Origin of the sequence: Brevibacterium pityocampae (assembly GCF_039541555.1) — a bacterium.
Lineage (GTDB): Bacteria > Actinomycetota > Actinomycetes > Actinomycetales > Brevibacteriaceae > Brevibacterium > Brevibacterium pityocampae.
In genome coordinates this window covers 1-230,686 of sequence record NZ_BAABGL010000002.1, presented here as the reverse complement: position 1 = coordinate 230,686, position 230,686 = coordinate 1, and the positions used below count along the sequence as shown (strand labels likewise).

Below are 230,686 nucleotides of genomic sequence, written 5' to 3'. Positions count from 1 at the left end.
CCCCGCTGCGCGACGACGTCCTCGATGCGCCCGCCCTGCGCGGACTCGTCGGACGCCTGGCCCCGGCGCCCGCTGCCGAGGGTGCGGACATCGGCCCGGCTCTCGTCGACAGCATCGGGGCCCTCGGGTCGACCGGATCGTACGCCTATCTCGACCGGGAGGAGTGGACGACGGCGCTGCGCACGATCCTCGCAGGGGCCGGGGGCACACCCGTGGTCGCCGGCGTCGGAGCCCTGCGCACCCGCGAGGTCCTCGCCCGGGCGCGCACGGCCGAGCAGCTCGGCGCCGCGGGGCTGCTGCTGGCCCCGGTGAGCTACCAGCCGCTCCGGGATTCCGAGGTGATCGGCCTGTTCGCCGCCGTCGCCGAAGCGGTCGACCTGCCGATCTGCATCTACGACAATCCCGGCACCACCGGGTTCCGGTTCTCCCTCGACCTCTACGCCCGCCTGTCTGGCATCCCCTCGGTCACCGGGGTGAAGATCCCGCCGACCGACGGCACCGAGGCGCAGCCCGCAGAACGGCTGGCCCGGATCCGGGAAGCGGTCGGACCCGATGCGGCGATCGGGATCAGCGGCGACGCGGCAGCGGCGGCGCACCTGGCCGCGGGCGCCGACGCCTGGCACTCGGTGGTCGGCGGCCTGTTCCCGCGAGCCGCCCGCACGCTGTTCGACGCCGCCCGATCGGGCGCGTCGGACACTGCACACGACCTCGAGGAGCTGTGGCCGCTCCTCGCCCAGCACGGCAGCGTCCGGGTCATGGCCGCCGCCGCGGCGGAGCTCGACCTCGTCGCGGATGACTGCCTGCCGCATCCGCTGCGCCCCCTCGAGGAGGACGAGCGCGCCGAGGTCGCCCGGACGGTGCGGGGTGCGGGACTCGCCTGACACCCGCCCGGAGACGGCGCCCACAGTGCGAGCCGGGTGTCGGCTCAGCCCTTGGGGATCGGCGGGCCGAGCATGAGGAGCACGGTGAAGAGCAGTGCGACGCCGAGCAGGCCGACGACGACCGCGAGGAGCGGGTGGGCGATCGCCCAGGCGCAGAGGCGTTCGAACCAGTTCCGCGGAGCACGGCCGCCGCGAGCGAGCTGCCAGTCGCCGTCGAGGAGGCCGCGGCGGCGTGCATCGATTTCGAACGGGATCGTCGCATACGGGATGACGGCGCTGAACAGGCCGAGGATCGTGCGGCCGAGCGGCCAGCGCTGCGAGGTGCCGACGAGCACGGTCACGACGCAGTAGGTGAGGAACACGAAGCCGTGGATACCACCGCCGATCCGCACCCCCACCTCCGTCGTCTGGGTGACGTACTTGAGGATGAGGCCGATGATGAGCAGGGTCCAGGTGATCGCCTCGGCGATCGCGAACACGGTGAAGAGCTTCTTGGGAGTCACCCGGACAGTATCCCCGGTCCGGCCAGGCGATGCATCAACCGTTCGGTCGATCCCGTGCCCGCGCCTGCTCGCTCACACGTGAAACGGCAATATCCTGCGGTTCCGTTCTCAGGAACCGCAGGATATTGCCGTGTGGCGGATGGGTCAGATGGGTCGGGTCAGGCGATCAGCCCTTGCCGCCCACGGTGAATCCGACCTCGACGGCGGTGTCGCCGGTGTCGACGCTCACGGTGTAGCCGCCGGGCAGGCCCCGGACGGCGCTCGGGTCGATGCCCTTGACGGTGAAGGTCGCGGTGCCGGACTCATCGGCGGTCGCGGTGCCCGAGGCCGGCGACTTGCCCGGCTTCGTGCGACCGTCGGCCGTCAGCGTCCAGTCCACGGTCTGGCCCGGTTCGAGGTTGGTCACGGTGACCTCCACGCCGGACTTCTTGAGGTCCTTGACGGAGACACGGTCCCGATCGACAGAGGCGACCGGATCGAGATCGTAGGCGACGACGTGGGCCGCGTAGGCCATCGCCGGCACCATGATGCCCATGGCCTCCTGGTCGACGTTCTCGTAGGTGTCGTCGATCGTGTGGTAGTTCCGGTCCTGCTGGACGCCGGCGGTGCCGCCGAACAGCTCCACCTCTTCCTCGGTCTTGATCGCGTCGGCACCGGTGAACAGGCCGGAGACCGGGATGCCGTTGTCGATGAACGCCTGGTAGTCGGAGCGACCGGAGAACTCGGTGCCGACGTGCGGCTGGCCGATCGAGTCGAAGTAGCCGGTGAAGATCTCCTCGAGCTCCGCCGATCCCTCCGGCACGTTGACGCCGTCGGGGATCGGGACGTCCGAGCCGTCGGAGTCGAGCGTGCCGATGACGTAGTTCTCCGAGCCGATCATGTCGTAGTTGAGGTACGAGGAGATCCGCTCCTTCTCCTCGTCGCTCAGCGACGCGACGTACTCGGTGGAGCCGACGAGACCGATCTCCTCGGCACCCCAGAATCCCATCCGGACCTGGTTGTCGACGTCGTGCGGCTGGGCGGCGAGGCCTTCTGCCACGGCGAGCAGCCCGGCCACGCCGGAGGCGTTGTCGTTGACGCCGGGGCCTTCGGCTACGCCGTCGAGGTGCGCGCCCATCATCTGCACGTCGTCGGGGTCGCCAGCCTTGGTCTCGGCGATGACGTTCCAGGTCTCGATGTCCTCGAAGGTCGTCTCCACGGTGAGGTCGCCGAGCACCGGGGTGTCCCCGGCGGCGAGGATCTGCTCGCGCAGCGCATCGCCCTCGGCGAGCTCCATCGAAGCGCCCGCGATGTTGCCCTCGACGCGGTCGCCGACGGTGCCGTTGAGCGCGCCCGGGGAGTGGTTGTAGATGATGACGGCGGCCGCGCCGGCCTCGGTCGCGGCGGTGACCTTCTCGCCGAAGGCGCAGACACCGCGCTGCACGAGCACGATCGTGCCGGCGTTGGCGTCGCTGTAGTCGCCGGTCTCGCAGCCGAGCTCCCCGCCGGCCTTGTCGCCGTAGGCGTCGTCGGTGGGCAGGGTGACCGCGGTGTCGGTGAGCGGGGCGTCGGTGCCCTCGGCGTTCGACAGCGTGGAGAACGTCTCCTGCGCCTCGCCCTCGACGCTGAAGGAGACCTCGCCGAAGGTCTGGGTCGGCACGGTGAAGGTGTCGCGCGTGACGTCGAACTTGCCGCTGGCCTCGAGCACCTTCTCGACGTATTCGCTCGCAGCCTTGTAGCCGGGGGTGTCGACAGCACGGTAGCCCGCGTCGGCGTGGTCGAGGGAGATATCGGAGAGCTCCTGGAGGTGGGCCAGGGCGGCCTCTCCGGTGACATCCATATCGGTGTGCACGGAGATGGGCGCCGCGAGCACGGGGCCCCCGGTGGCGAGCCCGAGCGCGGCGGCCGCGGTGACGGCGAGCGCGCTGTGGGTGAATCTCTTGGACATGTCGACCTTTCGTTCCTTCGTGTGTGATGAGCCCCTGTCGGTCCATGCGGTGGTGCCGGAGCTGCGCGGACGCGATCAGTGATCACTGGGCGGAGTGCCCGGAGGACTGGGTGTCGCTATGGGCTGTGCGTGGTGCGAAGGTCACGTTTTGGTGACGCGCATCACATGGTCCACCACGGTAGTACACAGCCAGTTCTCATTTGAGGCCCGAAAGTCACGAAACGATAACGAAAAAACGGCAATTGTCTTGACATCCGAGACATCGATAACTTCTCAGACTCGAGTGGAACAGTGATCCCATGGTGCATCCCGAGGACCCGAACACCGCCCCCGCCCGTGACGACCTGCTCTCCGCAGAGGACTTCCTCTCGCTCCCGAGCGAGACCCTCGCCGAGGGCGAGCGCGGCCGCATCGACGCCACCCGGATGGGAGCGGTCGACCTCCTCGTCCTCCGCTTCGACACGGCTGTCGCCGTGGTCTCGCGCTTCGGCGCGCAGGTGCTCGCCCATCGTCCCGCCGGCCGGCCCGACACCCTCTTCACCTCCTCGCTCGCCCGTTTCGACACCGGGGCGGCGATCCGCGGCGGGATCCCGGTGTGCTGGCCCTGGTTCGGCCCCGCATCGACCCCACAGCACGGCTGGGCGCGCCTGCACACCTGGGACGTCGAGGCGCTCGCCGTCGACGGCACCGGGGCCGAGGTGCGCCTCGGCTTCTCCCATCGCGGCGCCGCGGCAGGCCTCACCGTGCGCCTCGGCGACGGGCTCTCCGTCGAGCTCGCCCACCGCGCCGATCCCGTGCCGGAGACCACCACCGGGGCTCCCCTGCGGGCCGCGCAAGCACCCGGTGCCACCCCGGCCCCGCCCGAACCGCCCGTCACCGCCGCGCTCCACGCGTACTTCGCGGTCGGCGACGCGCAGCGCACCGAGATCGCAGGAGTGACCGACCGGACGCTGCACGTCCCGGCCGAGGGCATCGACTCGGTGTTCCCGCTCGCCGGAACCGCGGGCACCGCCGACCACCGCATCGTCATCACCGATCCCGCGCTCGGCCGGCGCCTCACCGTGACGACGAACGCGACGGACGCCGTCGTGTGGAACCCCGCACAGCAGCTCGGCGACACGACAGCCCGGGCGCACCACGGCTTCGTGTGCGTCGAGCCCGCCCGGATCTCTTCACCGCTGCCCCCCGGCGACACCCTGCGCATGCACCTCGCCGTCGACTGAGGCGCGCACCGGCCGCAGTCCCCCCGGCGAGCCCGGACCCGCGCCTTCCCAACAGCCCCCCCGCGCCTTCCCAACAGCCCCCCACGCCTGCCCCGACCTGTCGCACCCGTCATTCAACCAATTGCGCAAGTGTTGAATTCATGCGCGGATCCTCATATGCTCATGACCGTGCCCGAACGCAGAGCAGTCCCCCAGGAGCCGAGCTACAAGCTCATCCATCGCTGGCAGCGCCACCTCGCCAACGAGCGCCTCGAGGAGCGCGTCTACCGCAGCCTCGCCGACCGCAAGACCGGCCAGGAGCGGGAGATCCTCCTCGGCCTCGCCGACGCCGAGCACCGCCACCAGCAGCACTGGATCACCCTGCTCGGCCCCCATGCCGAACGGCGCCGCCTGCCCGACCTCGGCACCCTCATCCTGTCCGTGCTCGGCCGCATGTTCGGCTCGGTGTTCGTCCTCGCCCTCGCTCAGCAGTCGGAGACGAGCTCGCCCTATGACAGCGACTGGTACGCCACCGACGCGATGGCCGCCGACGAGAAGATCCACGCCGAGGTCGTCCGAGCGCTCGCCGCCCGTTCCCGCGCCAAGCTCTCCGGCAACTTCCGCGCCGCGGTGTTCGGCGCCAACGACGGCCTCGTCTCCAACCTCGCCCTCGTGCTCGGCGTCGGGGCCGCCGGCGTCTCCACCGGCACGATCCTCCTCACCGGCATCTCCGGCCTGCTCGCCGGCGCGCTCTCGATGGGGGCCGGCGAATACGTCTCCGTGCGCTCCCAGCGCGAGCTCCTCGAGGCCTCGACCCCGGACCCGGAATCCCGCACCGCGATCGCCGCCCTCGACATCGACGCGAACGAGCTCGCCCTCGTGTTCCGCGCCCGCGGCATGGACACCGACGAGGCGGAGGCCGCCGCCGCCGAGGCGATCCGCACCGCCTCCCACCCGGGCGGCCGTCACGGACTGCACGTGCCCGCCGAAGGCGAGCACGAGGAGCTCGGCACCGGCCTCGGCGCCGCCTCCTCCTCGTTCTGCTTCTTCGCCTCCGGCGCGGTCATCCCGATCCTGCCCTACATGTTCGGCATGTCCGGATACCCCGCGATCATCCTCGCCGCCGTGCTCGTCGGCCTCGCGCTCCTGTTCACCGGCGGCGTCGTCGGCGTGCTGTCCGGCCGCGCGCCGCTGCCGCGGGCGCTCCGCCAGCTCGCGATCGGCTACGGAGCGGCGGCCGTGACCTTCGCCCTCGGCCTGCTGTTCGGCACCGCGATCGGCTGACGCGAGCGCTGCGCCGGCGGGCGCGGCGGGCGGGTACAGTCGCTCGCATGTCCCGGTTCACCCTGAGCGATGAGGCGCGCGCGTACCTCGCGGAGAATGCGCGCCGCAATCCTGTCCCCGCCCCGCAGCTCACCCTCGCCGAGGCGCGCGCCGCCGCCGTCGACCTCGCCTGGCGCCAGTCCGCACCGGTCCCCGTCGCCGCGGTCCGCGATACCTTCGCCGTCGGGCCGGCCGGCTACGTCCCGCTGCGCATCCACGACCCGGGGCCGGCCCCCGCGGCGGGCCCGCAGGGAGCCGCGGGCACCTCGGGCACGGATGCCGCGGATCCGGCTCCGGCCCCTGCGGAATCGCCCCTGCGCCCCGCGCTCCTCATGCTGCCCGGCGGAGGCTGGGTGACGGGGACCGCGGAGATCGCGGACGTCGCGGCCCGCCGACTCGCCGTCGACGCCGGCGCGGTCGTCGTCACCGTGACCTATGCGAAGGCCCCCGAGCACCCGTTCCCGCTCCCCCTCCTCGACTGCGTCGCGGCCTTCGCCTGGGTCGTCGCGCACGCCGCGGAGCTCGGGGTCGACCCCGCGCGGATCGGGATCATCGGGGACTCCGCGGGCGGGAACCTCGCCGCCGCCACCGCACTCGCCCTGCGCGACGCGGCGGAGATCCCCGTGCCGCAGCACCGGGCGGCCGCGGGGGCCGACCCCGCCGTCCCACCCGTCCACCGCTGCACGAGCACCCACCGACCGGCGGCCCTCGTCCTCCTCTATCCCGCCACCGACGCCGCCTGCGACACCGCCTCCTACCGCGACTTCGCCACCGATCACGGGCTCACCGCCGACCGCATGGCCTACTACTGGGACTGCTACACGGACGCGGGATCGCGCTTCCACCCGCTCGCCTCGGTGGGGCGGGCGGAGCTCCACGGACTCCCGCCCACCATCGTCGTCACCGCCGGCTGCGACGTGCTCCGCAGCGAGGGCGAGGCGTTCGCCGCCGGCCTCGCCGCGTCGGGCACGTCGTGCGAGCTCTGGGAGTACCCGCGCACGGTCCATGGCTTCTTCCACTCCGATGGGGTGCTCCACGACGCGGCGGAACTCCTCGACCGCCTCGGCCGCAGGCTCCCCGCCCTGCTCGACGACCGCGCATCGCTCTAGGATGAGCCTCATGTCAGCTGCCCCCGTGTCCGACTCGCTCGCGCTCATCGACCTCGCCGGCGCGGAGTTCCGCCTCGTCGACCCCCGCGCCCCGCACCTGCGGGTCGACGACCTCGCCCCGCACCGCGGCGACGGCATCTTCGAGACCGTGCTCGTCACCCGGCTCGCCGGCGCCGACCACCTCCACGCGCGCGAGCTCCACTTCTCCCGGTTCCGCGCCTCGGCCGCGATGCTCGACCTGCCCGCACCGGACCCGACGCTCTGGCACGCCGCGCTCGACGCGGTCATCGCCGACCATCGGGAGCGGCGCGGCGACGACGAGGCGTTCACCGTCCGCTACAGCATGAGCCGCGGCCTGGCCGAGGCCTCGGGCTGGGTGCTGTCGATCCCCCTCGACGCGAAGTACCCCGGGCAGCGCGCGCACGGGATCGACGTCATCACCCTCGACAAGGGGTTCCCGGCCTACGTCGGGCAGTCGGCGCCGTGGATGCTCATCGGCGCCAAGACGCTGTCCTATGCGACGAACCAGGCCGCCGCGCGCTGGGCGGCGTCCCAGGGCGTCGACGACGTCATCTTCCTCTCCCACGACGGCCGGGTGCTCGAGGGCCCCACCGCGAACGTCGTGATCCGCCGCGGCGGCGAACTCCTCACCCCCGACCCCAAGGCCGGGCTGCTCCACGGCACCACCCAGCAGACGATCTTCGCCCACGCGGCCGAGGCGGGCCTCCTGTGCTCCTACACCGACCTCACCGTCGACGACCTCACCGCTGCCGACGGCGTCTGGCTCACCTCCTCGGCCCGCATCAGCGTGCCGCTCAACACCCTCGATGGGGAGGAGCTGCGGCGCGACCCGGAGCTCTCGGAGCAGATGCTCGCCTGGGTGCTCGGCGGCTGAGACCCGGAGCCGCGCGCCGCACCCGGGCACGCACCCCGGAACCTGCGCACGCACCGCACCGGATCCCGCGCCTTCGGACTAGGCTGGACCCGACACACCCGATTCGACTTCTGAGGAGACCACTCGCATGGGCGGAAAGATCGCTTGGCAGATCATCGGCGTCGGCGGTGCGGCACTCGCCGCCATGGCCGCGCGCAAGACCCTCGGCCTGGTCTGGGAGAAGACCACCCACAAGCCGGTGCCGATCAACACGCAGGACGACGAGATCGGGCTCGGCGAGGCACTCGCCTGGACGATCGTCTCCGGCGTCGGCATGGCCGTGGTGCAGCTCGTCGTGCAGCGCGCCGCCGCGACCACCGTGCGCAACAACTGGGGCGAGACCGCCCTGCCCAAGAAGCTCCAGAGCGCCGCGCGCGTGAGCAAGGACGACGAGCGCGGCTGAGCCGCACCGGCGGATGCCCGGAGCGCGTGGGCCACTCACCCGCGCGCTCCGGGCATCCGCTCCGCCGCACCATCCCGGAGTCCTCCTCCGGCACAGCTCCGACACCGGGCGCTTCCCGCGCATGTGTCCAGGTCATGGGCGATTCTGATCAATCGTTCAGGCCCCGGTTACAGTAGGCTGAGCAGTTCAGTAGAATTGCCGCACAACTGTATCCGCGCCCGACTTCCCCTCGGGCCACCTGGGAGGTTCACTCATGCACGCCCTGCAGATCCTCGCGATCATCATCGGCGTCGGCGCGACCATCGTCGGCTGGTCGTTCTTCCTGACCCGGGTCGGGAAGTTCGTCGGCTTCTTCAAGCTCGGCGCCCCGACCGCCGCCGGGGAGCGGACCTCCGAGCCGGGGAAGCGCACCGGAACCCTGATCAAGGAGTTCCTCGGCCACACCCGCATGGCCCGCCTCCCGATCGTCGCGATCGCCCACTGGTTCACGATGATCTCCTTCGGCGTGCTCGTCCTCACGCTCGCCCAGGCCACGATGCAGCTGTTCGACCCGCACGCGGTCCTCCCGCTCATCGGCCACTTCTTCCCGTACGAGTGGATCACCGAGTTCTTCGCCGTCACCGGCCTGCTCGGCATCATCGCGCTCATCATCATCCGGCAGCGGAACCATCCGCGCGATCTCCATCGCAAGTCGCGCTTCTTCGGCTCGAACTTCTGGCAGGCGTACTACGTCGAGTTCACCATCCTCATGGTGGCCCTGTGCATCGCCCTGCTCCGCGGCCTCGAGTACGTGCTCCAGGGCCGCGCCGGCCAGGAGAACCTGCTCCTCCACTTCCCGCTGACCTTCTGGATCGGCGAGCTCTTCTCCGGCCTGTCGACCGGCGCCGTCGAGGCCCTCATCGTCGTCATCGCGCTCGTCAAGATCCTCGTCTCCTACGCCTGGATGGTCACCGTCGGCCTCACCCCGACCATGGGTGTCGCCTGGCACCGCTTCCTCGCGTTCTTCAACATCTGGTTCAAGCGCCATGCGGACGGCCGCACCAGCCTCGGTGCCCTGCAGCCCATGCAGAACAAGGGCGAGGCGATCGACCTCGAGGCCATGGAGGACATGGACGAGGACGCCGTGCTCGGCGTCGGCAAGGTCGAGGACTTCACCTGGAAGGGCCTGCTCGACTTCTCGACCTGCACCGAGTGCGGTCGCTGCCAGAGCCAGTGCCCGGCCTGGAACACGGAGAAGCCCCTGAGCCCCAAGCTCATGATGATCAACCTCCGCAACCACGCCGACGCCAAGGCGCCGTGGCTCAAGGCCGCGGAGCAGGCGAAGGCCGAGGCGACGCCCCCGGCCCCGCTGCCCGAGGACGCGGACAAGAAGGCGAAGAAGGCCCACGCCAAGGAGATGGCCGCCTACCAGGGCATCACCGACCCGCACGAGAACCTCGACCTGCTCGGCACCCTGTCCCAGGCCGCCCAGACCGAGGCGGTCCGCCCGCTCGTCGGCGCCCAGGACGTCGAGGAGCTCGCAGAGATGGGCGTCATCGACCCCGATGCCCTGTGGTCGTGCACCACCTGCGGCGCCTGCGTCGAGCAGTGCCCCGTCGACATCGAGCACGTCGACCACTTCGTCGACATGCGTCGCTACCAGGTGCTCATCGAGTCGGCCTTCCCGACCGAGCTGTCCGGCCTGTTCAAGAACCTCGAGAACAAGCAGAACCCGTGGGGCATGTCCCAGCGCAAGCGCATGGAGTGGGCGAAGAACCTCGACTTCGAGATCAAGCAGGTCGGTGCCGACATCGAGGACCTCGGCGAGGTCGAGTACCTGTTCTGGGTCGGCTGCGCAGGCGCCTTCGAGGACCGCGCGATGAAGACCACGCAGGCGATCGCGGAGCTGCTCCACACCGCGGGCGTCGACTTCGCCGTGCTCGGCGACGGCGAGTCCTGCACCGGCGACCCGGCCCGCCGCGCCGGCAACGAGTTCCTCTACCAGATGCTCGCGCAGGCGAACGTCGAGGTGCTCAACGAGATGAAGGCGCGCAAGATCGTCGTGTCGTGCGCGCACTGCTTCAACACGATCGCCAACGAGTACCCGCAGATCGGCGGCAAGTTCGAGGTCGTGCACCACACCCAGCTGCTCAACAAGCTCGTCCGCGAGAAGCGCCTCACCCCGGTCGCCCCGGCCGCCGGTGAGACCGTGAGCACCCCGGTGACCTACCACGACCCGTGCTACCTCGGCCGTCACAACGGCATCTACACCCCGCCGCGCGAGCTCATCGGCTCCCTGCCGGGCCTCGAGTACCGCGAGATGGAGCGCTCCCAGGAGCGGTCGTTCTGCTGCGGCGCCGGCGGTGCGCGGATGTGGATGGAGGAGACCATCGGCTCCCGCATCAACATCAACCGCACGCAGGAGGCCGTGGCCACCGGTGCCGAGCAGATCGCCGTGGGCTGCCCGTTCTGCCGCGTCATGCTGTCCGACGGCCTCACCGCCGAGCAGTCCGAGGGCAACGCCTCGGAGGGCGTCGAGGTGCTCGACGTCGCGCAGATGCTGCTCGCCGGCGTGCGCCGGGGCCAGGGCGGACAGGGCGGTCGCACCGACGCCGAGGAGCCCGCTCCCGTCTGATCCGCAGGACCGGGAACGCGCTCACATCACCGGATCCCCCGCACGGCCTGCACCGCTGGCCGGACGGGGGATCCGGTGCGTCCGGGCACGAACGGTGCCGCGGCCCGAGCTCGCGGGAGCGCGGCCCCTGCGACTCGGGGCCTCCTACTCGAAGGGCAGGGTGACGGCGCCGAGGCCGGCGAACTCGGCGCGGACCACCTGGCCGGCGGCCACCGGCACGGCCGCGCACACCGAACCGAGCATGACGACGGAGCCGGCACGCATGACCGTGCCGCGTGCACCGAGCTCGTTCGCGAGCCACACGAGGGCGTTGAGCGGGTTGCCGAGGACCGCACCGCCGGCACCCGAGGCGACGGTGCGGCCGTCGACCTCGAGGACGCAGCCGGTGAGGACCGGATCGAAGTCGTCCCAGCGGATGCGCCGGGTGCCGAACGCCGCGGCTCCGAAGCTCGCGTTGTCGGCCACGGAGTCGACGACGGTGATCCGCCAGTCGGCCACCCGGGAGTCGATGATCTCGAGCGAGGCGAGCGCGTGGTCGATCGCGGCGAGCGCCTGCAGCGCGGTGACGCCGGGCCCGGCGAGATCCTGGCCCAGGACGACGGAGATCTCCGGCTCGATCTTCGGTGCGATGAACCGGCCGGTGTCCACGGGAGCCCCGGACAGCAGCAGTCCGCTGCGGGTGAGCACCCCGAAGTCCGGTTCGCGGACACCGAACTGGTCCTGCATCGCGCGCGAGGTCAGACCGATCTTGTACCCGACGACCGCATAGCCGGATCCCACTCACTCCTCGATCTGGAGACGCTGCACCGCGTAGGCGTCGTCGAGGTCCATGCCGGGGTGGGCCGCGCTCGGCTGCGGGATCGGCGTCCCGGTGCGGTGCGCCTCGGCGAGGGCGGAGGCGAGTGCGGAGCGCTGGGTGTCCTCGAGCATGGTGTCCTCCTGGCGGGCGGCTCCCGGCGGGTCTGTTCCGGCAGGAGCCGGTGGGGGCTGAGGTCAGTCGGCGCCGAGCGCGTCGAGCGCGGCCCGCACCTGGGGGACGGTGAGCTGGCCGGGTGCGGAGATCTCGCCGACGGCGGCGAAGGTGGCCGCGGAGCCGAACTCGCTGCCGACGAGGCGGGTGGCCTTGCCGAGCTCGCCCATGGAGATCGCGACGACCGGGATCGGCAGGGTGGCCTGGGCGCGCTCGCCGACGCTGAGCACCTCGAGCACGTCGGTGCGGTGCTCGGGCATGACGGCGATCTTCGCGACGTCCGCACCGGCCCGGTGCATCTTCGTCATGAGGCTCATGAGGTGCTCGGCCGGAGGGGTGTGCTCGAAGTCGTGGAAGGACGCCAGCACGGACACCCCGGCGTCGTGGGCGCGGCCGATGAGCGACTCGGCGGTGTGCCGCTGGAACTCGATGTCGACTGCGGCGGGGGCGAGCTCGATGAAGGTGCTCACGAGCCCGGCGTAGGCGTCGTCCGTGAGCGGGGCGAAGCCGCCCTCGCCCCGGGTGCGGACGGTGACGAGGACGGGCTGGTCGGCGGCCGCGCGCAGTGCCTCCCAGCCCTCGCGCACGATGCCGCGGATCCCTTCGAGCTCGTGGGTCTCGAGCGGGTGGTCGGCGCCGCGGAGGACGTCGAGGGCGTCGACGCGCCATTCGATGACGTCGACGCCCTCGGCGCACCGGGCCGCCTGCTCGCCGAGCGCGGACGGGGTGGGTGCGGTGAGCGGGACGATGACGGCGGGAAAGGCATCCGCGGGCGCGAAGGGCAAGGGCTTCATGCGTCCCACTGTAGTCCGCCCGCGCGGCGTCTCATCCCTCGAACAGGCGGCTGCCGATGTAGTCGCCGTCCGCGATTCCCGGCGGGATCGCCCACACCGTCGAACCGATCGGGGTGGTCCACTGGTTGAGCAGGTCCATGCCGCCGAGCCGGCGCTGGATGGGGAGGAACTGGCGTCCGATGTCCGCCTGGTACGAGGCGAACATCAGTCCGGCCGTGCTCACCCGGCGGGACCCCGACGGGCCGGTGCCTGCCGTGGAGGCCTCGGGCACCCCGTGGTAGTTGTACACCCGCCGGAAGATCTGCTCCTCCGGCTTCGCCTCGTTCCGGGACCGCGCCACGTGGCTCGCCGGCGAGATCCTCGTGAGCCCGCGGGCGTCCACCGCGGTGAGGTCCGGGACATCGTGCTCGTCCGTGCCGGTGAGCGGCGCGCCGGAGGCGAGGTCCCGGCCGACGGCGAACTCACGTGCCGGCCGGTCCGCCTCGTCCCAGGTCTCCATGTCCATCGCGATGTCGCGCAGCACGAGGGTGGTGCCGCCCTCGCGCAGCCAGGCGGGATGATCCGCGCCGAGGTCGAGAGGCGGCTCGCCGCGGGCGGAGAACACCGGATCCGCCCGGCCGGTGCTCTCTCCCCAGACGAGGCGGGCGAAGTCCTCGGAACCGGGGCCCGGATTGGCGGTCCCGTCGACCTGGCCGAACATGTTGCGCTGCGTGGTGCCGGTCGGATCGGACCCGTAGGCACGGCGGAACGCGGTGCGCGACCAGGCGACCGCGGCGAACGCGCGCGCGTCCTTGAGCAGCATCCGTGCGGCGTGCGCGACGGCGAGCGCATCGTCGCCGCAGATCTGCAGGAGCAGGTCGCCGCGGCTGCGCTCCGGTTCGAGACGGTCGATCGTGAACTCCTCGAGGGGTCGCAGCCAGTCGGGGACGTGGCGGCGGCCGGCGAGCGCGACGAGTCGCTCGCCGAATCCGAACGTCACGGTGAGCCTGGCCGGCTGCGGCGTGAGCTCGGGCTCGGGGTCGGCGAGCGGGGCGCGGCCCTGGGTGAGGGCCGCGGCGTCGTCGGTGAGCAGCCGCAGCATGCTCACCGCTCGGCGCGCGGTCGTCTCCTCCTCGAGATCGATGCCGATGAAGAGGGCGTGGGCCTGCGGAATCGTCTCGACCCCGGCCTGGTGGCGGGCGTGGAAGGGCTCGAGGCGGGCTCCGTTGAGGCCGGAGGTGTCGGGCAGCGCGGCGGGTGCCGGTGCCGGGTCCCGCGGTGCGAGGAGACCGGCGCCGACCCCGGCGCCGACACCGAGGACCGAGGCGCCGAGGACGTGGCGGCGACGGATGTCCATGGGTTCAGCTCCTGGAGGTGTGTGGTGGTGGATGGGCAGCGCATCGGAGTGGGCAGTGCGCTGGAGTAGGCGGAGATGGTGGGCAGTGCGTCGGGGTGGGTGGAGACGGGACCGGGGCGGAGCCGGCCCAGCACCGGTGAGGAACCGGTCCCAGGAGGAGCGGGTCGAGGTGCTCCGCGGCCCGGGCACCTCGCGCCCGGGCCGCGGTGCACCCTCGGCCGGTCAGTGGCCGTGGTCCTGCACGTACTCCTCCTGGGCGCCGGTGAACTCCTTGGCGACGACCGTCGTCTCGACCTCGCCGCCGGCGGTGAGCAGGGTGATCGTCACCTCGTCGCCGGGGAGGATCGGCTCCTGCAGGTCCATGAGCATGACGTGGTCGCCGCCGGGCTCCAGGGAGAGGGAGCCGCCGGCGGGAACGAGGAACCCGCCCTCCTTCTCCTGCATCATCGTGCTCCCTCCGTCGTCGCTCGCGGTCTCGTGGAGCTCGGCGGATCCGGCGGCCGCGCTCTCGGCCCCGGTGATCCGGAGTTCGGAATCGGTGGGGTTGCGCAGGGTGCCGAAGGCACCGGTCATCCCCTCCTCGGCGGCCTTGACCCAGCCGTCCTCCCAGACGAGGGGCGCTGCGTCGGAGGCCTCGGCAGCGGCATCTCCGGTCTCGGAGCCGCCGGGGTCCGCTGCGGCCCCCGCAGTCGGATCCGCAGCGCCGGATTCGGACGGGCCGGGTGCGGAGCTCCCTGTCGGACCGCAGGCGGCGAGGCCCAAGCTCAGGCCGATCGCGGTCGCGGTGAGGAGCGCTCGGCCGAGCCCTGGAGCGACTGCTCGCGAGGTGGCCCGGGTCGTGGTGGTCGGTGCTGTAGCGGCCAGTGCTGTTCTGGCCGGTGCTGTGGTGGTCGGTGTCTTCACGGTGTGTCCTACTGGGGGTGATCGGTCGAGCCGCTCGGCACCGGGGACAGGAGTCGGCACCGCCGCGCTCCGCCGTGGTGCCGCGCCGGCAGCCGCAAGGCCGGTCGGCCGGTTGGGCAGACGGGCGGACCGGCGGGAAGGCCGGCGAACCGTCGTCGAGCGCGCGATCAGTTGGGCCGGGGCCATGGGCTGGGCCGGCGATTGCGCCGAATGCTGGACCGACGGTCCATCACGGCCGGCGGGCCGCCGCGGGGGCGGGTCAGCGGGAGCGTGCGTGCACCTCGGCGTCGGAGCGATCGACCGATCGGTGGATGGGATGAAGCACCCGAGCGGGTGCGCTGTGCCGGACGACGGCGGCGTCAGGCAGGGAGCGCCGACGGGGGCCCCCGGCGGAACTGCGCGCCGAGGACCGCCGTGGAGACCCGCATGACCAGCGGGGACCGCGGAATGCGGGGCGCACGGCGCTGCGCGGGCCGGGCACGCGGAGCGAGGAGGAGTGCGAGCGGGGCGAGGAACTCGTCGAACAGTGCGAGCAGCATCCCCTCGCCGTGCCGCAGGAAGGCGACGGTGAGGACGGTGGCGCACAGGTGGGCAAGCAGCATCGCCGAACCGGTCCCGGCGCCCGCCGTGTGGGCGGCGTGGGCCGCGCTGTCCGCGGTGCCGAGCACGAGCAGTTCCGCACCCGAGTGCATGCTGCGCACCTCGATCGGGCCTGCGGAGAACACGGTCATGGTGCCGTGGAGGAGCACCTGGGCGAGCGCGACGACGGCGGTCAGGGAGAGGACGCCGAGGCGCCGGCGGGCGAGCATCGCCCCCACCCACAGGGTGAGGACGAAGGCGACGACGACGGCGAGCACGGATCCGGCTCCCCCGGCCCCTGCATGGAAGACGAGGGCGGTGAGCGTCGCGCCGGAGGCGGCGGCCAGTGATCGCCACAGGCGCACGTGCCCGGACATCCGATCGCCTCCTCCTGGCTGTCGCCGTTCCTGCGGGCCGCGGTGGCGAGCGAACGACAGCGCCACCGGGTCGGCGCCATTCTACCAAGCGTAGAAGTGCCTGATCCCGACGGGAGGAGCACGTGCGGATGCACAGCCGGGGAACCGGCCTCGCGCCACGGCAGTCGGGGGGCGACTCCCCAGGTCAGAGGCTCGGGATTGTGATCGCGCGGGCCGTTTCCGACCGGCCGGGAGTAACGATCCCGTAACTCCCCACTGGCGAGCATCGTCCCAGGTGAGAAGGTCATAAGTGGCCAGATTCGCACCTCGGCCACGGGATGGGACCGCTCGCTGAGACAGTCCTGACGACGCCGGTCGATATGGTCGATGAGTCAGAGGTGGAGCACACCCGGGGTCCCCACGCGCTTCTCGCACCGTCTTCCGCGGTCGTCCGCGACGCCCAGCGCCGCACCGAGCGGCCCCGCAGCCGGCACCGGCGAGCTCGCTCCACTGCACGCACCGACAGGAAGGACTCGTCCTAGTGACAGCTGTCCGCGCCTCCCACGTCTACAAGGTTTTCGGCCGCAACGGGAAAGAGGTCGTCCAGGGCCTCAAGGCCGGTAAGACCCGGGACGAGCTCAGGAGGCTCGGCACCGCGGCCGTCATCGACGCGAGCTTCGAGGTCGAGAAGGGCGAGAGCTTCGTCGTCATGGGCCTCTCCGGCTCCGGCAAGTCGACTCTCATCCGGATGATCAACGGCCTGTGGGCCCCCACCGCCGGCACCGTGGAGGTCGCCGGTCAGGACATCTCACGGATGAGCTCCGGCCAGCTGCGCAAGCTCCGCAGCGACAACATCGCAATGGTGTTCCAGCACTTCGCGCTCCTGCCCCACCGCACGGTGCGGGAGAACGCGGCATACGCGCTCGAGATCAAGCAGGTCTCGAAGACGCACCGGCTCGAGCGCGCCGACCACTGGCTCCAGGTCGTCGGGCTCGGCGGCTGGGGCGACAAGTATCCCGGCCAGCTCTCCGGCGGCATGCAGCAGCGCGTCGGCCTGGCGCGCGCGCTCGCCGCGGAGACCGACATCCTCCTCATGGACGAGGCGTTCTCCGCACTCGACCCGCTCATCCGGCGCGAGATGCAGGACCAGCTCGTCGAGCTCCAGTCGACCCTCAACAAGACGATCATCTTCATCACCCACGACCTCAACGAGGCGATGTACCTGGGCGACCGGATCGCGGTCATGCGCGACGGCCGCATCGTGCAGATCGGCACGGCCGAGGACATCCTCACCGACCCGACCGATGAGTACGTCGCGAGCTTCGTCCAGGACGTCGACCGCACCCGTGTGCTCACCGCCTCGTCGATCATGCAGAGGCCGACCGCGGTCATCACCGACACCGCCGGGCCGCGCATGGCGATCCGGATGATGGAGGACGTCAAGACCTCGGGCCTGCTCGTCACCACCCGCGACCGGCGGCTCGTCGGCCAGATCAGCGACCGGGCCGCCGTCAACGCCTCGCGCGAGGGCGCCAAGGACCTCCGCAGCGTCATCACCACGGAGAACGTCCTCACTGTGCGACCCGAGGCCCCGATGTCGGAGCTGTTCGCCCAGAGCTCCTCCTCCCCCGTGCCGCTGGCCGTGGTCGACGAACAGGACCGTCTCATCGGCGTCGTCCCGCGCATCGCGCTGCTCAACTCGATGGCGAGCGTCAGCCCGTCGACCGGCGAACTGCCGATCACCCGGCTGTCCGACAGCGACACCGGCCAGCAGGCGGAGGCTGATGAGGTGGTCGCGAGTCGGCCGACCGCCGGCGATCCCGCCGGTGCTTCCGCGGTCGGCGGCGCATCCGCAGTCGACTATGCATCCGACTCCGCCCCAGAGGGCGTCTCGGGCGAGAGGCCGAACGACATCGACGATGCCGGACGACCGGGAGCGGCCTCACCGATCGGCGGCACCGCCCCCTTCGTCTTCACTCCCCCGGAGTCGGCCGGCGCGTCCGCATTCGGCGGCGAGTCTCCCGAAGCGGAGCCCCCGACCGGCCCCGATGCCCCCGCACCCACCGACGAGAAGGGAGTCTGAGCCATGGAGTTCGATTTCTTCAACCCGCGCATCCCGTTCGGTCAGTGGATCGAGAGCTTCATCGATTGGTCCACCGAGACCTTCAGCCTCCTGCTGAGCCTCCTCTCCACCGTGCTCGGCGGTCTCTACGACTTCTTCTTCTGGGCGCTGAGCTCGCCGGTGTACCTCATCATGATCGTCGTCCTCGCCGCACTGGCCTGGCTCGCGAGCGGCTGGAAGCTCGCCGTCTTCACCCTCGTCGGCTTCTATCTGATCCGCGCGCTCGACCAGTGGACCAACTCGATGTCGACGCTCGCTCTCGTCATCGTCGCCGTCCTCATCGCAGTCGCGATCTCGATCCCGCTCGGCATCCTCGCCGCCAAGTCGGACATCGTCTCGACGATCCTCAAGCCGGTCCTCGACTTCATGCAGTCGATGCCGGCACTCGCCTACCTCGTGCCGATCATCGTGATCTTCGGCATCGGCCAGGTCCCGGGAGCGATCGCCACGATCATCTTCGCGCTGCCCCCGGGAGTGCGCCTCACCGAGCTGGCGATCCGCCAGGTCGATCCCGAGGTCGTCGAGGCCGGACAGGCGTTCGGCGCCTCGGACGGGCACATCCTCTCCCGGATCCAGCTGCCCCTGGCGATGCCGACGATCATGGCGGGCATCAATCAGGTGATCATGCTCGCCCTGTCGATGGTCGTCCTCGCCGGCATGGCCGGAGCGCAGGGCCTCGGCGGTGCGGTGATCTCCTCGATCAGCTCGCTCAACATCGCTCTCGGTGTCGAGGCCGGGCTCGCCGTCGTCATCATCGCCGTCTACCTCGACCGTGTCACCGCCGCGCTCGGCAACCGCTCCGCCCTCGAGCGGGCTCGATCCGCATGACTCGACCCGGGCACGGGCGCCGACCCCGGTGCTCGCTGCGCGGCTCTTCAGCCCCATCGCACTGACCATCTTCCGATACCAGCATCCGATCCACCGAGGAGGAACCATGAAACTCACCACGATGTCCAAGGTCGGCGGCGTCCTCGCCGCCTCCGTGCTCGCACTCACCGCCTGCGGCGTCTCGAACGAGGGCGGAAATTCCGGAGGAGGCGGAGACGAGACCGCCGCCGGCGGCGGCTCCGAGGTCGACTGGTCCGACTGCACTCCGGGTGAGGAGTCCGCGGACACCAGCTCGATGGAAGCCGATTCGGACACCGACATCACCATCGGCGCCTTCGACGGCTGGGACGAGTCCTTCGCCGCGGCCCACCTCTACAAGTACCTCCTCGAACAGGACGGCTACACCGCCGACGTCCAGTCGTTCCAGGCCGGGCCGGGCTACACCGGCCTCGCCGAGGGCGACATCGACGTCATCCTCGACGGCTGGCTGCCCCTGACCCACGCCGACTACCTCGAGCAGTACAGCGAGGACATCGAGGCGCACGGGTGCTGGTACGACAACGCCAAGCTCACGCTCGCCGTGAACGAGGACTCGCCGGCCCAGTCGATCGCCGACCTCGCGGAGATGGGCGACGAGTACGGCAACCGGATCGTCGGCATCGAGGCGGGCGCAGGCCTGACGAAGACCACCGAGGAGTCCGCCATCCCGACGTACGGCCTCGAGGACTACGAGTTCATCGTGTCGTCGACCCCGGCGATGCTCTCGGAACTCAAGAAGGCGACCGACAGCGGGGACAACATCCTCGTCACCCTGTGGCGTCCGCACTGGGCCTACGACGCCTTCCCGGTCCGTGACCTCGAAGATCCCGAGGGTGCGATGGGCGAGGCCGAGCTCATCTACAACTTCACCCGCTCCGGATTCAGCGACGACCACCCGAAGGCCGGTCAGCTGCTGAAGAACCTCGTCATCGACGACGAAGCCCTCTCCAGCCTCGAGAACGTCATGTTCTCCGAGGAGAACTACAACGGTGAGGACCTCGACGGTGCCGTGGAGGAGTGGGCCGGCGACAACGCCGAGTTCTTCGAGAACTGGAAGTCGGGCTCGATGGCCGGCTGATCCCGACCCGACCGACGAGGAACGGCCCTGCGGCGTCACGCTGCAGGGCCGTTCCGTGTGCAGGGCCGTTTGGTGTGCAGGGCCGTTCCGACAGCTGCTCTCCACAGCATCCGGTGGATGAATCCTGCCGCGCGAAACTCTGTTCGAATATGCCCTTGCACTGTTCGATTCCATCGGCTAGCATGGTCGTATGATTCGAACACATTATTCATTCGATGACGATTGGATCGGAATGCGTAGAGGAAGCGACGGTGATGCTCACTGTGCATGAGCCCACGGGCTACCGCAGCCGCCACACGCGTCCTTCACCGGCGCTGGTCTCCGAATCGGACCTCAGCGCGATCACCGCAGGCTTTCCCGAGGTCCTCGAATCGATCACCGCCATCACCCGCCTCGCGGCCGACATCCGGGCGCACGCCCGCAGCCTCAGCGCGTCGGACATGCTCGCCGGTCTGCGTGGGATCGAGGACCTGCGTCGCCGCCTCGATGGCCTGTCGGCCGAACTCACCGCCCAGTTCTCCCGTGAATCCGATACCGCTGCCTATGGCGCGCGCAGCACTCGCTCGCTGCTGCGGGAGAAGCTGCGCATCTCCGGCGGGGAGGCGCAGAGGCGGCTGCGACTGTCGGAGGCAGTCGGTTCGCGTACGAGCCTGACCGGGGAGAGCATGGAACCGGAGATGCCCGCACTCGCCGAAGGCATCCACTCCGGCACCTTCTCCGCCTGCCAGGTCACCGGTGCCGCCCGGGTCGCACACGAACTGCCGTCGACGGTGTGGGAAGCCGAAGCTCCGACGATCGACCGGCTGTTCGCCGAGAACCTCAACACGGTGCAGGTCGCCGACATCCCCACCCTCAACCGACGGGTGCTCGATCGCCTCGATCCGGATGGGGAGATGCCGAGCGAGCGCACGCACCCCGACCGCTACCACGTGACGCTGTCCTCGCGGAAGAACGGCGACTGGTCGCTCACCGGACTGCTCACTCCCGCGACCGGCACCGCCCTGCACGCACTGCTCACCGACCGGTCCGCCGACCGCGCGGACCAGCGCTCAGGGGATCCGCGATCAGGCACGCCAGGATCGATTGACGCGGGCTCCTGCGAAACCTCACCCCCGAGCGGTGGTGACGGAGCCTCACCCCCGAGCGGTGGTGACGGAACGACCGCAGACATCCCTCCGCGCACAGCAGAAGCAGCAGATTCACCCGCCGGATGGAGCTTCCTCACTCCATCGGCCACGGGTGTCACGCGGGACGGAGAGCCGGCCCATCATCATGTGGAGCCTGATCGCCGCCCCGACGGCGTCCGCCGGCACGAGCGCTTCTCACAGCTCATGACCTCCGTCGCCCGTGATCGCACGCAGTACGGCCCCGGGTTCGCTCTCATCGTCAGCGCGACAGCAGAGCAGATGGCCCGGGGCCGCGGAGAGGTCGAGACCCAGGCCGGGACCCCGATCCGGCTCGAGGATCTGCTCGCGCTGTCAGCCGGCGGTCAATTCTTCTACCACTCGACCAAGCCGGGCACCGAGAAGGTCGAGATGCGCACCGAGAACCGCTTCGCGAACAAGAAGCAGATGGTCTGCCTCACCGCACGCGACCACGGGTGCACCTTCCCCGACTGCGACATGCCCGCCGGCTGGTGCGACGCCCACCACATCGTTCCCCACGCCCGCGGAGGGCCGACCGACACCGAGAACCTCTCACCCTCGTCTGCGCCTTCCACCACCACCAGCACGAGCGATGGGGCTGGGAGGCCGTGATGATCGACGGGCTGCCCGCCTGGCGCCCGCCGGGATATCTCGATGCCTTCCGCGAACCGGTCTTCCACTCCCGCTTCCGCGCTCGGCTCCTCGAGCTCCCCGCCGCACTCGTCAGCACCCCGTCCGGAGCGAACGGCAGAGAGGAAGCACGCCGACGATCATGGGACGACGATGTGCCGCCGTTCTGAGAGCGTGGGGTCGCTCAGCTCTGTGCGCGTGCGGTCCCTCAGATCTGAGAGCGGGTGTCACTCAGTCCTGAGCGCGTGCGGTCGCTCAAAGCGCGGGCCGGTCGCTCAAGGAGACAGAGCGTCACATCCGCAGCCAGACGTCGGCGACGTCCTTGATCATCGCGCCGGACTCCTCGGCGTCGGAGAGCCACTCGACCGGCGTACCGGAAAGATCGCGGGTGCCATCGGCGAGGACGATCACATCGAAGTTGCACGCCAGCGCCGCCATCGCGGTGTGACGGATGGCCTCCTGGACGTCGACGCCGCCGATGATGATCCGGTCGACCGCGAGGTCATGGAGACCCGCCGCCAGATCATCGACGCCGTCGAATGCGTCGGCGGACTCCGACACCAGGCCCAGGTCGTCCCCGACCTCGAACACCGACTCCGGCAGCTCCGGGGCGCCCGGCGCCACGGGTGCCGACACGAACGCCACGACCCCGCCGGTGGCCCGTGCACGGGAGATCAGATCAGCGATGACCTCGGTGATGCCCGTCGCCTCCGCGCGCGTCTCCTCCGTGTTCATCACCATGAGTGCGTCCATGGGATTAGCATGCCATAGTGAGGCATCACCCGATCGGCGCGGACATTCGGCCCCATCCCGGGGCGGCGGACACGCGGATCCACGCTCGACCGGGCGGCACACGAGGAGGCACAGGATGTCCGACCCGAGCGACGAGGCGCCTCCCGGTCCCGGCGGAATGCCGGGCGGCTCCGCGCCGGGAGAGTCACCTCGACGCCCCGACACCGCCTCGACCTCCGGCACCTTCGTCCTCTACACCGACGGCGAGGACTCGACTCACCTCTCCACGATCACCGAGGCCGCCGATGCGCTCGCCGCGGCACCCGCCAACCCCGACGCCCCGCCGTTCCTGTGGATCGACATGCTCCGACCCACCGACGCCGAGCTCGCCGAGCTCGCCGCACGCTTCGACCTCCACCCGCTGGCCGTCGAGGACGCCGTAGAAGCCCATCAGCGCCCCAAGTACGAACGCTACGGCTCCACCGACTTCATGGTCCTGCGCCCGGCGGCGCCTCGGCCCGGACGCCGGCCTGAGCACTCCCTCCTGAACCGGTTCGCCGAGGCGCCCGCTGTCGACTCCGGCCCCGCCGAGCCCCGGTCGTCAGCCGCCCTGACGACCGCGCACGCCGCCCCGCGGGCCCCGCACACCCCGGAGGCCGCGGAAGCCGACGCCGCAGGGCTCGACCGCACAGCCCCGGAGGAGGCCGAGATCACCGAGGTCGTGATCGGCGAGCTCCACATCTTCCTCGGCACCGACTTCATCATCGTCGTCCGGCACACTCCCGCCTTCGACATCGACGCCGTGAGGACCGTGTTCGAGGACGACCCGCGCTTCCTCGACCACGCCCAGTTCTCCGCGCTCTACCGGATCATGGACCGGGTGGTCGACGACTACGACCCTCTGCTCATCTCCCTCGAGGATCGCGCGGACGGTCTCGAGGAGCAGCTCTTCGGCACCGGCCCCATCCCCTCTCAGCAGGTGTACCGGCTGTCCCGCGAGCTCATCGAGCTCGAGCGCGCGGTGAGTCCCCTGTCCCCGCTCATGTCCGCCGTCTCCACCGTCCTCGAGCAGCACACCGCTCCTCCGGACCTCGCCCGCGGGCTGCGCGACGTCGCCGACCACGTCCACAGCGCCACCGAGCGCATCGAGCGGCTCCGCCAGCTCCTCCGGGAGATCTTCACGGTAAACTCGACCCTGATCTCCGAGCGCCAGAACGAGGACATGCGCCGCATGAACGAGCTCTCGATCACCCAGAACGAGCACATGAAGAAGATCTCGGCGTGGGCCGGCATCCTCTTCTTCCCGTCCCTCGTCGCCGGCGTCTACGGCATGAACTTCCAGCACATGCCGGAGCTCCACTGGCTCATGGGATACCCGTTCTCGCTCGCGATCATGGTGGCCGGCTGCGCGATCTTCTATGTCATCTTCAAACGCGTCGACTGGCTCTGAGCACCGGCCCGCCCGTCGACGACTGCCGCGCGACGGCGCGGACCTTCCGGCGGCGCTAACCTAGCGGCGACGCTAACCTACCGACGGCGCCGTGCGCCCCGTCTCACCGGTAGCCGAGCCCGTCCCGCGTCTGCTCACGGAGGGCATCCACCGTGCGTGCGATGAGCGGACGCTCCCGCGCACCCCGACGGATCGCGGCGACCACCCGTCGGTGGGGTGCCGCCGGGCCGGCGACGGGGACCCGGACCACCCGGTAGTCGCTCGAGATCCGCGCCAGCCGCGGGACCAGCCCGATCCCCAGACCCTTCTCGATGAGCGTCGCCTCGGTGTCCCACTCAGCGACCTCGTGCGCCACCCGGGGTGTCGTCCCGGCGGCCGTGAATGCCGCGATGAACAGGGCTCGGTACGGAGTCCCCGGTCGCGCCGCGATCCACGGCTCCTCACCGACCTCCTCGAGGGAGATCGACTCCCGCCCGGCCAGGCGGTGGTCCGCCGGCAGCATGATGTCGAGCGGATCATCGAGGAGCGCGATCCGCTCGTAGCGGGGATCGCCGGCCCCGGCGCTGGCCTGCATCGACACGACGATCGCCAGGTCGAGGCGGTCGGCCAGCAGGAGGTCGAAGCAGCGCTGCGGGTCCGCCTCGACGATGGAGATCCCCAAACCGGGGGCCTCGGCCCGCAGCCGCACTGCGACCGGCGCGAGCAGGGCCGCCGTAGCTGTCGACATGCCGCCGAGCCGCAGCTGCTCCGCCTCCGCTCCGCCATCCGCGGCGAGGGCTGCACGCACGCCCTCCCAGTGCGTGAACAGGCCGTCGGACTCCTCGACGAGCCGCCTGCCGGCCGAGGTGAGCCTCAGCCCGCGTCCGTCCTTGTCGACGAGTCGCAGTCCGAGATCCGCCTGCAGCCCTCTGAGCTGGGCGGACACTGCCGACGGGGAGTAGTCGAGTGCCTCGGCGGCAGCCGTCACCGACCCGCAGGCGGCGAAGGTGCGGAGCACGGTGAGCCGATGATCGATCATCCACCTATTCTGCACGATACTGTCGATTTTCCTGCGCTTTTATTCGTCACTCACCGCTCGTACGCTGAGAGGACATGAGGATTCCGGGGCCGCCCCGGAGCCTTTCGGCCCCATCGCTGTGGAGCACAGATCATGACACTCGACTCGGTCCAGCACACCTCGGCAGCCCCGGCCCGCCGAGCCGCTCCCCCATCTCCCGCTGCGGAAGACGCCGCGTCCCTCGAGCGGCTCCGCACCCTCCTCGACCGGCGCCGCCGGTGGACCGCGCTCGAATCGCCCTTCTACTCCGACCCGGCGATCTTCGCCCACGACATCGCCGGGATCTTCGATCGTCACTGGTTCTTCGCCGCCTCGGTCGCGGAGATCCCCGAGCCCGGCGACTTCGTCACCATCGACGTCGGCAGCCGCTCCATCATCCTCATCCGCGACGACGACGGCGGGGTGAATGCGCTGCGCAACGTCTGCCGCCACCGCGGCGCCCGCGTGCTCACCGAGCCCAGCGGAAGCGTCGGCAACCTCGTGTGCGCCTACCACTCGTGGACCTACGGCCGCGACGGCTCGCTCATCCACGCCGCCGCGGCAGGTGCGGACTTCGACCCGGGCTGCTTCGGTCTCCGCAAGGTCCACAGCATGACGGTCGCAGGCCTGATCTTCCTCTGCCTCGCCCCGGAACCGCCCGCCGACTTCGCCGCCGTTGCCGAGATCTTCGCCCCCTTCGTCGAACCGCACGACATCCCCCGGACGAAGGTCGCCTTCCAGCAGGAGATCGTCGAGGAGGGCAACTGGAAGCTCGTGATGGAGAACAATCGCGAGTGCTACCACTGCGACGGTCATCCCGAGCTCGCCTGCTCCTACTTCACGACCTGGGGCCTGGAGGAGCACGAGGTGCCCGAGCACCAGATCGACACCTGGCACCGCTCGGTGCTCGCCGACCACGAGCTGCGCGAGCGCTGCGAGCGCTACGGCATCCCCTGGCAGGTCTACGACGCCCCGGATTCCCGCGAGGCCGGGATCCGGATGGGCCGCGATGCGCTCGACGGGGACGGCGAGTCCTTCTCCGCGACCGGCCGGCGACTGAGTGAGAAGCTGCTCGGCGACCTGCCGGACTTCCGGCTCGGCGACGGTTCGCTCCACCTCCAGCCCAACAGCTGGTTCCACCTGCTCGCCGACCACGTCATCACCTTCGCCGCGTTTCCCATGAGCGAGAACCGCACCCTCGTGCGCACCACCTGGCTCGTCGCCGACGACGCCGTCGACGGGGTCGACTACCGCGCCGAGGACCTCACCCACGTATGGCGGCAGACGAACATCCAGGATGCCGGCTTCGTGGGTCTGACCCAGCGCGGCGTCACCGATCCCGGCTACGTCCCGGGCCCCTACACCCCGACCGAGCACCAGGTCGAGGCCTTCGTCAACTGGTACACGATGCGCATGCAGGAGTACATCCGATGACCGCAGAGACGCAGCTCCATCCCCATTCCGGATTCGCCGACACGGCCGCGGAGGCCTTCCCCCGTGATGACGCGGGACGAGAGCACCGTGCCCTCGCCGAGGCGTCGGCGGACATGGCCACCGGGCCGGCGCTGCCCCAGGAGCACGTGTGGTGGCGGACCATCGGCCCCCGGTCCCCGGCGCGGCGCGGTGTGCGGATGCCGTGGGTCGCCGACCCGTCACAGCGGGCCGACCGGACGGCGTCCGCGGAATCACCCGGGCTCGAGGCCGCGGCCGAGGCCGTGATCGCACGCACCCCGGCACCCATGCACGCCCACGAGTTCGACATCGAATGCCTCGCCGTCACCCCGGAGACGCCCGAGATCATGAGCTTCACCTTCCGGCGCCGCGACGGCCGGCCGCTCGGGTTCCGGCCCGGGCAGTACCTCAATGTCGTCTTCCCCACCGACGCCGGACCGCGGGAGCGGAACTACTCCCTGTCGTCGTCCCCGACCGACCCCGCAGCCTTCCGGCTGAGCATCAAGCGGGAGGATTCCGGCACGGTGTCCCGCTGGGCCCACCACCACGTGCGCCCCGGCACCGTGCTCGAGGCGCTCGGACCGCTCGGCGGCTTCCACCTGCCGGACTTCGACCGGCGCGCCCGCTACCTCCTGCTCGCCGCCGGGGTCGGCGTCACCCCGCTCATCTCGATGGCGCGCACCCTCCACGCGCTCGACGGCAGCGCCGACGTCGTCGTCCTCCACCACGCGAGCACACCGCGCGACTTCGCCTTCGCCCGCGAGCTCCGCATCCTCGACGAGACCGATCCGCGGTTCACCGTCCGCTTCAGCCTCGGCGACCGGCCCAGCTCGGACTGGCGGGGGCTCACCGGCCGGCTCAGCGCGGACGCCCTCGGCGCGCTCGTCCCCGACGCCTGCGGCCGGATGGTGTTCGCCTGCGGACCCCCGGACTACCTGGCGCGGGCCCGCGCGGTTCTCGCGAAGCTCGGCGTCTCCCCCGTCTCCTTCTTCACCGAGACCTTCGATGACACGACCACTGCCGAGGGCACGGGGGCCGTCGATGCCACCGGAACCGGTGACGGACGGCGGGCTGCGGAGCACACGCTGCGCGATAGCGGCACGAGGCCTGCCGGCGGCGCGCTCACCCGCGATGCAGCACCCACCGCGGCCCCGCCGCAGCGCGACAGCGCGGATACCCGTCCGTGGATCACCTTCGCCCGGGCGGGCACCTCGGCCCCGGTCGAGGACGGGGACACGCTGCTGAGCGCCGGCCGGCGGGCCGGCGTCCCCCTCCGATCGAACTGCGCCTCCGGCATGTGCGGCACCTGCAAGGTCGGCCTGCTCTCCGGGCCGGTGGAGATGAAGCACGCCGGCGGCATCCGACAGCGTGAGATCGACGCCGGCACGATCCTCCTGTGCTGCTCGACCCCGGACGGCGACGTCGTCGTCGACGCCTGAGCCCCGGCTCGCACAGGGCCGGCCGGTCTCAGACCTGCACCACCGGCTGCACACCGCCGGGTTCCGCATATCATCGGGAGTACGAGGCGACGCAGTCCGCGCGCCCCGCCGCTCCGATCGCAGAGGATCCGCATGACCACCGAGAACGTCCGCCGCGCCCTCGCTTCCGGCGACCTGTCCCTGGGCACTTTCGTCATCGAGTTCGCGACCGAGGGCATCGGCGCTCTCACCACCCGCGCCGGAGCGGACTGGGTGCTCTACGACCTCGAGCACACCGGCTGGTCCCTCGACCGGATCCGCCCCGCCCTGGCGGTGTCCCGCCGGGAGGAGATCGCCTCGTTCGTGCGCGTCATCGGCACCGCCCAGCACCTGGTGTCCGGCGCCCTCGACGCCGGGGCCGAAGGGATCATGGTCCCCTACGTCAACTCCGCGGAGCAGGCCGCGGCCGTGGTGTCGTGGATGAAGTACCCGCCGCTCGGCGTGCGCGGCTCCGCGATGGGCATCGCCCACGATCTCTACACCGGCGGCAAGCCCGGCCCCAAGCAGGCCGCAGCCAACGAGTTCACCCTCTTCCTCCCGCAGATCGAGACCCCGGAGGCCGTCGCCCACGCTCGTGCGATCGCCGCGGTCGACGGCGTCGACGTGCTGTTCGTCGGCCCGATGGATCTGAGCACCAACCTCGGCGCGCCCGGCGACTTCACCACGGTGGAGTTCCGCGATGCCCTGGCACGGGTGGGCGAGGCCGCGCGCTCCGCGGGCAAGGCCGCGGGCATCTTCTCCGTCGACGACGAGCTCACCCGCGCCGCGATCGCCGAGGGGTTCCAGGTGATCTCCCACACCGCCGACTTCGCGATCTACCAGAGCGCCCTGCGCTCCCAGCTCACCGCCATGCGGTCCTGGGCCTCCGACTCCGGGGAGTGACCTCCCGGTCGGGGTGGGCGACTCCGGAACGGCCGGCCGACATCGCATGCTGCGGCATCGCGGACTGTGTGGCGCCCGACAGTGGGATGGCCGCCTCCCGGGTGATCGCTCGGCCGACATCATCGATTGCGGAGTGGCCTTCTGCGGCACCGCCGGCTGCGCGGGTGACCGCTCAGCCGGCCCAGTCGGGCATCGGCACGAACCGGCCGTCGACCTCGACGAAGTCCGCCGCCGGCTGCAGCCGGTGCTGGCCCGCGACGTCCTCGGTGGGCGCGGTCGCTGCGTACTTGAGCGTGCACAGGCGACCCTCGGCGGTATAGGCGATGTCGGCACCGTAGAGCATCGTCTGAGAGGTCCCGGCGAAGATCTCCCGCGGAGACATGTCGACCTGGTAGCTCCAGAAGTAGCCGTTGCCGAACTGCCCCTTCCGCTCGGCGATCTTGGTCGTCCCCGCCTCCTGATAGCCGTAGCTGCGAGTCGTCTCGATGTGCTCGGCCGCGGTCTCGCTCAACACCGAATCCGAGCAGTAGATCGAGATCGTCGGGTCGTCGAGCGCGGCGGTGCCCTCGACGAAGGTCACGTAGTCGCCGGCGGAGGAGCCGACGGAGAACCCGTCGGGGACCGCGACCCGCATCGGGACCCCGCACCCCTCGGAGAACGGCACGTCGACGAGCTGGTAGCCGTCGGCAAGAGCCGGTCCGGTCTCCGTGGGCGTCGGGGTGGGGCCGGCGGTCTGTGCCACGCGCACCCCCATCACGCCGCCGCCCTCCTCGGAGGTGCGGACCTGGAAGGCTCCGCAGCCGGCCAGCAGAACGGCCGCGCCGGCGGCGCACAGGGCCTGGATGCGCCGGCGCATCAGTGCCGGGGCTCCGAGCCCGAGGTGGTGTCCCGCGGAGGCTCGTCGCCCTCACCGGAAGGGGCCTGCTGGGCCTGCCGGGACGGAGCCGCACCGCGCTCATGGGCCACCGGGCCGCCCTGCTGAGGCGCGGAGCCGTACTGCTGTGGCGCGGAGCCGTAGTGGTGAGGAGCGGAGCCGTAATGCTGGGGAGCGGGCGCCGGTCGTTCCATGGGAGCCCGGTCCATCGCCCGCTGCTCCGACCCGCCCTGCTGATACGGCTGCGCCGCAGGTGCCTGCTGGTACGGCTGGGCCTGGCCCGGGCCGCCCGGGCCCACCGGCCCCGAGCCGTACTGCTGGGGGCCTGAACCGACGTTCTGAGGTCCCGAGCCGTACTGCTGCGGCACCGAACCGACATTCTGCTGGCCCGGCCCGAGGTCCTGCGGCCCCGGCGCGTGCTGCTGCGGTCCCGACCCCATCGGCTGCGGGGGCGGCGCGGCCGGCCGCGGCGGCTTGAAGTGCTGGTAGGGACCCGAGTCGAACGGCACCTGATCGCCGAAGGTCTCGCCGGTCGCGGAATCGTGGAGCTCGCCGTTGACCCGCTGCAGGCGACGCTTCGAGGTGCGCCTCGGGGTGCCGAGGATGCGTCCGTCGAGCTCGGCCTCGGAGGGCTGACGCGGCGGCAGGAATCCGCCGGCGCCCCCGCCGCGGCTGCTGTCGTTGAACGGTTGCACCGGGGCAGACGCCGCGGCGGCCTGCGCCCCGTCGTCGTGGGGCGCGCCGGGTGCCTGTGCGTCGCCGAGCACCGGGAGCACGAGCCGCACCGAGGTGCCCACGCCCTCCTGGCTGAACAGCTCGACCGATCCGCCGTGCCGGGCGATGATCGAGCGGACGAGCGACAGGCCCATGCCGGAGCCGGCCACGGAGCGCACGCGCTTGCCGCGTGACAGCTCGTCCCACACGGTGTCCTGCTCATCGGACGGGATGCCCTGCCCGGTGTCGGCGACCTCGACGACCACCCAGCGGTGGTTGCGGATGATCTGCTCGTTGGCGCGGAGCTCGACGACGTCGGTGTCCGCGGAGTACTTGATCGCGTTGCCGAGCAGGTTGAGGATCGCCGACAGCAGCAGGTCCTCCTCGCCGGCGACATCGGGCAGCTTCCACGGGGCGCGGGCGACCGTCGCGACGATCATCCGGTCCTCGGCGCCGGGTGCGGTGCGCGCATCCTCGACAGCCTGGTGGATAAGTCGATCCATGTCGACGCGGGTGAACTCGATCGTGCGGGACTCGACATCGGCGAGCTTGCGCAGATCGGCGAGCAGGCGCGCGACCCGGCGGGCCGAGGTGTCGATCTGGCGCACGACGGGCGCGATCTCGTCCGGGTTCGGGCTGTCGTCACGGATCATCTCCCGCACCGTCGCCGCGGAGGTGCGCAGCGCGGTGAGCGGGTTCTTGAGCTCGTGGTCGAGGCGGATGAGCATCCGATTGCGGCGGGTGAGTGCGTCCCGCTCCGCCGTCCGCCGGTTCTCCGCCACCAGCCGCGCTTCGCGCCGCTGCAGCCAGCGCCACGCGAGGTAGGCCGCGCCGGCGAGCAGCAGCAGACCGACGAGCAGGAGGACGAGGAAGAGCCAGATCCGGATCTCGAAGACGAGGAAGGTGTTCATCGGCCGCCCAGATCGTTGGCGCCGCGCACCTCGGCGACGAACCGGTAGCCGCGGCCCTGGACGGTCGCGATCCACCGCGGGTTCGCCGCGTCCTCGCCGAGCACGCGTCGCAGCTCGGCGACGCGGGAGTCGACGGCGCGGGTGCCGACGGCATCGTCGAAGCCCCACAGCACCTCGAGCAGGCGGGTGCGCTCGATGAGCTCGTCCTGGTGCACCATGAGGTACTCGAGCAGCGTGAAACCCTTGGGGGTGATGACGAGGTTGCGGTCGTTGATCCATGCGCGGCGGCCCACCCGGTCGAGCTTGAGCCCGAACGTCGAGATCAGCACCGGGGCGTTCGCCAGCGGCGGCCCGTCCTGACGGGTCCGGCGCAGCACCGCGCGGATCCGGGCGATGAGCTCGTGCGGGTCGAAGGGCTTGTTGAGGTAGTCGTCGGCGCCCTCCTCGAGCGCCATCGCCCGCTCCACCGCCTCGCCCACCTGGGTGAGCAGCAGCACCGGGACCCAGTTCTCCTCGCTGCGCAGCGTGCGCAGCACCTCGCGGCCGTCCGCACCGGGCATGAGCACGTCGAGGACGCACACGTCGGGCTGATGGCGGCGGATCTCATCGAGGGCGAGCTTGCCGTCCGGGGCGCTGATCACCCGGAATCCCGAGCGGCTGAGGAAGGGCACCACCGCGCCCAGCACATCGGGCTCGTCGTCGGCGACGAGGACGAGCGGTCGATCGTCCTGGGCGAAAGCTGAGGTCATGTCTGCGAGTCCTTCGGCACTGTGCGGGCGGTGCGCTGTGCGGAATCCCGCGCCTCGGCACGGGCGACGGCGTCCGCCAATTCATCTCGGTACAGCATAGATCGGCGCAGCCGTTTCGTGCGATAGCCCGCGCGGCCCACCATGTGAGTGCCCACCGGGGTGGTCATCATCTGGAAGGTCACGACGAGGAACATCGTGGTGATCGGCCCCCAGTGCGGGATCTGGATCGCGATCGCGAACATCATGAGGATGAGGCCGAGGATCTGCGGCTTCGACGCCGCGTGGAGCCGGCTCATGAGGTCGGGGAAGCGGACGAGGCCGATCGCCGCAGCGAGCGACAGCGCGGCTCCCGCGCAGATGAAGACCAGGGTGACGATGTCGGCGATCATGACCGCCCCTCCTCCTCGTCGTCGCCGAACAGGGGTCCGACGGAGTGCTCGGTGGCGCGGTGCTCAGTGGCGCGGTGCTCGACAGGTGAGTGCTCGTCGGTGGGCGCCGCGGCGGGTGCGGCGCTGCTCGGCTCGATGCCGATCTCCGCATCGGCGTTCTTCGCCGCGGAGTCGCGCACCGCCTCATCGACGAGATCCTCCTCGTCGGGGCCGGCCGCGGGGTGCTCCTGCTCGGACGGCGCCTGCCCCTGCCCGGGCCCTGCGCCCTCGGGCGCGGTTCGCGCCTCGCCCTCCTCGGGCGATCGCTCGCGCTGCTCGGGCAGCGTGCGGATCGGCTCCTCCTCGCCCGTCACCGCCGGGCCGGCGACGTCCCCCGCGGGCCCCGGATGGTGGTCACGGGCGGCTCCGGCGGCCACCATTCCGTCGTCGGGACCGCCGGCCGGCGACGCCGCCCCACCTGCCGAGGTGCTGGCCGCGGTGCGCGCGGCGCGCGGGATCGCGCCGTCCGCGGCCACCTCGTCGTCCGCCTCGTCCATCTCCTCGAACACCGACGACCCGATGACCGGGGCGGAGGTCTCCGAGCGGGACACGTAGCGCGACACGCTCACCGAGCCGAGGAAGCCCAGGCACGACAGCGCGAGCAGCACCGGCAGCAGATCGACGCGACCGGTCACTGCGACGTACCCGCCGAATCCGCACATCAGCGTCGCGAGCAGCACATCCGAGGCCATCATCCGGTCGAGGATCGATGGGCCCCTGATGATCTTGAACACCGCGATGAGCATCGCGACGAAGAAGACGACGCCGATGATCGGTCCGGCGATCCGGAGGATGTCAGGATCGACGATCGGCGTGGACGAGAGCCCGGTCATCGGTCGGCCTCCTTGCCCGCAGGTCGGATCGTGCGCTGTGCGAGGACCGGCTTCCGGCCGTTCTCCACCCGCCACTCGTTGAGCGCGGTGAGGTCGTGGGCGGAGCCGAAGCTCGCGATGAGCAGGTGCTCGATCCGGTAGATCTGCTCGCGCGCCTTCTCGATCGCCTCCTCCGTCGAGCAGTCGAGGACGTGGACGTAGATCACCGAGTGCGGCCGGTCGACCTCGATGCAGATCGAGCCGGGGATGAGCCCGAGCACCACGGAGACCGCGGTGATGAGGAGATCGGAGCGCGTATGGAGGTCGAGCTCGATGACGCTGCCGGCGCGCACCCCCCGGCGGCGCACGGCCGACCAGCTGACGTGGACGGAGGCGATGATCATCGAGGCGGTGAACCAGAGGATGAACTGGACGGCGTAGAAGGGGTTGAACCGGCCCGAGAGCTCGACCGGCGGCAGGTAGAACCAGCGCGTGACGAGGATCCCGAGCACCAGCCCGGTGACGATGTTGAGTACGGTGAACTGGTCCCACAGCATGATCCACAGCGCGCACAGCACGAGCACGAGCAGGGCCTGCTGGAGGATGGAGCGGCGCGCCTTCGACCGCTTGGTCGTCATGATCCGTCCTCCTCTCCGAGCACCGAGGACACATAGGTCGACGGGCTCCGGAGATTCTCCGCGGCCCGCGCGCTGATGTCCCAGAGATTGCCGGCGAACACCGTGACGAGCACGCTCACCGCGACCATCACCGTGGCCGAGCCGATCATCGTGCGCGGCATCGTCTGCGTGCTGCGCCAGCTGCGGCCGTCGGCGACGGCCTCCTTGCGCTCCTCGAACTCCTCGACGAGCTCCGGGGTGGGCTCCTCGGTGTCGTCCGGGTCCCGCCAGAAGGCGAGGTTCCACGTCTTGCCGATGACGTAGAGCGTGAGCAGCGAGGTCAGCGCGCCGGCGCCGATGAGCACGAAGATCAGCCAGTCGCGGGTCTCGAACCCGGCCTGGAACAGCGCGGCCTTGCCGATGAACCCGGAGAACGGTGGGATCCCGGCGAGGTTGAGCGCGGGGATGAAGAACAGCAGGGACAGGCCCGGGGCGAGCACGGCGAGGCCGCCGAGCTTGCGGATCGAGGTGGTGCCGTTGCGCTGCTCGACGAGACCGATGGCGAGGAACAGCGCGGTCTGCACGATGATGTGGTGCACGGTGTAGAAGATCGCCGCGGTCAGACCTTCGACCGTCCCCATTGCCACGCCGAAGATCATGTAGCCGATGTGCGAGATCAGGGTGAAGGACAGGAGTCGCTTGATCTCCGACTGCGCGACGGCGCCGAGGATCCCGACGAGCATGGTGAGCGCGGCGACGACGAGCAGCGGGGTGCGCAGGTTCGATTCGGCGAAGAGCACCGTCTCGGTGCGGATGATCGCGTAGATGCCGACCTTGGTGAGCAGGCCGGCAAACACCGCGGTGACCGGAGCGGGTGCGGTCGGGTAGGAGTCGGGTAGCCAGAACGCGAGTGGGAACACCGCGGCCTTGATCCCGAACGCGATGAGCAGCGTGATGTGGAGGATCATCTGGATGTCGGGCGGCAGCTCGCCGATCCGCACCGACAGCTGCGCGATGTTCACGGTGCCGGTCGCCGCGTAGACGAGCCCGATCCCCATGAGGAAGATCAGCGAGGACACGAGCGAGATGACGATGTAGGTCACCCCGGCGCGGATCCGCTGCGCCGTGGCGCCCAGGGTGAGGAGCACGTACGAGGCGCCGAGCAGCATCTCGAAGCCGACGTAGAGGTTGAACAGATCGCCGGCGATGAAGGCCGCGGCGACACCGGCGCAGAGGATGAGGTACGTCGGGTTGAATACGCTCACCGGCGTCTCGTTCACGGTGTCGGCCATCTCCTGCCCCACCGCGTAGAGGAGCACGAGCAGGGTGACGATCGCGGACACGACGAGCATGACCGCGCTGAGCCGGTCGACGGCGAGCGCGATGCCGAAGGGCAGCTCCCAGCCGCCGACCGCGACCACCTGCGTACCGCGGGCGTCGACGCCGAACAGGAGCATGAGGTCGATCGCGAGCACGATCGCGAGCGTGATGACGGTGACGGCGGTCTGGCCCCGCCGGCGTCCGGACAGCATGAGGGTGATGCCGGCCCCGATGAGCGGCAGCACCACGGGCAGGGGCACGAGGACGGCGAGCATCAGGTGTCCCTCCCGGTCTGATCGGAGTCGGTGCGGCGGTCGGCGGCGCCCGGTTCGTCCGAGCCGGCCTCGCGGGAGCCGGGTTCACCGGAGTCGGTCCGACGGGAACCGGCCCGCGCCTCGGCCCCGGTGTCGGAGCCGCCCTCGGCCCGCGCCTCGGCCCGGTCCTCCGCCCGGTCCTCCGCCCGGCGCTCGACCGGCGAGCCGTCCTCGTCCAGGTCGAGCGCCCCGGCGATCGGGGTCTGCGCCTCGTCGCCGAACTCGGTGTCGTCGTACTCCCCGCTCGTGCCCGCCTCGTCGCCGGAGCCGCGGCCCTTGGCGAGCGCGATCCGCACGTCCTCGATGTCGTCCTCGAGGTTCTCGTTGCGGACCAGGCGCCAGGAGCGGTAGATCATCGCGAGCAGGAACGCCGACAGCGCGAAGGTGATGACGATCGCGGTGAGCACGAGCGCGTGCGGCAGCGGGTCGTTCATCCCGTCGGTGGTGAGGTTCTCCCCGTCGGTGAGCGGCGGGCGCCCCGGGGGCCCGGCGGTGAGGATGATGAGCATGTTCACCGCGTTGCCCATGAGCAGGAAGCCCAGCAGCACTCGGGTGAGCGAGCGGTCGAGCATGAGGTAGAGGCCGCAGGCGAACATCACGCCCATGGCGAGCAGCAGCACGAAGGAGGTCGTCACAGTCGGCTCCCCCCTGCCGGTCCGTCGACCTCGACGTCGTCCATCCGGCCGAGGATCGCGTGGAGCTGGGTGGTGTCCGGCCCGGCGTGTTCGTCACGGGACAGCGACTCCGCCAGGCGCTCCTCGTCGGCCTCCTGGTGGCGGTCGACCCCCGCACCGAGGCTGCGGAGGATGTCGAGCATGAGCCCGACGACGACGAAGTAGACCCCGACGTCGAAGATCGTCGAGGTGCCGAACGACACGTAGCCGAGCACCGGCAGCTCGGTGCTCCAGTAGGCGGACTCGAAGAATACGCTCCCCCACAGGAAGCCGCCGAGCGAGGTGCCCGCGGCGAGCGCGAGCCCGAGCCCGAGGAGCACGCCGGCGTCGATCGGGGCCGCCTCCGCGAGCTCGTGCCGGCCGGCGGCGAGGTAGCGGGCGACGAGCGCCATGCCGGCGACGAGGCCGGCGGCGAATCCGCCGCCGGGCAGGTTGTGGCCGGCGAACAGGAGGTAGACGGAGAACACGAGGATCGGGTGGAACAGCAGGCGGACGAGCACCTCGAGGAGGATCGAGCGGTTCTTCGGGGCGAGCGCGCGCCCGGCGAGCAGCCAGGCGCTGCGCTTGGTGTCGGTGCTCGGGCCGTCGTCGGTGGTGCGCATGGGCGAGAACAGCTCGTCCTCGACGGGCCGGTGGCGCGCGGCGAAGCTGTCCGGCCGGTGGCTCTGGAAGCGCTGCAGGCGACCCTCCCGTCCGCGCACGAAGATCAGGCTCGCCACGCCGGTGGCGGCCGCGACGACGACGGACAGCTCGCCGAGCGTGTCCCAGGCGCGGATTTCGACGAGTGTGACGTTGACGACGTTCTTGCCGTGGCCGTATTCGTAGGCGAGGAACGGGAACGACTCGGAGATCGGCGCGGCGGTGCGGGCGCCGAATGCGACGAAGACGAGGAGCATCATCATGATCCCGAACACTGCGGCGATGAGGCCGCGCAGCGACGGGGAGAGACGACCCGAGGAGTTGCCGATCCGGGCCGGCAGGCGGCGGAGGACGAGGACGAACACGACGATCGTGATGGTCTCGACGAGCACCTGGGTGAGCGCGAGGTCCGGAGCGCCCTGGAGCGCGAAGAAGGCGACCATCATGTAGCCGGAGATGCCGACGATGACGACCGCCGCGAAGCGCTTCTGCGCACGGGTCGCGGCGAGCGCGGCCATGATGATGGCGGCGGCCACGATGATCTGCAGGGCGTTGTCGGCGAGTGCGATGCCACTGGGCCAGGTGTCGTTGAGGAGCAGGGCGGCGGACATCGAGCCGATGAACACGATGTAGATGACGCCCTGGTAGAAGGGCATCGAGCCGCGCTGGGTGCGAGCGGTGACATAGGCGGCGGACGCCTCGAGCCCGGTGATCGAGCGGCGGTAGAGCCCGTGGAAGTCAATGCCGTCGGGCATCGCGGCCTGGAACACCGACACCTGGCGGCCGAACCAGAACATCGTGAGGCCGAGCGCCAGGTTCCCCGCCGACAGGAGCAGCGCCGGCTCGAGCCCGTGCCACAGCGCGAGGTAGTAGGGCTTCTCCGCGCCGCCGGCCAGGCGCGCGGACCACGAGGCGATGACCGGGTCGAGGAAAGAGGAGGCGAGGCCGGCGAGCACGGTGAGCGCGGCGAGCAGATAGGGCACCGACTTGAACAGCGGACTCTCGCGCGCCGGTTCGATCGGCTCCACCCCCGGCTTCGTGGCGAAGGCGCCCCACACGAAACGCGCGGAGTAGGCCACCGTGAGGACCGAACCGAGGAAGACACCGATGACGGCGATCGCACCGGCCTTCGTACCGTCCTCGAGCAGCGTGGTGTAGACCGCCTCCTTGGCGACGAACCCGAACAGCGGCGGGACGCCGGCCATCGAGGCGGCGGCGACGAGGGCGGCGATGAACAGCCCCTTCGAGCGCGCGCCGTAGCCACTGAGCTTGCGCAGGTCACGGGTGCCGGCCCGGTGGTCGATGATCCCGACGATGAGGAACAGCGCGGACTTGAACAGGCCGTGGGCGAGCAGGAGCGTCGTCGCGGCCAGGGTGATGTCGCGCGTCCCGAACGAGCTGACGATGATGAGGAAGCCGAGCTGGGACACGGTGCCGAAGGCGAGGACGAGCTTGAGGTCGAACTGCCGCAGCGCCTGCCAGCCGCCCATGAGCATCGTCGTGATCCCGAGCGCGAGGAGCACGGCGGTCCAGCCGGGCATGCCGTGGAACCCGGGCGCGAGGCGCAGGACGAGGTAGATCCCGGCCTTGACCATCGCCGCGGCGTGCAGGTAGGCGCTCACCGGGGTGGGGGCGGCCATCGCGCCGGGCAGCCAGAAGTGGAACGGGATGAGGGCGGACTTCGACACCGCGCCGACGAGGATGAGCATCACCGCGGTGATGACGAGGCCGCCGTTGATCCCCACGGTGTAGCCGATGTCGACGATCATCGAGATCCGGCCGGTGCCCATGACCACGGTGAGGAGGATGACGCCGACGAGCATCGCGAGCCCGCCGGCGGTGGTGACGACGAGAGCCTGGAGCGCGGCACGGCGGGACTGCTGGCGGCTGTTGTACTGCCCGATGAGGAGGTAGGAGAACACCGTGGTGCCCTCCCAGAAAATGAAGAGGAGAAGCATCTCGTCGGCGAGGACGAGGCCGTACATCATGCCGGCGAACGCCATGAGGACGCCGGCGAAGCGGGCGAGCCGGGGCTCGTCGGCGGCGAAGTAGCGCGCGCAGTAGACGAAGACGAGCGCACCGATCCCGGTGACGAGCAGGCTGAGCAGCCAGGCCAGGGGGTCCATGAGGAAGACGACCTGGAGGTTGAGCGCCGGGAGCCAGTTGAAGCGCTCCATCCAGTCGTCGCCGCCGGACAGGATCCGGGGCAGCTGGGCGAGGGAGACGACGAAGCCGGCACCCGGGACGAGCGCGAGGACGAGGAAGGCGGCGCGTCCGCAGAGGCGGAACAGCGGTGCGGCGAGGAGCGCGGCCACGAAGAACGCCCCCACCAGCACGGTCATGCTCAGGCCCCCTCCGAGATTCGACGCACGTCTGCACATTTTTTCACAGATCGCCCGCGTTGACGAAGTCGATCCGGCCGGTGACGTGTGATAATATTCAACCCGCTCCGATCTCAGAGCACCATGCATGCGGGCCCGGTCGGCCCGGTGCGGCTCAGCCCAGCTGGTGCTCGCTGAGCAGGAAGCCGTCCTGGTCGACGCCGATCCCGGCGGTGAGCCGCAGGACCTCCGCGGCGAGCCGGTCGAGGCGCAGCGCGGCCGCGGCGCGGATCCGCCGCAGCTCCGCGTCGATCTCCGGCAGGTAGCGCTGCTGCTCGGTGTCGACCCAGCGCAGGTGGTACATCACCTGCGGCGATTCGAGATGGGCGGCGACGGCGCGCGGCAGCGCCTCCTCGACGAGGACGCCGATCTCGAGCAGTCCGGCCCGCGGGCCGAGCGAGTCGAGGGGCACCTCGATGGCGTAGCCGTCCCGCATCTCAGGGTCGTCGGCCGAGATCAGGTGGGCGATCTTCTCGAGCGCCTCCGGCGGCACCGGGTCGGGCTCGCGCGCGCCGGCGTCGACCTCGGCGAGCCGGTCGAGCAGCACGTCCGGGGCGAGCCAGTAGGGCGAGTACACGAAGACGTCGACGTGCGCCTCCGGATCCGGTACGAGGATCCGGGCCGGCGCCTCGGCCGCGGCGGCGAGTGCGGCACGGGAGGCGGACGGCGCCTCGAGCGCGAGCGGGTCGACCGGCTCGTCGGCGAGCCGGAGGGCGAGGTGGAGGCGCCGGGCGAGCGCGATGAGGAGATCGAGCGAGCGCCCCTCCTCCCGGTTGGGGAGCCCGGCGGGGAAGAACAGGTGGAGCCCGTCGGAGTCGGTGAGCCAGGACGGCGGCGGAGCGGGCTCGCGGTCGCGCGGGCACACGAGGGCGAACACCCGGGTGGCCCAGTCCGGCAGCCCGAGCTCCGCGCGGACCGCGGCGGGCACGAACATCGGGCCGTGCAGTCGGGAATGGCGGGTCAGCCGCCACTCGAGCACCTCGTGGCCCCAGCGCGGGTCCGCGTCGGCGACGACGACGGGCTCGGCGAGGGCGGGGAAGTGGTTCGTCACGAGCGCGATGACATCGCTCGGCTCGACGTCCTCGTCGAGCAGCAGCAGGTGACGGGCGGAGAGCGCCTCGGGCGAGCGCGGGTCGCGGGCGTCGTGGGCCCCGGCCATCAGGGCATGCCCCGGCGGAATCCCACGTGGGCGCGCGATGCGGTGGGCCCGCGCTGACCCTGGTAGCGGTTGCCGGTGGCGGGATCGGAGCCGTAGGGGCTCTGCGCAGGCGAGCTCAGCGAGAAGAAGCACATCTGGCCGATCTTCATCCCCGGCCACAGGGTGATCGGCAGGGTGGCGACGTTCGACAGCTCGAGGGTGACGTGGCCGGTGAATCCGGGATCGATGAAACCGGCGGTCGAGTGGGTGAGGAGGCCGAGACGGCCGAGCGAGGACTTGCCCTCGAGCCGGGCCGCGATGTCGTCGGGCAGGGTGATGAGCTCGAGGGTCGAGCCGAGCACGAACTCGCCGGGGTGGAGGACGAAGGGCTCGTCCGGATCGACCTCGACGAGACGGGTCAGGCCCGGCTGCTCCTGCGCGGGGTCGATGACCGTGTACTTGTGGTTGTCGAACAGCCGGAAGAACCGGTCGAGGCGCACGTCGACGCTCGAGGGCTGCACGAGCGTGGGGTCGTAGGGGTCGAGACCCACGCGCCCGGAGTCGAGCTGGGCACGGATATCGCGATCGGAAAGCAAACTCACACGGCCAATCTACCGTCGATCAGGCAACGATTCGATCACGATCCGGCAACGAGAATGGAGAACTCCCGCGCATTCCCTTGGAGAATGCTCTACAGTGGATGCTGTTATACGCCCGCGCCGATGGTGCCTTCCCCCTTAACCGAAGGGCCGGGAGTAACACTGTCGCCTTTGCGTGGTCGAATACGCCACGACCGAAAGGCCATACTGTGAAGACCTCTGCGAAGAGTCTTGTGCTTGCCCCCGCAGTAGCCGCCGCGGTTTCCGGTTTGATCGCCGTTCCCGCTGTTGCGTCCACCACTGCACCGTCGGCCCCTGCGCCGGCCGAATGCCTGCCCTCCGAGGGCGCATCGCCATCGACTCCTGCCGCCGTGCCGGCGCTCGCGGATGCCCCCGAGGCCACCGTCGAGGTGCCCGAGGTGTCCCAGACCGACATCGCGGACACCGAGGAGGGCATCGGCTTCTCCGGGACCGGCTTCACCCCCGAATCCACTGCCACCGTCACCGTGATCGGCACCGAGGGCACGGAGTACGCGGTGAAGGATCCGCTGACCGTGACGCCCGAGGGCGAGGTCAACGGAGTCTTCTTCTTCACGACCACGGACGCGGCGAAGGTGCCCACCGGCACGTACACCCTGTTCCTCACCGACACGGAGACGAAGAAGGACTCCTCGAAGGTCACCTTCGAGGTCGTCGAGAAGGTCGCGGAGACCCCGACTCCGGCCCCGTCGCCCACTGAGTGCGCGACGCCGAGCGCCACCCCGACCCCGACCGAGACGCCTGAGGAGACCACTCCACCGGAGACCGCGACTCCCTCGGAGACCGCGAGCGCCACGCCTTCGGAGACCGCGCCACCCACCCCGAGCGAGACCGCGAGCGAGACCGCGCCCCCGAGCGAGACCGCGTCCCCGAGCGAGACCGCGCCTCCGTCCCCGACCCCCACCGATGAGCGGCAGGAGCCTCACGCTGCGCCGGAGACGGAGGAGACCGCGACCGGTACCCCGGGCGCGCCGGAGTCGCAGATCCCGGCCCCGCCCACCTCGTCCGCGCCTGCGGGCAGCGACGCGGCCGAGGCGGCGGCGTTCAGCATCGCGATCGATCCGACCGAGATCTCCTCGTCCGACTTCGCCGACGACGACAAGGGCGTGACGATCACCGTCACCGGCGCCCAGCCCGGCGAGCAGATCACCGTCCAGGTCGAGCACGCGCAGGGCCAGGTCGAGCGCTTCCAGATCGACAAGATCGCCAACGAGCAGGGCGACGCCGTCGTCGGCGTGCACGCCGCGAGCGACCCGGTGCTCGGCGAGTACCGCGTCACGGCGTTCGGTCCCGAGTCCGAGGCGCAGGCCGGTTCCTTCACCGTGGTCACCAACAGCACCTCGGTGGGCGACGAGGCCGGCAACCGTGCCGGCGGCGAAGGCAGCGGCAGCGGTGGAGGCAGCGGCTCCGGCGGCTCGTCCGACTCCGGCACCGCGCTGCCGCGCACCGGTTCCGAGATGACCGGACTGGCGCTCGGCGCCGGCCTGCTCGTCGTCGGTGCCGCTGCGGTCGTCGTCACCCGTCGCCGCACCCGCTCGACCGACCCGTCGGGCGTCTGAGCCGCCCGGCTCCAGGCACCGCACCCCGGCCGCACCGCATCTCGCCCATGGAATCCGCCCCGACGCTCGATCTCTCCGGGATCCGGGTCGCGGGCGAGGCGGTGTCGGCTGAGCCGCTGAACGCCCTCGACAGGCTGACCCTCCTCGGGCAGCCGCCCGATGTCGGGGGCGTTCTGCACGCCATCGGACGTCTGGCCGGCACCGCCCGCGTCGCCTGGCCGGACGAAGCCGGGCGGCTCACCGTCGGCCGGTTCGCGGCCCCCCACGGCACGCCGTCGGCACTCGCCGACGCCTGCGCGCACTTCGGCTTCCCGCTCGACCGCAGCCGGCGCACCCGGCTGCGCGACCTCGATGCGGACTCCCGGGCGCGCCTGATCTGCGCGCTCACCCTCGCGACCGGCGGCCAGTGGCTGGTGCTCGAGGATCCGCTCCGCGGTCTCGACGGGCAGGCGCGCGCGGGCCTGCGGGGCCGGCTGCTCGATGCCTGCACCCGGTTCGAGCGCGGGCTCGTGGTCTCCGGCTCCTCGGTGATGGACGCCGCCGTGCTCGGCGGGCGGACGGTGACGATCGAGAAGGAGCAGATCGCCGACTCCGCCCCGCTCGCGGTGCAGCTGCGCGAACCGCGGAGCAATCTCGCCGCTGCGGCGACGGGCGTCTCCGTCTTCTCCGGCCTCGCCCGGCGCGGCTGGCTGTCGATCGGGCACTCGCAGGTGCGGGCGCGGACCGAGCTCGACGGCAAGGTCTACGTCACCATCCCGACCTCCGCCGCGCGCCTGTCGTTCGACGAGTTCGATCCCGCCTTCACCTCCAATTCCGTGTTCGAAGCGCTCATCGTCGCCGTCCGCGACTCCGGACCGATCCTCCAGGTGGTCCTGTCCCCGGCCGACACCGAGGTCGGACTCGCGATGACCGTGGACCTCCTCGATTTCTCCGCCGTCGCTGACACCGGCGGCTCCGGGTTCGGTGTCATCCACCCGGGCCTGGCGAGCACCGTGGCGGACACCGTGGCGCGGGTCCGCACCGGCACGCGCCTGTTCGTCGACGTCGACACCTCCCGCATGCGGGCCTATCCGGCCGAGGCACCGGCCGGGCGTCTAGACTGAGCCGAGAGCCTCCGCGACCGGCCCCGGTCGGTGCCGGGGCGGTCGGCAGGCGCGCGGGGGAGGAAGGGGGCCATGACCACGACACCTCCGCCCCAGGGGACGCGGAAGCAGCCGCGCCGCCCACGCCTCGTCCTCGACCCGCGTGCCTTCCGCCTCCTCCTCGCGGCGATCGTCGCGGTCGTCCTCACCGTCGCCTCCGTGCCGGTCCTCAACCTCACCGCCCACGCCCCGCAGCGCGCGGTCGTGGCGTATCTGTCCGCGCTCGAGGACGGCGACGCCTCCCGAGCCCTCGGCCTGCTCGCCGCCCCGTCGACCCGGAACACCGCCGCACTCGACGATGCGGTGCTCGCCAACGCCTGGTCGCTGCCGAGCGACCCGCGGGTCGTCGACTCCCGGGTCGAGGGCGACCGGGCCACGGTCACCGTCGGCTTCACGCTCGGCGACTCCTCCCACGAGGAGACGTACTCGCTGGTGAGAGCGGCCCCGCAGTGGGGCCTGTTCGACCGGTGGCTCATCGAGGTCGAGAAGTGGCCGCGCCTGGGCCTCGACGTCACCGGCTCCTCGGTCGTCGAGATCAACGGGGTCGCCGCCCCGGCGGACCGCGGCGGCGTGCCGCTGCTCTTCCCGGCGGGCTACACCGTGGGCTTCAACGCCGAGTACCTGCACGCCGATCCGGTGCGCGTCGATGTGCTCCGGCCCGGTGAGATCGCCCCGGTGACGCTCGATCCGGAGCCCACGGAAGCGCTCGCGAGCGAGGTCGCCGCCGAGGCGGTCGCGCAGCTCGATGCCTGTGCGGAGCAGACGACGCTCATGCCGTCCGGGTGTCCGTTCGGGTTCGAGACCGACCACGAGATCCTCGGCGACGAGGTCGCGTGGTCGATCGTCGAACACCCCTCGATCACCCTCACGGCCGACGGCACGCAGCTCACCGTCGCCCCGGCCGAGGCCGTGGTCGAGGTGTCCGGCCGCTCACGCGACATCGTCACGGCCTACGAGTCCGACTTCACCGAACGGATCATCGTCCGGATCACCGGCCTCGTCACCGTGGCCGACGGCGAGGTGTCCGTCACCCTCGTCAACGAGGGGCAGTCGCTCGGCCAGTCGCCCCCGGCGAGCTGAGCCGCTCCACCCGGGGCACCCCCCAGCGGGCGGGCCCGCGAGCCGGACGGAGAGCTCCGGAACGAGCCGGACGGGGACCTCCGGTGCGAGCCGGATCGCACGCGAACGCGCGGACGCGGCGCGGCTCGGATCCCGCCGGTCAGGTCCCGCGCAGATCGAGGTGGAGCGTGTTCTCAGCGCCGTCGGCGATCGTCACCGGGATGCCCCAGTCCTGCTGGTAGAGGTGGCAGGCGGCGTGGAGGGGGATCTCTCCCCCGGGCTCGCCGTCGCAGGCCGCGGCCCGCACGGTGACGTGGAGGACCCCGGAGTCGATCCCCGGGTCGAGGGTCACCGTGCGCTCCATCCCCTCCGCACCGCCGGCGCCGTCGGTGATGAGCTCCGGCGGGGTCGACGACACCTGGAGGTAGGTCGGATCGCCCCAGCGGTCGTCGAGCTTCTGGCCCGCGGGGACCGTGAAGCCGATGCTGATCTCCAGCGGTCCGCGACCGATCTCGGTGGCCGGACGGGTAGTGCTCTTCGCACCCTCGTCGACCTGCTGCGCCTCGGCGGGGATGCTCACCCGGGTGAGCCGGTGGGCCGCGGACTCCGCGACGAGCAGGGCCGGCGGGGCGCCGTCCTCACCCGGGAGCACGAGGATGTCGGAGGGCTCGGCGAGACCCCGCGCCAGGGTGGTCATGACGCCGGAGGCGGGATCGAAGCGGCGGATCGCCCCGTTGTAGGTGTCGGCGACCGCGACGGATCCGTCGGGCAGCGCGGCGACGCCGAGCGGGTGCTGGAGGCGGGCCTCGTCCGCCGGGCCGTCGCGGAACCCGAAGTCGAACAGGCCGGTGCCCACGAGGGATTCGACGGCACCGGTCCGCGGGTCGAGCCGACGCACCGCCGAGGTCTCCGAGTCCGCGACCCAGATCTCCCCGGAGGCCGCCGCGTCGAGGCCCGAGGTCTGGGCGAACCAGGCGTCTTCCGCCGCACCGTCGAGCAGGCCCTCGTTCATCGTGCCGGACAGCAGGCGGATGGTGCCCGCGTCCGGGTCGAAGGACCAGATGGTGTGGTTGCCGGCCATCGCCACGACGACCTCGCCGGTGGCCGTCGAGTACTCGACGTCCCATGGGCTCGAGAGCTTGATGCGGTCCGCCCGACCGTCGTAACGGCCGGTCTGCCGGTGCTCGCCGGTGATGTTGTCGATCGCACCGACCATGTACTGCTCGCCGGTGCCGGCGATCGTCGTCACCGTGCCCGCCTCGAGGTCGACCCCGCGCAGCACGTGGTTGACGGTGTCGGCGACGACCACGCGGTAGCCGAGCCGCGCGGCGAGCTCCTCCGGCAGCTCGGTCATGCCGCCGGGCTCGGAGAAGCGGGCCTCGGTCAGGCTGCCGTCGGTGTACCCCCGCTCCCCCGTGCCGATCCGGCGCAGCACCTCGGTGCCCGTGGGGTCGTACTCGACGAGCGAATGGTGACCGGAGTCGGCGACGAGGAGGTTCCCGTTCGCCAGGCGCAGCAGCTTGCCGGGGTAGAACAGCTCGGTCTCCACCGGCTCCGGGGGGACGTAGGGACCGGTGCCGCGGTGGAGCGTGCCCTTCTCCGAGTGCTCGGCGATGAGCTCCTCGATGAGCCCGGCGAGCCCGGCGGAGTGGCCCTCGCCGGACATCGAGGCAACGAGGTAGCCCTCCGGGTCGATGACGGCGAGGGTGGGCCAGGCGCGGGCGGTGTAGGCCTGCCAGGTCACGAGGTCCGGATCGTCGAGGACGATGTGCTCGACCTGGTAGCGCTCGACGGCCTGATCGACGGCCTCGACGGTGCGCTCGAACTCGAACTTGGGCGAGTGCACGCCGATGATGACGAGCTCGTCGGCGTACTTCTGCTCGATCGGACGGAGCTCGTCGAGGACGTGGAGGCAGTTGATGCAGCAGAACGTCCAGAAGTCGAGCAGCACGACCTTGCCGCGCAGGTCAGCCAGCGTCAGGTCCGTGCCACCGGTGTTGATCCAGCGCCGCCCGGTGAGTTCCGGGGCGCGCAGCCGCACGCCGCGGGACGCGGTGGCCGGGGTCCCCGTGGTCGGGGCCTCAGTGGTCGGGGCCTGACCCTTCTCCGTGGTGGTTGGGGCCTGACCCTTCGCCGTGGTGGTCGGGGTCGACCCGTTCGAGGTGTTCGCAGACGTCGTGTCGGGGCTCATGGCTCCATCATGGCACGCGGCACGGACACCCGCGGCGGACCGCGTCATCGCCCGTCATCGGCCGCCTCGGGCCCCGCCCCGGCGCAGCGCTGCGCCCGAGCTCCGAACTGCGCGGTATCCGGAACGCACCGCGCAATTGTGCGCCGATCATGGGATACCCCGCAGTTCGGCCCGCGCTCCGGGGGTCGGGCGCATCAGACCGACCCGCTGCGGAGCCGCCGGTCGCGCCTGCGGCGCATGCGGCGGCGAACGACGACTGCGACGACCACGAGGCCGATCACCGCGAGGACGACGACGAGCGGCAGGAACACGGCGATGAGCGAGAGCCCGGCGGACACGATGTCCTCCCCGGTGGAGAGCACGGGGGCGGCGGTGCCGGCCGTCGCGGTGTTCGCCATCGGCCGGGTGAGCGCCTTCGTCAGGTGGACGACGAGCGCGATGACGATGCCGGTGACGACCGGTACCCAGGTCTGCCAGCCGGCGACCGCCTCGGGATCGGTGACGGTGAGCGTGCCCGCGCCGAGCCCGGCGATCTCCGAGGTCGCGGCGGAGCCGAACACGATGCCGCCCGAGGTGGGCCGCACGACGGTCTGGATCGCATCGTTGATCGAGTCGACGGCCGGGAACTTGTCCGCGAGCAGCTCGATGACGAGGAGCACCGCGAGGAGCCCGAGGATCCAGCCGTTCGACAGCCAGGCGAAGCTCGGCCCGAGCTCGACGACGGGGGTGAACCGGTCGAGCAGCCCGAGCACGAGCAGCGGGATGTAGGCGTTGAGGCCCGAGGAGGTCGCGAGGCCGAGCCCGGAGAGGAGTTCCATGGACACAGAGTAGCCCCGCGCCGCTGAGCAGTCGCTCGGCTCGGGGCCCCGGCGGGCACAGCACAGCCGTGCGGCACCGCCCGCGCGACACCGGCGGGCCCGGTGCCGTGACCGCGGCGCACGACTGGTGAGACGATGGGGGCATGTCCGCATCCCACGACAGCACCGAGCCCCGTAGCAGCACCGAGCCCCACACCGGCGCCGCGTCCCCCGGCAGCCTCGCGCCCGAGGAGGCGACGGCGGTCCGCGCCCGCCTCGACGAGGTGGCCGAGCGTGCCGCCGCCGCGGCCGAATCCGCCGGACGGCCCGCCGACAGCGTGCGCATCATGCTCGCGACGAAGACCCAGTCCGCGGAGCGCATCCGCACCGCGCTCACCCACGGGTTCACGCTCATCGGCGAGAACCGGGTGCAGGAGCTCACCGGCAAGGCCGAGGCGCTCGCCGACATCCCCCACGAGACGCACCTCATCGGCCCGCTGCAGAAGAACAAGGTCAACCACGCGCTGCGGGTCGCGACGTGCATCCAGTCGATCGACTCGCTCGAGCTCGCGCAGCGGATCCAGCGCCGCCTCGAGACGACCGAGGCACGGGTCGAGTACTTCGTCCAGGTCAACACCTCGCGCGAGGACTCGAAATCCGGTGTCGCGCCCGAGGCCGCCGGCGAGCTCATCGGCGCGCTCCAGGGCCTCGACCGGATGCGGATGCGCGGCCTCATGACGATCGGGCTGCCCGGCTCGACCGAGGCGGAGATCCGCCCGAGCTACCGTGAGCTCACCGGGCTGCGCACCGCGCTGCTCGAGCAGGGCATCATCGACGAGACGATGACCGAGCTGTCGATGGGCATGAGCAACGACTTCGAGCTCGCGATCGACGAGGGCGCGACGATGGTGCGGATCGGCTCGAGCGTGTTCGGCGCCCGGCCCGCGGCGGACTGAGGCGCACCGGGCCGGGGCGCCCTCAGTCCTGCGGGACGCCCGGCGCCTCGGGGTCGATGTTGCGGATGACGAGGGAGCAGTCCTTGTCCGCGTAGCCGTCGTCCATGAGCTTCTGCAGGTTGTCGAAGGCGACCTGGGCCGCCGGCAGGGTGACGCCCACGGACTCCGCACCAGCCATCGCGAGCCCGACGTCCTTGTGGGCGAGCGCGGTCGCGAAGGTCGCGTCGAAGCCCTTGTTCGCCGCGGACGTCTCGACCACGCCGGGCACCGGGTACCAGGTGCGCAGCGGCCACGAGTCGCCGGAGGACACATGGGCGATGTCCCAGAAGGTCTGCGCGTCGAGCCCGAGCTTCCGGGCGAGCACCGCGCCCTCCGCCGCGCCCTGGAGGCTGATCGCGAGCATCATGTTGTTGACGATCTTCGCCGCCTGGCCCGCACCGTTGCCGCCGGCGTGGAAGACGTTGCCGGCCATCGGCTCGACGAAGGTCCGGGCGCGCTCGACGTCGGCATCCGCCCCGCCGAGCATGAAGGTCAGCGTCCCGGCCGCGGCGCCGGAGATGCCGCCGGACACCGGAGCGTCGACGAACGCGAACCCGGCCTTCTCGGCGGCGTCGTGGAGCGCGTTCGCGGAGTCGACGTCGATCGTCGAGGAGTCGATGAGCAGGGTCCCGGGTGCGGCGAACTCGAGCACCCCGCCGTCGCCGAGGTGGACGCTGCGGGCGTGCTCGCCCTTGGGGAGCATGGTGAAGACGACCTCGGCCCCGTCGACGGCCTGCGCGATCGAGCCGACCGCCTCGACGCCGTTCTCCGCGGCCGCCGCCACGGCGCGCTCGTCGAGGTCGTAGCCACGCACGGTGTGCCCGGCGGCGATGAGGTTCTTCGTCATCGGCCTGCCCATATTGCCCAAGCCGATCCATCCGATGGTTGCCATGGTGCCTCCTTGCACACGGGTGGCGGCCGACTGCTGTGCATCCGGGCCGCGCTGTCCTGGTCGTGCCACCAGCCTACGTCCGCCCGTGCGGGCGCGGCACTGTGCGCGGCGGGCCAGTTGCGCAAACCGAGTGTGCAGCTCTGCAGATACACTCCGAACATGCCCCACACCGATGCACACGGCGAGCCGGTCCGCGGCCGGACCGGCGCCGGCCCCCGCCCGGGCAGCGGACCTCGGCCCGGCACCGCTCCCCGCCCGGGCCCGCACCTTCGCCCCGGCCACAGTGCGCACCCCGTCGCGCCGGACGATCTCCTCACCCTGCTCGCCGTCGCCCGCCTGGGCAAGTACACCGCCGCCGCGCACAGCCTCGGGATCAACCACACGACGGTGTCCCGCCGGATCGCCGCACTGGAGAAGAGCGTCGGCGACCGCGTGCTCGTCAACGCCCCGGAGGGCTGGGAGCTCACCTCGCGCGGGCGTGAGCTGCTCGCCGTCGCCGAGGACATCGAGGCGGCCCTCGCCCGCGCCCAGCAGACGGTCACGGGTGCCGCGGAGCTCACCGGGATGGTGCGCGTGGCCGCCCCGGAGGGCTTCAGCCTGACCTGGGCCGCGCCCGCGCTCACCGAGCTCCAGCGCCTCCACCCCGGGCTCCAGGTCGAGCTCGTCACCGCCACCCAGCGCGCCCGCCAGTACCGGTCCGGCGTCGACATCGAGATCGTCGTCGGCCGCCCCCAGGTGGCGCGCTCGCTGAGCTACCAGCTCAACGCCTACAGCCTGGGTCTGTTCGCCACCCCCGAGTACCTCGCGGCCAACGGCACCCCGCGCACGGTCGCCGAGCTCACCGACCACCGGCTCGTCTACTACATCGAGCACACGCTCGGCGTCGACGTCCTCGACTCCGCCGGCGCGCGCCTGCCGGAACCCCGCGGCTTCCTCCGCTCGAACTCCATGCTCGTCCACGTCCGTGCGGCCGAGCACGGCGCCGGGATCGGGCTGCTCCCGAACTACCTCGGCCAGGCGAGCCCTGCACTCGTCCGGGTGATCCCCGAGTTCGACCTCCGGATCACCTACTGGGCGAACGTGCGCCGCGAGGCGCTGCGCAACCGCGGGGTGGAGGCCGCGCTCGAGATCCTCCGCGAGTTCTCCGCCCGGCCGCCGGTCGTGCCCGAGGTGCTCCCCGGCTCGGCCCTCCCCGCGGAGGCGCCCGAGCCGGCCGCCGACTGACGGGGGGCGGGGAAGCGGCGCCCGCATGCGAGTCCGGCCCCGCAGGGGCAGGGGGCCTGCTCAGCCGGCGGACCAGCCCCCGTCGACGACGTGGGCGGCACCGGTGATGACGGCCGCGGCGTCCGAGGCGAGGAACAGCGCCAGCTCGGCGATCTCCTCGGGCTCGGCGAGCCGGGGCACGGCCGAGTGGGCGAGGAACACGTCCTCCATCACCTGCTCCTCGCCGATCCCGCGCGTCTGCGCCTGGTCGGCGACCTGCCGCTGCACGATCGGCGTCATGACGTAGCCGGGATTGATCGCGTTGCACGTCACCCCGTGCGGACCACCCTCGAGGGCGGTGGCCTTCGTCAGGCCCATGAGCCCGTGCTTGGCCGCGACGTAGGCGCTCTTGTACGGGGAGGCGCGCAGACCGTGGATCGAGCTGAGGTTGATGATCCGCCCCCAGCCGCGTGCGTACATCCCGGGCAGCACCGCCTTGGTGAGGAGGAAGGGCGCCTCGAGCATGAGCCGGTTGATGAGCCGCCACTCGCTGAGCGGGAACTCCTCGAGCGGGTGGATCCGCTGGATCCCGGCGTTGTTGACGAGGATGTCCGCCTCGAGGGTGATCCCGTCGAGCGCGTCCGTGTCGGAGAAGTCCGCGATCCAGGTCTCCCCGCCGATCTCCTCGGCGACCGCGTGCGCGGCCTCCGCGTCGATGTCGGCGACCGTCACCCGCGCACCGGCACCGGCCAGGGCCGAGGCGATCGCGCGCCCCAAGCCCGAGGCGGCGCCGGTGACGAGAGCGCGCTTCCCGGCGATGCCGGCCCCCGCCGGCCGCCCGGTCATCCGGCCGCCCGGGCGGCGCGCTCACCGGCACGGCGCTCGTTGTCGAGGCGGTCGATCTCGAGCAGGTCGATGCCGCGGGTCTCACGGGTGAACAGCAGCGCGACGAAGCTCACCGCTGCGGCCGCCGCGAGGTAGAACGAGATCGGGATCGAGGACTCGAAGTTCCGCAGCAGGAAGGTCGCGATGATCGGCGCCATCGAGCCGGCGACGATCGCGGTCACCTGGTAGCCGAGCGAGACGCCGGAGTACCGCATGCGGGTGGGGAACATCTCCGCCATCATCGCCGGCTGGCAGGCGTACATGAGCGCGTGGAACAGGAGTCCGGCGACGACGGCGACGAGGATGAGCATGTCCTCGCCGGTGTCGAACAGCGGGAAGGCGAAGAAGCCCCAGGTCGCGGTCAGCACGATGCCGATCCCGTAGGGGATCTTGCGGCCGACGATGTCGCCGACCTTGCCGACCAGCGGCACGGCGGCGGCATGGATGGCGTGCGCGACGAGCAGCAGGCCGAGGATCTCCATGCTCTCGACGCCGACCTGGATCGAGAGGTAGGTGATCGAGAAGGTCACGACGAGGTAGTAGTGGATGTTCTCGACGAAGCGCAGGCCCATCGCGGTGAAGACGCCGCGCGGGTAGCGCTTGAACACCTCGGCGACGCCGTAGCCGGCCTCGCCCTCGACGACCTCCTCCTGCGCCTCCTGGAAGATCGGGGCGTCGGCGACCTTGGTGCGGATGTACCAGCCGACGAACACGATGACGGCCGACAGCCAGAAGGCGACGCGCCAGCCCCAGGACAGGAAGGCCGCATCGGACAGGACGGCGACGAGGCCGAACAGCACGCCGGTGGCGAGCAGGTTGCCCATCGGCACCGCGGCCTGCGGCCACGAGGACCAGAAGCCACGAGCGTCGCGCGGGGAGTGCTCGGCGACGAGGAGCACGGCGCCGCCCCATTCGCCGCCGACCGCGAAGCCCTGGATGAAGCGGAGCAGGACGAGCATGACCGGCGCGATGTAGCCGACGGCCTCGAAGGTCGGGATGCACCCCATGAGGAACGTCGAGGTGCCGACGAGGATGATCGAGAGCTGGAGCAGCTTCTTGCGGCCGTGCTTGTCGCCGAAGTGGCCGAACACGATGCCGCCGAGCGGGCGGGCGATGAATCCGATCGCGTAGGAGCCGAAGGCGAGGATGATCGCGTCGAACGGGTTGTCCGACTGCGGGAAGAGGATCTTGTTGAAGACGAGGGTGGCGGCCGCCGCGTAGAGGAAGAACTCGTACCACTCGACGATCGTGCCGGCCATCGAGGCCGCGACGACGCGCTGCAGCTGCGTGCGCTCCTCGGGCTTGAGCGCCTCCGATGTGTTCGTGCTCATGATGCTCCTTCGCTCGGCGGGTGCCGAGCCGGGTCGACCCGGGGCTCCCGGGATGGTCCTCCCGCCGGACGGTGATCCGCAGGCGGGTGAGTGAAGGAGATGACGTAGTCGTACCGGTCACAGCGCTGTGGGCCGGTTGCACGCGGCCACTCCTTCGGGGTGCGTTCGATAGCCCATCCTGAACCTTTCCTGTGTGCCCTTCAAGCACGGATCGCACTTCGTGACCCGATTGCAGTGTGCAAGTCCGCAGATGATGTGTGCCCTGCGGTGCACCCGGGCACAGGAGAGGGAGGTGGGGAGCGGCCCGGCGGCCCTGCCGCACAGCCCCGCGGCCCTGCTGGACAGCCCGGTGGATCGGCCGCGCTGCTCAGCGGCGCCGATCGAGGCCGGCGAGCATGTCGTTGTAGGCCTTGAGCTCCGCGTCGCCGCTGCGGTCCTCGGCGCGGTCGCGGCGCTTCGCCTCGCGGTCCGAGGAGCGCGACCACTGGACGGCGGCGATGATCGCCAGCGCGAGGGTCGGCAGCTCGCCGATGCCCCAGGCGATCTCGCCCCCGCGCACCTGGTCCTCGATCGCCGGGATCCAGCCGTGGCCGATGTTGCCGTACCAATCGCCCTCGATGAGGGTCGTCGAAGCCATGATCGACAGCCCGAAGAAGGCGTGGAAGGCCATGGTGATGAGGAGCAGCAGGAGCCGCAGCGGGTAGCGGAAGCGGCTGACGCCGGGGTCGATGCCGATCATCGCCTGCGCGAACATGTACCCGGCGGCGGTGAAGTGGAGGATCATGAGCTCGTGGCCGATGTGTGTCGACAGCGCCCACCACATGAGTCCGGAATAGTAGAAGACGACGAGCGAGCCGGAGAAGTTCACCGCCGCCACCACCGGGTGGGCCCAGAACCGCAGATACGGGTGGTGGACGGCGCCCAGGATCCAATCGCGGGCGCCGCGCGAGCCGTCGGTGCGGGCGGGCACCGCACGCATGAGCAGGGTGATCGGCGCGCCGAGGACCATGGGCAGCGGGATGAACATGACGATGAGCATGTGCTGGATCATGTGGGCGGAGAACAGCACCCGCCCGTAGACCATCGGCCCACCGGAGGTCACGTAGACGAGCAGCGCCATGCCGACCAGCCACAGGATCAGGCGTCCGACCGGCCAGGCGTCCCCGCGCCGGCGCAGGCGCACGAATCCGGCGATGTAGGCGATCGCGAGGCCGACGGCGACGACCACCCACAGCGGGTCGAGCTGCCACTCGGTGAAGAACGTGGCCCAGGTGGGCTCCGGCGGCAGGGGCTCGGAGGTCAGCCGCTCGGCCGGGGTGGGCACGGCCGGCGGCTCGTCGGGCACGGGCGGCTGGGAGCGGGCGAGCACGGTGCCGAGCGCCATGACGGCCGAGAACAGCAGTGTCTCGATGCCGATCAGGCGCCAGAACTCGACCCGGGAGGAGACGGTCCCGCTCGTCCCGGTGGCCTGCACCGTCGCTCTCCCGGCGGCGGAGCTCGCCCCGGCCGTGCCCGGCCGCCCGGCAGCGGCGCCGTCCGCGGGCGAGCCGGCGAGGCGGCCGATGACGAAGCTGCGGTGCCACCAGCCGATGACGCCGAGCGCCGCGGTGAGGGCGATCTTGACGACGACGAGCATCCCGTAGGGGGTCGTCCAGTCCGCGAGCGAGTCCACGCGCAGGAGGGCGTTGAAGAACCCGGAGACGATCATGAGTGCCCAGGCGAACAGTGCCAGCGCGGAGAACCGCGAGACGAGCACGCCGAGGTCCCCGCGGCCGGTGAGCACGGGGGCGAGCACCGCGAGGGCCAACAGCCCGCCGAGCCACACGACGACGGCGACGAGGTGGAGCCCGATGCTGTTGACCGCCTGCATGTGGCCGGAGGCCTCCGCCGCATGCCCCATGAGGGCCTGAGGGACGAGCGGGATGAACGACAGGACGGTGACGAGGCCGATCCCGGTGAAGCTGCGGACCGCGAACACGAGGGTGGAGACGATCGCGGCGAGCACGACGATGAGCGTCCACAGCTGGCCGTAGGGCACCTGGGTGACGTACACCCCGAGCTGGGCGGAGAAGTCACCGGTCAGCGCCTGCGCGCCGGCCGTGTCGACGAAGGTGAGGACGAGCACGCCGATCGCGGACACCGTCCACGCCACCGAGGCGACCTCGGCCACCCGCAGGCACGCCGACCAGGCGGGATCGAGCTCCTGGTCCGCGTCGGCCTTGCGATCCCTGTGGCGACGGCGGACCGGGGCGCTGCGGGGCAGCACCACGGAGGCGAGCACGAGAGCGCCGATCGTCACCGCCATCGCGGTGTTGAAGAGGAACTTCGCCGCCGGCAGGCCGAAGCGGCCGAGCGGGCCGGCGTCGTTGAGCAGGGTGGGGGCCGCGGCACCGGTGGAGTCGAGGGCGAGGAGGCCGACGACCGCGCCGAGGACGATGAAGCCCGGGAGCGCGGCGAGGCGGAGCCGGCGCGCGGTGCGGCGGTCCGCTGCCGCCCCGGCGGGGCCGCGACCGGCCGGACCGGTGGTGCGCGTGGCCTGGGTGGTGGTCACCGGCCGCTCAGCGCAGCCGTCGGTCGGCGAGCGCGGGGAAGCTCTCGCGGCGGGTGTGGATCGCGTCGATGTCGATGTCGGCGACGATCACGGTCTCATCGGTGGCCGCCTCGGCGAGGACGGTTCCGGAGGCGTCGACGATGACGGAGTGCCCGCCCATCTCCGTGCGCGAGTGGAAGCCGGCGGTGTTACAGGCGATCACGGCCATGAAGTCCTCGGCGGCGCGGGCGCGGGCGAACAGGCTCCAGTGGTCGACCCGTGGCGCGGGCCAGGCGGCGGGCACGGCGACGACCTCGGCCCCGGCGTCGAGCAGGGCGCGGAACATCTCCGGGAACCGGAGGTCGTAGCAGGTGGCGAGGCCGAGGGCGACGGTGCGGCCGTCGACCTCGAGCGGCACGGTGACGATGTCCTCACCGGCCTCGAGGAGCTTGGGCTCGCCGGAGCCGAACCCGAAGCGGTGGATCTTGCGGTACGTCGCGATGACCTCGCCGGCCGGGGACACGACGACCGAGGTGTTCCACAGGTGGCGCTCGCCGTCGGGCAGCTCCGGGAGGGCGGTGACGTCATGGTCGTATTCGGCGAGCCGGGCCAGGGCGGTCTCGCTGCCCTCGATGACGGAGCCGATGTGCACGTAGGCGCCGATGTCGCGGGCCGCCTGGGCGAGCGCGGTGACGGTCGGCCCGTCGGTGGGCGATTCGGCGCGGGGTCCCCAGTCGCGGTACGAGAAGCCGCCGGGCGACCACAGCTCGGGCAGGATGACGAGATCGGAGCCGTGCTGGGCCCTCACGAGCCGGGCGGCGCGCTCGATCCGCGTCTGCTGGGAGTCCTCATCGGTATAGGCGAGCTGGATCGCTGAAACACGCATGTCTCAAGGGTAGTCGCCGCCTGCGCCCCGGACCAACGCACCCCCTGGAGCGCAATCTCCGAAGGTTCCTGAGAGCGAAACCTTCGGCGATCGCACTCTCAGCGAGCACCCTGGGGGTGTGACCGCGCCCGGCGATGCGCCTTCGGGCCTGGGCGACCGACCCCGGGCGCCCGGCCCCGGTACCGGGCTCGGGCGACACGCCTCGGGACGGCCGGGCCACCTCGGCCCATGAATGGGCGAAGGCCCGGACCCTCAGAGGGTCCGGGCCTTCAGCGCAGGTGCGCGAAGAATCACTTCTTCGGGGTACCGGCGGCAGCCTTGAGCTTCGAGCCCGCGGACAGCTTGACCGAGTAACCGGCAGCGATCTGGATCTCTTCACCGGTCTGCGGGTTGCGGCCCTTGCGAGCGGCACGCTCGGTGCGCTCGACGGACAGCCAGCCCGGGATGGTGAGCTTCTCGCCCTTGGCGACGACGTTCGAGAACGACTCGAAGACGCCGTCGAGAACATCGGAGACCTGCTTCTGGGTCAGGCCGGTGCTCTCTGCGACCTCGGAGACGAGTTCACTGCGGTTCTTAGCCATAGTTGTGCCCTCCTTCAGGACATCGGATCTGTTTAACCGATTACGAACTTACCAGAGACTACCAGCTGGACTTGGTGATCCCGGGGAGTTCGCCGTTGTGCGCCATCTCGCGGAAGCGGACGCGCGACAGACCGAACTTGCGGAGGTATCCGCGCGGGCGACCGTCGACCTGGTCGCGGTTGCGCAGACGGACCGGCGAGGCGTCGCGGGGCAGCTTCTGGAGTGCCAGACGTGCCTCCTCGCGCTCGTCGTCGGTGCTGTCCGGGTGGGTGAGCTGACGCTTGAGGGTGGCGCGACGCTCGGCGTAGCGCTCGACGACCTCGCGGCGCTGCTGGTCACGGGCGATCTTCGACTTCTTGGCCATGTGCGCTCAGCGCTCCTCTCGGAATTCGACGTGCTTGCGGATCGTGGGATCGTACTTCTTGAGCACGATGCGATCCGGGTTGTTGCGGCGGTTCTTGCGGGTCACGTAGGTGTACCCGGTGCCGGCCGTCGACTTGAGCTTGATGATCGGGCGGATGTCCTGTGCTTTGGCCATCAGAGCTTCACTCCCTTGGCGATGAGTTCATTCACCACGGAGTCGATTCCGCGGGCGTCGATGATCTTGATGCCCTTGGTGGACACCGTGAGGGTCACGGAACGCCGCAGCGAGGGCACGAAGTAGCGCTTCTTCTGAATATTCGGGTCGAACCGGCGCTTGGTGCGGCGGTTCGAGTGGGACACATTGTGTCCGAAACCGGGAACGGCCCCGGTCACCTGGCAGGTTGCTGCCATTTCTCTCCTCCAGTTTCACTAATGCCGACGGTCCACCGGACTGCCGGTTCCCCACCGGTCCGCGCACGGACCGTTCGGGGTGGACACGCCGAAGACATCACACATGATTCGACACCGGGCCGGCGCCTGCTGACTCCGCGGTGCGGAGGGCCGACATGCCTGCGCCCGGCGAAGGGCTCGTGTCCGTCAGTTCCGCACGCTCCCGCGGACGGGAGCGCACTTTCGTGACGAGATGTCTCATCAGCGCTGAGCTGAAGCCTGTGAGAGGGGGCCGAAGCAAGATGCAGCGCTCAATGAGCACTGTGTCGATGTCCGGCGATCGGATCCTCCACGCGACGCGGCGGATGCGCGGGCCGTGCGGGGGAAGCTGATCGGTCATCGATCGACACAACAGAAGAACATCCTATGGGAGCCCGGTCGGACCAGGCAAATCCGGTTGATCCCGCGCAGCGGACGTGCCACAGTATTCTCCATGGACTGCCCGCAGGCTGCCCACGGACCGAGGCCACGCACCCGATGAGCCCCCTTCCTCCGGACGGCACGACGCCCGGCCGAGATCCGCGCAGACCCCGGATCCGCCCGGCACAGAGCGAGAACTGGGATCCCGATCGCCCGGCACGCATCGACGCACCCGCAGACGGGCGACCGGCACCCCGGGCGCTCCCGCATCCCACCGCGCCGTACCCGGCCCCGCCGGCGTCCCCGCCCGCCTTCCCGGCTCCTCCCTCCTCCGCCCCGAGCCCCGCCCCGCAGTCTGCTCCGCAGCCCAGGGCACCGGCGACGGGGCACTTCACCGGACCCGACGGCCTGGCCTGCTTCCGCGCCGCCGACGGCTCCGCCTACTTCCAGGCCGCCGACGGGCAGTACTACCCGCTGTCAGCACTCGACAGGTCCGCGACGGGCGGCACCGGGCAGACAGGCCACGACCGCAGCGACGTCGACCGGTCCACCTACTACGAGTACATCGCCGCGCACACCGGTGAGCAGCCCAACGCGGTTCCCGGCACGCACCCCGCTCCCGGTGCCGAGGCGCCCGCCGGGTCCGGCAGCGGCGGCACCCCGACCCGCGACAGAGGGGGCCGTCGCAGCGGCCCGCGCATCCTGCTCGCCACCGTGGCCGGTGTTTCGGTCCTCGCGATCGCGCTCGTGCTCGGCGGGAACTTCCTCGGCCCCGACAACGGCATCCGCTCCACCGAGATGCCCTCGGACAGCTCGCAGCCGCAGACCGATGCGGGAACGGGCCACGCCTCCGGCTCCACCGACTCCGCCGCAACCGCCGTGGCCGCCGGCGAGCAGCTCCGGTCGATCTCCGAGGACGACACCGCCCGGGCGATGGACGAGCTGCAGGACCGCTGGGTTGTGCAGCTGAGCGCCAAGCAGGACGGCCTGCGCACCGAGGGCCGCACCTGGACCGAGGAGGACATCCTCGAGGAGTTCGAGCAGAACCGTACCGAGCACCCCGAGGCGATGCTCCTGTGGAGCGGCGACTGGTCGACGTTCCGATTCAACGACTACTGGATCACCGTGCTCGACACGGGCTACGAGGACCCGCAGGAGGCGCTCGCGCACTGCCGCGAGCTCGGCATCGACCGCGACCACTGCTTCGCGAAGAAGCTGTCGACGACCGAGGGCCCGGACGAGGCCACGAAGCTCAATCCCTGAGCGGCCCTGCCCGGCAGGAGCAGGTCAGCGGTGAGGGTGCATGCCGGCGCGCACCCTCCTCGGCGGCCCCGGCTCAACTCATGGCGCTCGCACTGCGAGCGCACTGCGAGCGCATTGCGGCCGGGGTGCCGCAGGCGCGGCGCCCCGACCGCTGCGGCGGCGGGCCCGGTCAGGACAGCATGACGAGGGGCTCTTCGAGCGCCCGGCCGATGTCGGCGAGGAACTGGGAGATCGCCGCCCCGTCGACGACGCGGTGGTCGGCGGACACCGACAGGGTCGTGATCTCGCGGGGGACGATCTCGTCGTCGACCACCCAGGGACGCTTCCGGATGCTGCCGAAGGCGACGATCGCCGATTCGCCCGGGTTGATGATCGGCGTGCCGGAGTCGACCCCGAACACCCCGACGTTGGTGATGGTGATGGTACCGCCGGCCTGGGACGCCGGGGTCGAGCGGCCGGCCCGCGCGGCCGCGGTGAGGCCGACGATCTCCTGCGCGAGTGCGCCGAGGCCGAGCGCGTGAGCGTTCTTGATGTTAGGGACGACGAGCCCGCGTGGGGTGGCCGCGGCGATCCCGAGGTTGACGTAGTGCTTGATGACGACGTCGTCGCCGTCGAGGACGGCATTGATGCGCGGGGTCCGCAACGCCGCCCAGATCACGGCCCGCGCCACGACGAGCAGCGGGGAGACCTTGACGTCGGGGCCGAGCAGCTGCGTGGACTTGAGGTGGCGGACGAACTCCATGGTTCGGGTGACGTCGACGTCGAGGAACTCGGTGACGTGCGGGGCGGTGAACGCGGAGTCCACCATCGCCTTGGCCATCATCCGGTTGACGCCCTTGAGCGGCACGCGCTCCTCCGAGCCGGGCTGCGCAGCAGCGGCCGCGGTGCCGACAGCAGCCGACGCCCCCGCACTGCCGGCCGGCGTCGCGGCGCCCGCCGGGGTCTCCTGTTCGGAGCCTCCGTCGAGGTGGGCGAGCAGGTCGGCGCGGGTGACCTCGCCCCGCGAGCCCGTGGCCCGCACTCCGGCGAGGTCGATGCCGCGGTCCTTCGCGAGCTTGCGCACCGGCGGTTTGGCGAGCACCCGCCCGGCGGAGGCACCGGGGTCGGCCGGCCCGTCCGTCCGCGGCTGTGCCTCGGCCGGGGCGGCAGACGGGGCGGTCTCCGTGTCAGCGGCGGGCGCGGCCCGGGAGGCGGGCGCCTCGGGTGCGGGTTGTGCCGCGGCCTGCGGGGAGCCCGCCTGCTTGCGCGGGCGGCGCTTGGAGGACGCGGCCCTCACCCCGTAGCCCACGAGGTTGGGACCGGCCGTGCCGTCGCCGGTCTCCGTCGGCGCGGGGACGGCATCGGTCTGGTCCGGCGCGGGAGCACCCGGCTCCGCGACCGGGGTGGTGCCGGCCCTCTCGGATCCGTCGGAGCCCTCGCCGCCGAAGCGGACGATCGGGGTGCCGACGTCAACGGTCTCGCCCTCACCCACGAGGAGCGCCTCGATGGTGCCCGCCTGGGGGCTGGGGAGCTCGACGAGGGACTTCGCGGTCTCGATCTCGACGAGGATCTGGTTGACGGTGACGGTGTCGCCCTCGGCGACCTTCCACGCCACGATGTCGGCTTCGGTGAGGCCCTCGCCGACGTCGGGGAGGGGGAAAACGTTGGACATGAGTACCCTTGCTTGTCTGTCGTCGGGTGGTCGGTCGATCCTCGGGGCGGCCGGCGGCGCTCAGCGTGCTGCCGACCCGCGGCGCCCCGCCCACCGGGCCGGGGCGCCGGGGGCGGGGCGGGCGTCAGTAGGCGAGTGCGCGGTCGACGCCGTCGAGGATCCGGTCGAGGTCGGGCAGGTAGTGGTGCTCGAGCTTGGAGCCGGGGTAGGGCGTGTGGAAGCCGCCCACCCGCAGCACGGGCGCTTCGAGGTGGAAGAACGCGCGCTCGGTGATCCGAGCGGCGATCTCCGCGCCGAGGCCCAGGAACACCGGGGCCTCGTGGGCGACGACGAGCCGGCCGGTCCTGCGGACCGAGGCCTCGATCGTGTCGAAGTCGATCGGGGACAGCGAGCGGAGGTCGATGAGCTCGATGCTCGTGCCCTCCTCCGCCGCGGCCGCGACGACGTCCTTGGCCGTCGGCATGAGGGGGCCGTAGGCGAGGAGCGTGAGGTCGGTCCCCTCGGTCACGACCTGCGCCCGATCGTGGGGCAGGCCGCGCTCGGCGGTGTCGACCTCCCCGCGCATCCAGTAGCGGCGCTTGGGTTCGAAGAACATCACCGGGTCCGGGCTCTGCACGGCCTCCTGGATCATCCAGTAGGCGTCGTGCGGCGTCGACGGTGAGATGAGGCGCAGCCCGGCGTGATGGGCGAACACCGTCTCCGGGCTCTCCGAATGGTGCTCCGGGGAGCCGATCCCGCCGCCGTAGGGCACGCGGATGACGAGCGGCATCTGCTCGTGGCCCTGCGTGCGGTTGTGGAGCTTGGCGAGCTGGGTGACGATCTGGTCGTAGGCCGGGTAGATGAAGGCGTCGAACTGGATCTCGATGACGGGCTTGTAGCCGCGGATCGCCATGCCGATCGAGGTGCCGACGATGCCGGACTCGGCGAGCGGGGCGTCGATGACGCGCGCCTCGCCGAAGTCCTTCTGCAGGCCCTCGGTGACGCGGAAGACTCCGCCGAGCTTCCCGATGTCCTCACCGATGAGGACGACCTTGTCGTCGTCCTCCATCGCCCGGCGCAGCCCGGCGGTGATCGCCTTGGACAGCGGCAGGGTGGTGAGCGAGGACCCGGGGGCCTCGGTCGTCGTGGTGTCTGCTGCCATGTCAGCGCCCCCCGTCCGTCGTGTCGGCGAAGGAGTCGAGGTAGTCGAGGTACGCGGCCTTCTCCTCGGCGACGAGGGAGTGCTCCCCGGCGTAGGCGAAGTCGAAGATCTCCGCGGGGTCGGGTTCGGGCATCTCCATGCATGCCTTGCGGATGCGTGCAGCCAGGGTGTCGGCCTCGGCGTCGACCTCGGCGAAGAAGCCGTCGTCGGCGAGACCCGACTTCTCGAGGTGGGCGCGCAGCCGGCTGATCGGGTCCTTGGCCTTCCACTGCTCGGTGACAGCGGCGTCGCGGTACTTGCTCGGGTCGTCGGCGGTGGTGTGCGCGCCCATCCGGTACGTGAAGGCTTCGATGAGCATGGGACCGTGTCCGGCGCGGACGCTGTCGAGCGAGGCGCGGGCGACTGCGTACATCGCGATGATGTCGTTGCCGTCGACGCGGACTCCCGGCACCCCGAAGCCCTCGCCGCGCTTGAACAGCGGCACCGTGGTCTGCACGCTCGTCGGCTCGGAGATCGCCCACTGGTTGTTCTGGCAGAAGAAGAGGACGGGGGCGTGGAAGGCACCGGCGAAGGTCAGGGCCTCGGAGACGTCGCCCTGCGAGGTGGCGCCATCGCCGAAGCACGCGATGGTGGCGCTGTCGCGCTCGATGTCACCGGTGCCGACGTCCCCGTCGAGGCTGATCCCCATCGCGTACCCGGTGGCGTGGAGCGCCTGGGAGCCGATGACGATCGTGTAGGTGTGGAAGCGGTTCTCCTGGGGGTCCCAGGCGCCGTGGTTCTGCCCGCGGAACATGCCGAGCAGGGTCTCCGGCTGCACGCCGCGGCACCAGGCGAGGCCGTGCTCGCGGTAGGTCGGGAAGACGAAGTCCTGCGGGCGCAAGGCCCGGCCCATTCCGATCTGGGCGGCCTCCTGGCCGAGCAGCGGGGCCCACAGGCCCAGCTGACCCTGGCGCTGCAGGGCGTTGCCCTCCGCGTCGACGCGGCGCACGAGCACCATGTCGCGGTAGAAGTTCCGGAGGTCGTCGTCGGTGAGCTCTGCGGCGAAGGCGTCGTACTCTCCCGAGCTCACGCGATCGCCTTCGGGGGTCAGCATCTGAATCATTCTCGGCTCCGAGTTCGTCTTCGAGTCGGGGGCCTGCGCAATGTTCGATGTCATACCAGTTCTCCTCATGTCGTGGCCCCCGGATGAGGGTGTCGTCCGGTCGCCAGCGGCTGTGGTGCCGTGATGCGGGTGTGCTCGGCGGCCCCGTGGTGGTGATGCATTTCACATAGTGGATATACGCTAACGGATTCATCGCACTCTGCAAAACTATGCGGCTCGCCTTCCCGGGCGCCTCCCGGCGCCCGTCCTCGCGGCGCGGCGGCATCGCTGCCCTCGGCCCGTCGGCACCGCGGCCGGTGCCCGCGGATACCCCTCACGCTAGGCACCGTCCGGCGTCGCTTGTCGAGGACTGCCGAGGTCCGATCGGGTTTTGTCATCTCCTCCACAATTGCTCGGACGTCGGAGTGAATCCCCTCGTCAGCGGCCTGGATCCGCAGCCGCGAGCGTGCTCAGCGGCGGGTGCCGACGGAGTCCTGCACCGATTCCACCTCCCCGGAGAAGAACCCGGCGCGGGAGTCCTGCCAGGCGAGCAGGCCCGGCTCCCCCTCCCGGTGGAGGCGGTCGATCGTCGCGGCGTAGACATCGCCGCCGTGGGCGAACCCGGGATTCGCGAGCACCTCGTCGATCTGGTCCTCCGTCCGCCCGGCGGACAGCTCATCGTCGCGCAGCGCGTCGGTGTCGAGGTCGACGGTGATCGTCGTCCAATGCGGCCGGTCCGGGTTCTCGCCGCCGTCGAGGTCGGGGACGAGGTCCTGCTCGTGCTCGATCGACAGCGTCGAGATCCCGTCGGGGATGTCGAAATCCGAGACCGGGCTCGCGACGGTGAGCAGGGCCGTGACGGAGACCGAGTTCCGGAACGCGGGGTCCGCCGCGAGGGAGGCCGCGGTGATGCCGCCCTGGGAGTATCCGACGAGCATGACCTCCTCCTCCGCGCCGATCCCGGCCTCGGCGACCGCCTGCCGCACGGTCTCCCGCATCGCTGTGTCGTGCCCGGCCACGCCCTCGACATTGGTCGTGAGATCGGTCGAGTTCTTCCCGGTGCGGGCGGACCAGTCGGTCGTCGCGGGCACGTACACGATCCACCGCACCGCGCCGTCGGCCCCGCGGATCCGCTCGATCTGCACCCGCCCGTTGTCCCTGCCGCGGTGACCGGCCAGCGTGCGGGCGAACAGCTCGGGGAGGCCGGCGGGCGCCCGGGCCGGCCGCCGGCCCGGGGAGCGCTCCGCGTGCTCGACGTCGACCCCGGTGCGACGCATGAGCCCGCCCGCCCGACCGCCGGCGATCACCCACTCGGTGACCGACTGCGAATCGTGCGGCCACGGCCCCCGGTCGCCGAACTGCGCCTGGAGTCCCGGCGGCACGCCGAGGAAACCGGCGGCGAACCCGGGCAGCACGTGCTCGATGATCCGGGCGGCACCGTCGGAGCCGGCGAACAGCTCTCGCCCGAGGACGGCCAGACCCGCCGCGGTGATCTCCGGCAGGTCGATGCCGAACGCGTCCTCGAGGAGCTCGTCGAGACCGATCCGGTCGGCGATGGCGAGGACGACGCCGGCAGTGACGAGGCCGCGGAACAGGACCGGGGCGAGGAGGGGGATCGCCGTGCGAACGGCGTGCCCGAGGACGTTGCCCATGGCCGTGAGCACCCGGTCGAAGAGACGCGCGGCGAAGTCCTCGGCAGCCCGGTAGGCGAGCATCGCCGCCCCGAGCGCTATCCCGGTGCCGGCGAGCCGCCCCGACACCCCGGCCGCTGCGCCGAGGAACTCCGTGCTCCGCCGGGACACCTCGAAGGCGGTCGTCGGCGCCGTCACCGCGGAGAGCTCGAGCACGGGGTCGAGCTCGCTCCCGGCGCTGCGGAGGAAGAGCTCGGCGACCTCCTCGGCGATCCCGCGCAGCTCCGCGGCGAAGTCGGCGAGGTCCTCGGTCCGCGCGCGGGTTCCGCCGGGCCCGCCGTGGGTGGAGACTCCGTGGCTCATCGACGACCCGCCCCGCACCGGCCGCCTCGACGGGAGTCACCGACGCCGGGCTCCCCGACGGGCCCTCCGGTCGTGCTCCCACGCGTCTCCCCGGCCGCGGCGAGAACGGCGCGGTGCAGATCGGCGCGGACCCGGGCGCGCACCTGCGCGGCGAGGGGATGCGCGCCGAGCGCGGGTGCCGCCGTGCGCGCCACCGGCCCCGCCTCTCCCCTTCCGGGCGGGGACGCCGACCGGCCGATCGTCCACGGCTCCGGTTCGACCCCGCGGCACCCGAGGACGCCGAGCGCCGCCGCCGGGGTCTCGCGGGGGACGAGCTCGGCGATGAGCTCCGGCAGGCGAGCTGCCCGATCGACCCGGCCGAGCAGGCAGCCGCCACCGGGGTGGGTCGACCGGCCGTGAGCGTCCGTCCAGCGCCAGACCACGCAGCATGCGCGGTGGAGCACACCGGCGCTCACGACGATCCGGAGGCCCGGACCGAGCAGCTCGAACCCGCCGACCACCGGGGCCCCGCCGAGGATGAGCGAGGCCCGCGCGACCCAGGCCGCGGTCGGCCCGGCCGACAGCTCGCTCGGCGCCGGCTCGGGGTCCGACGGCCCGGTCGACAGCGGCCCGGTCGACGACGTGCCCTGTCCGCCCACCCCGGGCCGGGCGGACAGGGCACAGCTCACCGCTGCGGGACGCTGGGCGTCCGGCCAGCCGGCCTGCAGGTCCGGCGGCAGGGCGAGCACCTCCGCAGCGGAGAACGGGATCCAGCGCCTGTCCGGCCCATGCTCCCGAGGCGATTCCACGACCCCCCTCCTCATGGCGGTCCCCCTCCTCACAGCAGGCCCCCTCCTCACAGCAGGAGCGCATCGGCGGGCAGCTCGGCATCCTGCACCGCAGGAATATGACGCGCATAGGCGTCGACGACGGCGAGTGCGAGCTCCCGGAGCCGGTGGAGCTCGGTGACGCGGTCGGCGAGCTCGTCCCGGAACCTGTCCGCGGACGTCGACGCCCACTCCGTTCCACCGCCGCGCAGGCAGCGTTCGGCGATCTGCGCGAGGGAGTCCGCGACCTCCTCCCAGCCGCGCCGGTTCTTCTCGAGTTCGTCGATGAGCATGCGCCCACCGTGCACCGGGCCGCAGCCGCCCATCGAGCCCTCGGTGCTCCCTGTGGACGGACGTTGATCCGTCCACCGTCGGGAACCGCACAGGAGAGACCACGATCCCCGCCCCGGGGTCGCAGGGGAGGCAGCCCTGTCCACAGGCCGCGCTCGCACCGGTCGCACGGCCGTGCGCCGATCACCCGTGCACCCGGCCCGCAGGCGCATCCGCTCACCCCTCAGCGCGCTCCGTCGCACCCCACAGCGCGCTCCGGCTCGCCCCCTCGATCACCCTCCGGTGCGCCCGCCGGACTCCCCTCCCACCGTCGGGACGCTCGTGCGAAGATGTGGGCATGACTCGCGTGACTCTCGCCCAGCTCGATCCGACCATCGCCCTCGGACCCCTCGACGGCCGCTATCGGGCGGATGCCGCTCCGCTCGTCGACCACCTGTCCGAGGCCGCCCTCAATCGCAATCGGATCCATGTCGAGGTCGAATGGTTCATCCATCTGGCCGATGCCGGCGTGGTGCCGGGCACCCGCGCGCTCCTCGACGAGGAGCGCGCCCATCTGCGGTCGATCGTCACCGGCTTCGACCAGGAGACGATCTCCCAGCTCGCGATGTTCGAGGCCGTCACCGTCCACGACGTCAAGGCCGTCGAGTACGCGATCAAGGAGGCGCTGAGCCACGTCGGCGCCGAGGACCTGTCCGAGCTCGTCCACTTCTGCTGCACCTCGGAGGACATCAACAACCTGTCCTACGCCGTGGGCATCAAGGATGCGGTGGAGACCGTGTGGCTGCCCCGCGCGGCCGCCCTCATCGACGCGCTCGCGGCGATGGCGCTCGAGCTCGCCGACGTCCCCATGCTCTCCCACACCCACGGACAGCCCGCGACGCCGACGACCATGGGCAAGGAGGTCGCAGTGGTCGTCCACCGGCTCCACCGCCAGTACGACCGGATCGCGGCGACGGAGTACCTCGGCAAGATCAACGGGGCGACCGGCACCTATGCCGCCCACGCCGTCACCGTCCCCGACGCCGATTGGCCGCGGATCGCGCAGACGTTCGTCGAGGGGCTCGGCCTCACCTTCAACCCGCTCACCACGCAGATCGAGTCCCACGACTGGCAGGCGGAGCTCTACGCCGACGTCGCGCGGTTCAACCGGATCGCCCACAACCTCGCCACCGACATGTGGACCTACATCTCGATGAACTACTTCACGCAGATCCCGGTCGAGGGCGCGACCGGCTCGTCGACGATGCCGCACAAGGTCAACCCGATCCGCTTCGAGAACGCCGAGGCGAACCTCGAGCTGTCGTGCGCGCTCCTCGACTCCCTGGCCTCGACGCTGGTGACGAGCCGCCTGCAGCGCGACCTCACCGACTCGACCTCCCAGCGCAACATCGGCGTGGCGCTCGGCCACTCGCTGCTGGCGCTCAACAACCTCGTCAAGGGCCTCGACAAGCTCGCGATCAACACCGCGGCGCTCGACGCCGACCTCGACGCGAACTGGGAGGTCCTCGCCGAGGCGATCCAGTCGGTCATGCGCGCGGCCTACCTGCAGGGCGTGCCCGGCATGGACAACCCCTACGAGAAGCTCAAGGAGCTCACGCGCGGCCATCGGGTGGGACGCGAGGAGCTCGTGGAGTTCGTGCGCGGGCTCGGCCTGCCGGAGCCGGAGACGGAGCGGCTCGCAGCGCTCACCCCGGCGACGTACACCGGTCTGGCCGCAGACCTCGCCCGCGCGAAGGGGCGCGCCTGGCGGGAACGCAGCGCGGGCTGACCCTGACGACGGTTCCGGAGCAGTCCGGGCGACCGTGCACAGGAGCTGCGACATCCCGGGATCCCCGCGGAATCAGCCCATCCGCAGGGCGCGCATGACGTCGAGGGCGCCGGTCATCACCTGCTGGAAGCGAGCCGGGGAGAGGCGTCCGCCGGGTGCGAGCGGCACGAGAGCCTGGTGAGCGATCGTCCGGGTGCGGGTGAACTGGAGCAGGCCCTCCGGCCCGTGGCGGTGCCCGAGCCCGGAGTCCTTCCACCCGCCCGAGGGCGCGTCGATCGACCCCCAGGCCGCGGCGAACGCCTCGTCGACGTTGACCATCCCGGCCTCGAGGCGCCGCGCGACGGCCATCCCGTGCCGCCGGGAGCCGGAGAACACGCTCGCGTTAAGACCGTAGGGGGTGTCGTTGGCCGCGAGCACCGCCTCGTCCTCGCTGTCGACCGCGGACACCGCCACGACTGGGCCGAAGGTCTCCTCCCGGCACAGCTGTGCGGACTCCGGCACATCGACGAGCACCGTGGGCTCGAAGAAGAACGGGCCGAGGTCGGGCCGCGCCCGGCCGCCCGCGAGCACTCGGGCGCCGGCGGCCACGGCATCGTCGATGTGCTCCTGCACCCGATCGAGCTGCGCGGCCGAACTCAGGGTGCCGACCTCGGCCGAGTGATCGAAGGCCGCCCCCAGGGTGAGAGCCCGGGTCGCGGCCGCGAAGCGCGTGCAGAACTCCTCGTAGAGCGGCCGCACGACGTAGATCCGCTCCATCGACAGGCACAGCTGGCCGCTCGAGCTGAAGCTCCCGCGCACCGCGCCGGCGACCGCGGCGTCGATATCCGCGTCCGCACACACGATCATCGGGTTCTTGCCGCCGAGCTCGAGGACGGTGGGCAGCAGCCGGGCCGCCGCCTCGGCCGCGATGCCGCGCCCCGCGCGGGTGGACCCGGTGAAGGACAGCCCATCGACGTGGTCGAGCAGACTCTCCCCGACCTCGGCGACCTCGCCGGGCACGAGCTGCCAGACATCGGCCGGGAGTCCTGCCCGGATCGCGAGCCGCCGCACGAGCACGCTCGACAGCGGGGTCGCGGAGTCGGGCTTGTGGACCACGGCGTTGCCGGCGACGAGGGCGGCGAGAAGATCCGTGGCACCGAGCGACAGCGGATAGTTCCAGGGGCTGATGAAGCCGACGACACCGAGCGCGGACCGGTCGATGCGCGTGGTCGTCAGCCCCGGGATCGCGCCGCGCCGGGAGCGCGCCCGGAGCACCCGCGAGGCGGTCACCCCGGTGTAGCGGCACACGTTGTAGGCGTCGAGCACCTCGTCGTAGGCGTGCAGCCGCGCCTTGCCGTTCTCCGCCTGGATGACGTCGAGGACGAGCTCCTCGTGGGAGCGGATGAGGGTGTGGAGGCGCAGCACGACGGCGGCGCGCTCCCGCACCGGGCGGTCCGCCCAGGCCCTGCCGGCGATCCGGGCGGCGCGGGCGCGCACGGCGACATCGTCCGCCGTGCACCCGGCGAAGGTGCCGAGCAGCTCCCCGGAGAAGGGTGCCCTGACCTCGACCGGGGCGCCGGAGCCGGAGACATCGGCGAGCGGATCCCCGGCGAGGAACTCCCGCAGCCGCTCGGGCAGGGCGACCGGGTGCTCGGCCGAGGCGGTTGCAGGAGAGGCCGCGGAGGAGGCGGCAGCGGACCCGTGGTCCGCGGAGGAGGCGGCAGGAGTGGTAGCGGCAGGAGAGGTGCCGGTGTCGGCGGTGCGCTTCGCAGTCATCCCCCCATGATCCCAGACGCGCCCCCGGGATCACCCGACCCTACGCATGAGTAACAAATCGGGTCGCCGTCGATTAGGCCGGCGCCATGGTGAGTGCAGAGCTGCGCAGGGCCGTCGGCGATCTCGACGGGCCGTTCGGCGTCATCGATCGCGATGCCTTCGATCGCAACATCGCCGCGCTCCGCGCCCGTGCCGCCGGGCTCCCGATCCGGGTCGCCTCGAAATCCCTCCGCGCACCCCACGCCCTCGAACGGGTCCTCTCCGCCCCCGGCTACGGCGGGATCCTCGCCTTCTCACTGCCCGAGGCGCTCGATCTCCACCGGCTCGGCTTCCGCGACATCGTCGTCGCGTATCCGACCGTCCACCGGGAGGGTCTCCGCGCGCTGGCGGCCGACGCCGAGGCGCTCGCCCACATCACACTCATGGTCGACTCGGACGAGGGCATCGACGTCCTTCTCGCAGCGCTCGCCCCCACCCACGGCCCCGCCGGTTCGACCGCCGCGCAGCCGCTGCGCCTGTGCCTCGATCTCGATGCCTCGCTCCGACCGGCCGCTCGATTCACCCGCGGTCGCGTGCACCTGGGCGCCCGCCGGAGCCCGGTGCGGGAGGTCGCCGAGGCGCTCGCCCTCGCCGGGCGGGTCGCGGCCGACCGGCGACTCCGGCTCGTCGGCGTGATGTCGTACGAGGGGCAGATCGCCGGTCTCGGCGATGCCGGGCGCGGTGCGCATGCGCTCGCCGTGCGCACCGTGCGCCGGATGTCCGTCGCGGAGCTGCGCGAGCGCCGCACCCGGGTCGTCGCCGCGCTCCGCGAGGTCGCCGAGCTCGAGTTCGTCAACGGCGGAGGCACCGGTTCGCTCGAGACGAGCGCGGCCGAGGGCACGCTCACCGAGCTCACCGTCGGCTCCGGCCTGTTCTCCCCCGGCCTCTACGACACCTACCGCGGCTTCCGTCACGAGCCGGCGGCGTTCTTCGCCCTCCCCGTGGTCCGCAGGCCGGCCCCCGGCTGGGTGACGGTCGCCGGCGGGGGCTGGATCGCCTCGGGCCCGCCCGGGGACGACCGGCGGCCGACGATCGCCTGGCCGGAGGGCCTCGCCTACAGCTCCACCGAGGGCCCCGGCGAGGTGCAGACCCCGCTCCACGGTCCGGGCGCGGACACGCTGCCGCTCGGCGCCCACGTCTTCCTCCGGCACGCCAAGGCCGGGGAGCTCGCGGAGCACCTCACCGGATTCCACATCGTCGCCGGCGGTCAGATCATCGACTCATGGTCGACGTATCGAGGTTCCGGATGGGCGCACTGACAGGTGCGCCGACGGGCGGGACCGGACGAAGCCGCCGCGTGAGCACCTGGTCGGGCACCGCGCATGCCCACCCCGCGGCGTTCCATGCTCCCGCCGACGAATCCGAGCTCGCCGCGGTCGTCGCGGTCGTCGCCGCGGCGATCGGGAGCGGGGAGCGGATCCGCGTCATCGGCGCCGGACACTCCTTCACCCCCGTCGCACTCGGGACCGGGACCATGATCTCCCTCGACGCGCTGAGCGGGATCGTCGCCGTCGATGCCGCCACCCGGCGGGTGCGATTCCGGGCGGGCACCCGGCTGCGCGACATCCCCGCGCTGCTCGCCCCGCACGGCCTCGCGCTGGCCAACCAGGGCGACGTCGACCCGCAGTCGCTCGCCGGCGCGATCTCCACCGGGACCCACGGCACCGGGCACGGCTTCACCGGGTTCGCCGGGATGGTCACCGGCCTCACGCTCCTCACCGCCGACGGCGCGCGCCGCGAACTCTCCCGAGCCGCGGACCCCGACGTCTTCGACCTCGCCCGCCTCAGTCTCGGCGTGCTCGGTGTCATCACCGAGATCGAGCTCGCGTGCGTCCCGCGCTTCGACGTCGTCGCCCGCGAGCAGTCCGAGCCCTTCGACGATCTCCTCGCGACCTTCGTCGCCCGCTCCGCGCAGTGCGATCACCTCGAGTTCTACTGGTTCCCGCACACCGACCGAGCGCTCGTCAAGACGAACGTGCGGGTGGCCCCCGGCCAGGCGCCGCCGGCCGGGATGTCCGCCGCCCGGCCCCGCCGCCGCCTCGCGCAGCTGCTGAACGAGGAGGTGCTCGACAACGGGGCGCTGCGGGCGATCTGCGAGATCGGCCACCGCGCGCCGGCGCTCGTGCCGTTCTTCAACCGGGCCGCCGCGGAGGCGGCCTCGAACCGCCTCTACCGGGCGCCCGCGCACGAGGCCTTCGTGTCCCCGCGCCGCGTCAGGTTCACCGAGATGGAGTACGCGGTGCCGCTCGCCGCCGGGCCCGAGGTGCTCGCCCGGATCCGCGACCTCATCGAGGAGCGCCGGTGGCGGATCTCGTTCCCCCTCGAGGTGCGCACGACGGCCGCCGACGACGTGCCCCTGTCGACCGCGACGGGCCGGGAGTCGATGTACATCGCCTGCCACCGGTTCTTCCGCGACGACTCCGCGGAGTACTTCCGCCGCATCGAGCAGATCTGCCGCGAGTTCGACGGCCGCCCGCACTGGGGCAAGGTCCACACGCTCACCGCCGCCGAGCTCGGTGCGGTCTACCCGCGCTTCGAGGACTTCCGGACCCTGCGGGCGCGCCTCGACCCGCACGCGGTGTTCGGCAGCGCCTACACGGATTCGCTGTTCGCCCCCGAGCGCTGACAGCCGTCGCCCGGGGTGGTCGGCCGCCTGGCGCGGCGGGCGCTCACCGGCCGGTGCGGCGGCCGCTCAATCGAGGATCCGGTACTCGAGCACCGGCCTGCCGGCGGAGCCGTAGCGCGGCCGGCGGTCGAGCGCTCCGGCGTCGGTGAGCGCCTCGAGGTACCGGCGGGCGGTGACGCGCGAGACCCCGATCCGGTCCCCGACCTCGGCTGCGGACATCGCGCTCCCGTCGGCGAGCACCCCGGTGATCTGCTCCTGCACCGCTTCCGGCACCCCTTTGGGGGCCGTCTTCGCCGGCGCGGCGCCGAGGGCCGCGAGCGCGGCGTCGACCTCGGTCTGCGTCATCTCCGCCCCGTCGCAGTCGGCGGCGAGCGTGGCCCGGTAGCCGAGGTACGCCTCGAGCTTGGACTTGAATACCGGGAAGGTGAAGGGCTTGATGATGTACTGCACGACACCCAGCGACAGCGCCTCCTGGACGACCTGCATGTCGCGGGCGGCGGTCACCGCGACGACGTCGACGGGGATGTGCTTGCCGCGGATCGCGCGGAGCAGCTGCAGCCCGTGGCCGTCGGGCAGGTTCATGTCGAGGAGGACGAGGGTGATCCGCGCCGGGTCCATGCCGATGATCTGGCCGCTGAGCGCGGCGAGCGCCTGCGTCGCGTTGCGGGCGATCCCGGCGACGTGGAATCCCTCGAGCCGATCGACGTACTGGGCGTGCGCCTTCGCGGCGACGCTCTCGTCCTCGACGACGAGGACTCCGACACCGTGATCATCGGTCTGCCTGTGCTGCGCTCCCATACTCGTCTCCAGCCTAATGGATTCCCTCGGATCCGGGCCGCGAGCCGGCTTCGGGCGTCGTCGCGGGCCCGGTGGAAGACGCCGTCGCGGGCCCAGGCGCGGAGGCCGGCGCGGCATCGCGCGACACCCCGGACCCCGCGGCGCCTCCTGCGGCATCCCGCGGTTCCTCCGGCATCGCGACGATCGGCAGGCTGCCCGTGGGGACGCCGGACTGGCGGACCGGCGGTGTGCCGGGCAGCCACACCTCGAACGCCGCGCCCAGCGGGTCGCCCTCGCAGTCGGGCCCGCCGCGCACGTCGATCGCCCCGCCGAGGCGGCGCACCGCCTGCACGACGAGCGACAGCCCGACCCCGCGGGCACCGTCCTCGGTGCGGCCGGCGCCCGAATCCTGCTCGACGCCGTCGTGCTTGGTGGAGAAGCCGCGCTCGAACACCTGGTCCACGGAGTCCTCGGGGATGCCGGGGCCGTCGTCGGCGACCTCGACGGTGTAGCCGCGCTCCTCGGCTCCGGAGATCGTGAGGTAGACGCGGCGGCGCTCCGGTGCTGTGCCGGCCCGGGACACCGCGTCGAAGGCGTTGTCGAGGAGGTTGCCGATCACGGTGACGAGATCGCGGTCCTCGGCCGCCAGCCCGCCGGTCAGGCCGCTCGTGTCGACCTCGAGGTCGATGCCGGCCTCCTTGGCCTGGGAGAGCTTCGTCAGCAGCAGGGCCGAGAGCACAGGGTGGTCGAAGCCGCCGAGCAGGTTGTCCGCCGGCCGGTCCATCTGGTCGATCTCACGGGTGGCGAACTCGAGCGCCTGGTCGCTGTGACCGATCTCGATGAGCGACACCATGGTGTGGAGCCGGTTGGCGTACTCGTGGGTCTGCGAGCGCAGGGACTCGGAGAAGGACCGCACCGACACGAGCTCGCCGGACAGCTCCTGGAGCTCGGTGTGGTCGCGCATGGTGGTGACCCAGGTGTCCGGGGACTGCTCAGTGGGCTGCTGGTTCACGACAAGCACGTGGTCATCGGTGTAGTGGATCTCGTCGCGCGCCCAGCGGCCGCTGACGAGCAGCTCGCGCAGCGATCCGGGCAGCTCGAGGTCGGCGACCCGCACCGGGTCCCCTGTCCCGTCCGCGGGCAGGCCGACGAGTTCGGCGGCCTCGGTGTTGTGGAGGACGATGCCGTGGTTGCGGTCGACGAGGAGCAGCCCTTCGCTCACCGCCTGGAGGACGGAGGAGTAGAAGTCGAGCATCTCGCCGAGCTCCTGGGTCCCGTAGTCGCCGGTCACCCGTTTGAGTCCGCGGGAGGCGAGCCACACCGCGATCGTGCCCATGAGGATCGTCAGCGCACCGCTGCCGATGATCCAGCGACCCTGGGGGGCGAAATCGGCGCGGATGGAGTCGGCCTGGAGCCCGGTGGCGACGACGGCGGCGACCTCGGCGTCCGCGGCCGGTTCCTCCCCCGGGGGCGTGCTGTAGACGGGGGCGACGGCGTAGAGGGTGCCACCGGCCTCGCCGTCGACGAACTGGAGGACGGTGCGCCCGGAGAGCACGGGGTCGGGATCGATCGCGGCGAGGACCTCCGCGGCGGCCTCCTCCGTCGCCGGGCCGCCGGTGGCGGGGATCGTCTCCCCCGGGTCGCTCGTCCCGGAGCCGATCTCCGCCCCGCGCAGCGCATCGGCGGAGAACACCGCGAGCCGATCGAGCTCGTAGTCGGCCTTGACCGCGGTGAGGTAGTCGGTGAAGTCCTCGCGCCCCTGCGTGCCCTCGACCCACCCGGGGCCGGCCCCGGGGGCCTGCTCATCGGGGGAGTAGAAGGCGGAGTCGGCGAACAGCGCCTCGTGGACGGCCGGGGAGGCGGCGAGCGAGTCCGCGGAGGAGGCCAGGAGGCTCTGGAAGTGCTCGTTGTTCTTCTGCGAGAGCTGGATGTAGAGGATCGTCGTGGTGAGCAGCACGATGCCGAGGAACATCACGGTGATCGCGCGGAGGATCTGCCCGGCGACCCCGATCCGGAACCAGCGCAGCGGCCCCCTGCCGCGGCGGCGACGGCGATCGGGCCGACGCCAGTGCACGGCCCGGGCGGACCGGCGGCGCGGTCGCTCGGGATCCCGCTGCGGCTCGCCTCCCGATTCCGCAGGCGCGGCGCCGGGGACCTGCGCACGCGACCCGTCCTCCGGCTTCAGCTGCGGCACAGGCGGTTCGGGCAGATCACGGGCGCTCATGGGGACATTGTGCCGCAGTCCGCGCCCGGGCCGGGCCCATCGGGTCGCCGGATCGGCACATGCGCGTGGTGGATCCGCCACGTCCCCGGGCCGGCGGCTACCCGGTTCCCCTCACCTCCCCGGGCCGGGCGCCTCACCTCGCCGGACCGGGGTCCACCCGGACGCCACCCGGGCTCCGGCCGCCGACCGCCCGCCCGGCTGATCCGCACATCCTGCCGCCCGGCCCTCCCGTCACCCTCTTGATTCATACCCCCTAGGGGTATATTCTCCAGATATGGACACACCGCAGACCCACCCGGAGCCGCAGCCGCCGCACGGCTACACCGCGGACAAGGCCGCCCACCTCGCACGGGTCAGACGCATCGAGGGGCAGGTGCGCGGGATCGGCCGGATGATCGAGGACGACAAGTACTGCATCGACATCCTCACCCAGGTCTCCGCCGCCACCGCCGCGCTCCACTCCCTGTCGATCCGGCTGCTCGACGAGCACATGCAGCACTGCGTGGTGACCGCGGCGCAGGAATCGCCCGAGTCGGCCGAGGCGAAGATCGCCGAGGCCACCGCCGCGATCGCCCGACTCATCAAGAGCTGAGGGGCTGCGCCGGCTTCACCGGATCCACCCGCCCATCACCGCCATCCACCACTGAAGGAGCACCACATGACCACCACCACGATCACCGTCACCGGCATGACCTGCGGACACTGCGTCGCCGCCGTGAAGGAGGAGGTCGGGGCGCTGCCCGGCGTCTCCGCCGTCGAGGTCGACCTCGTGGCCGGCGGTGGCTCCCCCGTCACCATCACCTCCGAGCAGCCGCTCGATGATGCGGCCGTCGCCGCCGCGGTCGACGAGGCCGGCTACGAGGTGAAGTGACATGACCTCCCCCAGCGCCTCGCGCACCTCGGGACCGGGCGGAGCCGCAGGACCGGCGGGCACCCCCGCCGGCACCTCGGCCCCGGTGGGGGTGCGCGAGCTCGACCTCGATATCACCGGGATGACGTGCGCCTCGTGCTCGGCCCGGATCGAGAAGAAGCTCAACCGGCTCGACGGCGTGAGCGCGAGCGTCAACCTGCCGCTCAACTCCGCCCATGTCGAGGTCACCGGGGACGTCAGCGATGAGCAGATCACCGACACGGTGTCCCGCGCCGGCTACTCCGCGACCGTCCGCGCCCCCTTCACCGGCGGCGCCGGCCCGGAGGTCGTCGACTACGGCACGGAGCGGCTGCGTCCCCGCCTCATCGGCTCGGCGATCCTCGGCGTGCCCGTGATCGCGATCTCGATGGTGATGGGCTGGCACTTCCCCGGCTGGCAGTGGGTGGTGCTGGTCCTCAGCCTGCCGGTCATCACCTGGGGCGCCTGGCCGTTCCACCAGGCGGCATTCAAGGCCGCCCGCGGCGGTTCGACGACGATGGACACCCTGGTCAGCGTCGGCATCACCGTCGCCGGCCTGTACTCGCTCTTCACCCTCGGCCTCGCCGTGTCCCGCGGCCACGTCCTCCACCTGCCGCACGACTACCACATCTGGTTCGAGGCGGCCGTCGCGATCACGGTGTTCCTCCTCATCGGCCGGCTCACCGAGGAGCGCGCGAAGGGCGCCGCGACGCGCGCGCTGCGCGAGCTGCTGAGCCTGGGCGCCCGCTCGGCGACCGTGCTCCGGGGCGAGGGCGCTGCCCGCACCGCGGTCGAGGTGCCCGTCGAGGACCTCGTGATCGGCGACGTGTTCCGGGTCAGGCCCGGGGAGAAGATCGCCACCGACGGGGTCGTCGTCGCCGGCCACTCCGCGATCGACGAGTCGATGCTCAGCGGCGAGAGCGTGCCGGTCGAGGTCGCCGAGGGCGATCCCGTCACCGGGGCGACCGTCAACACCTCCGGCTCGCTCGAGGTCCGCGCCACCCGCGTCGGTGCGGAGACCACGCTCGCCGCGATGGCTGATCTCGTCACCCGCGCGCAGACCGGCAAACCGCCGGTGCAGCGCCTGGCCGACCGGGTGTCGGCGGTGTTCGTGCCGGCCGTCATCGTCATCGCCGTGCTCACGCTGCTCGGCTGGGGGCTGCTCGGCGGCACCTGGACCACCGGGCTCCATGCCGCGCTCACCGTGCTCATCATCGCCTGCCCGTGCGCGCTCGGACTCGCCACCCCGACCGCCCTCGCGGTGTCCTCGGGCCGCGGCTCGCAGCTCGGCATCCTCGTCTCCGGGCCCGAGGTGATGGAGAGCACCCGCAAGGTCGACACCATCGTGCTCGACAAGACCGGCACCGTGACCGAGGGCCGCATGGAGGTCGTCGGGCACGATCTCGCACCCGAGCAGCTCGCCCGGGTCGGCGCCGCCGAGTCCCGCAGCGAGCACCCGATCGCCCAGGCGATCGCCCGCGCGGCGGAGTCGGCGAGTGCCGGGGACGCCGGGCCCGCGCGTCTCGACGTCACCGACTTCGAGAACATCCCCGGCGGCGGCATCCGCGCCGTAGTCGACGGCCGGACGCTGCTCATCGGGCGCCCCGGGCTGCTCCGCGAGGCCGGGATCCCCGGTGTCGCCGACGAGTCCGAGGGGGCCGCCGCGACGCTCGTCGCCGCGGCGATCGACGGGGAGTACGTCGGCCGCATCGAGGTCGCCGACACCGTCAAGCCGAGCGCCGCCGCCGCGATCGGCGAGCTCCGCGAGCTCGGGCTCGAGCCCGTGCTCCTCACCGGCGACCACGCCGGGGCCGCGCACGCCGTGGCCCGCGAGGTCGGCATCACCCGGGTCCACGCCGACGTCCGCCCGGCGGACAAGGTCGCGGTCGTCGAGCGGCTGCAGGACGAGGGCCGGGTCGTGGCGATGGTCGGCGACGGGGTCAACGACGCCGCCGCGCTCGCCCGCGCGGACCTCGGGCTGGCGATGGGCAGCGGCACGGATGCCGCGATCGCGGCCTCGGACATCACGCTCGTGGCCAGCGATCCGCAGCAGATCCCGCAGGCCGTCCGCCTGTCCCGGCGCACGCTCAGGATCATCAAGGGCAACCTGTTCTGGGCCTTCGCCTACAACACCGCCGCGATCCCGATCGCCGCGGCCGGGCTGCTCGACCCGATGATCGCCGGGGCCGCGATGGCGTTCAGCTCGGTGTTCGTCGTGCTCAACAGCCTGCGCCTGCTCCGCTTCCGCTGACCCCCGGAATGCGATATCTCGCGGTTCCTGAGAAGGAATCCGCGAGATATCGCAGTCTCAGCGCTTCACGTGAGGACGCCACACATGGGCTCGCCGGCACGAGTTCGCCCCCACGAGGCCGCCCGCTCAAGGTCGCCCGCATGCGGCCGTCCGCACGGGGACGGGGAGCTCACTTGAGGACGGGGAACTCCGTGTTCTCGTGCTGGGTGTCGTTGCGGGTGACCCAGTTGAGCAGCGCGGCCACAGCGGTCACGACGACGAAGGTGATGGCGGTGTAAAGCACCGAGAGGCCGAGCGCGGTGAGCGACTTCCAGGCCTGCGTGAAGATCACCGTGGAGACGAACACGACCATCGCCGCGATGAAGCCGAAGATCATCGTGTGCTGGTAGGTGACGGCCTTGGCCGGCTGCCCGGCGGGTGTAGTGGGCTTCCGAGGTGAGGTCATGGCCTCCATTCTACGCCTCGGCCCCGCACCCGGCCTCCCGGCGGCGGGCGCCACCACGGAGTATCCGGATCCTGCCGCGCAATTGCGCGGCAGGATCCGGATACTCCGCAGTACGCATGGGTACGCATGGCAGCAGGCGTCCGTCCGCATGGACGTCCGCCGCGCAGTCCGCGGTCCAGCGGGGAGGCACCTCGTGCTCCGGACACGCACCTGCCGCGCCTTGAGAGGACGCCCGAGGCGGGGCACACTGAGGTGGTGACGAGGCAGCCCGGATCCCCCCGACAGGCAGCACGTCGCCCTGCCCGCACCTCGGGATCCCGCCGAACCTCGGGATCCCGCCGAACCTCGGGAAACCGTCCCACCTCGACGACCGCCCGCACCTGCGCACCCCGCCAAACCTCCGCACCTCGCCACACTTCGGCACCCCGCCGCACCTCGGCACCCCGGCGCCTGCTCGCGCTGCCGGCGCTCGGTCTCGCGCTCGCGGCACTCCTCGCCGGCTGCGGCCCGGACCCCGGACTGCGGATCGAGAACCCGCAGGACCGGTCCTCGAGCACCGTGAGCCCGCCGCCGGCCGGCCCGGCGGACCAGCCCTTCGACCTCCCCTCGATCCGGGAGGCGATCCTCGCCGACACGACGATCAGCAATCAGCCCGACGCCTCGCAGGTCGACGAGGTGCTCCTCGTCTGCACCGAGTGCATCGAGCTCGCCGAGCCGTTCGTCGCCGACGGGCAGAAGTTCCAGATCGCGCTCGTATCCACCCCGAGCGACGACCGGGTGTTCGCCGGCGTCGTCGTCTCCCAGGTCGAGGACCGGCCCCGCGTGAACCTGATAGTTTCAGGCCATGATCTGACACTCACCCCGGGTCGCGGCGGCACCCTGGTCGCCCAGGAGTCGATGTACCGGGAGGGGGATCCCGAATGCTGTCCGTCCGGGTGGTCCGTGCGGGTCTACCGTCATCGCGACGGCGGGTTCGAAGCCGGGCAGCGGATCACGCAGAACGACGGGGCATGAGGAGCGAGGAGAAGAATGCATATCGTGCTGGTCGAGGATGACGAGGTCATCCGCGAGACCACCCAGATCTCACTCGAGCGGTTCGGGTACACCGTGTCCGCGTTCGAGGACGGCCGCGACGGCCACGAGTTCGTCGCCGCCCACGGTGCCGACGTCGTGCTGCTCGACCTCATGCTCCCGACGATGAACGGCGCCTCGATCTGCCGTGCCATCCGCGAGCGCTCCACCACCCCGATCATCATCATCTCCGCCCGCTCGGAGCCGATCGACATCGTGCAGGCGCTCGAGGCCGGCGCCGACGACTACCTCACCAAGCCCTTCGACATGCAGGTGCTCAACGCCCGCATCCGCGCGGTGGTGCGCCGGTTCATCACCGCCGGCACCGGCCGCATGGGCTTCTCCCCCGACGAGGTCGGATCCGCGGCGGACGCGCCCGCCGCCGGGCTCGGCGCCTCGGGCACGGTCGGCACCGACGGGATCCCCGAGGTGCTCGGCCCGTCCCCCGGTCTGGCCGAGCCGCCCTCCCAGTCGCCCCACCGGAGCGCCGAGGGCCACTCGGCCGGGTACCCGGCGCGCCCGCACCAGCGGCCCACCGCCGGCGCCGCCCAGGCCCCCGCCCAGCAGCAGCCGTCGGGCCGGTCCGGGCCCACCGAGCGCGAGGAGCTCGGCCCCTACCGCACCCAGCTCGGTTCGCTCGTGCTCGACACCGGGCGGCTCACCGTCATGGTCGACGGCGAGGAGGTCCACCTCACGCCCACCGAGCTGCGCGTGCTCCTGCTCCTCACCGAGGAGCCGGGCCATGTGTACTCGCGCGAGAAGATCGCCTACACGGTGTGGGGCTACGAGTGGGCGGGCGACTCCCGCGTCGTCGACGTCCACATCCAGCGGCTGCGCAAGAAGATCGGCGCCCGGATGATCGAGACCGTGCGCGGTTTCGGCTACCGGTTCGCCGGCTGACCGGAGTCGCCCGTGTCACTCCGGTGGAAGATCGTCATCCTCATCGTGTCCTCGGTGATCATCGCCGTGCTCGCCTGCGGTGTCATCGTCCGGCAGAGCGCCGCGGCGGCGGAGGACGACCGGATGCGTCAGAACATCAGCAGCCAGCTCGCCGACGCGATCTCGATCTACTCCGACACCGGCGTCCTCACCCTCAACACGAGCGTCGACGACCCCGAGCTGCCCGACGAGGCCCGGGAGGCCGCGCTCGCCGGCCGGAGCGTGACGATCCGGGGCATCGCCGACGGGACCGAGGTGATCTGGGCCGCCGCCCCGATCGAGGTCGGCTCCCACACCGCGGTCATCGCGGTGCGCGCCTCGACCGCGGAGTCCCAGCAGCTCCTCAACGCGATCGACCGCGCGATCCTGTTCGGGATGCTCGGTTCGGCGATCGTCATCGGCGGCATCGGGTCGATCGTCGCCGGGCAGATCTCCCGCCGCCTCACGCTCGGCGCGCAGGCCGCCCGGAAGATCGCCGCCGGCGACACCTCGACGCGGATCTCCGACGTCATCGACACCGGCGACGACGAGGTGGCCGCCTTCGCCGCGGCGGCGGACTCCGCCGTCCAGCGACTGGCGGAGAAGCTCGACTCCGAGCAGCGCTTCACCGCCGACCTCGCGCACGAGATGCGCACCCCGCTCACCGGGCTCGTCAACGCCGCGAACCTCCTCGAGGAGCAGTCGCGGCCGGCGGAGCTCGTGCGCGACCGGGTGGCCCGCCTGCAGGTGCTCGTCGAGGATCTCCTCGAGGTGTCCCGGCTCGACGCGGGCCGGGCGCACCCGGAGTTCGCTCCGATGTCGCTCGACTCCTCGGTCCGCTCGCTCATCACCACGCTCGGCGCCTCGGGGGTGACCACCGGGCACGAGATCGAGGTCACCTACGCCTCCGAGGGACGCACCGTGGTCACCGATCAGCGCCGCTTCGAGCGGATCGTGTCCAACCTCATCGTCAACGCGACGAAGCACGGGGCGGATCCGATCATCGTCACCACGACCCCGCACGCCGTCGTCGTCGAGGACCACGGGCCCGGCTATCCGCCGGACATCATCGCTACCGGGCCCACCCGTTTCGTGTCCGCCGGGGGCGGCGGCATGGGGCTCGGCCTCGTCATCGCGCAGGGCCAGGCCCGGCTGCTCGGGATGCGGATCGCCTTCAGCAACGGCCCGTCCGGCGGCGCCCGAACCGAGGTGTTCCTCCCCGAGCACGATCCCCGCACCGACGCACCGGGCTGAGGGGCGCGCCCGCCGCCGGACTGCGGAGTATCCCGGGACCGCCGCGCAATTGCGCGGCTGAGTTCGGATACCGCGCGGTTCGGCGAGGGGTGGCGCCCCTGGACCCGCCGCCGAGTCGCCCCGGCCCCAGATGACGCGTGACCCGGAAGGCGGGTGACCCGGAGGGTGCGTGGCTCAGATGATGCGTGCGCTGCGGGCCCGGTCGATCGCCTGGGTGCGGTTGTCCACCCCGAGCTTGGCATAGATGTGCACGAGGTGGGTCTTCACCGTGGCCTCGGAGATGAACAGCGCCTGCGCGAGCCGGCGGTTCGTCGCGCCGGTGGCGAGCAGCCGGAGGATCTCGATCTCGCGTGGGCTCAGTGCCGTCGCCGGCGCCGCCGCCCGCTTCCTCACCTGGGCGGACACGCTCGGGGACAGCACCGGCCGGCCGGCCGCGGCATCGCGCACGGCTCGGCGCACCGCATCCGGCGGCGCATCCTTGAGGAGGTACCCCGTGGCCCCGGCGTCGAGCGCGGCGACGATGTCGGCCTCGGTGTCGAAGGTCGTGAGGATGAGGACCGGGGGGCCGTCCTCGGCACGGATCCGGCGGGTCGCCTCGATCCCGGTCAGCCCCGCGCCCATCTGCAGGTCCATGACGACGACGTCGAACGCCCGGTCCGGCGCGGCGAGGAGCGCGAGCGCCTCCTCCCCGGTCCCCGCCTCCGCGGTCACCTGCACGCCGCCGGAGTCGAGGAGCGCGCGCAGTCCCGCGCGCACCACCGGGTGATCGTCGACGAGCAGCACACGGGTGTCGGTCATCGCGCCTCCCCGTCCGGGCGCGGCGGGCCGGTCCGCGGGTCCTGCGGCTGGATGCGCTCGGTCTGCCGCGCCCCCGGCGCAGGCCCCTCGCTCCGCGCTGCGCCCGGCAGCGGAAGGCGGACGCTCACCGCCGTGCCCTCCCCGGGTGCGGACTCGACGACGAGCGTGCCGTCGAGCTCCGCGATGCGGGCGCGGAGCTTCACCAGCCCGTAGCCGTGGTCGCCGGCAGCCATCGCGGGATCCCCCTCGCCGCCGGCATCTCCCGCACTGCCCGCCTGCGCGGCATCCACCCGGAAGCCCGCACCGTCGTCGTAGACGTCGAGGGTCACCGCGTCGTCCCAGGCCGCGAGGGTGACGACCGCGGTGCGGGCGCCGGCGTGGGCGGTGACGTTCGCGAGCAGCGATTGCGCCGCCCGCAGGAGCACGGCGCGGTGCGCCCCGGGCAGGGCCGCGCCGTCGAGCGCGCCCTCGGCCCGGAAGCGGCAGTCGAGCTCCCGTCCGGCGGCGCGCGCGAGCTCGGCGGTCTGGGCGCACAGCGCCTGCAGCGCCGTGGGCAGGTCCGCATCGAGCGCCGGAGCGCTGAGATCGCGCACGAAGCGCCGGGCTTCTGCCAGGTTCCGCGCCGCGGTGTCCTCGATGACCTGCAGGCGGCCGGCGGCGAGGTCCGTCTGCTCCCCGGCGAGCGCCTCGTGGGCGGCCCGCGACATGAGGACGATCGAGGACAGGCCCTGGGCCAGCGTGTCGTGGATCTCGCGGGAGAGCCGCTCCCGCTCCCCGGCCCGGCCGGCCGCCCGCTCCTGCAGTGCGAGCTCCGCGCGCGCCGCCTCGAGCGCCCGCACCGTGCGCCGGTGCCGCTGCGCATCCCGGTACAGCGCGCGGTAGGCGAAGCCGATGACGACGGCGACGATCGCACCGATGACCGGCCCGATCGCCATCGCCGGACTGAATCCGGACGGCGGGGCGTGGAGGATCTGGGCGAGCACGACGACGGCGGTGAGCCCGGCGATGCACACGAGCGCGGTCGCCCGCCCGAGGACGACGAGGACGACGAAGAAGAGCGGGAACGCCGCCCAGGAGAAGTCGGCGCTGTGCAGGGTGAGGACCGTCCACAGCGCGATGATGAGGAGCAGCCACGGCACCGCGAGCGGCCCGGGATCACGGCGGGTGCGGCCCTGCGCGAAGTTCCGCTCCCACACCGTGCCCGCGAGGTAGACGCCGGCGAGCACGAGGGTGAGGCTCAGGACGAGGACGACGACCGCCCGGTCGGGCCGATGGGTGAGGAGGACGCGCAGCGCGCCGATCGCCAGCAGCGCGGCGAAGCTCAGGTGGAGTGCGACGCGCAGCGTGCGCAGCAGCGCCGGGGTCGATGTCGGTTCCACCGCGCCTCCCTTCGTGCCCGTGTGCCCGTCCGAGCGCCGCTGCCGTGCCGGTCCGGGCGCTCATGCCTCGGCACCGATCGTACTGCGGGGTATCCGAAAGCGGGTGCGCAATTGCGCGCTCGGTCCCGGATACTCCGCGGTTCGGCACCCGGGGCCCGCTCAGGCCCGGTGCGTGTCCTCCACGTCGTCGAGGTCGGTGTGGCCGCTCGCGGGGTCGGGCACGCCGGTGAGGTCGTCGAGCATCCGTGCGACCCGGATGTAGCCGAGGTGCGAGTACGCCTGCGGGTGGTTGCCCAGGTGGGTCTCGGAGGCCGGGTCGTACTCCTCGGGGAACAGCCCGGTGGGGCCCATGAGGTCGTCGAGCCGCCGGAACAGGTCGCGCGCGTCGTCGAGCCGGCCGACGAGGATGAACGCCTCGATGAGCCAGGTCGTGCAGATGTGGAACCCGCCCTCGAGGCCGGGCAGCCCGTCGTCGTAGTGGTAGCGGAACACCGTCGGGCCCACCCGCAGGTCGCGCTCGATCGCATCGACGGTCGCGGCGAACCGCGGGTCGTCCGGCGCGAGCAGTCCGGACAGGCCCATGAACAGGCAGGCGGCGTCGAGGTCGTCCTCGCCGTAGGCCACGGTGTAGGCGCCCACGCGTTCGTTCCAGCCGTGGGTGATGACGTCGTCGGCGATCGTCTCGCGCAGCTGCCGCCACGCCCCGGGCATGGTCCGCCCGAAGTGCTCGGCGATCGCGATCGCACGGTCGACGGTGACCCAGCACATGACCTTGGTGTAGACGTTGTGCTTGGGCTCCCGGCGGGCCTCCCAGATGCCGTGGTCGGCCTCGTGCCAGCGCCGCTCGACGGCGGTGACCATCTCGCAGGTGAGTCGCCAGTTGTCCTCCGACAGGTCCTCGAGGGTGAAGGTGAGGTCGCGGAGAAGCTCGGTGACGGGGCCGAACACGTCGAGCTGCACCTGGTGCTCGGCGGCGTTGCCCACGCGCACCGGACGGGAGCCCGCATAGCCGGGCAGGTGCTCGAGGACGGCCTCGGTGGTGAGTGCGGACCCGTCGACGGCGTAGAGGGGGTGGAGCTGCTCGGGGCCGGCGGCGTCGGCGAGGATCCCGGACAGCCAGCCGAGGAAGCCCTCGGCCTCCGCGGTCGAGCCGAGGTCGATGAGCGTGCGCACGGTCATCGAGCCGTCGCGCAGCCAGCAGTAGCGGTAGTCCCAGTTGCGGATGCCGCCGATCCCCTCCGGCAGGGAGGACGTGGCCGCGGCGAGCACGCCGCCGGTGGGCTCGTGGCACAGCGCGCGCAGCGTGATCGCCGAGCGCGTCACCTCCTCGCGCTTGAGCTGCGGCAGGTCGAGGCTGTTCACCCAGTTGCGCCAGTAGCCGGCCGCCCGGCGGCGCACGAACTCCTCGCCGCCGTCGAGCAGGTAGTCGGTGTCGCCGAAGTACCCGCCGCACACGAGCACGAGCACGACCTTCTGCTTCTCGAACTCGCTCGGGCGCACCCGGGCGACCGCGGTGTCGGAGCCGTTCTCGGTCACGATCTCGAACTCGACGCCGCGCGCGTGGAGCATGATCGGCTCCGCGGTGCCGAGGACGCGGACGCCGTCGCCCACGCGCTCGAGCCGGGTCGGGTAGGCGCCGAAGTCCGGGCGCGGGGCGAACCGGATCTCCGCCTCAGCGTCCCCGGTCAGCGCGCGCACGAGCACGGTGTCCTGGCTGTCCTCGGGGACCGGGGCGAGGTAGTCGCGCGCGGTGAGTCCGGCCCAGCGGGTCTCGACGAGGGTGGAGTGCTCCTGGTAGCGCTGGGTCAGCGGCTTGGCCCCGGAGGCGAGTCCCACCGAGTAGTAGCCGGCGGCGTCGGAGCCGAGGATCTCGGAGAACATCGAGGCCGAGTGCGGCAGCGGGTGCGGCATCCAGCAGATCCGGCCGGCCGGGTCGACGAGCGCGGTCGACTGGCCGTTGGCGAGCATCGTGTGCCGCTCGATCGGGACCGCGTTCTTGCCGAACAGCCACGCGCGGCGGAGCTCGAAGATGCTCGTGAGGATGAGCGCGACGGTCTCCGGGTCCGGGATCGTGAACCGCGCGTGGGTGTCCGCCCCGCCGCCAGCGCCGAGGCCTGTGCCGGCGCCGAGGTGCCCGCCGGCTGCGTCGGTGCCGATGCCCGCGTCCGGCGCACCGGATCCGAGGTCCCCGCCGGGTGCTTCCCCGCCGGGTGCGCCGGCGGGCGCGACCTTGATGCCGAGGTCGCCGACGCCGAGCGTGGCGAGGGCGAGCTCGTCGGAGATGTCGTCGCCGATGTAGAGCACCGCACCGGAGTCGAGGCGGGCGCGCAGCTCGCGCAGGGCGTCGCCCTTCGAGGTCGTCACGACGCTGAGGTCGGCGACCTCCTTGCCGCGCACGAGGTTGACCCCGGCCTCGCGTGCGATGCGGCCGAGCGCGGCCTGGGCGACAGCACGGGAGTCGTCGCTCAGACCCCGCAGGTGCACGGCGGAGCCGGTGGGCTTGGTCTCGACGTGGAGGTCGGGGAGTTCGGCGCTGAGTTCGGCGACGGCGCGCTGCAGGCCGGCCAGGGCCCGGCGCTCCTCGGCGGAGAGCGCGTCGACGGCGTCGATGTCCGTCTCCGAGCCGTGGGAGCCGACGAGAGTGACCTCGCGGGGGAGCCGGGACATCGCGGCGAGGTCGCGGAGCGAGCGACCGGAGATCACCGCCACCTCGGTCTCGGGCAGCGCGGCGAGTGCGCGCATGCTCACCAGGGAGATCGGCAGCGGGTAGGCGTGCGTGGGCCGGTCGACGATCGGGGCGATGGTGCCGTCGTAGTCGGTGGCGACGAGCAGCCGCGGGGCGCGCGCGATGAGTCCGATCGCGGTGAACAGGTCGGCGTCGAGGGTGCGCATCGCCTCGGCGAGGTCGCCGAGGGGCCCGGCGGTCGGGGCCGCGGGATCCCAGGTGTCGAGTCCGGAGGTGATGACGGTCATGGGGCTCTTCTCACGTGGTGGCTGGTGGCGTGGGGGTCGACGTGGTGTTGGTCGGCGGGGCGGCGCCCGGCCGCAGCCGAGGTGCGGGCCGGCACCGCGCCGGTCGGTGGGCCGGGGCGGAAGCCGGGAATCGGGATCGTCGCGACGCGGATCGTGGGGCGGACGGTCAGGCGCGGGCGCGGGCGACCCGGGAGTAACCGCCCACCATATACAGTACCGAGGCGATGACGACCGCCGCACCGGCGAAGCCGAAGATCGTCAATGCCCCCATGTCCGAGCCGAAAGCGAGGATCACTCCGAGCAGCAGGTGGCAGGCGGCGGCGATGAGGTGGTCGGAGGCCATCGGCGCGGCGCGCAGGGTCCGGTGGATCCACAGCTCGAGGGCGCCGTGGAGGATCGCCCAGATGCAGACGGCGGCGCGCAGCTGCGGCGGGGTGTCGGCGATGAGGAGGAAGACGACGGCGGGGACGACGACGACCGCCTGGCCGAGCAGCGCAGTGCGCACCGGCTGCGGGGCGCGGCGCGCCGCGAGGACGAGGAGGACCGCGGAGAGCGCGAGGTAGGCGATGATCACCCAGTCGACGGTCTGCACGCCGAGGGTGAGCTGGGTGGCGTTCGCGAGGATGTCGCGCGGCCAGAACACCGTGGCCATGCCGAACGCGAACCCGAGGAGGCCGCGGGCGAACATCCAGCGTCCCATGCTCCGCAGCTGGTCTCCGGTGAGGACGGGGTCGACGGAGTCGGTGCCCTCGGGACCGGACTCGAACCGGCCCGGTGCGGGGTCGCCGTCGACGGGTTCGCGGTCGACGAGGGCGGGTTCGCGGTCGACGGGGTCGGTCGGGGTCTCCGGATCGCCCGGGGTCGCTGGATCGCTGCTGCCTGACATCACCGATCCAGTGTAGAGGACGGGCGATCCCGGCTCCTGCCGTTCATCCGGCGGCCGGGCGCCGTTCGTCCGCGGCCCGGCTCCGGTTCGTCTGCTGCGTCTAGCGTGGCGGCCGTGCCCGAGCTCGTCCGACCTGTTGCGGGGACACCCGCTCCTCGACGTCGCGAAGCGCCCCTCGGCCGCGCGGCGCTGTGGTTCTGCCTCGGGCTCGGTGCCGGGATCCTCGTCTGCGCCGTCCTCGTCGCACTCTCCGGACCGATCCGCTTCCTGGCCGAGGCGTCGCCGGGCGTCCGGGTGCTCGCGCTCGCCTGGCCCGTGGTCCTCATCGCGGCCGCCGCATCGCTCCTCCACGCCGGCACCATGGCCGCGTGCGACATCGCCGTGCCACGAGCAGAAGCGGAGACTCTGCTGCGCACGGGCGCGGCCGGCCTCGCCCGGATCCGCCGCGTCCACGTCGAACGGCTGGGATCGCAGCGCCTGGTCCGGATCGCGCTCGACGCCCGACGCCGCTCGGGGTGCGCGCTGCGCAGCCGGCTGACCTGGCTGCTCGAGCCGCTCGACGCGGAGATGCTCGCCCGCGGGTCGGTGATCCCGGTGCGGTTCGACGCCGCCGCACCCCAGCGCATGGTGTTCGACGTGCGTGCGGACTCGCGCGAGCACGCCGCCGGGATCGATGTCGAGGAGGAGTTCTCGCCGCGCGGCATCCTCCGCGCCCGGCTGCGGTCTGTGCGCGCGTCCTCCTGCGCGGCCCTCGCGCTCGGGCTCGCCGTCGGTGCGGCCACCGTGCTCGCCGGCTGACAGGCGGGCCATCACTGGTCGGTCCCGCATTCACCGCTCGAGAGCCGGATGTCCGCGCTCCGGCCGAGGCGCGGGCCGGCCCGCTCAGGACCGGCGGTGTCGCAGCTCCTCGGGGAAGCGGTCGCGCTCGAAGGTGATGTCGGTGTAGCCGTGCTCCTTCGGCTCTCCGGACTCGTCGAGGCCGACGAACACGATCTTCTCGATCGACAGGATGAGCTCCTCGGTGATGATGTTGCGGACCTCGCAGCGCATGGTGAGCGAGGTGCGACCGAAGCTCGTGGCCTGCAGGCCGATCTCGATGATGTCGCCCTGCACGGCGGAGGCGCGGAAGTTGATCTCGGACAGGTACTTGGTGACGATCCGCTGGTTGCCGAGCTGGATCATCGCGTAGACGACGGCCTCGTCGTCGATCCAGCGCAGCAGGCTGCCGCCGAACAGCGTGCCGTTCGCGTTGAGGTCCTCCGGCCGCACCCACTTGCGGGTGTGGAAGTTCATCTGCGCGAACCGGGCGCGCTCCATCTCCGCGGCCGGGGAGTCGTCGTAGGTGCCGGCGGACCGGGGCGCGGCAGGTCCTGCTGTGCCGGGGGCCGGGGGTACCGGGGTCGCGGAATCGGTCGGGTCGGAGGACGGGGTGCGGGGCGTCTCGCTCATGGATCCATCGTAGGCCGAGGGGCCGGTCAGCCCGATGCCGGATCGGTCGGCCCCACGCCGGCCCGGCGCCGGCACGGCCGGGCCGGCCGCGCCTCGGCCCCGACGCAGCCCTGCCCCGCTCGAGCGCGCACTCCCCCTGATCCTCCCGTCGAGGAATCCTCCATTTACGTAATTACAGGAATTACGTACTATGGACACATGACCGATCACCAGGACCCCGCTCAGACGCCTTCCCCGGGCGACGGGCAGCCGGCTGACGCGCACGGCCCGGCCGGGAACCACCCCCCGGCCGACGATCTCGCAGCTCGCCTCACCGCCCTCGAGGAGCAGGTCTCCTCGCTCGTCGCAGCTCTCGGCACCGAGCCCGGCACCGCCGCCCGCGCGCCGGACCTCGCCGACCCGCTCCCCGGTGACACCTCCGCCGGCGCGCAGCCCACCTCGGGCTCGGCTCGCGGCTCCACCGGTGCGCAGCCGACCGCCGGCGGCGTCGATCCCTTCTGGGCCCTCAACGGGCTCAAGGACACGCTCGGCGACCTCGGCGGTGTCGTGTTCGCCGGCTACCTCCGCAAACCGGACGGCAGGCGGGCCGACTGGCAGTACGGCCGCACGGCCGCGCACATCGAGGCGGCGGACTTCGCGGACTCGGCCGCCGCGCTCGCCGCGCTCGCCAGCCCGGTCCGCCTCGCACTCATCCAGGCCGTGTACGACGGCGCGCACTCGGTTGCAGACCTCGTCGAATCCGGCGACTTCGGCACGACCGGTCAGATCTACCACCACGTCAACCAGCTCGCCGCGGCCGGCTGGCTCGAATCACCGCGGCGCGGCCGCTGGACGGTCCCCGTCGAGCGCATCATCCCGCTGCTCACCATCATCCTCGCCACCCAGGGTTAGGAGCGCCCATGTCCCCCCGCACACTCGTCCCGGCCATCGCGGCGATGGCGGCACTCGCCCTCGTCCTCACCGCCCTCACCCCGTTCCCCCGCTCTCTGCCCGCTGCAGACGCCGCCACCGGTGATGCCGAGCTCGCCGAGGAGGTCCGCACCGCGCTCGACGGCGGACGCGGCCACCACGCCCTCGCCGTCACCCGGATCCATCCCGACGGCTCCACCGAGTTCGCCGGCTTCGATGCCGATGAGCGCACCGAGTTCGAGATCGGCTCGGTGTCGAAGACCTTCACCTCCATGCTCTTCGCCGACGCCGTGGAGCGCCGCGAGGTCACCCCCGAGACCACGCTCGGCGCGGTGTTCGGCGAACGCGCCGGCAATGCGCAGGAGGTCACCCTCGACGCGCTCGCCTCCCACCGCTCCGGGCTGCCGCGGCTCGCACCGTCGGGTGCAGCAGGCTTCGCCCGGACGTTCCTTCTCACCTTCCTCCGGCTCGACCCCTACGTCGAGACCCGGGAGGGACTGCTCGACGGGCTCTCCGCGGTGGAGATCGACGCCGAGCCGGAGCCGCTGTACTCGAACTACGGCACGGCCCTCCTCGGCATGGCGCTCGAGGAGGTCACCGGCACCGCCTACGCCGACCTGCTGCGCGACCGGATCACCGCACCGCTGGGCATGGACGACACCTACGCCCCCATCACCGAGGACGGTCTGGCGCCCGGTGCGCCCACGGGCTACACCGCGGCCGACCTGCGCTCGGGCGCCTGGACCCTCGGACCCGAGGCGCCGGCCGGCGGGATCCGCTCGACCCCGCACGACATGGCGATCTGGCTCACCGCGGTGCGTGACGGCTCGGCACCCGGGGCCGCGGCCACGGAGCCCCGGCATCCGTTCGAGGAGCCCGGGGAGGAGATCGGCTGGGCCTGGATCACCAATCCCCTGGAGTCCGGGGAGGGCACCCTCACCGCGCACTCCGGCATGACCGGCGGGTACGCCTCGTTCGTCGGCTTCACCGACTCCGGTGACGCGGTCGTGGCGTTGGCGAACACCGCACTCGCCGTCGGCGGCACCGCCGCCCTCCTCGGCGGCTCCGCAACTCAGGGCACCGACACTGCGGACGACGCACCTGCGAACGAAGGAGCAGATCGATGACCACTGTCCTCACCGCCATCCTCATCGTCGGCCTAGGGATCCTCCTCTGGCTGTCCGCATCCCGGTTCCTCACCATGCGCAGGCTCGCGGCCGCAGTGACCACCGGAGCCGCTCCCGCGGAGTCGATGACCTCCGTCGACTCCGCGGCCCCGGTGACCGTGTCATCGACGCCGGCCGGCCGGGCGGGTCTCTCCGAGAAGGCCGAGAAGACCCTCGCCGGGTCCTCGCGCACCGGGATCATCACGGGCTACATCTCCGTGGTCACGACCTTCGCCATCGTGCGGCTGCTGCTCGGCTTCCCGCTCTGGGCGTTCCTCCTGTGGACTCTCGGCGCGCTCGTCCTCATCGCCTCCGTGTGGTTCGCCGCGCGCGCCTTCCCGGCGCTGCCGTGGCTGCCGACCGCCGGGCGGCGGGCGCAGATCGCCTCCACCGTCGTCGAGTGCATCGTCGCCGTGCTCGTCCTCGGCGTGCTCTTCGCCCCGATGCTGCTCGCCTGAACGGTGAGCGCCCGCTCCGGCGGGTGACCGCACTCCCCACCGGTCGCGCTCTGCTCTCTCGCCGGTGCCGTGCGGCTCACCGGGCGTTCACCGGCGCTTCCTCTCGTCGTCATATGGCCTCATCGCCCGAGCAATACCGGCCGGTAAGACTGTCCTAGATCGCCGTCCCGTGCCACGATCCGACCTGGGAGTCCCATGCAGCGCCTCGGAGCCTCAATACTGATCGCCGCCCTCGTCCTCTCCCCTCTTCCCGCCGCAGCGCTCGGGAGCACCGATACCGGTTCGACCGGCACGACGCCCGAGGCGCAGGTCTTCTCCGATGCCGAGCTCGACGTCCGTCGACTCGTCATCAACCCGACCGCAGCCCCCGACACCTCGGTCGCGGTCAACTTCTCCGCTCCGCCGGCAGCCGGCTACGACATCGAGCTCGAGCACCCGGACGGCACCGTGGATGCGATCCCCACGGAGCAGGACGGCTTCTACCTCATCAAGCACACGTGGCACGCCGAGCTCACCGGACTGCGGCCCGACACCGCCTACCGGTACCGGGTGGTCCGCGACGACCTCGACGAGGAATCCGCGGCCGGTCCGGACAGCGGGGCCGGGGACTGGCACTCCTTCACCACCGCCGCCGCCGGTGCGGCCGACTTCGACTTCCTCTATTTTGGCGACGCTCAGGAGGGCCTGCGCGACGCCTGGCCGCCGGTCGTCGACGCCGGGTTCGAGGCCGTTCCCGAGGCCCGCCTGTCGATCCACGCCGGCGACATGGTCAACTGGGCGCCGATCCAGATGGAGTGGGATGACTGGTTCGCCGGGCTCGGCGAGAACGCCGCGGACCGGCTCGTCATGCCGGTCCCGGGCAATCACGAGACCTACGGCGACTCCCGCATGCGCTACTTCCGGATGAATTTCGCGCTCCCGGACAACGGCGCCACGGACGAGACCTCCTACTACTACGACTACCAGGGCGTCCGCTTCGTCGGACTCGACGGCAACCGGGACCTCGAGGCGCAGGTGGCCTGGCTCGACGAGGTGCTGACGGACAACCCTCACGACTGGACCGTCGTCACCATGCACCAGCCGATCTTCTCCTCGGCGGTGGGCCGCGACGAGCCCGAGGCGCGTGCGGCGATCGGCCCGGTGCTCCAGGAGCACGATGTCGACCTCGTCCTCCAGGGCCACGACCACACCTATGCCCGCGGCTACGTCGACGAGGACGCCACGGAGACGCCGGGCGTCACCTCCGGGCCGGTGTACGTGATCTCCAATGCGGGGCCGAAGCACTACCAGCAGCAGCCGATCGACGACAACACGTGGACGCAGAACGGAGCGACCCAGGTGGTCCGGCACGGTCAGGTGTCGACGTACCAGAGGATCGCGATCCGCGGGTGCGAGCTCGAGTACACCTCGGTCATCGGCGCGAAGGGATCGAACCCGACGACGGACCTCGGAGTGGGCGAAGTCCTCGATCAGTTCTCCATCGACCGCTGCGGCGAAGACAAGCTCGTGACCGACGGGCCGATCGCCGACGACGGGCGCGCCCCCGAGGACCAGAACCCCGACGAGGATCCCCGGCCGGGCGAGGAGGTGCCCTCGGAGGACCCGACGCCGAGCGACGACGACCCTACCGTCGCACCGACGGGCGACGCTTCGCCGGCCCCGGACGACCCGGAGACCGCCGCGCCGACCCCTGATCCGACCACGGACCCGACCGCATCACCGACCACGGACCCGAAGGCATCACCGACCGCCGGCCCGTCCGATGCGCCCGACGAGGAGCAGCCCGGGCGCGAGGACGATGAGGACGACGAGGGAACCGATCCCGGCCAGCCCGGGGATGACCGTTCCGATGGTGATCGCTCCGATGATCCCCCGCGCACGGAGCCCAGGGGCGGGAACGGCACCGAAGGTGGTGAGGACTCCGGCGGCGACCGGGGCACCCTGCCGCGGACCGGGGCCGAGGCCGGTACAGCGCTCGGGGTCGGTGCGGCCCTCATCGTGCTCGGCGCGACGGCCCTCATCCTCCGTCGGCGCCTCGGCTGACCCGGTTCCGGACGGCCGCGGCGCCGACGCTGCTGTCGGATCCGGCTCAGCTCGCCGGGCCGATGGTGAGCTGGCCGTCGGCCTCGGTCACCTGCGCCTCCTTGAGCGGCACATCCGTAGGCCCGGACATCACCGTGCCGTCGGCGGTGGAGAAGCGCGAGGAGTGGCAGGGACAGATGATCTCCGTCTCGGTGATCTCGCGCACCGTGCACCCCTGGTGGGGGCAGATCGCGGTGTAGGCGCGGAAGTCGCCGGCGGTCGGCTGCACCACCGCGTAGGTGTTGTCGAGCACGAGTCCGGAGCCCACGGGCACCTCGGAGGCGGCGACGGTGAGGGTTGGGCTGCTCTCCCCGCCGGAGTCGTCGGAGGAGCAGGCGGCGGTGAGGCCCACCCCGGCGAGTCCACCGGTGACGGCGGCGGCCTGGATGACGCGGCGACGGTTCGGCTGGCGGATCATGGGATTCCTCCTGGGGGCGGGGTCCGGGTGCGGGTGGTCGGTGTCAGCGCGGCGGGCGCTTGCCGGGGCCGGCGGCGGGCACGGGGCTCACGAGCCGAGCACCGCGCGCAGCACCGGCCAGGTGCTGCGCATGCGCGCGCGTCCGGTGCGCGCGTGCGGGTGCTCGGGCGGGGCGGTGATGGCGCGGGCGGTCCAGGTGCATGCGATGAGCGCCAGCCGGGTGAGAGCGGCGTGCTCGACGAGCGCGGACTCCGCCGGGTCGAGCGCCGCCGAGGTGCCCGCCGCCTCGGCCTGGTACGCCCGGTGGGCGGCGGTGAGGGCCGCGGCCGGATCGCTCTGCCCGATCATCGCCGAGACGGCGGCGATCGCGAGCTCGGCCAGCCGCGGCGCGGTGGCGGAGTCGTTGAAGTCGATGACGCCGGAGACCCGCCCGCCGGACAGCAGGATGTTGGAGTCGTTGAGGTCCTGGTGGACGACCTGGTGCGGGAGCCCGGCGAGCGCCGGCCGCACCGACTGCTCGAACTCCTGGGCGTGCGCGCGGACGAGCGCGAGGTCGGCCGACAGCGGGGTGCCGAACTCCTGCGGGACCTGCCCGGCGGCCTCGAGCGCGTTGATGCGGTCGCAGAGGGAGAGCACGTTCGCGCCGGTCGCGACGAACGACCAGGGGTGGACCACGGGTGCGGGTTCGGCAGGGGCGTCGGCGAGCGCGTTCGTCATCCGGGCGGCGAGCGCACCGGCGAGTCCCGGGTACTCCCCGGACCGCGCGGCGGCCGCCTCCTGCCCGGGCAGGAATGCGTGGAGCCGGACCATCGCCGGAGTGCCATCGACGTCGACGAGGGCGAGCGCACCGGAGGACTCCCCGGTCGAGGGGTCGGTGAAGGGGGTGCGGGCCGGGACCTGGGCCGCTACGGGGAGACCGGCGGCACGCGCCCGCTCCTGGGTGCGGCACACCCAGTCGAAATGGGCCGGCGTCATCGTCGGCGACGGGTACTCGGCCTTGAGCACGAACCGTGCAGGCGGCTGCCCGGGATCACCGGCCTGCTCGACGGCATCGGTCTGCTCGGGGTGATCGGATCCTCCGGGTCGATCGGGCTGTCCGAGCTCCGCGCGCAGCAGCACGTTGATCGCGGCGAGTCCGGGCAGGGACTCCTCGAACACGACGTCCACCCCGAACTCCGCGGCGCACAGCCCGACAATCTCCTCGGGAGCGAGCGAATGCAGCGGGCGCGTCATACCTTCCAGCCTACCCGTCGGCCCGCGGCGCGTCAGAGCCGTCGCCCGGGTCCGCAGGCGGTGCGCCGCCGGTGCGCGAGCGGTCGTCGCGCCCCTGTTCCTCCGCGTCCCGGGCCCCGGCGTGCCGCTCCCCACTCCGGCCCGTGGCGTGGCTGCCGGATGCGGTCGCCGGGCTGCGGCGCACCCACAGCGGGCGGAAGGCGGACCCGCGCTTCCGGGCCTGGGCGTGGATCTCGCGGAAGGACCAGCCGCGCATCGGCTGGGGCACGCGCCACTGGAGGCACCAGGCGAGCATCCGGAAGGCGAACACGAGCACCACGATCACGCTGCCCGTCCACACGTTCCAGATGTCGTTGAAGCGGACGAGCGCGGTGAGCACCGCGCCGACGAAGGCCGGGATCACGTAGAGGTCGGAGCCGTTGAACACGGCGGGCACCTCGTTGGCGACGACGTCGCGCATGAGCCCCCCGCCGGTCGCGGTGAGCACTCCGAGGATGACGGCGGCCGGGAAGTTCATCCCGCCGCCGATCGCGATGATCGAGCCGGTGACGGAGAACAGCGCGAGCCCCAGGGCATCGAACACGACGATCGGCACCCGCGCGCGTTCTGCGCGGTGTCCGAGCAGGTAGACGACGACAGCGGCGAGCACCGGCGGGAGCAGGTAGATCGGTTCCCGGAGCGAGTTGGGGGTGGTGCCGAGGATGACGTCGCGGATCACACCGCCGCCCAGCCCGGCGAGGAGACCGAGGATGAGGCCGCCGGTGATGTCGAAGTTCCGGCGCGCGGCAAGCAGGTTGCCGGAGATCGCGAAGAAGAAGACGCCGAGGAGGTCGAAGACGAGGAGCAGGACGGAGGGGGAATTCACGCCTTCCAGAGTAGTCCGCACCCACGCTCGTCGGCACAGACGGCGCCCGACCGTAGTCGGGACGGCAGACCGGCCCGGACCTCGGGCCGCACCCACCGAGCCCGGATGCAAGTGTTTCTCACCCGGACAACCGAATATCAGCTGAAGCGGTCCGGAACGCCCCCGAAACAGCTGCTGTTCGCAGAGGCACTCGCATCGGCATCCGCAGCCGGGGACGGGAGCCCGGCCCACAGCCGGGGACGGGAGCCCGGCCCGCGGCCGGGACTGCGGGCCAAAGGCCGACAGGTGGAACCTTTTGCTTCCCAGTGTCCGCGCGACCGCGATCGTATCGTGGACCATGGCGTCACCACGCCTCGGAGGTGCGCTGCCGGCCCGCAGCGCACCACTGCGCGCCGCCGCACCACGGCGCACCACCGCACCCAGCACCACCCAGCACCACGGCGCACTGCACCACGGCGCACCACTGCGCCACCGCACCACCCAGCACCACGGCGCACTGCACCACGGCGCACCACTGCGCCACCGCACCACCTAGCACCGCCGCACCTCGCGCCGGCAGGCCTCCGCCCGTCCGCCCCGCCTCCACGAAAGGTCTCCATGTTCACGCAGTCGGCCAAGCTCTCCAACGTCCTCTACGACATCCGCGGGCCCGTGCTCGAGGAGGCCGACCGGATGGAGGCGGAGGGCCACCGGATCCTCAAGCTCAACATCGGCAACCCCGCCCCGTTCGGCTTCGAGGCCCCCGATGCGATCCTCGTCGACATGATCAAGCACCTCCCGGAAGCACAGGGCTACAGCGACTCCCGGGGGATCCCCTCGGCCCGCCGCGCCGTCGTCCAGTACTACGAGACGAAGGGCATCCGGAACCTCGACGCCGACGACGTCTACCTCGGCAACGGGGTGAGCGAGCTCATCACGCTCTCCCTCCAGGCGCTGTGCGACCCCGGCGACGAGATCCTCGTCCCCACCCCGGACTACCCGCTGTGGACCGCCTCGGTGGCGCTGTCCGGCGGCACCCCGGTCCACTACCAGTGCGACGAGCACGACGCCTGGAACCCCGACCTCGACGACATCCGCGCGAAGATCACCCCGAACACGCGCGGGATCGTCGTCATCAACCCGAACAACCCCACCGGCGCCGTCTACTCCCCCGAGCTGCTCGACGGGATCGTCGCGATCGCGCAGGAGCACGACCTCATCGTGTTCGCCGACGAGATCTACGAGAAGATCACCTACGGCGACGCGGAGATGGTGAACATGGCCACCCGCACCGGCGAGGACGTGCTGTGCCTGACGTTCTCCGGGCTGTCGAAGGCGTACCGGATCGCCGGCTACCGATCGGGCTGGCTCGCGATCACCGGTCCGAACTGGAAGGCCGAGAGCTACCTCGAGGGCATCAAGCTGCTCGCGAACATGCGGATGTGCGCGAACGTGCCGGCCCAGCACGCGATCCAGGCCGCGCTCGGCGGCCACCAGTCGATCGAGGACCTCATCCTGCCCGAGGGCCGCCTGGGCTCGCAGATGGCACTCGCGGCCGAGCGCCTCAACGCGATCGACGGGGTCAGCTGCTCACCGGCACGCGGCGCGCTGTACCTGTTCGCCAAGCTCGACACGGAGAAGTTCGGGATCGTCGACGACGAGCAGTTCGCTCTCGACCTGCTCCGCGAGCAGAAGATCCTCGTCAGCCACGGCACCGCATTCAACTGGGGGCGGCCGGACCACTTCCGGCTCGTCACCCTGCCGAGCGTCGAGGTGCTCGCCGAGGCGCTCGACCGGCTCGAGGAGTTCCTCGCCGGGTACCGGCAGACCGAGGCGGCCGCCGCCCGCTGAGGGGAGCGGGCGGCCGCGGCGACCCGCTCGCCGCGCGCCCGCCTCCTGTGGGCGGCCTGGACGCGCCTGCCGGCGCGATTGGGCACAATGGGGTCATGAGTGAGTTCGATGACACCCCCACCGACGGCCCCGACTTCGACGACGCCATTGCCGGCACCGCCGCCGACGACACCCTCGACGACGCCGCATTCGACGACGTGCTCGCCGAATCCGCGGAGGGCGAGGTCGGCTCCGTCGAGCTCGAGGACGATTCCTTCGACCTGCGTGCCGTCGACATGCCGCTCACGGCAGCAGATGCCACAGCCCTCGGACTCACCGGGCTGCTCTCGCTCATGCGCCCCGACGACGTGGCCCCCGGCCCCGGTCGGTTCGCCTACCGGCTGGCCTACGGCGCACTCTCCGGTGCCACCCTGTGGCTGACGAACACGGCGGAGGAGACCACGGACCTCGACGCCTACGCCGCCCGCAACCTCAATACGGGCATCGCCCTGGGTGGCGGCGTGCTGTGCTCGGCCCTGTTCGACCCGCGGATCTCCGCGAACTGGTGGGCCGACGACCTCTTGGCGAAGCTCGGGATCAAGCACCCGCGGGTGGCGGTCGCCGGCCTGACCGTCGCCGCGACCGCCGGTGCGATCATGCTCGAGCGCTGGCTCGACGCCCGCACCAAAGGCATCGGCTTCGAAGCCCCCGAGGACGAGGAGACCGAGGTCGAGCTCACGCCCTCCCAGCGCACCGTGCTCGACCTGCTCGTCGTCGGCGAGTCCGCGAACGCGCGCTCGCTGCGCGACCAGCTCGCACGGGCCCGGTTCTTCGTCTACGGCGACCACAACTTCTACCGGGTCGAGGTGCCGCAGGAGGGACAGCGGATCCTCCCGCACTCCCACATCCACCCCACCCGGGGCCGCTTCACCGATGCCGACGGGCTGCCGGCGCTCATCACGCTCCACATCGAGGACGGGTACCTCTCCGCGGTCGAGGTCGGCCCCGACTGGCTCGACCTCACCGAGGAGCCCGAGGACTGGACCCCCTACGAATCCGCCGATGCGTGGCCCAAGCCGGCCGAGGTGACGCTCGTCAAGGACGAGCGCTGAGCCCTCACCCGGCGTCGTAGGCGGCGTACGTCCACAGATGCATGAGCGCCCGCGCCCGGTGCGGGCGCCACGGCTCGGCGAGGTCATGGGCGGCGCGCGGGGACAGGGTCGCCTCGGCCCCGGTGAGGCGGGCGAGCGCCTGCCGCAGCACGAGGTCCCCGGGGACGCAGGCGTCGGAGTCGACAGTGCACCGGAACAGCATGTAGTCCACGGTCCACGGCCCGACCCCGGACACCGCGAGCAGCCGCTCACGCAGCCGCGCCACCGCCTCGACGTCCGCTGCGGCGAGCTCTGCCGCCCCCACCGGGTGGTCCCCGGCGTCCGCGAACACCGCGGCGGTGCCGACGATCGCCCGCGCCCGCATGCCCGGCACCCGCAGCAGGCCGGCGAGCTCCCCCGCATCGAGTGCCGCGACCGCCCGCGGGTCGGGGAACCGCACACCATCCGGGGACAGCAGGGAGTGGAACCGGGCGTCGAGAGTGCGGGCCGCGGCGAGCGACACCTGCTGGCCGAGGATCGCGAACACCGCGGTCTGGAAGGGGTCGAAGGCCCCCGGCACGCGCAGACCCGGCCGCGCCCGCACGAGCGGGCCGACGATCGGGTCGCTGCCGAGCGCGGTGCTCACCTCGGCCGGATCCTGGTCGAGGTCGAGGAACTGCCGCACCTGGTCGAGCACCGCCGGGTGATCGGAGCCCGCCCCGCCGAGGCGCACCGTCACCGCGGACTCCCCCGAGCCCGGCAGGTCGATCTCGAGCGGGACGGGCCCGTGCGCGCCGTCCACCGAGCGGGAGTACGTGCCGCCGGTGAACGCATCGACCCCGACCACGAGGTGCGCGCGGAGGAACCCGGCGAACGCCGCCGCATCGAAGGGCGGGGTGAAGGGCAGGCGGTGGACCGCCGTCGGGCCGGGCCGGGTCACCCGGCCTCGGTCTTCCTGAAGTAGTGGAGGTTGTCGACGACGAGCCGCTCCGCCTCGTCCGCACGGCCGGCGGCGATCGCCTCGACGAGCTCGATCGTCTCCTGTGCGCTGCGGAGGTCGACAGCGGGGGACTTGGGGCCGAGGTCGGCGACCCGGCTCTGATCGCGCAGGCGCAGGCCGATGCTCGCCGCCCGGTGTCCCAGCCCGGCGCGGAGCACCTCGCCGTAGAAGCGTCGGTCGGCGGTGAGGAAGGCGGCGGAGTCCTCACTGCGCGCCGCCTCGAGCACCGATGCGGCGAGCTCGCGCAGCCGTTCGATCGACCCGGGCTCTCCCGCCTCGCACAGGCGCCGCACCGCGGGCACGGTGAGCAGGGAACGGAGCTCGATGAGCTCCTCGAGATCGGCCTCGGTCACCGGCACGAGCCGGTAGCCGCGGTTGGGCACCGCCTCGACGGTGCCGTCGGCGACGAGCGACATCATCGCCTCGCGCACGGGACTCAGCGACATGCCGAGCTGCTTGGCGAGCGCGGCGGCCGAATAGACGGTGTGCTCGGCGAGCTCGCCGGTGGTGATCGCCGCACGGATCGCGTCGAGCGCCTGTTCCCGGAACGAGGGGCTGCGCACCACGCGCCTCCGCTCGGTATCAGCGCTCATGCCACCGCCTCTCGATCGCCGGCCCGGGCACGCTCCGTCGCCCTGCACTCCATGGTCCTCGCTCCTCCCGTCTCGGGTCGACGCGGTGCCGACACCCCGGTGCGCCTCCGCGATCGGTGCGTACCGGACCCTTGACATCACTGTGATGCACATCACTATACTCATCCTATCGGTAATCGATTACCGATCACTCGCCGCCTCTCGTCCACGGGAGCACCCCATGTCATCGGACATCCTGCTCGAACCCTTCGACCTCGGTCCGCTGCGGCTGCGCAACCGCATCGTCTCGACCTCCCATGAACCGGCGTACACGGAGAACGGGATGCCCACCGACCGCTACCGCGTCTACCACCTGGAGAAGGCGCGCGACGGGGTGGGGCTGACGATGATCGGCGGCTCGGCGTGCGTGTCCGCGGACTCGCCGGCGGCGTTCGGCAACATCGACCTGTCCACCGACGCGGTCGTGCCCTGGCTCGACAAACTCGCCGCCGACTGCCACGGGGCGGGGGCGGCGGTGATGATCCAGGTCACCCACCTCGGGGCGCGGACCTCGAACTATGCCGGGGGCTGGCTGCCGGTCGTCGCGCCCAGCCGCTACCGCGAGCCGCAGCACCGCGCATTCGCCAAGGCGGCCGAGGACTGGGACATCGAGCGGATCGTCGCCGACTACGCCGCGGCGGCCCGGCGGGTGGCCGCGGCCGGCCTCGACGGCCTCGAGCTCCAGCACTACGGGCACCTCATGGACGCCTTCGTGTCCCCCTGGCTCAACGACCGCGAGGACGAGTACAACGGGAGCCTGGAGAACCGGCTGCGGTTCCCCCTCATGGTCATCGACGCGGTGCGCGCCGCGGTCCCGCCCGACTTCCTCGTCGGGATCCGGATGAGCGTCGACGAGTGCCGCGCGGACGGGCTCGTCGAGGACGACGCGGTGGAGATCCTGCAGGTGTACGCCGAGCACGGGATCGACTTCCTCTCCCTCATCAAGGGCCGGCTCGACTCCGACCGAGCGCTCGCCTCGACGATCCCCGGCATGGGCACGCCGTCCGCCCCGTTCCTCGACGTGTGCCGCCGGATCCGGCAGCGGATCACGATCCCGATCATGCACGCCACCCGGATCGCCGACGTCCCGACCGCCCGGCATGCGCTGGCCGACGGCTGCGTGGACCTCGTGGGCATGACGCGCGCGCACCTCGCCGACCCGCATCTCGTGGAGAAGATCGCCGCCGGTCAGGAGGACGACATCCGTCCGTGCGTGGGCGCGAACCTGTGCCTCGACAGCATCTACGTGTCCGGCGCCGCGCACTGCATCCACAACCCCGCGACCGGCCGCGAGCTCACCCTGCCGCAGGTGGTGCCCGCCGGCGAGGTGGCCCGTCCCCGGCACGTCGTCGTGGTCGGGGCGGGCCCGGCCGGGCTCGAGGCGGCCCGCGTGTGTGCGGTCCGCGGCCACCGGGTGACCGTGCTCGAGGCCGCCGGCGAGTACGGCGGGCAGGTGCGGATCGCCGCGCGCTCCCCGCGCCGCCGCGACCTCATCGGGATCGTCGACTGGCGCTGGCAGCAGGCGCTCAAGCACGGGGTGGAGTTCCGGTTCTCCGCGTTCGCGGACGAGGAGATGATCGCGGGTCTCGCCCCGGACGCGGTGGTCATCGCCACCGGTGGGCTGCCGGATTCCGCGGTGGCCCCCGGGGAGAGGCTCGTCCACGACGTCTGGGACGTCATGACCGATCAGCTCCCGCGCCGCGGCCGGGTGCTCGTGTACGACGACCACGGGCTCAATCCCGCGCTCGACGCGGTGGAGCGGCTCGCTGAGGCCGGCGCGGAGGTCGTCTACGCCTCACCGGAGCGGATGATCGGGATCGACGTCGGCTCGATGAACTCGCCGGCCTACCTCGAGGTGTTCGGCCGCCGCGGGGTCGAGGTGCGCCTGGCGGAGAGGCTCGCAGACGTCAGCCGCGCCGACGGGCGGCTGCGTGCCACCCTGCGCAACGAGTACTCCGACACCGACGCCGTGTTCGAGGTCGATGCGGTGGTCGTCGACCACGGCACGATCCCCAATGCCGAGCTCTACACCGCGCTCAAGCCGGGCTCGCGCAACGGCGGCGCGGTGGACCAGCAGGCACTGCGCGACCCGCTCGCCGCCCGGAGCCGCAAGCTCCCGGTGGCTGTGCGCGCGGGAGGGGCGGGGAGTGCAGAAGGTTCCGGCGGCGGCTCGGAAGGTTCCGGCAGCGGCGCGGCCGGCTACGACCTGTTCCGGATCGGCGACGCGGTGAGCAGCCGCACCATCCATTCCGCGATCCTCGACGCGCTCCGCCTGGGTCTGCTCATCTGATCCCGGTCACGGTTGATCCCGGTCAGCGTCGGGGGCCGTCGGCGGGTCCGTGCCCCGGGCGGTGCGCCTCGCCCGCGCTCTGCCCCGCCCCATCGCCGGACTCCGGCACACCGGGCGAGCGCCCGCCGGTCCCCTCGGGAGAGGAGGCCCGGGCGGAGCGCGACCCGGCAGCGCGCACCTCCGCATCCGTCGGAGCACCTGCGGTGACGAGTTCGGCGCCGACGACGCCATCGAGGATGCGCGGGTCGACCGGCTCCCCGGAGTCGAAGACCGAGAGCCCGCCGGTCGATTCGAGGATGACGCACTGGACGAGGTCGGGGTTCGGTACGCCGCGCGCCCGCAGGGCGGCCATGATGTCGCTGTACGTGACGTGGGACCGCCGCAGGTGCTCGTCGACCACCCTGCCGTGCGCCATCACGACGACCCCGGTCGATTCGAGGACGCGGCGCATCCCCCGCCAGTTCCGCACGGCCCCGAACACCGCCTCGGCGGCCATGAGCGTGAACAGGCCGATCACTCCTGCCGCGAGCGTCGGCGGGTGGCCGAGGATGACGCGGCCGGCGACCGCGCCGAACATGATCGTCACGACGACGTCGAAGCTCGAGGTCACCGCGAGCACGCGGGCGCCGAAGACCCTGACGAAGACGAGGAACGTCAGATAGATCGCGATCGCGGACAGCACGACGAGCGGGATCCGCCACAGCTCGATCCCGAGCGCGTCGATGAGGGTCTCGGTGTCCGGCATGATGCTCATGAGCCTACCGGCCGCACCACCGGGAACGGGCCGGCGGAGGGGTCACCGGCGGCTCGCAGCGTCGCAGGTCACCGCGCCTCGGGTGCGGGCGCCGGGGCCGGGGATTCTGCGGTGCGCGCCCTGCGGCGGTCGAGGTTCTGGCAGATCAGGGCGAAGAGCGCGCCGGACACGTTGTGCCACACGGAGAACACCGCTCCGGGCAGGGCGGCGAGCGGGTTCATGTACTGCGCGGCGAGGCCGGCGGCGAGGCCCGAGTTCTGCATCCCGACCTCGATCGCGACGGTGCGGCGCGAGGGCAGCGGGAGGCGGAACAGGGCGGCCGCACCGTACCCGAGCGCCATCCCGACCACGTTGTGGAGGATGACGGCGGCGAGGACGAGGAGTCCGGCCTCGATGATCCGGTCGGCGCTGCCGGACACGACGATCGCGACGATCACCGCGATGGTGAGCACGGACAGCCAGGGCAGGACCGGCAGCAGCCGGACGACGACCTTGGGCAGGAGCAGCCGGACGACGACGCCGAGCACCACGGGGACGAGGACGATCTTGACGATGGTGAGCGCCATGTCGCCGGCGGCGACGGGCATGTACTGCCCGGCCAGCCACAGGGTGAGCAGCGGGGTGAGGAGGGGCGCGAGCAGCGTGGACACCGAGGTCATCGTCACCGACAGGGCGACGTCGCCGCGGGCCAGGTACGCCACGACGTTCGAGGCGGTGCCGCCGGGCGCGCAGCCGACGAGGATGACGCCGGCGGCGATCTCCGGCGGCAGCTGGAGGAGGACGACGACGAGGAGCGCGACGAGCGGCATGATGACGAACTGCGCGATGACGCCGAGCAGCACCGGCAGCGGGCGCTTGGCGACGAGGGCGAAGTCGACCGGCCGGAGAGTGAGCCCCATCGTGAACATCACGACGCCGAGCAGGGTGTTGACCGCCGGTGCCGCCTGGGAGACCGTGTCGGCGGCGAGATAGCCGACGACGCCGCCGGCGATGATGAGGAGCGGGAACACGGTGACGGCGATGTAGCCGCTGCGCGCCTCCTTCGCGGCAGCTCGCGGGTCGCCGGGTCGGGCGGTGTCGTCTCGCAGTGCGGCGTCCGGCATCGGTCGCTCCTTCGGGTCGTGCGTCTGGAATGTCGGCTGATTTCCGCGATTCTACGCGGATGTCAATGATTGAGACATCCGTCTCACAATGTGTCGGCCTGCGGCGGCCCAGGGGCCTGGTGCCGGCGGATCCGCCCGCTCGGATCGGCACGCGCCCACACTCCGCCGTGGCACCCGGTGACCCTCCATGACAGCAGGTGTCACCGGGTGACCCCGGATGACGTGCTCCGGGTACGTGTTCCGGCCGACGCGGCAGACTGGTGGTGCCTCGCGAGTCCGCAGCCGCGTCGCCCATTGCACCGCTCCCTAACGGGCGGTCGAGCGCGCTGCGTGCCGATCGCCCTCACGGAGAGCACGGACCGATCCGAGTGAGGAATGATGACCGAATCCACTGAGCACCGCACCCCGGACTTCGACCCCCGGGACCACGGCCTCGACCCCCGGACCACCCTGGCGCGCGTGCCCGGCGCCGAGGAGTGCCGCCGCACCTCCCCGGGGCACGAGATCCACTTCATCCAGGCCCGGCTCCTCGGCCAGCACCCCGAGCGCTGGCAGGACGCCGTCATCACCGAGGCGGCCGAGGACGGCCGACTGAGCGGCCGGCTGCTCGAGGGCGATGAGCGGTGGTGGGGCGTCCACCACGCGTCCCTGGCCGATGAGCTGAGCCCCGGTGCGCCGGTGCAGGTGAATATCGGCACCTCGGCGATCTTCGTCGCACCCGGACAGGTGCGCTCCGTCCGCTTCTCGACCGACGGCCCGCCGGAGCCGCTCAACAGATGCCGCGGGCTGCGCCCGGTGATCCACCGTGCGCCGGACGGGACCGAGACCATCAGCGGGTACACCGCCGACGGACCGGGGGACTGAGCCGGTGGGTTGAGCCGGTCGCTGCGCCATCGATCAGCCGGCAGCCGCCGCAGCACCGATCGCGGCGAGCAGCGCCACCTCGGTCCCGGCGAGCCCGCGGGACAGGTAGACCCGCCGACCGGTGAGCGGGGCCTGCACGAGTCCGGCGGCCACCCGCCCGAGCGGCACGATCGCCTCGGCCCCGCCGAGTGGCAGCAGCGGGTCGGCCTCGCTGAGGTGCTGGGCCGGGGAATCGGCGGTGACGAACGCTCCGGCGAGCAGTTCGGGCGGGATCTCGCTGCGACCGCCGGCCGCGACCCCGAGCGTGTGGACGAGGACATCGGGGGCGAGCCCGGCGGCGTCGATCACCGGGCTCGCGGAGTCCGTGGCGAGGACGACGATGGTCGCCGCGCCCACCGCCTCCGCCGCCGAGGCGTACGCCCGGGCGGGCAGGCCGAGCACCGTGCGGGCGTGCTCGGCCAGACGCTCGCGGCGGGCCACGCGGGGCGAGTGGATGCGCACCTCGGCGATGTCGAGGACGCCGCCGAATGCCCACAGCTGGTTGCGGGCCTGCACGCCGGAGCCGATGACCGCCACGGTGTGCGGCCCCGGCCCGGCGAGCAGCGAGGCGGCCGCACCTCCGAGTGCGCCCGTGCGGCGCGGGCCCAGGAGGTTCCCCACCGCGATCGCCTCGACCGCGCCGGATTCCGCGCTGTGGGCTACGACGACCTGCTCTGCGGCCGGCCCGCCGGCGGCGGCATAGGACCGGTAGCCGTGATGGGTGGGCGTGGCGCCGGCGGTGAAGACCAGCGGTCCTGCGGTGACGCGGGCGGGTGCCGTGAGGGCGCCTCGGCCGTGGTCGGCGAGCGCGGCGAGCATGGTCTCGACGGCGAGCCGGGGCGTGAGATGGGCGCGGATGTGCGCGTCGGTGACGAAGCGGGGCGGCATGGAGCGAGGGTATCGCGGCGGCGCGGCCTGATCCTCGATAGGAGGACGGCGGCCCTCCGCCGTGTCCTCAGGTGCTGGACCCCTGCGAGGCGAGCCACTGCTCGTGGAGCTCGCGGCGGCGCTCGTACTCGCGGCGGTTGCGCACCCGCGGATCGTTGCGTCCGTTGCCCGTCGAGGGGCCGAAGACGTGGAGCAGGATGTACTCGATCCGGGCGAAGAATCGGTAGGACCGGGAGAAGCTGTCCTGTCCTCTGGGTTTGTCCACGGTGGCTCCAATCCTGGGGTGCCGAAGGCGGGCGGCTGAACCCTCGACCCTACCGGGCGACCGGACTGCGGGGGACGGCGGGTGCAGCGGTCCCGTCGGGCGGCCGCTCGGTGGGTGCCGTCCGTCTCAGCGGCCGAGGAGCCGGGCGAGGAATCCCGGCTTCCCGGCTTCCTTCTCGCCCTTCGGGTGCCCGCTGCACCGATCGGCGCGCGGGACGCCCTTCATCACCTGGTCGACGTGCTGGCCGCAGCCGGCCCAGGTGGTCTTTCCGCACTTCTTGCAGGTCACTGCTCGGCACATGATCGTGGTCCTTTCGTCGGTGGTGCACAGGTGATCGGGGGTCCGCTGCCCGCCGGGCGCGGTCGATGGCGGCCGATCCGGATGGACGGCCGCGCCGGTGGGTGTCAGGACAGTGAGAGGAACAGCTTCTCGAGCTCGTCGGTGGTGAGGCCGTCCTCGTCCTCGGCGGCACCCTCCGGGTCGATGAGGCAGTGCTGCATGGCCGAGGACACGACCATGAAGCCGGCCCGGTCGACGGCCGTGGACACCGCAGCGAGCTGGGTGACGACCTCGCGGCAGGAGCCCTGGGTCTCGACGGCGCGGATCACGGCGTCGAGCTGTCCGCGCGCCCGCTTGAGGCGGTTGAGGATCTTGCGCTGGGTGTCGGGATCGGCTGTTCGCATGTCGGTCTCGCTTTCTGGTTGCCCGCAGGGTGCCCCGGTCGGGGCCCCTGCGCTGGAGACGGGTGTCAGGCCTGCTGTGCGGCGACGGCCCGGTGGATCTCCTCCATGTCGAGATCCTTGACCTTCTGGATGAGCTCTTCGAGCGCCGCAGCCGGCAGCGCACCGGGCTGGGAGAAGACGAGCACGCCTTCGCGGAACGCCATGAGGGTGGGGATCGAGGTGATCCGGGCGGCGGAGGCGAGCGTCTGCTCGGCCTCGGTGTCGACCTTGGCGAAGACGATGTCGGAATGCTCGGCGGAGGCCGCCTCGAACACCGGGGCGAACATCCGGCACGGCCCGCACCAGCTCGCCCAGAAGTCGACGAGCACGATGTCCTGGTCGGCTATCGTCCGGGCGAAGGTGTCGCCGGTGAGATCGATGGTGGTCATGTCTGCGGTCCTTTCGGGATCGATGGTTCTCGAGTGGGAGATGCGGATCGGTGCACCCGGCGTTCCCGCACCGGCAGCGGGCACCGGTCGCCGAGCAGCAGGCAGACTCCGGCGAGCACCGCGGCGAGAGCGGCGGCCACGAGGACTGCGAGGTCGTAGGGACCCGGCAGCTCCTGCCACAGGACGATGACGCCCATGACGAGCACGAAGACTCCGAAGCCCTTCCGCAGAGCGGCCTCCGGCACCGTCGAGGACAGTTTCGCCCCGATCACGCTGCCGACGATCGCCGCGGCGGTGACGCCGAGGACGAGTCCCCAGTCGAGCGACACCGAGGTGAGGTACCCCGCGAGCCCGGCGAAGGACTTGAGCGCGATGACGAGGAGCGAGGTGCCCACGGCCACGGTCATCGGCAGTCCGGCGAGCAGGGCGAGCGCGGGCACGACGAGGAACCCTCCCCCGGCCCCGACGAGCCCGGTGACGAAGCCGACGACCAGGCCGTCGAGAACGATGCGCACGACGGGCAGTTCGCGCGCCCGCTCTCCCGCGTCTCCGGTCACGTTCTGCTTCTTCCGCCCGCGGAGCATGGCACCAGCGGTGGCGAGCATCATGAGCGCGAAGGCGATCATGAGGACGGTCCCGGGGATGAGTCCGCCCAGCAGGCCGCCGCCGAACGCCCCTGCCATGCCGGCCGCGCCGAAGATCAGACCCATCCGCCAGCGGACGTTGCCGCGGCGGGCGTGGGCGATGACACTGACCGCCGAGGTGACGCCGACGACGAACAGCGATGCTGCGATCGCCTCCTTGGCGTCGAGTCCCGCGACGTAGGTGAGCAGCGGGACCGTGAGGATCGATCCCCCGCCGCCGAGCAGACCGAGTGAGACCCCGATCACCACGGCGGCGATGAGGACACCGATCAGGGTGAGGTCCACTGCGCCTCCTCCTTCGTGTCGTGTGGGCGGTGGCGTCCACCCGGGGCCCACCCGGGTGGACGCGGGTCAGATGGCGTGCGGTGCTGCTGGGATCGCGCGGATGGAGTTCTCGAGCGTCGGGTCGGCCGCGGTGCGGTTCCACGGCATCTTCGACAGCGCCGAGGCCATCGCGCACGAATCGCTCGCCGCGGAGTAGGCGAGTCCGGCCCCGATCGCGCCGGCGAGCAGACTGAGCTTCGGGGAGATGAGCTTGCTGCCGAGCACGCCGAGCAGCACGAGTGACCCGGCGGTCATCCGCACCTGGCGGTCCATCGCCCGGCGTCGCGTGCCGTGGACGACGTCTCCGCCGGCGGCCTCGAACTCGGCGATGCCGCCGGTGAGCACGGTCGCCTCGGCGAGTCCGACGCCGTGGAGCCGCCCGCAGGCCTGCTGCGCCCGGTTGCCCGACTGGCAGATGAGGACCACGTGGCCCCGGAGCCTCTCGGCGAGCTCGCGGGTGTGCTCCGACAGGAGCGGCAGCGGCACGTTGTACGAACCGCGGATGTGGACGGTGTCGAACTCGCCGGGGGTGCGGACGTCGATGATGGTGAGCTGCTCGTCCGCGGCGATTCGTGAGCGGAGCTCGGCGGCGTCGATCGCGGTGATCCGCGTGGGTGCGGGGGCGGTCTGTGCGGCGGTCATCGGGCGGCCTCCGCGGATTCGGCCTGCCATGCCGACCATCCGGCGTAGCTGCCCTCGAGCTCGACGATGTCGTAGCCCTCGCGCCGCAGCGCACTGGCGGCCACGGAATTGCGGACTCCGGACTGGCAGTAGGTGACGATCGGACCGTCCTGCGGCAGCTGATCGAGGTTCCACAGCACGCGTCCGGCGCTGAGCTGGGAGGATCCCGGGATGTGGCCGTCGGCGTGCTCCGTCTTGTTGCGGACGTCGAGCACGAGGGCGGCGTCGAAGGAGTCGAGCTCGGACGGCGCGATCATCGCGGGCACGGTGGACGGCAGTCCGTCGATGTCGGGGGTGAACCCGATGACGGTGTCGATGCCCACGCGCAGCAGGTGGTCGCGGAAGTCCGCGGCGGTCTGCTGGTCCGGGGCGAGCAGGATGAGCCCGCGCGATTCGCGCTCGGGGTCGTAGGCCCAGCCGCCGTAGGTCGCGGCCTTGTCCGGGCCCGGGATGTTGAGCGACCCGGCGACCGTTCCGGCGTGCACCTCGGTGTTGGGGCGGGTGTCGACGAAGATCGCCTCGTCCGCCAGCAGCGCCTTCTCGACCTCGTCCGTCGACATCCGGCGCAGCTCCGGCAGCTCGCCGTGGATGCGCGGGCCGTCGCGGTTCTCCCGCTTCATGCGCCCGAAGTACGCATGGGCGTCGGGCTGCCCGTCGAGGAGCTCGTCGACGAAGCCCTGCTCGTCGTCGTTCCGCAGGTACGGGGCCCACCAGGCGAAGTTCCGCTCGTAGCCGACGGTGGTCGACGGGAGGGCGCCGAGCGCCTTGCCGCACGCGCTGCCGGCACCGTGGGCCGGGAACACCTGGACGTGGTCCGGGAGCTCGAGGAACACCGTCTTGAGACTGGAGAAGAGCTGCTTCGCCCCGCCGAACCGGGTGTCGACGCCGCCGGCCGCCTCGTCGAGGAGGTCGGGGCGGCCCAGGTCCCCGGCGAACACGAAGTCGCCGGAGAGCAGGTACCCGGGCTCGTCCGCGAAGGCGCCATCGGTGACGAGGAACACGAGGTGCTCCGGCGTGTGGCCCGGGGTGTGGCGCGCCTGGATGGTGATGTTGCCGATCGTGATGGTGTCACCGTCGTGCAGGCGGGTGGCCTCGAATCCGTACTGCCAGTCCGCGTCGCCGTCGCCGGAGACGTAGAGCTGAGCACCGGTGGCAGCCGCGAGCTCGCGGGAGCCGGAGAGGTAGTCGGCGTGGATGTGGGTCTCGGTGACAGCGGTGATGGTCATGCCGTGGCGGGCGGCGAGCTCGAGATATTCGGTGATGTCGCGGCGGGCGTCGACCACGACGGCCTCGCCCTTCGCCTGGCAGCCGATGAAGTAGCTGGCCTGTGCGAGGTCCTCGTCGTAGATGCGTTCGAGAAGCATGGCGTCTCCTGGGTCTGTCGGGTTGATGGATCCAGTCTGACATATACCCCTAGGGGTATTCAAGGCGAGGGGTGGAGACTGCGCGAGGCCCCGCCCGGCCGCCGTTCTCGCGCTGGTTCAGCGCCGCCCGTCCAGGCGACCGCCGACCTCGAGCCACAGCAGTGCGACGTGCACCGCGAGCCGTGAGTCGGCGTCCTCGAGGGATACGCCGAGCACCGATTCGATCCGGGCGATCCGGGCATAGAGGGCGGGCCTGCTGAGGTTCGCACGGCGGGCCGCCTCCGCCTTGTTCCCGCCGCACTCGAGGAGCACGCGGAGGAATCCGAGCGCCGCGGGGCCTTCGGAGGAGAGCAGCCCGCCGAGCTCCGATTCGACGAAGGCGCGCATCCGCGGCTCCTCCCGCAGGGCTGACAGCACCCCGCGCAGCCGCACATCGCCGAAGCGATAGAACGGGCGGCGGTGCACCTCCATCGTGGCGACGACCTCGACGGTCCGGCCGGCCTCCTCGAGACCTGCGGCCGCGCCGCTGAGCGAGTCCGCCGCGGGTCCGACCCCGACGATCCACGATGTCGGTTTCGCGCCGGCGGCATCCGGGCGCCCGCCGTCGAGGAGCGCGTCGGCCCGGTCGAGGAGGTCCCCCAGCCGCCGGTCGACGTCGTCGGCGGAGCCGAGACCGAGGAGGACGGCGAAGGACCCCGAGCGCAGACCGCCGGCGAGCGCCGGCAACCGCTGCGCACGGGCGGCAGCCGTCATCGCGTCCAGGGCCGCCCGCTCGCGCAGCTGCAGCCCGGTCGGATCCTCCCCGGGCACCGGCTCGAGCTGCAGGACGAACGGCAGGTACACCGGAGCGCTGCGCATGCCCAGTGCCTCGGCCCGGGCGAGAGCCTGCCCGGGGTCCGTGAGCGTACCGTCCATGAGCTCCTGGAGGAAGCCCGTCCGCGCCTGCTGCAGCAGATCGCGCCGGTCCTGCGCAGCCATCCGCGCAAGGGTGACCGCCTGCCCCGCGCGCTCGAGGACATGTGCGGCCGCCTCCGCCCCGCTCCCGGCGTCCGGGACCACGAGGCGACCCCAGCGCCGCCCGCTCACCCCCACAGGGGTGTGCAGCCGGACCGCCCGGGAGCCGGCAGGGCCGGCCTCGCGTGTGCGGCCGCCCTCACCGGTCGCGCGGGCCGGCCATTCGGCGAGCAGGGCGTCGACGCTCCCACCCGCGGCATTGAACGCGAGCACCCGGTGAGCGGCGTCCTCGAGCACGACGGCGGCGCCCAGGAGTTCGGCGGCGGTGTCGACGATGCGCTGCTCGTCCGCACCCTCGAGGCTCAAGCCGGTGAACACCTCGTGGACCCGGCGCGCGCTCTCGAGCCGGGCGACCTGCTCGCCGATGAGGAGCCGGTGCGCGGCCTGTGTCACGCGCACGAATCGCGCACGCCGGTGGAGCACGACCACCGGCAGCACCCGGCCGTCCACGGCGGATCCGATGCGGCGGCGGGCCTCGGCGTCGAACGCTCCGTCGGGGCCCACGAGCTCGACGACGACCGCCGCGACCCCAGCCGCCTCGATGTCGTCGAAGAAGCTGCGCGCCTGGTCATGGGAGTGCCGGAAGACCGATCCGGTCGTGAGCACGAGCTCTCCGCCCTCGAGCAGCGCACCGGTGTTCTCGGTGTCGACGATGTGCACCCACCGGACCGGGGTTCCGAGGAGATCCTGCCCGCAGAGCACCTCGGGCGCACCGGCCGCGAGGTCGGGGAGCTCGAGCACGCGCGCCACGGTCACCGGGGACTCCGAGCGGGAGTCGGGAGCGATGTGAGTCATGGGCCAACCGTACAGACTGTCAGCTGGCATCCTTGAGACCTGACACTGTGCACGTTGACGTCGCGGAGGACCGGGTCCAGCCTGTGTGTGAGAGCCGTCACTGCGCGGCGGCCCACCACATCCTCCCCGACCCGCCGAAAGGGCACTCACGATGACGACGATCACCCACTGGATCGACGGCGCACCGGCGCCGATCGCCGACGACGCGCGCCGCGGCGAGCTCCACAACCCCGCGACGGGGGAGCGCACCGGTGAGGTCCTGCTCGCCTCGCGCGCGGAGACCGAGGCGGCCATCGCCTCGGCGGCCGCCGCCTTCCCCGGATGGCGGGACACCTCGCTGTCGAAGCGGGTCTCCGTGCTCTTCTCCTTCCGCGAGCTGCTCAACTCCCGCAAGGAGGAGCTGGCCGCGATCATCACCGCCGAGCAGGGCAAGGTGCTCGCCGATGCGCTCGGTGAGATCAGCCGCGGCCAGGAGGTCGTCGAGTTCGCGTGCGGCATGCCGCACCTCCTCAAGGGCGGCCACACCGAGAACGCGTCCTCCGGGGTCGACGTCCATTCGCTGCGCCAGCCGGTCGGGGTGTCCGCGATCATCTCGCCGTTCAACTTCCCGGCGATGGTGCCGATGTGGTTCTTCCCCATCGCGATCGCGGCCGGCAACACCGTCGTGCTCAAGCCCTCGGAGAAGGATCCCTCGGCCGCCAACTGGATCGCCGCCCTGTGGCAGGAGGCGGGCCTGCCGGACGGCGTCTTCACCGTCGTCCACGGCGACAAGGAGGCCGTCGACACGCTCCTCACCGACGAGCGGGTCGCCTCGGTGTCGTTCGTCGGCTCCACGCCGATCGCCCGGTACGTCTACGAGACCGCGACCGCAGCCGGAAAGCGGGTGCAGGCGCTCGGCGGGGCGAAGAACCACATGCTCGTCCTCCCCGATGCCGACCTCGACCTCGCAGCCGACGCGGCGGTCAACGCCGGCTACGGGGCGGCCGGTGAACGGTGCATGGCGATCTCCGCGGTCGTCGCGGTCGACTCGATCGCTGACGCGCTCGTGGAGAAGATCGCGGAGCGCACCCGCACGCTGCGCACCGGCGACGGGACCCGTGATACCGACATGGGTCCGCTCATCACCGCCGCCCACCGGGACAAGGTCACCGGGTACATCGACGCCGGGGTGGAAGCCGGCGCGACCCTCGTCGTCGACGGCCGCTCGCCGGAGGTCGACGCCGACGGTGAAGGCTTCTTCGTCGCACCGACCCTGTTCGACGCAGTCACCCCGGAGATGTCGATCTACACCGACGAGATCTTCGGGCCGGTGCTCTCCGTCGTGCGGGTCGCCGGATACGACGAGGGGCTCGAACTCATCAATGCGAACCCCTACGGGAACGGCACGGCGATCTTCACGAACGACGGCGGTGCCGCCCGGCGGTTCGAGAACGAGGTCCAGGTCGGGATGATCGGCGTCAACGTCCCGATCCCGGTGCCGATGGCGTACTACTCGTTCGGCGGCTGGAAGAACTCGCTGTTCGGCGACACCCACGCCCACGGCACCGAGGGCGTCCACTTCTTCACCCGCGGCAAGGTCGTCACCAAGCGCTGGCTCGATCCCAGCCACGGCGGCATCAACCTCGGATTCCCGACCAACGCCTGAGCGGCACCCGAACCTGAAGGACACACCATGACCACCACCGTCGAATCCACCACTCGATCCGAGGCCGCGATCACCGAGGCCGAGATCGATGCCGGCCGGCGCGCCCATGAACTCGACCGGACGCACGTCTTCCACTCCTGGCAGGCCCAGGGACCGTTCTCCCCGATGACGGTGCTCCGGGCCGAGGGTTCCCGGGTGTGGGACGGCGAGGGGCGCGAGCTCCTCGACTTCTCCTCCCAGCTCGTGAACACGAACATCGGGCATCAGCACCCGGCCGTCGTGGCCGCGATCCAGGAGCAGGCGGGGAAGCTCTGCACCATCGCCCCGCAGCACGTCAACGATGCCCGCTCCGAGGCTGCGCGCCTCATCACCGAGCTCACACCGGACGGGCTCGACCACGTGTTCTTCACCAACGGCGGGGCGGATGCGAACGAGCACGCGATCCGCATGGCGCGGCTGCACACGGGCCGTCACAAGGTGCTCTCGGCGTACCGCAGCTATCACGGCGGGACGCAGCTCGCGGTCAACGTCACCGGTGATCCGCGCCGGTTCCCCAACGACTACTCGGCCGAAGGCGTCGTCCATTTCATGCCCGCCTACCCGTATCGGAGCTACTTCGGATCGGAGACCGAGGAGCAGGAGACCGAGCGGGCGCTGCGCCACCTCGAGGACATGATCCTCCTCGAGGGACCGGACCGGATCGCCGCCCTGGTCCTCGAGACCGTGCCCGGCACGGCCGGGATCTATGCGCCGCCGCCGGGGTACCTCGCAGGCGTCCGGGAGCTCACCCGGAAGCACGGGATCGTCTACATCGCCGATGAGGTCATGGCCGGGTTCGGGCGGACCGGCGCCTGGTTCGCCGTCGACCACTGGGACGTCGCCCCGGACCTCATCACCTTCGCCAAGGGGGTCAACTCCGGGTACGTGCCGCTGGGCGGGGTGGCGATCTCCCGGCCGATCTACGAGACCTTCGTCGATCGCACCTATCCGGGCGGCCTGACCTACTCGGGTCACCCGCTCGCCTGCGCGGCGGCGGTCGCGACGATCACCGCGATGCGCGAGGAGGGGATGGTCGAGAACGCCGCACGGCTGGGGACCGATGTCATCGGCCCGCGCCTGCGGGAGATCGCCGAGCGCCACCAGTCCGTGGGTGATGTGCGCGGTCTCGGGTGCTTCTGGGCGGTCGAGCTCGTCAAGGATCGGACGACCCGGGAGCCGCTGGCGCCCTACGGCGGCAGCTCGAAGGCGATGGCGGAGCTCATGAAGGCACTGCTGGCCGGCGGTGTGCTGGCGTTCGCGAACTTCAACCGCATCCACGTCGTGCCGCCGCTCAACACCCCGGACGAGGACGTGATCCGCGGTCTCGAGGTGCTCGACGAGGCGCTCGCAGTGGCAGACGCGCACGTGGCCTGAGGGGCGTGGGCCGAGGGGCGCCGAGCGGCCCTCGGCCCGCCCTCACCCCGCCGGCGGCTCCCAACCCTGCACCTGTCGGATCTGCCGGACGAGCGCGCGCTCCGGGGTGAGGCGGAGCACCTGGTCTCGGACCCGGCTCACCGCAGCACCCCTCACGTGCCCCATCTGTCCCACCAGGCGCGACATCCGGGCGATGCGCTGGGAGCGCGGTCGGCGCAGGGCGTCGTAGCGGGCGAGCGCGGAGCCCACTTGCACCGGATCTGGGGCGTCATCCCGCGCGAGCCCGCCGAGCGCCACGGTGAGGACGGCGGCGTCCTCCATCGCCTGGCCCCCGCCCTGTCCCAGGTTCGGTGTCATAGCGTGCGCGGCGTCGCCGAGCAGCACCGTCCGGCCGCGGACGTAGGACGGGAGCGGACCGGCGAGCTCGTTGATCGGCAACCGGTGGACGCGGTCCGCGGGCGTCGCCTCGAGCAGCGCGGGGATGGGTGCGTGCCAGTGCCCGAACGTCGCGCGGACTGCCGCCATCTCGTCCTCGATCCGCACGTCCTGTGCCATCGTCGCCACCGCGAACCAGTACACGCGCCCGTCGGACAGGGGTGCCAGGCCGAAGCGCTGCCTGATGCCCCAGGTCTCCCCGGCCTCGCCGTGCAGGTCCACCGGCCGGTCGGTGATGCCCCGCCACGCGGAGTAGCCGGCGTACCGGATGCCGGGGTCGCCCGGCCAGGAGCGCCGGACCGTGCTCCGCAGCCCGTCGGCGGCGACGACGAGGTCGAAGGATTCGTCCGATGTCCCGGACGGCCCGGCCTCGGCGTCCTGTCCGGAAGCCGGGGCGCCGTCTGCCTCGGGCTCCCTGCCCGGGTCCACAACCACGGACCCGTCGGGATCCGCCCGGACAATGCGGCATCCCGAGCGCACCGTGCCGGGGGCGAGGTGGCCGAGGAGGAGATCGTGGAGCACCGCCCGGTCGATGACCCGGAGCTCCGCGACGGCCTCGGTGGGGATACGCGCGAGCCAGGCGCCGTCGGGCCGGCGCTGCCCTCCGCGCAGCTCCCGCACCTCGGCCGAGGTGGCCTGCCGGAAGGCGTCACCCACGCCGATGACGTCGAGGGCGCGGAGTCCGTTGGCGAACACGGACAGACCGGACCCGCCGGCGCGGAGCACCGGAGCCTGCTCGAACACCGTCACCTGTGCTCCCGCGCGCTGCAGCCCGATCGCCGCGCACAGCCCGCCGATCCCTGCTCCCACGATCCCGATCCGCATGTGCGCCTCCTGCCCCCTCGGTGCCGGCCGTCGACTGCGACCGGTGATGCTCCTGCCAGTCTGACCCGACTCGCACCTCGGCGGTAGGGGACGAGCCGGTCGCGGTGGGTCCCCGGATCATGGGCCGCGGCCTCCCCGCCCGGGACCCGGCCACGCGCATTCCCAGCAAGTACAGAGGTATTCAAATCGAGTCGCACACTGATTGAAGGCTGTGGGCGGCGACGCGCAGGCGCGAGCGCCTCGGCCCCGATCGTTGAAGCGTCAACGCACCGATTTCCGAAATGCCGTCCACCTGGCGTTCACCGGCGGCATGGCAGGCCCGCTTGTCGGACGAATCCGCCGGTGACAAGGTTGTGGACGTGGTTGCGATCACAGCTCGCGGCCCGCTGCGAAACGGAATCCATACGAAAGGTTCGAGACTCATGCGCACAGTACAGACTGCACACTCCTCCACCCGCCCCCTCCTCCAGCGGATCGGCGTCCTCGGAGCCGCCGGCGCCGTCGCGGTCACCGGATTCGGGTTCGGGGCCGACGCGATCGGTCTCGGCACCGCACCCGTCGCCGCCGCAGAGGCCTCCGGCACGCAGAGCCCGTCCTACGTGGCGATCGACCAGTTCCAGGGCCAGCCCACTCAGGACGCCGACTGCGGCCCCACCTCCGCGGTCATCGCGATGCTCGCCGAGGGCTACCAGCCGCAGGGCTACGATCAGGGGCCGCGCGCTGCGATCGAGACCGCCCGCGGACAGACCGGACTCGCCTCGGGACCGACCGTGGAAGCCCACATGGTCAGCATCCTCGACGCGCAGGGCGTCCCGGCGAATGCCGACACCGACTTCACCGGTGCCCTCGACGAGGTGCGCGACGGCAAGTCCGCGATCATCACCGGCTACATGGACGCGCTCCCCTACGTCTACGACTACCGGGCCGCCCAGGGCGTCAACCCGCACATCGTCCACGCCGTGGTCATCACCGACTACGACTCCGCCGACGGCACATTCCGCATCCTCGACCCGAACACCGGAGTCGATGCACGGGCCACCGCCGGCCAGCTCGAGACCTTCCAGGGCAGCCTGTCCCCGGCCGAGCAGCACCAGACCGTCGTCGGCTGAGCACCGCGGCCGTTCCCAGCACCTCTCGGAGCACACGACCGGCACCGCCGCAGTCATCGCCGACTGCGGCGGTGTCGTGCTGGGTGCTCCCGCCCGCGGGGCCCGCCGGTGCTCGCCCGGCGTCTGCGGTGCACCGCGCGTCGTCTGGGACGATGGTCCCGTGGAGAGAATCGTGGAGTGGTGGGATTGCCACCAGGTCACCCTCTATCTCGTGGCGATCGCCGTCGGGGCCGGGATCGGCCTCGGTCTGCCGGCGCAGGCGCCCGCACTCGCCCACGCGATCGAGCCCGCGCTCTTCCTGCTCCTCTTCGCCACCTTCGTGGGCATCCCGCTCATCACCGTCGGCCGGGCGCTGCGCGATGTCCGCTTCCTCCTCACGGTCCTCGTGGCGAACTTCCTCGTCGTCCCGATCATCGTCTTCGCGCTCTCCCGCGTCGTCACCGACGACCCCGGACTCGCGGCGGGCGTCCTCCTCGTCCTCCTCACCCCGTGCATCGACTACGTCATCGTGTTCACCGGTCTCGCGGGAGGCGCGCGCGACCGGCTCCTCGCCGCGGCCCCGCTGCTCATGCTCGTGCAGATGCTCCTCCTGCCGGCCTATCTCCTCGCATTCACCGGCGGCACCGCGGCGTCCGCGGTCGACCTCGCGCCGTTCGGCCGGGCATTCCTCGTCCTCATCGTCCTGCCCCTCGGGGCGGCAGCCGCCGTGCAGGCCCTGGCGCGGCGGCACCGGTCGGCTCGGGTGGCGACCGACGCCTCGGGGGCGCTCATGGTGCCGTTGATGATGGTGACCCTCGTCGTCGTCATCGGCTCGCAGATCGCGGCGGTCGGCGGGCAGATCACCGCGGTGCTCCGTGTCGTTCCCCTCTATACGGTCTTCCTCGTCCTCGCAGTGGGGGTTGGGCTGCTCGCCGCGCGCAGCGCCCGCCTCGACGTGCCCGGTGCGCGCGCCGTGGTCTTCTCGACCGCCACCCGGAACTCGCTCGTCGTCCTGCCGCTCGCCCTCGCCATGCCCGCGGAACTCGCCCTCGCTCCGCTCGCGGTCGTCGCGCAGACGCTCGTCGAGCTCCTCGGCATGGTGCTCCTGGTCCGACTGGTGCCGGTGCTCGTGCCGCACCGCCCGGGTGGGATCAGGGCGACCGGACCCCACTGAGCAGGTCGGCTCTCCTCCGCTAGCGTGGATCCCATGCTGACCCCCACACCGCGCGCCCGCCGCTTCCGCTCGATGATCACCACCCCGCAGCCCGAGGCTACCGACGCCGGGGTCGAGGTGCTCGCCGCGGGCGGCAACGCCGTGGACGCCGCGATCGCCGCGGCCATGGTCCAGGGCGTCGTCGACCCGCTCATGTGCGGGATCGGCGGGATGGCCGACATGCAGATCGTCACCCCGGACGGCACCCGCCACATCATCGACGGCCTCGGCACGAGTCCGGCCGGGGTGCGCCCGGACATGTGGGAGGCCGACCTGCTGGGTCCCACCACGGACGGCTTCGGCTACCGGGTGGCGGGCTTCGTCAACGAGACCGGCGCCCAATCGGTGATGACGCCGGGCACCCTGCGCGCCTTCGGCCGCCTCCACGCACGGTTCGGCTCGCTGCCGTGGGCCGATCTCTTCGCCGCGGCGATCCGGCTGGCCCGCGAGGGATGGCTCGTCCGCCCCCACACGTACACCGTGCTCACCCAGAACGAGCGCCGCTACGGGCGGATGAACATGGGCGAGAAGCTCGCGATCACGCCTGATGGCCGCCGCATCTATCTGGGCGAGGGCGGCAGCTTCCCGAGCGTCGGCGACACGATCATCAACCCGGAGCTCGCCGACACCCTCATCCACCTCCGCGATCACGGCGCGGAGGCGCTGTACACCGGTGAGCTCGCCACGGCGGTCGCCGATTCGGTGGCCGCCGACGGCGGATTCCTCACCGCCGCGGACCTCGCCGACTACGAGCTCCTCGAGCCCGCACCGCTCTCCGCGAGCTACCGGGGCCTCACCGTCTCCGCCGCCCCGGCACCGGCCGGCGGGGTCCAGCTGCTCCAGACGCTGGGCATCATGGACCGGTTCGACCTCTCCGCACTCGAGCACAACAGCCCCGAGCACATCCGGATCCTCGCCGAGGCGATGAAGACCTCGCTGCGGGACAAGGAGCGGCTGTGGAACGAGGCCGATGCCTCACCGGAGGACTTCGCGGCCCTCCTCACCGCCGACTCCCTCGACGCGGCGGCCCGGGCCGTGCGCTCCGGGGAGAAGGCCGACGTCGACGCCGCCCGGCCGCAGGTCTCATCCCACGAATCCCGGCACACCACGCACCTCTGCGCGGCCGACGAGTCGGGGCTGACGATCTCCCTCACCCACACGCTCGGCAACCCGTCCGGCTACATCCCGGCGGGCACCGGTTTCGTGCTCAACGGCGGCATGAGCACCTTCGATCCGCGGCCGGGCCACGTGAACTCGATCCAGCCGGGCAAGCGCCGCAACACGACGATGGCCCCGGTCGTCGTCATGTCCGGCGATGAGCCGGTGGTGGCGATCGGCGCACCGGGCGCTTCGTGGATCACCCCGGCGGTGGCCCAGGGGATCTCGAACATCCTCGACTTCGGGATGAGCGCGCAGGAGGCGGTCATGGCACCGCGCGTGGTCGCCACCTCGAACGCGATCGACATCTCCAACCGGATCCCGCGGCGCGTGCAGACCGCGGTGGAGGACATGGGCTACGAGGTGCGGCGCTCGGCGCTGTCCTACGCCTTCGCCGGCGTACATGCACTCACCCGGTTCGAAGGGACGCTGGCCGGCGGCGCCGACCCGCAGCGCGACGGGTACGCCTCGGGCGTGTGAGCCCCAGTGCACCCCCGCCCGTGGCGGCGCTCGCCCGACGTGGAGATGCGCCGGCGGGTGCCCGGGAGCAGGGTCAGCGCAGGGCGAGGAAGCCGCTGAGGTCGTCGAAGGCCTCGCGGATCACGGTGTAGTGGGCCCAGCGGCCGCGCTGCTCGCGGGTGAGGAGGCCGGCGTCGACGAGCTTCTTGAGGTGGTGGCTCACGGTGGGCTGGCTGATGCCGAGCTCATCGGTGAGGTCGCAGGCACACACCGCCTCGCACCCCTGGGCGGCGACGTGGGAGAGCAGCCGCAGCCGCGTCGGGTCGGAGAGGGCCTTGAGCTTGAGCGCCATATGCTCGGCATGCTCGACATCGAGCGGCGCGGCGGTGAGCGAGCAGCAGGGCGCCTCGGCTGCGGCACCGGCATTCGACGGAACGGTCTGCCGGGGCGAGGACGGGCGCGGCGAGCCGGGGATCACCTCGGGAGCGGTCGCTGCAGTCATCGCCCCATTATACATTGACACCCGTCGATCAATGGGCGTAGCCTTTCATCGACGGATATCGATATGAGGAGTGCACGCCGATGACCACGACCGATGCCCGGCCGGAGGCGGTACCGGTGATGAGGGAGATGTCCTTCCTCGACCGCTGGCTGCCGGCCTGGATCCTGCTGGCGATGGTCGCCGGCCTCCTGCTCGGCCGGTTCGTCCCCGGGCTCGGCGCGGCGCTCGATGCAGTCGCGATCGGCCAGGTGTCCGTCCCGATCGCCATCGGCCTGCTCGTCATGATGTACCCGGTGCTCGCGAAGGTCCGCTATGACGAGACCCACCGGGTCACCGGGGACAAGCGCCTGCTGCTCCTGTCCCTCGCGCTCAACTGGGTCGTGGGCCCGGCGCTGATGTTCGTCCTCGCGTGGATCTTCCTCGCCGACCTGCCGGAGTACCGCACGGGGCTCATCATCGTCGGCCTCGCCCGGTGCATCGCGATGGTCCTCATCTGGAACGATCTGGCCTGCGGCGACCGGGAGGCCGCGGCCGTGCTGGTCGCGATCAACTCGGTGTTCCAGGTCGTCGCGTTCGGCGCGCTCGGCTGGTTCTACCTCCAGGCGCTGCCGTCGTGGCTGGGGCTGCCGACGACCTCGGCGGACTTCTCCTTCTGGGCGATCGTCGTCTCCGTCCTCGTGTTCCTCGGCATCCCGCTGCTCGCCGGCTTCCTCACCCGCGTGCTCGGGGAGAGGGCCAAGGGGCGCGAGTGGTACGAGGAGCGCTTCCTGCCCAAGCTCGGGCCGTGGGCGCTCTACGGCCTGCTGTTCACCATCGTGCTGCTGTTCGCACTCCAGGGCGAGGCGATCACCTCCCAGCCGTGGGACGTCGCGCGCATCGCGCTGCCGCTGCTCGCCTACTTCGTGGTGATGTTCGCCGTCGGGCTGCTGTCGGCGAAGGCGGTCGGGCTCGACTACGCGCGGTCGACGACGACGGCCTTCACCGCCTCGGGCAACAACTTCGAGCTCGCGATCGCCGTGGCGATCGGCACCTTCGGCGTGACCTCGGGCCAAGCGCTCGCCGGAGTGGTCGGCCCGCTCATCGAGGTGCCCGTGCTCGTCGCCCTCGTCTACGTGTCGCTGTGGGCCGGGAAGCGCCTGTTCCCCGGGGACCCGACCGTGCCCGGCGCCGGTCCCGAGGTGCGTGCCGGCTCCGCAGTCGCCCCGCCGGGCACCGCGCGTCACCGCTGAGACCACGAATTCCGCCCATGAACCCAGGAACCCGTCGAACCGTGAACCCAGGAGACCCCATGACCGCCACCCCTCCCGCCGCCTCGGCCTCCCGCCCGAGCGTGCTCTTCGTCTGCGTGAAGAACGGCGGGAAGTCGCAGATGGCCGCCGCCCTCCTCCGCCGCCGCGCCGGTGACGCGATCGAGGTGCACTCCGCCGGCACCCGGCCGGGCTGGGCGATCAACGGGCTCTCCGCGGAGGCCGTCGCCGAGGTCGGAGCGGATATGAGCGAGGGCTCACCGAAGCCGATCGACCCGGAGCTGCTGCGCCGGGTGGACCGGGTGATCGTGCTCGGCGCCGAGGCGCACGTCGAACCCGTCGAAGGCATGCGCGCGGAGATCGAGACCTGGCACACCGACGAGCCCTCCGAACGCGGCATCGAGGGGATCGAGCGCATGCGCCTGGTCCGCGATGACATCGACGCCCGAGTGGAGGAGCTGGTCGGGGCGTTGACCGAGCGGTGAACACGAGCACCGACTTCTCCCGGCGTCCGGGGTCGGGTCAGCAACGCCCCGCCGGCCCGCCCGCGATCACCCTGCGGCAACGGCGAGAACGACGAGGACGAATCCGAGCAGCTGCAACGAGCCCCGAATCCCTTGGAAGACGTCCCACCGGCGCCGCATCCGGATGAATGATTCGGGCGCCTCGGTCAATCTGCGAGTGCGTTCATTGATCGGGACGTTGCCGACGATGGTGACCACCAGGGCCACCGTGAGGACGAACGCAGCCGCAATGAACCAGCTGGAAGAATCACGCGCGGCGGCGACTCCGGCGAGGATCGGCGCGGCGGTCATGCCGACGGGCATGGTCCTGCCAAACGTTTCGAGCAGCCCCTTCTCCATGATGAACTGCGCGTCCTCGGGAAGTTTCCGGATGATTGGATGGACGAAGGCGACGGACCCGAACTCCGCGCAGCCGACGAAACCCGAGACCAGTACCACTGCGAACGTCAGCACGTCCATGAGTCGGCTCCTTCTCCTTACGCACACATGTTGTGAACAGTGTTCACAACGGCTAGCGTACACTTGCAATGTGAACACCGTCAACCGCGCCCATGCACGCACCACTTACCGTCATGGCGATCTCCGTACCGCACTGATCAGGATCGGCGTCGACCTCGCTGCGACCGGTGGTCCCCCCGCCGTCGTCCTGCGCGAGGCCGCACGCCGGGCCGGAGTCTCCGCCTCGGCCGCCTACCGTCACTTCGCGAACCACCAGGATCTGCTGGCAGCCGTGCGCCACGAGGTGCTCGAACGACTCGCCGACCACATGCGCAACGGCCTCGCGTCGCTCCCGCCGCGGACTCCGGCAACCGCGCGGCTCGCTGCCGCAGGCCGCGCGTACTTCGAGTTCGCCGTCACCCAGTCGAGCTCTTTCGCCTGCCTCATCGATGCCGTGCCGCTGGGCAGCGCCACACTGGGCAAGGACACCGCGGACCCCCTTGCGGTCCTCCAGGAGCTCCTCGACGCACGCCGGCAGGAACTCCTCGCAGCGGATCGAACAGACGCACTCGAACCTGCCGTCCAGCAGTCGGAGGGCTCAGCCGACCACCACGCGGGCACACAGCCCCCGGAATCGGACTGTGCTCCTGCGCCTGCATCGGCGGCGGGAACGCCTCAGGTCGACCCAGAGGTCGTCGCGCTGTGGGCGCCGATCCACGGAATCGCGGTGCTGTGCAGCGTCGGAGCGCTGGCCTGCCTTCCGGCCGACGACCGCACCGCATGTTTCGACGCCACCCTGGCAGCAGCCCTGCGAGGCATCACCTGAAGGCGGCGATCCCTGCGCTGGCGCACCCCACATCCCCCGACTCTTCAAAACTGCCTGAGCATTTGTTAGGGTGTTTTTGAGGTCGGTTCGACGATGAGCGACCCATCCGACTGCGCGAGTCCCGATTCACAGGTGAGATCATGAAGCGCCCCCTCTCCACAGATTCGCCCTTTTCCCCGTCCACAATTCGGCACCGCCGCAGCCACGTCATCGCCTTCGCAGCGGCCCTCTGTCTCACCCTGTCCGCCTGTGCTGGCAGCGCCGGCGGAGGTACCGGCGGCGGTGAGCGCGGCGAAGGCTACGCGTTCGGCACCTCCCCTGAGGTCGTCTCCGCCGCGATCGAGGACCTCGAACCGGTGACGATCACCTACCAGATCCCGGCGACCTCACAGAACTCCCCACAATCTCCGATCCGCACGTCCTTCAAGGAAGCCGTCGAAGAGATGTCCGACGGGCAAATCACGGTGGAGCTCGCCTGGAATCAGTCGATCGCCACCTACGACGAAATCCATAACGCATTGGCCGATGGCCGCGTCGACATGGCGTTCACTCTGCCCACGTACGACCCGGCACGGTTTCCCGCGTTCAATGCACTCAACCCAATCCTGGCTGGTGACGAATCCACCCCGGTAGTCGGCGAGCTCGTCACCAACCTCGCGGCAGCCGAACTGTCGTGGAACACCCCGGAGATCCTCGCCGAGTACGAGGAGAACGACGTGACACCGTTCCTCCCCGTCATGGCGTCCGGTGAGTACTACTCCGTCTGCACCGAGCCCAGCCCAGAACTCGACGACTGGCAGGGTCTCCAGGTGCGCGTCGGCTCTCCGGCGGCCTCCGACATGGTGAGCCACGTCGGCGGATCGCCGGTGTCGATCGCCGGAGTGGAGGCGTACGAAGCCCTGCAGCGCGGCACGATCGACTGCTCGCTCGCGGTGCTCTCCGACGTGGTCCAGGGCGGATTCTTCGAGGTCGCCCCGAACCTCGGCTACACGACCACGACGAGCTTCCCGCGCGTGTCCGGTGCCATCCTCACCGGTTCGGGAGTCGAGGAGCTGCCACTCGCATACCAGCAGATCCTCTTCGACAACTTCGCCGACTACTTCCACGGTGCAACGGTCTCCAGTTCGAAGAGTGAAGCCGTCGCCTCTACCCGCGAGCAGGGCGTGCAGATCGATGAAGCTTCGGAGGAGCTCCAGGCCGAGGTGAAAGCCTTCGCGGACGGAAAGCGGCAGGAGGTCGAGGAATCCGGCATCATCGGCGACGACATCCTCGACCGGATGGCGACCGTGCGCGAGGAATGGACGACCGAGGTCGAGGAGCTCGGGTACTCCGACGGTGGATCGCTCGCCGACATGGACGAGTGGTACGACATGGACACCGATTACCGGCCGCTCGGTGAGGCCTTCATGGAGAAGACGATGAAGGACCACCGCCCCAGCTGATCGACAAGCAGCGCAGGTCCGGATAGGAAACATCTCCTTGAAGGTCGGAGTGCTGTGCCGGCCCCGACGCTAGGAACCCCCATCACGGACCGGCAAGGCATCTGATTGCCCCCTGAGGGGGTGCTGAACTGCCTGCCAGGCGGGCCCGGTCGAGGTGAACCGCAGGTGAAACACGCGCTAGCCGCCCCGTGGCAGGGCCCTTAGCATCACCTTGGAGAACCCGTCCGAGACCCGAACGGAATCCGCGGTCCGCGCCCGGGGTCTGCCCCATGCTCATGCCGCACGCGCCGTCCGAACCGGCACGCACCTCGGCGCCGGGGCGATGAGGCGGTACTCAGACTCCGCTGTTCGGGTGAGTCGTGTCAGTTCAGCCGGACTGATGCGCACGTCCAGATCCCCGATTCCTCGCAAAAAATGATTCACAGTGACACGCACCATCCACACGGCTGCCGCAACTGAACACCCCCACCGCCCGACTCGCCGCGGCCACCGTCGCGTGGCGCCGGCCGTCGGACTCGCCGTCGGCCTGGGCCTCGCCTTCGGCGGGCCCGGACTGGTAGCCAACGCCGCCGAGGCGAGCGCCGGAGCGGACACCGCGCAGGAGAGCGTCGAGGCCGCCGCCGACCGCGTCTACAGCTCACCGGTTCCCTCCGGGACCGAGGTGACGGCCGATTTCGACAATCCGGGCTACCCCGGACACCTCGGCACCGACTACGGGACCCCCACCGGCACCCCGATCACCTCGGTGACGGACGGGAAGGTCCTCCGGGTCGAGGACGGCAAGACCGTCGGCGACACCTCGCCGAGCTCCGCGCTCAAGCACCACACGGGCAACGGCCTCGTCGTGGCCCACGGCGACATCAACGGCGACGAGATGTACACCTACTACGGACACCTCAGCAGCGTCGACGTGAAGCCCGGCGACACCGTCGAGGCCGGCACCAAGCTCGGTGAAGCCGGCAACACCGGCAACAGCGAAGGCCCCCACCTGCACTTCGGCGTGTTCCTCAACTCCGCGGAGCCCAGCGGTGCGATGTGGAAGTCGTCGACCGGAGTCGGGTTCATCGACCCGCACGACTGGCTCGACCGCAAGGGAGTCGATGCGGGAGCCGACTCCCCCGTGAAGCCGTGACCGGCTGACGCCCGCACGAGAACGGCCCGAGGCGAATTCGCCTCGGGCCGTTCGTCGTTCCGCTCACCGCTGGGAGGTGATAACCCGGTGTCACTCCGTCGGCCGGTGATCGAGGGCACCGGTGTTCTCGTAGACGTCCTTGGCGAAGGCCGACCAGTCGTCGTCGGCGCTGTACCAGTCGTCCATCTCCTCCATCGAACCCTCGTCCTCGTAGCCGAGGTCGGCCACCCGCTGGGTCCACTTGTCGGTGAGGTCGGACACCTGCTCCTTGATGTCCTCGGGCAGGTGGCCTTCCTCGACCGAGGCGTCCTGCAGCTCGATGAGGAACTTCCCGAGCTCGTCCTGGAACTCGTCATCGAACTCGTCGATCGTGCCGTCGACGCTCGCCAGGTCGGCGACGTGGACCGCGTTGGAGTCGACGTAGCTCTGCGTCGAACCGCTGACCATCGTGCCGCCGGCATCGAAGATGATCTGCTTGTAGGCCAGCGGCAGGTCGTTGAACTTCTGACCGGCGAGGTAGGTCGCGGAGAACCGTGGCCAGTTCGCACGAGTCGAGTAGGCCAGGTGGGGGGCCGCCTCGTAGATGCCGCTGATCTCCTTCGCGCTCATCGGGGAGAGATCGCAGTCGACGGTGCCGCGCTGCAGCGCCTCGAACGCCTCGGTGAACTCGAGGCTCGTCGGCACCGCGCCGAAGTGGTCGAGCGCCTGGCTCTGCGGGGCACTGCCGGCGCGCACCTGCTTGCCCTTGAGCACCTCGGCGGTGTTGATCTCCGAGTTGCAGTTGAGCGAGTAGGCGCCGTTGGCGAGGATCGGGGAGAGCACGGTGACGCCCTCCGCCTCGTAGCGATCGAGCAGCGCCTGGTCGTTCCAGCCGATCTCGGAGCCGACCGCGTTCGCCACCATCTCCCCGACGAGCGGGGAGTAGGGCACACTGCCCAGCGCAGTGCCGATCGCGCTCGCCTCGGGGAAGCGCTGGGGCTCGTAGGACACGAGGTGGTAGGAGATGTCGACGCGGCCGTCGACCACGGCATCGACGGCCTCGGGATAGCCGGCGACGGCCATGCCCCAGATGATCTCGACCTCGATCTGTCCGTTCGAGGCCTCCTCGACCGCCTTCTTGTAGTCCATCGAGCGGCGCCCGGCGACGGAATTCTCCGACGGCGCTCCGGTCTGGAAAGAGAGCTTCACCGGCTCGAGGTCGGCGATGGCCTCGTTGATCTCATCCTGCGAGGCGCCGTACTCATAGCCCTCGCCGCCGGTCTGTCCGCCTCCACCGGCGCCGGCGCTGCCGGCACATCCGGTGACAGCAAGCATCGCGGTGGCCAGCACACTGCCGGCCAGGAGCTTGGTGGTGCGTGATGCGAGCGCTCGGCTCGCTCCCGTGCTGATCCTCAAGACGTCATCGTCCTTTCACGAGGCGGTCCTCGATCCCCGCAGGGACTCCGGATCCACATTGCTCGACACCCTGGCGCTGAGGAAGCAGGGCCTCTTCGCCCAGCTCATCCCGTGTGCGCCTCGGATGCGTATCCACGTCGATACAGTCCCGAACCTAGACCGGGATCGTTCAAGAGTCCATATCTAACGTTCGATCTGTAAGCAGTTCGTGACCGAGCGAAGGAGCGCGCGGGGGTGTGCCGTCGGGCACGGCATCGCCCGGTCCCAAGTCCGCTGCGCCGGTAGCCGGACGGTCCCGAGTCCGGCCGATTCGGGTCAGCGGCACATCCGCGATAGGCTGAAGGTACTTGCGAACCCGTCATTCGGGTTCCCTGCGTCGTCAGGACTCCTCGTCATGGGAACCGTGTCCCCTTCCGGTTCGTGTTTCTGAAGCTACTTCCTCGCGGCGATCGAGAGCACCGTCCGGTGCTCCCGCCACCAGCCAGCTCCAGGGCCCCGCACCATGCACCACGCCTCGGCCTGGCACAATGAAAGGCCCCACCATCACCTCCACGCACACCACCCCGCAGTCCCCCGCGCGTTCGCGCAACCGCACCCGTTCGCAGAAGGCGACGCGCGCCCAGGGCGCACCCGGCGCCCAGCACGCAGTGCGGACCGAGGACTCCTCGGCCACCCGGGCACCCCGCAACCAGGAGCGCCCCGCACGCTCCCAGGACGCGGACCGCTCGACCGGTGCGGCCGCCCCGCAGCGCTCCGCCCGCACCTCGGCCCCGGCCGCGAAGACCCAGGACCGGAAGCCGTCGGCGGCCAAGGCACCGACGTCGAAGTCCCCGGCCCAGCCGACCACCTTCGCCGCACTCGGCGTGCCCGCGCGGCTCGTCGATTCGCTCGCCGCCGAGGGCAAGACCGAGGCCTTCCCGATCCAGCAGGACACCCTGCCCGACACCCTCGCCGGGCGCGACGTGCTGGGCCGGGGCAAGACCGGCTCGGGCAAGACCCTGGCGTTCTCCATCCCGATGGTCGCGCGCCTCGGCGACGACGCCCGCGGATCCCGCCGCCCCCAGCGCCCGCGCGGCATGGTGCTCGCGCCCACCCGTGAGCTCGCCACCCAGATCGATGCCGTGCTCAAGCCGCTGGCCGCGGAGTACGGGATGCGCACGACGACGATCTTCGGCGGTGTCAGCGCCGGCAAGCAGATCAGCGCACTGCGCAGCGGCGTCGACATCATCGTCGCCTGCCCCGGGCGCCTCGAGGACCTGCTCCAGCAGCGGGCACTGACCCTCGACGAGATCGAGATCACCGTGCTCGACGAGGCCGACCACATGGCCGACCTCGGCTTCCTCCCGGGCGTCACCCGCCTGCTGCAGAAGACGCCGGCCGACGGCCAGCGCATGTTCTTCTCCGCCACGCTCGACAACGGCGTGGACAAGCTCGTCAAGCGCTTCCTCCACAACGAGGTGCTCCACTCCGTGGACGAGGCGACCTCGCACGTGTCGGCGATGACCCACCACGTGTTCGAGGTGAGCAACGACGACAAGAAGCCGCTCATCGCCAAGCTCGCCTCCGGCACCGGCAAGCGGATCCTCTTCACCCGCACCAAGCACCAGGCGAAGCGCCTGGCCAAACAGCTCACCACCCAGGGCATCCCGGCCCGGGATCTCCACGGCGACCTGTCCCAGGGCCAGCGCGACCGCAACCTCGGCGCGTTCGGCGACGGGGACGTGCGCGTCCTCGTGGCCACCGACGTCGCCGCCCGCGGTGTGCACGTCGACTCCGTCGAGCTCGTCGTCCACGTCGATCCGCCGGCCGAGCACAAGGCGTACCTCCACCGCTCGGGCCGCACCGCGCGGGCCGGCAGCGCCGGTGACGTGGTCACGGTCGTGCTCCCCGAGCAGCGAAAGGACACCCGCGACCTGCTCCGCAAGGCCGCCGTCAAGGTCTCCCCGATCTCCGTCACCGCCGATTCCGACGAGGTCACCCGCCTCGTCGGTTCGCTCGCGCCGCACGTCGAGCCCGCACCTCGGGCGCCGCAGCAGCAGCAGGGTCAGGGCCGTGGACGCTCCGGCGGGCGCTCGTCCGGCCGCGGTGCGCAGGGTCAGGGCGCAGGCTCCTCCGGCGGACGCCGTCGTCGCGGCGGCCAGTCGCGTCGCAGCGGCGGGCGCTCGTACGCCGGGCGGTGAGGCGGTGCGGGGGAACGAATAGCGACATCACACGCACATCCACGTAGGAGATCGCTATTCGTTCCCCCCGTACCTGACAGCAGTGAGCGTGGCATCGATCAATTTCCCGGATGCCGATTTGAGGCTATCGACTTGCGACGTGAGATCCTCGAGCGTATTCAAGTAGTCCACGAGGAGCTTCTGAGACTCCAATGAGATGAGTGGAACCTGTATATCCTTCATCGACCGTCGAGGTATCCCGGAGCTCGTGGCTGTCGGCTCGTTCCACTTTGCGTTGACGCACCAATTGAGGTACTCCGCGTCCAGCTGTGACGACTCGATGACTCGAATGACTCGGCCACCGGATGACACACCGACGTTGTCGACCGGCACCCATATGGAAGGGCGGATGCCGATGATCGGGATTGCGATATCACCGGTCATTGCCGCGTCGTAATCGTCGGGCACCGGAGCAAACCCGCCGCTGTCGTCAGATGCGATCTGCTCGGCCATCAACCCTACTTCTCCGAGTGGAAGAATTAGAATCTTCCGGTTCCACTGGGACCCCTCTTCACTACGAGGTCGGGTGTGACAATTCACCGTCCGGACGACACCCAGCTTGAGGAGCTGTGCGATTGAGACAACTGGAGCCTTCTCGAAATCGGGTCGGGAATCCACATCGACCACCTCAAGAAATTCGTTCAGCCGTGCAACCTCCGTCTCAACTGCATTCGCTGCGGTGAGCCAGGACGATTGTGCTTCAGTCGCGGTTGGAGGCACGTAGAGGTGCGGTGCGGCTCGAAGATGCGTAGTGCGATTGGTCAAATCAGCTGTCGTGATAGAGACGTGGGGAACAGGCGGCACGTCGCCCGAACGTATTGTTGTCAGCCACCCTGCAACTTTGGATTCGACTTCTTTCTGCCCCGTTGCGTCAATGAGCATAGTCTGGTCGGCACCAGACGCCCTCAGCACCCAGAGGGCTGTGCCGATGTTCGTGTTCTTCATGAAGCCCTTCGGAAGCTCAACTACCGCTTCTACCTGGCCAGCTGCCACGAGGCGCTGCCTAAGGGTGCCAAGGCCGGTTGCAGTGAGAAGGTTGCTCGCGGTGATGACGTAGGCACTGCCGGTTGCGGAAAGATGATGAACAGCGTCCAAGATGAACCCGGCATCTGCAATTCGCGGGCCGGTCACTTCCGAGTATGAAAGCCATCGACGGTCAGTCGGGTTCATAGTGCCCGTGACCGACGGACCCAACGGCGGTTCAGCGATTACGACATCTGCCTTCAGGCTTGAGTGAGGATCGAACTCAATGATGTTCGCGCTAGACGCCGCGGCCTGTACACCGCAGAAAAACAACCTGAGCACCGCAATTGCGGTCGCGCTTGGGTCCACGTCGTTCGCAAAGTAATCGCAGTCGCCCCGAGTGTCAGCAATCTGCACCAGGGCATCGCCGATTCCACAAACTGGGTCGTATATTGAATTGCCGCCAGTCAGCGAAGTTCTTGCAAGCTCGGCGAGGAGTCGGCTTGCGGACGACCGGTAAGTACCGATTGCTACGGAATCAGCACGGCTGACGTCCGTGAACAGGCGTTCAACTATCTGCTCGCTGATGGATCGGGGTGTTTCAGACTTCATCGAAGATAGAACGCGAAGAGTGTCGAGCTCCGCCCGGGTGAGGCCATTTCGGGATCGCATCGCATGAGCAATCGTGTCTCGCACTGGCGTCGGGAGATCAAGTGCAAATGGCGCCAGATCACTCCACGTTTGCATTTTGCGAATTGCAGCGGTGGATAGAGGGTTCTCGCCGAATGATATGGCGAGGAGCATCAAGGCTGTCTCTGCCGCCGACTCTCGATCTTTTGATTCGGCTTGCAATCCTGTTATGACAGAGGCTAGATCAGCTTCTTGATTTTCCGAGAGAGGTGGATGATGGCCGTGCTGCGTCAACCACTCGATGATCTCTTCTCGGTCGAAGTACAGTCGCCGGGACGTGGATTCGGCGGACGGTGCTGGAAAGTCCTGGTATCGGGCCCGCCAGTTGGAAACCGCAGCGCGCCCCACGTGCGCCAATGCAGTGATGTCCTTGATCGTCACCAGACCTGAAGTGCTCATTATCAGGCTCCTTCTTTCCATTCGATCGAACCCGGCTCGTGCGGTTCCTGCGGCCTCAGCGTAGAAACTCGGGTTGCCGCCAGCTTCAAAGCCGGTGCCAGCGATTCCGTGTGGGCAAACACATGTGTCGGCAATCCATTGGTAGCCAGGTGAGCGATCATCGGAGCGAAGATGTGATCCCCCGACACCAGGAGAAGTTCGTCGAATCGTTGCGGCAGGTCTTCAGTCATGACTTGCAGAAGAGCGCAATCTGCTCCGTCTGTGCCCGGCTCAGCGACATACCGAACGCGTGTTCCCCAAGCGGAATAGAGGTTCGTCAGCGATAGCCCATCTCGGTTGCATCCGATGACGACCTGGTCTCCGGCTTGAAGTCCGAGCCGATGGGTCAGGATTCGTTCGACCCATGCACCCTGAGCAGGCGACGCGATCGGACCTCCGTTGACGTTTTCGACATCGACCACGATCATCCGACGGTTTGTATTGCGCTTCATGGCTGTTCTCCTGGAAGAGTAACTTGTGGTGCCTTGAAAACAACAATAGGCACGACACATGTCAGATGCAAGGCGTCGATGTACACAGTTTAGTACACAGCTTTCGCCTCCCCCTTCGCCCGGGTATCAAGCGAACCGTGGAATGGCCTCGAAACGATCCCTGGTACGAATCGAAACCTCACGCCCTACGACCACTCGCGTCGCAGCGGCGGGCGCTCGTACGCCGGCCGCTGAGGCGGTGTCCCTCGAGTACATGAGGGTGATCTCATAAACTCGGGGCAAAGCTGAGCTGCACCGGTCCTCCTCGCTCGACGACGCCCTGCGGTCCTCCGTGATTCCGCTCGAGAATGTGCCATGGATCCGTGCATCCGCCCACCACATCGACTTCTCCGACTATTACGGGACCTCCGGGTACATCAAAGCTGTTCGAGCTGAACCCGGGCCGGCGATGCACATCGGCTACGGGTGGAGCGAGGGCTTCACCAGCGCGGACGAAGCGATCAATGCGCTCGGTGACCTGGCTCCGGCGGGTTTCGAGCCCTGGCCCGGCACCCGGACGGGGATGTGGGGCATCTGGCATCCGGGCAACCGGGGGTACGACGGCAGCGAGCGGCGGTCGCGCAACGAACGCCGGCGGTCGACCTGCGACTCCTGCTTCATCGAGCTGCCGGAGTCCGGGATCTGCTCGAACTGCGACGACTGAACCAGGCAGGTGCAGTCGACGTCGACTGTCGGCGAGCACCAAGCATGACCCACTGTGCATGACGAAGGGGCGACACGGATTCCGTGTCGCCCCTTCGTCATGGGTGGGTGCCGGTGGGGCCGTGCCGTGATCGCTCGGCGGCCGAGGTCGGCCCGGCGCGCTCAGCCCTCCGAGGTCAGCGTCACCGGGGTGCGCCACGGGTCGAGGACCCGTACGGCCGCGCCGTCGTCCTGGAAGTCGATGCGCCGGTCGCGCAGGCGCTCGGCCACCGCCTCGACGTCGGTACGCGCCGGGAGCGTGATGCGCACGTCGCCGAGGCCCAGGCTGGCCGCCCGCGGGCCGGCGCCTCGGCTGTTCCACACGTTCATCGCCATGTGGTGGTGGTAGCCGCCGGCGGAGATGAAGAGCGCGCTCGGCATCATCAGGGTCTGCTCGAAGCCCAGGGTGTCGACGTAGAACTGCTTGGCAGTGCCGATGTCACCCACCTGCAGGTGGACGTGGCCGACCTCGGCGCCGGGACGCTCGGTGGCCGGACGGGCCTCGGGGTCGGCGGGGGCGAGGTGCGCCTGCAGGTACCGATTGGGGTCGAGGTGGATCGTGTCCATCGCCACCTGCCCGTCTGACCAGGACCAGTCTTCGCGCGGCCGGTCCCAGTAGAGCTCGATCCCGTTGCCTTCGGGGTCGGTGAAGTAGAAGGCCTCGCTCACGAGGTGGTCGGAGCTGCCGACGAACTCGGAGTGCGGGTGCCGGGCGGCGGAGAGCACGGTCGCAGCGAGCTCGGCCTGGGTCTCGAAGAGGATTGCGGTGTGGAAGAGGCCGGCGGACTGCCGGGACGCCCGGGGCAAGCCGGGTCGGTGCTCGAGGACGATGAGCGGTGTCGTGCCGCGGCCGAGCACGGCGGTGCGCACTCCGTCTGCGGCATGGTGACGGGAGTCGGTCAGTTCGGTGAGTCCGAGGGCGTCGCGGTAGTAGGCGACCATCGCCTCGAGATCGCCGACGGCCAGGGTGACGACGTCTATGCGGAGGTCGTCGGGCAGCAGGTCGCCTGCAGTGCGGCGGTGCTCGTCGCGCGACACGTCGATCGTCGGTCGACGCCGGGTTTCGGTCTGGTCGGTCATCGTGCTCCCTCTCGGGCGCGACGCGTGTCGGATGATCAGCAGGCTCGCCGCGCTGGATAGTAGAACATTCAACTAATGGCGGGGATTCCGTCGCCTGCGTCACAGTGCCCGACAATTTGCTCAGGACGAGCGGGGCAGTCCTGCCGCATTCGTCCCGAGCTCGCCGGGAGCGCGGCAAATCTCGTACCTCACCACTCGATCGTCAGCGCGGCGTGCACCGGTTCGTGATCGGATGCCGCGCGGCCTGCGAATCGCGCAGCGTTGATCCCCGCGGCATGCACGGTGATGCCCGCGCTCACCAGGATCCAGTCGATGCGCCGCCCGCCGGTGCGCGGCGGACGGTAGCCGGAGTAGGTGGCCCATTCCTCGGTGAGGCGGTGCTCCGCCGTCGTCCACGAGTCCCGCAGCCCGCCCTCGCGGGTGAGTACTCCGTACGGCGGTGAACCGACCCGGCAGTTGGCGTCGACCGTGAGCACCACCGCCCCTGGCTGCGCCGCAGCCAGGGCCCCGAGCATGTGCGCCGAACGGAGCCGGGACCTCGGCGACAGGTGATCGAGGTGGGTGTTGATGGCGGTGAAACGCTCCCCGGTGCGCTGATCGGCGAACTCCGCGGTGACGACGGCGCGCGGGATGAGGTTCCCCCAGCTGCGCGATCCGGGCTGTTCCGGGGTGTCGGAGAGCGCCAGCTGATTCCACCCCAGGAGTTCCAGCCGTCGGCTGTCGTAGAGGATCGGGATGCCCTCGTCGCTGCCATCGGCGCTGCGGCCCCGGCCGACGCTGCGATAGTCGGGTCCAAGGCTGTCGCGCACCCACGCGGCCTGGTCCGGCAATGCCTCCTGCACCCCGAGGACCGTGGGCTGCTCTGCCCGCAGCAGTTCGCGGACCAGCCATCGGCGTTCCGTCCACCGGTCGAGGCGCCTGCTGCCGAGGAGCCCTCCCCGCCGGCGGATGTTGAAGGACGTGACGTGCAGGCCCGGGGGTCGGATCGGCCCGATCAGCGCGGAGTGGGACATGCCTGCCGGCGTGGGGGTGCCACGCGCACTCCGACCGTCGGCAGGGGTCTCCACACCTGCACCCTACTGCGGCATGTTCGCGAAGCGGCTCCGCGCGCCCTGGAAGGCGACCTTGATCTCCCCGGTCGGGCCGTTGCGGTGCTTGGCGACGATGATGTCGGCCTCGCCGGCGTGCGGCGACTCCTTGTCGTACATGTCGTCGCGGTGGATGAGGAGCACCATGTCCGCATCCTGCTCGATCGAACCGGACTCGCGGAGGTCGGAGATCATCGGCCGCTTGTCCGTGCGCTGCTCGGAGGAGCGGTTGAGCTGCGAAAGCGCGACCACGGGCACCTCGAGCTCCTTGGCCAGCAGCTTGAGCGAACGCGAGAACTCCGAGACCTCCTGCTGACGCGACTCGACGCGCTTGCCCGAGCTCATGAGCTGGAGGTAGTCGATGACGACCATCTTGAGATCATGCTGCTGCTTGAGGCGGCGGCACTTCGCCCGGATCTCGGTGAGCGCCATGTTCGGCGAATCGTCGATGAAAAGCGGCGCCTCATTGATCCGCGCCATCGTCGACGCGAGCGTCGTCCAGTCCTGCGGCGTGAGCTCGCCGCGGCGCAGATTCTGCAGCTTGATGCTCGACTCCGCGCTGAGCAGGCGCATCGACAGCTCGATGCGCCCCATCTCGAGCGAGAAGATCACAGTCGTCTGCTGCGCATGGATCGTAGCCGACCGCACCATGTCGAGCGCGAGCGTCGACTTGCCCACGCCGGGCCGGGCGGCGATGACGATCATCTGCCCGGGGTGGAGGCCGTTCGTCAGCTGGTCGAACTCGGTGAATCCGGTGGGCACACCGGCGGTGTCGCCTTCGTGGTCGCCGGACCGCTCGATCTCCGCGGCCGTGGCCTCGATGATCTCCGAGAGCCGGACGTAGTCCTCCGCCGTGCGCCGCTCGGTGACCTGGTAGATCTCCGACTGCGCCCGGTTGACGAGCTCATCGGTGTCACCCTCGGCGTCGTAGCCCATCTGCACGATCCGGGTGCCGGCCTCGACGAGGCGGCGCAGCAGTGCCCGCTCGCGCACGATCGTCCCGTAGAACCCGGCGTTCGCCGCCGTCGGCACCGAGGACATGAGCGTGTGGAGGTAGGCGGCTCCGCCGATCCGGGCGAGGTCGCCGGACTTCGACAGGGCGTTGGACACCGTCACCGCATCGGCAGGTTCGCCGCGGGCGTAGAGGTCGAGGATGCAGTCGTAGACGGTCTCATGGGCCGGCTTGTAGAAGTCCTCGCCGCGCATGCCCTCGACGACGTCGGCGATCGCGTCCTTCGACAGGAGCATCGCACCGAGCACGCTCTGCTCGGCCTCGAGGTCCTGGGGCGGGGTCCGCAGACCGCCCTCGGCCCGCTGCCAGTCGTTCGATTCGCTCATTCTCCCCGTCCCGCGCACAGCTCGATCCACCGGCATCGCACCGGCCACACAACTCTATCGCGGCCCGCGGACACCGGGTGCCGGGCGGTGAGCACAGGGCGCTCGGTCACCCGCCGCCGAGGCGCGCACCGGCGACGCTCTCACGCCACCGGCCGCGCGCCTCGGCTCCGGTCGGGTCACCGGGGATCACTCCCACTCGGCGGTCTCCGGGTCGACCCCGTGGGCCCGCGCCTCGGCCTCGATGACCTCACGCAGCCACGCCGCCAGGCCCGCCTCACGGGTGTCGTAGTGCTCGCGGAAGCGCGGGTCCTCGGTGTATCCGCGAGCGATGAGCACGTGCTTGGCCCGGCTCACCTCGAACCACTGCCCGATCGACTCCCGGTGCCGTTCGGCGAGCGCGCTCGCCTCCTCGGACCCGGGTTCCACTCCACGGCGCTTCGCTGCCGCGAGGTCCGCCTCGAGCGCCTCGGCCTCCTGCTTGACCTGCTCCCAGTCGGACCGGCCCATCTGCGCCTTGCGCCCCTCGGCCTCGGCCCACTCGTCGGTGGCGCCCCAGCGCTCCTCGGCCTCGTAGTGCCACTCCGGGTTCCAGTTCGAGCCGAGGACCTCGGCCTGCTGCTCGGGGGTGAGCTTCTTCTCCATGGTTTCGACCTCCATCATCTGTTCGACCGCAGACTTCATGGCCTGCAGGCGGGCGATCCGATCGGCGAGGAGATCATGCTGGCTGCGCAGCTGCTCGGCCACATCGGCCTCCGGAGCGTCGAGCAGGTCCCCGATCCGCTCCAGGCTCATCCCGAGCTCGCGATAGACCAGCACCTGCTGCAGCCGGGCGACGTCCGCCCGCCCGTACAGCCGGTACCCGGCCCACGTCCGCGCACTCGGGCACACGAGCCCCAGCGCATCCCAGTGGTGCAGCGTCCGCACGCTCACGCCCACGAGCTCGGCGGTGCGGCCGACGGTGAGTCCCGCCTCGGCATCCCCGAGGCCGGTCCCGTCCTCCGCCGGTTCCCGCCGTGCCCGAGGTGCGTGCCCGTCCGGCATCACTGCCACCGTTCTCCTTCGATCGTCGTCGTCCACAGGATCACTGTCGTGCCTCACGCGATGTGAGGGTCAAGCCCATGCACTTGGAGACCTGCCGCCCCGGGCCCACCGCCCTGCTGCCGGCCCGCGAGCCCATTGCCGACGCCGCCGGGCGGCCCTCCTCGGCGCCTGCGGCCCCGCGCCTCAGATCCTCGGCAGGATCAGCGTGATGGCGTGGATGACCAGGCCGACGAGCGCGCCGATCACCGTGCCGTTGATGCGGATGTACTGGAGGTCGCGGCCCACGTAGAGCTCGATCCGGTCCGAGGCCTCGCGCGCGTCCCAGCCGGCGATGGTGTCGGAGATGACGCTCGCGAGCTCGGGGCCGAACGACTCCGCGAGGTCGCCGGCGGCTCTCGCGATGCGGTCGTCCATCGACCGGGCGAACTCGACGTCGTTGACCATCCGGTCCGCGATCTGGGCGAGCAGGCCGCGGATCCGGGCGTGCACCTCGCCCTCGGTGTCGAGCACCGCGCCGCGCAGCAGGCGCTTGAGCGAGGCCCACACCTCGAGCACCGAGTGGACGACGCCCTCCTGCCGCAGCAGATCGTCGAGCACACCTTCGGCCCGTTCCGCGATCGTGGTGTCGCTCTTGAGCGCCTCGGCGAGTTCGAGCAGCCAGCGGTCGAGGGCCTGCCGGGCCTTGTGGTACGGCTGATCCCGCACCTCGGCGACCCAGCCGAGCACCTCCTTGCGCAGGCGGTTGGACACGGTGTCGTTGAGAAACCCGGGCACCCAGTCCGGTGCCTTCTGCGCGACGATCTCATCGATGACGCGTGGGTTGTTCGCCAGCCACACATAGGCCTCGCCGACGACGAGGTCGACGAGCCGGTGGTGCGCCCCGTCCTGCACGATCTCCTGGAGCAGCCGGCCGAGCACCGGGGACTTGTGGGTGGAGACGAGCTTGGGGACGAGGACGTTTCGGGTGATGCCCTCGATCGCATCGTCGTCGACACGCTTGAGCACGTACTCGAGGCCCTGCCCGGCCCGCTCGACGACGATCGCCTGGTTCTTCTCCTGCTCCAGCCAGTTCCCGGCCCGGCGGGTGATCTCCGCCTTCCGCAGCTTCGGCGCCACGGTGTGCGACTTGAGGAAGTTCACCGCGACGAAGTTCGACAGGCTCTCCCCGAGCACGTCCTTCTTGCGCGGAATGATCGCGGTATGGGGGATCTTGAGGCCCAACGGGTGCCGGAACAGCGCGGTGACCGCGAACCAGTCCGCGATCGCACCGATCATCGCCGCCTCGGAGGCGCGCGCAACGAAGCCCCACACGCCGGTGAGGTCGGTGAACAGATGGGTGACGAGGAAGACGAGAGCGGCGAGGACGAGCAGCCCGGTGGCCAGCCGGCGCATCCGCCGCAGCCCTTCGGCCCGCTCGGCGTCCTCCGGCTCGGTGGTGAGCGCGGGGCGCGGGGCCGGTGGCGCGATGTTCTCTCGGGTCGGAAGCTGGGTCATGTGCGCCATTGTTCCACTCCCCGCTGGAACCGGAGCACACGCGTGGGCTCGCGATCGTGGGAGTTTCGGTGGAGTGTACGCCCGTCGATGCCACCACTCTCCACCGGAAGTCGCACAGTCCGCCCGCCGGCGCCGGCCGAGCACGACGCCCCGTTCGACGGCCCCGCTCGACGGCTCCGCCCGACGGCCGCGCGCACCGCGGCCCGGCACCTGCCCGACAACGCCCGAGGCGCCGCGCCCCTGTGGGGACGCGGCGCCTCGATCGAGCGGCCGTGCGCTGAGACTGCACTATCCGGCGATTCCGTTCTCAGGAACCTTCGGATTCTGCAGTCTGGAGCAGTCGATCAGGCCTTGCCGATGACGTCGAACTTGGCGTTCGCGGTGATCTCCTCGTGCACGCGCACGGTGGCGGTGTACGAACCGGAGCTCTTGACGTGACCGGGCAGCGCGACGGCGCGACGATCGATGTCGACACCGGCGGAGGCGGCGAGCGCCTCGGCGACGAGGGCCGGGGTGACGGCGCCGAACAGGCGACCCTGCGCACCGGCCTTCATCTCGATCTTCGCCGAGGTCGACTCGAGCTTCTCCTTGAGAGCCAGGGCCTCGTCGCGGTCCGCGATCTGGCGGGTCTGACGCGACTTGCGCAGGGCGTCGATCTGCTTCTGCGCGCCCTCGCTCCACGGGGTCGCCCAGCCGCGCGGGATGAGCAGGTTGCGCGCGTAGCCCGCACGCACCTCGACGACGTCGCCGGCGGCACCGAGGCCGTCGACTTCATGGTTGAGAATGAGCTTCTTGGTAGCCATGGTTGATTCCCCTAACGGATCAGCGAGACGAGCTCGAGTAGGGAAGCAGAGCCATTTCGCGGGCATTCTTCACTGCCTTGGCGATGACGCGCTGCTCCTGCACGGTCACACCGGTGACGCGGCGGGCACGGATCTTGCCGCGGTCGGAGATGAACTTGCGCAGTGTGGACGTGTCCTTGTAGGTGATCTGCGAAGCCTCACCCGGCTTGAGCGGGTTCGCCTTCTTCTTGATCGGCTTCCGGGGGTCCGGCTTTGCCATGAGTGTCTCCTGTCAGAAAAAGTGTTGATCAGAACGGGGGCTCGTCGTCGGTCGGGTTGCCCCAACCGCCGCCCTGTCCGCTCTGCGGGGTGGACGATGCCCAGGGGTCGTCCTGCTGCGACTGCTGCGGGGGGCGGTTGTAGCCGCCCTGGCCTCCTTGGCCACCCTGGGAGTAGCCGCCACCGCCGGCATTGGGGTTCTGTCCCCATCCGCCGCCGGAGTTGCCGCCTCCCTGGCCGCCGGCGCCGCCCGCGGCATTGCCGCCGCGTCCGCCGCCATAGTTGCCGCCGCCGCCGAAGCCGCCGCTGCGCTCGTTCTTCGTCACGCTCGCCGTGGCGTAGCGCAGGCTCGGGCCGACCTCGTCGACGTCGAGCTCGAAGACCGTGCGGCGTTCGCCCTCCTTGGTCTCGAAGGTGCGGGACTTCAGGCGTCCCTGGACGATCACTCGGGAACCGCGCTGGAGCGACTCGGCGACGTTCTCGGCCATCTCGCGCCAGGCGTTGCAGCGGAGGAACATCGTCTCCCCGTCCTTGAACTCCTGGGCCTGGCGGTCGAACGTCCGCGGGGTCGAGGCGACCGTGAAGTTGGCGACGGCCGCGCCGTTCGGGGTGAACCTGAGTTCGGGATCGGCGGTGATGTTTCCAACGACGGTGATGATGGTCTCGCCTGCCATGCTGGCTCCTTAGATCAACGGCTCCGGTGAGTGATTACTTGGCGTCCGGGCGAAGGATCTTGGTCCGCATGACGGTCTCGTTGAGCCCGAGCTGGCGGTCCAGTTCCTTGGTGGTGGCCGGAGTGGCGTGGAAGTCCACAACCACGTAGTAGCCTTCGGCCTTCTTCTGGATCTCGTACGCGAAGCGACGACGTCCCCAGACATCCACATTGTCGACGGTTCCGCCATCAGCGGGAACCACCTTCAGCAGCTTTTCGACAGTGGCGCTCACATTGCGCTCGTCGAGTTCCGGATCAAGGATGAGCATGAGCTCGTAATGACGCACGTGTAACCCACCTCCTCTGGTCTCAGCGGCCATGGTCGGTCCATGGCAGGAGGGTACATACGTTGTGTCGGGCCCACCGGCGGAACGGTCCGCCGGCAGCACAGACCTCACCATTCTAGTGATTCGGCCGGGCCGTGTCACCTTCGCCGGAGCCCCCGCCCGGCACGCTGCTCGCGATGTCGGATCCGGCGGCGGCCGACACCGCATCGGCTGTCGCGTCCCGCGACATGCGGGCCGGGGGTGCGGCGCGGAGCCGCTCGGTGGCGAGGTACACGAGGAAGGCGAGGGCGAAGAGGCGCAGCAGGGTGAAGACCGACAGCCACATCGGGGACAGCCCTTCGCTCGCGTCGAGCGCGGTGACGTCGGACAGGTGGACGGCCGCCGCGAGGGCCGCCTCGGACAGCCCCCAGGCCACCTGCACCCACAGGTGCCGCACGGCGAGCGCGGCGAAGGGGACCAGCCACAGCGCGTTCCACGTGGGGGCGGCGGGCATGAACAGCAGGCTGAGGCCGAGCAGCACGGTCGCCACCGCCGGCAGCGACAGCGGTGCGGCCGACCGGCCGGCGAGCATCACGGCGCAGGCGATGCCGAGCGCGAGCACCCAGACGATCACCGATACCGCGGTGAGCAGGCCGGGGTCGAGGGACCGCTCGTAGCTCAGCAGGGAGACCACGGAGCCGCGGTCGATCGCCTCGGCCCACCAGGCCGCGAGACGGCCGAACAGGCGGCCGTCGAGGACGATGAGCACGCCCACGGCGACGATGAACGCACCGCACGCCGCGATGAGGTCGGTGGTCTCGCGGCGTGAGACCAGGACGAGGGCGAGCGCGAGGACCACGACGAGGGCGAGCGGATTGATGAACGCGGCGAGCGCGAGCAGTGCGCCGGCGACCAGGGGCGAACGCGGCACCCGGGAGGGCGCCGGCCGCAGGAGGACGACCGCCCACAGCGCCAGCGCCACGCCCACGGGGTCCAACGACTGCCCGAGGGTGAACACGATGACCGGGGAGACGAACGCCACCGGGATCCACACCCGGTCCCCGCGGCTGCGCCCGAGGAGGAGCAGGGCGATGCCGGCCGCGGCGATCGCGAGCACGTTGAGGAGGAGGACGAGGACCATGAAGAAGGCGGTGTCACCGGTCTCCGCTCCAGCGCCCAGCCGATCCGCGAGCCCCACGAGCCAGGCACTGGCGGGAGAGAACTCCGTGCTCGCTCCGGGGGCCCGGCCGGGGGCGTCCGGGAAGGTCGTCGCTGTGATCCCGTTGGCCAGGGGCGAGGCGCACATCCGGAACGAGGCGAAGGGCTGCTCCCAGCCGCGCGCCACGCACGGGGCCTGGAGGAGCACGCCGAGCAGCGTGGTCACACCGAGCAGGCACATCGCGAGCACCCCGCCGACGATCCCGTGCTGCGGGCCGCCGGTGGCCAGACGCGCACCGCTGGGGCCGCCGAGCAGCGGGCGGGCCAGGGTCTCCGGGGTGAAGCGGGTCATGGAATCAGCCTAGAGGACCGGTGACCGTGCCGCCGGACCGCAGGGGCACCGCAGGGCCCGGAGAGATCTCTCCGGGCCCTGCGATTCCGTACGGTCGAGTGCGCCGAGGTGTCAGCCGCCGCCGATGCTGTTGCCGCCGTCTTGGTCGCCTCCGCCACCGGAGCCACCGCCGGGCGGGGGCTCCGGGGCTGGGGGCGGTTCCGGCGCCGGGGGCTCCGGTGCCGGCGGCTCCGGTGCGGGAGGCGGCTCGGGTGCCGGCTCCTCGGGCGGGGGCTCCGGTGCGGGCTCCTCCTCGCGCGGCTCCTCCGGCTGCTCCTCGATCGGGGCCTCGTCCTCCTCGTCGCGCGGACGCTCCTGGCGCGGCTGGTCGTCGTCGTCATTGCCGCGCGGCCGGTCCGGATTCGGGTTCGGGTTCGGGTTCGGGCGGGCGGGCGGAGCCTGGTTCGGCACACCGGAGTCGTTCTTCGGCTTCTCGACGTCGGGCAGCTCACCGCGCTTGGGGAACTTCTCGATGTCCTCGCCCTCGAGCGCGTCATCCATGTACTGGGTCCACGCCTGGACGGGGAACGAGCCGCCGGTGATCGAGCCGCGGCCGCCGTAGGCGCCGATCTCCATCGGGTTGCCGGCCTCGTCCTCGCGGTAGATCGCCACCGAGGTCGCGAGGTTCGGGGTGTATCCGGCGAACCACGCGGAGTAGTTGTCCTGCGAGGTGCCGGTCTTGCCGGCGGCCGGGCGGCCGAGGTTCTGGGCGTAGGAGCCCGAGCCCGAGGTCACGACGCGGGACAGCGCGTAGCTCGTCTCGGCCATGACGTTCTCGTCGAACACCCGCTCGCCCTCGGTGTCGGCCTCGTGGACGACCTCGCCGTCGGGGTTCTCGACCTTCGCCACGGAATGCGGGGCCCGGTGGATGCCGTTGGCGGCGAAGGTCGCGTACGCCGTGGTCATCCGGCCCACCGTCGGGCTCGCGGTGCCGAGCACATTCGCCGCGTTGGCCTCGAGGCCGCTCGTGTCCTCACCGAGCCCGGCGCGGATCGCGACGTCCTTGGTCTTCTCCGGCCCGACCTCGATGTTCAGCTGCGCGTAGGCGGTGTTGATCGAGCTCTCGGTGGCCCGGAGCAGGCTCACCGAGCCGTAGTTCGCGCCGCCGTAGTTGTTCGGCCGCCACGGGGTGCCGTCGTACATCATCGTCGTGCCGCTGTTGCCGGCGAAGTGGTCGGTGAGTCGGAACCCGTTCTCGAATCCGGCGACCAGGGTGAAGGGCTTGAAGGTCGAGCCCGCCTGGGTGATGTCCTCCGTCGCCTGGTTCTGCTGCCGCTCGAGGTAGTCCTCGCCGCCGTACATCGCCTTGATGCCGCCGGTCTTCGGGTCGATCGACATGAGTCCGACGTGCATGCCCTTCTTGAGCTCGGGCAGGTCCTCGACGGCATCGATCGCGGCCTCGACGTCCTCCTGGTTGTAGGTGGTGTGGATCTGCAGGCCGCCGCGGTCGAGCATCTCCGGGGTGATCCCGGCGTTGACGAGCTCCTTGCGGACATTGTCGAGCAGGTAGCCGTTCTGGCCGCGGAACTGGTTGTCCTTCTTCGCCTCGGACAGCTCCGGCATCTCGGTGCTCGCGGCCTCGTCCTCGGTGATATAGCCGAGCTCGGCCATGTTCTCCAGCACGTAGCGGAAGCGGTCCTCGTACTCCTCCGGGCTCTCCGCGGGGTCCGCGGCACCGGGGCGCTGGATCATCGCGGCGAGCAGCGCGCTCTCCGGGACGTCGAGCTCGGAAGCGGGCTTGCCGTAGTAGTTCTGCGCGGCGACCTCGATGCCGTAGCTCTGCCGGCCGAGGAAGATCGTGTTGAGGTAGTTCGCGAGGATCTCGTCCTTCGTCAGCTCCTGGTCGACCTTGATCGCGATGAACATCTCGCGGACCTTGCGGTCCATGCTGCGCTCGTTCGTGAGGTAGAAGTTCTTGACGTACTGCTGGGTGATCGTCGAGCCGCCGCCGGCGTAGTTGTCGGTGACGACGCCCCACACCGCGCGGGACAGGCCCTTGATGGAGATGCCGCGGTTCTCGTAGAACGACTGGTCCTCCGCCGCGATCGCCGCCTGCTGCATCGCCGGGGAGATCGCGTCGATCGGGACGCTGCGGCGGTCCTCGATCTTGAAGGTGCCGAGCGCGGTCTCGCCGTCGTCCCAGTAGACGGTCGAGGTCTGACCCTCGGCCTCGACGTTGGGCTCGGGCACGTCGGTCACCGCGTAGCCGATGCTGAACAGGCCGATGACGAGGACGAACAGCGCCAGCACCCCGACGCCGATGAGGCGCAGGGACGGCAGCCAGCGGGTCCACCCGGTCACCCCCGAGCGGGGGTAGTTGAGCAGACCCTTGTTCACCCCGGACCTCCCGGTGGAACTTGCGGCGGCCGAACCGGCCGCGGCGGTCTTCTGGTGCTTGGCCAAAGATTCTCCCTCGTCGCGCGAACCGGGCAATTCAAACACGCTAACTTTGGAAGTCGATGAGCGTGAGGTGTGAGCGTGCGCACTCGAGCCCCGGACCCGAACGCCCGCGACCCGTCTCCGAACCGCCGGGCCGGCCCCGCCCGAGGCGCCCCGGGCCGGGCGTCACCGGTCCGGACTCAGCCGCGCAGCTCGGGGAAGTCGGCGTCGGAGTACTCGGTGTGCTCGACCGTCGTCGCCCCCTCGTCGGGGTGGAGATCGCGCTCCCGGCTCCGCAGCTCGACCCGGCGGATCTTGCCGGAGATCGTCTTCGGCAGCTCGGTGAACTCGATCCGCCGGATCCGCTTGTACGGGGCGAGGTTCTCGCGGCAGAACCCGAGGATGTCGCGCGCGAGCTCCGGGCTGGGATCCCAGCCGTAGCCGAGCACCACGTACGCCTTGGGCACCGCGAGCCGGACCGGGTCGGGCGAGGGCACGACCGCGGCCTCCGCCACGGCCTCGTGCTCGATGAGCACGCTCTCGAGCTCGAACGGGGAGAGCCGGTAGTCGCTGGCCTTGAACACGTCGTCGGCACGGCCTACGTAGGTGATGAAGCCGTCCGCGTCCCGGGAGGCGACGTCGCCGGTGTGGTAGACGCCGTCCTCGAACGCCTCGGCGGTGCGCTCCTCGTCGTGCCAGTAGCCGGCGGTCAGTCCCACCGGGCGCGGGTCGAGGCGCAGGCAGATCTCGCCCTCGTCGCCGATCTCCCCGGTCGCCGGGTCGCGCAGCACCACGTCGTAGCCGGGCAGCGGCCGGCCCATCGAGCCGTACTTGATCGGCTGGCCGGGCGGGTTGCCGATCTGCAGGGTGGTCTCCGTCTGGCCGAAGCCGTCGCGGATGAGCACTCCCCAGCTGTCCTTGACCCGGTCGATGACCTCCGGGTTGAGCGGCTCGCCGGCGCCGAGCGCCTTCTGCGGCGGGGTGGACAGCAGGCCGAGGTCGGCCTGGATGAGCATGCGCCACACGGTGGGCGGGGCGCAGAAGCTCGTCACGCCCACCCGCTCCATCGTGGCCATGAGCGCCGGGGCGTCGAAGCGGGAGTAGTTGTAGAGGAACACGCAGGCCTCGGCGATCCACGGGGTGAAGATGTTCGACCACGCGTGCTTGGCCCAGCCCGGGGAGGCGACGTTGAGGTGGATGTCGCCGGGCTCCATGCCCATCCAGTACATCGTCGACAGGTGTCCGACGGGATAGGACACATGGGTGTGGGCGACCATCTTCGCCTTCGAGGTGGTGCCCGAGGTGAAGTAGAGGAGCAGCAGGTCGTCCGCCGGGGTCGGCCCATCGGGCTCGAACTCCGCGGGGAACTCGTCCGCCGTGGCGTAGGCGATGTCCCCCTCGCGGGTCGGCTCGCCGCCCACGAAGATCCGGGTCAGCGGCAGGTCGACGGCGTCGAACTTCGCGGCATCGGCGGCGGTGGCGACGACGAACGCGGCCTCACCGCGCTCGGCCCGGTCGGTGAGGTCGGCGGCCTGGAGCTGGGTGGTGGTCGGCAGGAGCACAGCGCCGAGCTTGATCCCGGCGAGCATGGTCTCCCACAGCTCCACCTGGTTGCCGAGCATGACCATGACGTGCGAGCCGCGGGTGACGCCGGCGGCGCGGAGCATGTTCGCCACCTGGTTCGAGCGCGCTGAGAGGGTGCGGTAGCTCCAGATCCCCTCGGTGCCGTCCTGCTCGACGATCCACAGCGCCGGGGAGTCGTTGTCGCGGGCGACCTCGTCGAACCAGTCGAGGCCGAAGTTGAAGTGCTCGAAGCGGGGCCAGGTGAAGGCGGCGCGCGCCTGTTCGAGGTCGGTGCGCATCTCGAGCAGGCTGTCGCGGGCCTGCCGGAACGTGTCCGTCGCGGTGCTCATACGGTCTCCTTCGATGTATTCCGTCACCTCTGGCTTCAAGGTACCAGGCACCGGAGGCGCGGAACCGGGCGTCTCACGGCACTTCCCGCACTCCGGTCATCCCTGTCGTGCGTCCCACCATTCGCGCAGCACCGCCGCAGCGCGCTCCTCACCGAGCGGGCCGTGCTCCATCCGCTCCTCGAGGAGGAAGCGGTAGGCCTCGCCGACCTCGCGCCCGGGCGGGATGTCGAGCAGCGCCATGATCTGCTTCCCGTCGAGGTCGGGGCGGATCGCGTCGAGCTTCTCCTGCTCGGCGAGCGCCGTGATCCGCTCCTCGAGGTCGTCGTAGGCATGCGCCAGCCGCTCGGCCTTGCGGCGGTTGCGGGTGGTGACGTCGGACCGGGTGAGGATGTGGAGCCGGGGCAGCAGGTCCCCGGCGTCGGTGACGTAGCGGCGCACCGCGGAGTCCGACCAGCCGGCGTCCCCGTAGCCGTAGAACCGCAGGTGGAGCTCGACGAGCCGGGCGACCTTCTTCGTCGTGTCCTTGTCGAAGTGGAGGGCCTTCATCCGCTTCGCCGTCATCTTCGCCCCGACGACGTCGTGGTGGTAGAAGGTCACCGCACCGCCCGGCTCGAAACGGCGCGTCGAGGGCTTGCCGATGTCGTGCATGAGCGCGGCGAAGCGGACGACGAAGTCCGGCACCGGGAGGCGCTGCGGGTCTCCTTCGGCGATCCCCGCCTTCTCCTGCCGGGCGGCGTACCGGGATTCGAGCTCGATCGCCTGGTCGAGCACGGTGAGGCTGTGCTGGTAGACGTCCTTGTGGCGGTGGTGCTCGTCGCGCTCGAGGCGCAGGCCGGCGACCTCGGGCAGGATGCGCTCGGCGAGCCCGGTGTCGACGAGCAGCTCGATGCCGCGGCGGGGTGCCGCCCCGCACACGAGCTTGACGAGCTCGTCGCGCACGCGCTCGGCGGACACGATGTCGATCCGCTCGGCCATCCCGGTCATCGCCTCGACGACCTCGCCGGCGGCGGCGAAGTCGAGCTGGGAGGTGAAGCGGGCGGCGCGCATCATCCGCAGCGGGTCGTCGCCGAAGCTCATCTCCGCGCTCCCCGGGGTGCGGATCCGGCCGGCCTCGAGGTCCGCGAGCCCGCCGAAGGGGTCGACGAACACGCGGGCGGGCAGCCGCACGGCCATCGCACCGATCGTGAAGTCGCGGCGCAGCAGGTCGTCGTCGAGGGAGTCGCCGAACGCCACGGTGGGCTTGCGGGACTCCGGGTCGTACGCCTCGGCGCGGTAGGTGGTGATCTCGATCTGGTAACCGGAGCGGATCATCCCGATCGTGCCGAACCTCCGGCCGATGTCCCAGTGCGCATCCGCCCAGCCGGTGATGAGCCGGAGGATGTCGTCGGGCCGGGCGTCGGTGGTGAAGTCGAGGTCGGGCATCCCCCGGCCGAGCAGCGCATCGCGCACCGAGCCGCCGACGAGTGCGAGCTCGAACCCGGCGTCGGCGAACCGCTGCCCCAGGGGGCCGAGGATGGGGTCGAGCCCGTCGAGGGCATCGGCCAGCCGGGCATGGGCCTGGGCCAGGAACACCTGGGACCTCCTTGGGATCGCGTCGTCCCGGACCGTCGGGTCGGGGACCCTCACCAGGGTACCGGCGCAGGTCCCGGTGCGGGCGCGACGGCCACGAAACCTCCAGGTGCGGACGATAGAGTGAAGTCATGCCCAGGCCGTTGCCGAAGCCCGGACCGTTTCCGGTGCGCTCCAACACCGTGGAGGAGACCTCCGCGGGCGGCATCGTGGTCGATTTCTCCCGTGCGGACCGGCCGGTCGCGGTGATCGCACGGATCAACCGGGCCGGGCGCCTCGAATGGTGCCTGCCCAAGGGTCACCTCGAGGGCGAGGAGACCGCCGCGCAGGCGGCCCGCCGCGAGGTCGCCGAGGAGACCGGCGTCGAGGGCAGCGTCGTCGCCCCACTCGGCAGCGTCGACTACTGGTTCTCCGTCGCCGGCTACCGCGTCCACAAGGTCGTCCACCACTTCCTGCTCAGCGCCACCGGTGGGGAGCTCACCGTCGAGAACGACCCGGACCAGGAGGCGATCGACGCCGCCTGGGTGCCGTTCGACGAGCTCGGCTCGCGCCTGACCTTCGCCAACGAGCGCCGTATCGTCGCCGCGGCCCGCACCGTCCTGCCCCGGTACGCGCCGTGACGCTCGCCTCCCCCCGGCGCGGCGCCACCCTCGTTCTCCTCGCACTCCTCGTGCTGCTCCTCAGCGGGCTGCCGTTCCAGCTCATCCCCGCCGCGGCCGGCCCCGTGCCCCAGCCCCCGGTGGGGGCCCCCGATCCCGCAGCCGAGGCGCCCAGCACCCCGGAATCCGCCCAGGAACCGGGCACCGAGCTCGTCGTGGTCGACGAGATCACGCCCTGGCTCGACCCGGACGGCGCCCTGCGGGTGTCCGGCACGGTGATCAACCGCAGCGACACCGATCTGCGCACCCCGGCGCTCGAGCTGCGGATGTCCACCGATCGCCTCGACTCCCGCCTCCAGATCAACCGGTGGAGCGAGCGCGGCGGCCGCCACCGGATCCTCGCCGCGAGCACCGACACCCCGCCCGACGACGCGGACGGCGCGCCCCAGGTGCCCGACCTGCCGGACTCGCTGGCACCGGGACAGGTCGCCGAGTTCACCTTCGAGGTGCCGGCCGACCGCCTCGAGCTGCCCACCTCCTCCCCGATCTCCGCCTGGGGGGCGCGCGGGGTCGAGGTCGCCCTGTCCGGCCGGACCGATTCCGGTGCCGTCGCCGGCTCCGCGACCGGGTTCACCACCTGGTATCCGGACCCTGACCCGGACCCCACCTCGATCACCCTCGTCATGCCGGTGACGCTGCCGGGCTTCTCCTCCACCGGTCTCCTCCCGCAGGAGACGCTCGAACAGGCCGCCGGGCCGGAGGGCCCGCTCACCGCGCTCCTCGCCGCAGCCGAGGTCGACCCGGCGATCGCGCTCGCGATCGACCCGCGCCTGCTCGCCTCGATCGACTCCGCGCTGCGCGCGTCCGAACCCGCCGAACCGGAACCGTCCGCACCCCTGCCCACCGGGACGGCCGCGCCGAGCGAACCGTCCGAGCTCGTCACCGAGCCGGCCGACGGCACCGACCCCACCCCACTCCTGCGGGACTGGTTCACCCGCTTCGCCGATCTCGCCGAAGGCCGCACGCTCATCGCGCTGCCCTGGGCCGACGCCGACCTCGCCTCGCTCACCGAGGGTGACCTCGACGGACTCGCCGAACGGGCGCAGGAGGACGCGGCGATCGTCACCGAGATGTTCCCACAGGCCCGCACCGATGTCGTGTGGCCGGTGTCGGGCACCGTGACACAGGAACACCTGCCCGACCTCGTCACCCCGGACACGAACACCGTCGTCGTCTCCGACCTCCAGCAGCCGGCCCTCACCGGGTACACCTCGGACGCGCACTCGACGGTGACCGTCGCCGCGGGCCCTGAGGACGGAACGGGCGCGGACGACTCGGGATCCCGCGCGGCGGCCGACGACCCGGGCGACGGCTCCGGCGCCATGGAGGGCGGCGCGCGGGACACCTCGGCGGTCTCCCCGCGGATCCTCGACTCGCTCGTCGTCGACACCGGGCTCTACGACGCCGTCGCCACCGCTGGCGCAGCCGGGGCGCCCGCCGCAGCGGTGAGTGAGTACGTCGCGGAGAGCTCCGCGATCACTGCCGAGCGCCCCTACGACTCCCGCCACCTGTTCGTCACCCTGCCGCGCACGGCCGCGGACAGCTCCTGGCGGGACATCGCCGAGGCCACCCGCTCCGCCCCGTGGCTGGCCTTCCGCTCCGTCGACGCACTCCTCGAGGGGCAGCCGGTGTCCCGCGCCCCGGTCGTGGCCTCGACCCGTCGCACCGGTCTGACCGCCGAGGCCATCACCGGGCTGCGCTCCGCCCACTCCGCGGTGGGCGATTACGCAGCGGTGTTCAGCGATGCGGACTCCGCGCGCCGCGACCTCGACCGGATGATGCTCGGCTGCGCACAGGCCGCCTGGGCGGACGCCCCCAACCGCGCCGAGTGCACCGAGGCGCTCGACACCGAGGTCGCCGCGCTCACCAGCAGCATCCGACCCGAGGAGGGGTCCCCGGTGCTCCTCGTCACCGGCGAGCGCACGACGATCCCGATCCGGGTGGAGAACACCTCGGGTCGACCCGCGACGGTCACCGTGCGCGTCACCGCGCCCACCCCCCAGCTGCGCACCGCGGTGAGCGAGACGGTGGAGCTCTCGCCGCACGAGAGCACGCGCGTTGACGTGCCCGTCGAGGGGCTCGCGAACGCCGACCTCATCACCCGGGTGGAGATCGTCGCGGACAACGGCTATGTCGTCCCGCACACCGGGGAGCTCATGGTGCGGGTGCGCGCCGACTGGGAGAACATCGGCACCGCCGTCATCGCCGCGGGCCTCCTCATCGTGTTCGTCGTCGGCCTCGCGAAGTCCGTGTCCCGCGGTCGGCGTAAGATTCCCAAGAGCCAGCTCGAGGCCGCCATGGCCCGGGCGCAGCAGAACGACCGAGGATAGGAGAACGGGTGGCACGCACCGGGATCTCCTCACTGGCGAAGTCCTCGGCGGTGATGACTGCCGGCACGCTCGCCTCGCGCATCCTCGGCTTCGTCAAGACCATGCTCCTGGCGACCGCGATCGGCGTGACGATCGGCGGCGCGGCCGACGCCTTCGACGTCGCCAACAAGGTCCCGAACAACCTCTACATGCTGCTCGCCGGCGGAGTCCTCAACGCCGTCCTCGTCCCGCAGATCGTCCGCGCGACCCGCCGCTCCGACGGCGGCCGGGACTTCACCAACCGGCTCCTCACGCTCACCCTCGTGCTCCTCCTCGGCGTCACGGTCATCGCCACCCTGTGCGCTCCGCTCCTCGTCCGCCTCTACTCCTCGTCCGCCTGGAGCCCGGAGCAGACCGCGCTCGCCGTCGCCTTCGCCTACTGGTGCCTGCCGCAGATCTTCTTCTACGGCCTCTACACGATGCTCGGGCAGGTGCTCAACGCGCACTCGTCCTTCGGTCCGTACATGTGGGCGCCGGTGGTCAACAACCTCGTGTCGATCGCCGGCCTCATCGTCTTCATCGTCGTGTTCGGCCCCGGCGAGGCCGGTCAGCACGCCGTCGGCACCTGGGACACCCCCAAGCTCGTCCTCCTCGCCGGCTCCGCCACGCTCGGCGTCGTCCTCCAGGCGCTCGTCCTGCTGTGGCCGCTCAAGCGCATCGGGTTCTCCTACCGGCCGACCTTCGGCTTCCGCGGCTTCGGCCTGCGCACCGCCGGCACCGTCGCCGGCTGGACCTTCGCCGCGGTGCTCATCGGGCAGCTCGGCTTCATCGTCACGAGCCGGGTCGCCGCCTCGGCGTCCTCGACCGGCGGGGAGGCCTCGGCATCGAACGCCGCGTACTCGGTCTCGTACCTCATGTTCATGCTCCCGCACTCGCTCGTCGCGGTGTCGCTCGCCACCGCGCTCTTCACCTCGATGAGCTCGTACGCCGCGGAGGACGACACGCGCTCGGTGCGCGGCTCGCTCACCCTCGGCCTGCGGGTGGTCGGGCTCGTCAACATGTTCGCCACCGTCGCCTTCATCGCGCTCGCCGGCCCCGCCGCGATGCTCATCGGCGGCGGATCCCAGGCCCAGGCCCGCTCGATCGGCCTCGTCCTCGTCACCATGGTCATCGGCCTCGTCCCGTTCAGCGCGAACTATCTGCTCCAGCGGGTGTTCTACGCCTACGAGGACGCCCGCACCCCGTTCTGGGTGCAGGTGCCGCAGGTCGCGCTCACCGCCGGCGGCGTGATCGCCTCCGGTGCGCTCCTGCCACAGCAGTTCGTCGTCGCCGGGATCGGACTCTCGATGAGCGTCGGCTACCTGTTCGCCTGCATCACGAGCGCCGCCCTGCTGCGCCGCCGCCTCGGGCATCTCGAGTCGACCGCGATCCTCGTCGCCCACCTCAAGTTCGCCGTCGCCGGTGCGCTCGCCTGCGCGGCGGGGATGGGTCTGCTCGCGTGGGCGGGCGAGGGCGCCTGGGCCGGGCGCGCCGGTGCGCTCGTCACCGTCGGCTGGATCGGCATCGTCATGCTCGGGGTGTACCTCGGCGTGTGTTGGCTGCTGCGGGTGTCGGAGCTCCACGCGGTCGCCGCCACGGTGCGCGCCAAGGTGAATCGCGGCGCGGGCTGAGACGAGGGCGCGGTGCCGAACGGTAGTATTCGACTCTGAGGCGAAGCATGACTCTGCGGAGGTGGTCCCCCTGATCAACATCGAACGCGGCACGGTCATCGCCGACCGGTACGTCGTCTCCGAAGTCCGCCGACCCTGGTTGGCCGAGTTCCCCGAAGCGGGAACCGTGTGCCTCGTCATCGACGCCATCCTCGATGAGCCCGCGCAGCTGTTCGCCGCCGACGCCTCCCGCTCCGGCGACCTCCTCGACGCCGCCCGCCGCGCCTCGCTCCTCACCGATCCCCGGATCCCCGACATCCACGACGTCGGACGCGCCGACGGCATCGACTTCGTCGTCGTCGACCGCACCGAGGCCGTCGGCCTGCCCGCCCTCCTCGGCCACGGGCCGCTCGACCCCGAGGCGGCCCGCGCACTCGTCGGCGAGGCCGCGACCGCCCTCGTCCACGCCTCGAAGCGCGGCCTCCACCACCTGTGCCTGGGCCCGGAGTCCATCGCCCTGACCCCCACCGGAGAGGTCGAGGTCCAGGGGGTGGCGATCGACGCCGCCGTGGCCGACGGCCCCTACGAGCTCGGCCTCGACGCGCTGTCGAGCCGGGAGGCGCTGCGCGAGGACGCGCTCGCGCTCGTCAACATCCTCTATGCCGCGCTCACCGCGCACTGGCCCGGGCCCGAGGCGCGCAGCGGACTCGAGCCCGCGCCCAAGAAGAACGCCCTCATCGTCCGCGCCGAGTCGGTCACCCCCGGCATCCCGCGCGACCTCGAGGAGTTCGTCTCCGGAGTCGTCTCCAAGACCGAGGCCGGCCCGCGCAGTCCGAGCGAGATCGTGCGCTACCTGGGCGAATGGGACACCCGCGCCCTCCACCGGCTCGCCCGGGGCGGAACGGCCGAGCCCGGTGAGCCGCTGTTCCCCGGCGGCACTACCGACTTCAGCGGCACCCCGCGTGATTCTGCGCCCGGCAGCACCGCCGACGCTGCGAAGCGGGCGCCCGGACAGGCCCCGGGCGCCGAGTCCCCGGCGGGACGCCTCCCCGACACGGCAGGTCCGGCCGGAACCGGCGCTGCCGCGGCCGCCGCCGCCGCGGCGGGCACCACCGCCGGAAGCACCCCGTCGCTCCCCGAGCGCAACACTCCCGCAGGGACTTCCGCCGGTGGCCGCAGCGGATCGCGGCCGAGCCGCACCCCCGTTGCGACACCCGCACCCGCCGCAGAGGAGTCCGCACCCACCCGCCGCGCCACGCCGCAGCAGCTCCAGGCCGCGCTCAAGCGCATCGGCATGGTGCGACCGGGCACCACCGGGCTGGCCGCAGGCCGCTCCGGCAGCGAGACCTCCCCGTTCGACGACCAGATGCAGATGCGTCGGGCGTCGACCTTCCCCGTGGCCGCGGCGAGCATGGACGAGGTCGCCGACGACACCCGCGAATGGCAGCCCGAGGACACCTTCTCGAGCTACTCCGAGTACGCCTCCCGCGAACAGGACCCCAACCTCACCGCCCCGATCCTCGATCGTGACGCGATGTGGAACGACAGCGAGGACACCCAGGTCATCGAGCTCGACCGGGCCCCCGATCCCGAGGGCTCCGGTGAGGACGAGGACGACGGCTCGTGGTTCCTCGGCGGGATGTTCACCACCCGCGAGGAGGAGCTCGCCCGCCAGCGCGCCGAGTTCGAGCGCGAGCGCCGTCTCCAGCAGGAGGCCGAGGAGCGGCTGCGCCTCTCGGACCCGAACCGGCGGACCTCGCGCGGCGGAGTCGCCCACGACCTCGACGATTCCCCGATCGATGACGCCGCGGGGCCCAGGCCCGGGGCCGGGGCCGGGGCCGGAGTCAGGGCCGGTAACGGGGCCGCCGCAGCATCCCGCGGCGGGGCTGCGGCTGCTCTTCGCAGCGGTTCCGAAACGAACGGCGATGATGCTGCCGAGACTCCGGAACAGGGTTCGAACCCTGCCGAGAACGCCGTCCGCTCGGACGCGACTACAAACGTTTCCGCACTTCAGACGGGTTCCAGCCCTACGCATTCCAAGCGCGCTCACACGAGTGCTGTCGCCGGTGCCGCCGCCGGAAGCGGATCGTCCGGTGCCGGTCCCGCGGATCGCGGATCGCGCAGCAGCTCGCTCAAGCCGCTGCCGCTCATCATCGGGGTCCTCGCCGTGCTCGTGGCGATCGGCCTCATCATCGGTCTCTTCGTCCGCCCGGGCGACGATCCGACGGCCGGTGAGACCACCGCTCCGCCCGCGGAGCCGTCCTCCGCAGAGCCCTCGCCCACCGAGGAGGCCGGTCCGCCCCCGGTGATCGCGGCCGCCGAAGCTCTCGACCCGGAGGGGGACGGCAGCGAGAACGACGCCGATGCGGAGAACGTCCTCCCCGGAGTGTCCGGAGTCTGGGAGACCGACCGGTACAACTCCGCAGAGTTCGGCAACCTCAAATCGGGCCTCGGGCTCGGCCTCGAGCTCGAGGATGAAGCGACCATCTCCTCCGTCGCGATCATCTCCGGCACCCCCGGTGGCGCCGTGGAGATCCGCGTGGGCGACTCGGCCGACCCGGAGGACGCGGAGACCGTCGCCACCGGCGAACTGCCCGACGACACCGGGACCATCGAACTCGACGAACCGGCCACGGGCACCCACGTGTTCGTCTGGATCACCGAGCTGCCCTCGGTCTCCGAGGGCTACCGCGCGCGGATCAGCGAGATCGAGCTGTCGTGACACCGCGGTCCCGGGCCACCTGTCCGGGCCCGCGGCAGCGCGCGCGGAATAACCCCGTGCACCGTCCTGTTGTGCGTACATCGAACTGATCCACCCCTCGCCTGCTCATCACGAGCAGGCGCCGTCACGACCGGCCCGCTGAGCCCCGGTCACCGAGGAGAATCCATGACCGAACGCCACGTCGTCATCATCGGCTCCGGCCCTGCCGGGTACACCGCCGCGATCTACGCCGCACGGGCGAATCTGCAGCCTGTCGTCATCGCGGGATCGGTGACTGCCGGCGGCGAGCTCATGAACACGACGGACGTCGAGAACTTCCCGGGCTTCCCCGAAGGCGTGCAGGGGCCCGACCTCATGGAGAGCATGCGGGCGCAGGCCGAACGCTTCGGTGCCGAGGTCGTGTACGACGACGTGACCGAGCTGCGGATGAATCCCGGCGCCCACGGCATCACCACGGCCCTCGGGACGGAGTACACGGCGCGCGCGGTCATCCTCGCCACCGGCTCGGCCTACCGGGAGCTCGGGCTCCCCAATGAGAAGGCGCTCTCCGGCCACGGCGTGAGCTGGTGCGCCACCTGTGATGGGTTCTTCTTCAAGGATCAGGAGATCGCTGTCGTCGGCGGCGGGGACTCGGCGATCGAGGAGGCGACCTTCCTCACCCGATTCGCCTCCAAGGTCACCCTCATCCACCGCCGCCAGGAGCTGCGCGCCTCGCAGGCCATGCAGGACCGTGCCAAGGCCGACCCGAAGCTCGAGTTCCTCCTCGACTCCGAGGTGGCCGAGATCCACGGTGAGGACGCGCTCACCGGGCTCACCGTACGCAGCACCGCCACCGGAGAGACGAGCGAGCTGCCCGTCACCGGTCTGTTCGTCGCCATCGGCTCCGATCCGCGCACGGAGCTGTTCAAGGATGCCCTCGAGATCCGCCCCGACGGCTATCTCGCCGTGGACGGCCGGAGCTCGCGGACCACGGTTCCCGGGATCTTCGCCGCCGGCGACGTCATCGATCCCATCTATCGTCAGGCGATCACCGCCGCCGGCTCCGGCTGCGTGGCCGCCACCGACGCCGAACACTACCTCGCATCACTCAACGACAAGGAGTCCTGAAATGACCAAGGAAGTCACCGACGCCACCTTCGACGCAGAGGTCCTCCAGTCCGACAAGCCTGTGCTCGTCGATTTCTGGGCACCCTGGTGCGGGCCCTGCCGCATGGTGTCCCCGATCGTCGACGAGATCGGCGAGGAGCAGGCGGAGAAGCTCACCGTCGTCAAGGTCAACACCGACGAGAACATGGAGACCGCCGCGAAGTACGGGATCACCTCGATCCCGGCGCTCTACGTGTTCCAGGACGGCGAGGTCGCGAAGACGATCATCGGCGCCCGGCCCAAGCCCGCGCTGCTCCAGGAGCTCGCAGAGTTCACCAGCTGATCCGTACTCAGCCGACCGCAAGGCGCCTGTTGTAAACTCAACAGGCGCCTTGCCCGTTCCCACCCCTAGTCGACCATTGCGAGAACGATGACACCCACCTCTGTTTTCCCCTCCCTGTCGCGGGGAGACCGCAGCGACATCCTGCTGGCGACCAAGTCGCAGCTGTCGCGCCTGGGGTACCCGGTGGGGGACTCCGATTCTCCGGAATTCGATCACCAGTTCGATTCCGTGATCCGCCGCTTCCAGCAGGAGCGGGGCCTCCTGTGCGACGGGCTGCTCGGCCCGGAGACCTTCGGTCAGATCGAGCTCGCCCGCTTCCGGCTCGGCGACCGGGTGCTTCGCTTCGATCCCGTCCGCCCGCTGCGCGGAGACGACGTGGCCGAGCTCCAGAAGATCCTCAGCCGCCTCGGCATCTACACTGATCGCATCGATTACATCTTCGCCGAGGCCACCGATGCGGCTGTCCGGGAAGCTCAGACCGGACTGGGGCTCCGATCGGACGGCATCGCCGGGCCGACCACGCTCAGCGGCCTCCGTGCAGTCAAGAGGGACCAGGGAGAGGGCGATGTCTTCGCGCTCCAGGAGCGCGCCCGCGTGACCGCCTCAGGACCCTCGCTCGCCGGGCGCGTCGTCGTCATCGAGGCGGCGACCACACGGACCGACTTCGTCACGACCACGTTTCCGCCCGGTACTCAATCATGTGCCGAGGAGTACGCTGCGGACATCGCCCGCCGGCTCGAGGGACGACTGTCAGCGCTCGGCGCCGCGACCGTCTACGTCGAGGACAGTGCTGAGCGCGCCACCCTCGGTGACGAGCTCGGCGCCTCGGCAATCGTCACGATCAATCTCGACAGCTCATCGTCCCCGAAGGCACAGGGAGCTGCGACGTACTACTTCGGACGCGGTGACGATCCGTCCGTCGCCTCCCCGGTGGGACGACGCCTGGCCGAGCTCATGCAGAAGGAGCTGTGTGCTCGCACCGGTCTTCTCGACTGCCGCAGCCACCCACGCACATGGGAGTCGCTGCGCAGGGTGCGCACGCCCAAGGTCCACGTCATGCCGGGCTACATCAGCAACGACGAGGACCGGGCCGCCCTCGAGGATCAGCGCCTCCGCGATCTCATCGCCGAATCCGTGGCCGTCTCCCTGCAGCGCCTCTACCTGCGCGAAGAGACCGACCCGCCCACCGGCACGCTCGACCTCGCCGCCGTCAGCTCTCAGCTCTGACGATCGCCCGCGCCACGGCCTTTCCGCGGCATCGGTCGGCCGCACTGCCCCGAGCGGCCCACTTCCGGTTGCGCAGCATTCACGGGCCGCCCTCGACCTCCGCCTTTAGCTCATGGATTGTGTTGCGGTGCCTCGACCGCCGATGTGTCCGAACCGTCCGGGGCCATCTGAAGCCGTCTGAGCTGTCTGAGCTGTCTGAGCCATCTGAGCTTTCTGAGCTTTCTGAGGATTGTTTCACGTGAAACATCCCCTGCCGAGCGAAGTGGCATGTCTGCGCGTTCTCAACCACAAGCTCTGCGGTGCTGTCATCGGTCGAGCAACCGCTCGTGCATGACCCGAGCCGGACTCATTCGGTCAACCCCTGCTCATCCGACAACTACCAATCCCGCGATGTATCGCTGATCTCCACGCCGGATAGCTCTCGACCCAGAACAGCAGAGGGCGGGCTGCCATCGTGGCAGCCCGCCCTCGTCGAATCCTCCGGAGCGGCAGCGTCAACTCACAGTGTCACCGGAATCGGCCTGGGTGATCCCGAGAGTCTGGAGAATCCGCTTAAGATCATCCTCGTTTGCGAACTCGACGCTGATCTTGCCTTTGCGCTTCCCCATGGTGATGTTGACTCGGGTATCCAGCCGGTCTCCGAGGTCTCGCGCGATGCTCGAGAGCTCGGGATTTGCGGCCCGTGTTTCACGTGAAACATTCACACGATCACCACGATTGAGGAGGACGACAGCTTCCTCCGTTGCACGCACCGACAGCCCCTCGGCCACCACGCGTTGAGCCAGCACCTCCATCGCTGCAGGGTCGATGAGTCCGAGGATCGCGCGAGCGTGACCTTGAGAGATCACGCCGGCGGCAACTCTGCGCTGGACCAGTGGAGGTAGTTTGAGAAGCCTCAGGGTGTTGGTGATCTGCGGACGAGACCGCCCTATGCGCTCGGACAGCTCCTGCTGTGTGCAGGCGAAGTCATCGAGCAGCTGCTGATAGGCGGCTGCCTCTTCGAGGGGATTGAGATCAGCGCGATGGAGGTTCTCGAGCAGTGCGTCACGGAGGAGATCGACGTCATCGACCTGCCGGATGATTGCTGGAATGCTCTCGAGCCCGGCCTCCCGCGAGGCCCGGAGCCGTCGCTCACCCATGATGAGCTCGAATCTGGGCTCCTCAGGGTCGATCACACGAACGACGATCGGCTGAAGCACCCCGACTTCGCGTATCGAATGGACGAGCTCATCGAGCGCATCCTCATCGAAGACCGACCGCGGCTGCCGAGGATTCGCTGCAATCGCATCGACAGGCAACAGTCCGAAAGCAGTGCCGGGAACCGATTCGAGCGATGTTTCACGTGAAACACCGGCCGTCTCTGCCTGCGTGCCGGCTTGCGCGGAATCAGCGTGCTGATCCTGATCCGCGGTCGGGGTCTGCGCGCCGGGGCCAGTGTGTGCGGGGTTCTGCTCCGGTGACCGCTGGGTGTCGGCACCAGCAGATTCTGTCGATCCCTGCGACTTCTTCCGCCCGGTGGGCCCTGGTGGCACAGACGTGCCCGCAGTGGCGTTCTTCGCGGTCATGCTCGTCGCCCTGGAGCCGTTCGTGGTCGAACTGTTCGCGGATTCGTCAGCGACCGCCGTGTCGCTCACCGACGCCGACTCAGTCTTCGCTGTTCGGCGCGTGGTCGCCTTCGAGCGCGAGCTGGCGGGGGACTTCTTCTCAGCTCGTGCGCGACGCATGGAGACTGCCGGATCCTTGCTCGATCGGGCTTCGGATGTTTCACGTGAAACATCCGAGCCTTTCTCCTGCGCGGGGAAGAACACGTCCACGGGCCGCTCGTCGCTCACGACGTCCGGGATGAGCGCCCCCAGTCCACGTCCCAGTCCACGTCGGCGTTCAGCCATGGCTCTTCACTCCTCGCTGTGAGATCTCTTCGGCGGCTTCGCGATAGGAGAGCGCGCCGGAAGAGTTCGGTTCATAGGTGATCACGGTCTGTCGATAGCTCGGCGCCTCGGAGATCCTCACAGATCGTGGGATCGCCACGTCGAGGACCTGACGGGGGAAATGAGCTCGCACATCCTCGGCGACCTGCGAGCTCAGGTTGGTGCGGCCATCGAACATCGTGAGCAGGATGGTGCTCACCTGCAGCTCGGGGTTGAGGTGCTTCTGGATGAGCTGGATGTTCTTCAGCAGCTGACTCAGACCTTCAAGCGCGTAGTACTCGCACTGGATGGGGATGAGCACCTCTCGTGCCGCGACGAATGCATTGACCGTGAGCAGGCCCAGGCTCGGCGGACAGTCGATGATGACGTAGTCGACCCGGTCCTCGGCCTCGGCCCGCAGTTCGAGGTACCGAGCCAGGGATCTCGCCAGACGCTGCTCGCGAGCGACCAGGGAGACCAGCTCGATCTCAGCCCCCGCAAGGTCGATGGTCGCCGGCACGCAGTGGAGGTTCTCGATATCGGGGCACTGAGCGACTGCCTCCTCCATCGGGAGATCGTCGATGAGCACGTCGTAGATGCTGTTGACCTCTGTCGAGTGCTCGATCCCCAGTGCCGTGCTCGCATTGCCCTGCGGGTCGATGTCGATCACGAGAACGCGGAGTCCCTGCGAGGCGAGCGCGGCAGCGATATTCACCGTCGTCGTCGTCTTCCCGACCCCACCCTTCTGATTGGCAACCGTGAAGATGCGCGTTGCATCGGGCTTGGGGAAGGTCGTCGTCGCAAGCCGCTGGGCTCGGCGGTTGTCGCGTGCGATCTGCGCCCCGAGGGGAGTCGACTCGTCCATGATCGGCATTGTGCATGCTCCGTCCCTGGGAAGTGTGTGCCACGTGAAGTCTACCGACGTCGGTGCAGTGTTTCACGTGAAACATTCACGCGGTGCCGCGGATCAGCGTCGTTTTGCGTTCGAATTACGTTCTATTACTGCTGCTGCAAGCTCTTCCGCACGCCCGCTCAGCGCCGCCGCAGCTCCGCCACGCGGGTAGGGATCTCCAGGGGAGGCGAACCGAGCTCGTGCACCACGGGTGGTTCGAGCTTCGCCCGTCGGATCTGCTTCCGCGCCTTCTCGATCTCCGCATCGACGGACGCACCCTTGAGCGCGAGGAGTCGACCGCCGGGGCCGAGCACCGGAGCGCACCATTCGACGAGCACGGCCAAAGATTTCACTGCCCGCGCGGTCACGACGGTGAACACCTCGTCGTCGACGAGCTCCTCGACGCGTCCCCGGACCACACGGACGTGCGGAAGCTCGAGGTCGTCGAGGACCATGCGCAGCCACTCCACCCGACGTTCCATCGGCTCGATGAGCACGTACCGGGCGTCCGGCCGGGCGAGTGCCAGGGGAATGCCCGGCAGCCCCGCTCCGGAGCCCACGTCGCCGACGACGTCGTCGGGCGCGATGAGCTCCGCGACCACGGCGCAGTTGAGGATGTGGCGCGTCCACAGTCGCGGCAGCTCTCGGGGGCCGATGAGCCCCCATTCGACACCGGTCGTCGCCAGGTGGTGCGCATAGCAGCGGGCGGCATCGATCCGCTCCCCGAACAGTTCAGCGGCGAGCGCGGGCTCGGACTCCACCGATGCGTCATCCGGTGACCCCGCGCCCGCAGCAGAGCGTTCCGGCTGGCCCCGGGTCCCCGACGCCGCGGCCTCGGTGCCCTGTCCGCCTGTGCTCCGGGCGGTGCTGTCGCTGCGTGCGTCGTCCGTGCCGGCCTCCACGGGGTTCACTGCGCGTGGATGACCACGTGCCGGCGGTCGCCCTCGCCCTCGGACTCGGAGCGCAGGCCTGCCTTGGCGACCTGGTCGTGGACGACCTTGCGCTCGAAGGAGTTCATCGGCCGGCAGGTGTAGGGCTCGCCGGTCTCGGTGACCTTGCCGATCGCGCGATCGGCGAGCGCCCGCAGGTCATCTTTGCGACGGTCGCGGTAGCCGTTGATGTCGAGCATGAGCCACGAGCGCTGACCGGTGCTCGTCTGCACGGCGAGCCGGGTGAGCTCCTGGAGAGCGGTGAGCACGGCGCCATCGCGTCCGACGAGGGTCGAGAGGTTCGAGTCCTCGTCCTCGCAGACGATCGCGACCTCGGCCCGCCCATCGGCCACATCGATGTCGATGTCGCCGTCGACATCGGCGATGTCGAGCAGCTCCTCGAGGTAATCGGCTGCGATATCGCCCTCCTCCTCGAGCATCTCCGCACGAGTGGGCTTGGGGTCCTCGACCGGCGCGGTCTCGGTGTTCTCAGTCATCGCTCTCCCAACCTCTTATCTCTTCTTCTTCTTTTTCTTCTGCCGGGCCTTGCCCACCGGTTGCTGACGCTGTCCGGCGGCGGGCGCCTCGGGCTCGGGGGTCATCTCGATCGGCTTGGAGCCGGGGAGCGGGGACTTGCCCTTCTTGGCGCGGCGCTCCATGAGCTCCTTCTCGGCCTTCGAGCCGGGCGCCGGCATGTTCCGGATGACGACGAACTGCTGGACCATGGTCCACGTGTTCGACACGAGCCAGTAGACGAGCACGCCGAGCGGGAAGTAGACACCGCCGACGGCGAACACCACGGGCATGATGTAGAGGAGCATCTTCTGCTGCTGCATGAACGGGTTGTTCATCGCGGCTTCGGACATGTTCTTCGTCATCATCTGCTTCTGGGTGATGAACTGCGTGACACCCATGATGACGATGAGGACGGCGGTCAGCGCCTTGGCGCCGATCCCGTCGGTGAGGAAGGTCGCCTGGAGCGGGATCCCGAAGATCGTCGCGACGTCCGCCGACTGCGCCAGCGCCTGCGTCACACCGCCGATCGGCGGGAGGTCGCCGACCGCGATGAGATGCATGTTGTTGATGACGCGGAACAGCGAGAAGAAGATCGGCAGCTGCACGAGCAGCGGCAGGCATGAGGCCCACGGGTTGGTGCCGTGCTTCTTGAACAGCGCCATCTGCTCCTCGGCCATGGCCTGCCGGGAGAACTGGTCCTTCTTGCCCTTGTACTTGGCCTGGAGCCGCTGGATGTCCGGCTGGATCAGCTGCATCTTGCGCTGCGCCTTGATCTGGTACACGAACAAGGGGATGAGGATGGCCCGGATCACCACCGTGAGGCCGGCGATCGACAGCACCCAGGTCCAGCCGCTGCCGGCGTCGAGGCCCAGGCTGGTGAACACCTGGTGGAAAATTGCGAGGATCCACGCGACCACCCACTGCAGGGGCAGAAGCAGATTGTCAATCCATGACATTCAGTCTCTCCTTGGCCGCGGATCGGCGCGGTCGTCCGTGATGAGGTCTCGATACATTGTGCCACTGTTGCGGTCGGCGTTGATCTCCCGGCTCCGGGCCTCCATGAGGGACCCGGGTGCGTAGTCCACCCCACCGCCGGAGAACGGGTTGCACCGCAGCACCCGCCACGTCGTCAGCAGCGCACCGCGCACGGCACCCGTCGACTCGAAGGCGTCGAGCGCGTACTTCGAACAGCTGGGGTAGTAGCGGCACACGTCACCGTACAAGGGCGAGATGATCCTCCGGTACAGGCGCATGAACCACACGAACGGCATCCGCGGGGCGATGCGCAAGAGGTGGACGAACCGCGCCCGGCCGCCGGCCGGTGCCGACGGCAGCGAGGACGGGGTGTCCTCCCCGTGCCTCATCCTGCAAGCCGTTCGAATGCCCGGTCGACCGCGCGTGACAGCTCGGCGGAGTCGGCGTCAGCGGCTGCCGGCAGTGCGCGCACCACGATCATGTCCCCGATGCCGAGCTCCGGGAGCCGGGTGTGGAGGATCGCCCGGAGCCGGCGCTTGACCCGATTGCGGACGACCGCGTTGCCGACGGCCCGGGAGACGACGAATCCCACGCGCGGAGCGTGGGATTCATCGAGTGTCGACAGGAAATGGATCACCAGATGCTTCGTCCCGGCTCTGCGGCCGGTGCGGAAGACGCGGCGGAAATCGTCGCCCTGATGAATCCGGTTCCTACCGGGGAGCACGATCAGGCGGACAGCGCGTTGCGTCCCTTACGGCGACGCGAAGCCAGGATGGCGCGTCCGGCGCGGGTGCGCATGCGCAGCCGGAAGCCGTGGGTCTTGGCGCGCTTGCGGTTGTTGGGCTGGAAAGTACGCTTGCTCACTTCGGTTCTCCGATTATCTGTCGTTGCTGGTGCCGGGCAGCACGGTTCTGCTTTCGCATCTCACACGAGGTGGACCACTCACGGCCGTGCACTCCTGATGCTGTTGGCCGTGGGGAAGTCACTCACACCTCGTCGATGGGCCCGCAACACAGGACACTCCAGCATAGACGCCACGCCGAAAGACGGTCAAACCGGGCGCTCGCGGACGGAATCGTGTAATGCCGCGGCACCCGACCCATGACCGCAGACGGGCTCCTGCGCCCCTCCATCGTTCAGGCGCACATCACCGGCCGGCCGCTCCGTCGACCGGGTGCCGGTTCCCGTTCACCGCCGATCCTCTCGGAGTTCACCACTCGGCCGTGAACAGGCCGGTCCACAAATGACATCCGTGTACTTTCCACACCTTTCTCCACCGATGTGGATGAATCCGGGGCCTCACCCGGTCCTCCTCCACAATGTGTGGAAAACTATGTGGAAGCGAGTCGCCCCTTATCCACAGTTCCGGGGAGGCAGGACAGGAGCAGCAGTGAGCAACCCGAGCACATCCGACGATCTGCATGAGATCTGGCAGGTCGTCCTGTCGAATCTGCTCAATGATCCGACGATCACCGCGCATCAGAAGGGATTCCTCTCCCTCGCGGTGCCCAAGGCGCTCGTCGAGGGTCAGCTCGTCGTCCTCTCCGTCCGCAACGATCTCACCCGCACGACCCTCGAGACCCATCTGCGCGAGCCGCTCGCCCGCGAATTCTCCACCGCGCTCGGTCACGACGTCACCTTCGCCATCGCGGTCGACCCGGCGCTCGACGTCCCGGCGCCGCTGCCGCCGGAGACCCGGGGCACCGCACACCCCGGGTCCGGCTCCCCCGGTGCCGCCGCCGGCGCACCGGGCACCGCCTCCGCGGCCGAGGCGCCCTCCCCGGGGACCGGTCCCGCCGCCTCCGCGAGTCCTCCCGATCCGGCCGGCACCTCGGCCGCCCCCGCGGGCCCCGCCGACCTCACGCACCCCGGCAGCGGCGACCAGCCTGCCGTCGACACCGCCGGGAGCTCTCCCACCCCGAGCGCACCGGGTCGTCCGGCAGCCGCCTCGGCTCCGGCCGGGGCCGCACCGACGACCGCCGACGACCCGAGCGGGGTGTCCCAGCTCAACTCGAAGTACACCTTCGACACCTTCGTCATCGGCGCCTCGAACCGGTTCGCCCACGCCGCGGCGTTCGCCGTCGCCGAATCCCCGGCCAAGGCCTACAACCCGCTCTTCATCTACGGCGACTCCGGGCTCGGCAAGACCCACCTCCTCCACGCGATCGGCCACTACGCCGCGCAGCTCTACCCGAACATCCGGGTCCGCTACGTCTCGAGCGAGGAGTTCGTCAACGACTTCATCAACACGATCGGCTCCTCGACGACCTCGAACTCGCTGCGGCCGGCGTTCCAGCGCCGCTACCGCGAGGTCGACATCCTCATGATCGACGACATCCAGTTCCTCCAGGGCAAGGATGCGACCGTCGAGGAGTTCTTCCACACCTTCAATGCGCTCCACAACGAGCACAAGCAGGTCGTCATCACCTCCGACCAGCCGCCCAAGATGCTCAAGGGCTTCGAGGAGCGCCTCCGGTCCCGCTTCGAGTGGGGCCTGCTCACCGACGTGCAGCCGCCCGACCTCGAGACCCGGTTCGCGATCCTGCGGAACAAAGCCGCCGGCGAGGGCCTCCCGGTGCCCGACGACGTCCTCGAGTACATCGCCTCGCGCATCTCCTCGAACATCCGCGAGCTCGAGGGCGCGCTCATCCGCGTGTCCGCCTTCGCCAACCTCAATGACCAGGCGATCGAGGTCGGCCTCGCCGAGACCGTGCTCAAGGACTTCATCACCCACGAGGACACCCCGGAGATCACCGCGACGGACATCATGGGCCAGACCGCGGCGTACTTCGGGCTCACGCTCGACGACCTGTGCGGCTCGTCCCGGTCCCGCACCCTGACCACCGCACGCCAGATCGCGATGTATCTGTGCCGCGAGCTCACCGACCTCTCGCTGCCGAAGATCGGCCAGGAGTTCGGCGGCCGCGATCACACCACGGTGATGCACGCGAACAAGAAGATTCGAACACAGATGGCCGAGCGCAGGGCGCTCTACACCCAGGTCACCGAACTCACAAACCGCATCAAACAGCAGCATCGACTATGAACCGCATTGTGCACAGCTGTGGATAACCCTGTGGGCGAAGGCCCTCGGCCTGGGTACGGGGACGTGCACGGATGACACGGCGTCGGTGGAGAGCTGTGTACTCACATCGATGTGATTCACATTCCTCCCCCTCGCGTCACCACGGCGTCCACACGATGTCCACCGGTGCCCGGAGGCGCTGCGCCCGATGGATACTCGATGACATCGATGTAGTTCCACAGTTTCCACACGTGCTGTTACTACGACTGCATATTCATTCGAGGACATCCCTTCGAGCACCGCTGATCGCGGGACGGGGACCTCGGGTGATCCGAGCGCGGAGGATCGACGAGCTCGAGGACCGATGGTTCGAATCGAACGCCGGGCCGGCTGCGGAGCGTCTCCGGACGGGTTCCGGCCGGTCCCGGTGCGGGCTTCGGAACCCGGGTGAGAAGCACATCCGACGGGGTGTTTCCAATTCGCCACGCCGGTAGGCTGAGTGTAGAGTTTCAACTCGCCATCAGACCGCGCTGCAGCGCATGCGAGACCTCAACCACAGGAGTGCCGTGAACGCCGAATCCGCCGGGGCCGTGAAGTTCAGAGTCGAACGCGATGTCCTCGCCGAGGCCGTCACCTGGGCGACCAAGAGCCTCCCGCAGCGCCCCGCCGTCCCGGTCCTCACCGGCATCCTCATCACCGCCGATCCCGCCGGCTCCGTGCAGCTCTCAGTGTTCGACTACGAGGTCTCCTCCCGCGTCGAGATCGCCGCGGAGGTCGAGGCCCCCGGCACCCTGCTCGTCTCCGGCCGGCTGCTCGCCGACATCGCCAAGGCCCTGCCCAACCAGCCCGTCACCCTCGAGCGCAACGGCTCGAAGGTCGACCTCACCTGCGGGTCCTCCCGGTTCTCGCTCATGACGATGCCCGTCGACGAGTACCCCGCGCTGCCCACCGTGCCGGAGACCTCCGGCGTCGTGTCCGCCGGCGAGTTCAGCCACGCGGTGTCCCAGGTGAGCATCGCGACCTCGCGCGACGAGACCCTGCCGATCCTCACGAGCGTGCGCGTCGAGATCGAGGGTGACACCGTCACCCTGCTCGCCACCGACCGCTACCGCCTGGCGGTGCGCGAGTTCCACTGGAACCCCCGCACCCCCGACATCTCCGCCACCGCGCTGGTCCGCGGCCGCACTCTCGCCGATGCGGCGAAGGCGATGGGCGGCGATGTCGAGATCGCACTTGCGGAGTCCGGCGGCAAGGACATGCTCGCCTTCTCCTCGAGCGGCCGCATCACCACCTCGCTGCTCGTCGAGGGCGACTACCCCAAGGTCCGCTCACTGTTCCCCAAGGACGTGCCGATCCACGCCGTCCTCGAGACCGCCGCCCTGCGCGAGGCGGTGCGCCGCGTTTCGCTCGTCGCCGAGCGCAACACCCCGATCAAGTTCGAGTTCGCCGACGGCGCGCTCACCCTGAGGGCCGGTGCCGGCGACGACGCCCAGGCCAGCGAGTCGCTGCCGGTGGAGATCACCGGCGAGGACATCACCACCGGCTTCAATCCCGGCTTCATCTCCGAGGGCCTCGCCGCGATCGATTCCCCGTTCGTCCGGTTCTCCATGACCGAGCCGAAGAAGCCCGTGGTGATCTCCGGCCAGCAGGAGATCGACGGTGAATACGACTCCTCGTACCGCTACCTGCTGATGCCGATCATCAGATTCTGATGTGGGTGTCACGGCTCTCGCTGCGTGACTTCCGCTCCTACGCCTCGCTCGATCTCGAGCTCGAGCCGGGGGTCACGGCCTTCGCCGCTCCCAACGGCTGGGGCAAGACCAACCTCGTCGAGGCCGTCGGTTACCTCTCCGGACTGCGCTCCCACCGGGTGTCCCAGGATGCTCCGCTCGTCCGCCACGAACAGCCGGAGGCGACCGTCTCCGCCTTCGCCCATCGCGGCGAGCGGCAGGTCACCGTCGAGGTGACGATCAAGGCCCGCGGTGCCAACCGGGCCCGCATCAACCGCCGCGGGGTCCGCACCCGCGAGGTGCTCGGCCTCCTCCCCAGCGTGGTGTTCGCCCCGGAGGATCTCAGCCTCGTCAAGGGTGAGCCGGCCGACCGGCGCGACTTCCTCGACACCCTTCTCGTCGCCCGCCAGCCGCGGATGGCCGGGGTGATCGCGGACCTCGACCGGGCCCTGCGGCAGCGCAACGCGCTCCTCAAGAGCCTCCGCGCCCAGCCGGACCCCGCGCTCGAGGCGACCCTCGACATCTGGGACCAGGCCTTCGCCGAGTCCGCCGCCCAGCTCGTCATCGGGCGCCGCGAGCTCATCGCCGACCTCCGCGAACCGCTCGCCGACGGCTTCGCCTACGTCGCGGCCGAGGCGCGCAGCGAGCGCCGTGCCGCCGTGGTCGACTACGCCTCCCGGCTCGACTACTCCGGGGCGCACACCCCGGAGGAGGTGCAGGCCGTCGTCGTCACCGGGCTGCTCGATCGGCGGCGCCCGGAGATCGAGCGCGGCCTCACCCTCATCGGCCCGCAGCGCGACGACGTCGAGCTCACGATCGGCACGATGCCGGCGAAGGGCTACGCCTCCCACGGGGAGAGCTGGTCGCTCGCCCTCGCACTGCGCCTCGCCGGATGGGAGCTGCTCACCGGCGGCTCCGAGGAGCGGGAGGACCAGCCGGTGCTCGTGCTCGACGACGTGTTCGCCGAGCTCGACGCCGGCCGCCGCCGTCGCCTGGCGGCGCGGATCGGGGAGGCCGAGCAGGTGCTCATCACCGCCGCCGTCGGCGAGGACATCCCGGCCAACCTCGCCGGGCGGGTCGTCGACCTCACCGAGGTGACGACCCCGTGAGCACCGAGTCCGGGGATCTCTCCGCGGTGCCGGCCGCCGCGCTCGAGGCGCTCGACCGGATCCGCCGGATGGCCGACTCCGACTTCCGGCCGCTGTTCCGGTCCACCCGCACCCGCGGCGGACCGGTCGAGCCGGTCTACACCGGGTCGAAGGCGGACCCCCGGGATCCGCAGCCGCTCCGTGCGGGGCTCGGGCGGATCGCGCGCGAGCACGGCTGGTCGACCTCGCTCGAGGTCGGCACGGTGCTCGGCCGCTGGCCCGAGCTCGTCGGCCCCGACGTCGCCGCACACTGCACCGTCGAGAAGTTCGAACCCCCCGTCCTCGTGGTGCGGGCATCGTCGACGACCTGGGCCACCCAGCTGCGGATCATGACCACCCTGCTCCTCGATCGGTTCGAGCGCGAGCTCGGCAGCCGGGTCGTCGAGGAGCTCACCGTCCTCGGACCCACTCAGCGGTCGTGGAAGCGCGGCCGGCGCAGCGTCGCCGGCCGCGGTCCGCGGGACACCTACGGCTGAGGTGCTGCGCATGGAACCCCTCGACATCCTCGACCGGGCACTCACCCCGACCGGGCTGCCGGACTCCCCGCAGCTCCTCGTGGGCACCGCGCTCGCCCTCGCCCTGCTCCTCGTCGTGCCCGGTGCCGTGTGGCGGCTCACCGGGATCGTCGTGACGATCGTCCACGAGCTCGGGCACGGGTGCGCCGGGCTGCTCACCGGCAGGCGTGCGGTGGCGATCCGCCTGTCGCCGGACCACTCCGGCCTGACCACCTCCCACGGCCGGGCCGCCTCGGTCCCGTGGACGACCTTCTGGGGCTACCCGGCGCCGGCGCTGCTCGGTGCGGCACTCGTGATGAGCGGGCTCGCCGGCCGCGGTGCGACGGCGCTCCTCGTGTGCGCCGCCGTGCTCGCCGTCTCGCTCGTCTTCATGCGCGGGATCCTCGCCTGGCTCGCCGTCCCGCTCACCGCGGCGGTGCTGCTCGGTCTCCTGGGTTTCGCGCCGGATCCATGGCTGACGAGTGCTGCCGTGGGGCTCGGGGTGTTCCTCGTGTGCGGGGCGGTGCGGGCGCTGGCCAACCTCACCCGCCTGCACGCGCGCGGCCGCACGCATGGGAGCGATGCCGCGATCCTCGCCCGGGAGACGCGGGTGCCCGGTGCTGTCTGGCTCACCCTGATGTGGCTCGTGGTGCTCGCCTGCGCGGCCGGTTCCGGCTGGATGCTCCGGGTCGCGGTCGGAGTCTGAGCGGGACCGGCACCGAGCTCGGCGGAGGTGCGATGCGGCACCGGCTCAGAACCGCGCACACGGCTTCAGAACCCTGGGAGACGAGTCGGGGTACGGAGGACGGCTCGAAAATCCGGATGCGCACCCGCCCAGGCGCGCTCAGGGCAGGATTCGCGCGCCGTCCGGGGTAGAATCGAGGGAGTTCACGACCGATGACAAGGAGATCCATGGCTCCCGAGGAGAACCAGCCGTACGACGCGGGTGACATCACCGTTCTGGAAGGCCTGGAAGCGGTGCGCAAGAGGCCCGGTATGTATATCGGCTCGACCTCGGAGCGCGGCCTCCACCACCTCGTCTACGAGATCGTCGACAACTCCGTCGACGAGGCGCTCGCCGGCTACTGCAGCCACATCGAGATCACCATCCTCGCCGACGGCGGCGTGCGCGTGGTCGACGACGGCCGCGGGATCCCCGTGGCGATCCACCCCACCGAGGGCGTCCCGACCCTCCAGGTGGTCCTCACCATCCTCCACGCCGGCGGCAAGTTCGGCGGCGGCGGGTACGCGGTGTCCGGCGGTCTGCACGGCGTGGGCTCCTCCGTCGTCAACGCCCTGTCCGCGCGTCTCGACGCGGAGATCCACCGCGACGGCAACGTGTGGCGCCAGGACTACCGACGCGGCGTGCCGACCGGCGAGATCGTCAAGGGCGAGACCACCGACCGGACCGGCACGATGATCACCTTCTGGCCGGACGAGGAGATCTTCGACACCACGGAGTTCACCTTCGAGGTGCTCCGCGCCCGGTTCCAGCAGATGGCGTTCCTCAACAAGGGACTGAAGATCTCGCTGCGCGACGAGCGCGTCGAGCAGGTCGACGACGCCGACGTCCAGCTCGACGCGGAGGACACCGCGGAGTGGAAGCCGCGCGAGGTCACCTTCCTCTACGAGAACGGGCTGCTGGACTACGTCGCCTACCTCAACTCCGCGAAGAAGACCGACCTCGTCAACGAGGAGATCATCGCCTTCGAGTCCGAGGACACCGAGCAGAAGATCGCCCTCGAGGTCGCGATGCAGTGGACGAGCTCCTACAACGAGTCCGTCCACACCTACGCCAACACCATCAACACGCATGAGGGCGGCACCCACGAGGAGGGCTTCCGCACCGCGCTCACCAGCCTCCTCAACAACTATGCCCGCGACCAGAAGCTGCTGCGGGAGAAGGACGCCAACCTCACCGGCGAGGACGTCCGCGAGGGCCTCACCGCGGTGCTGAGCATCAAGCTCGGGGAACCCCAGTTCGAAGGCCAGACGAAGACGAAGCTCGGCAACTCGGAGGCGAAGACCTTCGTGCAGCGCGTCGTCCGCGACGAGCTCGGCCACTGGATGGAGTCGAACCCCATCCAGGCTAAGGAGGTCGTGCGCAAGGCGATCCAGGCCTCGCAGGCCCGGCTCGCCGCCCGCAAGGCGCGCGAGGCGACCCGCCGCAAGGGCCTGCTCGAGTCCTCGGGCATGCCGGGCAAGCTCCGCGACTGCCAGTCGAAGGACCCCTCGCTGTCGGAGATCTTCATCGTCGAGGGCGACTCCGCCGGCGGTTCGGCCGTGCAGGGGCGCGATGCGATCCACCAGGCGATCCTCCCGCTGCGCGGCAAGATCCTCAACGTCGAGAAGGCCCGGCTCGACCGGGCGCTCGGCAACCAGGAGATCCAGTCGCTCATCACCGCCTTCGGCACCGGGATCGGCGAGGAGTTCGACATCTCCAAGCTCCGGTACCACAAGATCGTGCTCATGGCCGACGCCGACGTCGACGGCCAGCACATCGCGACCCTGCTCCTCACCCTGATCTTCCGCTACATGAAGCCCCTGGTGGAGCACGGCTACGTGTACCTCGCGACCCCGCCGCTCTACCGCCTGAAGTGGAGCAACGCCCCGCACGACTACGCCTACTCCGACCGGGAGCGCGATGCGCTGCTCACCGAGGGGCGGGCCGCCGGCAAGCGCCTGCCCAAGGACATGGCGATCCAGCGGTACAAGGGCCTGGGCGAGATGAACTACGCGGAGCTGTGGGACACGACGATGAACCCGGACCACCGCCTGCTCAAGCAGGTGACGCTCGACGACGCCGCCCGCGCGGAGGAGATCTTCACCATCCTCATGGGCGAGGACGTCGAATCGCGCCGCCGGTTCATCCAGGAGAACGCGAAGGACGTCCGATTCCTCGACATCTGAGGCCCGGTCCGCTCTCCGCTTCCCGGCGGAATATCCCAGAGTCTAGTCAATTTCCGATACTCACTGATACAGACCGATCAGCGACGAACACGAGGTAAGCAGGCACGTGGCCGACGACACCGAGAACACCCAGCACATCGATCCCGACGCCCCGCTCGAGGGCAACCGCGTCGAGCAGGTCGATCTCAACCTCGAGATGCAGCGCTCGTACCTCGACTACGCGATGAGCGTCATCGTCGGGCGCGCGCTGCCCGACGTTCGCGACGGCCTCAAGCCGGTGCACCGCCGTGTGCTCTACGCGATGTACGACGGCGGCTACCGCCCCGAGCGCTCGTTCAACAAGTGCTCGCGCGTGGTCGGCGACGTCATGGGCCAGTACCACCCGCACGGCGACACCGCGATCTACGATGCGATGGTGCGCCTCGTGCAGCCGTGGGCGATGCGCTACCCGCTGATCTCCGGCCAGGGCAACTTCGGCTCCTCGGGCAACGACGGCGCGGCCGCGCCGCGGTACACCGAGTGCAAGATGGCGCCGCTGGCCATGGAGATGGTCCGGGACATCGAAGAGGACACCGTCGACTTCCAGGACAACTACGACGGCAAGAACCAGGAGCCGATCTACCTGCCGAGCCGGTTCCCCAACCTGCTCGTCAACGGCTCGGCCGGCATCGCGGTGGGCATGGCGACGAACATCCCGCCGCACAACCTCCGCGAGGTCGCCGCCGGCGCCCAGTGGCTGCTCGCCCACCCCGAGGCGACCAACTCCGAGGCGCTCGAGGCGCTCCTCGGGATCATCAAGGGCCCGGACTTCCCCGGCGCGGCGACGATCCTCGGCCGCAGCGGCATCGAGGACGCCTACCGCACCGGACGCGGCTCGATCACCCAGCGCGCCGTCGTCGAGGTCGAGGAGATCCAGGGCCGCACCTGCCTCGTCGTCACCGAGCTGCCCTACATGGTCAACCCGGACACGCTGGCTGCGAAGATCGCCTCCTACGCCAAGGACGGCAAGGTCGCCGGGATCGCCGACATGCGCGACGAGTCCTCCGGCCGCACCGGCCAGCGCCTCGTCATCGTGCTCAAGCGCGACGCGGTGGCCAAGGTCGTCCTCAACAACCTCTACAAGCACACGCAGCTGCAGGACAACTTCTCCGCGAACATGCTCGCGCTCGTCGACAACGTGCCGCGCACGCTCAGCCTCGACGCGTTCCTGCGCCTGTGGGTCAAGCACCAGATCGACGTCATCGTGCGCCGCACCCGCTACCGCCTGCGTAAGGCCGAGGAGCGCGCCCACATCCTGCGCGGCTACCTCAAGGCCCTCAACGCCCTCGACGAGGTCATCGCACTCATCCGCCGCTCGCCGTCCTCGGACGAGGCGCGCACCGGGCTGATGGAGCTGCTCGACGTCGACGAGATCCAGGCGAACGCGATCCTCGACCTCCAGCTCCGCCGGCTCGCCGCGCTCGAGCGCCTCAAGATCGAGGAGGAGGCGACGAAGATCGAGCAGCAGATCAAGGAGTACAACCACATCCTCGAGACACCCGCGAAGCAGCGCGAGATCGTCTCCACCGAGCTCGACGAGATCGTCGAGCGCTACGGCGACGACCGCCGCACCCGGATCCTCGCCGGGTTCGACGGCGACGTGTCGATGGAGGACCTCATCCCCGAGGAGGAGGTCGTCGTCACGATCACCCGCGGGGGGTACGCCAAGCGCACCCAGTCCGCGCTGTACCGCGCCCAGCACCGCGGGGGCAAGGGGATCACCGGCGCCCGGCTGCGCGGGGACGACGTCGTCGACCACTTCTTCGTCACCTCGACCCACAACTGGCTGCTGTTCTTCACGAACACCGGCCGGGTCTACCGGGCCAAGGCCTACGAGCTGCCCGAGGGCTCGCGCGACGCCAAGGGCCAGCACGTGGCGAACCTGCTCGCCCTGCAGCCCGGGGAGACGATCGCCCAGGTGCTCTCGATCCGCGACTACGAGGAGCAGGACTACCTCGTCCTCGCCACCCGCAGCGGCCTGGTGAAGAAGACCCGGCTCGCGGAGTACGACTCGAACCGGACCGGCGGCGTCATCGCCGTCAACCTCCGGGAGATGGCCGACGGCACCCCGGACGAGCTCGTGTCCGCCCGGCTCGTCAGCGCCGAGGACCACCTGCTGCTCGTGTCCCGCAAGGGCATGTCGATCCGCTTCAAGGCCGACGACGCGACGATCCGCGCCACCGGGCGCGCCACCTCGGGCGTCACCGGCATGAAGTTCAAGGGTGACGACACCCTGCTCACCATGGACGTCATGACGCAGGACACCTACGTCTTCGTCGTCACGGAGGCCGGCTTCGCCAAGCGCACCCCGATCGACGAATACCGGATCCAGGGGCGCGGCGGCTACGGCATCAAGGTCGCGAAGATCACCGAGCAGCGCGGCGACCTCGTCGGCGGGCTCATCGTCGCCGACGGCGAGGAGGTGCTCGTCGTGATGGAGCGCGGGAAGGTCGTGCGGTCCTCGATCGACGAGGTGCCCGCCAAGGGCCGCAACACCATGGGCGTGGTATTTGCCAAGCCTGGCAAGAACGACCGTATTATTGCCGTAACCCGCGGCCCGGAGCAGGCCGTGGAGGACGAAGCCCAGACGCCGGTCGACGAGGCAACCGTGGAAGCGGCTGTGGATGCGCTCGATCCGAGCGATCCGGCATCGACCGCGAGCGAAAGTGAAGACCAGCAGTGAGCGACAACGATCAGAAGCCCGGCAAGGTCATCCGCACCTCCTCCGGCTCGACCCGGCTGTCCGCCGGGGGGTCCGCGAAGGGCGCCGGCGCGAGCGGCGGGGCCCCCGTCGGCTCCGGTCCCGCGGGTGCCCAGGGCGCCTCGGGCCCGGCGACCCGCGTCGATGCGCCGGCCGTGCCGAGCGACCGTGGCCCCTCGGGCGCTCCTGCCGGCACTGCACCCGCCCGGCAGACCGTGTCCGCTCCGACGGGGTCCGCGCCCACGGGCTCCGCTCCGACCGGCTCGGCTCCGACCGGGTCTGCTCCCACTGGGTCTGCTCCCACTGCGGTGAAGACCGATGGGTCGGCGCGCACCTCCGGCACCACCCGCTCGCCCCTGTCCGCCGGGGCCGACGACGACGGCGACTCCCCGGTCCGCGCCTCCTCCGGGGGCGTGAAGATGGGCGGGAAGTCCAAGCGCAAGGGTCCGCGCACGGTGCGGCTCACCGTCGCGAAGCTCGACCCGTGGTCGGTCATGAAGATGGCCTTCCTGCTCTCCGTGGCGATCGGCATCGCGACCGTCGTCGCCGCGCTCGTGCTGTGGCTCGTGCTCCAGGCCACCGGCACCATCCAGGGGCTGCAGACGACGCTCGCGGAGATCGCCGGCACCGAGGGCGCCGACCAGCTGCTCGGCCTGTTCAGCCTGGGTCGCGTGCTGTCGTTCTCCGTCATCCTCGCGCTCGTCAACGTCGTCCTCATGACGGCGCTGTCGACGCTGTTCGCGTTCCTCTACAACATCGGCTCGTCGATCGTCGGCGGCTTCCACCTCACCCTCACCGACGACTGATCGCGGCGCGGCCGGCTGCCGGACTGGCCGACTGCCGGACCGCCCGGCGGACCCGCTCGACCCCTCCCTCAAGCTTCAATATCCTGCGGTTCCTGAGAACGGAACCGCAGGATATTGACGTCTGGGCAGGGTGCGGCAGCGGGCTCGACGGAGACGCATCGCTCTCCAGGCAATCCCGTGTGGCCGGGGCGGTTCCGCAGGCAGTCCAGTGGCGCCCAGGCGGTTCCGCAGTCATTACAGTGCGCTTTCGAGGGCCGAACCGCACTCGATCGATCCTTGAGCCGCGCTTGCCCGCCACTCGCGGAGAGTGGGGCTTTCGGTCGAGGGTGGTGGCATCGATGCCACCACACACGGTCGAAAGCCCCACAGTTCCGGTTGGCTGCCACGGCTGCCGGCGAGAAGAGCGCGATGGCCGGGGTAGTCGAGGCGAGCGAGATGCGGAGCGACCGGCGGCAGCCGGGATTTGGCACCCGGTCGACTTGTGGCTATAGTTGATTTTCGGTTCATCCCGATTCGGGCCTATAGCTCAGGCGGTTAGAGCGCTTCGCTGATAACGAAGAGGTCAGAGGTTCAAGTCCTCTTAGGCCCACGGAACCACGACCGGACGGAGACGTTGTGAAGAAGTGGTTGACCCTGACGGGAGTGCTGTCCGCGGCAGCCGGAGTTCTCCTCGGATTCCGTAGCAGACGGCAGCGCACTCATCAGACCTGGTCCCAGTACACCGATCACGTGTGACGGACCGCGGGGGTATGGCGCAATTGGTAGCGCACCTGCTTTGCAAGCAGGGGGTTAGGGGTTCGAGTCCCCTTACCTCCACAGAACGGACCGGCCTCTGATTCGCAGACATGCGATCAGGGGCCGTCGTCGTCCCCGCTCCTCGCAGGCACGAGCCCCGGAGACTCCAGGACGACCGCCGGAGACACAGCGGAACGTCGCCTCACTCCCGCCATCCGCCGACTATCCTGGACCCATGCGCACCCCAGACTCCTCTCCTACCGCCGAGTACGACCGTGCTTACGAAGCGGTGCGCACCGCCTTTCGCCATTCCATCCGGCTCGTCCACCGACCCACGGTGACCGGGCTGGAGAACGTGCCGCGCTCGGGGCCGGTGATCATCGCGAGCAACCACCGCTCGTTCGTCGACTCGGTATACCTCTCCGCGCTCGCACCTCGGCAGGTGAGCTTCATGGCCAAGGAGGAGTACTTCACCGGCACCGGCCCCAAGGGCTTCGCCTCCCGCACCTTCTTCGAGGCCGTGGGCAGCTTCCCCGTCAAGCGCGGCTCGACCGCCGACGCCGTCAAGGCTCTCGAGGAGGGCGAGGAGATCCTCCGCCAGGGCCGGATCTTCGGCATCTACCCCGAGGGGACCCGCACCCGCACCGGTGCGATCGGCACCGGCAAGACCGGGGCCGCCGAGCTCGCGATCCGCACCGGGGCCACCATCGTGCCCGTCGGCATCATGGGCACCGAGCGCGTCATGCCCGTCGACAAGAAGTTCCCGCGCCCGGTGACCTTCACCATGCGCTTCGGAAAGCCGATCCCGGCACCGGAGCGACGGCAGCCGGCCGGCCCGCAGCGCCGTGCGCTCACCGAGGAGATCATGACCGCGATCGCCGGTCTCATCGACGACGTGTGACCCCATCGGCAACCCCGCCGAGGCGCCGGCCGGCCTCAGTGCCCGCCCACCTCGATGAGGAGCACCCCGCCGATGATGAGGACGACGCCGAGCCCCATGACCCAGGTGAAGGGTTCGGCGAAGAGCACCCGTCCGAGCACTGCGGTGAGCGCCACCCCCGCGGCCGCCCAGATCCCGTACGCCACCCCGAGCGCCATCCCCTGGGCGAGGGCGAGGGCGAGCATGCCGAACGCGAGGACATAGCCGGCGCCGACCGCCGCGAACCAGGCCCGCCGGCCCACCGCGGCCATGCGCAGCGCGAGCGTCCCGCCCACCTCGCAGACGATGGCGCCGATGAGGAACAGCCAGGCCATCAGCGGTCAGCCTCTTCGGCCGGGCCGGTGTCCGGTGCGCGCCCTGCCGGGGCGGCGGGCGCCTCGGCCCCGGTACCGTGATCCTGCGCACCGGTCGGCCCCGTGCGCGAACCGAGCTCGACGCACAGGACCCCGGTGATGACGAGCGCGATCCCCACCCCCATGAGGGGAGTGAGCGGCTCGCCGTAGACCGCCATCGACAGGACGGCGGTGAGCGCCACCCCCGCTGCGGCCCAAATCCCATACGCCACCCCAAGGCCCATGCCGGTGCGCAGCACCGCGGTGAGCAGGGCGAACGCGCCGAGGTACCCGAACACCACGACCGCATACAGTGCCGGGGCTTCGAGCGCGCCCTTGAGCGACAGGGTGGCCGTGACCTCCGCGGCGATCGCGCAGCCGAGCAGCGCCCAGCCGCGGGCGGCCATGGATATCATGTGTGGTCTCCTGGACAGGAGCCCCGCCCCGACTCAGCGGCCGCGATTGAGGCGGGCGATCGATGCGGACAGAGCGACGGCGAGCCCGGTCCATGCCGCGTACGGGGCCAGGACGACACCGCGCTGCGGGGCCGAACGTGCAGCCCGGCGCACGAGGTCGGCCGAGCTCAGCGCAAGAGCAGCGGCCTCGATCGTGGAGAGGACCGGCTTCTTCCCCCGGAAGAACAGCCCCGTCCAGCCCGCGTTGAGCACGAGATTCGTTCCGAGCGCGATCGCGGAGTTCCGCACCGCCTTCCGGTTCCCGGCCTCGAGGTCGTCGGCTGTGACGAGGGCCGAGATCACAGCGAGGTCGGCGTAGAGCAGCGTCCACACGATCGGGAACGCGGCCGCGGGAGGCTGCCACGCCGGCTTCCGCAGGGAGCGGTACCAGCGGTTGCTCGGATCGGTGAGGATCGTGCCCACGGCCGCACATGCACCGACGGCCGCCGCCGAGCTCAGGAGCACCCGGCGCCAGCGGCGCGTGTCGAGACCCTCGCCGTGCTCTCCGTCCGCGACCGCGGTGCGGACCGCTTCCTCGAAGGTCTGGTTGCCGCCCGGCGGGCGACCGACGAGGTCCTCGAGATCGCGCTCCCCGAGCACGGTGTCGTTGAGGAGGCTGCCGATAAGCGGTTCCGCGAGACCTGCATTCACAGGGGTGACGAGGCCGATCCACTGGGAGGCGAGGCTCGGGGTGGTGACCGGTGCGGTGAGGACGCGCCGTTTCGGCAGATCGACGGCCGCGGCGTACCGCTGCATCATCTCCGCGTAGCTCAGGGTGTCGGGCCCGCCGATGTCGAAGCTGCGGTCGACCTCTGCGGGCAGGTCCGCGGCACCGACGAGGTAATGCACGGCATCGCGCACGCTGATCGGCGTGATCCGGTTTTCGACCCACTGCGGTGCGACGGCTCCGGGCAACCGCTCGGACAGGTGACGCAGCATCTGGAAGGATGCGGACCCTGCACCGAGCACCACGCCGGCCTGGAGCGCGGCGGTCGGCACGGCGGAGTCGAGGAGGACATCCCCGACCGTCACGCGGGAGGCGAGGTGCTCCGACAGCTCCTCACCCTCCGGGTGGAGACCGCCGAGGTACACGATCCGGCCCACCCGCTGCTGCTCGGCCGCGCGGGCGAAAGTGCGGGCCATCTCCCGCTCGTGCTCCGCGAACCCCTTGCCAGTGCCCATTGAGTGCACGAGGTACCAGGCGACATCGATGCCGGTGAGTGCTGCGGCGAGATCCTCGCCGGAGTCGGCGTCGCCGACGTGCACCTCGACCTCACCCGATCCGGCGGCCTGTCCCTCCGGGACGACCCGGCCCGCCCACGGCATGGTGAGCGCCTTGTCCCTCGAACGCGACAGGGTCCGCACCGTCCACCCCCGCTCGAGCAGCTCGGTGGTGACCTGGCTCCCGATGTACCCGGTGGCGCCGGTGACGAGTGCGCGCCGCGCCTGCCCGGTCTCTGGTGCGGCGGGCAGTGTCGGTGCGTTGTCTGCGGTCATGGGTGACTCCCTTCATCCGCCGTCAGCCTATATCCGCAACCTCAAGGCTCCTTGAGACTCGCAGAGGCCGCGCACGCGGCGATGGTCGATCAGTCGTAGATGAGCGGGACGAGGGAGCACCCGCCGTGCTCGGTGATCTCGATGCTCCCGTCGTCCGACTCCCGCACCCGCAGGGTCGGCGCGGCAACCGGGATGACCATGATCCCGCTGGGAGCCAGCTGCGCGATGAGTGCCTCGGGCCGGTCCCGGGCACCGGCGGACACGAGGATCCGGTCGAACGGCGCCTCTTCCGGAATCCCGATTCGTTCCGGGTCCGCCTGCCGCACCTCGGCCCAGGGCATCCCGAGCCCGGCGAGCACTTCGGCCGAGGCGTCCCGCAGCTCGGGCACGAGCTCGCACCCGAGGACCCGGCCGGAGGGGGTGTCGTCATGCGCCCTCCCGAGGGGCTGTTGCGGGCTGGTGCTGCGTGCCACCATGGTAGCCACCGCGATCCGCTCACACAGCCCCCCCGAGGAGGCCGCCATGCCGAAGACGAACCAGGACGGGCACGCGAAGAAGTCCGAGATCCCGTCCACCCTCGAACGCTCGGATCAGTTGGCCCAGGACACCTTCGCCGAGGCCTATGACGCCGCCGCGGAGCAGTACGACAGCGGATCCCGCGCCGCACGCACCGCCTGGGCCGCCGTCAAGCACACGCACGAGAAGGTCGGTGACCACTGGGAGCCCAAGGACGAGGCCGGGCCGTCCGACGAGCGCGTCGAGCGCGGCGGCCCCGGCACCGCGGGTGCCGCCGGCGGGGTCGACGCGAACGCGTCCAAGGAGCACCTCTACGGGCTCGCGCAGCGGCTCGACATCCCGGGCCGCTCGGAGATGACGAAGGACGAGCTCGACGAGGCCCTGCAGAAGGCCAACGACCGGGAGACCGCGGAGTCGCGCGAGGAGTGAGCCGGCCGAGCGGCCGCAGCACCGGTGGCCGCCCGTGCGGCGGTGCCGCCGGAACCGCCCCCGTGCTGCCCGCTACACCCCGAGGATCGCCCGGGCGACGAGGAAGTAGAGGACCAGCCCGCTCGCGTCGACGAGCGTGGTGATGAACGGCGCGCTCACCACCGCTGGGTCGATCCCGACCTTGGTGGCGAGCAGCGGCACCACCGCGCCGGCGGTCGCGGCGAGCACGCAGATCCCGACGAGCGAGATCGCGAGCACGAGCGCCACCTCGAACCCGGCGAACAGGGTGACCGGGACGAGGGTGCACAGGCCGAGGGCGGCGCCGAGCAGCAGGCCGGTGCGCAGCTCGGTGAAGGCGACCCGGAAGAAGTCGGAGAAGGTGATGTCGTGCGTCGACAGCGCCCGCACCACCGTCGTCACTGCCTGGGCGCCGGTGTTGCCGCCGGTGCCGATGAGCAGCGGGATGAAGAGGGAGAGCACGACCATGCTCTGCAGCGACTCCTCGAAGGCATCGAGCACCCCGACGGTGAGCGAGGCGGCGACGAGGAGGACGAGCAGCCACACGATCCGCTTCGAGGCGAGCCGGATCACCGAGGTCGCGAGGTACGGGCGGCGCAGCGGTGCGGAACCGCCGGCGAGCGCGGCGTCCTCGTCGGACTCGAGGTGGAGGACGGCACGGGCGTCGGGTTCGGTGAGCATGCCGACGAGGCGGCCCTCCGCATCGACCACCGGGACGAGGTCCGCCGAGGAGTGCATCACCGCGTTCGCGGCGTCCTCCTGGTCGTCGTGCGTGTGGACGCAGATGTCATCGAGCGTGAGCTCGCCCAAGCGTGCGTCGGGGTCGGCCGCGACGATCGAGGACAGCGGGATCATCCCGAGGTAGCGGCGGGTGGCGTCGACGACGGGGGCATCGGTAATGCGCGCGCCGCCCGCGGCACGGTCGCGCAGGGTGTCGAGCGCCTCGGCGGCCGTCGCATCGGCACGGAGGATGAGGTCGAGCGGGCTCATCCGGCGCCCGGCGGACTCCTTCGGGAAGCCGAGCAGCCGCATGGTGTCCGCACGGTGAGCCTCGGGCAGCTCCTGGAGGATCCGGTTCGCGACCCCGGCGGGCATCTCGTCGAGGATCGCGGTGCGGTCGTCGGGGGCGAGCTCGGAGAACACCTCGCGCACGGGGCCGTCGGAGAGGTCGGCGACGAGCTCGGAGCCGATGCCCGGGCCCAGACGGTCGAACACCCGGGCCGCCCGGTCCTTGGGCAGCAGCCGGAACACGACCGCGCGGCGGGTCCGGTCCATCCGGATGAGGTCGGTCACGAGCGTGGCGTCGGGGATCTCCGGCAGCCGCTCGGAGATCGTGTGGAGCGGGAGCCGGCCGATCGGTGTCGTCTCCATGGGGTCCTCCGGTTCGGTGGCGGCACGGTCCCTCGATTGTCCCGCACGGGGGTCGAGAACGCGGCCCGCGGGGTGGTGCGAGGTGATGCGACCCTGCTGGTGGCGGCTCGGGACGGGCGGGTGTCCACCAACGGCAACCCGCACGATGCCTGCTGTTAGTATTCAAGTCACCCGTACCAGATTGGCTCGAAGGCTGAGCCACCCACCCCCTCGATACCCCTCGAAAGTGAGCACCGGCGCTGTGACTCGCCTCCCCGCATCATTGTCCCGTGCCCTGACGGGCGCGCTCGCCGCTGCTCTCGTGCTGCCCGGAGCCGTCGTCGGCCTGCCTGTTCAGGCGCTCACCCCGGGACCGAGCGCGCAGCCCGAGCCCTCCGCGGAGGGCACCGATCCGACCGCACCACCGACCGGCGACGAGCCGGGCGGCCGGGACGAGCCGGGCGGGAACGATCCCGACGGGGACGAACCGGGCGGGGACGAGGGCGCCGAGAAGTCCGAAGTCAGGGTCGCCGAGTTCCCCGAGGACGCGCGGTTCGTCCTCAACGACGGGAAGTACCGCAGCTCCATCCTCACCCTCCGCAATGGGGACGATGAGGCCCAGGGCCCGGTGTTCAGGATCCCCTCCGACGATTCCGGGACTCCCGAACCCGAGGAGCCCGGTGACGATCCCTCGGACCCCGAGGACGATCCCCGGATCCCCGATGACGTCATCGCCTACAGCGCCGCCGACCTCGGAGTGGACTTCGCCCACGACGGCTCCGCCGCGGCCGGCCTCGATCAGCCCTACACCTTCGCCGTGACGGCGATCTCCGGGGGTCGGCTCACGATCACCGGCAGCGACGAGCGGATCAACGGCGGGGCGGACACGACGCTCGTCGACGTCGGTCCGGAGGACACTGACGAACGGTGGGCATTCGACGTCGATCATGCCTTCTCCACCACGTGGAATCTCGAGCCGGATCGGGGGATCGGCGGCGAGGTTCCCGAGGGGCCCGGCACCGACGACCCCGAGACGGACCCGGACGACCCGGGCACCGAGGATCCCGGCAACGAGGAGCCGGACCCCGGAGACGAGGAGCCGCCGTCCGAGGTGATCCCGCCTCTGGACGACGAGACCGCGCCGATCATGTGCGTGGCGCTCGAATCCCGCTCGACCGATGAGCACGGGGGGACCCTGCCGACCGGGGAGACCGCACGGACAGTGCTGACCTTCGCATTCGGCGAGGGACCCGTGACGGAGACCTGCGCGAATGATCCGGCGAGCTGGCCCGGCGGGGCGACCGCCTCGACCGGGGAACCCGCGTTCTTCCCCGGAGACGCCTCGGTCGACGTCGACTGGACCGAGGACCGCTCCGGAGACTTCCACCCCGGTCCCGGGCTCGACCTCTCGGGCCCCGCAGAGGGCGTCTGGGCCGGCATCCGATTCGAGCTGTACAAGGCTCCTGAGAACGGCGCGGTGACCTACCGCAACTCCTCTCTCGGGGGCCCTGGGCCCGAGGACGAGCCGTGGTTCCACGCGAACGGCTACACCGAACGCCGATTCACCGCTGCCCATCCCTCGGGACAGAACTACCGCGCCCTGCCCTCGCGTGATGCCCACGCGTCCTGGCAGTTCACCGAATCCGGCACCTATTGCGTGGCGGCAGGTGTCCGGGCCTATGACGAGGACGACGCGGATGCAGGACCGCTCGAGGTCACCCCGGAGATCCTCCGCTTCACCGTCGGAGACGACGCCGATACGAGCGTCGACTGCGAGGACGGTGCCCCCGAGACCATCGAGATCCCCGCTCCGGGGGACGGCGAAGGGCCCACCGACGGGATCGCGCCCCCGGGGGACAACGCCAACGGCAAGATCCCCGCGCGTGGGATGGAACCGCCCGCCGGCCCGGGCGAGGGCGGGATCCGTGCCCGCGACGGCGCCGGAGACGGCGGGATGCGAGCTCCGGGAGACGGAGGAGGCCCGGGCGCCTCGGCGACCCCGTCCCCGACTCCGAGCACACCGGCGACGCGGATCCAGCAGGCACCGCCGCTGATCCAGCAGTGCCCGGTCGAGGCCACCGGCACCCAGCAGGTGCGCAGCGGCCGGATCGACATCCGGGCTGCGAGCACCGACGACGGACTCACCGGCGGCTTCACCGACCTGCGCGGGGCGGAGCCGCGCACCCTCGACTCCGCGGTCTCCGTCGTCATCCCCTCGACCTCCTCGCGCTCGCTCGGTTTCGAGACCGGCGAGCTCGGACCGGCAGGGACGACGATCTGGTCCACCGCGCTCGGCGTGGGAACCTCGGTGCCGCGGATCGGCTGGGACTTCCGGGAGCTCGCTCCCGATGAAGCCGGGGGCACCGTCACCCTTTCCGTCGGGCGGGTCGAGGGGCCTGGCGACTTCGCGATCCTCGACGGCGGCGCCGGCAACATCCTCGCCGACGCATCGACCCCGCTCACGGCGGAGACCGGCCAGCAGGGCACCGCCGCCTTCGCCTTCAACCGGCCCGGCGACTACACGGTGACCTTCGACATCGCCGCAGAGTCCGAGGACGGGGAGAGCCTGGGCGAGACGAGCGTGAAGATGGACTTCGTCGTCGCGGACACGAACTCCGTCGTCGGCAGCTCGCCGCTCATCCGCGCCCTCGTCACCGAATGCGCCGGGATGAACCTCCACGGCCAGTTCGCCGGATTCTCCGATTCCGGACCGAATGCACAGACCGCACCCGAGGCCACCGATCCCCAGTCGGAGGACGTGCTCGGGGACCAGTGGTGGCTCGTCGCGGGAATCGGGTTCGGTCTCGCCTGCCTGCTCGCCATCGCGGTCCTCGTGGTGCTCATGCGCGAAGGGAGGCGGTGAGCGATGACCCGGGCGACCAAGATCTTCATCGCCGTGGCCAGCGTGCTCGCGCTCGTCCTCGGGATCGGCTCCGCCGCTCTCATGCTCCGGCTCGCCTCACAGCCCGGCGTGGCCTCGGAGCCCGGGGACAGCCCGGCTTCGCCGCCACCGATCGCTCAAGCGCCGCCGGCACCGTCCGCGGGACCTATCGGGCCCACGGAACCGGCGGACAGCATGGACGCGAGTTCGGTGGACTCTGCGTGGCTCGCATCCACCGCGCAGAGCACCGGGATCCCCGAGCGCGTGCTGCAGGCGTACGTCGCCGCCGGGGTATGGGCGGAGAAGAACCGCAACGGGTGCCGCCTGGGGTGGAACACCATCGCCGCGATCGGCTCCGTCGAGACGAACCACGGGCGCTACGAGGGGTCGAGCGTGCAACCCGACGGGACCCTCGACACCCCGATCATCGGCGCGCAGCTCAATGGCATGGGTGTCGCACAGATCGACGACACCGACGAGGGACGCCTCGACGGCGACGACGAATACGATCGGGCCGTCGGGCCGATGCAATTCATCCCCGACAGCTGGAACCGTCACGGACTCGACGCCAACGGCGACGGGGTCAAGGACCCGAACAATATCGACGACGCGGCGATGACGACTGCGTCCTACCTGTGTGTGGCCGGCGACATGGGGACTGCACCCGGCTGGGAGCGTTCCGTCCTCAGCTACAACAACTCGCTCGACTACGTCTCCAAGGTCTACAACGCCGCGGTGCTCTACGCGCGCTCGGTCGATCCCGGCGCACCCGCCCCGCCCGCCCAGACGGTCCCGGTGGCGACGCCGCCGGCGCCCGGGCGCATCCCGGGACAGTGAATAGCGGATGCCCCGCGGTCGTCGACCGCGGGGCATCCGCTCAACTGCTCCTCAGGTCCTCAGGCCCTCAGGCCCTCAGGGGCGCCTGCGCCCGGTGGAGGCCTCAGTGCTTCGGGGCGTCGGAATCCGTGTCCGAGCCGACCGTGTCCGCGTCCGCGGAATCCGGGTCGGCGGTGACGTCGGTGCTCGCCTCGGCCTTGGCGGCCGGAACGGGGGCCTCGGTCACCGTCGGGGTGACGGCGGTCTGCTGCGAGGCCGGGACCGAGCCCACGGGGCGGGCGTCGGCCGGACGGTTGGCCGGCAGCGGGGTCGACCACGGGTCCTCGACCGGCTGCGCCTTCTTCCACACGTAGTACGCGATACCGGCGAGGCCGCCGATCGCGAGGATCCACACGAGCGCGGAGCCGAAGCCGCCGGACTTCTTGGCCTGCGTGCTCTTGGTGATGTCCTTGCTCGCGCGGGCCAGGGCCTTGCGGGCCTTCTTCACGGCCTTCTTGTCGCCGGTCACGCGGACGGCGAGGTCGTCGACGAACTTGGGCGTCTGCGCGGTGGCGAGCAGGCCGGCCGCGCTCGCGGCCACGGCCCCGGCGCGCTCGGTGGCCTGCGGGGCGATCTCGTCGGTGAACCGGTGGCGGGCGTCGTCGAAGCGCGCCTGGCCTTCGGCGGAGAGGTGGTCGAACTGCGAGCGGCCCTGCTTGCCGAGCTCCTCGAGCCGGGGGCGCAGCTGGTCGTTGAGGCGATCCACGCGCGGGCGCACCTGCGAGGCCGCGTCCTGGAGCTTGACCGAGGCGTCGCGCAGGCGGGGCGCGGCGGCGTCGATCGCGTTGGCCGAGCCCTGGCGCACCACATCGCTCACCGCGTGCACGACGTCGGCGACTTCGTCCTTGATGGTCTTGGGCTGGGTCTTGCGCTTGAACATCTCACCCTCCGATACGGCGGAGCCGTTGGTTGATCCGAACGGTGCTGCCGTCTGCGCGCTGACCGCGCGCAGGGTCCGGCAGTGCTCACCGTGTGTCGTCCCCTCCATTCTAGGGCCTCGCCCGGAACCGGCGACGCCGGGCCGTCCCGATTTGCCTGGGCATTCGCACAGGATCGGGTCCGAGGTGCGTGCGGGGACCCGGATCCGGGAGCGGCCCCCGGCCCCCGTCGTGGAACAATGGGGGCATGACGATTGCAACGCAGCAGGCGATCCTGCACACCAACAAGGGCGACGTGACTCTCAACCTCTTCGGCAACCACACGCCGAAGACCGTCGCGAACTTCACCGAGCTCGCCACCGGCGCCCGCGAGTTCGAGGACCCCAAGACCGGCGACAAGGTCTCCCGTCCGTTCTTCGACGGCCTCGGCTTCCACCGGATCATCCCCCAGTTCATGATCCAGGGCGGCTGCCCGCTCGGCACCGGCACCGGCGGCCCGGGCTACACCTTCGACGACGAGATCCACCCCGAGCTCCAGTTCGACCGCCCCTACCTCCTCGCCATGGCGAACGCCGGCAAGCGCATGGGCAAGGGCACCAACGGCTCGCAGTTCTTCATCTCGACCGTGCCCACCCCGTGGCTCAACGGCAACCACACGATCTTCGGCGAGGTCGCCGACGACGCCTCCAAGCAGGTCGTCGACGCGATCGAGGGCGTGCAGGTGGGCCCGGGCGACCGCCCCGTCGAGCCCGTCGTCATCGAATCCGTCGAGGTCCTCCCCGCGTCCTGACCGCCCGGCCGCCCGCGGCATGCGTCGCGGGCGCCCCAGCGTCACCGATCCGATGGCGGACGAACCCAGCACCCCGGAGACCCCGGACAGCACGCCGGCAGGCGAGCCGTCCGGGGTCCCGTCGTCCCCCCGGGTCCCGAACTCCCCGGGCCTCCCCGCCCCCGCCGAGGCGCCCGCCGGCTCCGGGCACCCGGCCGCCGGTCCGCGCGCCCACGTCACGCATGTGCTCATGGGTCTCATCGGCGCGGTCTTCCTCCTCCAGTACATCCCTCCGCTCGGGCTGCTCGAGCGGTTCGGCTTCATGCCGGCGCTCGCCGCCGAGCAGCCGTGGCGGATGCTCACCCACGCCTTCATCCACTCCCAGCCCTCGCCGCTGCACGTCGGCTTCAACCTGCTCGCGCTGTTCTTCTTCGGCAGCTTCCTCGAACGGGCGATCGGGCACGTGCGCTTCGCCGTGCTCTACGTCCTCGGCGCGCTCGGCGGGGCGGTGTGCGTGCTCGTGCTCGCCGACCCGACGAGCCCGGCATCGTGGTTCGCCCTCCACGTGGGCGCCTCGGGGGCGGTGTTCGCGCTCGTCGGCGCCCTCCTCACCCCCACCCGGGAGCTCGACCGGAACCTCGGCGGGGTGCTCGCGCTCGTCGCGCTCAACGCCGCGATCCCGCTCGTCGAGCCGAACATCTCATGGGAGTCGCACCTCGGTGGGCTCATCACCGGCTTCCTGCTCGGCTGCGCCGCCCTGCTCCCGCCGCCGCGCCGCCGCCCGCTCGTGTTCGGGGTCGCGGCGCTCCTCATGGTCGCGGTGCTCGCCGGGCTCACCGTGCTCAAGCTCCTCGCCGTGGCGTCGCTGCCGCCGGCGCTGTCGACGTTCTGAGGGTCACCGGCGGGCCGCCGGGTCGGGCTGTCGGTGCGCCGCCGAGTCGGGCGATCGGCGCGCTGCCCCGGGCACCCGGGGTCTCGCCGCCGGCGGGAGGCGTCAGGTGTGCTCGCTCGCCATCGGGTCGGCCGGGCCGAGGAGGCGGGCGGCGAGGCGGAGGAACAGCTGGGTGACGGGCCCGATCCCGAAGGCGTAGAGCACCGAGCCGACGAAGAACACGCCGCCGAGCAGCCAGCCGACGGCGATGACGACGACCTCGATGCAGGAGCGGACCACCGTGACCGAAGCACCGGTGCGCTGCACGAGACCGGTCATGAGACCGTCGCGGGGGCCGGGACCGAAGTTCGGGATGATGTAGAGCACCGTGGCCAGCCCGTTGAGCACGATGCCGGCGCACATGAGCAGGATCTGCGCCCACAGCACCTGCGGGCGGTCGACGACGAGCAGCGTGAGGTCGATGAACACGCCGACGAGCAGGGCGTTGGAGATCGTGCCGAGGCCGGGGCGCTGGCGCAGCGGGATCCAGGTGAGGAGCACGAGGATCGACACGATGATGCCGACGACGCCGATGGTCAGCGGCACGTGGAGCGAGATGCCCTGGTGGAGGACGTCCCAGGGCATGTTGCCCAGGCCGGCGGCGATCATCAGGCCGCCGGAGAAGCCGTAGAGTGCGAGGCCCCCGAACAGTGCGAGCAGTCGGACCGGCAGCGGATGCTGAGCGAGCAGCCGGAAGCCGGAGCTCATCGCCAGCGGGTCGACATGATGAGTCCGGCGACGAGGATCGCGAAGCCGGCGACGAGGTTCCAGTTGCCCCAGGCCTCGACGGGCCAGCTGCCGCCGGTGATGTAGAACACGACGAGCCAGGCGAGCCCGAGCAGCAGGATGCCGACCATGACCGGCGCGAACCAGCGCGGGTTCGGCTTGATCGTCTGGCTCGTCCCGCTCGAGGTGTAGGTCGAGGTCTTGCGGGTCGTCGAGCGCTTGGCCGGGTTGCCCGAGCGCGAGGTGCGCTTGGGGGAGTCCTCGCCGGTCTTCTTCCCGGCCTTCTTCGCCTCGGCATCCGCCTTCGAGGTCTTCGCGGCGGAGGCGGCGGACTTCTTCGTGCCGGCGGCGCCCGCGGCCGCGGATGTGCGGGATATCCTCTTCCCGGCGGTCTTCCGGCCGGCCGACTTCGCCGCGGCAGCGTCGTCGGTCTGCTCCGCGGACTTCCCGGTCGACTTCGTCCCGGTCGAATTCGCGGTGGCCGACTTCGCCGTGGACGCGGTCTTCCCGGTCTTCGCGGTGCTCTTCCCTGCCGACGCGGTCTTCCCCGCCTTCGCCGCGGACTTCCCTGCGGACTTCGCGCCGGCCGCCGTCGACCCGGTCGCGGCATCGTCCGTGTCGGCATCATCCGCGTCGGTGCCAGCAGTGTCGGAGTCCGCAGCGTCGGCCTCGGAGTCCGTGCCATCGGCGTCGAGATCGTCCGCGGCGGGCTCGTCGGCGAGGTCCGCGTCCGCGGTCACCACGACGACGTCGTCCTCGGTCACCTCGGCCCCGGCGGCATCCGTCGACTCCGCAGTCGCCTCGGACTCGGTGAGCTCGGACTCGGTGAGCTCGGTGTCGGTGCTCTCCGGCTCGGTCGCCGCGGGTCGCTTCGCAGAGTCCGCCGCGGAATTCCGCGAGGTCCGGTGAGCTTTGCTGGCACGGCTCGGCTTGGCCACGTTACTCCTCTGTCGGGCGGCGGACCCCGCGCACGCGCGTGCGACTTGGGGACCCCCGGCACCGGTCGGTACATTGGTTCCTCAGGGCAATCATGCAAAGTGTACTCGTCCGCGCCGTTCGCGCGCATATCCCGAAAGTTCACCGATGACCACGCTGGCCGCGCGCACCGCCGTCTTCGTCGTGCTCGTGCTGTGCGGACTCCTCATGACGACGTCGGCCCGGGTGGCCGACGGCACCCAGCTGCGCAACGAGACCTCCTCCCTGTCCGACATCGTCGCGCAGCGCTCGCAGAGCAACGAGGAGCTCCAGCAGCTCATCAGCGAGCGGCGAGCCTCGATCGAGGAGCTCGAGAAGAGCGCCGCGGGCGGGGACAGCGGGGTGGAGGAGGCCCAGAGCGCTGCCGAGGGCCTCGCCGTCGCCGCGTCGACAGCGGCGACCACCGGCCCCGGGCTCTCCGTCACGCTCGACGACGCGCCCCCGGAGTCCGCGGGCATCGACGGCGCCACCGCCAACGACCTCATCATCCATCAGCAGGACCTCGAGGGCGTGATCAATGCGCTGTGGGCCGGCGGCGCGCAGGGGATCTCCGTGCAGGGCCAGCGCATCGTCTCCACCTCCTCGGTCAAGTGCGTGGGCAACACCCTGCGGATCAACGCCCGCGTGTTCTCCCCGCCCTACACCGTCGAAGCGGTCGGGGACCAGGAGGCGCTCAGCGCAGCGCTCGAGGCGTCTCCCGCGGTGACCGTCTACCGGTCCTACGCCGAGCGTCTAGGATTGGGCTGGAAAGTCGAGTCGGGGCCGATCACGCTGACGGAGTATGCGGACTCCCTCGAGGTGGACCAGGCGAAGGTGAAGCAGTAGTGGACGAACCCCTGACGCGGCGGGAGCGCAAGGCGCGCGAAGCCGCAGCCCGGGCGCAGGCCGAGGCCGGAGAGGCCCCGGCGCAGCCCGCGGCCCCCGCGAGCCCCCGGCCGATGATCCGCCCCGCCCAGCGCACCTCGACCGGGCGCGGCGACGGCCACCCCGGCGGGCAGTCCGGATATTCTCCGTCCGGCCCGGTCGGAGGAGCCTCGTCGTGGGGCGCGCCGCCGTCCGGCACGCCGCGCCCCACCATCGCGCAGCCGCACGTTCCGCAGTCCGGGCACCCGCAGTCCGGTGGCCACCATTCCGGCGCCCCAGCGCCCGGCGCCCCGGCGCCCGATGTCCGCTACTCCGACCCGCGCTCCGCCGTCGCCGCCGCCTTCGCCGAACCCATCGCGACCCGCCGGGACCCGCACCCGGCGGACGACGGCACCGGGCACCTCGACGAGGGCCCCGGTGAGCGCAGCCGCTCCGCACGGGGCTCCGGCGAGCGCGAGCCGCTCGGTGTGGTGCGCGGGACAGTGCGCACCTTCGGCGAGCTGTGCATCACCGCCGGCCTCGTCCTCATCCTCTTCGTCGTGTGGCAGCTGTGGTGGACGGACATCGCAGCGAACGAGGACAACGCCAACCTCGCCGACCAGCTCACGAGCGAATGGGCGGACAATCCGCGCAACGAGCTGCCTCCGGACCCGGAGACCCCCTTCGTCGCCGAGCCCGTCGACATGAACTCGGCGTTCGGGATCGTCTACATCCCGCGCTTCGGCGAGGACTACTACCGCACCATGGCCGAGGGCGTGGCGATGGAGCCGGTGCTCAACCGGATGGGTCTGGGCCGCTACCCGAACTCCGCGATGCCCGGCGAGGTGGGGAACTTCGCGCTCGCCGGCCACCGCGTGACCTACGGCAAGCCGCTCAACCTCATCGCCGAGATGCGCCCCGGCGACGAGATCATCGTGCAGACCGCCGACGGCTTCTACACCTACACCTTCCGCAACTTCGACATCGTGCTGCCCGACGCCACAGAGGTGCTCGCCCCGGTGCCGGACATGCCGGAGTTCAAGGGCAAGGACCGGATCATGACCCTCACCGCGTGCAACCCGATGTTCTCCGCCCGCGAGCGCTACATCGCCTACGCCGAGCTCACCGACTGGCAGCCCGCGGCCGAGGGTGTGCCGGAGAGCCTCGCGGACTCCCCGGCCTTCGAGAAGGCGACGGGGGGCGAGGTCTGATGTACGGACTCATCTGGCGCGCGCTGCCCGGCCCGTGGGCCGTCAAGCTGCTGCTGAGCCTGCTCCTCATCGCCGCGGTCGTCTACCTGCTCATGGAGTACGTGTTCCCCGTCGTCGCGCCCTACATGCCGTTCAACGAGGCGACCGTGACCGAGGACGGGGGCGGGGCGTGAGCGCGCGGATCCTCGTCGTCGACAACTACGACAGCTTCGTCTACACCCTGGTGGGCTACCTCCGGGAGCTCGGCGCGGACACCACGGTGATCCGCAACGACGACGTCACCGACGCCGAGGTGCCCGCCCTGCTCGCAGAGTACGACGGGGTGCTGCTGTCCCCGGGCCCCGGCGTGCCGGCGGAGTCCGGGATCTGCCCCGCCGTGGTGCGCGCCTGCGCCCAGGCTCAGCTGCCGCTGTTCGGCGTGTGCCTGGGCCACCAGACCCTCGCCGAGGTGTTCGGGGCCACCGTCGACCACTCGCCGACCCTCATGCACGGCAAGACCTCGCAGCTCACCCACACCGGGACAGGGATCTTCGCCGGCTGCCGGACGCCGCTCACCGCGACCCGCTACCACTCGCTCGCGATCGTCGACGCGACCCTGCCGACGGAGGTGTTCGAGGTCACCGCGCAGACCGCCGACGGCGTCGTCATGGGCATCGCCCACCGCAGCGCGCCGCTGTCCGGGGTGCAGTTCCATCCCGAGTCCGTGCTCACCGAGGACGGCTACCCGATGCTCGGGAACTTCCTCGCGCAGTGCGGCATGCCCGAGGCGGCGCTCACCGCCCGCGGCCGCTCCCCGATCGCCTCGGCCGGCCTCCACGACTGAGGCGAGCCGCCTCGGCGACGGGGTGCGGCACGATTGACGGCCCCGACCGTTCATCGGCCTGAGCGGACTGTGGGGCTCTTCGCCGAGAGTGGTGGCGTCGATACCACCATTCCTCGCCGGAACCCCCACAGTTGCGCGGCGTACGCTCAGGACCGATCCGGTGAGCCCGGGGTCGCCGCCGCCCGTTCGCGGGCCCAGTCAGCGTGGATCGCGGCGCGGGCGGCGGCGAGGTCGACGTCCGCGAGGTCGCCGACGAGCGTGAGCCGCCCCGATCCCCCGGACATCTCCGGCGGCACGATTGCCATCACCGTGAGCCCGGCGTCCATCGCCGCGGTGATGCCGTCCGAGCCGGATTCCACCGCCACCCCGAACCGCGCGGGGATGCCGAGCTGGTGGACGGCGAGCAGGTGCGCGTACGGGTGCGGGCGGCGCCGGCGGACCTGTTCGGCGGTGAGCAGCACGTGCGGCTGCGGCAGCGCCAGGTGCTCGCTCAGCGCCTCCACCCAGCTGCGGGGCATCGAGGTGAGATAGGCGATCCGGGCATCCGTGGCGGCCGCCCGGGTGAGGAACGCCCGCGCCGCGGGGCAGGCGAGGTCGCCGTCGCGCGCGGTCGCGGACAGCCGGTGGAAGATCCGCATCCGCAGCAGTGCGCTCGTCACGTTCGTCCCGGGCCCGTCTGCGATGACCCGGGCGAGCGCCTCGCTGATGTCGACGAGGTCCCCTGCGGCGAGGGCCAGTGCGAGGGGGTCCGGCAGGGTCCCGGCGGCGAGCTCGGAGCACCCGCAGTCGGCGAGCACCGCGCGGCCCACCCGCTCCCAGACGGTCTCGGCGTCGAACACGACGGAGTCGAGGTACACCGTGAGCATCCAGGGCGGCGCCGGATCCGAGTCGGGTCCGAGCATGTCGAGCGGCCCGGTCATCATCTCGGTGACCCGGGGCGGAGGGGATCCGGTGGGCGGGGGGTCGGCCGGGGGATCGACGGGGAGGGGGGATCGAGGGGGAGTGAGCGTCACGGTCGGCGGGTCCTATCCCCGCCCGTGGCGACCCGGCCGGTCCCGGGCCTCGTCGGGGCGGCCGGGCCGGTCGCGCGCCTCGTCGGATCCGCTGTTGCCCTGGATGCCACCCTGCTCGTCCCCCTCGTCACCCGGGGGCCCCGGGATCGAGGGGAAGGTGGGCACCTCGGCGGTCGGCTCGGCCGGCGGGGGCGTCGGGCTCGGGGACGGCGCCTCCTGCGCCACGGTGATGGTGATCGCCGAACCCTGGCTCACCTCGCCGCCGCCCTCGGTGCTCTGCTCGAACACCTCGCCGGCCGGGTGGTCGGCGGTCTCCGACTCCTCGACGGTGCAGTCGAGCTGGTAGTCCTCGCCCTCGAGGGTCTCGCACGCCTCGTCCTCGGTCATGCCGAGGACGTCGGGGACGTCGACCTTGCCGGTGGAGATCACGAGGTCGACGGTGGAGTCCTTGGCGACCGTGGAGCCGGCGCCGGGCCGGGTCTCGATGACGGTGCCGGCGGCGACGTCGGGGGAGTTCTCGTCGATGTTGCTGCCGGCGGTGAGGCCGGTGTCGCCGATCCGCTGGCGTGCCAGCGATTCGGTGTCGCCGGCGACATCGGGCACCTCGACGGAGTCCGGGCCGGTCGACACGTAGAGCACGATGAGGTCGCCCTCGCTGACCTGGGACCCGGCGGGCGGGTCGGTGCTCACGACGTTGCCCTCGGCGATCTCGTCGTCAGCGGTCTCCTCCCGGTCGACCCGCAGGCCCTCCTGGAGGAGGTACTGCTCGGCGTCGTCCGCGGGCCGGTCGCTGAGGTCGACGAGCTCGAAGGTGACGACCTCGGGCTCCTTGGACATGGTGTAGACGAACAGGCCGAGGCCGGCGAGGACGAGCACGAGCAGCGCGCTGCCCACCCACAGCCAGGTGCGGCTGCGCTGCTCCGGCTCCTCGTCCCGGTCCTCCTCCAGCACGGTGGTCACCGCATTGGTGGTCGGGGGCTGGTCGATCGCCTGTGTGGGCTCGCCGAGCTGGGAGTACGCCATCGTCGCCTCGGTCGGCGGGTTCGCGTACCCCGGTGCGGCGCCGGCGCCGAGCGCGGCACCGGCCGCTCCGCCGGCGAGCGCCCCGGGCACGGCGCCGAACGCCTGCGTGGCGGCGTCGTCGCCGTCGATGCTCAGCGGCCGCCCGTCGCGGGCGGCGAGCACGTCCTCGCGGAAGGTGTGCGCGTCCTGGTAGCGGTCGTTCCGGTCCTTCTGGAGGGCGTGGAGGAGCAGCCGGTCGACGGCCGGGGGCAGCTCGGGCTCGTGGTGCGAGGGCGCCTTGGGGTCCTCGCCGACGTGCTGGTAGGCGACCGCGAGCTGGGAGTCGCCGACGAACGGCGGCCGGCCGACGAGCAGCTCGTAGAGGAGACAGGCGGTCGAGTAGAGGTCGGAGCGGGCGTCGACGATCTCGCCGCGCGCCTGCTCGGGCGACAGGTACTGCGCGGTGCCGACGACCGACTGGGTCTGGGTCAGGCTGCCGGTGTCCTCGAGGGCACGGGCGATCCCGAAGTCCATGACCTTGATGTCGCCCTCGGGGGTGAGCATGACGTTGCCGGGCTTGATGTCGCGGTGGACGATCCCGTTGCGGTGGCTGTAGTCGAGCGGGGCGAGCACACCGGCGGTGACGTCGAGGGCCTCGCGCACCGTGAGCCGGCCGTGCTCGGTGAGCACCTGGCGCAGGGTCAGGCCCTCGACGTACTCCATGACGATGAAGGGGACGTGGACGACATCCCCGCCGGACTCGACGAACTCCTGCTCGCCGGAGTCGTAGACGGCGACGATCCCGGGGTGGTTGAGGCTCGCTGCGGACTGCGCCTCGCGCTTGAGGCGGGCGTGGAACGAGGGGTCGCGGGCGAGGTCGGAGCGCAGCAGCTTGATCGCCACGCGCCGACCCAGGCGGGTGTCGATGCCCGCGTGGACCTCGGCCATCCCGCCGCGGCCCAGCAGCTCCCGGACCTCGTAGCGCCCGGACAGCATCCGCACGTCGTTCATCGGGTGCCTCCAGCGGGGCCGGGCAGGCCGGCCGGGGAGGTGCCGGCTCCGGCGGTCACGGTGTCGACGAGCGCACCGGCCGGGAACGAGGCGCCCTGCCCCTGATTGCCCTGGCCCTGGTTGCCCTGGCCGCCGCCGAGGCCGGGGTCGTCCTCGCCCTGGCCGCCGCCCTCGTTGCCGCCGCCTTCGTTGCCGCCGCCGTTGTTCCCGCCGCCGTTGCCGTTGTTCCCGTCCTCGGATCCGCCGCCGTCACCGGGGTCGGTGTCCTCCTCCGGTGCGGGCGCCTCCTGGGTGGGGCGCTCCGGGGCCTGGGTGGGGCGCTCCGGGGCCTGGGTGGGCTGCTCGGGGGCGTCCTGGGTGGGCTGCTCCTCCGGCTCCGGCGCCTCGGCCGGGCCGCCGGAGATCTCGAGGGTGACGGTGTCGCCGGCGGAGAACTCGTAGCCGTCGTTGCCGCGGCGCACTCCGTCGACGGTGCCCTCGGAGCGCGAGGACTCGACGGTGACCGTCTCGACATTCAGCCCGAGGTCCTCGAGATTGCGGGTCGCGGTGCTCTCGCTCTGCCCGATGTAGTCGTCGGGGTCGATGGTGATCGTGTCCTCGGTGGGCTCCGCGGAGGCGGTCGGGGACTCGCCGGGTCCCGGCTCCTCGTCGCCGCCGCCGAGGAACAGCCACAGGATCCAGCCGAGGCCGAGCAGCGCGAGGACGACGAGGATCGTGATGACGATCGCGGGGGTCTTCGACTTCTTCGGCTCCTCGTCCTCCGGGGCGAGCTCGTCGGTGCGCTGCTGGGCGCTCGCCGCGATCATCGGATCGTGGTAGCTGTGCGCTCCCGTCTGCGCGGGGTCGCCGGACCAGTCGTTCTGCGGGTGCCCGGCGGAGTGAGCGGCACCGGCCCCCGCGGCGGCGCCCAGACCGGCACCAGCCGCGGCCGCCCCGGCGGCGGGCATGACGCGGGTGGCGGAGTCGTCCTGGTTGAACACGCGGGTCACGGCCTCGCTCGCGGCGTTGCCGCTCACCATCTGCGGGACGGCGGCCTCGGCGGCGGCGACATCCCCGGCGAGCAGTGCGCGGGCGGCGGTCGCCACCTCCTGGCCGCTGTCGGGACGGTCGTCGGGGTTCTTGGCGAGCATCGCGTCGACGAGCCGGCGCACCGGCTCCGACACGGTGTCCGGCAGCGGCGGGTGGTGGCGGTTGACCTGTGCGATCGCGATCTCGACCTGCGACTCCCCGGTGAACGGGCGGACGCCGGCGAGCGCCTCGTACATGATGATGCCGAGAGAGTAGATGTCGGACTTCGGGATCGAGCCCTTGCCCGTGGCCTGCTCCGGGGCGAGGTACTGGGCGGTGCCCATGACCTGCCCGGTCTTGGTCAGCGGCGCTTGGTCGGCGACCCGCGCGATCCCGAAATCGGTGATCTTGACCCGGAAGTCCGGGGTGATGAGGATGTTGCCGGGCTTGACGTCGCGGTGCACCACGCCGGAGCGGTGGGCGGCGTGGAGCGCCTGCGCGGCCTGCGCGCCGACGTCGAGCACGTCGCGCTCGGGCATCCCGCCGTTGCGGTCGAGGATCGCGGACAGCGCCTCGCCGGGCACGTACTCCATGACGAGGTACGGCGAGCCGTTCTCCTCGCCGTAGTCGAACACGCCGGCGATCCCGGGGTCGGAGACCGCTCCCATGCTGCGCGCCTCGGCCCGGAACCGGTCGAGGAACGTCTGGTCGGAGAGGTACTCCTCCTTCATGATCTTCGCGGCGATCTCGCGCGCCAGCACGGTGTCGCGCCCGCGCCACACCTCGCCCATCCCGCCGATCGCGATCCGGCTGGTGAGCTCGTACCGGCCGCCGAGCATGGTTCCTGCGCCTGGTCTCATTCGTTGATCACCGCTTCCATCACAGCTTTCGCAATCGGTCCGGCCACGCGTCCGCCAGAGGCCTGGCTCCCGGCGTTGCCGCCGCTCTCCACCACGACGGCGACGGCGACCTGCGGGTCGTCGGCCGGGGCGAAGGAGGTGAACCACGCGTGGGGCGCGGCACCCTGCGCGTGCTGCGCGGTGCCGGTCTTGGCGGCCACGTCGACCCCGGGGATCTGCGCCGCGGTGCCGGTGCCGTCGTCGACCACGCTGACCATCATGTCGGTGAGCGCGCTCGCGGTGTCCCCGCTGATCGGCCGGGAGAACTCGCGCGGGCTCGGCTCGCTGATGAGGTCGAGCGTGCGCGCATTGCGCACCTGGTCGATGAGCTGGGGGTGCATGAGGGATCCTCCGTTGGCGATCGCCGAGGACACCATCGCCATCTGGAGCGGCGTGGCGCGGACCTCGAACTGGCCGAGCGATGACTGGGCGAGCTGCGGGGGATTCGTGTCCGAGGGGAAGCTCGAGGCGCTGACCTGCAGGGGGATGTCGAAACTCTCCCCGAACCCGAACTTCTGCGCCTGCTCGCTCATCGCGTCCGACCCCAGGGTCATCCCGAGGTCGGCGAACGAGGTGTTGCACGAGTTCTTCAGGGAGTCGGCCAGGGAGACGGTGCCACCGGAGCCGCACGCGCCGCCGCCGGAGTTCGAGATCGTCGCCGTGGTCTGGGGCAGGTCGAGCGTGGCCGGCCCGGACAGCTGGGAGTCCGGGGTGTACTCGCCGGATTCGAGCGCGGCGGCGGCGGTGACGAGCTTGAAGGTCGAGCCCGGCGGGTAGAGGTTGCCGCCGATCGCGCGGTTGTAGGCGGGGTTGTCGTCGTCGGCGATGAGGCGCTCGTAGGCGTTGAGGGCCTCATCGCGGTCGTGCGAGGCGATCGGGTTGGGGTTCCAGCCCGGCGAGGACACCATCGCGAGCACGTCGCCGGTCTTCGGGTCGAGCGCGACGACGGAGCCCTTCTGCCCGCCGAGCGCGTTCCAGGCCGCCATCTGCGCCTCGGGGTCGAGCGTGATCTCGATCGCCGCTCCGGCGGGCTGGCTGCCGGTGAAGATCGAGGAGATCTTGTCGTAGAACAGGGCGTCGTCGGTGCCGGCGAGCAGGCCGTTCTCCGTCTTCTCCAGGCCCGAGGCGCCGGACACGATGGAGAAGAAGCCGGTGACGGGGGCGTAGACCTCCGCCGGCATGCCGTCTGCGCCGTAGGTGCGCTGGTACTCGTAGGTGTCGTCGACGGGCACGGAGTAGGCGACCGGGGTGCCGTCGACGAGGATCGGCCCGCGCTCGCGCGACAGCTCCTCGACGAGGGTGCGGGTGTTGAGCTCGTGATCGCGCAGCGCCTGCGCCTGGAAGTACTGGACGAAGCTCGTCGAGCCGAACAGCAGCGCGAACATCACGAAGCCGACGACGGCGACGTGCTTGAGCGGGTTGTTCATCGCGGGTCACCCCCGTGCTCGGGCTCTCCGTGCTCGGGCGTGGGCTCGGCCCCGTGCTCGGGGGCGGTGCGGTGGGCCGTGGTGGCGACGTCCGCCTCGGGGCCGGGTGCCGCCGCGGGGTGGACGGTGGTGGCGACCTCGGCCTCGGGGTCCCGGGGGTGCCCGTCGGCCGCCTCGGCGCCGGCCGGGTCCGCGGCGTCGCGGTTCCGGAGCCCGCCGAGCAGTCCGCGGGACGGGCTGCGCTGCCCGGCGCGCTCCTCGGGGTCGGTGAGGACGGTGAGGACTCCGGTCTGGAACTCCTCGGCGGGGCGGCGGGCGTAGTCGGAGATCCGCAGCAGCAGCCCGATGATGATCCAGCTGCCGATGAGCGAGGAGCCGCCGGCGGCGAGGAACGGCGTGGTGAGGCCGGTGAGCGGGATGAGCCGGGTGACGCCGCCGATGACGATGAAGCACTGGAGGCAGATGGTGAACGTCAGGCCCACGGTGAGGAGCTTGCCGAAGCCGTCGCGCACGCTCGAGGCGATCTTCATGCCGCGCTGGAACAGGATGAGGTAGAGCATGAGGATCGCGAACAGGCCCACCATCCCCAGCTCCTCGCCGAGCGAGGCGTAGATGAAGTCGGACTCCGCGTACGGCACGACGCTCGGCCGGCCCTCCCCGAGGCCGGTGCCGGTGAGCCCTCCGGAGGCCATGCCGAACAGGCCCTGGACCAGCTGGTAGGAGCCGCCGGGGGTCTTCTCGAACTCCTCGCGGGTGAGCGCGCCGAGCCAGCCGTCGATGCGCTGCTGGACGTGGGTGAAGATCTGCGCGGCGACGAAGGCGCCGAGCGCGAACATGCCGAGACCCAGGAAGATCCACGTCTTCTTGCCGGTGGCGACGTAGAGCATCGCGACGAACAGTCCGAAGAACAGGAGCGAGGTGCCGAGATCGCGCTGGAGGACGAGGATGCCGACGCTCGCCACCCAGGCGATGATGATCGGTCCGAGGTCGCGCAGGCGCGGGAACCGGATGCCGAGGATCTTGGGCCCGGCGAGGACGAGCTGGTCGCGGAAGCTCACGAGGTAGCCGGCGAAGAACACGGCGAGGAGGATCTTGGCGATCTCGCCGGGCTGGAACGAGAACGGGCCGACGTTGATCCAGATCCGGGCGCCGTTGATCGTCGTGCCGAGGCCGGGGACGAGCGGCAGGAGCAGGAACGCGAGCGCTGCGAAGCCGCAGGTGTAGGTGAAGCGCCGGAGCAGCCGGTGGTCGCGGAGGAACACGATGACGAGGCCGGCGAGGATCGAGCCGAGCGTCATCCAGACGAGCTGGGAGGTCGCGGTCGAGGACTCCGTGGCGAGGTCGATCCGATAGATCATCGCCAGCCCGATCCCGTTGAGGAGGATCGCGAGCGGGACGAGCACCGGGTCGGCGTACTTGGCGCGCCACCAGGTGAGGACGTGGAGGCCGAGGCCGAGTGCGGCGAGCCAACCGGTGTACCAGTAGACGTTCGCCGGCACCGTGTCCGCGGCGCCGAGCCCCACGAGGGCGTAGGCGCCGGCGGCGATCACGACGGCGAGGGCGGTGAGCATGAGCTCCGCGAACCGGTAGGGGCGCGGGGCCTGGGAGCGCGCGACGGCGTCCGGGGCGCGCTGCTCGGCCACGGCGGGGGCGTAGGTCATCACGGGCCTCCCGCGGCGTTCGGCTCCTCGGCCGGGGCGGGTGCGGGCGAGGCGGGGTCCGGTGATGCGGGATCCGGGGAGACCGGGGCGTCAGTGACGCCGCCCTGCATCTCGGTGGCGGCATTCGCCGCGGCCTCGTCGCGGAGGGTCTCGACGACCTGGTCGGCGGCGGCGCGGTCCCCGGCGGGGATCGTCGCCTCGAGACGTGACTGCGAGAACGCGGAGAGCTCGTCGACCGGGATGTCGGTGGTCTCGTCGAGGGAGCTGAGCTCGAGCGGGCCCAGCGTCTGCGCGACGCCGCGGTAGATCGCGACCGTGCCGGATTCCTCACCGACGTAGTACTGTCCGCGCACCCAGTTCCAGCCCACGACGCCGGCGATCGCGACGGCGGCGAGCACGAGGATGGTGATGAGGAGGGGCAGCAGGCGCCGGCGCGGACGCTCCTCGGCACCCCAGCCGTCGAGGTCGTCGTCCGGGTGGTGGCCGTCGGTGCGGTCGCGCTCGCCCGGCTGGGCGCGGGTCTCGGCGCGGTCGCGGTGCGCGGCTCCGGGGCATGCTGTCGCGGCGGCGCCGGTGGCAGCGGCGCCGGCGGCAGCGGTGCCGACGGAAGCGGGTGCGGCGGAGTCGGTCGGGATCTCCTGGGTGTCGCCGGTGCGCGCACCCCGGGAGTCCGGGGCACCTCGGCCTCGGCTGCCGTGCTCGTCCCCGCTGTCCTGCCGGCCTCGGGAGCCGTCCTCGTCCGGGGCGGCGCGCTCGGCGCCGACGACGTCGAGCTGCTGGGTGTCGGCGGATTCGTCGACCGTGTCGAGCGGGCCGGTGGGGATGAGCTCGGTGGGCGTGTCGGTGCGGCCGAGCAGGGCGTACTGCGGGTTGGTGCGCACGGAGCCCACGGACTCGCCCGCACCGCGCGCCGCCGCTCCCGCTCCCGCGGCGTCCTCGGGCGCGACGACATCGCCGATGACCACGGTGACGTTGTCGGCGCCGCCGCCGGCGAGGGCGAGGTCGACGAGCCGGTCGCAGCAGGCGCCCGGATCCGCGATGCCGGCGAGCGCCTCCTGGATGTCCTCGATCGAGGCGAAGCCGGTGAGCCCGTCGGAGCACAGCATCCAGCGGTCGCCGAGCCGGGTGTCGCGGAAGGACAGGTCGAGCTCCGGTGCCGAGCCGACGTCGCCGAGCACGCGCATGACGACGGAGCGCTGGGGGTGGGACTCGGCCTCCTCGGGCGTGATCCGACCCTCGTCGACGAGCATCTGGACGAAGGTGTGGTCGTGGGTCACGAGGGAGAGCTCACCGTCGCGCAGCAGGTAGGCGCGGGAGTCGCCGATGTGGGCGAGCGCGAGCCGGTCGCCGGTGCGCAGGAGCGCGGTGACGGTGGTGCCCATGCCGGCGAGCTCGGGCTGCTCGGCGACGCAGGTGGTGATCCGCTCGTTCGCGTCGAGGATCGCCTGGCGGAGCACATCGAGGGCGTCGCTGCCGTGGCCGGGGGCGTCGAGGTCGGACAGGCGGGCGACGGTGATCGCGGAGGCGACATCGCCCCCGGCATGACCGCCCATGCCGTCGGCGACGAGGAGGAGATCGGGTCCGGCGTACCCGGAGTCCTGGTTGTTCTTGCGGACCAGGCCGGTGTTGGAGCGAGCTGCGTGCCGCAGCGTGAAATCCAGGCTGCTCACGGACGAAGCTCCAGGGTGGTGTGGCCGATGGTGACAGGGGTGCCGATGCGCATCTGCACCGGGGAGTGCAGACGCTGGCCGTTGATGAAGGTGCCGTTGGTCGAGCCGAGGTCCTCGACGTACCAGTGGCCGGAATCCGGGACGATCCGCGCGTGGTGGCCCGAGGCGAAGTCGTCCTCGAGGACGACGGTGTTGCCGCCCGCGCGGCCCAGGGTGATCGGCCCGGCGCCGAGCGGGATCACCATCCCGGCGAGGGCGCCGGAGGTCAGGTGGAGCGCGCGCGGGACCGGCGGTGCCTGCTGCTGCGGCGGTGCGGCCCGGGACGGGGGTGCGTGCTGCGGCGCGGCCCGGCCGGGCGGGGGCCCGCCTGCGGGGACCGCCCCGCGCTCTCCCCGGGAGCGGCCGCGGCGGCCGACGCGGTTGCTGCGGCGGGGCCCGAACAGGTCCTGGCGCAGCACTCCGGCGACGAGGAAGACGAAGATCCACAGCAGTGCGAAGAACGCGAAGCGCAGGACCATGACGGTGAACTCGCTCATCGGCCTCCCGTCTCCGTCTCGCGGAACACCACGTCGGTGTCCCCGGCAGTGAGGGTGATGCCGTCGTTCAGGGGCAGCGAGGTGATCCGGCGGCCGTCGACCAGGGTGCCGTTCGTCGAGCCGAGGTCCGTGGCGGTCGCCTGGTCGCCGGAGACGGCGATCTCGAAGTGGCGGCGGGACACGCCGGGGTCGTCGAGGACGATGTCGGCGCTCGAGGAGGAGCGGCCGAACACCGTGGTGCCCTGGGGCAGGTGGGTGAGGCGGCCGCGGATCTCGACGGCGGGCTGGCGGGGGTCCTCGGAGCGGCGGACCGGCGGGGGAGGAGTGGGGGCGGGTGCCTCGGCGGCGCGGAGCTGCCCGCTGTGGGCGTGGACGTAGGCCTCGGGCACGATCGGGTTGGCGCGCGAGGGCGGGTCGTAGCCGCCGCGGTTCTGGGGCTGCGCGGCCGGGGAGCCGTCGGGGCGCTTGGTCGAGGCGCGCACCCGGTACATGCCGGTGTCGAGGTCGTCGGCGGCTTCGAAGGTGACGATGACGGGGCCGATGAAGCTGTATCCCTGCTCCATCGCGTGGTCGCCGACGACCTGCCGGAGGTCGGCGCGGAGCTCGGACTCGATCGGTTCGAGGCGCTCGTGGTCGGACTGCGAGAGCTCGATGATGAAGCTGTTGGCGGTGAGCGTGCGGCCGCGGGACACCACGGCGGCGTGGGTGTCGGTCTCCTTGCGCAGCGCGCCGGCGAGCTCGACGGGCTCGACCTGGGCGCGGAACGCCTTGGCGAAGGCACCATTGACGACGCGCTCGATGCCCTTCTCGAAACGGTCGAGTACGCCCATGGCCTGCCTCCTTCGGTCCGCTGCACCGGTCGCCGAGGCGGCGCCGTCTGCCAACACTGTCAACACTCCATGCTAACGGCAGACTCCCGCGTTGACATGTTCGCACGTGCGCGGGCGGGGATTCCGACAGGGATTGCCGGGCAGCTCCGGGGGAGCTCCGGGCGAATTCCCGGGTGCTTCCTGGGTGGGTGCCGGGGTACGAGTGGGGTGCCCCGCTGCCGGGCGCCCCGCTGCCGGACTGCGCAGTATCCGACGATCGACGCGCAATTGCGCGCTCGGTTCCGGATACCGCGCAGTCGGGCGGCGCGCGGCCCGGGCGGACCGGGTGCGGAGGTCGTGCGCAGCGCGGGATCCGAGAGCGTTCGGGCGGCCCGGAGTCCGGTTCCGACGGCCCGGAATCCGGTTTTGGCGCGGAACGGCGGTGATGTTAGAGTCTCCTACTGTCGCTCGCGCGAGTGGCGGAATTGGTAGACGCGCTGGCTTCAGGTGCCAGTGATCGAAAGGTCGTGGGGGTTCAAGTCCCCCCTCGCGCACACTTCTCGAAGGCCTCGGACCCCACGGTCCGGGGCCTTCGTCATGACCTCATGGCTTCCCGCTGCCCCGGCGCGGAACCCGCGCAGCCCGTGCGGCATGCCCGGTCGACGGTGAGCGGGCTGGCATGATGGGGACATGGCAGTCTTCACGCACACGGCCGAGGCGCCCTACTCCCTCGACACCGTCTTCTCCTGGCACATGCGCCCGGGCGCGCTCACCCGGCTCAGCCCGGAATGGGCGCAGGAGGTCGTCGAGGAGTCGCATCCTCCGCTCACCCCGGGCACCCGCGCCCGGATGAAGACCTCCGTCCCGGGCACCCGCGGGGTGGTCCGCGTGCCCTTCGTGTGCGAGCACGCGGCGGGCCCGGAGCCCTTCTCCTTCGTCGACCGGATGACGACCGGCCCGCTGCACTCCTGGACGCACACCCACCGGTTCATCGCAGCCGCGGATCCCGCCGCCTGCCGCATCGACGACCGGATCGACTACCACCTCGCCGCGCCCAGCGGCCGCCTGTCCGAGGGCTTCGACACCCTCGCCATGGACGCGGTGCTGACGAACACCTTCGAGGCCCGCACCCGCCGGCTGCTCGGCGACCTCGATTTCCAGGCCGACCTCACCCGCCGCACCGGGGGCGCACCGCGGCGGATCCTCATCGCCGGCGCCTCGGGCCTGCTCGGCCGGCAGGTCGCCGCCCTCCTGTCCACCGCCGGGCACGAGGTGCGCCGCCTCGTCCGCACCACCCCGTGGCGCGAGGACGAGGTGCGGTGGAACCCCGGCCTCGGCCTGCTCGACGCCCGGGCGCTCGCCTGGGCCGATGTCGTCATCTGCTTGAGCGGGGCGAGCATCGGCACCCGCTTCACCGAGCGTGCGCGCGAGCGCATCCTGTCCTCCCGCCTCGACAGCACGCGCCTCCTCGTCCTCACCATGGAGCAGCTCGACCCCGCCGACCGCCCGGACACCTTCGTGTGCGCCTCGGCCGTGGGGTACTACGGCGCGGAGCGCGGCGACGAGCGGCTCACCGAGTCCGCCGACTCCGGAGACGGCTTCCTCGCCGAGGTGTGCCGTCGGTGGGAGACCGAGGCGGCCCGGGCCGAGGAGCTCGGCGTGCGCCGGGTGTCGATCCGCACCGGGGTCGTCCTCACCTCGCTCGGCGGGCCGCTGCGCCTTCAGCTGCCCCTCTACCTCACTGGTCTCGGCGGCCGGCTGGGAACCGGCGACCAGTGGCTGTCGTGGGTGTCGCTGGACGACATCGCCCAGATCTACGCCCGCGCCGCGCTCGACGACTTGATGTCCGGGCCCGTCAACGCCGTGGCACCCGAGCCGGTCCGGCAGCGGGAGTTCGCGCAGACGCTCGGCGACCTGCTGTCGATGCCCTCGGCGCTGCCGGTGCCGCCGCTCGCCCCCACGCTGCTGCTCGGCCCGCAGGCGGCCCGCGAGCTCGCGCTCGCCGACCAGCGGGTCGTGCCCGAGGCGCTCACCGGGGCGGACTACACGTTCCGGCACCCGACGCTGCGGGCGGCGCTCGCCTCGACCCTGGGGTGCCCGCCCGAGGACTGAGCGTGCTGAAGCGGGATCCGGTGGGGTGCACGGTGTCGATTCCGCGGTACTCGGCCCCAGGTCAGGGCCACTACCGCAGGCTCATGTGCACCGCCTGTGTTGGGCCTGGGCAGAGCCTGCTTGCTAAGGTTCGTTGACGGTGCCGAAACCGGACCGACCATCCGGACGTAAAGCTACTGCCGCGCCACGTGACTATGAATCCTGAATCCGCACTCGCCCATGCCTTTCCACCGTCCTCAGATGTCACACTCTCCGCAGCACAGACGACGCTGACCGCCTCCGGCTTCGACCAGGCCGTCGAGAACGCGTTCGCCCCGATCGCCGATGTGCTGTCCGCCATCGTCTTTTTCGGAGTGCCGGTCGCCGGCACCGAGCTCCCCCTCATCGTCGTGTGGCTCATGGCGGCCGCGGTGTTCCTCACCGTCTACCTGCGCTTCCAGCCGATCACCGGGCTCGCGCACTCCGTGAAAGTGATCCGGGGAAAGCTCACCCGGAAGACCGACCCGGGTGAGGTCTCCTCGTTCCAGGCGCTCGCCACCGAGCTCTCCGGCACCGTGGGACTGGGCAACATCGCCGGTGTCGCGGTCGCGATCACCATCGGCGGACCCGGCGCGGCCCTGTGGATCATCATCTTCGGCTTCTTCGCGATGACCGTGAAGATGGCCGAGGCGACGCTCGGCGTGAAGTACCGGACGATCATGCCCGACGGCACCACCTCGGGCGGGCCGATGTACTACCTGCGCGACGGCTTCAAGGACATCGGCCGTCCCAAGCTGGGCAAGTTCCTCGCCTACTTCTACGCGATCGCCACCGTGGTGGGCGTGTTCGGTGCCGGCAACCTGTTCCAGGCCAACCAGTCCGCGGCCATCCTCGTGAACTCCACCGGCGGCGAGGCCAGCTTCTTCGCCGACAAGCTGTGGCTCATCGGCCTCATCATGGCCGTGCTCGCCGGCATCGTGATCCTCGGCGGCATCACCTCGATCGCCCGCTGGACCTCCGCGATCACCCCGCTCATGGCGATCCTGTACTTCGTGTCGGTCGTCATCATCCTCCTGCTGAACTTCACCGCGATCCCCAACGCCTTCGTCCTCATGTTCCAGGGCGCGTTCACCGGTGAGGGGATCGCCGGCGGCATCATCGGCGTGGCGATCGTCGGCATCCAGCGTGCGCTGTTCTCCAACGCCGCCGGTGTCGGCTCGGCCGGTATGGCGCACTCGGCCGTGAAGACCTCGCGTCCGGCGACCGAGGGCTTCACCGCGATGTGGGAGCCGCTCATCGACTCCGTCATCATCTGTACGCTGACCGCGCTCGCGATCATCACCACCGGCCTCTACGACGCGGACGCCGGCGACGGCTCCACCGAGGCCGGCGTCAACCTCACCGCGCAGGCCTTCGGCACGGTCACCGACTGGTTCCCCTACATCCTCACCATCTGTGTGATGCTGTTCGGGTTCTCGACGATCCTGTCCTACGCCTACTACGGCCAGAAGGCGATCGGCTTCCTCACCAAGGAGTCGTTCTTCGCCCAGAAGGGCTTCCAGGTCGTGTGGGTCATCGCGGTCGTCGTCGGTGCCTCGATCTCGCTCGAGAGCGTCGTGGCGTTCTCCGATGCGATGTTCTTCCTCATGAGCGTGCCGAACCTGCTCGGCATCTACTTCCTCGCCAAGATCCTCCGCCTGGAGATCCTGCGGCACAAGCACCAGGCGGCCTCCGGCACCCTCGAGGAGATCCCGGAGGACCTCCAGGTCGGGCTGCGCGATCACCAGCCCACCGAGGAGCAGGTGGCCTCGGAGAAGAAGCGCCGCGCCGGCGTGCGGGAGAAGCGCAAGCGGATCCGCGCCGGCTTCCGCAAGGCGCAGAAGGACCGCGGCGTCGACGTCACCGACGACCGGGTGTGACGGTGTCCGGGTGTGAACCGGTGAGCTGATCACCGCACCGGTGTTCCGACACCGCCGCACCGGCACCGGTGTTCCGACACCGCCGCACCGGCACCGGTGTTCCGACACCGCTGGTCGTGCGCTGTTCGGTCAGCGCCGCCGGCCCGGCACCGCTGACGAGGCGGGTCATGGTCTCCGACCAGGGCCCGCCTCGGGCGTTGTGGGGGTGTGAGGGCAGCCGCGGTGGCGTCGGTGTCCGTGCCACCCCATAGGCTGAGGGAATGGATGTGCTGACCCAGGCTCTGGCGCACCGGCGGCTGCTCGAGGACGACGCCGCCTGGGCATTCCTGCGCGGCGACAACGTGTGGTTCGCCGCTGCAGTGCTGCGAGTGCATCTCGCCGGCCCGGATCGGCGACTGCCCGCCTCCGCGCTCTTCGAGCGGATCGATGCGGACCTCGAACTCCTGCGATCGCACGGGCACGAGATTCCGGGCACGGCTCAGCACTACTGCGCCGAATGGCGGAAGAACGGCATCCTCATCCGCCGCAGCGCGGAGTCCACGAGGGACGAGACCTTCGAACTCTCGCCCTCAGGGCTGACAGCGCTCCAGTTCATCGAACGACTCGACTCCAACCGCACCACCGTGACGCAGTCGCGGCTGTCGAACATTCAGGAGCGGCTGCGTGTCCTCGTCCGCGACACCGACCCTGATGTCGAGACGCGGCTCACCGCGCTCCACGCCGAACGCGATCGGTTGGACGCCCGCGTCGCCGCCGTCCGCGCAGGTGAGGACACCGGACTCGATCCTGAGCGGGCGCGGGAAGCGGTTGAGGACCTGATCGCGCTCGCCGAAGAGCTGCCGAGCGACTTCGCCCGCGTGCGCTCCGCGCTCGAGGAGATCAACCGCGGGCTGAGGGCCCAGCTCATCGAGAACACCGGCGCGCGATCGCGCGTCCTTGACGACGTGTTCCGCGGAGTCGATCACCTCGCGGATTCCGAGGCCGGACGGAGCTTCGATGGGTTCTACGCACTCATTCTCGAACACGAGTCCGGGTCCGAGTTCGAAGCGAACATCGCTGCGCTCCTCGACCGCGCTTTCGTCCGTGCGCTCGATCGGGCCGACACCAGGTTCCTTCGTCGTCTGACGCCGATGCTCCAGGACCGTTCCGCAGAGGTCGGCGATGTGATGACAGGTCTGACCCGGTCCCTGCGACGGTTCGTCCAGTCCGAGGAGTTCCGCGAGGACCGGGCAGTGAACACTGAGATCCACGCCGCCCGCGCGCTCGCTCTCCGTCTCGCGGTTGAGATACCTCCTTACAGGCAGCTCGATGTCGAATTGGGTCGTACCTCGGTCAGGATCGATTCGGTGACGAGCTTTCGGCTCCACAACCCCGCCGACGCCCGGGTGATCGAGCCCGTGGAGATGCGGGCGACAGGCACGGTCGACATCGAGGCGCTGCGGGAGATGGCCCGGCTGACCGAGATCGATATCGGCGAACTCGTCGAGAACATCAACGAGACCTTGGAGGCCGCGCGCTGCGGGGAGCTCGACGGCCGGAACCGTGAGGCAGGCGAAGGGGCGCCTCGGACGGATGGCGTCACCATCGCCGAGGTGCTCCGCCGCCACCCGGCCACCCAGGGTGTGGCGAGCGTCGTCGGGCTCCTCGATCTCGGAGTCGGGCACGGGATCCGGGAAGCCGGAGGTGAGTCGGTCACCTGGTCGTCGATGACAGGGCGTTCACGGCGAGCCCAGCTCGACCGATTCCGCTTCACCGAGGACGTTCCCGGCGGGCGTCGGCGCCGACGGGCGCAGCAGAGGAGGGGTGGCGCATGAACGATGGAACAGGTGCCCACGCGAAGGAATCGACGACGGCCGGGCTCGGTGCGGAGAAGGGCGAGTCCCGACGGCCGCTCTGGGCGACCGATACAGGAGTGCTCGCTCTCGATACGCGGCGGGCGCTCGTGGCCTTGATCAAAGGCCCGTACGTCTCCGGTCGCAGTCACCCGCAGCTGTGGCGATCCGTGCTCGGGGACGAGGCAGCGTTGCGAGCCCGGTTGTCCGACATGTTCCTCGAGCTCGTCGTGGATACCGATTCGCGCCTCGCGTTCGTGCGCAATGCGGAGGTACCCGACGAGCAGGTCCCGGCCGTGGTCCGTACGCACACCCTGACCTTCCTCGATACCGCTCTGCTGCTCCATCTGCGGCACGAGCTGCTTAGAGCGGACCGGTCCGAGCGCGTGATCGTCGGTGTCGACGAGTCGCGCGATGCACTCCGGGTGTACGGCAGCGCATACGGACTCGACGAGGTGGGCTTCGCGAAGCGCTTCAACGCCTCGTGGACCAAGATGCACAAGTACGGTCTGCTCGCCGACACCGCGACGGAGGACCGGTTCGAGATCTCGCCGGTCCTGCGGTTGATCTTCGGACCGGACGAGATCCGTGCGGTGCGTGAGGAGTACGAGCGGCGGCTCGCCGAGGTCGGGACGAACGCCGCTCACGCACGGGAAGACCGGGATGAAGTCATGGACGCGATGGAGGACGACGAATGAACCGACCCGCTGAATCGCCGGCGACTCTGTTCGACGTCGAGACTTCCGCCGGTGAGGACCTGGTGTCGACCGAGCAGACTGCGGCCTCCGGGACGGTCGATGCACCGTTCCTCCGATCCGGCACGCTGCCTGCCGCAGCCGCCTCACCCGATGTCTCCGGGCAATGGCGCCTGTCGCGGATCGATGTGGTCAACTGGGGGACCTTCAACGGTCATCACGTCATCGACGTGCCGAGGACCGGTCTGGTGATCACCGGGGATTCCGGGACCGGCAAGTCCTCGCTGCTCGATGCGGTGACCACGGTACTCACTCCGCGCTCGAAGGTGCGGTACAACGCCGCAGCACAGGACCAATCGGTCCGTGCAAGTGATCGGAGCCTGGTGAGCTACGTCCGCGGTGCATGGCGATCGACCGATGCCGAGGACGCCGACGAGGTGCGCAGTGACTTCCTTCGCGCGGGAGCCTGCTGGTCGGGAGTGCGCCTGCGCTTCGACACGGCTGACGGGCAGGATCCGGTGGTGCTCGTCAAGCTGTTCAAGCTCAACCGCGGACAGATGTCATCCGGCGACGTCAAAGAGATCTGTGTGCTCGCGCGGGAGGATCTCGATCTCGCGAATCTCGGGGCATTCGTCTCCGAGGCCGTCGACCTCCGCGGCCTGAAGAAGGAATATCCGCAGGCGACGATCACGGAGAAGCACTCCGTCTTCCAGCAGCGGTTCCAGCGCTTCCTCGGCATCGTGTCGGATTCGGCGATCCTGCTGCTCCACCGGACGATGGCGGCGAAGAACCTCGGCAGCCTCGATGCTCTGTTCCGTGAGTACATGCTCGACGAACCGAAGACCTTCGCCACTGCGGATATGGCGGTCGAACAGTTCTCGGAACTGTCGCTGGCGCAACGCAGTGTGGTCGAGGCCCGCCGCCAGTTGGACGTCCTCGACACGATCGCTGAACTCCTCGACCGATGGGAGACGGCGAGTGGTGACAGTGCTCGGGCCCGAGCACTCGTCGAGGCGCTCGACCCGGTGACGAACGAATGGATCATCGAGCTCGCGGAGAAGGAGCTCGACCGGGCTCAGGCGTCGAACGCACGGGCCGAGGGCGAGCAGAGACAGGCGTCGACTGCGCTCGCCGAAGCGGAGCGGGATCGGGATGCCGCGCGCAGCCGACTGCTCGAATCCGGTGGCGCCGAGCTCGAAAGCCAGCAGACACTGCTCACTCATGCGCGGCGGGAGCACGAGCGGATCACGCGCACCCGAGAGCGCCTGGCTGCCCGGATCCGCACGGTGGGCATCGAATCACTGCCGGATTCGTGGGAGGAGTTCGCTGAACTGCAGCGGACCGGGCAGAAGGAAACCGTAGATACGGACCTGCTCGATCGTCTCGACAACGCCAAGCTCGTCGCCCATGACCGGCTTCGGGATCTGCGGCAGACGCGGTCCGGCCTCGAAGCGGACCGGGACGCCGCCCGCAGGCAGCAGTCCAATCTCGACCGCCGACTGCTCGCCGCGCGGACACTGATCGCTCGCTCCACCGGCCTCAACGAGTCCGCACTGCCGTTCGCCGGGGAACTCATGGAGGTCCGCCCCGAGCACACCGAATGGACCGGGGCCATCGAACGGGTGCTGCGTCCCCTGTCACGCACGATCCTCGTCGAGGACCGGCATCTGTCCGAGGTCACGCGCGCCCTCGATGAGCACCATTTCGGCACCCGGGTGGTCGTCGAGTCCGTTCCCGCCGAGGTGCCCGCCCCGCGGTCGCTCGCCGACGACCGCTCACTCGTCTATCGGGTCGACCTCAAGGACTGGTCGCCCAAGGCCGCCTGGCTGCGGACCGAGCTCGCCCGTCGATACGACTATTCGTGTGTGGGCAGCACTGCGGAGCTGACCGGCGTGGATCGCGGTCTCACCCGCGCCGGTCAGGTCAAACGCGGGCCCGGCCGATTCGAGAAGGACGACCGTTGGCGGGTCGATGACCCGAGCACCTGGGTGATGGGTTTCAGCGCCGAGGACAAGATCGTTCGTCTCCTCGAACAGCTCGAGCACATCGACCGACAGATCGCGAACGCGGACAAGGAGCTCGAACAGGCCATGCGCCGACACTCGCAGGCTCAGGAGCGCCGACGACTCATCGTCGATCTCGCCGACACCGATTGGGTAGACCTCGATATCACCGCAGCGGCCGCAGCGATCTCCGCGGCGGAGCACCGGATCGAGACTCTCACTGCGGCGAGCGCCGGGCTGGCGGCTGCCCGGCGTGATCTCGACGCGGCCGAGAAGTCCCTGACCGCAGCTCGGGTGCGGTGCCGGGACGCCGACCGCGAGCACGCTCGGATCGGGCAGGAGCTCAAAGCCGTCACCCGGGCCTTGGACGACGCGCGTGCCGACCTGAGAAGGACCGTGGAGGGACAGGTCGTCGCCGAAGACACGTCTACGGGCGAAGTCCCGGCGCCGGTGGTGGCATCCGGGCAGCGAGACGTCATTCGCAGGCGCATTCGAGCGGCCAAGCGGCACGTCGAGTACTTCGATCTGGTGCGGCTCTCGAAGAACCTCTCCATCGAACTCCAGCGGGAGGAGAAGACCGCTGACCGGGCGCGCACCGAGGCGGAGGCCGGGTTCACGGCCGCAGCCGGTGAGTTCAGGAGGACGTGGCCGGGCGTGAGCGCCGACCTCACCGGCTCGGTGGACGATCGCGGGGGCTACCGTGAGCTGCGATCACGGCTGAAGTCCGACGGTCTGCCGGAATTCGAGGATCGGTTCGCCCAGATGCTGCGCAAGCAGTCGACGCAGAACATGGGCAAGCTCAACACCATGCTCCGCAACGCCGCACAAGAGATTCGTGCACGGGTCGATCCGGTGAACACCTCGCTCCTGCGATCCCAGTTCGATGTGGGCCGATACCTCCAGATCCGGGTCAAGACCCGATTCAACGCCGATGTCCGGGAACTCATGCAGAAACTGCAGACCGTCACCTCCGGCGGACTGTCGGACATCGAACCGGCTGAGGCGGAGAGGAAGTTCGCCGTGATGGAAGAGATCATCACCCGGCTGCAGTCGTCGGAGCCCGCCGACCTCCGCTGGAGGCGCGCGTGCCTGGACACCCGCAGGCACGTGAGCTTCGTCGGGGTCGATCAGGACGCGGAAGGCGAGGTGGTGAGCGTGTACGAGTCGGCCGCCGGACTGTCCGGAGGACAGCGGCAGAAGCTCGTCGTGTTCTGCCTCGCCGCCGCGCTGCGGTATCAGCTCACCGACGGAGCCGAGGACGTCCCTCGGTTCGGCACCGTGTTCCTCGACGAGGCCTTCGATCGGGCGGACCAGGACTTCGCGCGGATGGCGATGGACATCTTCGTCGCTTTCGGGTTCCACATGATCCTCGTGACTCCGAAGAAGCTCCTGCAGACTCTCGAGGACTATGTGGGCGGCATCACCCTGGTGCGGAACAGTGATCGCCGCGATTCCCAGCTGAGCCGGACGACCTGGGACGACGCATGAGCACGCGGGAGTCGTCGGCGCCGACAACGCCTCTCACCGTTGCCGAGGCGCGGGCGCGCGTTCGGCGCGCTGTCACCGCGCATCAGCGCGCGTGGGCAGTCGGCCTCGAGTTCTCCCCGATCACGGTCGGCCTGCGTCCTCCCACCGAGGCGGCCGCCCTCGCCGATCTGCCCGAGGTATCCGCGTGGATCGCGGATTGGAACCATATCGCTGGAGGGGGCCGCCGCTCAGCACCGTCACCGCCCGACGTACCGGAGGTGGAGTTCACCGTGCGCCGGTGGGCGGGCCTCGGAACTCAGCAGCTGCCTACCAGGTTGCGGCTCGGTTCCGCCGGTGCGGTGGTGGAGTTCGTCGGCGGTCGCGCACAGTTCCGGCGGCTGCAGAGCCGTGCGGCGGGTGTGCTCGACTGGTTGAGCACGGTGCGGGCGACGGCGGATCCGAGCACGGAGGACCGGCAACTGGTGCGAGCACTCCTCGGCGACCTCGTCACACTTGAGGAGAGCGATTTCATGAGGCTGCTCGGAGTCCTCGAATGGCTGACAGCTCACCCGGAGTCGGGGATGTACATCCGGCAGCTGCCGATCGCCGGGGTCGATACGAAGTGGTTGGGCCGTCATCGGCGCGTGGTGACCGGACTCGTCACAGCGGTTACGGGAGCCGACGATCTGGGGCTGGCGGCGATGGAGTCGCGGGTGCGCCTGCGCCTGCTGCACCCGGAGCTGCGGATCGTCGGACTCGACGATCTCGAGATCCCGTGGTCGCAGGCCGCTGCTCTCTCCTTGCCGGGGCTCGGCGCGGAGGATCGGCGTGTGCTCGTGGTGGAGAACCTCGAGAGCTTCATCGCATTGCCGACCGACGGGTCAATGGGATGGGTGATCGCGATCTACGGGGGTGGGTACGCTGCATCCCTGGTGGCCGATCTCCCATGGCTGAGCTCATGCCGGGTCTACTACTGGGGAGACATCGATTCCCACGGCTTCGGGATCCTCAACCGATTCCGCGCGCATGTCGGTCATGCGGAGTCGGTGCTCATGGATTGCGGGACGCTCGATACCTTTCGGCATCTGGTCGTGCACGAACCGCGTCCCCTCGATGTCGAACCCGAGCATCTGCAGACCCTCACCGAGGACGAGCGTGACGTCTACCGATCCCTCCGTGCGTGCTCTGCCGGCTCGGATGATGCTGAGGGCGTTGACAGCAGCGGACCTGGTGGCGTGAATCGGATGGGCGGGCTGCGCCTCGAGCAGGAACGCATCGCGTGGCCCTTTGTTCTCGAACGGCTGACGTGGGCCCTGAAGTGACTCCCGGGTGGGGGTCCGACCGTTGGTGACGGCGATCGATTGGTCAGTGCGACGGTGTCGGTGCCCGTATGTGACGTGTCAAAACCGATGACAGATCGGCGGAACGTGTAAAGAATCAGGTGATTTTTTTACACGTTCTGGCGATCTGCAACTATTGTTTGCATATGCACTGGGATCCTCAGAAGCCGTACAACGATCTGCCGCCGCTTCCTCCGACCGCAGATGTCGAGTCCAGGGAGATCCTCAAGGAGACGATCGAGGCACGGGCGTCGTTGGCATCGTTGGACCAAGCCGTGCAGAGGATCCCCAATCCGTCGATCCTCATCAACTCGCTGTCGATTCTCGAAGCCCAGGCGAGCTCCGAGATCGAGAACATCGTGACGACGAGCGACGATCTGTTCCGCAACGTCCAGCGCGAAGCGGAATCGGCCAGCCCGGAGACCAAGGAGACGCTGCGCTATCGGACCGCCTTGTTCGCCGGCTTGGAGAGCATCAGGAGCAGGCCGCTGTCCACGAACACTGCCGTGCAGATCTGCACGATCATCCATGACCGCGAGATGGCCATCCGGCGCACGGCTGGAACGATGATCGCGGATCAGCGTACGCGTACGGCCGTGTATACGCCGCCGACGGGCGAGCAGACGATCCGCGATCTGCTGTCGAACTGGGAGCGCTTCATCCATGCATCGGATGAACTGGATCCGCTCATCGCCATGGCCATCGGGCACTACCAATTCGAAGCTATCCACCCGTTCGGCGACGGCAATGGACGAACGGGAAGGATCCTCAACGTGCTCCACCTCGTGCATGCCGGGCTTCTCGAAGTCCCCGTGCTCTATCTCTCGCGGTACATCATCGAGCACAAAGATGATTACTACCGTCTCCTGTTGCAGGTCACGACGGAAGGCGCGTGGGAGGAATGGATCCTCTTCATGCTGAGAGGCCTCCGCGAAACGGCACGATCAACACTGCGGAAGATCGACGGGATCGAGGAGACGCAGGGATCGGTCATGCAGAGCATCCGCGATGTCACGACCGCCGGTCCCAACGCCGATCTGCTCGATGTCCTGTTCGAGAACGTCTACTGCCGGATCAGTGATGTCGTCGCACGGTGCGAGGTCTCCCGCCCGACAGCGACCGGCTGGCTCAATGCTCTTGTCGAGAACGGCACGCTGGTGGACCACAAGATCGGGAGAGAGCGTCTCTTCCTCAACGTCGCGTTCTCCGAGGTGCTCGCGCGTCCTGAGCTGTGACCATGGGAGTCGCGATACGCAATGCTGAATCTGTCAGCAGCACGGCGTGTCGGAATCCCAGCCGATCCGGATGAGCTCGCGCAGCACCGCGAGGTCGATGTCCTCGGGCTTGTTGACGTAGACGCAGGAGGCACCGCGCCGGTGCTTGCCGAACCGGGCCCAGAGCTCGGGCGCGTCGTCTTCCTGCGGCAGCCCGTAGAGGGAGAGCGCGGCCTTGCGCGGGGCGAAGCCGGAGCGGAAGTACGTGCCCGACCAGCCGGACGCGTACGTGTAGTCGTAGGTCCCGTAGCCGATCATCGTCGGCCCCCACATCACCGGCGGCTCCCCGGTGACCTCGGAGTAGATGTCGAGCAGCAGGTGCCCGTGCACCCGCCGCCGAGGGGTCTCGAGGGAATCGATGTATGCGCGCGGGTCGACGTCGGTGGGGCCCGTCGCGGGGCCCGAGGCCGAGGCGCCCGCGTCGGGTGTTCGCGTGCTCGACTTCGCTGTGCCGGAGGATCTGGCACCGGACTTCGAGGTGCCGGACTTCTTCGCGCCGGTCTTCGCTGCGTCGCTCATGCCCCGATTGTGCCGCCGCCGACGCACGGTGTCGAGAGCCGGTGGTGTCGAGGTGCGCGCCGCCCCGGCCCATTGCTGGCGAAGCGGGGCCCGCACCGTGCGATTGCGGGTCTTTTCGGAATCGGCAACCGGATCTTCGGCGTACTGGCGAGTACAGCTGAGATCCAGTTGTCTTTCGCAGAAACACCTGTATCGGCGCTCGGTGTCGAAAGCCGGTGGTGTCGAGAGGCGGTGGAGTCGGGAGCCGGTGGTGTCGAGGTGCGTGCCGCCTCGGGCCCGGGAATAGCGCGTGGGGGTGCGCGGTTGTGGGTGGCGAGCACCATCACCCGCACGGCCCGGCCGACCGGAGGCCGGAGACCGTGCATGACTGCCGAGGAGGCACGATGAGCGTCAACGTCGAGGAGTTCCTGCCCGAGACCGGGTCCGTCACCATGTTCACCACGAGCTGGTGCGGCTATTGCAAGCGCCTGCGCCCGCAGCTCGACCAGGCGGAGATCCCCGTCACCGAGGTCAACATCGAGACCATTGACAACGGCGCGGCCGTCGTCGAGCAGGCCAACGGCGGCAACCAGACCGTCCCGACCCTGCTGTTCTCCGACGGCACCACGCTCACCAACCCCTCGCGCGCCCAGGTGCAGGACAAGCTCGCCGCGATCGGCTGAGCCGCAGTCCGGTGCTACGGTCGCTCCAACGGACCCGCAGGACCGAGGAGGACCCATGGCCGGCACCGACATCACCATCCGCCCCGTCACCCGGGACGATGCCGCCCAGTGGCACCGCCTCTACACGGGCTACGCGGAGTTCTACCGGGTCGAGCAGACCGCGGAGATGCGCGACACCGTGCTGTCATGGCTGCTCGACGACGCCCACACCTCGCAGGGCCTCGTCGCCGAGGCGTCCGACGGGACGCTCGCCGGGCTCGCCCATTTCCGGCCGTTCGCCCGCCCGCTGTCCGCGTCGACCGGCATGTACCTCGATGACCTGTTCGTCGACCCGGAGCACCGGGGCTCGGGTGCTGCGCGCCTGCTGCTCGCGGGGCTCGCCCGGATCGCGGCGGACCGCGGCTGGACGCTGGCCCGCTGGATCACCCGCGACGACAACTATCGCGCCCGCGGTCTCTACGACCAGGTCGCCGCGCGCACCGACTGGATCACCTACGACATGCCCCCGGCGGACGCACGCTGACCTCCGGCTCGCGAGCGCTGACCCCGGCCCAGGAGGGGTTCCGGTCCTCGGCTCAGGCGGGCTGATCCGCTGCCGCGCCCTCGCCTCGGATCGCCAGCGTCGACCAGTTGCGGCGCGTGAGCTCGGCGGCGCGCTCGGCGTCACCGTCAGCGCAGGCGTCGATGATCGCGGCGTGGTCGGCTGCGGAGTCGATCGCGCCTACGTCCCCGAACCGCAGGTACTCCGCCCGGCGCAGCATCGCGGTCACGGGTTCGAGGTGCTCGGCGATGAGCGGGTTCCCGCACAGCTCGACGGCGACGGCGTGGAACGCGTCGTCGGCCCGCACAGCCGCCTCGGCGTCTGTCGAGGCGAGGGCTGAATCGAGAGCGGCGTTCGCCTCGGCCATGGTGTTGATGTGGTGCTCGGTCATGAGGGGGACGGCCAGGCGGGCGGCGAGCGCGTGGAGCTCGGCGGCGATCTGCTGGGCGTGGGCTACGGCCTCGCCGGTGACGGGGGAGACCATGGTCAGCCGGCCGGGCTCGGCGATGACGAGTCCCGAGCGCTCGAGCCGGAGCAGCGCCTCGCGGATGGGAGTGCGGGACACGCCCAGCCACTCGCTGAGCTCGGCGTCGCGGAGCTTCTCACCGGGGGCGAGCCGGCCGCTGACGATCGCGTCGCGCAGGGAGAAGTAGACGTCGTCGCGCAGGAGGGTGCGGCGGTGGACGCCCCGAGCGGCGGGGACCGGCATGGAAGACCTCCTGGTGGGCGGGGTGGCTGTTGACATCCTACCTCGCGAAGTGCAATATATTGCATACCACGTGATGACCATCACGCCACCGACCCTTAGGAGCTCCCGTGGCACTCTCCGACTTCGAACGCTATCCCCTGACCTTCGGGGCCAGCCCTGTCCACCCGCTCGACAACCTCACCAAGCACCTCGGCGGTGCGCGCATCTGGGCCAAGCGCGAGGACGTGAACTCCGGTCTGGCGTTCGGCGGCAACAAGACCCGCAAGCTCGAGTACATCGTGCCCGACGTGCTCGCCTCCGGCGCGGACACCATCGTGTCGATCGGCGGCTACCAGTCCAACCACACCCGCCAGGTCGCCGCCGTCGCCGCCCACCTGGGCCTCAAGGCGCGCCTCGTGCAGGAGAGGTGGGTCGACTGGGACGACCCGGTCAACGACAAGGTCGGCAACATCGAGCTGTCGCGGATCATGGGTGCCGACGTGCGCCTCGACTCCGCCGGCTTCGACATCGGCATCCGCTCGAGCTGGGAGGAGGCGATGGAGGACGTGCGTGCCAACGGCGGCACCCCGTACCCGATCCCGGCCGGCGCGTCCGAGCACAAGCTCGGCGGCCTGGGCTTCGCCAACTGGGCCCATGAGGTGGCCGAGCAGGAGAAGGAGCTCGGCGTCTTCTTCGACACCATCGTCGTGTGCACCGTCACCGGCTCGACGCACGCCGGCATGATCGCCGGATTCGCCGCGCTCGAGGACGCCGGCGGCCGCAAGCGGAAGGTCATCGGCATCGACGCCTCCGCCACGATCGACAAGACCCGCGACCAGGTGGGCCGGATCGCTGCGAACACCGCGGAGCTCATCGAGCTCGGCCGTGAGCTGCGCGACGACGAGATCACCATCCTCGAGGGCTGGGCCGGCGACTACTACGGCATCCCCGTCGAGTCGACGGTCAACGCCATCCGCACCGCCGCGAGCCTCGAGGGCTTCATCACCGACCCGGTGTACGAAGGCAAGTCCATGGCCGGCCTCATCGACCTGGTGAAGTCCGGCGAGATCGGCAAGGACTCCAACGTCCTCTACGCGCACCTCGGCGGGCAGCTCGCCCTCAACGCGTACTCGTCGATCTTCGACTGATCTCCCCGGGCACCGGGGCCGCGGGCACCGCCGGCCCGGACCGGACGGCGGCTTCCGGTTCCGTGGTGGTCCAGCGGGCTCCGGTTCCGTGGTCGATCCAGTGCGGTTCGCCTGCCGATTCCGCACTGGATCGACCACGGAGCATCCCGGACCGCACTGGAGTGGCCATGGAACCCGCCGCCCGCACCAGAAAGACTGTGGAATCGGACGGCTGCACCGCCGCCCGCCCCGCCCCGCACTGTTGCCCCATCCTGCACCGCCCGCCGACCTGTACCGCCCGCGCACGCCGACCTGCTCGACAGGAGAATCATGAGCTCGAACCCCACCGCCCCTCAGGATGCAGCCGCCCCCGACAGCCGGACCCCGGACGCCCGGTCCCAGGACACCCGCACCCCGGACGCCCAGCCGGAGGACCGCCACCAGTTCGAGACGAGCACCCAGCTCGACCCGCCGAGCGTGAACTCGCGGCCCCTGTCCGCGACCGCCTCGGCGGACGAGGCGGTGCTCGACGAGATCGCCCAGCGCGTGCTGTGGATCGCGACCGCGATGATCGACGCGGCCAACCGCGGGCGGGAGAACCCGGACGGGGTCAAGGTCGGCGGGCACCAGTCCTCGAGCGCCTCGATGGTGGGCATCATGACCGCGCTGTGGTTCTCCGAGCTCACCGCCGCGGACCGGGTGTCGGTGAAGCCGCACGCCTCGCCGGTGCTCCACGCGATCAACTACCTGCTCGGCGACCTCGACGAGAAGTACCTCACCACGCTGCGGTCGGAGGGCGGGCTGCAGCCGTACCCCTCGCGCGCCAAGGATCCCGATACCGTCGACTTCTCCACCGGCTCGGTGGGCATCGGGGCAACCGCGCCGCTGTGGGCTGCGCTGAGCCACCGCTACGTCAAGGAGCACTTCCCGCAGGCGCCGGAGGCCGGCCGCTTCTACTCGCTGCTCGGCGACGCGGAGATGGACGAGGGCGCGGTGTGGGAGGCGATCATCGATCCCGAGGTGCGTCAGCTCGGGGAGGCGGTGTGGATCGTCGACCTCAACCGGCAGTCGCTCGACCGGATCATCCCCGACGTGCAGATCGCGCGCCTGCAGGGGATGTTCGCCGCCGCGGACTGGCAGGTGCTCACCTGCAAGTGGGGCGCGCGGATCCAGGGTCTGTTCGCAGGCTCCGGCGGGCAGGCGTTCGAGCAGCGCATGACCGACATGCCCAACGAGGAGTACCAGCGGATCCTGCGTTCGCACCCGGACGAGGTCGCCGAGCGCGTGCTCGCCGGGGTCGAGGACGCCGAAGAGTCCGGCCTGCGGGCACTCGTGGAGTCGCTCACGCCTCGGGAGCTCGCCGAGGTGGTCCGCGACCTGGGCGGGCACGACATCTCCCAGCTGCTCGGCACCTTCGCGCAGATCGACGACACCCGGCCGACGGTGATCTTCGCCTACACGATCAAGGGCCGCGGCCTGGCGACCGAGGGGCACCCGAACAACCACGCCGCCAGCTCACCGAGTCGCAGATGCGCGAGCTCGCGGAGATCTCCGGGACCGCGCTCGAATCCCCCTGGCAGCGGTTCGACGCGGACACCCCGGCCGGAGAGCTGTGCGCGGCGACCGCCGAGCGCCTGCACCGCGAGCCCATCGCCGAGGAGACCGTGGGCGCGATCCCGGACGAGCTCGAGTGGGGCCACAAGCAGGTCACCAGCACGCAGGCGACGCTCGGCCGGTTCCTGTCCGACCTCAAGCGGGCCGTGCCGGAGGTCGCCGAGCGCGTGGTGACGCTGAGCCCGGACGTCGCGACGTCGACGAACCTGGGCGGCTGGATCAACAAGACCGGCGTGTGGTCGCTCACCGGCCGGCATGACTGGTTCAGCGACGACCGCGAGCGGGTGCTCAAGTGGCAGGAGGTGTCCGGCGGCCAGCACATCGAGCTCGGCATCGCGGAGGTCAACCTGGTCAGCCTCGCCGGGGAGCTCGGCGCGACCTACAGCCGGTGGGGGCAGCCGCTCATCCCGATCGCGACGATCTACGACCCGTTCATCAACCGGGCGCTCGAGCCGTGGACGTTCGGGATGTACGCCGGCGGGCAGCCGATCATGGTCGGCACACCCTCGGGGGTGACGCTCGCTCCGGAGGGCGGAGCGCACCAGTCGTTCAACACACCGTCGGTGACGATGGAGATCCCGGAACTCGTGGCGTGGGAGCCGGCGTTCGCGCAGGACCTCGAGTGGACGATGCTCGAGGCGATGAAGTCGATCGGCATGCCCGGCGGGCACTCGGCGTACTTCCGGCTCTCGACCCGGCCGGTGGACCAGTCGATCGCGGCGCTGCCGGAGGACCCGGTGCTGCTGGCGCGCCGGCGCGAGCACGCGGTGGCCGGCGGGTACCGGATCAGCGCGCACCCGGCCTACGAGGACGAGGTCGTGCTCGTGGGAGTGGGGGCGATGATGACCGAGGTCGTCACCGCAGCACGGGCGCTCGCCGCCCGCGGCATCACCGCAGGCGTGGTGTGTCTGACGAGCCCGGACCTCGTGTTCCGCTCGCTGCAGGACCGGCACCGGGTGGCGGCAGGGGAGCGGTCGGCCATCGCCGAGGCGCTCTTCCCCGCCGACTGCCCGGCGCCTCTGGTGACGGTCATCGACGGCCACCCGCACACGCTGGCGTTCCTCGCCGGGGTGCGCGGGGACCGGACGGTGAACCTGGGCGTGAGCAGCTTCGGCCAGGCGTCGTCCGTGTCCGAGGCGTACGCGCTGCACGGGATCGACGCCAGCTCGATCCAGCGGGCGGCGCTGGATGTGGTGGGGCGGTAGAAGAAACGACCCCTGGTTCGAGGGGAATCGCGCCGCTAGCATCGGAGCATGACTGCCGAGTTTGGTAATGGGAGCCAGTACCAGGCAATTCTCTTCACCCATAACCCCGCGAAGAGCGAGATCTATCCCGAGGTGCTCGATGATTGGATCAAGGCGACGGCCGAAGGCCGGGTGATTGAGGAGAACTGGTCGACGGGTGGAACCACCAAGAAGATCAAACCCGGCGACCGGGCCTACTTGATGCGACTCGGAGTCAAGAATCGGGGGATCTTCGCCAGTGGCTGGGTCACCAGTGACGTGTATCCATGTGATCACTGGGACGGATCAGAGGGTTCTGCAAACTATGCGGATATTCGGTGGGATACCTTCCTCCACCCCGATGATGCGCTTCCTATCGACTTGTTGAAGACCGAGTTTCCACACATTTATTGGACTCCGCAGTCCAGTGGAATGACGATCAGCTTCGAAGTTGCGGACTCGCTCGACTCGCTGTGGGACGAGCACGTCAGAGCAGTGCGCACCCCCAGACGTCGACAACCTGTTGAGGCCACGGTGGTGAAGAGACAGGGACAGCAGACCGATGTTGCTCTGCGTAAACAGATCGAGAACCTCGCTCAGGATCGGTTGATGGACCACTTCGTGGCCCGAGGCTGGGACGTCGAAGACATGCGTATCGGAAACTCGTTCGATGCACGTGCCACCCGGGGCAATGAGGTCCTTTATCTCGAATCGAAAGGCACCGTGACTGCAGGCGAGAAGGTGATTGTCACGCGTGGTGAGGTCAAATTCGCGTTTGAACATCCAGGGCGTTGTGTCATGGGAATCGTTTCTGGAATCGAACTGCTGGACCGCCAGACTGTTGACCCGGATAGCGGATCTCTCACCTTGTACAACTGGAATCCGTCCGCCGACGATCTTGATCCGCGCCACTTCGACTTCTATCCGCCGGACACAGCCAGATTCCCTGACCAGCCTGACTGAGTTCGGTGGGCCGGTACCCCACTTGGAGCCGCCATCTTCAGGAGCATCGGCTCCGTCACGGAGCGTCAGCGATCTCGCCGATGACGGATGCACGAGTCCGGTCTTGAGAGGTGAAGCGCTTCACAGGGGCTGTCTTCTCGGCTTCGCGCTGCATTCGCGCGATGAGCCACTGACCGGACTGCTGCGCGAACTGCTCCCACCCGTGTCCGCACCTGCTGGCAGGATGGAACGGAGATCCAACCGATCCCGAAAGAGGCCTCATGTACATCGACTTCCACGATCGTGTGGTGACGAGCCCGAGCGATCTCACCGCCGCATCGGCCTGCGAGTTCGGCTTCCTCCGCCGGCTCGACGAGAAGCTCGGCAGGATCGCGCCGCTGGCTCGTGAGGCGGACCCCATGCTCGAGCGCACCGCGGAGCTCGGAGCTGGGCACGAGGCGCGGATCGTCGAAGACCTCCGGGCACAGGGGCTCACTGTCGTCACCCTCGACCGGCCGAATCTGCGGGATTCCAGCGGGATCGAGGAGGCGGAACGGGCCACGCTCGCGGCGCTCGAATCAGGGGCCGATGTCGTCGTCCAGGCCGCGCTCGCCGGCGACGACGGGCTGCCGTTCGCCGGCTTCACCGACTTCCTCGTGAGGCGCCCGGACGGCGGCTGGCGGGTGCAGGACACCAAGCTCGCACGGAGCGCCAAGGTCACGGCGCTGCTGCAGGTCGCGGCCTACGCCCAGCGCCTCACCGAGCTTGGGGTGGCCGTAGACGACGAGGTCGACCTCATCCTCGGTGACGGTGCGATGAGCACCCACCGCCTGTCCGACATCGCGCCGATGTACCGACTCCGTCGGGCCCGCCTCGTCGCCATGATCACCGGGCACCAGGCGGAACCGCGGCCGGTCCGGTGGAACGATCCCCGGTACACGCAGTGCGGCTCCTGCCCGGACTGCGAGGCGGAGATCGAGTCGCACCGGGACATGTGGCTCGTCTACGCCCTGTCCACCGTCCAACGGCAGCGGCTTCGCCAGGCAGGCTTGCAGACGATCGACGACGTCGCCGCGTGGCAGCCGGGAGACCCCAACGGCGGCGTACCCCAACGCACGATGACGAAGCTCGCGCGGCAGGCGCGGCTGCAGATCGCGAGCAAGGGCCGGGACGTCCCCGTATTCGAGGTGGGCGATCCGACTGCACTCCATCTGCTCCCGGAGCCCAGCCCGGGTGACCTGTTCTTCGACTTCGAGGGCGACCCGCTGTGGACCCCGGACGGCGTGACGTGGGGCCTCGACTACCTGTTCGGCATGGTCGACTCCGCCGGGCGGTTCACCGCGCTCTGGGCGCACAGCATGGACGAGGAGCGCCAAGCGCTGCTCGACTTCCTCGGCCTCGTCGAGCAGAAGCGCGCCGAGCACCCGGACATGCACATCTACCACTACGCGCCGTACGAGCGCACCCACCTGCTGTCGATCGCCCAGCGCCACGGCGTGGGCGAGGACCGGGTGGACGAGCTGCTGCGGCAGGGCGTCCTCGTCGACCTGTACGCCACGGTGAGCAAGTCCCTGGCGCTCGGGCTGCCCTCGTACTCGATCAAGAAGCTCGAGGCGCTCCACATGGCCGGCGAGAAGGAGCGGGAGGGTGTGTCAGGCGGAGACGAGAGCATCGACCAGTACGCCCGCGCGGTACAGCTCCGGGACGCCGGCCGGACGGAGGAGGCGCAGGAGCGGCTCGCCGACATCGAGCAGTACAACGCCTACGACTGCATCTCGACGCTCAAGCTGCGCGACTGGCTGCGAGCGCTCGCGCTGGAGCATCCGGCTGCGGACGGCTCAGTGCCCGGGGAGCACCCGCCCGAGGCCGAGGTGCCCGCGCCGAAGCCGGAGACGGACTCCGCCCGAGCGCGGCGGGAGAAGCGCGAGGCCGAGGACGAGCTGCGGAGCAGTCTCGAGGACGAGCTCGAGGCCCTGGCCGGAGACCCGTTCTCCCCGGGCCGCACCGACACCGAGCGCGCGTGGGGCATGGCCCGCGCTGCTCTGCGGTATCACGAGAGGGAGGAGAAGGGCTTCTGGTGGGAGCACTTCGCCCGGCTCGAGCAGGCGCGCGACGAGTGGGCGGAGCACCGCAACGTCTTCCACATCGGCCACGCCGAGGTCGTCGACGATTGGGAGAAACGGGGTCGCGCGAGGATGCACAGCCGGCGGCTCGCCCTTCACGGTGCGTGGACCGATGGGAGCTCCGGGGTGCCGGGCTCGGGGTTCCTGCTCTACGAGCACCCGGGCCCCAGGCCGCCGCGCGAGCACGAGACGGGTTCGCGTGATGCTGTCGAGGCCACTGACATCGAGGAGATTGAGCTCGACACCGGGGGCACTCTCCTCATGGTTACCGAGAGGACGACGACGACGTTCCCGGAGACATACGATCACCTGCCGATCGCTCTGGCACCGGGTGCCCCGCCGCGGACCGACAGCCTTCGACAGTCGATCCTCGACTGGGTCGCGGATGCCCGCGAGAACGCGCCGGATTGGCCGATGGGAGCAGCCGCCGATGTCCTGGCGCGGCGTCCCTCCCGGCTGCGCAGCGGCGGACTCGCACAGGTTTCAGGAGACGACACCGTGGGCGCGGTCGTGGACTCTGCGGTCCGGCTGGACGGGAGCTACCTCGCCGTCCAGGGGCCGCCGGGCACGGGGAAGACCTACCTCGCGGCGCGCGCTATTGCCCGCCTCGTCGCCGAGCGCGGGTGGAAGGTCGGCGTGGTCGCGCAGTCGCATGCCGTCGTCGACAACGTGCTCACCGAGATCGTGGAGAACGGCCTCCTCGAGGTCGGGGCGGTGTCGAAGGCGCAGAGTGACGACCGGGATCCGGTGCACCCGGATGTCAGCGTTACGACCACGGGGAAGTGGAAGGACGAGTTCGCCGCCGAGCGCGCCGGTCGCGGATACGTGGTCGGCGGCACCGCCTGGTTCTTCTCGAGTACGACCGCGATTGACAGCGGGCAGCTCGACCTCCTCGTCATCGACGAAGCTGGGCAGTACTCGCTGGCGAACACGATCGCAGTGAGCCGGGCCGCGCGGAACCTCATGCTGTTCGGCGACCCGCAGCAGTTGCCGCAGGTGAGCCAGGGATCGCACCCGGAGCCGGTCGACACCTCGGCCCTGGGGTTCCTCAGCGCCGGACACGACGTGTTGCCGGCGGAGTTCGGGTACTTCCTCGGGGAGAGCCGGCGGATGGATGCGGCGGTGTGTGGGCCGGTGTCTCGGTTGTCCTACGACGGGCGGCTCGACTCGCACCCCAGCACTCGCGCGCGCCGGCTCGCCGAGGTGAGGCCCGGTCTGGAACCGATCGAGGTGCGTCACGCCGGGAACGCGACGAGCTCCGTCGAAGAGGCCGAGGTAGTCGTGGACGTCGTGCGCGACACGCTAGGTGCGCGGTGGGACGATGGCGGAGGCGACGTCAGGAAGCTGGACGAGAGTGATGTCATCGTCGTCACGCCGTACAACGCGCAGGTGGGAACGGTCCGGGCTGCGCTCGACTCAGCCGGGCTGAGAGATGTCCGCGTGGGCACGGTGGACAAGTTCCAGGGTCAGCAGGCGGTTGTGTCGATCCTGACGCTCGCGGCCTCGTCCGCGGCCGAGGTGCCGCGGGGCATCAGCTTTCTCCTCATGAAGAATCGGCTCAACGTCGCGATCTCACGCGCGAAGTGGAATGCGTACCTCGTCTACTCACCGGATCTCCTGGATCATCTGCCGTCGACACCTCAGGCGCTCGCGGAGATGAGTGCGTTCGCGGGGTTGGTGGGGGAGTGATGGTGGGTGGGATGGGAAATGCAGTGCATTCCAGGCAGAGTTCGAGCTAATCGGACGGGTGGCTCTCGACTCCAATGCACCTATCGAAATGAGAGCACGACGACGATTTTCCTGCGCGGATCCCCGCGGTGCCCTAGGTTGACAAGAGGAAGGCAGACGCGCAGGAGGGTGTTTCATTAGTTGTGTAAGGGTCCGGTCTCGAACCGAGGTGTGACCTGGTGTCCCGCCTCTGAAAAGGACCGATGAC

198 protein-coding genes, 3 tRNA genes and 1 pseudogene (1 of these 202 cut by a window edge) are annotated in these 230,686 nt (G+C 70.7%); 93 read left to right on the top strand and 109 right to left on the bottom strand.

Annotation, left to right across the window (positions count from 1 at the left end; translation table 11 throughout):
* Positions 1–881: the 3' portion of a dihydrodipicolinate synthase family protein gene (locus ABD883_RS01365; RefSeq protein ID WP_345029242.1), read on the top strand. Its footprint begins 52 nt before the window's first position; the window shows 881 of its 933 coding nt (coding positions 53–933); its start codon lies beyond the left edge, outside the window; its stop codon occupies positions 879–881.
* Between the two features lie 44 nt (positions 882–925).
* Here ABD883_RS01365 and ABD883_RS01360 read toward each other — a convergent pair whose 3' ends face one another.
* Together ABD883_RS01360 and ABD883_RS01355 are read right to left on the bottom strand one after the other, a co-directional pair.
* A complete protein-coding gene (locus tag ABD883_RS01360; RefSeq protein WP_345029241.1) occupies positions 926–1,384 on the bottom strand; it encodes a DUF3817 domain-containing protein in 459 nt (152 codons plus the stop codon).
* A 166-nt stretch (positions 1,385–1,550) separates the two neighbouring features.
* Entirely contained in the window at positions 1,551–3,311 is a 1,761-nt protein-coding gene (locus ABD883_RS01355) for a M20/M25/M40 family metallo-hydrolase (RefSeq protein ID WP_345029239.1), read from the bottom strand.
* Positions 3,312–3,610: 299 nt separating this feature from the next.
* Here ABD883_RS01355 and ABD883_RS01350 point away from each other — a divergent pair, with 299 nt between their 5' ends.
* The 6 genes from ABD883_RS01350 to ABD883_RS01325 all read left to right on the top strand — a co-directional run bounded on the left by ABD883_RS01350 (position 3,611) and on the right by ABD883_RS01325 (position 10,896).
* Positions 3,611–4,534, top strand: coding sequence for an aldose epimerase family protein (locus tag ABD883_RS01350; RefSeq protein ID WP_345029238.1), 924 nt, complete (start codon positions 3,611–3,613; stop codon positions 4,532–4,534).
* A 162-nt stretch (positions 4,535–4,696) separates the two neighbouring features.
* On the top strand, positions 4,697–5,797 hold the full coding sequence (locus ABD883_RS01345) for a VIT1/CCC1 transporter family protein (RefSeq protein WP_137318639.1): 1,101 nt from the start codon (positions 4,697–4,699) through the stop codon (positions 5,795–5,797).
* Between the two features lie 47 nt (positions 5,798–5,844).
* Positions 5,845–6,945 carry an alpha/beta hydrolase gene (locus ABD883_RS01340; protein WP_295688515.1) on the top strand — a complete coding sequence of 367 codons (1,101 nt, stop codon included), beginning with the start codon at positions 5,845–5,847 and terminating at the stop codon, positions 6,943–6,945.
* A gap of 10 nt (positions 6,946–6,955) precedes the next feature.
* The gene (locus tag ABD883_RS01335) at positions 6,956–7,840 is read left to right on the top strand and encodes an aminodeoxychorismate lyase (RefSeq protein ID WP_295688516.1); all 885 of its coding nucleotides are present in this window, start codon (positions 6,956–6,958) and stop codon (positions 7,838–7,840) included.
* A 127-nt stretch (positions 7,841–7,967) separates the two neighbouring features.
* Complete coding sequence (locus tag ABD883_RS01330) at positions 7,968–8,282, top strand: DUF4235 domain-containing protein (RefSeq protein ID WP_137318636.1); 315 nt, start codon at positions 7,968–7,970, stop codon at positions 8,280–8,282.
* A gap of 253 nt (positions 8,283–8,535) precedes the next feature.
* Positions 8,536–10,896: a (Fe-S)-binding protein gene (locus ABD883_RS01325; RefSeq protein WP_295688518.1), complete on the top strand. Its 2,361-nt coding sequence runs from the start codon at positions 8,536–8,538 to the stop codon at positions 10,894–10,896.
* Positions 10,897–11,040: 144 nt separating this feature from the next.
* On the opposite strand, the gene ABD883_RS01320 is transcribed toward ABD883_RS01325, so the two are convergent.
* From ABD883_RS01320 to ABD883_RS01295, 6 genes are all read right to left on the bottom strand, one after another.
* Positions 11,041–11,676 (bottom strand): 2-keto-4-pentenoate hydratase, encoded by a 636-nt coding sequence (locus ABD883_RS01320; protein ID WP_295688519.1) that lies wholly within the window; start codon positions 11,674–11,676, stop codon positions 11,041–11,043.
* Positions 11,677–11,826, bottom strand: coding sequence for a hypothetical protein (locus tag ABD883_RS01315; RefSeq protein ID WP_295688521.1), 150 nt, complete (start codon positions 11,824–11,826; stop codon positions 11,677–11,679).
* Between the two features lie 63 nt (positions 11,827–11,889).
* Positions 11,890–12,660, bottom strand: a complete 771-nt coding sequence (aroD, locus tag ABD883_RS01310) for a type I 3-dehydroquinate dehydratase (protein ID WP_295688523.1) — start codon at positions 12,658–12,660, stop codon at positions 11,890–11,892.
* Positions 12,661–12,691: 31 nt separating this feature from the next.
* Positions 12,692–13,996, bottom strand: a complete 1,305-nt coding sequence (locus tag ABD883_RS01305) for a Dyp-type peroxidase (protein ID WP_345029234.1) — start codon at positions 13,994–13,996, stop codon at positions 12,692–12,694.
* A 222-nt stretch (positions 13,997–14,218) separates the two neighbouring features.
* Positions 14,219–14,899 carry a copper chaperone PCu(A)C gene (locus tag ABD883_RS01300; protein WP_295688527.1) on the bottom strand — a complete coding sequence of 227 codons (681 nt, stop codon included), beginning with the start codon at positions 14,897–14,899 and terminating at the stop codon, positions 14,219–14,221.
* A 359-nt stretch (positions 14,900–15,258) separates the two neighbouring features.
* Complete coding sequence (locus ABD883_RS01295; RefSeq protein ID WP_345029231.1) at positions 15,259–15,855, bottom strand: hypothetical protein; 597 nt, start codon at positions 15,853–15,855, stop codon at positions 15,259–15,261.
* 520 nt (positions 15,856–16,375) lie between these two features.
* Between ABD883_RS01295 and ABD883_RS01290 the strand changes: the two genes are divergently transcribed.
* The 5 genes from ABD883_RS01290 (at position 16,376) to ABD883_RS01270 (ending at position 21,846) form a co-directional block, all read left to right on the top strand.
* Positions 16,376–17,917 carry a betaine/proline/choline family ABC transporter ATP-binding protein gene (locus tag ABD883_RS01290; RefSeq protein ID WP_345029229.1) on the top strand — a complete coding sequence of 514 codons (1,542 nt, stop codon included), beginning with the start codon at positions 16,376–16,378 and terminating at the stop codon, positions 17,915–17,917.
* A gap of 3 nt (positions 17,918–17,920) precedes the next feature.
* A complete protein-coding gene (locus ABD883_RS01285) occupies positions 17,921–18,784 on the top strand; it encodes an ABC transporter permease (protein WP_137318628.1) in 864 nt (287 codons plus the stop codon).
* Between the two features lie 106 nt (positions 18,785–18,890).
* Positions 18,891–19,901, top strand: coding sequence for a glycine betaine ABC transporter substrate-binding protein (locus ABD883_RS01280; RefSeq protein WP_345029227.1), 1,011 nt, complete (start codon positions 18,891–18,893; stop codon positions 19,899–19,901).
* Positions 19,902–20,155: 254 nt separating this feature from the next.
* Positions 20,156–21,658 carry an HNH endonuclease signature motif containing protein gene (locus tag ABD883_RS01275; RefSeq protein WP_345029225.1) on the top strand — a complete coding sequence of 501 codons (1,503 nt, stop codon included), beginning with the start codon at positions 20,156–20,158 and terminating at the stop codon, positions 21,656–21,658.
* A complete protein-coding gene (locus ABD883_RS01270; RefSeq protein WP_345029222.1) occupies positions 21,658–21,846 on the top strand; it encodes a hypothetical protein in 189 nt (62 codons plus the stop codon). The genes ABD883_RS01275 and ABD883_RS01270 overlap by 1 nt, the downstream gene beginning before the upstream one ends.
* Before the next feature lie 121 nt (positions 21,847–21,967).
* Here ABD883_RS01270 and ABD883_RS01265 read toward each other — a convergent pair whose 3' ends face one another.
* Positions 21,968–22,429, bottom strand: coding sequence for an isochorismatase family protein (locus ABD883_RS01265; RefSeq protein ID WP_247424120.1), 462 nt, complete (start codon positions 22,427–22,429; stop codon positions 21,968–21,970).
* A gap of 115 nt (positions 22,430–22,544) precedes the next feature.
* Between ABD883_RS01265 and ABD883_RS01260 the strand changes: the two genes are divergently transcribed.
* Positions 22,545–23,858: a magnesium and cobalt transport protein CorA gene (locus tag ABD883_RS01260; RefSeq protein WP_345029219.1), complete on the top strand. Its 1,314-nt coding sequence runs from the start codon at positions 22,545–22,547 to the stop codon at positions 23,856–23,858.
* A gap of 103 nt (positions 23,859–23,961) precedes the next feature.
* Here the strand turns inward: ABD883_RS01260 and ABD883_RS01255 are convergent, their stop codons facing one another.
* The gene (locus ABD883_RS01255) at positions 23,962–24,876 is read right to left on the bottom strand and encodes a LysR family transcriptional regulator (protein WP_345029218.1); all 915 of its coding nucleotides are present in this window, start codon (positions 24,874–24,876) and stop codon (positions 23,962–23,964) included.
* A gap of 132 nt (positions 24,877–25,008) precedes the next feature.
* Between ABD883_RS01255 and ABD883_RS01250 the strand changes: the two genes are divergently transcribed.
* The 3 genes from ABD883_RS01250 (at position 25,009) to ABD883_RS01240 (ending at position 28,706) form a co-directional block, all read left to right on the top strand.
* Positions 25,009–26,328 (top strand): aromatic ring-hydroxylating oxygenase subunit alpha, encoded by a 1,320-nt coding sequence (locus ABD883_RS01250; protein WP_137318622.1) that lies wholly within the window; start codon positions 25,009–25,011, stop codon positions 26,326–26,328.
* Complete coding sequence (locus ABD883_RS01245) at positions 26,325–27,785, top strand: flavin reductase family protein (RefSeq protein WP_345029216.1); 1,461 nt, start codon at positions 26,325–26,327, stop codon at positions 27,783–27,785. Before ABD883_RS01250 ends, ABD883_RS01245 begins: the two co-directional genes overlap by 4 nt.
* Before the next feature lie 132 nt (positions 27,786–27,917).
* A complete protein-coding gene (locus ABD883_RS01240) occupies positions 27,918–28,706 on the top strand; it encodes an HpcH/HpaI aldolase family protein (protein WP_345029214.1) in 789 nt (262 codons plus the stop codon).
* A gap of 172 nt (positions 28,707–28,878) precedes the next feature.
* Here the strand turns inward: ABD883_RS01240 and ABD883_RS01235 are convergent, their stop codons facing one another.
* The 11 genes from ABD883_RS01235 to dcd all read right to left on the bottom strand — a co-directional run bounded on the left by ABD883_RS01235 (position 28,879) and on the right by dcd (position 40,879).
* Positions 28,879–29,562, bottom strand: coding sequence for a hypothetical protein (locus tag ABD883_RS01235; RefSeq protein WP_345029213.1), 684 nt, complete (start codon positions 29,560–29,562; stop codon positions 28,879–28,881).
* On the bottom strand, positions 29,562–31,205 hold the full coding sequence (locus ABD883_RS01230; protein ID WP_247424145.1) for a sensor histidine kinase: 1,644 nt from the start codon (positions 31,203–31,205) through the stop codon (positions 29,562–29,564). The genes ABD883_RS01235 and ABD883_RS01230 overlap by 1 nt, the downstream gene beginning before the upstream one ends.
* Positions 31,202–31,954 (bottom strand): response regulator transcription factor, encoded by a 753-nt coding sequence (locus ABD883_RS01225; RefSeq protein WP_137318618.1) that lies wholly within the window; start codon positions 31,952–31,954, stop codon positions 31,202–31,204. Before ABD883_RS01225 ends, ABD883_RS01230 begins: the two co-directional genes overlap by 4 nt.
* Positions 31,951–32,343 (bottom strand): monovalent cation/H(+) antiporter subunit G, encoded by a 393-nt coding sequence (gene mnhG, locus ABD883_RS01220; protein WP_137318617.1) that lies wholly within the window; start codon positions 32,341–32,343, stop codon positions 31,951–31,953. Before mnhG ends, ABD883_RS01225 begins: the two co-directional genes overlap by 4 nt.
* Positions 32,340–33,215 (bottom strand): monovalent cation/H+ antiporter complex subunit F, encoded by an 876-nt coding sequence (locus ABD883_RS01215; protein ID WP_295688545.1) that lies wholly within the window; start codon positions 33,213–33,215, stop codon positions 32,340–32,342. Before ABD883_RS01215 ends, mnhG begins: the two co-directional genes overlap by 4 nt.
* Entirely contained in the window at positions 33,212–33,832 is a 621-nt protein-coding gene (locus tag ABD883_RS01210; RefSeq protein ID WP_345029206.1) for a Na+/H+ antiporter subunit E, read from the bottom strand. The genes ABD883_RS01215 and ABD883_RS01210 overlap by 4 nt, the downstream gene beginning before the upstream one ends.
* The gene (locus ABD883_RS01205; protein ID WP_345029204.1) at positions 33,829–35,406 is read right to left on the bottom strand and encodes a Na+/H+ antiporter subunit D; all 1,578 of its coding nucleotides are present in this window, start codon (positions 35,404–35,406) and stop codon (positions 33,829–33,831) included. The genes ABD883_RS01210 and ABD883_RS01205 overlap by 4 nt, the downstream gene beginning before the upstream one ends.
* The gene (locus tag ABD883_RS01200; RefSeq protein ID WP_345029203.1) at positions 35,406–36,080 is read right to left on the bottom strand and encodes a Na(+)/H(+) antiporter subunit C; all 675 of its coding nucleotides are present in this window, start codon (positions 36,078–36,080) and stop codon (positions 35,406–35,408) included. The genes ABD883_RS01205 and ABD883_RS01200 overlap by 1 nt, the downstream gene beginning before the upstream one ends.
* Positions 36,077–39,100, bottom strand: a complete 3,024-nt coding sequence (locus tag ABD883_RS01195; RefSeq protein WP_345029201.1) for a Na+/H+ antiporter subunit A — start codon at positions 39,098–39,100, stop codon at positions 36,077–36,079. Before ABD883_RS01195 ends, ABD883_RS01200 begins: the two co-directional genes overlap by 4 nt.
* A gap of 154 nt (positions 39,101–39,254) precedes the next feature.
* Complete coding sequence (locus ABD883_RS01190) at positions 39,255–40,298, bottom strand: hypothetical protein (protein WP_345029200.1); 1,044 nt, start codon at positions 40,296–40,298, stop codon at positions 39,255–39,257.
* A complete protein-coding gene (dcd, locus tag ABD883_RS01185) occupies positions 40,298–40,879 on the bottom strand; it encodes a dCTP deaminase (RefSeq protein WP_137318612.1) in 582 nt (193 codons plus the stop codon). The genes ABD883_RS01190 and dcd overlap by 1 nt, the downstream gene beginning before the upstream one ends.
* Before the next feature lie 368 nt (positions 40,880–41,247).
* On the opposite strand from dcd, the gene ABD883_RS01180 reads away from it, so the two are divergent.
* The 3 genes from ABD883_RS01180 (at position 41,248) to ABD883_RS01170 (ending at position 44,696) form a co-directional block, all read left to right on the top strand.
* Positions 41,248–42,474, top strand: coding sequence for an LPXTG cell wall anchor domain-containing protein (locus ABD883_RS01180; RefSeq protein ID WP_345029198.1), 1,227 nt, complete (start codon positions 41,248–41,250; stop codon positions 42,472–42,474).
* Positions 42,475–42,521: 47 nt separating this feature from the next.
* Entirely contained in the window at positions 42,522–43,577 is a 1,056-nt protein-coding gene (locus ABD883_RS01175; RefSeq protein WP_345029197.1) for a Rieske (2Fe-2S) protein, read from the top strand.
* 72 nt (positions 43,578–43,649) lie between these two features.
* Positions 43,650–44,696, top strand: coding sequence for a nuclear transport factor 2 family protein (locus ABD883_RS01170; protein WP_345029195.1), 1,047 nt, complete (start codon positions 43,650–43,652; stop codon positions 44,694–44,696).
* A gap of 139 nt (positions 44,697–44,835) precedes the next feature.
* Here the strand turns inward: ABD883_RS01170 and ABD883_RS01165 are convergent, their stop codons facing one another.
* Both ABD883_RS01165 and ABD883_RS01160 read right to left on the bottom strand, forming a co-directional pair.
* Entirely contained in the window at positions 44,836–46,866 is a 2,031-nt protein-coding gene (locus ABD883_RS01165) for an NHL domain-containing thioredoxin family protein (protein WP_137318608.1), read from the bottom strand.
* A gap of 194 nt (positions 46,867–47,060) precedes the next feature.
* The gene (locus tag ABD883_RS01160) at positions 47,061–47,684 is read right to left on the bottom strand and encodes a DUF4126 domain-containing protein (protein ID WP_345029194.1); all 624 of its coding nucleotides are present in this window, start codon (positions 47,682–47,684) and stop codon (positions 47,061–47,063) included.
* Between the two features lie 143 nt (positions 47,685–47,827).
* On the opposite strand from ABD883_RS01160, the gene ABD883_RS01155 reads away from it, so the two are divergent.
* Complete coding sequence (locus tag ABD883_RS01155) at positions 47,828–48,619, top strand: YggS family pyridoxal phosphate-dependent enzyme (protein WP_137318606.1); 792 nt, start codon at positions 47,828–47,830, stop codon at positions 48,617–48,619.
* Positions 48,620–48,641: 22 nt separating this feature from the next.
* On the opposite strand, the gene mmsB is transcribed toward ABD883_RS01155, so the two are convergent.
* Positions 48,642–49,550 (bottom strand): 3-hydroxyisobutyrate dehydrogenase, encoded by a 909-nt coding sequence (mmsB, locus tag ABD883_RS01150; protein ID WP_137318605.1) that lies wholly within the window; start codon positions 49,548–49,550, stop codon positions 48,642–48,644.
* Between the two features lie 159 nt (positions 49,551–49,709).
* Here mmsB and ABD883_RS01145 point away from each other — a divergent pair, with 159 nt between their 5' ends.
* Positions 49,710–50,774: a LysR family transcriptional regulator gene (locus ABD883_RS01145; protein ID WP_345029189.1), complete on the top strand. Its 1,065-nt coding sequence runs from the start codon at positions 49,710–49,712 to the stop codon at positions 50,772–50,774.
* A gap of 60 nt (positions 50,775–50,834) precedes the next feature.
* Here ABD883_RS01145 and ABD883_RS01140 read toward each other — a convergent pair whose 3' ends face one another.
* The 8 genes from ABD883_RS01140 to rpmB form a co-directional block, all read right to left on the bottom strand.
* Positions 50,835–51,599, bottom strand: coding sequence for a 3-hydroxybutyrate dehydrogenase (locus ABD883_RS01140; protein WP_265809549.1), 765 nt, complete (start codon positions 51,597–51,599; stop codon positions 50,835–50,837).
* Positions 51,596–52,969: an MFS transporter gene (locus ABD883_RS01135; RefSeq protein WP_295690634.1), complete on the bottom strand. Its 1,374-nt coding sequence runs from the start codon at positions 52,967–52,969 to the stop codon at positions 51,596–51,598. Before ABD883_RS01135 ends, ABD883_RS01140 begins: the two co-directional genes overlap by 4 nt.
* A 367-nt stretch (positions 52,970–53,336) precedes the next feature.
* Positions 53,337–55,520 (bottom strand): bifunctional copper resistance protein CopD/cytochrome c oxidase assembly protein, encoded by a 2,184-nt coding sequence (locus ABD883_RS01130; protein WP_345029185.1) that lies wholly within the window; start codon positions 55,518–55,520, stop codon positions 53,337–53,339.
* A 7-nt stretch (positions 55,521–55,527) separates the two neighbouring features.
* Positions 55,528–56,385 (bottom strand): nitrilase-related carbon-nitrogen hydrolase, encoded by an 858-nt coding sequence (locus ABD883_RS01125; protein ID WP_345029184.1) that lies wholly within the window; start codon positions 56,383–56,385, stop codon positions 55,528–55,530.
* 290 nt (positions 56,386–56,675) lie between these two features.
* Positions 56,676–56,966 carry an HU family DNA-binding protein gene (locus ABD883_RS01120; protein WP_137318597.1) on the bottom strand — a complete coding sequence of 97 codons (291 nt, stop codon included), beginning with the start codon at positions 56,964–56,966 and terminating at the stop codon, positions 56,676–56,678.
* A gap of 58 nt (positions 56,967–57,024) precedes the next feature.
* Positions 57,025–57,330, bottom strand: coding sequence for a 30S ribosomal protein S14 (rpsN, locus tag ABD883_RS01115; protein ID WP_247424195.1), 306 nt, complete (start codon positions 57,328–57,330; stop codon positions 57,025–57,027).
* 6 nt (positions 57,331–57,336) lie between these two features.
* Positions 57,337–57,504: a 50S ribosomal protein L33 gene (gene rpmG, locus ABD883_RS01110; RefSeq protein ID WP_101652987.1), complete on the bottom strand. Its 168-nt coding sequence runs from the start codon at positions 57,502–57,504 to the stop codon at positions 57,337–57,339.
* A complete protein-coding gene (gene rpmB / locus ABD883_RS01105; RefSeq protein ID WP_101652986.1) occupies positions 57,504–57,740 on the bottom strand; it encodes a 50S ribosomal protein L28 in 237 nt (78 codons plus the stop codon). Before rpmB ends, rpmG begins: the two co-directional genes overlap by 1 nt.
* 516 nt (positions 57,741–58,256) lie before the next feature.
* On the opposite strand from rpmB, the gene ABD883_RS01100 reads away from it, so the two are divergent.
* Entirely contained in the window at positions 58,257–59,402 is a 1,146-nt protein-coding gene (locus ABD883_RS01100) for a hypothetical protein (protein WP_345029182.1), read from the top strand.
* 169 nt (positions 59,403–59,571) lie between these two features.
* Here the strand turns inward: ABD883_RS01100 and ABD883_RS01095 are convergent, their stop codons facing one another.
* The 6 genes from ABD883_RS01095 to ABD883_RS01070 all read right to left on the bottom strand — a co-directional run bounded on the left by ABD883_RS01095 (position 59,572) and on the right by ABD883_RS01070 (position 66,368).
* On the bottom strand, positions 59,572–61,053 hold the full coding sequence (locus ABD883_RS01095) for a dihydrolipoamide acetyltransferase family protein (protein WP_345029180.1): 1,482 nt from the start codon (positions 61,051–61,053) through the stop codon (positions 59,572–59,574).
* Between the two features lie 124 nt (positions 61,054–61,177).
* Positions 61,178–62,194, bottom strand: coding sequence for an alpha-ketoacid dehydrogenase subunit beta (locus ABD883_RS01090; RefSeq protein ID WP_295691144.1), 1,017 nt, complete (start codon positions 62,192–62,194; stop codon positions 61,178–61,180).
* Between the two features lies 1 nt (position 62,195).
* Complete coding sequence (pdhA, locus tag ABD883_RS01085; protein WP_295691146.1) at positions 62,196–63,296, bottom strand: pyruvate dehydrogenase (acetyl-transferring) E1 component subunit alpha; 1,101 nt, start codon at positions 63,294–63,296, stop codon at positions 62,196–62,198.
* 449 nt (positions 63,297–63,745) lie between these two features.
* Positions 63,746–65,269, bottom strand: coding sequence for a hypothetical protein (locus tag ABD883_RS01080; RefSeq protein ID WP_345029178.1), 1,524 nt, complete (start codon positions 65,267–65,269; stop codon positions 63,746–63,748).
* Complete coding sequence (locus ABD883_RS01075; protein WP_345029176.1) at positions 65,266–66,057, bottom strand: hypothetical protein; 792 nt, start codon at positions 66,055–66,057, stop codon at positions 65,266–65,268. Before ABD883_RS01075 ends, ABD883_RS01080 begins: the two co-directional genes overlap by 4 nt.
* A 47-nt stretch (positions 66,058–66,104) precedes the next feature.
* Complete coding sequence (locus tag ABD883_RS01070; protein ID WP_247424218.1) at positions 66,105–66,368, bottom strand: hypothetical protein; 264 nt, start codon at positions 66,366–66,368, stop codon at positions 66,105–66,107.
* Positions 66,369–66,703: 335 nt separating this feature from the next.
* Here ABD883_RS01070 and purB point away from each other — a divergent pair, with 335 nt between their 5' ends.
* Complete coding sequence (gene purB / locus ABD883_RS01065; protein WP_345029175.1) at positions 66,704–68,134, top strand: adenylosuccinate lyase; 1,431 nt, start codon at positions 66,704–66,706, stop codon at positions 68,132–68,134.
* A 72-nt stretch (positions 68,135–68,206) separates the two neighbouring features.
* Here the strand turns inward: purB and ABD883_RS01060 are convergent, their stop codons facing one another.
* Positions 68,207–69,889: a succinic semialdehyde dehydrogenase gene (locus ABD883_RS01060; RefSeq protein WP_345029173.1), complete on the bottom strand. Its 1,683-nt coding sequence runs from the start codon at positions 69,887–69,889 to the stop codon at positions 68,207–68,209.
* Between the two features lie 86 nt (positions 69,890–69,975).
* Here ABD883_RS01060 and ABD883_RS01055 point away from each other — a divergent pair, with 86 nt between their 5' ends.
* Together ABD883_RS01055 and ABD883_RS01050 are read left to right on the top strand one after the other, a co-directional pair.
* Positions 69,976–71,187 (top strand): alanine racemase, encoded by a 1,212-nt coding sequence (locus tag ABD883_RS01055; RefSeq protein ID WP_345029172.1) that lies wholly within the window; start codon positions 69,976–69,978, stop codon positions 71,185–71,187.
* Positions 71,188–71,225: 38 nt separating this feature from the next.
* Positions 71,226–72,554 (top strand): D-arabinono-1,4-lactone oxidase, encoded by a 1,329-nt coding sequence (locus tag ABD883_RS01050; protein WP_345029170.1) that lies wholly within the window; start codon positions 71,226–71,228, stop codon positions 72,552–72,554.
* Positions 72,555–72,620: 66 nt separating this feature from the next.
* Here ABD883_RS01050 and ABD883_RS01045 read toward each other — a convergent pair whose 3' ends face one another.
* Together ABD883_RS01045 and ABD883_RS01040 are read right to left on the bottom strand one after the other, a co-directional pair.
* Entirely contained in the window at positions 72,621–73,352 is a 732-nt protein-coding gene (locus tag ABD883_RS01045; protein WP_137318584.1) for a response regulator, read from the bottom strand.
* 13 nt (positions 73,353–73,365) lie between these two features.
* A complete protein-coding gene (locus ABD883_RS01040; protein ID WP_345029167.1) occupies positions 73,366–75,555 on the bottom strand; it encodes a sensor histidine kinase in 2,190 nt (729 codons plus the stop codon).
* 274 nt (positions 75,556–75,829) lie between these two features.
* On the opposite strand from ABD883_RS01040, the gene ABD883_RS01035 reads away from it, so the two are divergent.
* The 3 genes from ABD883_RS01035 to ABD883_RS01025 all read left to right on the top strand — a co-directional run bounded on the left by ABD883_RS01035 (position 75,830) and on the right by ABD883_RS01025 (position 78,695).
* Complete coding sequence (locus ABD883_RS01035; protein ID WP_295689746.1) at positions 75,830–76,147, top strand: metal-sensitive transcriptional regulator; 318 nt, start codon at positions 75,830–75,832, stop codon at positions 76,145–76,147.
* A gap of 66 nt (positions 76,148–76,213) precedes the next feature.
* Complete coding sequence (locus ABD883_RS01030) at positions 76,214–76,426, top strand: cation transporter (protein ID WP_137318581.1); 213 nt, start codon at positions 76,214–76,216, stop codon at positions 76,424–76,426.
* A gap of 1 nt (position 76,427) precedes the next feature.
* Complete coding sequence (locus tag ABD883_RS01025; protein ID WP_345029163.1) at positions 76,428–78,695, top strand: heavy metal translocating P-type ATPase; 2,268 nt, start codon at positions 76,428–76,430, stop codon at positions 78,693–78,695.
* Between the two features lie 169 nt (positions 78,696–78,864).
* Here ABD883_RS01025 and ABD883_RS01020 read toward each other — a convergent pair whose 3' ends face one another.
* Complete coding sequence (locus ABD883_RS01020; protein WP_247424240.1) at positions 78,865–79,140, bottom strand: hypothetical protein; 276 nt, start codon at positions 79,138–79,140, stop codon at positions 78,865–78,867.
* A gap of 558 nt (positions 79,141–79,698) precedes the next feature.
* Between ABD883_RS01020 and ABD883_RS01015 the strand changes: the two genes are divergently transcribed.
* From ABD883_RS01015 to ABD883_RS01005, 3 genes are read left to right on the top strand one after another with little or no spacing between them, the layout of a single operon-like run.
* Entirely contained in the window at positions 79,699–80,154 is a 456-nt protein-coding gene (locus ABD883_RS01015; RefSeq protein ID WP_345029160.1) for a hypothetical protein, read from the top strand.
* Positions 80,155–80,169: 15 nt separating this feature from the next.
* The gene (locus ABD883_RS01010; protein WP_345029158.1) at positions 80,170–81,111 is read left to right on the top strand and encodes a response regulator transcription factor; all 942 of its coding nucleotides are present in this window, start codon (positions 80,170–80,172) and stop codon (positions 81,109–81,111) included.
* 12 nt (positions 81,112–81,123) lie between these two features.
* On the top strand, positions 81,124–82,383 hold the full coding sequence (locus ABD883_RS01005) for a sensor histidine kinase (RefSeq protein ID WP_265809562.1): 1,260 nt from the start codon (positions 81,124–81,126) through the stop codon (positions 82,381–82,383).
* A gap of 174 nt (positions 82,384–82,557) precedes the next feature.
* On the opposite strand, the gene ABD883_RS01000 is transcribed toward ABD883_RS01005, so the two are convergent.
* The 4 genes from ABD883_RS01000 to ABD883_RS00985 all read right to left on the bottom strand — a co-directional run bounded on the left by ABD883_RS01000 (position 82,558) and on the right by ABD883_RS00985 (position 88,419).
* Positions 82,558–83,181, bottom strand: a complete 624-nt coding sequence (locus ABD883_RS01000; RefSeq protein ID WP_247424252.1) for a response regulator — start codon at positions 83,179–83,181, stop codon at positions 82,558–82,560.
* Complete coding sequence (locus ABD883_RS00995; protein WP_345029156.1) at positions 83,178–84,560, bottom strand: sensor histidine kinase; 1,383 nt, start codon at positions 84,558–84,560, stop codon at positions 83,178–83,180. The genes ABD883_RS01000 and ABD883_RS00995 overlap by 4 nt, the downstream gene beginning before the upstream one ends.
* Before the next feature lie 159 nt (positions 84,561–84,719).
* Entirely contained in the window at positions 84,720–87,533 is a 2,814-nt protein-coding gene (gene otsB, locus ABD883_RS00990) for a trehalose-phosphatase (protein ID WP_345029155.1), read from the bottom strand.
* Between the two features lie 166 nt (positions 87,534–87,699).
* Positions 87,700–88,419: a hypothetical protein gene (locus ABD883_RS00985; protein ID WP_137318573.1), complete on the bottom strand. Its 720-nt coding sequence runs from the start codon at positions 88,417–88,419 to the stop codon at positions 87,700–87,702.
* A gap of 114 nt (positions 88,420–88,533) precedes the next feature.
* On the opposite strand from ABD883_RS00985, the gene ABD883_RS00980 reads away from it, so the two are divergent.
* Positions 88,534–89,217, top strand: coding sequence for a hypothetical protein (locus tag ABD883_RS00980; protein WP_137318572.1), 684 nt, complete (start codon positions 88,534–88,536; stop codon positions 89,215–89,217).
* Positions 89,218–89,301: 84 nt separating this feature from the next.
* On the opposite strand, the gene ABD883_RS00975 is transcribed toward ABD883_RS00980, so the two are convergent.
* On the bottom strand, positions 89,302–89,736 hold the full coding sequence (locus tag ABD883_RS00975) for an acyl-CoA thioesterase (protein WP_137320363.1): 435 nt from the start codon (positions 89,734–89,736) through the stop codon (positions 89,302–89,304).
* 330 nt (positions 89,737–90,066) lie between these two features.
* Here ABD883_RS00975 and ABD883_RS00970 point away from each other — a divergent pair, with 330 nt between their 5' ends.
* From ABD883_RS00970 to ABD883_RS00955, 4 genes are all read left to right on the top strand, one after another.
* Positions 90,067–90,759 carry an ArsR/SmtB family transcription factor gene (locus tag ABD883_RS00970; protein ID WP_345029152.1) on the top strand — a complete coding sequence of 231 codons (693 nt, stop codon included), beginning with the start codon at positions 90,067–90,069 and terminating at the stop codon, positions 90,757–90,759.
* 8 nt (positions 90,760–90,767) lie between these two features.
* Positions 90,768–91,904 carry a serine hydrolase domain-containing protein gene (locus ABD883_RS00965; RefSeq protein ID WP_345029150.1) on the top strand — a complete coding sequence of 379 codons (1,137 nt, stop codon included), beginning with the start codon at positions 90,768–90,770 and terminating at the stop codon, positions 91,902–91,904.
* Entirely contained in the window at positions 91,901–92,401 is a 501-nt protein-coding gene (locus ABD883_RS00960) for a hypothetical protein (protein ID WP_137318569.1), read from the top strand. Before ABD883_RS00965 ends, ABD883_RS00960 begins: the two co-directional genes overlap by 4 nt.
* Before the next feature lie 195 nt (positions 92,402–92,596).
* Positions 92,597–94,444: a metallophosphoesterase gene (locus tag ABD883_RS00955; protein ID WP_345029147.1), complete on the top strand. Its 1,848-nt coding sequence runs from the start codon at positions 92,597–92,599 to the stop codon at positions 94,442–94,444.
* A gap of 46 nt (positions 94,445–94,490) precedes the next feature.
* Here ABD883_RS00955 and ABD883_RS00950 read toward each other — a convergent pair whose 3' ends face one another.
* The 3 genes from ABD883_RS00950 to ABD883_RS00940 form a co-directional block, all read right to left on the bottom strand.
* A complete protein-coding gene (locus tag ABD883_RS00950) occupies positions 94,491–94,901 on the bottom strand; it encodes a QcrA and Rieske domain-containing protein (protein ID WP_137318568.1) in 411 nt (136 codons plus the stop codon).
* 87 nt (positions 94,902–94,988) lie between these two features.
* Positions 94,989–96,134, bottom strand: coding sequence for a phosphotransferase enzyme family protein (locus ABD883_RS00945; protein ID WP_345029143.1), 1,146 nt, complete (start codon positions 96,132–96,134; stop codon positions 94,989–94,991).
* 10 nt (positions 96,135–96,144) lie between these two features.
* Positions 96,145–96,999, bottom strand: coding sequence for a trimeric intracellular cation channel family protein (locus ABD883_RS00940; RefSeq protein WP_345029141.1), 855 nt, complete (start codon positions 96,997–96,999; stop codon positions 96,145–96,147).
* A 597-nt stretch (positions 97,000–97,596) separates the two neighbouring features.
* On the opposite strand from ABD883_RS00940, the gene ABD883_RS00935 reads away from it, so the two are divergent.
* Positions 97,597–98,829, top strand: a complete 1,233-nt coding sequence (locus ABD883_RS00935) for a pyridoxal phosphate-dependent aminotransferase (RefSeq protein WP_345029138.1) — start codon at positions 97,597–97,599, stop codon at positions 98,827–98,829.
* 95 nt (positions 98,830–98,924) lie between these two features.
* Positions 98,925–99,920 carry a hypothetical protein gene (locus tag ABD883_RS00930; RefSeq protein WP_345029136.1) on the top strand — a complete coding sequence of 332 codons (996 nt, stop codon included), beginning with the start codon at positions 98,925–98,927 and terminating at the stop codon, positions 99,918–99,920.
* A gap of 4 nt (positions 99,921–99,924) precedes the next feature.
* Here ABD883_RS00930 and ABD883_RS00925 read toward each other — a convergent pair whose 3' ends face one another.
* Both ABD883_RS00925 and ABD883_RS00920 read right to left on the bottom strand, forming a co-directional pair.
* Positions 99,925–100,839 (bottom strand): DNA-3-methyladenine glycosylase family protein, encoded by a 915-nt coding sequence (locus ABD883_RS00925; RefSeq protein ID WP_345029134.1) that lies wholly within the window; start codon positions 100,837–100,839, stop codon positions 99,925–99,927.
* A complete protein-coding gene (locus ABD883_RS00920) occupies positions 100,836–101,492 on the bottom strand; it encodes a GntR family transcriptional regulator (RefSeq protein ID WP_247424275.1) in 657 nt (218 codons plus the stop codon). The genes ABD883_RS00925 and ABD883_RS00920 overlap by 4 nt, the downstream gene beginning before the upstream one ends.
* A gap of 220 nt (positions 101,493–101,712) precedes the next feature.
* On the opposite strand from ABD883_RS00920, the gene ABD883_RS00915 reads away from it, so the two are divergent.
* Positions 101,713–103,821, top strand: coding sequence for an oxidoreductase (locus ABD883_RS00915; RefSeq protein WP_345029131.1), 2,109 nt, complete (start codon positions 101,713–101,715; stop codon positions 103,819–103,821).
* Between the two features lie 22 nt (positions 103,822–103,843).
* Here the strand turns inward: ABD883_RS00915 and ABD883_RS00910 are convergent, their stop codons facing one another.
* Both ABD883_RS00910 and ABD883_RS00905 read right to left on the bottom strand, forming a co-directional pair.
* Entirely contained in the window at positions 103,844–104,575 is a 732-nt protein-coding gene (locus tag ABD883_RS00910; RefSeq protein WP_345029129.1) for a DUF421 domain-containing protein, read from the bottom strand.
* A gap of 68 nt (positions 104,576–104,643) precedes the next feature.
* Entirely contained in the window at positions 104,644–105,678 is a 1,035-nt protein-coding gene (locus tag ABD883_RS00905; RefSeq protein ID WP_345029128.1) for a bile acid:sodium symporter family protein, read from the bottom strand.
* A gap of 378 nt (positions 105,679–106,056) precedes the next feature.
* Here ABD883_RS00905 and ABD883_RS00900 point away from each other — a divergent pair, with 378 nt between their 5' ends.
* On the top strand, positions 106,057–106,542 hold the full coding sequence (locus tag ABD883_RS00900; RefSeq protein ID WP_137318554.1) for a hypothetical protein: 486 nt from the start codon (positions 106,057–106,059) through the stop codon (positions 106,540–106,542).
* Between the two features lie 33 nt (positions 106,543–106,575).
* Here ABD883_RS00900 and ABD883_RS00895 read toward each other — a convergent pair whose 3' ends face one another.
* From ABD883_RS00895 to ABD883_RS00855, 9 genes are all read right to left on the bottom strand, one after another.
* Entirely contained in the window at positions 106,576–107,469 is an 894-nt protein-coding gene (locus ABD883_RS00895) for a hypothetical protein (RefSeq protein ID WP_345029126.1), read from the bottom strand.
* Between the two features lie 67 nt (positions 107,470–107,536).
* Positions 107,537–107,734, bottom strand: coding sequence for a hypothetical protein (locus ABD883_RS00890; protein ID WP_137318552.1), 198 nt, complete (start codon positions 107,732–107,734; stop codon positions 107,537–107,539).
* 126 nt (positions 107,735–107,860) lie between these two features.
* Entirely contained in the window at positions 107,861–108,034 is a 174-nt protein-coding gene (locus ABD883_RS00885) for a hypothetical protein (protein WP_345029125.1), read from the bottom strand.
* Between the two features lie 104 nt (positions 108,035–108,138).
* Positions 108,139–108,417: a metal-sensitive transcriptional regulator gene (locus tag ABD883_RS00880; protein WP_137318551.1), complete on the bottom strand. Its 279-nt coding sequence runs from the start codon at positions 108,415–108,417 to the stop codon at positions 108,139–108,141.
* Positions 108,418–108,482: 65 nt separating this feature from the next.
* Positions 108,483–108,845, bottom strand: a complete 363-nt coding sequence (gene trxA, locus ABD883_RS00875; protein WP_345029123.1) for a thioredoxin — start codon at positions 108,843–108,845, stop codon at positions 108,483–108,485.
* Positions 108,842–109,774, bottom strand: coding sequence for a sulfite exporter TauE/SafE family protein (locus ABD883_RS00870; RefSeq protein ID WP_345029121.1), 933 nt, complete (start codon positions 109,772–109,774; stop codon positions 108,842–108,844). Before ABD883_RS00870 ends, trxA (ABD883_RS00875) begins: the two co-directional genes overlap by 4 nt.
* Positions 109,775–109,840: 66 nt before the next feature.
* Positions 109,841–110,455 carry a rhodanese-like domain-containing protein gene (locus tag ABD883_RS00865; protein ID WP_345029120.1) on the bottom strand — a complete coding sequence of 205 codons (615 nt, stop codon included), beginning with the start codon at positions 110,453–110,455 and terminating at the stop codon, positions 109,841–109,843.
* Entirely contained in the window at positions 110,452–111,858 is a 1,407-nt protein-coding gene (locus ABD883_RS00860; RefSeq protein WP_345029118.1) for an MBL fold metallo-hydrolase, read from the bottom strand. The genes ABD883_RS00865 and ABD883_RS00860 overlap by 4 nt, the downstream gene beginning before the upstream one ends.
* Before the next feature lie 117 nt (positions 111,859–111,975).
* Positions 111,976–113,667: a helix-turn-helix domain-containing protein gene (locus tag ABD883_RS00855; protein WP_345029117.1), complete on the bottom strand. Its 1,692-nt coding sequence runs from the start codon at positions 113,665–113,667 to the stop codon at positions 111,976–111,978.
* A gap of 151 nt (positions 113,668–113,818) precedes the next feature.
* Here ABD883_RS00855 and ABD883_RS00850 point away from each other — a divergent pair, with 151 nt between their 5' ends.
* Together ABD883_RS00850 and ABD883_RS00845 are read left to right on the top strand one after the other, a co-directional pair.
* Positions 113,819–115,312 carry a CoA-acylating methylmalonate-semialdehyde dehydrogenase gene (locus tag ABD883_RS00850; RefSeq protein WP_345029115.1) on the top strand — a complete coding sequence of 498 codons (1,494 nt, stop codon included), beginning with the start codon at positions 113,819–113,821 and terminating at the stop codon, positions 115,310–115,312.
* Between the two features lie 27 nt (positions 115,313–115,339).
* Positions 115,340–116,725, top strand: coding sequence for an aspartate aminotransferase family protein (locus ABD883_RS00845; RefSeq protein ID WP_247424286.1), 1,386 nt, complete (start codon positions 115,340–115,342; stop codon positions 116,723–116,725).
* Positions 116,726–116,767: 42 nt separating this feature from the next.
* Here the strand turns inward: ABD883_RS00845 and ABD883_RS00840 are convergent, their stop codons facing one another.
* Both ABD883_RS00840 and ABD883_RS00835 read right to left on the bottom strand, forming a co-directional pair.
* The gene (locus ABD883_RS00840; RefSeq protein WP_345029113.1) at positions 116,768–117,985 is read right to left on the bottom strand and encodes an FAD-dependent monooxygenase; all 1,218 of its coding nucleotides are present in this window, start codon (positions 117,983–117,985) and stop codon (positions 116,768–116,770) included.
* Positions 117,986–118,166: 181 nt separating this feature from the next.
* Positions 118,167–118,409 carry a hypothetical protein gene (locus tag ABD883_RS00835; RefSeq protein WP_345029112.1) on the bottom strand — a complete coding sequence of 81 codons (243 nt, stop codon included), beginning with the start codon at positions 118,407–118,409 and terminating at the stop codon, positions 118,167–118,169.
* Between ABD883_RS00835 and ABD883_RS00830 the strand changes: the two genes are divergently transcribed.
* The 3 genes from ABD883_RS00830 (at position 118,408) to ABD883_RS00820 (ending at position 121,924) form a co-directional block, all read left to right on the top strand.
* Positions 118,408–119,094, top strand: coding sequence for a cysteine peptidase family C39 domain-containing protein (locus ABD883_RS00830; protein ID WP_101652931.1), 687 nt, complete (start codon positions 118,408–118,410; stop codon positions 119,092–119,094). The two genes, ABD883_RS00835 and ABD883_RS00830, sit on opposite strands and share 2 nt — an antisense overlap.
* 160 nt (positions 119,095–119,254) lie before the next feature.
* The gene (locus tag ABD883_RS00825) at positions 119,255–120,247 is read left to right on the top strand and encodes an arsenic resistance protein (RefSeq protein WP_345029110.1); all 993 of its coding nucleotides are present in this window, start codon (positions 119,255–119,257) and stop codon (positions 120,245–120,247) included.
* Positions 120,248–120,280: 33 nt separating this feature from the next.
* Positions 120,281–121,924, top strand: a complete 1,644-nt coding sequence (locus tag ABD883_RS00820; protein WP_345029108.1) for a gamma-glutamyltransferase family protein — start codon at positions 120,281–120,283, stop codon at positions 121,922–121,924.
* 73 nt (positions 121,925–121,997) lie between these two features.
* Here the strand turns inward: ABD883_RS00820 and ABD883_RS00815 are convergent, their stop codons facing one another.
* Positions 121,998–122,405 carry an ArsR/SmtB family transcription factor gene (locus ABD883_RS00815; protein WP_295687141.1) on the bottom strand — a complete coding sequence of 136 codons (408 nt, stop codon included), beginning with the start codon at positions 122,403–122,405 and terminating at the stop codon, positions 121,998–122,000.
* A gap of 80 nt (positions 122,406–122,485) precedes the next feature.
* On the opposite strand from ABD883_RS00815, the gene arsB reads away from it, so the two are divergent.
* Both arsB and ABD883_RS00805 read left to right on the top strand, forming a co-directional pair.
* Positions 122,486–123,634 carry an ACR3 family arsenite efflux transporter gene (gene arsB, locus ABD883_RS00810; protein ID WP_345029107.1) on the top strand — a complete coding sequence of 383 codons (1,149 nt, stop codon included), beginning with the start codon at positions 122,486–122,488 and terminating at the stop codon, positions 123,632–123,634.
* Positions 123,635–123,693: 59 nt separating this feature from the next.
* Positions 123,694–124,137, top strand: coding sequence for an arsenate-mycothiol transferase ArsC (locus ABD883_RS00805; RefSeq protein ID WP_345029105.1), 444 nt, complete (start codon positions 123,694–123,696; stop codon positions 124,135–124,137).
* A 66-nt stretch (positions 124,138–124,203) separates the two neighbouring features.
* Here the strand turns inward: ABD883_RS00805 and ABD883_RS00800 are convergent, their stop codons facing one another.
* Complete coding sequence (locus tag ABD883_RS00800) at positions 124,204–124,635, bottom strand: anthrone oxygenase family protein (protein ID WP_137318541.1); 432 nt, start codon at positions 124,633–124,635, stop codon at positions 124,204–124,206.
* 70 nt (positions 124,636–124,705) lie between these two features.
* Here ABD883_RS00800 and ABD883_RS00795 point away from each other — a divergent pair, with 70 nt between their 5' ends.
* From ABD883_RS00795 to ABD883_RS00785, 3 genes are all read left to right on the top strand, one after another.
* A complete protein-coding gene (locus ABD883_RS00795; RefSeq protein WP_254668901.1) occupies positions 124,706–125,440 on the top strand; it encodes a TetR/AcrR family transcriptional regulator in 735 nt (244 codons plus the stop codon).
* 140 nt (positions 125,441–125,580) lie between these two features.
* Entirely contained in the window at positions 125,581–126,882 is a 1,302-nt protein-coding gene (dctP, locus tag ABD883_RS00790) for a TRAP transporter substrate-binding protein DctP (protein WP_345029103.1), read from the top strand.
* Between the two features lie 424 nt (positions 126,883–127,306).
* Positions 127,307–128,014 (top strand): M23 family metallopeptidase, encoded by a 708-nt coding sequence (locus ABD883_RS00785; protein WP_345029102.1) that lies wholly within the window; start codon positions 127,307–127,309, stop codon positions 128,012–128,014.
* A 90-nt stretch (positions 128,015–128,104) separates the two neighbouring features.
* Here ABD883_RS00785 and ABD883_RS00780 read toward each other — a convergent pair whose 3' ends face one another.
* Positions 128,105–129,409, bottom strand: coding sequence for a type 2 periplasmic-binding domain-containing protein (locus tag ABD883_RS00780; protein ID WP_345029100.1), 1,305 nt, complete (start codon positions 129,407–129,409; stop codon positions 128,105–128,107).
* A gap of 527 nt (positions 129,410–129,936) precedes the next feature.
* Between ABD883_RS00780 and ABD883_RS00775 the strand changes: the two genes are divergently transcribed.
* On the top strand, positions 129,937–131,589 hold the full coding sequence (locus tag ABD883_RS00775; protein ID WP_345029097.1) for a DEAD/DEAH box helicase: 1,653 nt from the start codon (positions 129,937–129,939) through the stop codon (positions 131,587–131,589).
* A gap of 54 nt (positions 131,590–131,643) precedes the next feature.
* Here the strand turns inward: ABD883_RS00775 and ABD883_RS00770 are convergent, their stop codons facing one another.
* Together ABD883_RS00770 and ABD883_RS00765 are read right to left on the bottom strand one after the other, a co-directional pair.
* Positions 131,644–133,680, bottom strand: coding sequence for an N-6 DNA methylase (locus tag ABD883_RS00770; RefSeq protein WP_345029096.1), 2,037 nt, complete (start codon positions 133,678–133,680; stop codon positions 131,644–131,646).
* Positions 133,681–133,682: 2 nt separating this feature from the next.
* The gene (locus ABD883_RS00765; protein ID WP_345029095.1) at positions 133,683–134,171 is read right to left on the bottom strand and encodes an NYN domain-containing protein; all 489 of its coding nucleotides are present in this window, start codon (positions 134,169–134,171) and stop codon (positions 133,683–133,685) included.
* A 349-nt stretch (positions 134,172–134,520) separates the two neighbouring features.
* Between ABD883_RS00765 and ABD883_RS00760 the strand changes: the two genes are divergently transcribed.
* Positions 134,521–134,874 (top strand): hypothetical protein, encoded by a 354-nt coding sequence (locus tag ABD883_RS00760; protein ID WP_345029093.1) that lies wholly within the window; start codon positions 134,521–134,523, stop codon positions 134,872–134,874.
* Between the two features lie 161 nt (positions 134,875–135,035).
* Here ABD883_RS00760 and ABD883_RS00755 read toward each other — a convergent pair whose 3' ends face one another.
* From ABD883_RS00755 to ABD883_RS00695, 13 genes are all read right to left on the bottom strand, one after another.
* Positions 135,036–135,992, bottom strand: a complete 957-nt coding sequence (locus tag ABD883_RS00755; protein ID WP_345029091.1) for a VOC family protein — start codon at positions 135,990–135,992, stop codon at positions 135,036–135,038.
* 188 nt (positions 135,993–136,180) lie between these two features.
* Positions 136,181–137,005: an endonuclease/exonuclease/phosphatase family protein gene (locus ABD883_RS00750; protein ID WP_345029089.1), complete on the bottom strand. Its 825-nt coding sequence runs from the start codon at positions 137,003–137,005 to the stop codon at positions 136,181–136,183.
* A 63-nt stretch (positions 137,006–137,068) separates the two neighbouring features.
* Complete coding sequence (gene dnaB, locus ABD883_RS00745) at positions 137,069–138,418, bottom strand: replicative DNA helicase (RefSeq protein ID WP_345029087.1); 1,350 nt, start codon at positions 138,416–138,418, stop codon at positions 137,069–137,071.
* 186 nt (positions 138,419–138,604) lie between these two features.
* Positions 138,605–139,459, bottom strand: coding sequence for a MerR family transcriptional regulator (locus tag ABD883_RS00740; protein WP_345029779.1), 855 nt, complete (start codon positions 139,457–139,459; stop codon positions 138,605–138,607).
* Between the two features lie 183 nt (positions 139,460–139,642).
* Entirely contained in the window at positions 139,643–140,953 is a 1,311-nt protein-coding gene (locus tag ABD883_RS00735; protein ID WP_345029086.1) for a DUF445 domain-containing protein, read from the bottom strand.
* A 344-nt stretch (positions 140,954–141,297) separates the two neighbouring features.
* The gene (gene rplI / locus ABD883_RS00730) at positions 141,298–141,756 is read right to left on the bottom strand and encodes a 50S ribosomal protein L9 (protein WP_295687190.1); all 459 of its coding nucleotides are present in this window, start codon (positions 141,754–141,756) and stop codon (positions 141,298–141,300) included.
* 19 nt (positions 141,757–141,775) lie between these two features.
* Positions 141,776–142,015, bottom strand: a complete 240-nt coding sequence (gene rpsR / locus ABD883_RS00725) for a 30S ribosomal protein S18 (RefSeq protein ID WP_137318531.1) — start codon at positions 142,013–142,015, stop codon at positions 141,776–141,778.
* 28 nt (positions 142,016–142,043) lie between these two features.
* Entirely contained in the window at positions 142,044–142,688 is a 645-nt protein-coding gene (locus ABD883_RS00720; RefSeq protein WP_247424337.1) for a single-stranded DNA-binding protein, read from the bottom strand.
* Between the two features lie 34 nt (positions 142,689–142,722).
* Complete coding sequence (gene rpsF / locus ABD883_RS00715) at positions 142,723–143,013, bottom strand: 30S ribosomal protein S6 (RefSeq protein WP_137320359.1); 291 nt, start codon at positions 143,011–143,013, stop codon at positions 142,723–142,725.
* A gap of 115 nt (positions 143,014–143,128) precedes the next feature.
* Entirely contained in the window at positions 143,129–144,502 is a 1,374-nt protein-coding gene (locus ABD883_RS00710; protein ID WP_345029080.1) for a hypothetical protein, read from the bottom strand.
* A 111-nt stretch (positions 144,503–144,613) separates the two neighbouring features.
* Positions 144,614–146,983: a transglycosylase domain-containing protein gene (locus ABD883_RS00705; RefSeq protein WP_345029078.1), complete on the bottom strand. Its 2,370-nt coding sequence runs from the start codon at positions 146,981–146,983 to the stop codon at positions 144,614–144,616.
* A 137-nt stretch (positions 146,984–147,120) separates the two neighbouring features.
* The gene (locus tag ABD883_RS00700) at positions 147,121–148,833 is read right to left on the bottom strand and encodes an AMP-binding protein (protein WP_345029076.1); all 1,713 of its coding nucleotides are present in this window, start codon (positions 148,831–148,833) and stop codon (positions 147,121–147,123) included.
* A gap of 96 nt (positions 148,834–148,929) precedes the next feature.
* On the bottom strand, positions 148,930–150,399 hold the full coding sequence (locus ABD883_RS00695; protein WP_295690802.1) for a CCA tRNA nucleotidyltransferase: 1,470 nt from the start codon (positions 150,397–150,399) through the stop codon (positions 148,930–148,932).
* Between the two features lie 134 nt (positions 150,400–150,533).
* On the opposite strand from ABD883_RS00695, the gene ABD883_RS00690 reads away from it, so the two are divergent.
* From ABD883_RS00690 to ABD883_RS00660, 7 genes are all read left to right on the top strand, one after another.
* Positions 150,534–151,022, top strand: a complete 489-nt coding sequence (locus ABD883_RS00690; RefSeq protein WP_137318527.1) for an NUDIX hydrolase — start codon at positions 150,534–150,536, stop codon at positions 151,020–151,022.
* The gene (locus tag ABD883_RS00685) at positions 151,019–153,391 is read left to right on the top strand and encodes a DUF6049 family protein (protein WP_345029074.1); all 2,373 of its coding nucleotides are present in this window, start codon (positions 151,019–151,021) and stop codon (positions 153,389–153,391) included. The genes ABD883_RS00690 and ABD883_RS00685 overlap by 4 nt, the downstream gene beginning before the upstream one ends.
* Before the next feature lie 8 nt (positions 153,392–153,399).
* Positions 153,400–155,040, top strand: a complete 1,641-nt coding sequence (murJ, locus tag ABD883_RS00680; protein ID WP_137318525.1) for a murein biosynthesis integral membrane protein MurJ — start codon at positions 153,400–153,402, stop codon at positions 155,038–155,040.
* Positions 155,041–155,101: 61 nt separating this feature from the next.
* Positions 155,102–157,741: a hypothetical protein gene (locus ABD883_RS00675; protein WP_137318524.1), complete on the top strand. Its 2,640-nt coding sequence runs from the start codon at positions 155,102–155,104 to the stop codon at positions 157,739–157,741.
* 165 nt (positions 157,742–157,906) lie between these two features.
* Positions 157,907–158,848 carry a thioredoxin-disulfide reductase gene (trxB, locus tag ABD883_RS00670; protein WP_247424355.1) on the top strand — a complete coding sequence of 314 codons (942 nt, stop codon included), beginning with the start codon at positions 157,907–157,909 and terminating at the stop codon, positions 158,846–158,848.
* A 1-nt stretch (position 158,849) separates the two neighbouring features.
* On the top strand, positions 158,850–159,170 hold the full coding sequence (gene trxA, locus ABD883_RS00665) for a thioredoxin (protein ID WP_137318522.1): 321 nt from the start codon (positions 158,850–158,852) through the stop codon (positions 159,168–159,170).
* Between the two features lie 87 nt (positions 159,171–159,257).
* Positions 159,258–160,397, top strand: coding sequence for an N-acetylmuramoyl-L-alanine amidase (locus ABD883_RS00660; RefSeq protein ID WP_247424358.1), 1,140 nt, complete (start codon positions 159,258–159,260; stop codon positions 160,395–160,397).
* Between the two features lie 494 nt (positions 160,398–160,891).
* Here ABD883_RS00660 and ABD883_RS00655 read toward each other — a convergent pair whose 3' ends face one another.
* The 8 genes from ABD883_RS00655 to rpmH all read right to left on the bottom strand — a co-directional run bounded on the left by ABD883_RS00655 (position 160,892) and on the right by rpmH (position 166,480).
* Positions 160,892–162,286: a ParB/RepB/Spo0J family partition protein gene (locus tag ABD883_RS00655; protein WP_345029067.1), complete on the bottom strand. Its 1,395-nt coding sequence runs from the start codon at positions 162,284–162,286 to the stop codon at positions 160,892–160,894.
* Positions 162,279–163,178, bottom strand: a complete 900-nt coding sequence (locus ABD883_RS00650) for a ParA family protein (protein ID WP_247424367.1) — start codon at positions 163,176–163,178, stop codon at positions 162,279–162,281. The genes ABD883_RS00655 and ABD883_RS00650 overlap by 8 nt, the downstream gene beginning before the upstream one ends.
* A gap of 158 nt (positions 163,179–163,336) precedes the next feature.
* Complete coding sequence (gene rsmG, locus ABD883_RS00645; RefSeq protein WP_345029065.1) at positions 163,337–163,957, bottom strand: 16S rRNA (guanine(527)-N(7))-methyltransferase RsmG; 621 nt, start codon at positions 163,955–163,957, stop codon at positions 163,337–163,339.
* 146 nt (positions 163,958–164,103) lie between these two features.
* Positions 164,104–164,622: a Jag family protein gene (locus ABD883_RS00640; protein WP_345029063.1), complete on the bottom strand. Its 519-nt coding sequence runs from the start codon at positions 164,620–164,622 to the stop codon at positions 164,104–164,106.
* Between the two features lie 15 nt (positions 164,623–164,637).
* Entirely contained in the window at positions 164,638–165,597 is a 960-nt protein-coding gene (yidC, locus tag ABD883_RS00635; RefSeq protein WP_137318516.1) for a membrane protein insertase YidC, read from the bottom strand.
* Entirely contained in the window at positions 165,598–166,005 is a 408-nt protein-coding gene (gene yidD / locus ABD883_RS00630; protein WP_137318515.1) for a membrane protein insertion efficiency factor YidD, read from the bottom strand.
* Positions 166,002–166,340: a ribonuclease P protein component gene (gene rnpA, locus ABD883_RS00625; RefSeq protein ID WP_137318514.1), complete on the bottom strand. Its 339-nt coding sequence runs from the start codon at positions 166,338–166,340 to the stop codon at positions 166,002–166,004. The genes yidD and rnpA overlap by 4 nt, the downstream gene beginning before the upstream one ends.
* A 2-nt stretch (positions 166,341–166,342) precedes the next feature.
* Entirely contained in the window at positions 166,343–166,480 is a 138-nt protein-coding gene (rpmH, locus tag ABD883_RS00620) for a 50S ribosomal protein L34 (protein WP_137318513.1), read from the bottom strand.
* Between the two features lie 526 nt (positions 166,481–167,006).
* On the opposite strand from rpmH, the gene dnaA reads away from it, so the two are divergent.
* The 11 genes from dnaA to ABD883_RS00565 all read left to right on the top strand — a co-directional run bounded on the left by dnaA (position 167,007) and on the right by ABD883_RS00565 (position 180,105).
* Entirely contained in the window at positions 167,007–168,662 is a 1,656-nt protein-coding gene (dnaA, locus tag ABD883_RS00615) for a chromosomal replication initiator protein DnaA (protein ID WP_247424373.1), read from the top strand.
* A 545-nt stretch (positions 168,663–169,207) separates the two neighbouring features.
* Positions 169,208–170,353, top strand: coding sequence for a DNA polymerase III subunit beta (dnaN, locus tag ABD883_RS00610; RefSeq protein WP_295689085.1), 1,146 nt, complete (start codon positions 169,208–169,210; stop codon positions 170,351–170,353).
* Positions 170,353–171,480, top strand: coding sequence for a DNA replication/repair protein RecF (gene recF, locus ABD883_RS00605; RefSeq protein WP_345029058.1), 1,128 nt, complete (start codon positions 170,353–170,355; stop codon positions 171,478–171,480). Before dnaN ends, recF begins: the two co-directional genes overlap by 1 nt.
* Positions 171,477–171,995 (top strand): DciA family protein, encoded by a 519-nt coding sequence (locus ABD883_RS00600; protein ID WP_295689088.1) that lies wholly within the window; start codon positions 171,477–171,479, stop codon positions 171,993–171,995. The genes recF and ABD883_RS00600 overlap by 4 nt, the downstream gene beginning before the upstream one ends.
* A gap of 10 nt (positions 171,996–172,005) precedes the next feature.
* Positions 172,006–172,719 carry a M50 family metallopeptidase gene (locus ABD883_RS00595; protein ID WP_345029056.1) on the top strand — a complete coding sequence of 238 codons (714 nt, stop codon included), beginning with the start codon at positions 172,006–172,008 and terminating at the stop codon, positions 172,717–172,719.
* A 206-nt stretch (positions 172,720–172,925) separates the two neighbouring features.
* Complete coding sequence (gene gyrB, locus ABD883_RS00590; protein WP_345029054.1) at positions 172,926–174,923, top strand: DNA topoisomerase (ATP-hydrolyzing) subunit B; 1,998 nt, start codon at positions 172,926–172,928, stop codon at positions 174,921–174,923.
* Between the two features lie 106 nt (positions 174,924–175,029).
* Entirely contained in the window at positions 175,030–177,645 is a 2,616-nt protein-coding gene (gene gyrA / locus ABD883_RS00585) for a DNA gyrase subunit A (protein ID WP_265809772.1), read from the top strand.
* Complete coding sequence (locus tag ABD883_RS00580; protein ID WP_345029052.1) at positions 177,642–178,469, top strand: DUF3566 domain-containing protein; 828 nt, start codon at positions 177,642–177,644, stop codon at positions 178,467–178,469. The genes gyrA and ABD883_RS00580 overlap by 4 nt, the downstream gene beginning before the upstream one ends.
* A 515-nt stretch (positions 178,470–178,984) precedes the next feature.
* Positions 178,985–179,058 (top strand) — tRNA-Ile (locus ABD883_RS00575).
* Between the two features lie 154 nt (positions 179,059–179,212).
* Positions 179,213–179,285 (top strand) — tRNA-Ala (locus ABD883_RS00570).
* A 154-nt stretch (positions 179,286–179,439) separates the two neighbouring features.
* A complete protein-coding gene (locus tag ABD883_RS00565; protein ID WP_295689097.1) occupies positions 179,440–180,105 on the top strand; it encodes a lysophospholipid acyltransferase family protein in 666 nt (221 codons plus the stop codon).
* A gap of 35 nt (positions 180,106–180,140) precedes the next feature.
* Here the strand turns inward: ABD883_RS00565 and ABD883_RS00560 are convergent, their stop codons facing one another.
* The 4 genes from ABD883_RS00560 to ABD883_RS00545 all read right to left on the bottom strand — a co-directional run bounded on the left by ABD883_RS00560 (position 180,141) and on the right by ABD883_RS00545 (position 182,904).
* Positions 180,141–180,458, bottom strand: a complete 318-nt coding sequence (locus ABD883_RS00560; protein ID WP_295689099.1) for a DMT family transporter — start codon at positions 180,456–180,458, stop codon at positions 180,141–180,143.
* Positions 180,458–180,892, bottom strand: coding sequence for a DMT family transporter (locus ABD883_RS00555; protein ID WP_345029043.1), 435 nt, complete (start codon positions 180,890–180,892; stop codon positions 180,458–180,460). The genes ABD883_RS00560 and ABD883_RS00555 overlap by 1 nt, the downstream gene beginning before the upstream one ends.
* A gap of 33 nt (positions 180,893–180,925) precedes the next feature.
* The gene (locus ABD883_RS00550; RefSeq protein ID WP_345029041.1) at positions 180,926–182,428 is read right to left on the bottom strand and encodes a tryptophan-rich sensory protein; all 1,503 of its coding nucleotides are present in this window, start codon (positions 182,426–182,428) and stop codon (positions 180,926–180,928) included.
* 89 nt (positions 182,429–182,517) lie between these two features.
* On the bottom strand, positions 182,518–182,904 hold the full coding sequence (locus ABD883_RS00545) for a protein-L-isoaspartate O-methyltransferase family protein (protein ID WP_345029039.1): 387 nt from the start codon (positions 182,902–182,904) through the stop codon (positions 182,518–182,520).
* 46 nt (positions 182,905–182,950) lie between these two features.
* On the opposite strand from ABD883_RS00545, the gene ABD883_RS00540 reads away from it, so the two are divergent.
* Positions 182,951–183,373, top strand: a complete 423-nt coding sequence (locus ABD883_RS00540) for a ChaB family protein (RefSeq protein ID WP_345029037.1) — start codon at positions 182,951–182,953, stop codon at positions 183,371–183,373.
* A 72-nt stretch (positions 183,374–183,445) separates the two neighbouring features.
* Here the strand turns inward: ABD883_RS00540 and mgtE are convergent, their stop codons facing one another.
* Positions 183,446–184,762, bottom strand: coding sequence for a magnesium transporter (mgtE, locus tag ABD883_RS00535; protein WP_345029034.1), 1,317 nt, complete (start codon positions 184,760–184,762; stop codon positions 183,446–183,448).
* 262 nt (positions 184,763–185,024) lie between these two features.
* On the opposite strand from mgtE, the gene ABD883_RS00530 reads away from it, so the two are divergent.
* Positions 185,025–187,604: a hypothetical protein gene (locus ABD883_RS00530; protein ID WP_345029032.1), complete on the top strand. Its 2,580-nt coding sequence runs from the start codon at positions 185,025–185,027 to the stop codon at positions 187,602–187,604.
* 3 nt (positions 187,605–187,607) lie between these two features.
* Entirely contained in the window at positions 187,608–188,459 is an 852-nt protein-coding gene (locus ABD883_RS00525; RefSeq protein ID WP_345029030.1) for a lytic transglycosylase domain-containing protein, read from the top strand.
* A 103-nt stretch (positions 188,460–188,562) separates the two neighbouring features.
* Here the strand turns inward: ABD883_RS00525 and ABD883_RS00520 are convergent, their stop codons facing one another.
* Positions 188,563–189,378: a hypothetical protein gene (locus ABD883_RS00520; RefSeq protein ID WP_137318471.1), complete on the bottom strand. Its 816-nt coding sequence runs from the start codon at positions 189,376–189,378 to the stop codon at positions 188,563–188,565.
* Between the two features lie 245 nt (positions 189,379–189,623).
* Here ABD883_RS00520 and ABD883_RS00515 point away from each other — a divergent pair, with 245 nt between their 5' ends.
* Together ABD883_RS00515 and ABD883_RS00510 are read left to right on the top strand one after the other, a co-directional pair.
* Positions 189,624–190,166, top strand: a complete 543-nt coding sequence (locus ABD883_RS00515; protein ID WP_137318470.1) for a peptidylprolyl isomerase — start codon at positions 189,624–189,626, stop codon at positions 190,164–190,166.
* Between the two features lie 52 nt (positions 190,167–190,218).
* Positions 190,219–191,037 carry a rhomboid family intramembrane serine protease gene (locus ABD883_RS00510; protein ID WP_345029027.1) on the top strand — a complete coding sequence of 273 codons (819 nt, stop codon included), beginning with the start codon at positions 190,219–190,221 and terminating at the stop codon, positions 191,035–191,037.
* A gap of 102 nt (positions 191,038–191,139) precedes the next feature.
* Here the strand turns inward: ABD883_RS00510 and yczE are convergent, their stop codons facing one another.
* Both yczE and ABD883_RS00500 read right to left on the bottom strand, forming a co-directional pair.
* A complete protein-coding gene (gene yczE / locus ABD883_RS00505; protein WP_137318469.1) occupies positions 191,140–191,784 on the bottom strand; it encodes a membrane protein YczE in 645 nt (214 codons plus the stop codon).
* Positions 191,781–192,740, bottom strand: a complete 960-nt coding sequence (locus ABD883_RS00500; protein WP_345029026.1) for a cell division protein CrgA — start codon at positions 192,738–192,740, stop codon at positions 191,781–191,783. The genes yczE and ABD883_RS00500 overlap by 4 nt, the downstream gene beginning before the upstream one ends.
* Before the next feature lie 145 nt (positions 192,741–192,885).
* On the opposite strand from ABD883_RS00500, the gene ABD883_RS00495 reads away from it, so the two are divergent.
* From ABD883_RS00495 to ABD883_RS00480, 4 genes are read left to right on the top strand one after another with little or no spacing between them, the layout of a single operon-like run.
* Entirely contained in the window at positions 192,886–193,602 is a 717-nt protein-coding gene (locus ABD883_RS00495) for a DUF881 domain-containing protein (protein ID WP_345029024.1), read from the top strand.
* Positions 193,602–194,831: a class E sortase gene (locus ABD883_RS00490; protein ID WP_345029023.1), complete on the top strand. Its 1,230-nt coding sequence runs from the start codon at positions 193,602–193,604 to the stop codon at positions 194,829–194,831. Before ABD883_RS00495 ends, ABD883_RS00490 begins: the two co-directional genes overlap by 1 nt.
* A complete protein-coding gene (locus tag ABD883_RS00485) occupies positions 194,831–195,004 on the top strand; it encodes a hypothetical protein (RefSeq protein WP_175406846.1) in 174 nt (57 codons plus the stop codon). The genes ABD883_RS00490 and ABD883_RS00485 overlap by 1 nt, the downstream gene beginning before the upstream one ends.
* Entirely contained in the window at positions 195,001–195,654 is a 654-nt protein-coding gene (locus tag ABD883_RS00480) for an anthranilate synthase component II (RefSeq protein ID WP_137318465.1), read from the top strand. Before ABD883_RS00485 ends, ABD883_RS00480 begins: the two co-directional genes overlap by 4 nt.
* A 146-nt stretch (positions 195,655–195,800) precedes the next feature.
* On the opposite strand, the gene ABD883_RS00475 is transcribed toward ABD883_RS00480, so the two are convergent.
* The 8 genes from ABD883_RS00475 to ABD883_RS00440 all read right to left on the bottom strand — a co-directional run bounded on the left by ABD883_RS00475 (position 195,801) and on the right by ABD883_RS00440 (position 206,711).
* The gene (locus ABD883_RS00475) at positions 195,801–196,577 is read right to left on the bottom strand and encodes a hypothetical protein (RefSeq protein WP_345029021.1); all 777 of its coding nucleotides are present in this window, start codon (positions 196,575–196,577) and stop codon (positions 195,801–195,803) included.
* A 102-nt stretch (positions 196,578–196,679) separates the two neighbouring features.
* Positions 196,680–198,680: a Stk1 family PASTA domain-containing Ser/Thr kinase gene (gene pknB, locus ABD883_RS00470; RefSeq protein ID WP_345029019.1), complete on the bottom strand. Its 2,001-nt coding sequence runs from the start codon at positions 198,678–198,680 to the stop codon at positions 196,680–196,682.
* Positions 198,677–200,548, bottom strand: a complete 1,872-nt coding sequence (locus ABD883_RS00465) for a serine/threonine-protein kinase (protein ID WP_425548403.1) — start codon at positions 200,546–200,548, stop codon at positions 198,677–198,679. The genes pknB and ABD883_RS00465 overlap by 4 nt, the downstream gene beginning before the upstream one ends.
* The gene (locus ABD883_RS00460; RefSeq protein ID WP_137318461.1) at positions 200,545–202,014 is read right to left on the bottom strand and encodes a peptidoglycan D,D-transpeptidase FtsI family protein; all 1,470 of its coding nucleotides are present in this window, start codon (positions 202,012–202,014) and stop codon (positions 200,545–200,547) included. Before ABD883_RS00460 ends, ABD883_RS00465 begins: the two co-directional genes overlap by 4 nt.
* Positions 202,011–203,675, bottom strand: a complete 1,665-nt coding sequence (locus tag ABD883_RS00455) for an FtsW/RodA/SpoVE family cell cycle protein (RefSeq protein WP_345029014.1) — start codon at positions 203,673–203,675, stop codon at positions 202,011–202,013. The genes ABD883_RS00460 and ABD883_RS00455 overlap by 4 nt, the downstream gene beginning before the upstream one ends.
* Positions 203,675–205,345, bottom strand: a complete 1,671-nt coding sequence (locus tag ABD883_RS00450; RefSeq protein WP_345029012.1) for a PP2C family protein-serine/threonine phosphatase — start codon at positions 205,343–205,345, stop codon at positions 203,675–203,677. The genes ABD883_RS00455 and ABD883_RS00450 overlap by 1 nt, the downstream gene beginning before the upstream one ends.
* The gene (locus ABD883_RS00445; RefSeq protein WP_345029010.1) at positions 205,342–205,881 is read right to left on the bottom strand and encodes an FHA domain-containing protein FhaB/FipA; all 540 of its coding nucleotides are present in this window, start codon (positions 205,879–205,881) and stop codon (positions 205,342–205,344) included. The genes ABD883_RS00450 and ABD883_RS00445 overlap by 4 nt, the downstream gene beginning before the upstream one ends.
* Positions 205,878–206,711, bottom strand: coding sequence for an FHA domain-containing protein (locus ABD883_RS00440; protein ID WP_345029008.1), 834 nt, complete (start codon positions 206,709–206,711; stop codon positions 205,878–205,880). Before ABD883_RS00440 ends, ABD883_RS00445 begins: the two co-directional genes overlap by 4 nt.
* A gap of 449 nt (positions 206,712–207,160) precedes the next feature.
* Between ABD883_RS00440 and ABD883_RS00435 the strand changes: the two genes are divergently transcribed.
* The 8 genes from ABD883_RS00435 to ABD883_RS00400 all read left to right on the top strand — a co-directional run bounded on the left by ABD883_RS00435 (position 207,161) and on the right by ABD883_RS00400 (position 219,272).
* Positions 207,161–207,244: transfer RNA gene (locus tag ABD883_RS00435), tRNA-Leu, on the top strand.
* 136 nt (positions 207,245–207,380) lie between these two features.
* Positions 207,381–208,802: a TIGR01777 family oxidoreductase gene (locus tag ABD883_RS00430; RefSeq protein ID WP_345029006.1), complete on the top strand. Its 1,422-nt coding sequence runs from the start codon at positions 207,381–207,383 to the stop codon at positions 208,800–208,802.
* A 194-nt stretch (positions 208,803–208,996) separates the two neighbouring features.
* Complete coding sequence (locus ABD883_RS00425) at positions 208,997–210,700, top strand: alanine/glycine:cation symporter family protein (protein WP_345029005.1); 1,704 nt, start codon at positions 208,997–208,999, stop codon at positions 210,698–210,700.
* Between the two features lie 260 nt (positions 210,701–210,960).
* Positions 210,961–212,514: a DUF3375 domain-containing protein gene (locus ABD883_RS00420; protein WP_345029003.1), complete on the top strand. Its 1,554-nt coding sequence runs from the start codon at positions 210,961–210,963 to the stop codon at positions 212,512–212,514.
* Positions 212,511–213,230: a DUF4194 domain-containing protein gene (locus ABD883_RS00415; RefSeq protein WP_345029001.1), complete on the top strand. Its 720-nt coding sequence runs from the start codon at positions 212,511–212,513 to the stop codon at positions 213,228–213,230. The genes ABD883_RS00420 and ABD883_RS00415 overlap by 4 nt, the downstream gene beginning before the upstream one ends.
* The gene (locus ABD883_RS00410; RefSeq protein WP_345029000.1) at positions 213,227–216,718 is read left to right on the top strand and encodes an ATP-binding protein; all 3,492 of its coding nucleotides are present in this window, start codon (positions 213,227–213,229) and stop codon (positions 216,716–216,718) included. Before ABD883_RS00415 ends, ABD883_RS00410 begins: the two co-directional genes overlap by 4 nt.
* Positions 216,715–218,019, top strand: coding sequence for a Wadjet anti-phage system protein JetD domain-containing protein (locus tag ABD883_RS00405; RefSeq protein WP_345028998.1), 1,305 nt, complete (start codon positions 216,715–216,717; stop codon positions 218,017–218,019). Before ABD883_RS00410 ends, ABD883_RS00405 begins: the two co-directional genes overlap by 4 nt.
* Positions 218,020–218,183: 164 nt before the next feature.
* Positions 218,184–219,272 (top strand): Fic family protein, encoded by a 1,089-nt coding sequence (locus ABD883_RS00400; RefSeq protein ID WP_345028997.1) that lies wholly within the window; start codon positions 218,184–218,186, stop codon positions 219,270–219,272.
* Between the two features lie 33 nt (positions 219,273–219,305).
* Here ABD883_RS00400 and ABD883_RS00395 read toward each other — a convergent pair whose 3' ends face one another.
* Complete coding sequence (locus ABD883_RS00395) at positions 219,306–219,830, bottom strand: DUF1801 domain-containing protein (protein WP_345028995.1); 525 nt, start codon at positions 219,828–219,830, stop codon at positions 219,306–219,308.
* 383 nt (positions 219,831–220,213) lie between these two features.
* On the opposite strand from ABD883_RS00395, the gene ABD883_RS00390 reads away from it, so the two are divergent.
* Together ABD883_RS00390 and ABD883_RS00385 are read left to right on the top strand one after the other, a co-directional pair.
* Complete coding sequence (locus tag ABD883_RS00390; protein ID WP_345028994.1) at positions 220,214–220,492, top strand: glutaredoxin domain-containing protein; 279 nt, start codon at positions 220,214–220,216, stop codon at positions 220,490–220,492.
* Between the two features lie 55 nt (positions 220,493–220,547).
* The gene (locus ABD883_RS00385) at positions 220,548–221,015 is read left to right on the top strand and encodes a GNAT family N-acetyltransferase (RefSeq protein WP_345028992.1); all 468 of its coding nucleotides are present in this window, start codon (positions 220,548–220,550) and stop codon (positions 221,013–221,015) included.
* Between the two features lie 52 nt (positions 221,016–221,067).
* On the opposite strand, the gene ABD883_RS00380 is transcribed toward ABD883_RS00385, so the two are convergent.
* The gene (locus ABD883_RS00380) at positions 221,068–221,742 is read right to left on the bottom strand and encodes a GntR family transcriptional regulator (protein ID WP_345028990.1); all 675 of its coding nucleotides are present in this window, start codon (positions 221,740–221,742) and stop codon (positions 221,068–221,070) included.
* A gap of 107 nt (positions 221,743–221,849) precedes the next feature.
* On the opposite strand from ABD883_RS00380, the gene ABD883_RS00375 reads away from it, so the two are divergent.
* From ABD883_RS00375 to ABD883_RS00360, 4 genes and pseudogenes are all read left to right on the top strand, one after another.
* Complete coding sequence (locus ABD883_RS00375) at positions 221,850–222,869, top strand: 1-aminocyclopropane-1-carboxylate deaminase (protein WP_345028988.1); 1,020 nt, start codon at positions 221,850–221,852, stop codon at positions 222,867–222,869.
* A 309-nt stretch (positions 222,870–223,178) separates the two neighbouring features.
* A pseudogene (locus tag ABD883_RS00370) lies at positions 223,179–225,667 on the top strand (transketolase-like TK C-terminal-containing protein).
* A 48-nt stretch (positions 225,668–225,715) separates the two neighbouring features.
* Entirely contained in the window at positions 225,716–226,648 is a 933-nt protein-coding gene (locus ABD883_RS00365) for a protein NO VEIN domain-containing protein (RefSeq protein WP_345028987.1), read from the top strand.
* 260 nt (positions 226,649–226,908) lie between these two features.
* Positions 226,909–230,439 carry a TM0106 family RecB-like putative nuclease gene (locus ABD883_RS00360; protein WP_345028986.1) on the top strand — a complete coding sequence of 1,177 codons (3,531 nt, stop codon included), beginning with the start codon at positions 226,909–226,911 and terminating at the stop codon, positions 230,437–230,439.
* Positions 230,440–230,686: the final 247 nt, after the last annotated feature.

Bases quoted from the DNA above. Each gene is read 5' to 3' on its own strand.
- ABD883_RS00775 (WP_345029097.1), top strand. From the start codon at position 129,937: ATGAAAGGCCCCACCATCACCTCCACGCACACCACCCCGCAGTCCCCC.
- ABD883_RS00905 (WP_345029128.1), bottom strand. From the start codon at position 105,678: ATGCCGGACGCCGCACTGCGAGACGACACCGCCCGACCCGGCGACCCG.
- ABD883_RS00710 (WP_345029080.1), bottom strand. From the start codon at position 144,502: ATGACCCGCTTCACCCCGGAGACCCTGGCCCGCCCGCTGCTCGGCGGC.
- ABD883_RS00455 (WP_345029014.1), bottom strand. From the start codon at position 203,675: ATGACCTACGCCCCCGCCGTGGCCGAGCAGCGCGCCCCGGACGCCGTC.
- yczE (WP_137318469.1), bottom strand. From the start codon at position 191,784: ATGAGCTCCGGCTTCCGGCTGCTCGCTCAGCATCCGCTGCCGGTCCGA.
- ABD883_RS00390 (WP_345028994.1), top strand. From the start codon at position 220,214: ATGAGCGTCAACGTCGAGGAGTTCCTGCCCGAGACCGGGTCCGTCACC.
- ABD883_RS01035 (WP_295689746.1), top strand. From the start codon at position 75,830: ATGGACACACCGCAGACCCACCCGGAGCCGCAGCCGCCGCACGGCTAC.
- ABD883_RS01245 (WP_345029216.1), top strand. From the start codon at position 26,325: ATGACCGCAGAGACGCAGCTCCATCCCCATTCCGGATTCGCCGACACG.
- ABD883_RS00865 (WP_345029120.1), bottom strand. From the start codon at position 110,455: ATGACCGCCGCACAGACCGCCCCCGCACCCACGCGGATCACCGCGATC.
- ABD883_RS01355 (WP_345029239.1), bottom strand. From the start codon at position 3,311: ATGTCCAAGAGATTCACCCACAGCGCGCTCGCCGTCACCGCGGCCGCC.
- yidC (WP_137318516.1), bottom strand. From the start codon at position 165,597: ATGTCATGGATTGACAATCTGCTTCTGCCCCTGCAGTGGGTGGTCGCG.
- ABD883_RS00425 (WP_345029005.1), top strand. From the start codon at position 208,997: ATGAATCCTGAATCCGCACTCGCCCATGCCTTTCCACCGTCCTCAGAT.
- ABD883_RS00555 (WP_345029043.1), bottom strand. From the start codon at position 180,892: ATGATATCCATGGCCGCCCGCGGCTGGGCGCTGCTCGGCTGCGCGATC.
- ABD883_RS00840 (WP_345029113.1), bottom strand. From the start codon at position 117,985: ATGCGGATCGGGATCGTGGGAGCAGGGATCGGCGGGCTGTGCGCGGCG.
- ABD883_RS01000 (WP_247424252.1), bottom strand. From the start codon at position 83,181: ATGACCGACACCCGTGTGCTGCTCGTCGACGATCACCCGGTGGTGCGC.
- ABD883_RS01255 (WP_345029218.1), bottom strand. From the start codon at position 24,876: ATGATCGATCATCGGCTCACCGTGCTCCGCACCTTCGCCGCCTGCGGG.
- rpmG (WP_101652987.1), bottom strand. From the start codon at position 57,504: ATGGCCAAAGCACAGGACATCCGCCCGATCATCAAGCTCAAGTCGACG.
- ABD883_RS00475 (WP_345029021.1), bottom strand. From the start codon at position 196,577: ATGATGACCGGGCCGCTCGACATGCTCGGACCCGACTCGGATCCGGCG.
- ABD883_RS00755 (WP_345029091.1), bottom strand. From the start codon at position 135,992: ATGACCGACCAGACCGAAACCCGGCGTCGACCGACGATCGACGTGTCG.
- ABD883_RS00805 (WP_345029105.1), top strand. From the start codon at position 123,694: ATGACCGCCACCCCTCCCGCCGCCTCGGCCTCCCGCCCGAGCGTGCTC.
- ABD883_RS00945 (WP_345029143.1), bottom strand. From the start codon at position 96,134: ATGACGCGCCCGCTGCATTCGCTCGCTCCCGAGGAGATTGTCGGGCTG.
- ABD883_RS00460 (WP_137318461.1), bottom strand. From the start codon at position 202,014: ATGAACAACCCGCTCAAGCACGTCGCCGTCGTCGGCTTCGTGATGTTC.
- ABD883_RS00410 (WP_345029000.1), top strand. From the start codon at position 213,227: ATGAACCGACCCGCTGAATCGCCGGCGACTCTGTTCGACGTCGAGACT.
- ABD883_RS01020 (WP_247424240.1), bottom strand. From the start codon at position 79,140: ATGACCTCACCTCGGAAGCCCACTACACCCGCCGGGCAGCCGGCCAAG.
- ABD883_RS01350 (WP_345029238.1), top strand. From the start codon at position 3,611: ATGGTGCATCCCGAGGACCCGAACACCGCCCCCGCCCGTGACGACCTG.
- ABD883_RS01060 (WP_345029173.1), bottom strand. From the start codon at position 69,889: ATGACTGCGAAGCGCACCGCCGACACCGGCACCTCTCCTGCCGCTACC.
- ABD883_RS01160 (WP_345029194.1), bottom strand. From the start codon at position 47,684: ATGGAACTCCTCTCCGGGCTCGGCCTCGCGACCTCCTCGGGCCTCAAC.
- ABD883_RS00700 (WP_345029076.1), bottom strand. From the start codon at position 148,833: ATGAGCACCGCGACGGACACGTTCCGGCAGGCCCGCGACAGCCTGCTC.
- ABD883_RS01215 (WP_295688545.1), bottom strand. From the start codon at position 33,215: ATGACCGGGCTCTCGTCCACGCCGATCGTCGATCCTGACATCCTCCGG.
- ABD883_RS01190 (WP_345029200.1), bottom strand. From the start codon at position 40,298: ATGGCCGGGGCCCACGACGCCCGCGACCCGCGCTCGCCCGAGGCGCTC.
- ABD883_RS01170 (WP_345029195.1), top strand. From the start codon at position 43,650: ATGACCACGACACCTCCGCCCCAGGGGACGCGGAAGCAGCCGCGCCGC.
- ABD883_RS01040 (WP_345029167.1), bottom strand. From the start codon at position 75,555: ATGAGCGCCCGTGATCTGCCCGAACCGCCTGTGCCGCAGCTGAAGCCG.
- ABD883_RS01270 (WP_345029222.1), top strand. From the start codon at position 21,658: ATGATCGACGGGCTGCCCGCCTGGCGCCCGCCGGGATATCTCGATGCC.
- ABD883_RS00540 (WP_345029037.1), top strand. From the start codon at position 182,951: ATGCCGAAGACGAACCAGGACGGGCACGCGAAGAAGTCCGAGATCCCG.
- ABD883_RS00950 (WP_137318568.1), bottom strand. From the start codon at position 94,901: ATGATCCGCCAGCCGAACCGTCGCCGCGTCATCCAGGCCGCCGCCGTC.
- ABD883_RS00560 (WP_295689099.1), bottom strand. From the start codon at position 180,458: ATGGCCTGGCTGTTCCTCATCGGCGCCATCGTCTGCGAGGTGGGCGGG.
- ABD883_RS01095 (WP_345029180.1), bottom strand. From the start codon at position 61,053: ATGTCCAACGTTTTCCCCCTCCCCGACGTCGGCGAGGGCCTCACCGAA.
- ABD883_RS00910 (WP_345029129.1), bottom strand. From the start codon at position 104,575: ATGAGCATCATGCCGGACACCGAGACCCTCATCGACGCGCTCGGGATC.
- ABD883_RS00930 (WP_345029136.1), top strand. From the start codon at position 98,925: ATGAGTGAGTTCGATGACACCCCCACCGACGGCCCCGACTTCGACGAC.
- ABD883_RS00830 (WP_101652931.1), top strand. From the start codon at position 118,408: ATGCGCACAGTACAGACTGCACACTCCTCCACCCGCCCCCTCCTCCAG.
- pknB (WP_345029019.1), bottom strand. From the start codon at position 198,680: ATGAACGACGTGCGGATGCTGTCCGGGCGCTACGAGGTCCGGGAGCTG.
- ABD883_RS00520 (WP_137318471.1), bottom strand. From the start codon at position 189,378: ATGTTCAAGCGCAAGACCCAGCCCAAGACCATCAAGGACGAAGTCGCC.
- ABD883_RS01010 (WP_345029158.1), top strand. From the start codon at position 80,170: ATGCATATCGTGCTGGTCGAGGATGACGAGGTCATCCGCGAGACCACC.
- ABD883_RS01140 (WP_265809549.1), bottom strand. From the start codon at position 51,599: ATGACCGGGCGGCCGGCGGGGGCCGGCATCGCCGGGAAGCGCGCTCTC.
- ABD883_RS00655 (WP_345029067.1), bottom strand. From the start codon at position 162,286: ATGGCTGAACGCCGACGTGGACTGGGACGTGGACTGGGGGCGCTCATC.
- ABD883_RS00565 (WP_295689097.1), top strand. From the start codon at position 179,440: ATGCGCACCCCAGACTCCTCTCCTACCGCCGAGTACGACCGTGCTTAC.
- ABD883_RS00845 (WP_247424286.1), top strand. From the start codon at position 115,340: ATGACCACCACCGTCGAATCCACCACTCGATCCGAGGCCGCGATCACC.
- ABD883_RS00415 (WP_345029001.1), top strand. From the start codon at position 212,511: ATGAACGATGGAACAGGTGCCCACGCGAAGGAATCGACGACGGCCGGG.
- ABD883_RS00400 (WP_345028997.1), top strand. From the start codon at position 218,184: ATGCACTGGGATCCTCAGAAGCCGTACAACGATCTGCCGCCGCTTCCT.
- ABD883_RS01195 (WP_345029201.1), bottom strand. From the start codon at position 39,100: ATGACCGTGCTGGTGGGGGCGTTCTTCGTGGCCGCGCTCCTCGCCGCA.
- dctP (WP_345029103.1), top strand. From the start codon at position 125,581: ATGAAGCGCCCCCTCTCCACAGATTCGCCCTTTTCCCCGTCCACAATT.
- ABD883_RS00935 (WP_345029138.1), top strand. From the start codon at position 97,597: ATGTTCACGCAGTCGGCCAAGCTCTCCAACGTCCTCTACGACATCCGC.
- yidD (WP_137318515.1), bottom strand. From the start codon at position 166,005: ATGAGGCACGGGGAGGACACCCCGTCCTCGCTGCCGTCGGCACCGGCC.
- ABD883_RS00485 (WP_175406846.1), top strand. From the start codon at position 194,831: ATGTACGGACTCATCTGGCGCGCGCTGCCCGGCCCGTGGGCCGTCAAG.
- ABD883_RS00660 (WP_247424358.1), top strand. From the start codon at position 159,258: ATGACACCCACCTCTGTTTTCCCCTCCCTGTCGCGGGGAGACCGCAGC.
- ABD883_RS00440 (WP_345029008.1), bottom strand. From the start codon at position 206,711: ATGGGCGTACTCGACCGTTTCGAGAAGGGCATCGAGCGCGTCGTCAAT.
- ABD883_RS01090 (WP_295691144.1), bottom strand. From the start codon at position 62,194: ATGGCAGCAGACACCACGACGACCGAGGCCCCCGGGTCCTCGCTCACC.
- ABD883_RS01295 (WP_345029231.1), bottom strand. From the start codon at position 15,855: ATGTCCGGGCACGTGCGCCTGTGGCGATCACTGGCCGCCGCCTCCGGC.
- ABD883_RS00495 (WP_345029024.1), top strand. From the start codon at position 192,886: ATGACCACGCTGGCCGCGCGCACCGCCGTCTTCGTCGTGCTCGTGCTG.
- ABD883_RS01240 (WP_345029214.1), top strand. From the start codon at position 27,918: ATGACCACCGAGAACGTCCGCCGCGCCCTCGCTTCCGGCGACCTGTCC.
- recF (WP_345029058.1), top strand. From the start codon at position 170,353: ATGTGGGTGTCACGGCTCTCGCTGCGTGACTTCCGCTCCTACGCCTCG.
- trxB (WP_247424355.1), top strand. From the start codon at position 157,907: ATGACCGAACGCCACGTCGTCATCATCGGCTCCGGCCCTGCCGGGTAC.
- ABD883_RS00960 (WP_137318569.1), top strand. From the start codon at position 91,901: ATGACCACTGTCCTCACCGCCATCCTCATCGTCGGCCTAGGGATCCTC.
- ABD883_RS00650 (WP_247424367.1), bottom strand. From the start codon at position 163,178: ATGCCGATCATGGACGAGTCGACTCCCCTCGGGGCGCAGATCGCACGC.
- ABD883_RS01080 (WP_345029178.1), bottom strand. From the start codon at position 65,269: ATGAGCCACGGAGTCTCCACCCACGGCGGGCCCGGCGGAACCCGCGCG.
- ABD883_RS01100 (WP_345029182.1), top strand. From the start codon at position 58,257: ATGAGCCCCCTTCCTCCGGACGGCACGACGCCCGGCCGAGATCCGCGC.
- ABD883_RS00360 (WP_345028986.1), top strand. From the start codon at position 226,909: ATGTACATCGACTTCCACGATCGTGTGGTGACGAGCCCGAGCGATCTC.
- ABD883_RS00510 (WP_345029027.1), top strand. From the start codon at position 190,219: ATGGCGGACGAACCCAGCACCCCGGAGACCCCGGACAGCACGCCGGCA.
- ABD883_RS01145 (WP_345029189.1), top strand. From the start codon at position 49,710: ATGCCCCACACCGATGCACACGGCGAGCCGGTCCGCGGCCGGACCGGC.
- ABD883_RS00750 (WP_345029089.1), bottom strand. From the start codon at position 137,005: ATGTCCCACTCCGCGCTGATCGGGCCGATCCGACCCCCGGGCCTGCAC.
- ABD883_RS00545 (WP_345029039.1), bottom strand. From the start codon at position 182,904: ATGGTGGCACGCAGCACCAGCCCGCAACAGCCCCTCGGGAGGGCGCAT.
- ABD883_RS01135 (WP_295690634.1), bottom strand. From the start codon at position 52,969: ATGAGCACGAACACATCGGAGGCGCTCAAGCCCGAGGAGCGCACGCAG.
- ABD883_RS00855 (WP_345029117.1), bottom strand. From the start codon at position 113,667: ATGACTCACATCGCTCCCGACTCCCGCTCGGAGTCCCCGGTGACCGTG.
- gyrB (WP_345029054.1), top strand. From the start codon at position 172,926: ATGGCTCCCGAGGAGAACCAGCCGTACGACGCGGGTGACATCACCGTT.
- ABD883_RS01305 (WP_345029234.1), bottom strand. From the start codon at position 13,996: ATGGACATCCGTCGCCGCCACGTCCTCGGCGCCTCGGTCCTCGGTGTC.
- ABD883_RS00900 (WP_137318554.1), top strand. From the start codon at position 106,057: ATGACCGAATCCACTGAGCACCGCACCCCGGACTTCGACCCCCGGGAC.
- ABD883_RS01260 (WP_345029219.1), top strand. From the start codon at position 22,545: ATGTCCGACCCGAGCGACGAGGCGCCTCCCGGTCCCGGCGGAATGCCG.
- ABD883_RS01285 (WP_137318628.1), top strand. From the start codon at position 17,921: ATGGAGTTCGATTTCTTCAACCCGCGCATCCCGTTCGGTCAGTGGATC.
- ABD883_RS00735 (WP_345029086.1), bottom strand. From the start codon at position 140,953: ATGACCCAGCTTCCGACCCGAGAGAACATCGCGCCACCGGCCCCGCGC.
- ABD883_RS00765 (WP_345029095.1), bottom strand. From the start codon at position 134,171: ATGAAGCGCAATACAAACCGTCGGATGATCGTGGTCGATGTCGAAAAC.
- ABD883_RS01025 (WP_345029163.1), top strand. From the start codon at position 76,428: ATGACCTCCCCCAGCGCCTCGCGCACCTCGGGACCGGGCGGAGCCGCA.
- ABD883_RS01055 (WP_345029172.1), top strand. From the start codon at position 69,976: ATGGTGAGTGCAGAGCTGCGCAGGGCCGTCGGCGATCTCGACGGGCCG.
- ABD883_RS01125 (WP_345029184.1), bottom strand. From the start codon at position 56,385: ATGCGTGTTTCAGCGATCCAGCTCGCCTATACCGATGAGGACTCCCAG.
- ABD883_RS00970 (WP_345029152.1), top strand. From the start codon at position 90,067: ATGACCGATCACCAGGACCCCGCTCAGACGCCTTCCCCGGGCGACGGG.
- ABD883_RS00770 (WP_345029096.1), bottom strand. From the start codon at position 133,680: ATGAGCACTTCAGGTCTGGTGACGATCAAGGACATCACTGCATTGGCG.
- ABD883_RS01225 (WP_137318618.1), bottom strand. From the start codon at position 31,954: ATGACCTCAGCTTTCGCCCAGGACGATCGACCGCTCGTCCTCGTCGCC.
- ABD883_RS00640 (WP_345029063.1), bottom strand. From the start codon at position 164,622: ATGACTGAGAACACCGAGACCGCGCCGGTCGAGGACCCCAAGCCCACT.
- rpmB (WP_101652986.1), bottom strand. From the start codon at position 57,740: ATGGCAGCAACCTGCCAGGTGACCGGGGCCGTTCCCGGTTTCGGACAC.
- arsB (WP_345029107.1), top strand. From the start codon at position 122,486: ATGACCACGACCGATGCCCGGCCGGAGGCGGTACCGGTGATGAGGGAG.
- ABD883_RS00465 (WP_425548403.1), bottom strand. From the start codon at position 200,548: ATGAGACCAGGCGCAGGAACCATGCTCGGCGGCCGGTACGAGCTCACC.
- ABD883_RS01340 (WP_295688515.1), top strand. From the start codon at position 5,845: ATGTCCCGGTTCACCCTGAGCGATGAGGCGCGCGCGTACCTCGCGGAG.
- ABD883_RS01155 (WP_137318606.1), top strand. From the start codon at position 47,828: ATGTCCGCATCCCACGACAGCACCGAGCCCCGTAGCAGCACCGAGCCC.
- ABD883_RS00720 (WP_247424337.1), bottom strand. From the start codon at position 142,688: ATGGCAGGCGAGACCATCATCACCGTCGTTGGAAACATCACCGCCGAT.
- ABD883_RS01345 (WP_137318639.1), top strand. From the start codon at position 4,697: ATGACCGTGCCCGAACGCAGAGCAGTCCCCCAGGAGCCGAGCTACAAG.
- ABD883_RS00430 (WP_345029006.1), top strand. From the start codon at position 207,381: ATGGCAGTCTTCACGCACACGGCCGAGGCGCCCTACTCCCTCGACACC.
- trxA (WP_137318522.1), top strand. From the start codon at position 158,850: ATGACCAAGGAAGTCACCGACGCCACCTTCGACGCAGAGGTCCTCCAG.
- ABD883_RS01230 (WP_247424145.1), bottom strand. From the start codon at position 31,205: ATGAACACCTTCCTCGTCTTCGAGATCCGGATCTGGCTCTTCCTCGTC.
- ABD883_RS00815 (WP_295687141.1), bottom strand. From the start codon at position 122,405: ATGACTGCAGCGACCGCTCCCGAGGTGATCCCCGGCTCGCCGCGCCCG.
- ABD883_RS00445 (WP_345029010.1), bottom strand. From the start codon at position 205,881: ATGAGCGAGTTCACCGTCATGGTCCTGCGCTTCGCGTTCTTCGCACTG.
- ABD883_RS00515 (WP_137318470.1), top strand. From the start codon at position 189,624: ATGACGATTGCAACGCAGCAGGCGATCCTGCACACCAACAAGGGCGAC.
- ABD883_RS00975 (WP_137320363.1), bottom strand. From the start codon at position 89,736: ATGGAGCGCGCCCGGTTCGCGCAGATGAACTTCCACACCCGCAAGTGG.
- ABD883_RS00385 (WP_345028992.1), top strand. From the start codon at position 220,548: ATGGCCGGCACCGACATCACCATCCGCCCCGTCACCCGGGACGATGCC.
- ABD883_RS01330 (WP_137318636.1), top strand. From the start codon at position 7,968: ATGGGCGGAAAGATCGCTTGGCAGATCATCGGCGTCGGCGGTGCGGCA.
- ABD883_RS00420 (WP_345029003.1), top strand. From the start codon at position 210,961: ATGGATGTGCTGACCCAGGCTCTGGCGCACCGGCGGCTGCTCGAGGAC.
- ABD883_RS01205 (WP_345029204.1), bottom strand. From the start codon at position 35,406: ATGCTCGCCGTCCTCGTGCCCCTGCCCGTGGTGCTGCCGCTCATCGGG.
- ABD883_RS00380 (WP_345028990.1), bottom strand. From the start codon at position 221,742: ATGCCGGTCCCCGCCGCTCGGGGCGTCCACCGCCGCACCCTCCTGCGC.
- pdhA (WP_295691146.1), bottom strand. From the start codon at position 63,296: ATGATTCAGATGCTGACCCCCGAAGGCGATCGCGTGAGCTCGGGAGAG.
- ABD883_RS00690 (WP_137318527.1), top strand. From the start codon at position 150,534: ATGCCCAGGCCGTTGCCGAAGCCCGGACCGTTTCCGGTGCGCTCCAAC.
- ABD883_RS00365 (WP_345028987.1), top strand. From the start codon at position 225,716: ATGACTGCCGAGTTTGGTAATGGGAGCCAGTACCAGGCAATTCTCTTC.
- ABD883_RS00985 (WP_137318573.1), bottom strand. From the start codon at position 88,419: ATGTCAGGCAGCAGCGATCCAGCGACCCCGGGCGATCCGGAGACCCCG.
- ABD883_RS00915 (WP_345029131.1), top strand. From the start codon at position 101,713: ATGTCATCGGACATCCTGCTCGAACCCTTCGACCTCGGTCCGCTGCGG.
- ABD883_RS01265 (WP_247424120.1), bottom strand. From the start codon at position 22,429: ATGGACGCACTCATGGTGATGAACACGGAGGAGACGCGCGCGGAGGCG.
- ABD883_RS01165 (WP_137318608.1), bottom strand. From the start codon at position 46,866: ATGAGCCCCGACACGACGTCTGCGAACACCTCGAACGGGTCGACCCCG.
- ABD883_RS00835 (WP_345029112.1), bottom strand. From the start codon at position 118,409: ATGAGTCTCGAACCTTTCGTATGGATTCCGTTTCGCAGCGGGCCGCGA.
- ABD883_RS00595 (WP_345029056.1), top strand. From the start codon at position 172,006: ATGGAACCCCTCGACATCCTCGACCGGGCACTCACCCCGACCGGGCTG.
- ABD883_RS01120 (WP_137318597.1), bottom strand. From the start codon at position 56,966: ATGGCTAAGAACCGCAGTGAACTCGTCTCCGAGGTCGCAGAGAGCACC.
- ABD883_RS01275 (WP_345029225.1), top strand. From the start codon at position 20,156: ATGCTCACTGTGCATGAGCCCACGGGCTACCGCAGCCGCCACACGCGT.
- ABD883_RS01315 (WP_295688521.1), bottom strand. From the start codon at position 11,826: ATGCTCGAGGACACCCAGCGCTCCGCACTCGCCTCCGCCCTCGCCGAG.
- ABD883_RS00550 (WP_345029041.1), bottom strand. From the start codon at position 182,428: ATGACCGCAGACAACGCACCGACACTGCCCGCCGCACCAGAGACCGGG.
- ABD883_RS00860 (WP_345029118.1), bottom strand. From the start codon at position 111,858: ATGCTTCTCGAACGCATCTACGACGAGGACCTCGCACAGGCCAGCTAC.
- ABD883_RS01280 (WP_345029227.1), top strand. From the start codon at position 18,891: ATGAAACTCACCACGATGTCCAAGGTCGGCGGCGTCCTCGCCGCCTCC.
- rplI (WP_295687190.1), bottom strand. From the start codon at position 141,756: ATGGCTACCAAGAAGCTCATTCTCAACCATGAAGTCGACGGCCTCGGT.
- ABD883_RS00955 (WP_345029147.1), top strand. From the start codon at position 92,597: ATGCAGCGCCTCGGAGCCTCAATACTGATCGCCGCCCTCGTCCTCTCC.
- ABD883_RS01210 (WP_345029206.1), bottom strand. From the start codon at position 33,832: ATGACGACCAAGCGGTCGAAGGCGCGCCGCTCCATCCTCCAGCAGGCC.
- ABD883_RS00920 (WP_247424275.1), bottom strand. From the start codon at position 101,492: ATGAGCGCTGATACCGAGCGGAGGCGCGTGGTGCGCAGCCCCTCGTTC.
- ABD883_RS00895 (WP_345029126.1), bottom strand. From the start codon at position 107,469: ATGCCGCCCCGCTTCGTCACCGACGCGCACATCCGCGCCCATCTCACG.
- mmsB (WP_137318605.1), bottom strand. From the start codon at position 49,550: ATGGCAACCATCGGATGGATCGGCTTGGGCAATATGGGCAGGCCGATG.
- ABD883_RS01175 (WP_345029197.1), top strand. From the start codon at position 42,522: ATGGAATCCGCCCCGACGCTCGATCTCTCCGGGATCCGGGTCGCGGGC.
- ABD883_RS01335 (WP_295688516.1), top strand. From the start codon at position 6,956: ATGTCAGCTGCCCCCGTGTCCGACTCGCTCGCGCTCATCGACCTCGCC.
- ABD883_RS00525 (WP_345029030.1), top strand. From the start codon at position 187,608: ATGACCCGGGCGACCAAGATCTTCATCGCCGTGGCCAGCGTGCTCGCG.
- ABD883_RS00740 (WP_345029779.1), bottom strand. From the start codon at position 139,459: ATGCCGGACGGGCACGCACCTCGGGCACGGCGGGAACCGGCGGAGGAC.
- ABD883_RS01030 (WP_137318581.1), top strand. From the start codon at position 76,214: ATGACCACCACCACGATCACCGTCACCGGCATGACCTGCGGACACTGC.
- ABD883_RS00885 (WP_345029125.1), bottom strand. From the start codon at position 108,034: ATGTGCCGAGCAGTGACCTGCAAGAAGTGCGGAAAGACCACCTGGGCC.
- ABD883_RS00820 (WP_345029108.1), top strand. From the start codon at position 120,281: ATGCTGACCCCCACACCGCGCGCCCGCCGCTTCCGCTCGATGATCACC.
- ABD883_RS00850 (WP_345029115.1), top strand. From the start codon at position 113,819: ATGACGACGATCACCCACTGGATCGACGGCGCACCGGCGCCGATCGCC.
- ABD883_RS00800 (WP_137318541.1), bottom strand. From the start codon at position 124,635: ATGGACGTGCTGACGTTCGCAGTGGTACTGGTCTCGGGTTTCGTCGGC.
- rpsR (WP_137318531.1), bottom strand. From the start codon at position 142,015: ATGGCAAAGCCGGACCCCCGGAAGCCGATCAAGAAGAAGGCGAACCCG.
- ABD883_RS01325 (WP_295688518.1), top strand. From the start codon at position 8,536: ATGCACGCCCTGCAGATCCTCGCGATCATCATCGGCGTCGGCGCGACC.
- mgtE (WP_345029034.1), bottom strand. From the start codon at position 184,762: ATGGAGACGACACCGATCGGCCGGCTCCCGCTCCACACGATCTCCGAG.
- ABD883_RS00965 (WP_345029150.1), top strand. From the start codon at position 90,768: ATGTCCCCCCGCACACTCGTCCCGGCCATCGCGGCGATGGCGGCACTC.
- ABD883_RS01045 (WP_137318584.1), bottom strand. From the start codon at position 73,352: ATGGGAGCGCAGCACAGGCAGACCGATGATCACGGTGTCGGAGTCCTC.
- ABD883_RS00405 (WP_345028998.1), top strand. From the start codon at position 216,715: ATGAGCACGCGGGAGTCGTCGGCGCCGACAACGCCTCTCACCGTTGCC.
- ABD883_RS00880 (WP_137318551.1), bottom strand. From the start codon at position 108,417: ATGCGAACAGCCGATCCCGACACCCAGCGCAAGATCCTCAACCGCCTC.
- ABD883_RS01250 (WP_137318622.1), top strand. From the start codon at position 25,009: ATGACACTCGACTCGGTCCAGCACACCTCGGCAGCCCCGGCCCGCCGA.
- otsB (WP_345029155.1), bottom strand. From the start codon at position 87,533: ATGACCGTCATCACCTCCGGACTCGACACCTGGGATCCCGCGGCCCCG.
- aroD (WP_295688523.1), bottom strand. From the start codon at position 12,660: ATGAAGCCCTTGCCCTTCGCGCCCGCGGATGCCTTTCCCGCCGTCATC.
- trxA (WP_345029123.1), bottom strand. From the start codon at position 108,845: ATGACCACCATCGATCTCACCGGCGACACCTTCGCCCGGACGATAGCC.
- dnaB (WP_345029087.1), bottom strand. From the start codon at position 138,418: ATGAGCGAATCGAACGACTGGCAGCGGGCCGAGGGCGGTCTGCGGACC.
- ABD883_RS00395 (WP_345028995.1), bottom strand. From the start codon at position 219,830: ATGAGCGACGCAGCGAAGACCGGCGCGAAGAAGTCCGGCACCTCGAAG.
- ABD883_RS01070 (WP_247424218.1), bottom strand. From the start codon at position 66,368: ATGCTCATCGACGAACTCGAGAAGAACCGGCGCGGCTGGGAGGAGGTC.
- rpsN (WP_247424195.1), bottom strand. From the start codon at position 57,330: ATGGCCAAGAAGTCGAAGATCGCCCGTGACCAGCAGCGCCGCGAGGTC.
- ABD883_RS01235 (WP_345029213.1), bottom strand. From the start codon at position 29,562: ATGCGCCGGCGCATCCAGGCCCTGTGCGCCGCCGGCGCGGCCGTTCTG.
- purB (WP_345029175.1), top strand. From the start codon at position 66,704: ATGACTCGCGTGACTCTCGCCCAGCTCGATCCGACCATCGCCCTCGGA.
- mnhG (WP_137318617.1), bottom strand. From the start codon at position 32,343: ATGATCGCCGACATCGTCACCCTGGTCTTCATCTGCGCGGGAGCCGCG.